Origin of the sequence: Pedobacter aquae (genome assembly GCF_008195825.1) — a bacterium.
In the GTDB taxonomy this organism is placed as follows: Bacteria; Bacteroidota; Bacteroidia; order Sphingobacteriales; family Sphingobacteriaceae; genus Pseudopedobacter; species Pseudopedobacter aquae.
The window spans coordinates 57,261-287,946 of sequence record NZ_CP043329.1; the positions used below are offsets into that span (position 1 = coordinate 57,261).

Annotated in this window: 191 protein-coding genes, 2 tRNA genes and 7 pseudogenes (2 of these 200 only partly in view); 122 read left to right on the forward strand and 78 right to left on the reverse strand. The window is 34.9% G+C overall.

Going from position 1 to position 230,686, the window contains the following annotated elements:
- The 22 genes and pseudogenes from rpmC to dnaK all read left to right on the forward strand — a co-directional run.
- A protein-coding gene (gene rpmC / locus FYC62_RS00305) for a 50S ribosomal protein L29 (RefSeq protein WP_039453609.1) crosses the window boundary here: on the forward strand, positions 1 to 201 show its 3' portion. It extends 18 nt beyond the left edge of the window; only the last 201 of its 219 coding nucleotides appear in the window; its start codon lies beyond the left edge, outside the window; the stop codon is at positions 199 to 201.
- A 14-nt stretch (positions 202 to 215) separates the two neighbouring features.
- Positions 216 to 469: pseudogene (gene rpsQ / locus FYC62_RS00310) on the forward strand (30S ribosomal protein S17).
- A 1-nt stretch (position 470) separates the two neighbouring features.
- Positions 471 to 838, forward strand: a pseudogene (gene rplN / locus FYC62_RS00315) (50S ribosomal protein L14).
- 1 nt (position 839) lies between these two features.
- Positions 840 to 1,208, forward strand: a complete 369-nt coding sequence (rplX, locus tag FYC62_RS00320; protein ID WP_149073504.1) for a 50S ribosomal protein L24 — start codon at positions 840 to 842, stop codon at positions 1,206 to 1,208.
- Positions 1,180 to 1,749 carry a 50S ribosomal protein L5 gene (gene rplE / locus FYC62_RS00325; protein ID WP_039453615.1) on the forward strand — a complete coding sequence of 190 codons (570 nt, stop codon included), beginning with the start codon at positions 1,180 to 1,182 and terminating at the stop codon, positions 1,747 to 1,749. Before rplX ends, rplE begins: the two co-directional genes overlap by 29 nt.
- A complete protein-coding gene (gene rpsN, locus FYC62_RS00330; protein WP_026904303.1) occupies positions 1,742 to 2,011 on the forward strand; it encodes a 30S ribosomal protein S14 in 270 nt (89 codons plus the stop codon). The genes rplE and rpsN overlap by 8 nt, the downstream gene beginning before the upstream one ends.
- A gap of 75 nt (positions 2,012 to 2,086) precedes the next feature.
- Positions 2,087 to 2,485, forward strand: coding sequence for a 30S ribosomal protein S8 (gene rpsH / locus FYC62_RS00335; protein WP_026904304.1), 399 nt, complete (start codon positions 2,087 to 2,089; stop codon positions 2,483 to 2,485).
- Between the two features lie 16 nt (positions 2,486 to 2,501).
- Positions 2,502 to 3,059: a 50S ribosomal protein L6 gene (gene rplF / locus FYC62_RS00340; RefSeq protein ID WP_039453618.1), complete on the forward strand. Its 558-nt coding sequence runs from the start codon at positions 2,502 to 2,504 to the stop codon at positions 3,057 to 3,059.
- A gap of 5 nt (positions 3,060 to 3,064) precedes the next feature.
- The gene (gene rplR, locus FYC62_RS00345; RefSeq protein WP_026904306.1) at positions 3,065 to 3,421 is read left to right on the forward strand and encodes a 50S ribosomal protein L18; all 357 of its coding nucleotides are present in this window, start codon (positions 3,065 to 3,067) and stop codon (positions 3,419 to 3,421) included.
- 12 nt (positions 3,422 to 3,433) lie between these two features.
- Positions 3,434 to 3,952 (forward strand): 30S ribosomal protein S5, encoded by a 519-nt coding sequence (gene rpsE / locus FYC62_RS00350; RefSeq protein WP_039453621.1) that lies wholly within the window; start codon positions 3,434 to 3,436, stop codon positions 3,950 to 3,952.
- 4 nt (positions 3,953 to 3,956) lie between these two features.
- On the forward strand, positions 3,957 to 4,136 hold the full coding sequence (rpmD, locus tag FYC62_RS00355) for a 50S ribosomal protein L30 (protein ID WP_026904308.1): 180 nt from the start codon (positions 3,957 to 3,959) through the stop codon (positions 4,134 to 4,136).
- A gap of 5 nt (positions 4,137 to 4,141) precedes the next feature.
- Complete coding sequence (gene rplO, locus FYC62_RS00360; protein ID WP_039453623.1) at positions 4,142 to 4,588, forward strand: 50S ribosomal protein L15; 447 nt, start codon at positions 4,142 to 4,144, stop codon at positions 4,586 to 4,588.
- Between the two features lie 3 nt (positions 4,589 to 4,591).
- Positions 4,592 to 5,926 carry a preprotein translocase subunit SecY gene (gene secY, locus FYC62_RS00365; protein ID WP_039453626.1) on the forward strand — a complete coding sequence of 445 codons (1,335 nt, stop codon included), beginning with the start codon at positions 4,592 to 4,594 and terminating at the stop codon, positions 5,924 to 5,926.
- Between the two features lie 6 nt (positions 5,927 to 5,932).
- Positions 5,933 to 6,718 (forward strand): type I methionyl aminopeptidase, encoded by a 786-nt coding sequence (map, locus tag FYC62_RS00370; protein WP_149073505.1) that lies wholly within the window; start codon positions 5,933 to 5,935, stop codon positions 6,716 to 6,718.
- 70 nt (positions 6,719 to 6,788) lie between these two features.
- The gene (gene infA / locus FYC62_RS00375) at positions 6,789 to 7,007 is read left to right on the forward strand and encodes a translation initiation factor IF-1 (protein WP_013633164.1); all 219 of its coding nucleotides are present in this window, start codon (positions 6,789 to 6,791) and stop codon (positions 7,005 to 7,007) included.
- A 4-nt stretch (positions 7,008 to 7,011) separates the two neighbouring features.
- Entirely contained in the window at positions 7,012 to 7,128 is a 117-nt protein-coding gene (gene rpmJ, locus FYC62_RS00380; protein WP_081659260.1) for a 50S ribosomal protein L36, read from the forward strand.
- A 32-nt stretch (positions 7,129 to 7,160) separates the two neighbouring features.
- A pseudogene (rpsM, locus tag FYC62_RS00385) lies at positions 7,161 to 7,537 on the forward strand (30S ribosomal protein S13).
- A 57-nt stretch (positions 7,538 to 7,594) separates the two neighbouring features.
- Positions 7,595 to 7,942 (forward strand): 30S ribosomal protein S11, encoded by a 348-nt coding sequence (rpsK, locus tag FYC62_RS00390; RefSeq protein WP_149075811.1) that lies wholly within the window; start codon positions 7,595 to 7,597, stop codon positions 7,940 to 7,942.
- Between the two features lie 61 nt (positions 7,943 to 8,003).
- Positions 8,004 to 8,612, forward strand: coding sequence for a 30S ribosomal protein S4 (gene rpsD, locus FYC62_RS00395; protein WP_026904314.1), 609 nt, complete (start codon positions 8,004 to 8,006; stop codon positions 8,610 to 8,612).
- Between the two features lie 86 nt (positions 8,613 to 8,698).
- The gene (locus FYC62_RS00400) at positions 8,699 to 9,691 is read left to right on the forward strand and encodes a DNA-directed RNA polymerase subunit alpha (protein WP_026904315.1); all 993 of its coding nucleotides are present in this window, start codon (positions 8,699 to 8,701) and stop codon (positions 9,689 to 9,691) included.
- 92 nt (positions 9,692 to 9,783) lie between these two features.
- Positions 9,784 to 10,314, forward strand: coding sequence for a 50S ribosomal protein L17 (gene rplQ / locus FYC62_RS00405; protein ID WP_149073506.1), 531 nt, complete (start codon positions 9,784 to 9,786; stop codon positions 10,312 to 10,314).
- Between the two features lie 411 nt (positions 10,315 to 10,725).
- Positions 10,726 to 12,636, forward strand: a complete 1,911-nt coding sequence (gene dnaK / locus FYC62_RS00410; RefSeq protein ID WP_149073507.1) for a molecular chaperone DnaK — start codon at positions 10,726 to 10,728, stop codon at positions 12,634 to 12,636.
- Between the two features lie 79 nt (positions 12,637 to 12,715).
- On the opposite strand, the pseudogene FYC62_RS00415 reads toward dnaK, so the two are convergent.
- The 5 genes and pseudogenes from FYC62_RS00415 to FYC62_RS00435 all read right to left on the reverse strand — a co-directional run bounded on the left by FYC62_RS00415 (position 12,716) and on the right by FYC62_RS00435 (position 19,355).
- Positions 12,716 to 13,614, reverse strand: a pseudogene (locus tag FYC62_RS00415) (nucleotidyltransferase family protein).
- A 162-nt stretch (positions 13,615 to 13,776) separates the two neighbouring features.
- Positions 13,777 to 16,266, reverse strand: a complete 2,490-nt coding sequence (locus FYC62_RS00420; protein ID WP_149073508.1) for a S9 family peptidase — start codon at positions 16,264 to 16,266, stop codon at positions 13,777 to 13,779.
- The gene (locus tag FYC62_RS00425; RefSeq protein WP_149073509.1) at positions 16,266 to 17,375 is read right to left on the reverse strand and encodes a M42 family metallopeptidase; all 1,110 of its coding nucleotides are present in this window, start codon (positions 17,373 to 17,375) and stop codon (positions 16,266 to 16,268) included. Before FYC62_RS00425 ends, FYC62_RS00420 begins: the two co-directional genes overlap by 1 nt.
- A gap of 50 nt (positions 17,376 to 17,425) precedes the next feature.
- On the reverse strand, positions 17,426 to 17,845 hold the full coding sequence (locus FYC62_RS00430) for a GNAT family N-acetyltransferase (protein WP_081987672.1): 420 nt from the start codon (positions 17,843 to 17,845) through the stop codon (positions 17,426 to 17,428).
- A gap of 37 nt (positions 17,846 to 17,882) precedes the next feature.
- Entirely contained in the window at positions 17,883 to 19,355 is a 1,473-nt protein-coding gene (locus FYC62_RS00435; RefSeq protein ID WP_149073510.1) for an acyl-CoA carboxylase subunit beta, read from the reverse strand.
- 253 nt (positions 19,356 to 19,608) lie between these two features.
- Between FYC62_RS00435 and FYC62_RS00440 the strand changes: the two genes are divergently transcribed.
- The 5 genes from FYC62_RS00440 to FYC62_RS00460 all read left to right on the forward strand — a co-directional run bounded on the left by FYC62_RS00440 (position 19,609) and on the right by FYC62_RS00460 (position 23,796).
- Entirely contained in the window at positions 19,609 to 19,956 is a 348-nt protein-coding gene (locus tag FYC62_RS00440) for a hypothetical protein (RefSeq protein WP_149073511.1), read from the forward strand.
- Between the two features lie 84 nt (positions 19,957 to 20,040).
- Entirely contained in the window at positions 20,041 to 21,705 is a 1,665-nt protein-coding gene (locus FYC62_RS00445; RefSeq protein ID WP_052176976.1) for a SulP family inorganic anion transporter, read from the forward strand.
- 9 nt (positions 21,706 to 21,714) lie between these two features.
- Positions 21,715 to 22,359, forward strand: coding sequence for a carbonic anhydrase (locus FYC62_RS00450; protein WP_149073512.1), 645 nt, complete (start codon positions 21,715 to 21,717; stop codon positions 22,357 to 22,359).
- Between the two features lie 165 nt (positions 22,360 to 22,524).
- Positions 22,525 to 22,914, forward strand: coding sequence for a hypothetical protein (locus FYC62_RS00455; protein ID WP_039453649.1), 390 nt, complete (start codon positions 22,525 to 22,527; stop codon positions 22,912 to 22,914).
- Positions 22,915 to 22,971: 57 nt separating this feature from the next.
- Positions 22,972 to 23,796, forward strand: a complete 825-nt coding sequence (locus FYC62_RS00460; RefSeq protein ID WP_149073513.1) for an HAEPLYID family protein — start codon at positions 22,972 to 22,974, stop codon at positions 23,794 to 23,796.
- 20 nt (positions 23,797 to 23,816) lie between these two features.
- On the opposite strand, the gene FYC62_RS00465 is transcribed toward FYC62_RS00460, so the two are convergent.
- The 3 genes from FYC62_RS00465 to FYC62_RS00475 form a co-directional block, all read right to left on the reverse strand.
- Complete coding sequence (locus FYC62_RS00465) at positions 23,817 to 24,407, reverse strand: hypothetical protein (RefSeq protein WP_149073514.1); 591 nt, start codon at positions 24,405 to 24,407, stop codon at positions 23,817 to 23,819.
- A 114-nt stretch (positions 24,408 to 24,521) separates the two neighbouring features.
- Positions 24,522 to 24,595: transfer RNA gene (locus FYC62_RS00470), tRNA-Ile, on the reverse strand.
- Positions 24,596 to 24,694: 99 nt separating this feature from the next.
- Complete coding sequence (locus FYC62_RS00475; RefSeq protein ID WP_039453657.1) at positions 24,695 to 25,192, reverse strand: nucleoside deaminase; 498 nt, start codon at positions 25,190 to 25,192, stop codon at positions 24,695 to 24,697.
- Positions 25,193 to 25,269: 77 nt separating this feature from the next.
- Between FYC62_RS00475 and FYC62_RS00480 the strand changes: the two genes are divergently transcribed.
- From FYC62_RS00480 to aroC, 7 genes are all read left to right on the forward strand, one after another.
- Positions 25,270 to 25,911 carry an HAD family hydrolase gene (locus tag FYC62_RS00480; protein WP_039453658.1) on the forward strand — a complete coding sequence of 214 codons (642 nt, stop codon included), beginning with the start codon at positions 25,270 to 25,272 and terminating at the stop codon, positions 25,909 to 25,911.
- A gap of 30 nt (positions 25,912 to 25,941) precedes the next feature.
- Positions 25,942 to 26,148: an RNA-binding S4 domain-containing protein gene (locus tag FYC62_RS00485; RefSeq protein WP_039453661.1), complete on the forward strand. Its 207-nt coding sequence runs from the start codon at positions 25,942 to 25,944 to the stop codon at positions 26,146 to 26,148.
- The gene (aroB, locus tag FYC62_RS00490; RefSeq protein WP_149073515.1) at positions 26,145 to 27,212 is read left to right on the forward strand and encodes a 3-dehydroquinate synthase; all 1,068 of its coding nucleotides are present in this window, start codon (positions 26,145 to 26,147) and stop codon (positions 27,210 to 27,212) included. Before FYC62_RS00485 ends, aroB begins: the two co-directional genes overlap by 4 nt.
- A 368-nt stretch (positions 27,213 to 27,580) precedes the next feature.
- A complete protein-coding gene (locus FYC62_RS00495) occupies positions 27,581 to 28,411 on the forward strand; it encodes a prephenate dehydratase (RefSeq protein WP_149073516.1) in 831 nt (276 codons plus the stop codon).
- Positions 28,412 to 28,470: 59 nt separating this feature from the next.
- On the forward strand, positions 28,471 to 29,574 hold the full coding sequence (locus tag FYC62_RS00500; RefSeq protein WP_149073517.1) for a chorismate mutase: 1,104 nt from the start codon (positions 28,471 to 28,473) through the stop codon (positions 29,572 to 29,574).
- Positions 29,574 to 30,818, forward strand: coding sequence for a 3-phosphoshikimate 1-carboxyvinyltransferase (locus FYC62_RS00505; protein ID WP_149073518.1), 1,245 nt, complete (start codon positions 29,574 to 29,576; stop codon positions 30,816 to 30,818). Before FYC62_RS00500 ends, FYC62_RS00505 begins: the two co-directional genes overlap by 1 nt.
- 1,478 nt (positions 30,819 to 32,296) lie before the next feature.
- Entirely contained in the window at positions 32,297 to 33,385 is a 1,089-nt protein-coding gene (gene aroC / locus FYC62_RS00510; protein WP_149073519.1) for a chorismate synthase, read from the forward strand.
- Between the two features lie 251 nt (positions 33,386 to 33,636).
- Here aroC and FYC62_RS00515 read toward each other — a convergent pair whose 3' ends face one another.
- The 30 genes from FYC62_RS00515 to FYC62_RS00655 form a co-directional block, all read right to left on the reverse strand.
- Complete coding sequence (locus FYC62_RS00515) at positions 33,637 to 34,194, reverse strand: WcaF family extracellular polysaccharide biosynthesis acetyltransferase (protein WP_149073520.1); 558 nt, start codon at positions 34,192 to 34,194, stop codon at positions 33,637 to 33,639.
- Complete coding sequence (locus FYC62_RS00520; protein WP_168199340.1) at positions 34,172 to 34,741, reverse strand: exosortase/archaeosortase family protein; 570 nt, start codon at positions 34,739 to 34,741, stop codon at positions 34,172 to 34,174. Before FYC62_RS00520 ends, FYC62_RS00515 begins: the two co-directional genes overlap by 23 nt.
- Positions 34,731 to 35,588: a glycosyltransferase family 2 protein gene (locus FYC62_RS00525; protein WP_149073522.1), complete on the reverse strand. Its 858-nt coding sequence runs from the start codon at positions 35,586 to 35,588 to the stop codon at positions 34,731 to 34,733. The genes FYC62_RS00520 and FYC62_RS00525 overlap by 11 nt, the downstream gene beginning before the upstream one ends.
- Before the next feature lie 12 nt (positions 35,589 to 35,600).
- Complete coding sequence (locus FYC62_RS00530) at positions 35,601 to 37,538, reverse strand: glycosyltransferase (RefSeq protein ID WP_168199341.1); 1,938 nt, start codon at positions 37,536 to 37,538, stop codon at positions 35,601 to 35,603.
- A 56-nt stretch (positions 37,539 to 37,594) separates the two neighbouring features.
- Positions 37,595 to 37,858, reverse strand: coding sequence for a hypothetical protein (locus FYC62_RS00535; protein WP_149073524.1), 264 nt, complete (start codon positions 37,856 to 37,858; stop codon positions 37,595 to 37,597).
- A 270-nt stretch (positions 37,859 to 38,128) separates the two neighbouring features.
- Complete coding sequence (locus FYC62_RS16970) at positions 38,129 to 38,302, reverse strand: hypothetical protein (RefSeq protein WP_168199342.1); 174 nt, start codon at positions 38,300 to 38,302, stop codon at positions 38,129 to 38,131.
- 114 nt (positions 38,303 to 38,416) lie between these two features.
- Positions 38,417 to 39,823: a hypothetical protein gene (locus FYC62_RS00540; RefSeq protein ID WP_149073525.1), complete on the reverse strand. Its 1,407-nt coding sequence runs from the start codon at positions 39,821 to 39,823 to the stop codon at positions 38,417 to 38,419.
- 30 nt (positions 39,824 to 39,853) lie between these two features.
- The gene (locus tag FYC62_RS00545; protein ID WP_149073526.1) at positions 39,854 to 40,816 is read right to left on the reverse strand and encodes a glycosyltransferase; all 963 of its coding nucleotides are present in this window, start codon (positions 40,814 to 40,816) and stop codon (positions 39,854 to 39,856) included.
- Positions 40,782 to 41,990 (reverse strand): glycosyltransferase family 4 protein, encoded by a 1,209-nt coding sequence (locus FYC62_RS00550; protein WP_149073527.1) that lies wholly within the window; start codon positions 41,988 to 41,990, stop codon positions 40,782 to 40,784. The genes FYC62_RS00545 and FYC62_RS00550 overlap by 35 nt, the downstream gene beginning before the upstream one ends.
- Positions 41,991 to 42,405: 415 nt before the next feature.
- Positions 42,406 to 43,020: an acyltransferase family protein gene (locus FYC62_RS00555; RefSeq protein ID WP_149073528.1), complete on the reverse strand. Its 615-nt coding sequence runs from the start codon at positions 43,018 to 43,020 to the stop codon at positions 42,406 to 42,408.
- Complete coding sequence (locus FYC62_RS00560) at positions 43,017 to 44,270, reverse strand: glycosyltransferase family protein (protein WP_240534772.1); 1,254 nt, start codon at positions 44,268 to 44,270, stop codon at positions 43,017 to 43,019. The genes FYC62_RS00555 and FYC62_RS00560 overlap by 4 nt, the downstream gene beginning before the upstream one ends.
- A 58-nt stretch (positions 44,271 to 44,328) precedes the next feature.
- Positions 44,329 to 45,549, reverse strand: a complete 1,221-nt coding sequence (locus tag FYC62_RS00565; RefSeq protein ID WP_149073530.1) for a glycosyltransferase family 4 protein — start codon at positions 45,547 to 45,549, stop codon at positions 44,329 to 44,331.
- The gene (locus FYC62_RS00570) at positions 45,533 to 46,774 is read right to left on the reverse strand and encodes a glycosyltransferase family 4 protein (RefSeq protein WP_149073531.1); all 1,242 of its coding nucleotides are present in this window, start codon (positions 46,772 to 46,774) and stop codon (positions 45,533 to 45,535) included. The genes FYC62_RS00565 and FYC62_RS00570 overlap by 17 nt, the downstream gene beginning before the upstream one ends.
- Positions 46,764 to 47,783, reverse strand: coding sequence for a glycosyltransferase family 4 protein (locus FYC62_RS00575; protein ID WP_149073532.1), 1,020 nt, complete (start codon positions 47,781 to 47,783; stop codon positions 46,764 to 46,766). Before FYC62_RS00575 ends, FYC62_RS00570 begins: the two co-directional genes overlap by 11 nt.
- Before the next feature lie 57 nt (positions 47,784 to 47,840).
- Positions 47,841 to 48,779, reverse strand: coding sequence for a glycosyltransferase family 2 protein (locus FYC62_RS00580; protein WP_149073533.1), 939 nt, complete (start codon positions 48,777 to 48,779; stop codon positions 47,841 to 47,843).
- Positions 48,766 to 49,656, reverse strand: coding sequence for a glycosyltransferase family 2 protein (locus FYC62_RS00585; RefSeq protein WP_149073534.1), 891 nt, complete (start codon positions 49,654 to 49,656; stop codon positions 48,766 to 48,768). Before FYC62_RS00585 ends, FYC62_RS00580 begins: the two co-directional genes overlap by 14 nt.
- Positions 49,649 to 50,464 (reverse strand): DUF5672 family protein, encoded by an 816-nt coding sequence (locus tag FYC62_RS00590; RefSeq protein ID WP_149073535.1) that lies wholly within the window; start codon positions 50,462 to 50,464, stop codon positions 49,649 to 49,651. The genes FYC62_RS00585 and FYC62_RS00590 overlap by 8 nt, the downstream gene beginning before the upstream one ends.
- Positions 50,457 to 51,584 (reverse strand): glycosyltransferase family 4 protein, encoded by a 1,128-nt coding sequence (locus FYC62_RS00595; protein WP_149073536.1) that lies wholly within the window; start codon positions 51,582 to 51,584, stop codon positions 50,457 to 50,459. Before FYC62_RS00595 ends, FYC62_RS00590 begins: the two co-directional genes overlap by 8 nt.
- Positions 51,585 to 51,697: 113 nt before the next feature.
- Complete coding sequence (locus tag FYC62_RS00600) at positions 51,698 to 52,630, reverse strand: glycosyltransferase family 2 protein (protein WP_149073537.1); 933 nt, start codon at positions 52,628 to 52,630, stop codon at positions 51,698 to 51,700.
- Entirely contained in the window at positions 52,617 to 53,144 is a 528-nt protein-coding gene (locus tag FYC62_RS00605; RefSeq protein ID WP_149073538.1) for a glycosyltransferase, read from the reverse strand. The genes FYC62_RS00600 and FYC62_RS00605 overlap by 14 nt, the downstream gene beginning before the upstream one ends.
- Positions 53,129 to 53,758, reverse strand: coding sequence for a glycosyltransferase family 4 protein (locus tag FYC62_RS00610; RefSeq protein WP_149073539.1), 630 nt, complete (start codon positions 53,756 to 53,758; stop codon positions 53,129 to 53,131). The genes FYC62_RS00605 and FYC62_RS00610 overlap by 16 nt, the downstream gene beginning before the upstream one ends.
- Positions 53,759 to 53,814: 56 nt before the next feature.
- On the reverse strand, positions 53,815 to 54,942 hold the full coding sequence (locus FYC62_RS00615; RefSeq protein ID WP_149073540.1) for a glycosyltransferase family 4 protein: 1,128 nt from the start codon (positions 54,940 to 54,942) through the stop codon (positions 53,815 to 53,817).
- Positions 54,939 to 55,646 (reverse strand): class I SAM-dependent methyltransferase, encoded by a 708-nt coding sequence (locus FYC62_RS00620; protein WP_149073541.1) that lies wholly within the window; start codon positions 55,644 to 55,646, stop codon positions 54,939 to 54,941. Before FYC62_RS00620 ends, FYC62_RS00615 begins: the two co-directional genes overlap by 4 nt.
- Positions 55,646 to 56,575, reverse strand: coding sequence for a class I SAM-dependent methyltransferase (locus FYC62_RS00625; RefSeq protein ID WP_149073542.1), 930 nt, complete (start codon positions 56,573 to 56,575; stop codon positions 55,646 to 55,648). Before FYC62_RS00625 ends, FYC62_RS00620 begins: the two co-directional genes overlap by 1 nt.
- A complete protein-coding gene (locus FYC62_RS00630; protein ID WP_149073543.1) occupies positions 56,575 to 57,837 on the reverse strand; it encodes an ABC transporter ATP-binding protein in 1,263 nt (420 codons plus the stop codon). Before FYC62_RS00630 ends, FYC62_RS00625 begins: the two co-directional genes overlap by 1 nt.
- A gap of 246 nt (positions 57,838 to 58,083) precedes the next feature.
- Complete coding sequence (locus FYC62_RS00635) at positions 58,084 to 59,127, reverse strand: ATP-binding protein (protein ID WP_205943745.1); 1,044 nt, start codon at positions 59,125 to 59,127, stop codon at positions 58,084 to 58,086.
- Positions 59,128 to 59,682: 555 nt separating this feature from the next.
- Complete coding sequence (locus tag FYC62_RS00640; protein ID WP_240534773.1) at positions 59,683 to 60,624, reverse strand: ABC transporter permease; 942 nt, start codon at positions 60,622 to 60,624, stop codon at positions 59,683 to 59,685.
- 96 nt (positions 60,625 to 60,720) lie between these two features.
- The gene (locus FYC62_RS00645; protein ID WP_149073544.1) at positions 60,721 to 60,999 is read right to left on the reverse strand and encodes a Txe/YoeB family addiction module toxin; all 279 of its coding nucleotides are present in this window, start codon (positions 60,997 to 60,999) and stop codon (positions 60,721 to 60,723) included.
- The gene (locus FYC62_RS00650; protein ID WP_149073545.1) at positions 60,975 to 61,184 is read right to left on the reverse strand and encodes a DUF2683 family protein; all 210 of its coding nucleotides are present in this window, start codon (positions 61,182 to 61,184) and stop codon (positions 60,975 to 60,977) included. The genes FYC62_RS00645 and FYC62_RS00650 overlap by 25 nt, the downstream gene beginning before the upstream one ends.
- Positions 61,185 to 61,669: 485 nt before the next feature.
- Positions 61,670 to 62,791, reverse strand: coding sequence for a glycosyltransferase family 4 protein (locus tag FYC62_RS00655; RefSeq protein ID WP_149073546.1), 1,122 nt, complete (start codon positions 62,789 to 62,791; stop codon positions 61,670 to 61,672).
- A 631-nt stretch (positions 62,792 to 63,422) separates the two neighbouring features.
- Between FYC62_RS00655 and FYC62_RS00660 the strand changes: the two genes are divergently transcribed.
- From FYC62_RS00660 to FYC62_RS17170, 7 genes are all read left to right on the forward strand, one after another.
- Positions 63,423 to 64,448: a PDDEXK nuclease domain-containing protein gene (locus FYC62_RS00660; RefSeq protein WP_149073547.1), complete on the forward strand. Its 1,026-nt coding sequence runs from the start codon at positions 63,423 to 63,425 to the stop codon at positions 64,446 to 64,448.
- Between the two features lie 257 nt (positions 64,449 to 64,705).
- Positions 64,706 to 65,725 carry an SIR2 family protein gene (locus FYC62_RS00665; protein ID WP_149073548.1) on the forward strand — a complete coding sequence of 340 codons (1,020 nt, stop codon included), beginning with the start codon at positions 64,706 to 64,708 and terminating at the stop codon, positions 65,723 to 65,725.
- Between the two features lie 17 nt (positions 65,726 to 65,742).
- Complete coding sequence (locus FYC62_RS00670; protein WP_149073549.1) at positions 65,743 to 67,509, forward strand: ATP-binding protein; 1,767 nt, start codon at positions 65,743 to 65,745, stop codon at positions 67,507 to 67,509.
- Positions 67,510 to 67,533: 24 nt separating this feature from the next.
- The gene (locus FYC62_RS00675; RefSeq protein ID WP_149073550.1) at positions 67,534 to 67,782 is read left to right on the forward strand and encodes a KTSC domain-containing protein; all 249 of its coding nucleotides are present in this window, start codon (positions 67,534 to 67,536) and stop codon (positions 67,780 to 67,782) included.
- A gap of 130 nt (positions 67,783 to 67,912) precedes the next feature.
- The gene (locus FYC62_RS00680; protein WP_149073551.1) at positions 67,913 to 68,266 is read left to right on the forward strand and encodes a hypothetical protein; all 354 of its coding nucleotides are present in this window, start codon (positions 67,913 to 67,915) and stop codon (positions 68,264 to 68,266) included.
- Positions 68,263 to 68,526: a hypothetical protein gene (locus FYC62_RS00685; RefSeq protein WP_149073552.1), complete on the forward strand. Its 264-nt coding sequence runs from the start codon at positions 68,263 to 68,265 to the stop codon at positions 68,524 to 68,526. Before FYC62_RS00680 ends, FYC62_RS00685 begins: the two co-directional genes overlap by 4 nt.
- A 216-nt stretch (positions 68,527 to 68,742) precedes the next feature.
- Positions 68,743 to 69,456 carry an HNH endonuclease signature motif containing protein gene (locus FYC62_RS17170; protein WP_205943746.1) on the forward strand — a complete coding sequence of 238 codons (714 nt, stop codon included), beginning with the start codon at positions 68,743 to 68,745 and terminating at the stop codon, positions 69,454 to 69,456.
- Between the two features lie 571 nt (positions 69,457 to 70,027).
- Here FYC62_RS17170 and FYC62_RS00695 read toward each other — a convergent pair.
- The 3 genes from FYC62_RS00695 to FYC62_RS00705 all read right to left on the reverse strand — a co-directional run bounded on the left by FYC62_RS00695 (position 70,028) and on the right by FYC62_RS00705 (position 73,547).
- Positions 70,028 to 71,626, reverse strand: coding sequence for an RNA-binding domain-containing protein (locus FYC62_RS00695; protein ID WP_149073553.1), 1,599 nt, complete (start codon positions 71,624 to 71,626; stop codon positions 70,028 to 70,030).
- 29 nt (positions 71,627 to 71,655) lie between these two features.
- Positions 71,656 to 72,867: a hypothetical protein gene (locus tag FYC62_RS00700; RefSeq protein WP_149073554.1), complete on the reverse strand. Its 1,212-nt coding sequence runs from the start codon at positions 72,865 to 72,867 to the stop codon at positions 71,656 to 71,658.
- 284 nt (positions 72,868 to 73,151) lie between these two features.
- Positions 73,152 to 73,547: a hypothetical protein gene (locus FYC62_RS00705; RefSeq protein WP_149073555.1), complete on the reverse strand. Its 396-nt coding sequence runs from the start codon at positions 73,545 to 73,547 to the stop codon at positions 73,152 to 73,154.
- Between the two features lie 603 nt (positions 73,548 to 74,150).
- Between FYC62_RS00705 and FYC62_RS00710 the strand changes: the two genes are divergently transcribed.
- The 3 genes from FYC62_RS00710 to FYC62_RS00720 are packed head-to-tail and all read left to right on the forward strand — an operon-like array spanning position 74,151 to position 80,043.
- Positions 74,151 to 75,461, forward strand: a complete 1,311-nt coding sequence (locus FYC62_RS00710; protein WP_149073556.1) for a TlpA family protein disulfide reductase — start codon at positions 74,151 to 74,153, stop codon at positions 75,459 to 75,461.
- The gene (locus FYC62_RS00715; RefSeq protein ID WP_149073557.1) at positions 75,458 to 78,673 is read left to right on the forward strand and encodes a SusC/RagA family TonB-linked outer membrane protein; all 3,216 of its coding nucleotides are present in this window, start codon (positions 75,458 to 75,460) and stop codon (positions 78,671 to 78,673) included. The genes FYC62_RS00710 and FYC62_RS00715 overlap by 4 nt, the downstream gene beginning before the upstream one ends.
- Before the next feature lie 17 nt (positions 78,674 to 78,690).
- Positions 78,691 to 80,043 carry a RagB/SusD family nutrient uptake outer membrane protein gene (locus tag FYC62_RS00720; RefSeq protein WP_149073558.1) on the forward strand — a complete coding sequence of 451 codons (1,353 nt, stop codon included), beginning with the start codon at positions 78,691 to 78,693 and terminating at the stop codon, positions 80,041 to 80,043.
- 49 nt (positions 80,044 to 80,092) lie between these two features.
- Here the strand turns inward: FYC62_RS00720 and FYC62_RS00725 are convergent, their stop codons facing one another.
- Positions 80,093 to 80,410: a hypothetical protein gene (locus FYC62_RS00725; RefSeq protein WP_149073559.1), complete on the reverse strand. Its 318-nt coding sequence runs from the start codon at positions 80,408 to 80,410 to the stop codon at positions 80,093 to 80,095.
- A 171-nt stretch (positions 80,411 to 80,581) separates the two neighbouring features.
- On the reverse strand, positions 80,582 to 80,977 hold the full coding sequence (locus FYC62_RS00730) for a hypothetical protein (protein ID WP_149073560.1): 396 nt from the start codon (positions 80,975 to 80,977) through the stop codon (positions 80,582 to 80,584).
- 659 nt (positions 80,978 to 81,636) lie between these two features.
- On the opposite strand from FYC62_RS00730, the gene FYC62_RS00735 reads away from it, so the two are divergent.
- Entirely contained in the window at positions 81,637 to 82,470 is an 834-nt protein-coding gene (locus FYC62_RS00735) for a LytTR family DNA-binding domain-containing protein (protein WP_149073561.1), read from the forward strand.
- A 34-nt stretch (positions 82,471 to 82,504) separates the two neighbouring features.
- Here the strand turns inward: FYC62_RS00735 and FYC62_RS16975 are convergent, their stop codons facing one another.
- Complete coding sequence (locus tag FYC62_RS16975; RefSeq protein ID WP_168199343.1) at positions 82,505 to 82,654, reverse strand: hypothetical protein; 150 nt, start codon at positions 82,652 to 82,654, stop codon at positions 82,505 to 82,507.
- Between the two features lie 425 nt (positions 82,655 to 83,079).
- On the opposite strand from FYC62_RS16975, the gene FYC62_RS00740 reads away from it, so the two are divergent.
- The 5 genes from FYC62_RS00740 to FYC62_RS00760 all read left to right on the forward strand — a co-directional run bounded on the left by FYC62_RS00740 (position 83,080) and on the right by FYC62_RS00760 (position 87,202).
- Positions 83,080 to 83,352, forward strand: a complete 273-nt coding sequence (locus FYC62_RS00740; RefSeq protein ID WP_149074025.1) for a helix-turn-helix domain-containing protein — start codon at positions 83,080 to 83,082, stop codon at positions 83,350 to 83,352.
- Positions 83,353 to 84,578: 1,226 nt separating this feature from the next.
- Complete coding sequence (locus FYC62_RS00745; RefSeq protein WP_149073563.1) at positions 84,579 to 85,145, forward strand: hypothetical protein; 567 nt, start codon at positions 84,579 to 84,581, stop codon at positions 85,143 to 85,145.
- Positions 85,146 to 85,197: 52 nt separating this feature from the next.
- A complete protein-coding gene (locus FYC62_RS00750) occupies positions 85,198 to 85,827 on the forward strand; it encodes a DUF6266 family protein (RefSeq protein WP_149073564.1) in 630 nt (209 codons plus the stop codon).
- Between the two features lie 317 nt (positions 85,828 to 86,144).
- Positions 86,145 to 86,723 carry a CHAP domain-containing protein gene (locus FYC62_RS00755; RefSeq protein ID WP_149073565.1) on the forward strand — a complete coding sequence of 193 codons (579 nt, stop codon included), beginning with the start codon at positions 86,145 to 86,147 and terminating at the stop codon, positions 86,721 to 86,723.
- Entirely contained in the window at positions 86,720 to 87,202 is a 483-nt protein-coding gene (locus FYC62_RS00760) for a hypothetical protein (RefSeq protein WP_149073566.1), read from the forward strand. The genes FYC62_RS00755 and FYC62_RS00760 overlap by 4 nt, the downstream gene beginning before the upstream one ends.
- A 2,973-nt stretch (positions 87,203 to 90,175) precedes the next feature.
- Here FYC62_RS00760 and FYC62_RS00765 read toward each other — a convergent pair.
- Both FYC62_RS00765 and FYC62_RS00770 read right to left on the reverse strand, forming a co-directional pair.
- Complete coding sequence (locus tag FYC62_RS00765; RefSeq protein WP_149073567.1) at positions 90,176 to 92,575, reverse strand: polysaccharide biosynthesis tyrosine autokinase; 2,400 nt, start codon at positions 92,573 to 92,575, stop codon at positions 90,176 to 90,178.
- 1 nt (position 92,576) lies between these two features.
- Positions 92,577 to 93,239: a polysaccharide biosynthesis/export family protein gene (locus FYC62_RS00770; protein ID WP_149073568.1), complete on the reverse strand. Its 663-nt coding sequence runs from the start codon at positions 93,237 to 93,239 to the stop codon at positions 92,577 to 92,579.
- A 611-nt stretch (positions 93,240 to 93,850) separates the two neighbouring features.
- On the opposite strand from FYC62_RS00770, the gene FYC62_RS00775 reads away from it, so the two are divergent.
- The 5 genes from FYC62_RS00775 to FYC62_RS00795 all read left to right on the forward strand — a co-directional run bounded on the left by FYC62_RS00775 (position 93,851) and on the right by FYC62_RS00795 (position 100,450).
- A complete protein-coding gene (locus FYC62_RS00775; protein ID WP_149073569.1) occupies positions 93,851 to 96,964 on the forward strand; it encodes a T9SS type A sorting domain-containing protein in 3,114 nt (1,037 codons plus the stop codon).
- 9 nt (positions 96,965 to 96,973) lie between these two features.
- Complete coding sequence (locus FYC62_RS00780; protein ID WP_149073570.1) at positions 96,974 to 97,231, forward strand: PID-CTERM protein-sorting domain-containing protein; 258 nt, start codon at positions 96,974 to 96,976, stop codon at positions 97,229 to 97,231.
- A gap of 370 nt (positions 97,232 to 97,601) precedes the next feature.
- Positions 97,602 to 98,354 carry a glycosyltransferase family 2 protein gene (locus FYC62_RS00785; RefSeq protein WP_149073571.1) on the forward strand — a complete coding sequence of 251 codons (753 nt, stop codon included), beginning with the start codon at positions 97,602 to 97,604 and terminating at the stop codon, positions 98,352 to 98,354.
- A gap of 27 nt (positions 98,355 to 98,381) precedes the next feature.
- Entirely contained in the window at positions 98,382 to 99,485 is a 1,104-nt protein-coding gene (locus FYC62_RS00790) for an MraY family glycosyltransferase (protein WP_149073572.1), read from the forward strand.
- A 449-nt stretch (positions 99,486 to 99,934) separates the two neighbouring features.
- Positions 99,935 to 100,450 carry a UpxY family transcription antiterminator gene (locus FYC62_RS00795; RefSeq protein ID WP_149073573.1) on the forward strand — a complete coding sequence of 172 codons (516 nt, stop codon included), beginning with the start codon at positions 99,935 to 99,937 and terminating at the stop codon, positions 100,448 to 100,450.
- 6 nt (positions 100,451 to 100,456) lie between these two features.
- Here FYC62_RS00795 and FYC62_RS00800 read toward each other — a convergent pair whose 3' ends face one another.
- From FYC62_RS00800 to FYC62_RS00810, 3 genes are all read right to left on the reverse strand, one after another.
- Entirely contained in the window at positions 100,457 to 100,648 is a 192-nt protein-coding gene (locus tag FYC62_RS00800) for a hypothetical protein (RefSeq protein ID WP_039454262.1), read from the reverse strand.
- Positions 100,620 to 101,171 (reverse strand): hypothetical protein, encoded by a 552-nt coding sequence (locus tag FYC62_RS00805; protein WP_039454264.1) that lies wholly within the window; start codon positions 101,169 to 101,171, stop codon positions 100,620 to 100,622. The genes FYC62_RS00800 and FYC62_RS00805 overlap by 29 nt, the downstream gene beginning before the upstream one ends.
- Before the next feature lie 128 nt (positions 101,172 to 101,299).
- Positions 101,300 to 102,886: a peptide chain release factor 3 gene (locus FYC62_RS00810; RefSeq protein ID WP_039454266.1), complete on the reverse strand. Its 1,587-nt coding sequence runs from the start codon at positions 102,884 to 102,886 to the stop codon at positions 101,300 to 101,302.
- A gap of 375 nt (positions 102,887 to 103,261) precedes the next feature.
- On the opposite strand from FYC62_RS00810, the gene FYC62_RS00815 reads away from it, so the two are divergent.
- A complete protein-coding gene (locus FYC62_RS00815; RefSeq protein WP_149073574.1) occupies positions 103,262 to 103,609 on the forward strand; it encodes a type II toxin-antitoxin system RelE/ParE family toxin in 348 nt (115 codons plus the stop codon).
- Positions 103,593 to 103,898: a helix-turn-helix domain-containing protein gene (locus FYC62_RS00820; protein WP_039454272.1), complete on the forward strand. Its 306-nt coding sequence runs from the start codon at positions 103,593 to 103,595 to the stop codon at positions 103,896 to 103,898. The genes FYC62_RS00815 and FYC62_RS00820 overlap by 17 nt, the downstream gene beginning before the upstream one ends.
- Before the next feature lie 51 nt (positions 103,899 to 103,949).
- Here FYC62_RS00820 and FYC62_RS00825 read toward each other — a convergent pair whose 3' ends face one another.
- Both FYC62_RS00825 and rlmH read right to left on the reverse strand, forming a co-directional pair.
- Positions 103,950 to 105,488, reverse strand: coding sequence for a SulP family inorganic anion transporter (locus FYC62_RS00825; RefSeq protein WP_149073575.1), 1,539 nt, complete (start codon positions 105,486 to 105,488; stop codon positions 103,950 to 103,952).
- Between the two features lie 250 nt (positions 105,489 to 105,738).
- Positions 105,739 to 106,212 (reverse strand): 23S rRNA (pseudouridine(1915)-N(3))-methyltransferase RlmH, encoded by a 474-nt coding sequence (rlmH, locus tag FYC62_RS00830; RefSeq protein ID WP_149073576.1) that lies wholly within the window; start codon positions 106,210 to 106,212, stop codon positions 105,739 to 105,741.
- Between the two features lie 95 nt (positions 106,213 to 106,307).
- Between rlmH and FYC62_RS00835 the strand changes: the two genes are divergently transcribed.
- Positions 106,308 to 108,131: a MutS-related protein gene (locus FYC62_RS00835; RefSeq protein ID WP_149073577.1), complete on the forward strand. Its 1,824-nt coding sequence runs from the start codon at positions 106,308 to 106,310 to the stop codon at positions 108,129 to 108,131.
- 76 nt (positions 108,132 to 108,207) lie between these two features.
- Complete coding sequence (locus tag FYC62_RS00840) at positions 108,208 to 108,765, forward strand: OmpA family protein (RefSeq protein ID WP_237612898.1); 558 nt, start codon at positions 108,208 to 108,210, stop codon at positions 108,763 to 108,765.
- Between the two features lie 301 nt (positions 108,766 to 109,066).
- On the opposite strand, the gene FYC62_RS00845 is transcribed toward FYC62_RS00840, so the two are convergent.
- The 4 genes from FYC62_RS00845 to fucP are packed head-to-tail and all read right to left on the reverse strand — an operon-like array spanning position 109,067 to position 113,225.
- Positions 109,067 to 110,083 (reverse strand): zinc-binding alcohol dehydrogenase family protein, encoded by a 1,017-nt coding sequence (locus FYC62_RS00845; RefSeq protein ID WP_149073578.1) that lies wholly within the window; start codon positions 110,081 to 110,083, stop codon positions 109,067 to 109,069.
- A gap of 12 nt (positions 110,084 to 110,095) precedes the next feature.
- Complete coding sequence (locus FYC62_RS00850; RefSeq protein WP_149073579.1) at positions 110,096 to 110,923, reverse strand: amidohydrolase family protein; 828 nt, start codon at positions 110,921 to 110,923, stop codon at positions 110,096 to 110,098.
- A 4-nt stretch (positions 110,924 to 110,927) separates the two neighbouring features.
- Positions 110,928 to 111,968 (reverse strand): aldo/keto reductase, encoded by a 1,041-nt coding sequence (locus FYC62_RS00855; RefSeq protein ID WP_149073580.1) that lies wholly within the window; start codon positions 111,966 to 111,968, stop codon positions 110,928 to 110,930.
- 6 nt (positions 111,969 to 111,974) lie between these two features.
- The gene (gene fucP, locus FYC62_RS00860; protein ID WP_149073581.1) at positions 111,975 to 113,225 is read right to left on the reverse strand and encodes an L-fucose:H+ symporter permease; all 1,251 of its coding nucleotides are present in this window, start codon (positions 113,223 to 113,225) and stop codon (positions 111,975 to 111,977) included.
- Positions 113,226 to 113,340: 115 nt separating this feature from the next.
- On the opposite strand from fucP, the gene FYC62_RS00865 reads away from it, so the two are divergent.
- Positions 113,341 to 114,366, forward strand: coding sequence for a LacI family DNA-binding transcriptional regulator (locus tag FYC62_RS00865; protein ID WP_149073582.1), 1,026 nt, complete (start codon positions 113,341 to 113,343; stop codon positions 114,364 to 114,366).
- Between the two features lie 328 nt (positions 114,367 to 114,694).
- Entirely contained in the window at positions 114,695 to 117,514 is a 2,820-nt protein-coding gene (locus tag FYC62_RS00870; protein ID WP_168199344.1) for a S8 family peptidase, read from the forward strand.
- Here the strand turns inward: FYC62_RS00870 and FYC62_RS00875 are convergent, their stop codons facing one another.
- Positions 117,515 to 118,072, reverse strand: a complete 558-nt coding sequence (locus FYC62_RS00875; protein ID WP_081987604.1) for a thymidine kinase — start codon at positions 118,070 to 118,072, stop codon at positions 117,515 to 117,517.
- 125 nt (positions 118,073 to 118,197) lie between these two features.
- Here FYC62_RS00875 and FYC62_RS00880 point away from each other — a divergent pair, with 125 nt between their 5' ends.
- Positions 118,198 to 119,187 carry a hypothetical protein gene (locus FYC62_RS00880; RefSeq protein ID WP_149073584.1) on the forward strand — a complete coding sequence of 330 codons (990 nt, stop codon included), beginning with the start codon at positions 118,198 to 118,200 and terminating at the stop codon, positions 119,185 to 119,187.
- Here the strand turns inward: FYC62_RS00880 and rodA (FYC62_RS17910) are convergent.
- The 8 genes and pseudogenes from rodA (FYC62_RS17910) to FYC62_RS00915 all read right to left on the reverse strand — a co-directional run bounded on the left by rodA (FYC62_RS17910) (position 119,177) and on the right by FYC62_RS00915 (position 127,701).
- Positions 119,177 to 119,710 (reverse strand): rod shape-determining protein RodA, encoded by a 534-nt coding sequence (gene rodA, locus FYC62_RS17910; RefSeq protein WP_317131503.1) that lies wholly within the window; start codon positions 119,708 to 119,710, stop codon positions 119,177 to 119,179. The genes FYC62_RS00880 and rodA (FYC62_RS17910) overlap by 11 nt on opposite strands.
- A gap of 41 nt (positions 119,711 to 119,751) precedes the next feature.
- Positions 119,752 to 120,444 (reverse strand): rod shape-determining protein RodA, encoded by a 693-nt coding sequence (rodA, locus tag FYC62_RS17915; RefSeq protein ID WP_317131504.1) that lies wholly within the window; start codon positions 120,442 to 120,444, stop codon positions 119,752 to 119,754.
- Positions 120,434 to 122,367: pseudogene (gene mrdA, locus FYC62_RS00890) on the reverse strand (penicillin-binding protein 2). The gene rodA (FYC62_RS17915) and the pseudogene mrdA overlap by 11 nt, the downstream one beginning before the upstream one ends.
- Complete coding sequence (locus FYC62_RS00895) at positions 122,364 to 122,882, reverse strand: hypothetical protein (protein ID WP_039449802.1); 519 nt, start codon at positions 122,880 to 122,882, stop codon at positions 122,364 to 122,366. Before FYC62_RS00895 ends, mrdA begins: the two are co-directional and overlap by 4 nt.
- Entirely contained in the window at positions 122,883 to 123,713 is an 831-nt protein-coding gene (gene mreC, locus FYC62_RS00900) for a rod shape-determining protein MreC (RefSeq protein ID WP_149073585.1), read from the reverse strand.
- A gap of 94 nt (positions 123,714 to 123,807) precedes the next feature.
- Positions 123,808 to 124,830, reverse strand: a complete 1,023-nt coding sequence (locus tag FYC62_RS00905; protein WP_026904572.1) for a rod shape-determining protein — start codon at positions 124,828 to 124,830, stop codon at positions 123,808 to 123,810.
- A gap of 881 nt (positions 124,831 to 125,711) precedes the next feature.
- Entirely contained in the window at positions 125,712 to 127,241 is a 1,530-nt protein-coding gene (purH, locus tag FYC62_RS00910; protein ID WP_149073586.1) for a bifunctional phosphoribosylaminoimidazolecarboxamide formyltransferase/IMP cyclohydrolase, read from the reverse strand.
- Positions 127,242 to 127,332: 91 nt separating this feature from the next.
- Positions 127,333 to 127,701 carry a DUF4174 domain-containing protein gene (locus tag FYC62_RS00915; protein WP_149073587.1) on the reverse strand — a complete coding sequence of 123 codons (369 nt, stop codon included), beginning with the start codon at positions 127,699 to 127,701 and terminating at the stop codon, positions 127,333 to 127,335.
- Positions 127,702 to 127,865: 164 nt separating this feature from the next.
- On the opposite strand from FYC62_RS00915, the gene FYC62_RS00920 reads away from it, so the two are divergent.
- Genes FYC62_RS00920 through FYC62_RS00930 form a run of 3 tightly spaced genes read left to right on the forward strand, consistent with a single transcriptional unit; the run spans position 127,866 to position 130,278 of the window.
- Positions 127,866 to 128,519, forward strand: coding sequence for a DedA family protein (locus FYC62_RS00920; protein WP_149073588.1), 654 nt, complete (start codon positions 127,866 to 127,868; stop codon positions 128,517 to 128,519).
- Between the two features lie 34 nt (positions 128,520 to 128,553).
- Positions 128,554 to 129,801 carry a cation:proton antiporter gene (locus tag FYC62_RS00925; RefSeq protein ID WP_149073589.1) on the forward strand — a complete coding sequence of 416 codons (1,248 nt, stop codon included), beginning with the start codon at positions 128,554 to 128,556 and terminating at the stop codon, positions 129,799 to 129,801.
- Between the two features lie 54 nt (positions 129,802 to 129,855).
- The gene (locus tag FYC62_RS00930) at positions 129,856 to 130,278 is read left to right on the forward strand and encodes a Fur family transcriptional regulator (protein WP_149073590.1); all 423 of its coding nucleotides are present in this window, start codon (positions 129,856 to 129,858) and stop codon (positions 130,276 to 130,278) included.
- Here FYC62_RS00930 and FYC62_RS00935 read toward each other — a convergent pair.
- On the reverse strand, positions 130,275 to 130,613 hold the full coding sequence (locus FYC62_RS00935) for a four-helix bundle copper-binding protein (protein WP_149073591.1): 339 nt from the start codon (positions 130,611 to 130,613) through the stop codon (positions 130,275 to 130,277). The genes FYC62_RS00930 and FYC62_RS00935 overlap by 4 nt on opposite strands.
- A gap of 104 nt (positions 130,614 to 130,717) precedes the next feature.
- On the opposite strand from FYC62_RS00935, the gene FYC62_RS00940 reads away from it, so the two are divergent.
- The 36 genes and pseudogenes from FYC62_RS00940 (at position 130,718) to FYC62_RS01115 (ending at position 178,262) form a co-directional block, all read left to right on the forward strand.
- Positions 130,718 to 131,101, forward strand: coding sequence for an HYC_CC_PP family protein (locus tag FYC62_RS00940; RefSeq protein WP_149073592.1), 384 nt, complete (start codon positions 130,718 to 130,720; stop codon positions 131,099 to 131,101).
- A 150-nt stretch (positions 131,102 to 131,251) separates the two neighbouring features.
- Positions 131,252 to 131,503 (forward strand): heavy metal-binding domain-containing protein, encoded by a 252-nt coding sequence (locus FYC62_RS00945; RefSeq protein WP_205943747.1) that lies wholly within the window; start codon positions 131,252 to 131,254, stop codon positions 131,501 to 131,503.
- 5 nt (positions 131,504 to 131,508) lie between these two features.
- Entirely contained in the window at positions 131,509 to 132,792 is a 1,284-nt protein-coding gene (locus FYC62_RS17745; protein WP_149073593.1) for an efflux RND transporter permease subunit, read from the forward strand.
- Complete coding sequence (locus tag FYC62_RS17750; protein WP_205943748.1) at positions 132,789 to 134,741, forward strand: efflux RND transporter permease subunit; 1,953 nt, start codon at positions 132,789 to 132,791, stop codon at positions 134,739 to 134,741. The genes FYC62_RS17745 and FYC62_RS17750 overlap by 4 nt, the downstream gene beginning before the upstream one ends.
- Positions 134,742 to 134,752: 11 nt before the next feature.
- Positions 134,753 to 136,003 carry a TolC family protein gene (locus tag FYC62_RS00960; protein WP_149073594.1) on the forward strand — a complete coding sequence of 417 codons (1,251 nt, stop codon included), beginning with the start codon at positions 134,753 to 134,755 and terminating at the stop codon, positions 136,001 to 136,003.
- 27 nt (positions 136,004 to 136,030) lie between these two features.
- Positions 136,031 to 137,260: an efflux RND transporter periplasmic adaptor subunit gene (locus FYC62_RS00965; RefSeq protein WP_168199345.1), complete on the forward strand. Its 1,230-nt coding sequence runs from the start codon at positions 136,031 to 136,033 to the stop codon at positions 137,258 to 137,260.
- Between the two features lies 1 nt (position 137,261).
- Positions 137,262 to 138,434 carry an efflux RND transporter periplasmic adaptor subunit gene (locus FYC62_RS00970; RefSeq protein ID WP_149073596.1) on the forward strand — a complete coding sequence of 391 codons (1,173 nt, stop codon included), beginning with the start codon at positions 137,262 to 137,264 and terminating at the stop codon, positions 138,432 to 138,434.
- A gap of 144 nt (positions 138,435 to 138,578) precedes the next feature.
- Complete coding sequence (locus FYC62_RS00975; RefSeq protein WP_149073597.1) at positions 138,579 to 139,325, forward strand: FadR/GntR family transcriptional regulator; 747 nt, start codon at positions 138,579 to 138,581, stop codon at positions 139,323 to 139,325.
- Between the two features lie 49 nt (positions 139,326 to 139,374).
- Positions 139,375 to 141,510, forward strand: coding sequence for a heparinase II/III domain-containing protein (locus tag FYC62_RS00980; RefSeq protein ID WP_149073598.1), 2,136 nt, complete (start codon positions 139,375 to 139,377; stop codon positions 141,508 to 141,510).
- A gap of 27 nt (positions 141,511 to 141,537) precedes the next feature.
- On the forward strand, positions 141,538 to 141,873 hold the full coding sequence (locus FYC62_RS00985; RefSeq protein ID WP_149073599.1) for a cupin domain-containing protein: 336 nt from the start codon (positions 141,538 to 141,540) through the stop codon (positions 141,871 to 141,873).
- Positions 141,874 to 141,897: 24 nt separating this feature from the next.
- Positions 141,898 to 142,767, forward strand: a complete 870-nt coding sequence (locus tag FYC62_RS00990; RefSeq protein ID WP_149073600.1) for an alpha/beta hydrolase — start codon at positions 141,898 to 141,900, stop codon at positions 142,765 to 142,767.
- 11 nt (positions 142,768 to 142,778) lie between these two features.
- A complete protein-coding gene (locus FYC62_RS00995) occupies positions 142,779 to 144,068 on the forward strand; it encodes an MFS transporter (RefSeq protein ID WP_149073601.1) in 1,290 nt (429 codons plus the stop codon).
- Between the two features lie 38 nt (positions 144,069 to 144,106).
- Entirely contained in the window at positions 144,107 to 144,832 is a 726-nt protein-coding gene (locus FYC62_RS01000) for an SDR family NAD(P)-dependent oxidoreductase (protein ID WP_262713582.1), read from the forward strand.
- Between the two features lie 95 nt (positions 144,833 to 144,927).
- Positions 144,928 to 147,252, forward strand: a complete 2,325-nt coding sequence (locus FYC62_RS01005; RefSeq protein ID WP_149073603.1) for a chondroitinase-B domain-containing protein — start codon at positions 144,928 to 144,930, stop codon at positions 147,250 to 147,252.
- Between the two features lie 14 nt (positions 147,253 to 147,266).
- Positions 147,267 to 148,622: a polysaccharide lyase 6 family protein gene (locus tag FYC62_RS01010; RefSeq protein ID WP_240534775.1), complete on the forward strand. Its 1,356-nt coding sequence runs from the start codon at positions 147,267 to 147,269 to the stop codon at positions 148,620 to 148,622.
- 99 nt (positions 148,623 to 148,721) lie between these two features.
- Positions 148,722 to 149,882 carry an alginate lyase family protein gene (locus FYC62_RS01015; RefSeq protein WP_149073604.1) on the forward strand — a complete coding sequence of 387 codons (1,161 nt, stop codon included), beginning with the start codon at positions 148,722 to 148,724 and terminating at the stop codon, positions 149,880 to 149,882.
- A gap of 95 nt (positions 149,883 to 149,977) precedes the next feature.
- Positions 149,978 to 150,622, forward strand: a complete 645-nt coding sequence (locus FYC62_RS01020) for a Crp/Fnr family transcriptional regulator (RefSeq protein WP_202594432.1) — start codon at positions 149,978 to 149,980, stop codon at positions 150,620 to 150,622.
- Between the two features lie 85 nt (positions 150,623 to 150,707).
- Complete coding sequence (locus FYC62_RS01025) at positions 150,708 to 151,502, forward strand: sulfite exporter TauE/SafE family protein (RefSeq protein WP_149073605.1); 795 nt, start codon at positions 150,708 to 150,710, stop codon at positions 151,500 to 151,502.
- A gap of 87 nt (positions 151,503 to 151,589) precedes the next feature.
- The gene (locus FYC62_RS01030) at positions 151,590 to 153,011 is read left to right on the forward strand and encodes an MBL fold metallo-hydrolase (protein ID WP_149073606.1); all 1,422 of its coding nucleotides are present in this window, start codon (positions 151,590 to 151,592) and stop codon (positions 153,009 to 153,011) included.
- A gap of 5 nt (positions 153,012 to 153,016) precedes the next feature.
- Complete coding sequence (locus FYC62_RS01035) at positions 153,017 to 153,829, forward strand: universal stress protein (protein ID WP_149073607.1); 813 nt, start codon at positions 153,017 to 153,019, stop codon at positions 153,827 to 153,829.
- A gap of 2 nt (positions 153,830 to 153,831) precedes the next feature.
- Positions 153,832 to 154,389 carry a YeeE/YedE family protein gene (locus tag FYC62_RS01040; protein WP_149073608.1) on the forward strand — a complete coding sequence of 186 codons (558 nt, stop codon included), beginning with the start codon at positions 153,832 to 153,834 and terminating at the stop codon, positions 154,387 to 154,389.
- 3 nt (positions 154,390 to 154,392) lie between these two features.
- Complete coding sequence (locus tag FYC62_RS01045; RefSeq protein WP_149073609.1) at positions 154,393 to 154,806, forward strand: DUF6691 family protein; 414 nt, start codon at positions 154,393 to 154,395, stop codon at positions 154,804 to 154,806.
- A 72-nt stretch (positions 154,807 to 154,878) separates the two neighbouring features.
- The gene (locus tag FYC62_RS01050) at positions 154,879 to 156,096 is read left to right on the forward strand and encodes an MFS transporter (protein WP_149073610.1); all 1,218 of its coding nucleotides are present in this window, start codon (positions 154,879 to 154,881) and stop codon (positions 156,094 to 156,096) included.
- A 342-nt stretch (positions 156,097 to 156,438) separates the two neighbouring features.
- Positions 156,439 to 157,554 (forward strand): glycoside hydrolase family 43 protein, encoded by a 1,116-nt coding sequence (locus tag FYC62_RS01055; RefSeq protein WP_149073611.1) that lies wholly within the window; start codon positions 156,439 to 156,441, stop codon positions 157,552 to 157,554.
- A gap of 45 nt (positions 157,555 to 157,599) precedes the next feature.
- Positions 157,600 to 160,230, forward strand: a complete 2,631-nt coding sequence (locus tag FYC62_RS01060) for a glycoside hydrolase family 3 C-terminal domain-containing protein (RefSeq protein ID WP_149073612.1) — start codon at positions 157,600 to 157,602, stop codon at positions 160,228 to 160,230.
- Between the two features lie 64 nt (positions 160,231 to 160,294).
- Positions 160,295 to 162,330, forward strand: a pseudogene (locus tag FYC62_RS01065) (alpha-glucuronidase).
- Between the two features lie 68 nt (positions 162,331 to 162,398).
- A complete protein-coding gene (locus tag FYC62_RS01070; protein WP_149073613.1) occupies positions 162,399 to 163,271 on the forward strand; it encodes an alpha/beta hydrolase in 873 nt (290 codons plus the stop codon).
- Between the two features lie 370 nt (positions 163,272 to 163,641).
- A complete protein-coding gene (locus tag FYC62_RS01075; protein ID WP_149073614.1) occupies positions 163,642 to 166,140 on the forward strand; it encodes a glycoside hydrolase family 95 protein in 2,499 nt (832 codons plus the stop codon).
- A gap of 33 nt (positions 166,141 to 166,173) precedes the next feature.
- On the forward strand, positions 166,174 to 167,289 hold the full coding sequence (locus FYC62_RS01080) for an alpha/beta hydrolase-fold protein (RefSeq protein WP_149073615.1): 1,116 nt from the start codon (positions 166,174 to 166,176) through the stop codon (positions 167,287 to 167,289).
- Positions 167,290 to 167,299: 10 nt separating this feature from the next.
- Entirely contained in the window at positions 167,300 to 168,541 is a 1,242-nt protein-coding gene (locus tag FYC62_RS01085; RefSeq protein WP_149073616.1) for a glycosyl hydrolase family 8, read from the forward strand.
- A 21-nt stretch (positions 168,542 to 168,562) separates the two neighbouring features.
- Positions 168,563 to 170,983, forward strand: coding sequence for a glycoside hydrolase family 127 protein (locus tag FYC62_RS01090; protein WP_149073617.1), 2,421 nt, complete (start codon positions 168,563 to 168,565; stop codon positions 170,981 to 170,983).
- A 34-nt stretch (positions 170,984 to 171,017) separates the two neighbouring features.
- Entirely contained in the window at positions 171,018 to 172,946 is a 1,929-nt protein-coding gene (locus tag FYC62_RS01095; RefSeq protein WP_149075816.1) for a glycoside hydrolase family 97 protein, read from the forward strand.
- A gap of 21 nt (positions 172,947 to 172,967) precedes the next feature.
- Complete coding sequence (locus FYC62_RS01100) at positions 172,968 to 174,332, forward strand: glycoside hydrolase family 43 protein (protein WP_149073618.1); 1,365 nt, start codon at positions 172,968 to 172,970, stop codon at positions 174,330 to 174,332.
- A 79-nt stretch (positions 174,333 to 174,411) separates the two neighbouring features.
- Complete coding sequence (locus tag FYC62_RS01105; RefSeq protein ID WP_205943749.1) at positions 174,412 to 175,314, forward strand: glycoside hydrolase family 43 protein; 903 nt, start codon at positions 174,412 to 174,414, stop codon at positions 175,312 to 175,314.
- A gap of 6 nt (positions 175,315 to 175,320) precedes the next feature.
- Entirely contained in the window at positions 175,321 to 176,907 is a 1,587-nt protein-coding gene (locus FYC62_RS01110; protein ID WP_240534776.1) for a glycoside hydrolase family 43 protein, read from the forward strand.
- A gap of 14 nt (positions 176,908 to 176,921) precedes the next feature.
- Positions 176,922 to 178,262, forward strand: coding sequence for a family 43 glycosylhydrolase (locus FYC62_RS01115; RefSeq protein ID WP_149073620.1), 1,341 nt, complete (start codon positions 176,922 to 176,924; stop codon positions 178,260 to 178,262).
- A gap of 295 nt (positions 178,263 to 178,557) precedes the next feature.
- Here the strand turns inward: FYC62_RS01115 and FYC62_RS01120 are convergent, their stop codons facing one another.
- Together FYC62_RS01120 and FYC62_RS01125 are read right to left on the reverse strand one after the other, a co-directional pair.
- Complete coding sequence (locus FYC62_RS01120) at positions 178,558 to 179,406, reverse strand: sialate O-acetylesterase (RefSeq protein ID WP_149073621.1); 849 nt, start codon at positions 179,404 to 179,406, stop codon at positions 178,558 to 178,560.
- A 41-nt stretch (positions 179,407 to 179,447) separates the two neighbouring features.
- The gene (locus FYC62_RS01125; RefSeq protein ID WP_240534872.1) at positions 179,448 to 180,407 is read right to left on the reverse strand and encodes an endo-1,4-beta-xylanase; all 960 of its coding nucleotides are present in this window, start codon (positions 180,405 to 180,407) and stop codon (positions 179,448 to 179,450) included.
- Positions 180,408 to 180,996: 589 nt separating this feature from the next.
- Here FYC62_RS01125 and FYC62_RS01130 point away from each other — a divergent pair.
- From FYC62_RS01130 to FYC62_RS01170, 11 genes and pseudogenes are all read left to right on the forward strand, one after another.
- Positions 180,997 to 182,094 (forward strand): endo-1,4-beta-xylanase, encoded by a 1,098-nt coding sequence (locus tag FYC62_RS01130; protein WP_149073622.1) that lies wholly within the window; start codon positions 180,997 to 180,999, stop codon positions 182,092 to 182,094.
- A 264-nt stretch (positions 182,095 to 182,358) separates the two neighbouring features.
- Entirely contained in the window at positions 182,359 to 184,074 is a 1,716-nt protein-coding gene (locus tag FYC62_RS01135; RefSeq protein WP_149073623.1) for a glycoside hydrolase family 43 protein, read from the forward strand.
- Between the two features lie 213 nt (positions 184,075 to 184,287).
- A pseudogene (locus FYC62_RS18090) lies at positions 184,288 to 184,464 on the forward strand (two-component regulator propeller domain-containing protein); the annotation flags it as partial.
- A gap of 99 nt (positions 184,465 to 184,563) precedes the next feature.
- Positions 184,564 to 188,400: a hybrid sensor histidine kinase/response regulator transcription factor gene (locus FYC62_RS01140; RefSeq protein WP_240534777.1), complete on the forward strand. Its 3,837-nt coding sequence runs from the start codon at positions 184,564 to 184,566 to the stop codon at positions 188,398 to 188,400.
- A gap of 700 nt (positions 188,401 to 189,100) precedes the next feature.
- A complete protein-coding gene (locus FYC62_RS01145; RefSeq protein WP_205943750.1) occupies positions 189,101 to 192,016 on the forward strand; it encodes a SusC/RagA family TonB-linked outer membrane protein in 2,916 nt (971 codons plus the stop codon).
- Positions 192,017 to 192,018: 2 nt separating this feature from the next.
- A complete protein-coding gene (locus tag FYC62_RS17175; RefSeq protein ID WP_205943751.1) occupies positions 192,019 to 192,186 on the forward strand; it encodes a hypothetical protein in 168 nt (55 codons plus the stop codon).
- A 12-nt stretch (positions 192,187 to 192,198) separates the two neighbouring features.
- Positions 192,199 to 194,085 carry a RagB/SusD family nutrient uptake outer membrane protein gene (locus FYC62_RS01150; RefSeq protein WP_149073625.1) on the forward strand — a complete coding sequence of 629 codons (1,887 nt, stop codon included), beginning with the start codon at positions 192,199 to 192,201 and terminating at the stop codon, positions 194,083 to 194,085.
- Positions 194,086 to 194,119: 34 nt separating this feature from the next.
- Positions 194,120 to 197,176: a SusC/RagA family TonB-linked outer membrane protein gene (locus tag FYC62_RS01155; protein ID WP_205943752.1), complete on the forward strand. Its 3,057-nt coding sequence runs from the start codon at positions 194,120 to 194,122 to the stop codon at positions 197,174 to 197,176.
- A gap of 23 nt (positions 197,177 to 197,199) precedes the next feature.
- Positions 197,200 to 198,960, forward strand: coding sequence for a RagB/SusD family nutrient uptake outer membrane protein (locus tag FYC62_RS01160; RefSeq protein WP_149073626.1), 1,761 nt, complete (start codon positions 197,200 to 197,202; stop codon positions 198,958 to 198,960).
- Between the two features lie 41 nt (positions 198,961 to 199,001).
- Positions 199,002 to 199,973, forward strand: a complete 972-nt coding sequence (locus tag FYC62_RS01165; protein WP_149073627.1) for a DUF5627 domain-containing protein — start codon at positions 199,002 to 199,004, stop codon at positions 199,971 to 199,973.
- A 30-nt stretch (positions 199,974 to 200,003) separates the two neighbouring features.
- Complete coding sequence (locus FYC62_RS01170) at positions 200,004 to 202,148, forward strand: endo-1,4-beta-xylanase (RefSeq protein ID WP_149073628.1); 2,145 nt, start codon at positions 200,004 to 200,006, stop codon at positions 202,146 to 202,148.
- Between the two features lie 157 nt (positions 202,149 to 202,305).
- Here the strand turns inward: FYC62_RS01170 and FYC62_RS01175 are convergent, their stop codons facing one another.
- Positions 202,306 to 203,841: an IS1182 family transposase gene (locus FYC62_RS01175; RefSeq protein ID WP_149073629.1), complete on the reverse strand. Its 1,536-nt coding sequence runs from the start codon at positions 203,839 to 203,841 to the stop codon at positions 202,306 to 202,308.
- 414 nt (positions 203,842 to 204,255) lie between these two features.
- Between FYC62_RS01175 and FYC62_RS01180 the strand changes: the two genes are divergently transcribed.
- A complete protein-coding gene (locus tag FYC62_RS01180; RefSeq protein WP_149073630.1) occupies positions 204,256 to 205,167 on the forward strand; it encodes an IS982 family transposase in 912 nt (303 codons plus the stop codon).
- Between the two features lie 385 nt (positions 205,168 to 205,552).
- On the opposite strand, the gene FYC62_RS01185 is transcribed toward FYC62_RS01180, so the two are convergent.
- Positions 205,553 to 205,626, reverse strand: a tRNA-Met gene (locus tag FYC62_RS01185).
- A gap of 192 nt (positions 205,627 to 205,818) precedes the next feature.
- Between FYC62_RS01185 and FYC62_RS01190 the strand changes: the two genes are divergently transcribed.
- From FYC62_RS01190 to FYC62_RS01200, 3 genes are all read left to right on the forward strand, one after another.
- Positions 205,819 to 206,202, forward strand: coding sequence for an START-like domain-containing protein (locus FYC62_RS01190; protein WP_039449710.1), 384 nt, complete (start codon positions 205,819 to 205,821; stop codon positions 206,200 to 206,202).
- 19 nt (positions 206,203 to 206,221) lie between these two features.
- Entirely contained in the window at positions 206,222 to 207,664 is a 1,443-nt protein-coding gene (locus FYC62_RS01195) for an LptF/LptG family permease (RefSeq protein ID WP_039449707.1), read from the forward strand.
- A gap of 134 nt (positions 207,665 to 207,798) precedes the next feature.
- The gene (locus FYC62_RS01200) at positions 207,799 to 209,004 is read left to right on the forward strand and encodes a bifunctional 3,4-dihydroxy-2-butanone-4-phosphate synthase/GTP cyclohydrolase II (protein WP_039449703.1); all 1,206 of its coding nucleotides are present in this window, start codon (positions 207,799 to 207,801) and stop codon (positions 209,002 to 209,004) included.
- A 28-nt stretch (positions 209,005 to 209,032) separates the two neighbouring features.
- Here FYC62_RS01200 and FYC62_RS01205 read toward each other — a convergent pair whose 3' ends face one another.
- Positions 209,033 to 213,451, reverse strand: coding sequence for a translocation/assembly module TamB domain-containing protein (locus FYC62_RS01205; protein ID WP_149073631.1), 4,419 nt, complete (start codon positions 213,449 to 213,451; stop codon positions 209,033 to 209,035).
- An 82-nt stretch (positions 213,452 to 213,533) separates the two neighbouring features.
- Between FYC62_RS01205 and tsaD the strand changes: the two genes are divergently transcribed.
- The 4 genes from tsaD to FYC62_RS01225 all read left to right on the forward strand — a co-directional run bounded on the left by tsaD (position 213,534) and on the right by FYC62_RS01225 (position 217,411).
- Positions 213,534 to 214,553, forward strand: a complete 1,020-nt coding sequence (tsaD, locus tag FYC62_RS01210; RefSeq protein WP_149073632.1) for a tRNA (adenosine(37)-N6)-threonylcarbamoyltransferase complex transferase subunit TsaD — start codon at positions 213,534 to 213,536, stop codon at positions 214,551 to 214,553.
- Complete coding sequence (locus FYC62_RS01215) at positions 214,550 to 216,553, forward strand: hypothetical protein (protein WP_149073633.1); 2,004 nt, start codon at positions 214,550 to 214,552, stop codon at positions 216,551 to 216,553. The genes tsaD and FYC62_RS01215 overlap by 4 nt, the downstream gene beginning before the upstream one ends.
- A gap of 2 nt (positions 216,554 to 216,555) precedes the next feature.
- Positions 216,556 to 217,131, forward strand: a complete 576-nt coding sequence (gene pth, locus FYC62_RS01220; protein ID WP_149073634.1) for an aminoacyl-tRNA hydrolase — start codon at positions 216,556 to 216,558, stop codon at positions 217,129 to 217,131.
- A 61-nt stretch (positions 217,132 to 217,192) separates the two neighbouring features.
- Complete coding sequence (locus FYC62_RS01225) at positions 217,193 to 217,411, forward strand: hypothetical protein (protein ID WP_052176804.1); 219 nt, start codon at positions 217,193 to 217,195, stop codon at positions 217,409 to 217,411.
- A 59-nt stretch (positions 217,412 to 217,470) separates the two neighbouring features.
- Here the strand turns inward: FYC62_RS01225 and FYC62_RS01230 are convergent, their stop codons facing one another.
- The 3 genes from FYC62_RS01230 to FYC62_RS01240 all read right to left on the reverse strand — a co-directional run bounded on the left by FYC62_RS01230 (position 217,471) and on the right by FYC62_RS01240 (position 221,746).
- The gene (locus FYC62_RS01230) at positions 217,471 to 218,466 is read right to left on the reverse strand and encodes an aldo/keto reductase (protein WP_149073635.1); all 996 of its coding nucleotides are present in this window, start codon (positions 218,464 to 218,466) and stop codon (positions 217,471 to 217,473) included.
- A 15-nt stretch (positions 218,467 to 218,481) separates the two neighbouring features.
- On the reverse strand, positions 218,482 to 220,506 hold the full coding sequence (locus FYC62_RS01235; RefSeq protein ID WP_149073636.1) for a TonB-dependent receptor: 2,025 nt from the start codon (positions 220,504 to 220,506) through the stop codon (positions 218,482 to 218,484).
- Between the two features lie 145 nt (positions 220,507 to 220,651).
- Positions 220,652 to 221,746, reverse strand: a complete 1,095-nt coding sequence (locus FYC62_RS01240) for a PQQ-dependent sugar dehydrogenase (protein WP_240534778.1) — start codon at positions 221,744 to 221,746, stop codon at positions 220,652 to 220,654.
- 122 nt (positions 221,747 to 221,868) lie between these two features.
- Here FYC62_RS01240 and FYC62_RS01245 point away from each other — a divergent pair, with 122 nt between their 5' ends.
- The gene (locus tag FYC62_RS01245) at positions 221,869 to 222,501 is read left to right on the forward strand and encodes a YceI family protein (protein WP_149073637.1); all 633 of its coding nucleotides are present in this window, start codon (positions 221,869 to 221,871) and stop codon (positions 222,499 to 222,501) included.
- A 49-nt stretch (positions 222,502 to 222,550) separates the two neighbouring features.
- Here FYC62_RS01245 and FYC62_RS01250 read toward each other — a convergent pair whose 3' ends face one another.
- The 5 genes from FYC62_RS01250 to FYC62_RS01270 form a co-directional block, all read right to left on the reverse strand.
- The gene (locus tag FYC62_RS01250; protein WP_149073638.1) at positions 222,551 to 223,690 is read right to left on the reverse strand and encodes a lactonase family protein; all 1,140 of its coding nucleotides are present in this window, start codon (positions 223,688 to 223,690) and stop codon (positions 222,551 to 222,553) included.
- Positions 223,691 to 223,724: 34 nt separating this feature from the next.
- On the reverse strand, positions 223,725 to 224,528 hold the full coding sequence (locus FYC62_RS01255) for a murein L,D-transpeptidase catalytic domain family protein (RefSeq protein ID WP_149073639.1): 804 nt from the start codon (positions 224,526 to 224,528) through the stop codon (positions 223,725 to 223,727).
- A 102-nt stretch (positions 224,529 to 224,630) separates the two neighbouring features.
- Complete coding sequence (locus FYC62_RS01260; RefSeq protein WP_149073640.1) at positions 224,631 to 225,287, reverse strand: hypothetical protein; 657 nt, start codon at positions 225,285 to 225,287, stop codon at positions 224,631 to 224,633.
- A 47-nt stretch (positions 225,288 to 225,334) separates the two neighbouring features.
- The gene (locus FYC62_RS01265; RefSeq protein WP_168199346.1) at positions 225,335 to 227,440 is read right to left on the reverse strand and encodes a tetratricopeptide repeat-containing sensor histidine kinase; all 2,106 of its coding nucleotides are present in this window, start codon (positions 227,438 to 227,440) and stop codon (positions 225,335 to 225,337) included.
- A gap of 252 nt (positions 227,441 to 227,692) precedes the next feature.
- Positions 227,693 to 229,153 (reverse strand): glycine--tRNA ligase, encoded by a 1,461-nt coding sequence (locus tag FYC62_RS01270; RefSeq protein WP_039449672.1) that lies wholly within the window; start codon positions 229,151 to 229,153, stop codon positions 227,693 to 227,695.
- Between the two features lie 134 nt (positions 229,154 to 229,287).
- On the opposite strand from FYC62_RS01270, the gene FYC62_RS01275 reads away from it, so the two are divergent.
- Positions 229,288 to 230,686, forward strand: the 5' portion of a protein-coding gene (locus FYC62_RS01275) for a heparinase II/III domain-containing protein (RefSeq protein ID WP_149073642.1). 545 nt of this gene lie beyond the right edge of the window; 1,399 of the gene's 1,944 nt are visible here — the first part of the coding sequence; it begins with the start codon at positions 229,288 to 229,290; its stop codon lies off the right edge, out of view.

Consider the following 230,686-nt stretch of genomic DNA (forward strand, 5'->3'; position numbering starts at 1 on the left):
AAAGCGCTGGCCACAAATGAAATTGTTGCCAGAATTCAGGAAGAAAAAGCGACTATGACCAAGTTGAAATTTGCACATGCAGTTTCTTCAATAGAGAATCCTACTAGAATTCATAATTCTAGAAAGATTATTGCTCGCTTAAGTACAGAATTAACTCAGCGCCAAGCGCAAGCTAAGGCAGCTTCTGAAAGTAACTCATAATTTTTAGAGTCGAAATGGAAAGAAAATTAAGAAAAACAAGAATTGGGTTAGTGGTGAGCAATAAGATGGATAAATCTATTGTAGTGAGTGTGGAAAGAAAAGTAAAGCACCCAATTTATGGTAAGTTCGTAAAGACGACTACCAAATTTATGGCTCATGACGAGAAAAATGATTGCGGTGTTGGAGATACCGTTTTGATCATGGAGACACGTCCTCTGAGTAAGAACAAAACTGGAGATTAGTTGAAATTTTAGAAAGGGCTAAGTAAGATGGTACAACAGGAATCACGATTAAACGTAGCCGACAATTCTGGAGCTAAAGAAGTTTTAGTTATCAGAGTGTTAGGTGGTACCGGTAAAAGATATGCTTCTATTGGTGATAAAGTGGTAGTAACTGTGAAAGCAGCACTTCCATCAGGAAACATCAAAAAGGAACAGTATCTAAAGCTGTAGTAGTTAGAACGAAGAAAGAAATCAGAAGAAAAGATGGTTCTTATATCCGTTTTGACGATAACGCGGCAGTATTGTTAAATAACCAGGACGAACCAAGAGGTACTCGTATCTTTGGCCCGGTTGCAAGAGAACTGCGTGAAAAACAATTCATGAAAATAGTATCATTAGCACCGGAGGTTTTGTAAAATGGAAAATAAGAAAAAATCACAACCTAAATTAAATATCCGTAAAGGAGATTTAGTAACGGTTATCGCCGGAGACTCTAAAGGTCAACAAGGTAAAGTAGTTGAAGTAAGAATTAAAGAAAACAGAGCTATCGTTGAAGGTGCTAATATGGTTTCTAAACATTCTAAACCTAGTGCTACTAATCCTAATGGTGGTATAAGTAAAATGGAAGCTCCTATTCATATCTCTAACTTAGCATTAGTTGATCCTAAAACAGGTAAAGCTACAAGAGTTTCAAGAAAGAGAACTGAAGACGGAAAAGTTGTTAGAATAGCTAAAAATCTGGGGAGGAAATTAAGTAATGGCTTACGTACCAAGATTAAAAGATAAATACAAGGCAGAAATCGTTGATGCTCTTAAGGATAAATTCCAATATAAGAGTGTTATGCAAGTGCCTAAGTTGACGAAAATTGCAATCAACCAAGGTGTTGGTGCAGGCGTTACTGATAAAAAAATAGTTGAAGCTGCTATCGTAGAATTAACTACCATAACCGGACAACAAGCTGTTGCAGCAAAGTCTAAAAAAGATATCTCTAACTTTAAATTGCGTAAAGGTATGCCAGTAGGTGTACGTGTAACTTTACGTGATAACAAGATGTATGAGTTCTTAGACCGTTTAATCGCAGTTGCTTTACCACGTATCCGTGACTTTAAAGGTATTAATGATAAAGGTTTTGATGGAAACGGAAATTATACTTTAGGTGTATCAGAACAAATTATCTTCCCTGAGATTAACATTGATAAAATCAATAAAATCCAAGGTATGGATATCACTTTTGTAACTAGCGCTGGAACTGATGTTGAAGCCTTAGAGTTACTTAAACAATTCGGATTACCATTTAAAAATCAAAATAAAGTTAACAATGGCTAAAGAAGGTGTAAAAGCTCGCGAAATTAAGCGTCAAAAGTTAGTAGCAAAGTTTGCTGCTAAAAGAGAAGAATTAAAAGCTGCTGGAGATTTTGCGGGATTAGATAAATTACCAAAAAACTCTTCACCTGTTCGTTTACACAATCGTTGTAAATTAACTGGTCGTCCAAGAGGTTACATGCGTCAGTTCGGTATTTCAAGGGTTACTTTCCGTGAAATGGCACTTGCAGGTAAGATTCCAGGGGTTAGAAAAGCAAGCTGGTAATTAAATTAAAAGAATAAAGAATTTTTTTGTACTTTTGCGGTCCAAAAAAATTCTTTTTATTTATATAACAATAAAATGTATACAGATCCAATAGCAGATTATCTTACAAGAGTAAGGAATGCCATCAAGGCCAACCATAGGGTTGTTGAAATTCCTGCATCGAACCTGAAAAAAGAAATTACAAAAGTTCTTTTTGATAAAGGTTATATCACGAACTATAAGTTTGAGGATAACGATGCGCAAGGCACAATTAAAGTTGCATTAAAGTATCATCCAATTACTAAAGTTCCTGCTATTCGCACCATAACAAGAGCGAGTAAACCAGGTTTGAGAAAGTATGCAGGTGTTAGTACTATGCCACGAGTATTAAACGGTTTAGGCGTTGCAATTATGTCAACTTCAAAAGGAGTTATGACTGATAAAGAAGCCAGACAGTTAAATGTAGGTGGTGAAGTTTTATGTTACGTTTATTAATTAGGAGGAGAAAGAGATGTCAAGAATAGGAAAAGCCCCGATTTCAATCCCTAGTGGAGTAACGGTTACAGTTTCTTCAAATAATTTAGTTTCTGTAAAAGGACCTAAAGGAGAATTAAGTCAACAAGTTGATGTTGATATCATCGTTGAGCAAGAAGATAATACTTTATTAGTTAAACGTCCTTCAGATCAAAAACGTCATAAAGCTTTACACGGCTTATACAGAGCCTTACTTAACAATATGGTTGTTGGTGTAACAGAAGGTTACAAATTAGAGCAAGAATTAGTAGGTGTTGGTTACAAAGCGTCTAACCAAGGAAATACACTAGATTTAGTTCTAGGATATTCTCACCATATCGTTTTTGCTTTACCTCAAGAGATTAAAGTTTCAACAACTTCTGAAAAAGGTAAAAACCCAACGATCATTTTAGAATCTATAGATAAGCAATTGCTTGGTCAAGTTGCAGCTAAGATTCGTTCATTCAGAACTCCAGAACCTTACAAAGGTAAAGGTATTAAGTTTGTAGGTGAGCAGTTAAGAAGAAAAGCAGGTAAGTCAGCAGCTAAAAAATAATTGTTATGGCAGGAAAAGTAAAATTATCCCGTAGGGAAAGAATAAAAAAAGGTATCAGAAAAAGAGTTTCTGGTTCTACAGAGCGCCCTCGTTTATCTGTTTTCAGAAGTAACAAAGGTATTTATGCTCAAATTATTGATGATATAGCTGGTAAAACTATTGTTTCAGCATCATCAGTAGAGAAGGATTTCAGTGCAAATGGTAATAAAGTAGATCAATCAAAAGAGGTTGGTAAAAAAGTTGCAGAGAAGGCTATTGCTGCTGGAATTAAACAAGTAGTTTTTGATAGAAACGGTTACTTATACCACGGACGTATTAAGTCTTTGGCTGAAGGTGCCCGTGAAGCAGGTTTAATATTTTAATTTCAGAAGCAGATGTCAACTATCAATATAAAAAGAGTAAAAGCAAACGAGATTGAATTAAAGGATCGTTTGGTTAGCATCCAACGTGTTGCTAAAGTTACCAAAGGTGGTCGTACTTTCAGCTTTTCAGCTATCGTAGTTGTAGGTGATGAAAACGGCGTTGTAGGTTATGGTTTAGGAAAAGCAAAAGAGGTTACTGAAGCAATTGCTAAAGGAATTGATGATGCGAAAAAGAACTTAGTTAAAGTTCCTATCATTAATGCTACTATACCTCATGAGCAAATCGGTAAATTTTCTGGAGGTTTTGTTTTCTTAAAACCTGCTTCAAATGGTACTGGTGTTATTGCTGGTGGTGCGATGAGAGCAGTTTTAGAATCTGCAGGAATTCATAACGTACTTGCAAAATCAAAAGGTTCTTCAAATCCACATAACGTGGTTAAAGCTACAATTTCAGCATTGTCTCAATTGAGAGATGCTTATACTGTAGCCCATAACAGAGGTGTTTCATTGAGTAAAGTATTTAACGGTTAATACGATGGCTAAGATCAAAATAACTCAAATTAAGAGCGTGATCGATAGAAGTGAACGCCAAAAAAGAACTATCCAAGCTTTAGGATTAACTAAAATTAATCAAAGCGTTGAGGTAGAAGCTACTCCGTCAATCATCGGAATGGTTAAAGCAGTAAATCATTTGGTAGCAATCGAAAAAGTTTAATTACCATGAATTTAAGTAATTTAAAACCTGCAGAAGGTTCAGTAAAAAATAGAAAAAGAATTGGTCGTGGTACTGGTTCTGGACGTGGAGGAACATCTACACGTGGTCATAAAGGAGCTGGTTCACGTTCTGGCTATTCTTCAAAAGTTGGTTTTGAAGGTGGACAAATGCCTTTACAACGTCGTGTTCCTAAAGTTGGATTTAAAAATCCTAACCGTATCGAGTATGTAGGTATCAATCTAGATGTTCTACAAGGTTTAACAGAGAAATTTAATCTTTCTCTAGTAGATTTTGAAGTAATGAAAGAACACGGTTTAGTATCTAAAAATGATTTGGTAAAGATTTTGGGTAGAGGCGAATTAAAAGCTAAATTAGAAGTAAAAGCACATGCATTTACAGCTGCCGCATCAAAAGCAATTGAAGCTGCCGGTGGTTCTGTTGTTAAATTATAATTAATGAAGAAGCTGTTCACAACTTTATCCAATATTTGGAAAATTGAAGAATTAAGAGTGCGTATTTTATACACACTCTTAATTCTTTTAGTTTATAGAATTGGTTCATTTATCGTATTGCCAGGAGTAGATCCTGCGTCTTTAGATACAGGTGAGGCCAAAGAAGGTTTATTAGGTTTACTTAATATGTTTGCAGGAGGTTCTTTCTCTAGAGCTTCTATTTTCGCATTAGGGGTAATGCCTTATATTTCCGCATCTATCGTGATTCAATTATTAGGGATTGCGGTTCCTTATTTTCAGAAATTGCAAAAGGAAGGTGAAAGTGGAAGAAAGAAGATTAATCAAATCACGCGTTATTTGACTATTGTAATCACTGCTTTACAAGCTATAGGGTACGTTAAATCTCAAATTACTCCTGATGCCAGACTTATCGCTGAGCCGCTTTTTAGTATTACCTCTATGGTAGTATTAACAGCCGGAACAATGTTTGTGATGTGGATGGGTGAGAAAATAACGGATAAAGGTATTGGTAATGGTATTTCATTATTAATCATGGTGGGTATTATTGCCCAGCTTCCTTATGGTATTTCAGCAGAGTTCTTAAGTAGACAAAATGGTCAAGGAGGTTTAATTGCTTTCTTTATTGAGTTTGTTGCCTTATTTGCAGTTGTGATGTTCACGGTATTGATTATTCAAGGAACTAGAAAAGTGCCTGTACAATACGCTAAAAAGATTGTTGGAAACAAACAATATGGTGGTGTTAGACAGTACATCCCTTTGAAGCTTAATGCTGCTGGTGTTATGCCTATCATTTTTGCTCAAGCAATTATGTTTATTCCTTCAACTATCGGACAGTTTTTTCCAGAAGCTCAATCTTCTTTATTAACTTCTTTTAGTGATTATACATCTTTAGCTTATAATTTAACTTTCGCTATTTTAATCATCCTGTTCACTTTCTTTTATACAGCCATTACGATTAATCCTAATCAAATGTCTGATGATATGAAAAAGAATGGCGGTTTTGTACCAGGTGTAAAACCAGGAAAAACAACGTCCGATTATATTGACGGAGTTATTTCCAAAATCACCTTACCAGGTTCTATATTTTTAGCTATTATAGCAATTTTACCTTCAATAGCAATTATTGCTGGAGTTAACTCACAGTTTGCACATTTCTTTGGAGGTACATCTTTATTGATATTAGTAGCTGTAGTTTTAGATACTTTACAGCAAGTAGAAAGTCATTTGTTAATGCGTCATTACGATGGATTAATGAAAACAGGTAGAATTAAAGGACGTAATCCTGTAGGTGCAACAACTACTGGTCCTGCTATTTAATATTCCATGCCTAGAGTTATTTTAAAGACAGCAGAAGAGATAGAGATGATTAGGGAGAGTTCTTTGTTAGTAGCTAAAACCCATGGTGAGGTTGCTAAGATAATTGGTCCAGGAATTACTACTCAGAAGTTGAATGATTTAGCAGAAGAGTTTATTAGAGATAACGGTGGCATACCAGCTTTTCTAAATTATAATGGATTCCCTTACTCGCTATGTATTTCTTTAAATGATCAGGTAGTGCATGGCTTTCCTGGAAAGTATGTTCTTAAAGAAGGAGATATTGTTTCTGTTGATTGTGGTGTAGTTAAGAATAATTTTTACGGTGACTCTGCCTATACTTTCGCAATTGGTGATATAGATGAGGAGGCTGAAAAATTATTAAGAGTAACCAAAGAATGTCTTCTTAAAGGAATAGAAAAAGCTGTAGCAGGTAACAGAATAGGTGATTTAGCTTATGCTATTCAAGAGCATGCAGAAAGCAATGGTTTTGGAGTGGTAAGAGAGTTGGTAGGACATGGCGTTGGCCATAGATTACATGAAAAACCAGAAGTACCTAATTACGGTAAAAGAGGAGTAGGCATAAAGTTGGAAGAAGGAATGGTTCTAGCAATAGAGCCTATGATAAATGCGGGAAGAGCTGGTGTTAAATTTTGGGATGATGGATGGACAGTATCAACTGTAGATAAGAAACCATCAGCTCATTTTGAACACACGGTGGCAGTTAAAAAGGGCAAAGCAGATGTCTTATCGTCCTTTACGTACATTGAAGAAGTTTTAAATAATAAAATTTAAATATTAAAAAATTTTATTTAATTTTGCAGCCCGCTTTAGTGGGTAGAATTAAATAAATAATAATTATTATATGGCTAAACAATCCTCTATTGAGCAAGACGGAGTAATTAAAGAAGCATTATCAAATGCGATGTTTCGTGTTGAATTAGAGAACGGTCATGAGATCATAGCACATATTTCTGGTAAGATGAGGATGCACTACATCAAAATTTTACCAGGCGATAGAGTGAAACTGGAGATGTCTCCTTATGATCTTACTAAGGGTAGAATTACTTATAGATATAAATAAGAAAATGAAAGTTAGAGCATCCATTAAGAAGCGCAGCGCTGATTGTAAGGTGATCCGTAGAAAAGGAAAATTATACGTGATCAACAAAAAGAACCCTAAGTACAAGCAACGTCAAGGTTAATCGAAAATTTTTAAACTATCAACAAATAATAAATGGCAAGGATAGCAGGTATAGATTTACCAAAAAACAAAAGAGGAGAGATCGGCCTTACTTATATTTTTGGAATCGGTAGAAGTACAGCACAGTCAATTTTGGCTCAAGCTGGAATAGATTTCAATAAAAAGTTCAAGATTGGACCGATGAAGAATTAACAGCCATCCGTAACATCATTTCAGAATCAATCAAAGTTGAAGGACAACTACGTTCTGAGGTACAATTAAACATTAAACGTTTAATGGATATTGGATGTTACAGAGGATTACGTCACAGAAAAGGCTTACCATTACGTGGACAGAGAACTAAAAACAACTCTCGTACTCGTAAAGGAAAGAGAAAAACTGTTGCTAATAAGAAAAAGGCTACTAAATAATAATTGATAGTAAAAAATGGCTAAGTCAAAAAAGTTACTAAAAAACGTGTTGTTGTTATTGAACCAGTTGGTCAAGCACATATCAACGCTACCTTTAATAACATAATCATTACTCTTACAAATAATCAAGGACAAACTATTTCTTGGTCTTCAGCAGGTAAGCAAGGTTTTAAAGGTTCTAAAAAGAATACACCTTATGCAGCGTCACAAGCAGCAATTGATTGTGGAAAAGCAGCACACGATTTGGGTTTACGTAAAGTTGAGGTTTTTGTAAAAGGTCCAGGTTCAGGTCGTGAGTCTGCAATCCGTACATTACAAAACTCAGGTTTGGAAGTTACAACTATAAAAGATATAACTCCACTACCTCACAATGGATGTCGTCCTCCTAAAAGAAGAAGAGTTTAATAAATTTTAAAGCTAAGATTCTCCTAGCGTTTGGTTAGGATGATACTTTAAACACAATAAAATGGCAAGATATACCGGACCAAAGTCCAAAATCGCTCGTAAATTCAGAGAGCCAATTTTCGGCCCTGATAAAGCATTAGAAAGAAAAAATTATCCTCCTGGGCAACATGGTGCTTCTAAAAGAAGAGGAAAGCAATCAGAATATGCTGTTCAGTTAATGGAGAAACAAAAAGTAAAATACACTTATGGTGTATTAGAAAAGCAGTTCTCTAACTTATTCAAAAAAGCATCTTCAAGAGAAGGTATTACTGGTACAAATTTATTACAGCTTTTAGAAGCTCGTTTAGATAATACGGTATATCGTTTAGGCATCGCTCCAACAAGATCAGGTGCTCGTCAATTAGTTTCTCACAGACACATCATGGTAAATGGTGAAGTTGTTAATATCCCTTCTTACACTTTAAGAGCTGGCGATGTTATTGAAGTTCGTGAGAAGTCAAAATCACTAGAAGCAATTAGTAACTCGGTAGCTGGCCGTACTATTAATAAACACAACTGGTTAGAGTGGGATGCAAAAACCTTAACTGGTAAATTATTACAGTATCCAGATCGTGATAGTATTCCTGAAAATATTAAGGAAAACTTAATCGTCGAGTTGTACTCTAAATAATGATAAAATGATTAATTGCCAATTTCTAACGAAGTTGGCAATTAGTTGTTTATCTAAGAATTAACGATAAAACATAAGGCAAATAAATGGCAATTTTAGCATTTCAGAAACCTGACAAGGTAATTATGCAGAAATCTACAGATTTTGATGGTACGTTTGAATTTCGTCCGTTAGAACCTGGTTTTGGTGTTACTATAGGTAACGCTTTAAGAAGAATCCTGTTATCTTCATTAGAAGGTTACGCAATTACCTCAGTTCGTTTTTCAGGTGTATCACACGAGTTTTCTACCATCAAAGGTGTGGCAGAAGATGTTGTAGATATCATCTTAAATTTAAAACAAGTTCGTTTTAAGAAAACAGGCGAGTCTGGTGATTCAGAAAAAATCTTTGTGATCATCAACGGTCAGGAAAGTTTCAAAGCTGGAGATATTTCTAAGTTCTCTAATAATTTTGAGGTTTTAAACCCTGATTTTGTTATTTGCAACATGGAAGACTCTGTTACTTTAGAGATTGAATTAACAATTAATAAAGGTAGAGGTTACGTTTCTGCTGAGGAGAATAAAAATGCTGACGCTGTAGTTGGTGTTATTGCTATAGATTCAATCTATACTCCAATCAAAAATGTTAAATATACTATTGAGAACTATCGTGTTGAGCAAAAGACTGACTACGAGAAGTTGTTATTAGATATTTCTACTGATGGTTCTATCCACCCTGAAGAAGCTCTTAAAGAAGCTGCTAAAATTTTAATTCAGCACTTTATGTTATTCTCTGATGAGAATTTAGTATTAGAGTCTCAAGCAAAAGAAGAAACTAAAGAAGTTGATGAGGAAGTTTTACACATGCGTAAAATCTTAAAAACTGAATTGGTTGACTTAGATCTTTCTGTAAGAGCTTTAAATTGCTTAAAAGCAGCTGATATTCGTTCATTAGCAGAATTGGTTTCTTATGATGTTGCTGATATGTTAAAATTCAGAAACTTTGGTAAGAAATCATTAACAGAGATTCAAGAACTAGTAAAATCAAAAGGATTATCTTTTGGTATGAACTTGTCTAAATTTAAATTAGACGAAGAATAATCTTTTAAAGATTATATAAAAGCGAAAATCTCGCATAATTCCCGGCTCGCCATAGGGGCTTGAGCTGACGGTATGCGAAAATTAATATAGTAATGAGACACGGAAAAAAAATTAATCATTTAGGTCGTACAGATAGTCACCGTAAGGCGATGTTATCTAACATGGCATCTTCGCTTATTTTACACAAGCGTATTACTACAACCTTAGCAAAAGCAAAAGCTTTACGTACTTATGTAGAGCCTATCTTAACTAAGTCTAAAAATGATACTACTCACTCTCGTCGTACAGTATTCCAATTGCTACAAAACAAAGAAGTTGTTACAACTTTATTCCGTGAAGTAGCTGAGAAAATTGCATCAAGACCGGGTGGTTACACTCGTATCATTAAATTAGGTAATCGTTTAGGTGATAATGCTTCTATGGCTATTGTAGAATTGGTAGACTTTAATGAAGTTTACGGTACTGAAGCTAAAGTTGAGAAAAAATCAACTCGTAGAAGAGGTTCTGGTAGCAAAGCTAAAGTTGCAGCACCTGCTGTAGTTGCAGAAACAACTGAAGAAGTTGTTGAAGCACCAGCACAAGAAGAAGCATCTAATGAAGCTTCTGAAGAAGAAAAAGCATAATTATCTTAACAAGATATTAAGAAAACCCTAGTCATTTGGCTAGGGTTTTTTTGTTGACTTTTTTATTAATTTTTTTGAGTTTTGAAATATTTACGACCATGTTTATTTATAAGGTTAACCTAGGAAAAGCTAATACTAGCAATACCCCGCGTAAAATAGACCGGATAGCAATGGTATTGGCGCAGTTTACGGAGCCAATAAGAATGGATAGCCGGACTAGCGTATGATATAAAAAACTGCTATTGCTCTTCAAAATAAAATCTGACAACATGTCATTCTTAGGGTGTGTATTTTGTCTTTAAAATCTATAGCTTTTGAAATTATGGATATAAAATCCTGTCAAAATTCTATTGGCATAGGCATTGATAATGTTGGTTTATTAAAGATTTGTAAATAATAAATTTATATAGTATGTCAAAAATTATTGGTATAGACTTAGGAACAACAAACTCTTGTGTTGCGGTAATGGAGGGTAACGAACCTGTAGTTATAGCAAACAGCGAGGGAAAGCGTACAACGCCATCAATTGTAGCATTTGTTGAAGGTGGTGAGCGTAAAGTTGGTGATCCTGCAAAACGCCAGGCTATTACTAACCCTACTAAGACTATTTATTCTGTAAAGCGTTTTATGGGTAACAGCTTTGATGAAGTTACTAAAGAGGTTGGGCGTGTTCCTTATAAAGTTGTTAAAGGAGATAACAATACGCCGAGAGTGGAGATTGATGATAGAAAATATACGCCTCAGGAAATTTCTGCAATGACGCTTCAGAAAATGAAGAAAACTGCAGAGGATTTTTTAGGAACTGAAGTTACCGAAGCTGTTATTACAGTACCAGCTTATTTTAACGATGCGCAAAGACAAGCAACTAAGGAAGCTGGTGAAATTGCAGGTCTTAAAGTAAGAAGAATTATAAACGAGCCTACTGCTGCGGCTCTAGCTTATGGTTTAGATAAAACCAATAAGGATATGAAAATTGTTGTGTTTGACTGCGGTGGTGGTACACATGACGTTTCTATCTTAGAGTTAGGTGACGGTGTTTTTGAAGTTAAATCTACAGATGGTGATACCCATTTAGGTGGTGATGATTTTGACCAAGTAATTATAGATTGGTTATCTGAGGAGTTTAAAGTTGAGAACGGAATGGATTTAACCAAAGATCCGATGGCTTTACAACGTTTAAAAGAGGCTGCTGAAAAAGCTAAGATTGAGCTTTCTAGTGGTACTTCTACAGAGATAAATTTACCGTATATTACCGCTGATGCTAGTGGACCAAAGCACTTGGTACGTAATTTATCAAGAGCGAAATTCGAATCATTAGCAGGTGATTTGATAAAACGTACGATAGATCCATGTAAATCTGCTTTGAAAAATGCAGGTTTATCAACTTCTGATATTGATGAGATTATCTTAGTTGGTGGTTCTACACGTATCCCGGCTATACAAGAAGCGGTTGAGAAGTTCTTCGGCAAAGCGCCTTCTAAAGGCGTTAACCCTGATGAAGTTGTAGCTATTGGTGCTGCCATTCAAGGTGGTGTTTTAACTGGTGAGGTTAAAGATGTATTGTTATTGGATGTTACTCCGCTTTCTTTAGGTATTGAAACTATGGGTGGCGTAATGACAAAATTAATTGACGCTAATACAACCATTCCTACTAAAAAATCTGAGACTTTCTCTACAGCGTCAGACAATCAGCCATCAGTGGAGATTCATATCTTACAGGGCGAGCGTCCAATGGCAAAAGATAACAGAACTATCGGGCGTTTTCATTTAGATGGTATTCCACCAGCGCCAAGAGGAGTGCCGCAAGTTGAAGTAACTTTTGATATTGATGCTAATGGTATTTTACATGTAGGTGCTAAAGATAAAGCAACTGGTAAAGAGCAAAAAATAAGAATTGAAGCATCTTCTGGTTTATCTGATGATGAAATCAAGAAAATGAAAGAAGAGGCAGAGAGAAATGCTGAATCTGATAAACAAGCAAAAGAAGAAGCGGATAAGATTAATGCTGCTGATGCTTTAGTATTCTCTACAGAGAAACAATTGAAAGAATACGGAGATAAAATTCCTGCTGATAAAAAAGGAGCTATTGAGGATGCTTTAAAAGCACTTAAAGATGCTTACGCAGCTAAGAATTTTGCTGATATTGATGCAGCTTCAGAGAAATTAAATACAGCGTGGGCTGCAGCTTCTGAAGATATGTATAAAGCAGGAGCCGAAGCAGAGGGACAAGCACAAGGTGCACCTCAGGATAATGCTTCAGCTGGTGCTGATGATGTTACTGATGTAGACTTCGAGGAAGTGAAAGACGAAGATAAGAAGTAATAAGTTTACAGATTAAAAGAGAAGCCTGATTGAATTTTTCAATCAGGCTTCTCTTTTTTATGCTATTTGTATAGCTATTTTACCAAAGTTTGCTTGGGTAAACACCAGTTTGTACCAATTTATTTATACTTTCTTGTACAATAGGTTTATCTTCTTTGTAAGTAACGCCAAACCATTTTTCGTCTGTAGGGATTACTTTAAAAGAAGCTTCTTTAGATTTGATTAAATGATCTGCAATTAAAGGAATAAAAAATTCTGCTTTTGGTTTATCTTCATTTGCAGCAACAAATTGTGTGAAAAGTTTTTCTGCAATAGGGAATACAGAAGGAGTAAAGCCCCAGAAGTTCATAGAAACAGGCGTAGAAGCCGGAAGTTCTACTTTTTCATCGTTTTCTTCGTAGTAAATCTTACCATTTTCTGGAAATACTTTTGTACGTTCGTTAATAGCGGCAAGCTCATCACTGTCATTTGTTTGGCAAACACCTCTAGAAACCGCTCCGTTTTCAGATAATGTATTCCCTATTTTATAACCAACCATGCAATATTTATCCTCAGCAGATTCGTTATTTAAGAATTGAACCATTTTTTCAAATGCTTCAAAGCCATAATAATCATCGGCATTAATGACACAGAAGGGCTCATGAATTTGATTTTTAGCTTCTAAAATAGCATGTCCGGTTCCCCAAGGTTTTTCTCTGTATATTTCTTTATCTATACCGTATTTTTTAAATCAAAAGTTTGAAAAACATAGTCTGTTTCTACTTTTCCTTTTAGTTTAGGTTCAAAAATAGCCTTAAAGTTTTCTGCAAACTCTTCACGAATGATGAATGATATTTTTCCAAATCCAGCGTTTATGGCATCGTAAATAGAATAATCAATAATGGTTTCTCCATTAGGACCAAATCCATCAATTTGTTTCATACTGCCATAACGGCTGGCCATCCCCGCGGCTAAGATTAATAAAGTAGGTTTTTTCATATACATAATAGTTCTAACCCATTCGTTTTTGGGTAGCTTAAAAATTGCTCTAAATTAAAGAAATATTTTATGTTAAAGATAAACTTCTTTAAAGCGTTCATGTTAAATTCAATGTTCTGTAGCCTTGCAATTCTCTTGCCTAAAATTGTGAAATTTAGAAAATTACTTTTTTAAAGAACTATTGATTTGTTTATCGCCATCTTTCTTATTTTTCACATAAGTTTTTAACCAATTATCCATTTCCCATAACATATGTAGTACAGATTCTTTGGCTCTATAGCTATGCGCCTCATTAGGTAATAAAACAAACCTACTTGTAGCACCATGACCTTTTAATGCGCTGTAAAATCTTTCGCTTTGTACAGGAAATGTACCCGAGTTATCATCTGCTTCGCCATGGATTAAAAGTATTGGCGTTTTAATTTTATCGGCATAAGAAAAAGGAGACATTTTATAATAAACGTCTGGACTTTCCCAATAAGTTCTTTCCTCTGCTTGGAAACCAAAAGGGGTAAGCGTTCTATTATAAGCGCCACTTCTAGCTATACCGGCGGCAAATAAATTGGTATGGGCAAGTAAATTAGCGGTCATAAATGCTCCGTAAGAATGGCCTCCAACGGCTATCTTTTTAGGGTCGCCAACGCCTAAATCATTTACTTTATTGATGGCTGCTTGAGCATTTTCTTTCAATTGTTCTATAAAAGTATCATTTGGCTGGTCATTACTTTCTCCAACAATAGGCATATCAACATTATCTAAGACGGCAAAACCTTGTGTTACCCAAAAGATAGGGGAAGCCCAAGATATACGCGTAAATTGATAAGGAGAACCTTTAACTTGGCCTGCTGCTGCTGCTGTTTTAAATTCGCGAGGATAAGCCCACATGAGTACAGGCAGTCTTCCTTGTGAAGTTTGATAATCTTTCGGTAGGTATAATACCGCATTAAGATTCAATCCATCTGCTCTTTTATAGCTGATAGGCTTTTTAATCACTCCAAAAAGCTCGGGATTTGGATTTGGGAAGAAGGTAAGTTGTGTTTGGTTTCTTCTATTCAAATCTATGCTGTAATAATTTGTAGGCTCTATGTTAGATTCTCTACTAATTAAGAGTTTGCTTTGGTTAGCAAAATAAATTGGCCTTTCATAGAAAGGGGCTTTAGACCTAAAAAGGGTATCTGTAACTTTAGTTTTAACATTGAATTTTAACAAGAAAGGTCTGTTTCCTTGAGGTGAAGCTCCTTCTGATATAGAAAAAATATTAATGTTGCTAGGGTCTGTAACTCTTTTAAGCGAGTTGTATTCTAGTAATAAAACATTTTTATTGAACTCATTTTTAACTGTAACAAATTGTCCTGGGTCACTATAGGCATCTTCATAATACCTGTCCCAAAGGTTTACACGATAGCTTTGATTACCTGGTTTGATAAAAACACGGCGTTCGGCTCTGGTTTTCCACCATCTTTCTGTAAGGATAGCAATTTGGTCATCTCCCCAAACAATATCATTAAATCTTAAATAGCAAGAAGCTAGTTTTACAGGTTTATCATCGCCTATTAAATTTTGCATGTATACGATATCTCTGATAGAAACCCGTTCCGACGGATCTCCTTGGTCTTGCGCTTCTACCCAAATATAAGTTTGAGGTTTGTCTGCTCTCCATTGAAATTCTCTTGGACCTTTAATAACGGCATCAAAGCCAGAAGGTAATTTATCTGCTAAAGGTACCTGAGCAAGTTTTTTTGTGAGTTTACCATATTTGTCAAAAATTTCAACATCGTAAGGGAATCTGCTGACAGGCACATAATAAGAATAAGGTTTAGTAACTGTCCAAACCATCACCATATTACCATCTGGCGAAAAGCTAAAGTTTCTATAAATTCCGGGTCTGTTAAAGTTTACAGCTTGCCCATTTAAGTAAACCATTTTTATTTGCGCTGTTAGGTGGTCATCAAAAAGCAGCTCGTCGTATTGGTTTTTGAGTAAGTCTTGATAAGTTCTGGCCGGAGATTTTCCACCTAAATTTTCCGTAATGATTGGGCCATCAGGCGTGAAATCTTGTTCTGGAAGTGCTTTGCGGTTGTCAACGATGAATTTAGCTAAGATAGCGGTTCCATCTGGTGCCCATTCCATCAACTTTCCATAGGTATCATTTAAAGGGAAGTTAGTTAATCTTTGTGCTACTCCAGTGCTGGTAGAAGCTACCCAAAGTTGAACTTCGTTATCTAAAAATACAGCAAATGCCAACTGGTTTTCTGTAGGGGAGAAAACTAAGTGACCAACTTGTGCATCTTTGGGAAGGCTAGTAATGGGGAACTCTTTATCAGATTCAATATTTTTTAGCGTAACGGATGAATATTTAGCAATTCCATTACTGCTGCTATTTGTTGCGTTGATACGTAAACCTGCTAGTTTTAATAAAGGTTGAGAGATTTCTTTGATAGAAGGATAGCCTGGCTCTTGTAAAATAGCCATAAATTTACCTTTACCACTAATCACGATATTTCTATTTACCGTGTTTTCTATGATGCTGGTAATTTCTTTAGGCGGTTTTTGGTAACCATTAAGGTCTTGTGCTACTGCTTTAAAAGCAAACAAAGCCGGAATAAGGTATATCCCGGCTATAGTTAAAATTCTTTTGGTTCTCCTGTTCATTACTTGATGTATCTGAAATCCTGATTCTTCTTAATATTTAACAACGAGTGATAGATGAGTTTAATTACATTGTCTACATCTTCTTTGTGAACCATTTCTACGGTAGTATGCATGTATCTTAGCGGTAGAGATATTAAAGCTGATACCACACCGTCATTAGAATAAGCAAAAGCATCTGTATCTGTGCCTGTAGAGCGAGATGAAGCTTGTCTTTGGAAAGGAATTTCGTTTTTAACAGCGCTATCAATTAACAGTTTATTAAGATTGTTATGTACCGCCGGAGCGTAAGAAATAACGGGCCCTTTACCACAAGATAAATCTCCTTGTGTTATTTTACTAATCATAGGTGTGGTGGTATCGTGGGTAACATCGGTAATGATAGCCACATCGGGTTTTATTTTATGAGCTATCATTTCTGCACCTCTTAAACCAATTTCTTCTTGAACAGCATTGACAATATAAAGCCCAAAAGGTAATTTGGTTTTGTTTTCATGTAAAAGTCTCGCCACTTCGGCAATCATGAAACCACCTACGCGGTTATCTAATGCTCTCCCAACATAATAACGGTCGTTAAGCACCATAAACTCATCTTCATAAGTAATTACACAACCCACATGGATACCTAGTTTTTCTACCTCTTCTTTTGAAGTGCATCCGCAATCAAGAAAAATATTTTTTAATTGAGGCGTTTCTTCTTTTTCGCCACCATGACGGGTGTGGATAGCTGGCCATCCGAAAACAGCTTTTACTATTCCTTTATCTGTATGGATATTTACCCTTTTAGAAGGCGCTATCTGATGGTCTGAACCACCATTTCTGATGACATAGATTAAGCCATCGCTGGTGATATAATTTACAAACCAAGAAATTTCATCGGCATGAGCTTCAATAACAACTTTATAGTCTGCTTTAGGATTAATAACCGCTACCGCTGTGCCATAATTGTCTACATAATGCTCATCTATATACGGTTTGATATAATCTAGCCATATTTTTTGTCCTTCCCACTCAAAACCTGTAGGAGATGGGTTGTTGATATATTGTTCTAAAAATGTTAGCGATTTTTTATTTACTACTTCTGCTTTCTTCTGCTCTTTTTTCTTAGCCATATTGATATAAAAATGTTTAAAGCAAATATATTGGTATTTACTTATTTGTATTAGTTTAATCTTTTTTCCATGATGATATAATCAATGCCTTTTCTGGTAAAGGCTTCCTCAGTTTCAGTAAAACCAAACTGTTTATAAAAGCTAATGGCACTTAATCTTGCATTACACCAGATTAAAGTCTTGCCTTGGCTTTTAGCTAAATCTATAGTAAAGTTCATCAATGCTTTCCCAAATCCTTTTCCTTGATACTCTTTTAATGTAGCAAATTTTCTGAACTGTACAGATGAACCTTTATCAAAAACGGATAGTATAGCAACCAGTTTATTGTCTGTGAAAACGCCAAAATGTAGCCCGTAATAGTCTTCTTTTAGCTTAATGTCTGATATAGGGCTGCCCGGATAAAGTTCTTTTTGTCTGATATCCCAAGTAAGTTCTGGGGTAATTTGTTCTATGGTAAAATTTGGTGTCATAAGTTTTAGCTTAAAATATCTACAAGTTTTAATTAATTTATAGTGGAATATTACCGTGTTTTTTACGTGGCTTTTGCACCACTTTGTTTTCTAACATTTTAAAAGCTTTCATCAGTTTTGTTCTGGTTTCAGCGGGCTCTATTACCTCATCAATAAAACCTCTTTCTGCGGCTCGGTAAGGGTTGGCAAACAAATCAGAATATTCTTTTTCTTTCTCTAACCATTTTTCTTGAGGGTTTTCTGCCGTACTGATTTCCTTTTTAAAGATAATTTCTGCCGCCCCTTTTGCACCCATAACCGCAATTTCTGCACTAGGCCAAGCAAAATTCATATCTGCACCAATATGTTTAGAGTTCATCACATCGTAAGCACCACCATAAGCTTTTCTTACAATAAGGGTAATACGCGGAACGGTAGCCTCGCTAAAAGCAAACAATAATTTAGCACCATTGGTGATGATGGCATTCCATTCTTGGTCTGTACCGGGTAAAAAGCCAGGGACATCTTCAAAAACCAAAAGCGGAATATTAAAACAATCGCAGAAGCGAACAAAACGAGCCGCTTTTTTTGATGAGTTGATATCTAAAACGCCCGCAAGAAATGCTGGCTGATTAGCAATGATACCTATACTTTTTCCTGCAAGTCTGCCAAAGCCAACAACAATATTTTCTGCATATTCTTTATGAACTTCTAAAAAAGACTGCTCATCTATCACCTCTTCTATAACGCTTCTGATATCATAAGGTTGATTGATGTTTTCTGGAAGTACCGTATTGAGTTTTTCTCTTCTTTCGTCTCCAGCCTGATAATTTAAAGATGGTGCAGGCTCCTCGCAGTTTTGAGGAAGGTAAGAAAGAACTTTTTTGAGATGATTGATAACCTCAATTTCATTTGTACAAGCAAAATGTGTAACGCCAGATTTTGTTGCATGCGTAAGTGCGCCACCTAATTCTTCTGAGCTTACCTCTTCATGGGTGACTGTTTTTACCACATTGGGGCCAGTTACAAACATATAAGAGGTGTTTTCTACCATGAAAATAAAATCTGTAATGGCCGGAGAGTACACCGCCCCGCCCGCACAAGGCCCCATTATGGCAGATAATTGCGGAATGACACCGGAAGCTAAAGTATTCCTATAAAAAATATCGGCATAGCCGCCTAAAGAAACTACCCCTTCTTGTATCCTCGCTCCTCCAGAGTCGTTTAAGCCAATAACTGGAGCTCCGTTTTGCATCGCTAAATCCATAATTCTACAGATTTTCTCGGCATGTGTTTCTGATAAAGAGCCACCAAATACCGTAAAATCCTGAGCGTATACATAAACCAAGCGATTGCTGATAGTCCCATAACCTGTTACCACACCATCGCCAAGGTATTGCTCTTTATCCATCCCAAAATCAGAAGAACGGTGGGTAACCATCATGCCTATTTCTTCAAAAGAGTTTTCATCTAGTAAGAAATGAAGTCTTTCTCTGGCTGTTAATTTGCCTTTTTTATGCTGTGCAGCAATTCTATCTTGGCCTCCACCGTTTAGCGCTTCAGCTTTTTATTGTTTAGAAGATCTAATTTTTTATTCACTTGAGCTGTATTTACGATTTAAAATGAATGTATAAATTTTTACGTTAATACTTGCGATATAAAGAGCTAAATTTATATTTGCAGCGTTATCTATCGTAAGCTTTACAATTTATTGATTTTGTAACACTAAAAAAAGTTTAATTTGCAACCAATATCAAACCTAAATGTTTGATTTTTAATTTTAAATGAAAAGGGCCATACATATTAATTTAATAAGTGCATTATTCCTGTTCATCTTTGCGGTGAAGATGGGGATTTCTGTTGCGCCCTTAGTTTACAGTATAGATAAAGAAACTGTAAATGCCGCTATTTTACAGTTAGAATTAGAAAGCAATACAAAAGAGCATAATGCTGATCATTCAAAAGATATCAGCAAGCTTTTAAAATACGGTTCAGAGCTTAATCATATTTACGAGTTCTGCCTTAATCCTATGCCTACAAATAGTAATCTTAAATATTTTGTAAAGCCTAGGAATTATATCAATTCATTCTTTCCTTCAGTTTTAACTCCGCCTCCCAACCATCTGGTTTAAAATTTATTTACGTATATTGATGATAATCAGTATATAAGGGGGATATACAAAACAAAAAAATAACAACATTTATTTAAAATTTTTATGGAAAAAGATAGTAAATCTTTATTTCCGGGCTTTAATGCGGCTAAATACTTTAGCTCGCAAACGCTAAAAAAAGATCTACCTTCTAGTATCGTAGTGTTTTTAGTGGCTTTACCTTTATGTTTAGGTATAGCATTAGCATCCGGGGCACCTTTATTTGCCGGTTTATTAACGGGTATCATAGGAGGTGTTGTCGTAGCAAGTTTCAGTGGTTCGCAATTAAGTGTTAGCGGGCCTGCCGCCGGTTTAACGGTAATTGTTTTAAATGCAATTACACAGTTAGGAAGCTATGACGTTTTCATCCTTGCAGTTTTAATTGCAGGTATTATTCAAATCATTTTAGGAATAGCAAAAGCAGGTACTATTGGTAATTATTTTCCATCGGCTGTTATAGAGGGGATGCTTGCAGCCATTGGTATCATCTTAATTTTAAAACAATTACCACATGCTTTAGGCTACGATAAAAGCTATGAAGGCGAAGAGTCTTTTAAACAAGTAAATGATGATAACACTTTTACAGCCATTATAACCGCTGTAGAAAATATGCAGTTAGGTGCAGTTATCATCTCAGTACTTTCTTTGGCTATTTTAATCTTGTGGCCAAAAATTAAACAAGTGGCGGCTGTACCAGCTGCTTTGGTGGTAGTTTTAACAGGTATTGGTTTAACTATAGCTTTTCAAGGTACAGGCTTTGCCCTAACTGGCGAGCATATGGTACAAATACCTACAGTAGCTAGTTTTGCAGAGTTTCAGAATTTATTTTTGTTTCCAGATTTTAGCGCTATTACCAATCCTAAAGTTTGGACAGTTGCCGTAACCATAGCTATTGTAGCTTCTTTAGAGACTTTATTAAGTTTAGAAGCTATTGATAAAATTGACCCACAGAAACGCGTTTCTCCGACAAATAGAGAGCTTGTTGCGCAAGGAATAGGTAATACGGTAAGTGGTTTATTAGGTGGCTTACCTATGACATCTGTTATCGTTAGGTCATCAGCCAATGTAAATTCTGGCGCTAGAACTAAAATGTCGGCAGTTTTTCATGGTTTATGGTTATTAGCTGCCTTATTGGTAATCCCAGGGCTTATCAATCAAATCCCTTTAGCCGCTTTAGCCGCTATTTTGTTATTTACAGGTTACAAACTTGCTAATGCTACATTGTTTTCTAAAATGTGGCGACATGGTAAAAATCAGTTTATTCCTTTTGTAGTTACTGTTCTTGCAGTTGTATTTACAGATTTGCTTACAGGTGTTGCTGTTGGTATGTTAATAGGTGTTTTCTACCTGTTAAGAGCCAATATGAGAAATCCATACTTCTATAAATTAGAGAAAGATGGTAAACAAAAAACACTTCGCTTAAAACTCTCTGAAGAGGTGTCTTTTTTAAATAAAGGCGCTATCTTATACACTTTAACGCATATCCCTAAAGGCGCTAAAGTTATTATTGATGGCTCTAACTCTAAGTATATTGATAGAGATGTTTTAGAAATTATTGAGAATTTCCACGAGCATGCATACGCCAAGCAAATAGACGTAGAGCTGGTTAATATTCATCCTAAATACGAGCTTCCTAAGCTACAGGATTTAATTATACAAGCAGACGATATTGCAGAAATTGTAGATACGCATCAAATAGCTAAAGAAAAGGAATTACAAAAAAATAACTAATTAATAATCATGATAGATACTAAGCATATAACATACGAATCTTTAATAGAAGGAAATAAAGAATGGGTTGCCGAGACCTTAAAGCAAGATCCAGAATATTTTAACAGGTTATCTTCCGGACAAAAGCCGCCAGTTTTATGGATAGGTTGTGCTGACAGCCGTGTGCCTGCTAACCAGATAACGGGTACTTTACCAGGAGAAATTTTTGTTCATAGAAATATTGCTAATGTTATAGTGCATAGTGATATGAATATGTTATCAGTACTGGATTATGCTGTTAATGTTTTAAAAGTAGAACACGTTATTATTGCCGGACATTATGGTTGCGGAGGTGTTGCTGCTGCCATGACTGATAAACAATACGGCTTAATAGATAATTGGCTGCGTAATATTAAAGATGTTTACCGCTTGCACAAAGCAGAGGTTGATGCCATTGAAGACCAAGAAGAAAAGGTTAGATTAATGGTACATTTAAATGTGGTAGAAGGCGTAAATAAGCTTTGCGGAACTTCTATCATTCAGAATGCTTGGGCTCGTGGACAAGAGCTAGAAGTACATGGCTGGGTCATTGATATTGAGACAGGTTTTATCAAAGATTTAGAAGTGACTTGCAATAATAATGATGATTTCGATCATATTTTTAAATTAGCTTAATTAAATATAATACCAAATGAGGCTGTTTCAAAAACCTTATTTACCACACTGAGCATCTGTTTGCGATAAGTAGTCAGGTTAAGTTTTATTAGATTTCCACAGAAAGTGGGTAGAGAATTTAGCCTAACATAAAATGGTAGTTGAGATAGCCTCATTATTTTTAAAATGAAGAAACTTAGGACTTTTAAATTTAGTACCTTAATATTTTACATCATCGCAGCTATCGTGTTTAACTTTAGCTATGATACTCCTGATACGCTTCATACCAAACGCTTTACTAAATTGGGTTATCAAGATAATCTCCAAATAAATGATTATGAATCTTACTACGAATTCTTCTCAGAATTTATATTCGGTTTAGATGACCATGTAGAAGAGCAACAAGAAGCAGAACAAGAACAAAATCTTGTTAAATTAAAGTTCTACATCATACCTTTTACAACAATTAAACTCTTCTATACACTGATGTTTTTATCTGATTTGACTGATTTTAACATTAAAAAATTACCTCAAGGAAAGTTCCCATCTATATTTCTTCCACCAGAATTATCATAGTTTCCAGTAAATACGCTGTAAATAGAATTTAAATAAAAAATTTTAATAAAAAGACTGATGATTAAATATATAATTGGGCTAATGGCATTTTTGTGCCTTTATGGCTTATGTAATAAAGCCCAGGCCAAACAAGACACAACACAATTAATTAAGCTAGAACATGCCGAACCTCTTTATATTGATTTGATTAGAGATTTAGGAGCAAGAAAGGGTGAAAAAGAATGGAATGTAGGCTTAGGAATTCAAGATAATCTTAATTATGATGAAATAGAGCTTTTGGTAGAATATGAATGGGCGGTAGCCAATCGTCTAGGTTTAGAGGTAGAAGTACCTGTAAGTTTGTATAGTAAAAATGGCAAGGAAACTATTATTAAACAACCTTCTCATGCTTTTGAAGGTTTAAAAACAGCTTTTCAATGGACGTTTCTGGTGAATCCAAAGCTAAGAACCTCAATGGCTTTTGGCTATATCAATAAAGTAAAATTTACTGAGTTAAATAATATCACAACCAGAAATATGTTTGTAGGAAATAGCTTCAATCCATTTTTAGTAATAGCTAAGAGGATAGGAGCTAATTTCCATAGTTTGGTGTATACCGGGCCACAGTTTTACAAACCTTTTGTGAAGAAAAGTTGGGAGAATAGCTACGATGTAAATACAAACTTTCATTATATGATACCTAGCTCAAGAAATTTTATAGGGATAGAATTCAACAAGACCTTTAGAAATGAGGATTTTGATATGATGATAAGACCCCAAATGCGAGTAAGTATTGCTGATAATTTAATGGTTGGAATTGTTTCTGGTATTCCTGTAAATCGGGAAAATAAAAGGTTCCAAAGTTTTTTAAGGCTTATTTATGAGCCGGGCCACAAGCACTAACCATAAACAGCTTTGCAGAATTACCGCTGCAAAGCTGTTTCTTTTACCTCTAAAAGGTTATAATTACTTACAGATAATTTTATCCAGCCATAGCTGATGCTGGCGTCTTGTTTTTCTAATCTGAGGCCTATATAGTAGTCTGTTTTTGAATTCCATGTGCCAGATATAGAATCTCTTACTGCACTTGAAGGAGACCTTTCATAATAAGCCATTAAAAATTCGCCACTTTCCCAGCGTTCTTTTTCTTCAATTAAATCTTTGTATAAAAAGGTTTTAGGGAAAGCTAAAATATTCACCAAAGCCATTTTTACCTTTCCATTTAAGGTTTTTGTTTTTAAGCTTTTGATGGTTTGACTGGTTGTATTGCTCTGGCTGGCCGTAAAACTAATATCCGGTACAGCGTCTTCATTAATATCAATGGTAATGGTTTTATTTTCAATAGCATTTACAAGTTTGATATCCTTAATAGGATCAAATTTTTGATAAAAAAGTGAATCGGTTCTTAAGCTATCTATCACCACATAATTGGTGCGCCTGCTGAAGTTTTCATCCTCAGAACAAGCATAAAGTGTTATACTAGCGAGAAATAATATAAGATAGCTTAATCTCATTTCATTGAAATATTTCACTAAATGTATAAAAAAGCTATCGTTTTAAATAATCTATTCAAATGCTTTTGAGGCTATAAAACAAAAAAAGCTTTCATTTCTGAAAGCTTCTTTTTGTGCACCCACCTGGGCTCGAACCAGGGACCAAAAGATTATGAGTCTTCTACTCTAACCAACTGAGCTATAGGTGCTGAAAATCATTACTGATTTGCGGATGCAATGTTACGAATTTGCCATCAAATTCTAAAAAATAAATTTAAAATACTTGCAAAATATTCATTACGAAAACTTTACAAGCTTCCATTCTTGATTTTTGCTTTCTCCTGCTCGTCTAATTCATGGTATTTCTCAAAGCTGATGATGCTCTCGGCAGGTAAAATACGTTTGAAAGATAATTTCCGCTCGGCAATAGGAAGTTTTAATTCTTCGTAAATAAATTCATCTCCAAAACCTGCCCAATCTGCATCTGTGCGGGTGTTTCCATAATAAACTTCTGTAATATTTGCCCAATAAATAGCACTCAAACACATAGGGCATGGCTCGGCGCTGGTATATAAAATTGCTCCCTTTAAATCGGCTTGTTTAAGATTCTTACAGGCCAGCCTAATGGCATTAACCTCTGCATGTGCGGTAGGGTCGTTATCTTTATTTACGCTGTTGGCAGCTGAGGCTATTATTTTACCATTTTTAACAATCACACAACCAAATGGCCCGCCGTACAATGTTTTAAGATTTCCTTCTGCCAAGACAATGGCCTTTCTCATCATTTCTTCGTGTATGTTACTCATGCTAGATACGCTTATTTTTGTTCTTGATGCAAAAATCTATCCATAATCAGATGAAAGATTAATACCTTTGACACATCATGAAGGCAGTAAAAACAATCATTTTCGACTACGGTAACGTTATCTTCAACATAGATTTTAAAAGAACACAGCAAGCTTTTATAGATTTAGGTATCCAAAATATTGAAGAATTTTTTGCGCATAAAGGTCACGACCCGCTGTTTGATGAGTTTGAAAAAGGAAATATTTCGGCAGCCGAGTGGCGAGAAGGTATCAGACGTAAGGCAAAACAACCGCAACTAACCGACCAGCAGATTGATGATGCTTGGAATACTTTATTGTTGGGTGTTCCCGATGGAAATCATGATTTATTGTTGAAAATTAAAGCCCAGTACCCAACTTTTTTACTGAGTAATAACAATGAAATCCATTACGATTGGATTATGAAGTATCTAAAAGCAGATTTTGGTTTAGCAGATAATTCCTCTTTCTTTATTAAAGATTATTATTCTCATTTGTTAAGGATGCGTAAGCCTAATGCCGATATCTTCGAATATGTATTAGATACACACGGACTAAAGCCAGAAGAAACATTATTTATAGATGATAGTCCGCAGCATCTTAAAACCGCCCAAGAATTGGGTTTACAAACCTATTTGATGACAGCTCCAGATAATTTACAGCTGTATTTTAGTAAAAACGGACTGTTAAGAGACCTATAAATTGTAGATGATTTTTGTAAGTTTGCGCAAATGATTGAATTTAAACTAGAAGGCGAGTTTATCCCGCTGATACAGCTCCTAAAAGCAACAGACTTAGTTTCCTCTGGGGGCGAAGCACAAGCGGTAGTAATAGATGGCTTGGTACAATACAACGGCGTTACCGATTACCGTAAGCGCTTAAAAGTGCGTAAAGGCGATACCGTAAAATTCAATAATAAAACCATAAAGATTGTATGAATCCTATCCAAAGCAGTACCTATCAGGTATATTTCGATAATAGTTTACAGGTTTTACAAGACCTTCTTCAACAAGGTAATTACTCTAAAGTATTTATCATCACTGATGAAAATACCGGACAGTTTTGCCTGCCTGTTTTACAAGAGAAATTACCAGCACTAGATAATTTTGATATTATAGAAATCCCTTACGGGGAGGAAAATAAAAATATTGATTATTGCATAGGTATCTGGAGGATGCTATTAGATTTTGAAGCTGATAGAAATGCTCTAGTGATAAATTTAGGTGGCGGTGTTGTAACCGATATGGGAAGCTTTGCTGCATCAACCTATAAAAGAGGGATAGATTTTATTCAGATTCCTACTACGCTGCTTTCGCAGGTAGATGCCTCTGTTGGTGGTAAAACAGGTATTGATATTGAAAATGTGAAAAATATCATCGGAACTTTTGCTTTGCCACAGGCGGTTATCATTTGTGCCGATTTTTTACAAACCTTACCAGAAAGACAAATCATCTCTGGTTTTGCAGAAGTTATCAAACATGGTATCATCGCTGATGCTGCTTATTATCAAGATATCATCAGCTTACCTCATGCAAAAGACATCAGTACCGCACAAATACATGCATCGGTAGCAATTAAAAATAAAGTGGTTTTAGAAGACCCTTTTGAAAAAGGCTTAAGAAAAATCTTAAACTTTGGACATACCATAGGGCATGCCGTAGAATCTTGGTCTTTAGAACATGATAGCAGCCCGCTTTTACACGGCGAAGCCATTGCTGTGGGGATGATATGCGAATCGTATTTAGCTCACATGACAGGCATTTTAGAAGAAGAAGATTTTAAAACCATTGTTCAAGATGTGCTGAAATTCTTCCCAAAATACAAGCTTAAAGAAGGTATTGAAAATGATTTACTAGCGATTATGCAGCATGATAAAAAGAACAGCGTTGGTAATATCAATTTCTCTCTACCAAATAAAATCGGGAATTGCTTGTATAATCAGGTAGTTTCTAAAGATTTGATTATAGAAAGCTTAGCTTATTATAGAAGTTTAAATAGTTAAACTTTCATTTTTAAAAGTATAATCCTATTCTATTTGTAAGGTGTCTTTTTTAGAAGGGGTGCAGGGGAAGGTCTTTCTACTCAGTACTTTTTACTTACTACTTTTTAAAAACCCATTTGCAAAGTATCCAACTCATTGAGGGTGTGCAGGGGGAGGCTTTCTTATAAGGAAAAAAAATGTAAAAAAAATATTGCATAAGAAAAATAAGTGTGTACATTTGCATCCAACAAACAAAAAATGAAATTCAACGCTACATATTACTTCGGTTACTTTTATTATTCAAATAAGAGCCGGGCATAGTATGTTGTAATAGACTATAAAAATACAAAGACCCGGCCTAAGCAGACCGGGTCTTTTTTTTAATCAGCATGAGCGCAAAAAAGAGAGTTGCAATACAGGGAATTAAAGCTTCTTTTCACGAAGAAGCCGCTTTTAAGTTTTTTGGAGAGGATATAGACACCATCGAGTGTAACTCTTTTAAAGAAACTTTTCAGAAGCTTAAAGCAGGTGAGGCCGACTATGTGGTGATGGCTATAGAGAATAGCATTGCCGGAAGTTTATTGCCTAATTATACTTTATTAAGAGAGTATAATTTCCCAGTCATAGGCGAAGTCTACCTGCATATTCAATTGCATTTAATGGCGCTTCCAGGGGTTAAGTTTGAGGATATTAAAACCGTAACTTCGCATCCCATTGCTATTCGCCAGTGTAATGATTTTCTGGATGATTTCCCTCATCTAAAAGTGGTAGAAAGTAGCGATACTGCTGCCTGTGCTAAGAAAATCAAAGAAGAGCAATTAACAGATACGGTTGCTATTGCCAATAATTTAGCAGCAAAGCTTTATGGCTTAGAAATTTTAGAACGTAGGATAGAATCTAACAAGAAAAACTACACCCGTTTTTTAATTCTTACAGATAAACAGGTAGATATTAAAGATAGTAACAAAGCTTCTTTGTGCTTTCAGGTAAATAATAATGTAGGTTCTTTAGCTGCGGTATTAAACATCTTTGCCGAGAATAAGATTAATATGAGTAAAATCCAATCTATGCCGGTACTGGGTAAAAGAAATGAATATAATTTTTATGTAGATGTAGAGTGGAAAGATACGAAGCAGTACGATAGAGCCATCCGCGATTCATTAAAACATACCAGCAACTTTAGCATTTTGGGCGAGTATAAAAAGAACGATAAGGTTTAATATAGTCCATAGACTATTGACCATTAACCATTAACAAAAACGAACAGAATAAAATAGATATGAAACTTAACTTAAACATACAACCACTAAGCAGCTGGATGAAGGTATCTAGCGAGCCATTAATCATCTCTGGACCATGTAGTGCAGAAACAGAAGAGCAATTATTAGCAACTGCTCATTTAGTAAAAAACACAGGTAAAGTAAGTGTTTTAAGAGCAGGTATCTGGAAGCCAAGAACTCGTCCAGGAGAATTTGAAGGTATCGGAAGCATCGGTTTACAATGGTTAAAAAGAGCTAAAGAAGAAACAGGTTTACCTACAGCAGTAGAGGTAGCAACAGCAAAACACGTTGAAGAAGCTTTAGCAGCAGGTGTTGATATCCTTTGGATTGGTGCTCGTTCTACCGTAAACCCTTTTACAGTACAAGAAATTGCTGATGCTTTACAAGGAGCAGATGTTCCAGTAATGGTTAAAAATCCTATCAACCCAGATTTAGCTTTATGGATTGGTGCTTTAGAGCGTATCAATAGAGCTGGAATCACCAAATTGGCAGCTATCCACCGTGGATTCTCTTCTTTTGAGAAATCAGCTTACAGAAACGAGCCTATGTGGGATTTAGCTATCCACCTTAAAACATTAGCACCAGAATTACCTATCTTGAACGACCCAAGTCATATTTGCGGTACAAGAGACTTAATTCCTTACATCTCTCAACAAGCATTAGACTTAGATATGCAAGGTTTAATGATCGAGTCGCATATAGACCCTTCTGTTGCATGGACAGATGCTAAGCAACAAGTTACGCCAGCTGCCTTAACAGAAATCGTTAATAACTTAACCATCAGAAAAGCAGATTCTTCAAATCCAGAGTTTACCGATAAATTACAAGGTTTAAGAGATTCAATTGATAGAATTGATGATCAAATCTTACAAAAACTAGGCGAGCGTATGGCTTTGGTAGAGAAAATTGGTGAGTACAAAAGAGATAACGATGTAACCATCTTACAGGTTAACCGTTGGGAAGAAATTTTAGAGAAAAGAACTGCTTTAGCAAGTGCTTTAAAATTAGAAAAAGATTTCACAGAGAAGGTTTTAGAATTGATACACGGCGAGTCTATTCGTAAACAAACCGAAATCATGAACGCTAAAACAGAACTAAACTAATGAGCGGAAATATCCTCATCAGTAATGCTCCAAAACAAATACAGGAGACGATTAGGTTAACAGGCTCTAAAAGCGAAAGTAACAGAGCGCTTATCATACAGGCATTAAGTGGCGGAAAGGTTAAAGTAGAAAACCTTTCGGCTGCTGCCGATACCGTAACGCTAAACCATATTTTAAATAGTTTAGCCCAAGAACCAGCAGAAGTAAATGTTGGTCCGGCTGGTACGGCTATGCGTTTCTTGGCTTCTTACCTCACGGTTAAAGGTGTTCAGACCGTATTAACCGGTACAGAGCGGATGAAACAACGTCCTATTGGTATCTTGGTTGATGCGCTTAATAAAATTGGTGGGCAAATTACTTATGTAGAAAAGGAAGGTTTTCCACCTTTACAGATAGCGCCTGCTTTTAAACAAACGCAAAATAAGGTCAGTATCAAGGGAGATATCAGCTCGCAATATATTACTTCTTTACTATTGGTTGCAGCCGCTTTAGAAGAAGGTTTGACATTAGACATTGAAGGCGAGTTAACCTCCAAACCTTATGTAGAGATGACATTAGGTTTCTTAGTTCAGTGTGGCATTCAGCATACTTGGGAAGATAACCAAATTACAATAGCACATCAGGAGTTTGAAAGCAGCACCCTTGTGGTAGAGCCAGATTGGAGCGCAGCATCTTATTGGTATGCTTTTGCTGCTTTGGCAGATGAGGCCACCATTACTTTACCTTATTTAAGACAAAACAGCTTACAAGGTGATAGCGTTATTGCAGCTATCATGGCGCATTTTGGTATTGCTACGGCTTACAGTGAAGAAGGTATCATCATCAAAAAAGTTCCTCATCAGCTTAGCGAAAAATTCTTTGATTTAAAAGACTGTCCGGATTTAGCCCAAACTGTTATTGTTTGTAGTGCTGCATTAGGGCATGAGGCTACTTTTACAGGCTTGGAAACTTTAAAAATTAAAGAAACAGACCGCGTTGCCGCTTTACAAAACGAATTGGCTAAGATTGGAGTTAAACTTATTGAGGAAAACCTAAATTATACTTTAGATTGTAGCGGATTACATTTTCCAGATAAAATCAGTATTGCTACCTACGAAGATCACCGTATGGCGATGGCCTTTGCACCTTTAGCAAGCTTTGTTAAAGAGGTTGAAGTAGAAGAAGCAAACGTGGTAGAGAAATCATATCCAAGCTATTGGGAAGATGTAAAGAAAATTGGATTCAGACTGGATGATTTAAAGTAGAAAGTAAAAAGTACAGCGTAGAAAGTAGCTGGGTGTCTTTTGCGTTCGTTTTAATCATAGCCCAAGGTTTAAACCTTGGGCTAAAAGATAAATCTTGCGCTCGTTTTAATCATAGCCCAAGGTTTAAACCTTGGGCTATAAGATAAATCTTGCGCTCGTTTGTAACGAGTGTTTAACATGGTCTAGCGATTCAATCGCTTTAAAGATATATGCACATCATAGCCCAAGGTTTAAACCTCGGGCTATAAGATAAATCTTGCGCTCGTTTGTAACGAGTGCTTAACATGGTTTAGCGATTCAATCGCGTTAAAGATATATGCACATCATAGCCCTAGGTTTAAACCTAGGGCTATAAGATAGAAAAGCTTTTGCGCTCGTTTGTAACGAGTGCTTAACATGGTTTAGCGATTCAATCGCGTTAAAGATATATGCACATCATAGCCCAAGGTTTAAACCTTGGGCTATAAGATAAATCTTGCGCTCGTTTGTAACGAGTGCTTAACATGGTTTAGCGATTCAATCGCGTTAAAGATATATGCACATCATAGCCCAAGGTTTAAACCTTGGGCTATAAGATAGAAAAGCTTTTGCGCTCGTTTGTAACGAGTGCTTAACATGGTTTAGCGATTCAATCGCGTTAAAGATATATGCACATCATAGCCCAAGGTTTAACCTTGGGCTATAAGATAAATCTTGCGCTCGTTTGTAACGAGTGCTTAACATGGTTTAGCGATTCAATCGCGTTAAAGATATATGCACATCATAGCCCTAGGTTTAAACCTAGGGCTATAAGATAGAAAAGCTTTTGCGCTCGTTTGTAACGAGTGCTTAACATGGTTTAGCGATTCAATCGCTTTAAAGATATGCACATCATAGCCCAAGGTTTAAACCTTGGGCTATAAGATAGAAAAGCTTTTGCGCTCGTTTGTAACGAGTGCTTAACATGGTTTAGCGATTCAATCGCGTTAAAGATATATGCACATCATAGCCCTAGGTTTAAACCTAGGGCTATAAGATAGAAAAGCTTTTGCGCTCGTTTGTAACGAGTGCTTAACATGGTTTAGCGATTCAATCGCGTTAAAGATATATGCACATCATAGCCCAAGGTTTAAACCTTGGGCTATAAGATAAATCTTGCGCTCGTTTGTAACGAGTGCTTAACATGGTTTAGCGATTCAATCGCGTTAAAGATATATGCACATCATAGCCCTAGGTTTAAACCTAGGGCTATAAGATAGAAAAGCTTTTGCGCTCGTTTGTAACGAGTGCTTAACATGGTTTAGCGATTCAATCGCGTTAAAGATATATGCACATCATAGCCCTAGGTTTAACCTTGGGCTATAAGATAAATCTTGCGCTCGTTTGTAACGAGTGCTTAACATGGTCTAGCGATTCAATCGCTTTAATTATATAAGAACCAGCAACCGGCAACCAAAAACTGGCAACCGGCAACTGAAAACCGATAAATAAATAAAAACATGGCAGGAAATTCATTCGGAAAAGTATTTAGAATCACCACATTTGGCGAATCGCATGGAGCGGCTATAGGCGTCATCATAGATGGCTGTCCGCCCAATATAGCGTTAGACTTAGATTTTATCCAGTACGAGCTGGATAAACGTAAACCAGGGCAATCTAAAATTACCACCCAAAGAAAAGAATCAGACACCTGTCAGATACTTTCAGGGGTTTTTGAAGGTAAAACAACAGGAACACCTATCGCTATCGTTATCCCAAATGAAGATCAGAAATCAAAAGATTACGATCATAATAAGGACACTTTCAGGCCTTCACATGCAGATTATACTTATCAGCATAAATATGGGATAAGAGACCATAGAGGAGGAGGCAGGTCATCAGCTCGTGAAACTGCAGCTCGTGTAGCAGCAGGTGCTATTGCTAAGTTAGCTTTAAAAAAGGTAGGGATAGAGGTAGTAGCACACGTTTCTTCTGTAGGCACTATTGATGCTCCACATATCGATTTTACTTCCGTAGAAGATTTCGAAGCCTTAAGAGAAAGTAATATTGTAAGATGTGCAGACCCGTCTACAGCAAAGGAAATGATTAACCTGATAGATCAAATCAGAAAAGAAGGCGATACCATAGGAGGTAAAGTAAGCTGTATCGTTAAAAATTGCCCGGTAGGATTAGGAGAGCCCGTTTTTGATAAGCTACATGCAGATTTAGGCAAAGCCATGTTGAGTATCAATGCCGTACATGGCTTTGATTATGGTTCTGGCTTTGATGGCTCTACCATGCGTGGCTCAGAGCATAACGATATTTTTGAAAAGAACCATTTAGGTGATGTGATTACCAGAACCAATTTTTCTGGTGGTATACAAGGAGGTATTTCTAATGGTATGGATATCAATTTCAGGGTTGCTTTTAAACCTGTGGCTACCATCATGACCAACCAACAAACGGTTAATAAGGATGGTGATGCTGCGGAAATCAAAGGAAAAGGCCGACATGATCCTTGTGTAGTCCCAAGAGCCGTTGCCATTGTAGAAGCCATGGCCGCACTGGTCATCATCGACCATTATCTGAGGAATAACTTGTATCAATAGCATAAAAAAAGCTCCAAATTGGAGCTTTTTTTGTTTAGGATGTGCATGTGATAGCGCATACTAAGAAGCTATCTTAAAAATTGTAATCTTATTCCATTTAACCTTTTTCTAACCACCCAACAAACTAACCACCTAACAAACTAACCACCTAACAAACTAACCACCCAACAAACTAACCACCTAACAAACTAACCACCTAACAAACTAACCACCTAACAAACTAACCACCCAACAAACTAACCCCCAACAAACTAACCCCCCACCACCCTTTCCTTAACCTTTACAGCAGGAGCGCCCTGATAGATGCTATAAGCTTCTAAATCATGATGAGCTACAGCAGCCATACTCAAAACAGCATGACTTTTACAGGTAACACCAGGGCACACAATAGCTCTGGCACCTATCCATACACCATCTTCTAAGATGATAGGCTTCGTAAGTAAATCGAAATTTTTGCTTTTATAATCATGATTTCCGGTCATCAACATTGCACCTTGGGAAACACAGCAATTAGCACCAATATGCACATGGTCCAGATTTTCAATAAAACATTCTGCTAGCCAGGAATGGTCTCCTAGGCTGAGTTTCCATGGAAATTTAATATGGACATAAGGTTTAACCCGAACATCTCTTCCTATTTTCGCACCAAATAGTCTTAACATCCATACTAAAATGATACTGAAAGGAATCAATCCTGACCTGAAGAACAAGGCACTACAAAAATACCAAAGAACTTGTTTAAGTACAGAAGCTCCATGGTCAAACTTACCTGTATCAAATTTCTTTTTAAGTTGTACTTTCTCCGACATGTGATTTTTTATTAGGTGCATTTTTTTTGTTCATCCAAAAATACATCCCTGTAAAGATGATGATATAACATATCCAATTGAATATATCATGATGGTCTACACGCATACCTGCCACTGTCTTTGCATAAAAAGCTACAACAAATAATCTCAACATATTAAATAAAGAAAATAATAATACACTGCTTAAGATGAAAATTAGCCTGTTTTTAAACTTCTTATCAGGCACTGCAATACCAAAAGCAATAAGTAAGCTGATGATGCCATAACCCAAACAGCTATAAACAATTTTAACCCCACCATACCCAATTAAGAGCATCGCAGTGGCATTACTAATACTTTTGATACCCCATAGGGCAGCAATCACTTGCGAGCCTGAGATCAAAAAATCCCTATACCAGGCAATAAAGTTTAGATGTTGATGCGCAAAAGGCCAATATAATCCGCCTGGAGCACAGATACCTATCCAAAATTCAAAAAAATAGTCTAAAGCAAAATAAATTAGCAGCAGAGCAAATACAAATTTTGATAGTTTTTGATTATAGCCCATCTTTTTGTTTCTTAAGTTCATAGATTTTAGCATCTATCAAAAATCTAAACCAGAAGCACTGTAAAAAATGAAAAATCAATCCTTCTTTGCCATCCAGAAATCCTAATCTAAGAAAATACCTAATGAAAAAGTAAACAAAAGGTCTTACAAATAAAGGGAAACGTTCGTATAAATTTTTCATATACCTTCTTCTAGCAATAGGATTATCATTTTGCAAAGAGCCTTTGATCACAGAGCCTTGTTGTTGCGGATGAAATTGTTCAAAAGCCTCTAAATTAGACCATTTATCGTGTCTTAAAGTAAAGGTGCTTAAAGATTCTGTAATTAAATCAATGATATCTCCTTTAAGTTTTTGGGTTTTACCCGCTACCTTAAAATGCTGGTCATAGAGTTTTTCTTCACATAAACCCTTGCCTTTCCTAAATAGTACAGCGTGATAGGTAGGGTAGTGGCCGCCATATTTAATCCATTTATTCATGAAAATGGTTTTCCTGCTCGCCAAAAATCCATGAATATCATCGGCTATAGGTTTACTAAAAATGGCACTAACTTCTAACCTAAATTCTTCTGTTAACCGATGGTCTGCATCCATATTTAAAATCCAATGGGTGCGGATAGGTAAATGCTGGATGGCCCAATTTCTTTGTTGACTGTAATTTTCGAAAGGATGCTGAACAATCTGTACCGGATAATTTTTTAATATTTCTAAAGTAGCATCTGTAGAACCAGAGTCTACAACAAATATTTCCTCAGCAAAATCTAGAGCACTCTCTACACAAGCTTTAATATTCTTTTCCTCATTAAAGGTTAAGATGATGATACTGATGGGGACTGGTTTGGTATTCATCGTTATAAGTATTTAATGAGTGTTGATATAATGATACATCGTTTGATAATGATGAAGGATATTCCCTTCTTCATAATCCTTTCTAATGGTGTTTTGTAAGCCATTAAAGGCTATGTCTCTATTTATGATAGCTTTATAAGCTTTTATTAAACTCTCTTTTAAAGCCGGAGCTGTTCTTTTACAAACCCATCCTAAATCCTTCTCTTTTACATAATCACTCAAACCTACGTTTTCGGTAATAAGTACTGGAGTTCCGCTATACAAGCTTTCAATAACTACGTTAGCAAAATTCTCATCATAAGAAGGTAAAACAAATAAGTCATGTGCTGCCAATAAGTCAAACTTTTCATCCCCATAAACAGGGCCTAACCAATGAACACGCTTAGCAAAGCTCTTCTTCTTAATTCCATCTTCACTTATCACTTCATGCTGTTCTCCACCCAGCCTACCTTCTTCGGTATTCGGTCTTCTTTCCCAACTTTCCACTTCACGCACAACTTCCTGCCGCTCACCATCCAGTCTACGGTCTGCGGACTTCGGTCCTCGGTCCTCAGACTTAAACCTTTCAACATCACTTATCCCTTCTATCTGCTCTCCATCCAGTCTACGGTCTGCGGACTGCGGTCCTCGGTCTTCTTCCAACTTCAATCTTTCAACATCACTTATCCCTTCTATCTGCTCTCCATCCAGTCTACGGTCTGCGGACTTCGGTCCTCGGTCTTCTTCCAACTTCAATCTTTCAACATCACTTATCACTTCCTGCTGCTCTCCATCCAGCCTACGGTCTGCGGACTTCGGTCCTCCGTCCTCAGACTTCAACCTTTCAACATATTCCATTTCACCATCTCCAACAACACTCAATTCCCAAGGAAAATCTAACTCATTCAAAACTTCAAATAACAGCTCAAGCCCCTTTTTCTCTTCTATACGAGATAAAAAGATCAATTTTAAAGTACAATCTATTTTTTCTTTTTTGTTTAGCTTTTTCTCCCAAGGGAGCTTTACAAAGTTTGGGATATTAAAAATAGACTTTGGTTTTAGTAAAGCTTGCGTATCTCCAGCCTCCTTAGCGCTGGTTGTATGAAAATAACAGGCATTCAACAAATGTTTACCCAATAATTGATGAAATACCTTTTTTAATAAACTTTTATCTTTTTCAAAAGAGTATAAACTAAGGGTGCCTCTTGGGCTTAAAACTACCTTCACGCCTCTACATAAAGCAATTAAGCAAGCAGGCATGGTAACCAAATTCCACCAAGCATGAATATGTACCACATCAAACTGTTTTACAGTTTTCCATAAATGCCATAAAAGGGCAGGAGAGAAGTGACTATGATCTTTGGTTATGCGCTTAAAATAGCTTACCTCAACACCATCTACCATTTTAGTTTCCCCATTCTGGTAGGGCAGTTCCTCTTTCCCATTAGCCAAAGTCGTATAAACAGAAATTATCATCTTGTCAGGCTGAGCGGAGTCGAAGCCCCCATTCCCTAACCCCGTTCTGCTATCCCCCTCCAGTCTTCCGTCCTCGGTCATCGGACTTCTAGTTGTCGGTTGCCAGTTGTCAGTTGCCAGTTCTGGGTTATGTGCCGTCAGGCTGTGGTCATCGGTCATCGGACTTCTACCATCTGTTTCCAGTTCGCTGTTCCCTGTTTCCAGTTTTGTATCTATTAGACTATTTCTCTGCGGTCTGCGGTCCTCGGTCATCGGACTTCTACCATCTGTTTCCAGTTCGCTGTTCCCTGTTTCCAGTTTTGTATCTATTAGACTATTTCTCTGCGGTCTGCGGTCCTCGGTCATCGGACTTCTACCATCTGTTTCCAGTTCGCTGTTTCCTGTTGCCAGTTCTGGGTTATGTGCCGCCAGGCTGCGGTCCTCGGTCACCGGACTCCCCAAACCTCGCCTTTCGCTTTCAGCTTGAATTTCCTCACATAACTTCGCCACAGACATCACTGGCCCGCCGTAAACGTATGCTGGTTTATATGATGCTGTAATATGGAGGATTTTCATGGTTCAGCAGATACTTGAAGATGAGCTATCAAATCATTAAAATATGGTGTCGACCAAATATTTAAAACATTCGGATTAGAAATAAACCTCTTGATATCGGCCTTCACCCTTTCCATACTTACGATAGCTATCCTCTCTCTTATTAAGCTAATAAATTCTTCTTTATTGATAGTCTTTTTATTCCAATCACCACTCATTATTGCTCTTTCTAAAAAGTGATTTAGATTTAAAACTACGCCTTTTTTTATATACCATTCCATATCAAGATAATCGGTAAACTGTCGATTATCTTTGTATAAAATTACATCTAGGAATTACTGAGTTCTGGGTTATGAGTCGCCAGACTGCGGTTACTAGTTGTCGGTCGCCAGTTGTCAGTTGCCAGTTCATGGTTATCAGTCGCCAGACTGCGGTCCTCGATCATCAGACTTCTATCATCTGTTTTCAGTTCCCTGTTTCCAGTTTCCAGTTTTGTATCTATAAGACTATTCCTCTGCAGTCTTCGGTCATCGGACTTCTGTCATCTGTTTTCAGTTCCCTGTTTCCAGTTTTACATCTCTAGCACTAATAGGCTGCGGTCCACCGTACTCGGTCATCGGACTTCTACCATCTGTTTTCAGTTCCCTGTTCCCTGTTTCCAGTTTTACATCTATAGCACTAATAGACTGCGGTCCACCGTACTCGGTCCCCGGACTTCTAGTCATCAAAGTTACATCTATGAGACTATTCCCCCGCAGTCCACCGTCCTCGGACTATTTCCCAATTGCAATACTCCATCTACACGACTATTAGTCTTCCAACTTTCCTCTTTCTTAACTTTAATCATTTTTTAAATACTCAATGGTTTTTTTGATCACAAGTCTATTAAAAGCAAGATAAATAATCAAATACATAAAGAGTGCACCAAATATTTTATCTAGTGCTCTTTCATAATTGAAAATCACAAAAAACAAAGGAATAGTTAGTGCAGTACCTATCAGCAAGTCTGGCGATTGTTTTAATATATATCTGTAAATACTTCCAATCACGAAGCCAAATACTAATAAAATTAATAACATGCCAGTTTTTCCAAAATCTACATAACTTTCTGCAAAATAACCTAAACTAATAGAAGTGCCACTTTCAACACCAGAATAATCTTGACCCGTATATAGTCTTGCTTTTTCAGAGTCATCAATAGCAGCCTTTTCAGGAAATAAAATTCTGGGTTTTAGCACACGTTCTACCGCACCAAGCCAAAGTTCACCATTGGTATGCTCTAATTGATAAGGCACATGTTCTATAGCTCCTGATAAAAATTCTATGTACGAAAGCCTATTTACGGTAGCTTCAAAACCTTCTTTTATACCAGTGCTGTCGATTTCTGTTACTAAGTTATAAAGCTTAAATAGCGATTCTTCTGTACTTCTTACAGATGTTTGGGTTTTTTGTCCTGCATTTAAAAATTCACGATAAGCGGGTTTAACATATTGCCAAATCATCAAAGTATAAAAACCTACAATTAGAATTACTCCTAGAGGGATGATGTTCTGTAATTTGAAGTTTTGACCATATAGCACAACCATACCAATAAATAAAATAAGGAAATAATCTTTAAACCCAGAAAAGAATCCTGTAAAACTAAATAATAATTCTGCTGAAGCTATCCATAAAAACATTTTCTTCTCGTTTTTATAGAAAGCATAAATCATAAATATAAAAAATAGTGCCCATTTAAACTCAATTAACTTACTTAAAGGTTGCTGTAAACCTCCTATAGAAAAAGATAATTTAAACAAAATAGGGTAAGCTATAGCTAGTAGCAGATAAAGTTTACCCAGCTTATCACCATTAAATTGATGACTAGCGGCTAAAATGCTGGTATTATTAGTATGTTTAAAGCCTCTAATAGCGAAATGTATACCTAAAGCAAGTGTTACTAAGCCTCCCATTCCCCAATAATAGGCCTCATTGATATAATCGGGATAACGGTGCAAGCTGATATCATCAAAAGCTAAATTGCTATAATTTGCATAAAACACTTTTACCGAAATAGCCATATATTGAGTCATCAACGCGGTAAATAGGATAGGTGCCTCATCATTCTTCCAGCTCAACTTCACTAAAATAAATGGCAAGACAACGGCTAAAAATGTGTGCAAAGGATTAACGCTTAATAAAGAATAAATTAATCCTGCTACAAGGATAATATGGCCTATCGGACTAATAGATTTAAATTTACCCATTATAATTTTCTAAAGGAAAAAGGTCATTTACTATTTTAAAATATGAAGAATGTTTTTATAGAACCACATATCCTTTTTTAGAGTTCTCAGAAAACGGATAAGCAACCAACGAAAAAAAAGAAGAAAAATATTTGAGTGATTTGCTAAAAGAAATAGACATTTTGTTGCTAGATTGATTTCTTTTTTAAAAACTAAAAATAGCATTTCATTAAAGTAAATAACTTGTGTCTTCCATGTTAAACAAATTTGAACTTTTTTTCTATGTTCATCTGCAACCATTTCATTAATGTTCAATAATATAGGGATGTCTTCCTTCATACTTAAATAGGTGCTTTTGTAACTTCTACTTAGTTGTCCTAAGTGTCTTCTTAAGAAGATAAGTGGCTGATTTAGAAAACCAATATCACCATTTTTAGAAAGCCTTGTCCACATTTCAAAATCACCACTTACTTCATAATTTTCATTAAAATTACCAGCCTTGGCTATACCCTTTTTGGTTAATGTTACATTTGCAATATTACCAGCAATACAACCCCAATAAGCTGAAATATAAGCATATAATTCTGAGGAAATAACCTCTGGAGTTTCATCTTTTTGATAGAGTTCTATTAATTTTCCATTCTCATCTATATAGTCTCTACCAGAATAACTCATCAATAAGTCTGGGTGTTTTTCATGAAAAATTATACATTCTTGTAAACAATGTGGTTTCATTACATCGTCTTGCGACCATAAGTGAATTAGATCCGTTGATGTTTTGCTTAATAGGAAATTTAAAGTCTTAAATAGGCCTAAGTTTATTTTATTTTTAAAAATTTTAATATTGGGATGATTGGCGTATTTATTAATTAAATCCCAACTTTTGTCCGTAGAACAATCATCACAAATTAAAAAATCGAAATCAATTAAATTTTGTTTTAAAACAGATTCCATTGCATCTATTAAAAACTTTTCTCCATTATAAACTGGAAGAATCACACTGATTTTTTTCATTTAATTGATTTATAAAAGCTTTCAATTGGTTTGAAATACTCCATTCTTTAATTATATCCTGAGATTTATCTTTCATTTGATGGATAGATGGAGATAAAGTAATTTTAGATAGACAAACTTTTAGTCCCTCTAAATCACTGCTTTCAAATACATAACCATTTTCACCATTTTTAACCAAATCTATGGCACAACCTACTTTGTTGCTGGCAATAATTGCATTCCTACTAATCATGGCTTCATTGATAGCCAACCCCCAAGTTTCACCTGGTCCTTGAGAAGGTAAACAAAAAATATCTGAAGCTTGATACACTACAGGCATTTGACTTTGATTCTGAAAATTCATAAAATGTACCCGATTATCTTTGCGCTCCTCATTTTTAACTTTCAACTTTAAAGTTTCTACTCTCCATTTCAAACTCTCCTCCAAGACCCCATTCCCCACAAAAAGTAAATGTGCATTCGGTAAATTTAAAGCTATAAAAGCGTCTAATAGAAGTAGCGGATTTTTTTTAGGTTCAAACTTCCCCGCAAATAAAATAAGTATATCAAGCTTACTTAATCCAAGTCTAGCCCTTAAGGCTTTTGCTTCGTTTTTTCTAGGAACTAAAAAGCGTCCGCTGTCTATGGCGTGTGGTGCGAATACCAACTGTCTTTCTTTTAAACCATATTTCTTAAAATAGGCTTTATTAGCTGTCCCAACATAAAAAGCCAAATCAACATGGCTATAAACCCATTTCAGGTAAATACTTTTTATATACTTTTTCCAACCTGTATCTTTATCCAATAGGGTCGAATCTCCTCTAAACCATAGTGGTGTTTTTCCTTTAAAGTGTCTCAACACCTGTAAGTGGCTCTGGTAGGCATAACCAATTAGCATAATCGCGTCGGGATTAAATTCTTCAATATGCTCAATCAGATTAGGATTTATAATTCCCTTAAAATGATGACTGCCAGGATACTTACTCTCATTTTTTAAAAACTGGTAAGGATAATCTTCTAACAATGGAATATCCCACTCAATCACCTTACCAAACCCTGGATCAAACTTTTTTAAAGAACCCTCTCCCCAAGTATAAAATACCATTAGGTTAGTTTCTTTAGCTAATAGTTGAAATAGTGGAGCGTAATATTGAATAGGGTGTGTAGTAACAATTGCTAACTTTTTATCAATCATCAGAATTTTTTAGAATGCTTTTTTAGGTTATTATACACCTTTTGTGATAAGCGGATAGCCGGCAGTTCGACCAATAGGTAGAAGACATAACTGGCAAAAACAATCAATACAAGTGTAAATATGATAAATAATGTTCTTTGTATATCAGTTTTGAAGAAGTTCATGCTCAAATTAATCATTCTACCACCTAAGGGTACATGAATTAGATAGAGAGAGTAGGAAATAGTACCTAAGAATAATATCCAATTATATTTAATTTTTTTAAAGAAAATAAGGATTATCCAAGCAAATAAACTTGCAAAGAAAGGAGTTGCTCCAAATTTGTAATATACCACTCCTAAAATAAGGCCGCTACATGTTTGATAGATTAATTTCCATTTCGAAGTGTAAATAGTTCCATAGAATATAAGGATACCTATAGAAAATAAGCGCTGTAATAAAAGATAAACTTACTGCTGAAGAAAAACATACTCAACAAATAAGCAAATACTATAGTCGCTCTTACGTAAGTTGATGAATGTATAAGTAATGGAAATATTAAAGCCATTAATAAATAAAACTGAAACTCAATAGCTAATGTCCAAAAAACGGGGTTAAGCCACGGATGGTCAAAAAAGCTGTTGAGATAACCAATATGTAAAGCAAGATTGAAATAATCTATTGGAAGGTCTTTACCCTTAAAATAGGGAGATAGTGTACTTACATAATTCAAGGCTAAAATCAATAATATAGTGATGAAATAAGGTGGTTCAATTCTGCTAATCCTTTTAATTAAAAAATCTTTCCAGTTTTGATAAGTGTATTTGCTCTGGTTTAAAGAATAAGGGATAATGAAGCCGGAAATGATGAAAAATATTTCAACTCCGGCCCAACCATAACTCCCAAAATTTCTAAACCAATGACCGGAAGCCAAGTAATTTTTATTTCCATTGGTAAAATGAAATATACAGACCATCAATGCTGCAATTCCTCTCAGCATATCTACAGAAGTGATTCTGCCAATTGGTTTTAAGACCGTGGGATTGTTCAACGAGATGTATTTAATGATGATAGTACAAGCTCAAAAAAATCACATTGCTCTGCTGTCTTGTTTCTGGCAGAATAATTATTCAGCTCACTTTCATTGCCAATAAATGGTTTCCCTTGTTTTAATAAGGTATTTTTCAAATTAATATAAATTTGATGGATTGCTGTATCTTCCGGCATATCAAAAGTAATTACCTCGCCTGCATTACATTCTCTTATGATTTTAGCTGCACTGCTGTCTTGGTGAAAAATAGCTAGTAGAGGATTTTTTGAGAACATATAAGGATACGTTTTGGAAGCAGTATATTGTGGATCATTAGATCCTGCAATAAATAATAAATCCGCACTTTTCAAAGTATTTAGCGTTTGGTAAAAAGGAATTCGATTGGTTTGCTCGGTAACGTAAGCTGCTATACCCATTTCTTGGGCCAATGGAAATATGGTTTGTTTCCCTTGTCCGTCAGGAGCATAACTGGTGCCTAAAAAATAAAAATGTATGTTTTTAAACAAAGATGCTTCTTGTCTTAATCCTAATCGAAAAGCACTGAATAGCTTGACTAATGCGTCTTTCATATCCAAACCTCCACGACCTACATAAACCACATTAACCACATCTTCATTTTTGTGAGGAATCATAGAAGAATAATCAAATTGATGTTTTTCAGCAATAGAGAAGTCCTGATCAAATGCACCAAAAGTGATTACTTTATAAGGTATGTTTAAAATATTATGATATCGAATTTGCAGTGTTTTAATGTAAGCTTCAGATACGCTAATCAAACCATCTACATGTTTCATAGCCAAAGGCTCTAACCATTTATTTAAACGATAGGAAAACCAATATTTTGGTGGCTGTTCTGCTTTAGGTTTATTGATATAATAATCAGAATGCCAAGGGTCTTGCATATCAATGATATAAGGTATCCCAAACCTTTTTTTCCAATAATTTCCTAAAATACACACGGGGAACTGCGTCGTAGAAAAATATATCAAATCAAAATGCTCTTTATTTAATAAAACATCTACCTTCTTACGTATGGCGTTTAAAGACCTGATTGCTATACTGCCTAACCCTATTTTTTTTGTCCATTTTTTAGAAATAGGTTTTACAGTATAAATTTTAATATCAGTTGGTATAGCCTCTAGTAATAGATGGTCTTTATTTACTTCACAAAAGTCTGGGTGCACACAAACAACGTTTGCCTCCCATCCAAATTCTTTGAAATAGGGGAGACTCATCCTTATGCGCTGCATATCTGCCGCATTACACGGAGGGAAGTAAGGAGATATGATAAGGATTTTTTTTATTAGATTAGAGGTTGTTTATTATAAATAAAAATTTTTGCTTTTCTATATCCCAATTTAGTGTAGTCTGTCCAAGTATATAATTATTCTGCTTTGAATTTTCTAACTTATTCTCATCTAAGAATGTACTTAATGCAATTGCTATTGAATTGGAATTTCTCTTTTGATAAAGAATTCCATCAATAGGGTAATCATTGAATAAATTAAGTTGAGCAACGGTATTACTTGCAATTACTGCTAATCCAGATTGTATATAAGTAAAGATTTTATTGGTTAGGCAAATTTCTCTATTGTAGACATCAGCAATCTCCGTAGCCATACCTATATCAAATTGTTGAGCAAAATCGAAAATTAAATCTGGAGGTATTGGTTTATAAAAATAAATTTTATTATGATTTAGGCTGGCCTTGGTAACATGACTAAGTATGGTTTCCTTTGTGAATTTATTGTATAAACCTAGTAGGTGTAGTTCAAATAAATCATTTTTGATTATACCTAACGCTTCAATGACTTCAATTAATCCCCTGTCCACTCCAATTTTTTGTGAGAACCAAAATAATTTTATTGATTTATCTTGGTTCTCAATTCTTTTTTTAACTACATGTTCAATTTTAGGAAAGACATTCATAATTGGAATAACTTGTCGCAAATAAATTCTTTGATATTCCTGAGCAATTAAGGGGCTGGAAGCTGTGATATATATCGCTTTTGGTAAATATAAATCTTCAACATGTATTAATGATTTTAGTACTTTACTACTTAGGTTTTCTTCTCTATGAAAATCTTCAGCATCAAATGCATATTTACTTAATGTTTTTTCTGCTGCGTTTGCTGCAACACTAAGCGCACCTACGTTGTGCGCTATATATAAGTCCGCTTTGTAGGCTTTAGCTGATTTTAGTTGCCAAAAATAGTTTCTGTTCAAAATCAGGTTGCTTAGCCAATTTAGATTCAAGATTAAGGAAGCCTTATGAATGAGGCCGAAAAGGAGTTTAATAACTTTAGATTTAATACAGCTTCCTGTCCAATCCAAATAATCAAAACTTATATTAGGATTGGATTTTAAAATATCAAAGTCGTCATTTATTAGGTAATTCATATATTGAGTAAAAATGATATGAACTTTATAACCAGCTTTATCTAAAGCTGTTGCTTCTTTGACTAATCTCGGATTAGATGCAATGTGTCCAGGAGTTATTAAACAAATTCTTTTAATATTTTGATGCAATTTTTTCTTCTATTTGTTTTATGACTTCTCTTCTGAAGTTTTTCCAGGGATAAGAATCTGCTTTAATTAAAGCATTTCTTCCAAGTTCTTTTAGCTTATTTTTATTTTCAACACACCATCTCAGACTTGCTATTAAAGCTTCTTTATCATTTGGTGGGATTATTATTCCATTTTTTTTATGCTCAATTATGTCTGGACCGCCTGAATGAGTGGTAGTGATTACTGGCATGCCTCTTGACATAGCTTCTGTAATAACCATTCCAAATCCATCAGCTAGTGTTGGTAATACAAACACATCTGATTTGGCATAGAAAGACATTAATTCCTCATGCGGTATGTTTGGAATAAATTTTATATTTTCTGGTAAATCTTTTAAAAAAGATGTAGGTAAATGATTTTTCCCTATCATTATTAGTTCAGCCTTATCACCAAAATTACATTCTTTCCATGCCTGGAATAAAATGTGAATTCCTTTTCTTAAATTTTGACTTCCGGCATTCATAAAAGATATTTTTTCTGTAGGATGTTTTTCACTTATTAAGGTTTCTATTTTAGGAAAACCATAAGGAATGGTAATAATTTTTTTAAGTTCAATGTCTGCTGCTAACAGTGATTTTTTTGTAAAAGTAGAATTACAAATAATATAATCACATACTTTTAACTCATTATCTCTCCTTTTATTCCTTTTAATAGCTTTATCATTAGTGAGTAAATCAATATTCTTTGTTTTTAATTCAGGATACAGAACTAACTGCTCCTTTACAATTTTTTCGAATAGAGCGTGGTGTTGGCTAGGTTGTTCATAAAATGATAGAATTCCAAGTTCTTTTGCTCTCTCTAAAGTTTTTAATGCCGCATGTTCATATGTGTGAATAGAACTTAAACTTTTGTCTAATTGATTAGCAACCCATTGATCAAAACTAAGTTCGCCCCATTCCCATATTTTATCAGTTGTAATAGTATCTAGAAATCTCGCAGAAAAAACTCTAATTAATTCTTTAAATGGTTTACCTTTAACTAGATTAAAATCAATTTCATTAAGATTACGTCTTTTAATGTTTTTCTTGAGATTCGGTAGATAATTTATAAGAAATTTAGTTAAGAAGTATTCCCTATGTTCAAAAAAAGTAGTATAAAATTTTTCTAAGTTATTTGATTCCTGATACGCTATTACAGTTTGCTTGATATAAGGAGCAATATTGGGATTAGCTACACTACATTTCATTATTAAACTTCTTATAAATAGATAAATATTGTCTTGATATTACTTCTGAAGAGAATCTTTTCTCAACGCTATTTCTAACCTTTCTACGGTCAAGATTGGCAACCTTTTTTATAGTGCAAATCATATCTTCTAAGTTATCACAAGCAAAACCGTTTTCCCCATCTATTACTACTTCTGGAACAGAACCTCTTTTGAATGCTACAACAGGAGTACCACAAGCCATAGCTTCAGCCATTACAATTCCAAATGGTTCATTCCACTCTATAGGCATTAGAAAGGCTAAAGCATTACCTAGTAACTCATTTTTCTCAACATCATTAACTGGCCCGATATAGGTGATATCTTCATTTAAGAAGGGTTTGATTTCATTTCTATAATAGTTTTGATAATTATCTGGGATATTACCTGCAATAACTAGTTTTTTACGGCAAGCAATAGCAACTTTAATTGCTATATGTGTGCCTTTAATAGGCTCAATACGACCTAAAAAAATCAGAGGGGCATCTACCCCTATTTTCGGTTTAAAAGTGTACTTGTCTAATAAAACACCATTGTAAATAGTTGATGTTTTTGCTATAGGGGCTATTTTTTTACTTATATAATTACTACAGCCTGTGAATAGAAGGGTGTTTTTTTGAGCAAGCTTTTGTGCTAGTTTTACTTGGCTTAATGTGGGTTCTCTTTGGTAACTCATGATTTTTGGAATACTTAATGGTAATAAAAAAGTTAAGTAAGCTAATCTTGAAAAACTATGTAGAATATCATATTGACCGAAAATAATATTTCTACTTATAAAAAGGGTATTACGTAAGGTTGATATTTTATCTAAACCTTCGCAAGGATAAGGCATAAGCTTACATTTTACTTTTGACTCCTTATGAGCAAATAAAACAACGGTATGTCCTAAATTAGTATACTCATTAATTAATAACTCCACTATACGCTCTATACCTCCATAATTTATAGGGGGTACAGGGATAAAAGGATCAGCTGAGATAGCAATTCGCATAATTTATTATCTGTTTAAGATAAGCTTTTTATAAAAAAACTATGGCTTAGTTGATTATTAGAAGAGGTTTTTTATTCTTTTAGTTAATTTCCATCCAAAAATACTGCTAATAATTTTGCTAAGTCCAGCGTTGTAAGGTTTAATATTAGCATATTTGTATTCACCGTGACTTTTACATTTTTTTATTAATGAAGGATATAGAGGATACATTTGAAAAACTAAATATTTAAGAAAATTACCAATCGCCGTTTTAGCAATTTCAGCGTCTGTTAATTTGTTTAGTGTGTTTTTATAAGTTAGTGCTGACAGATACTCTGATTTAAATCTTTTTTCTGACTTCATAGATGAAACACTTTCCTTATTCTCAGTTCTATAATAAACTATAGTTTCATCACAATATAGTACACTGCTAGCTTCTGCAACAACCCTATAGAAATACTCTCCATCATCATTATAAGTTATTTTTTCATTCCATAAACCAGCTTTTTTTATTAAAACTCTTGGAGTTAACCAACAGTGTAATAAAATAGTGTGTCTACAAATAAGCCAATCAATTGGATTTAGATTCTTTTTTAAGCAGTTATGTGGCCCTATAACTCCTATTGTTTCAGTTATATTATTTTTAAATCTTACCCATTTACAACTAACTACACTATTAGGATTTGGGGCTAGGTATTTCATTTGTTTAGAAATTTTATCCGTAGGCATCAAATCATCAGCATCTAAAAACTGTATATAGTCACCTCCTGATTTTTGTAATCCGCAATTACGAGCAGAACTACCACCTTTATTAGATTGATGAAAAACTTTTACTATATCATTTTCATATTGTTTTGCTATTAAATAGGAATTATCTGTTGATCCATCATCAACTATGATAATCTCTTTATTCGACCAATCTTGAGATATTGCACATTCTATGGTTTTCGCTAGAAAAGGTGCTGAATTATATACAGGTATTATTATACTAACTAAAGGAGTATTAGTTTTTTGCATAAATACTTTTAGTTAAAAGTTTAAGCTTCATTATCAGACCTAGCTCTGCTCTTAATATAATTGATATACGCTTTAGTAATGAAACTTTTTTCATTTCTATCGACAAAGAAAAGTAATTAGCTCTACAGATTTGTTTTTTATTGTAGTCAACAACTGTTTTTTGTTCTTCTTTTGATAAAAACTTTCTGTAGATATAATTTAGGCCAATTAATTCCATAGCTAGTATATGCTTAATTGTTTTTGTTTTTGTTTGCTCATGTTGTCTAAAAAGCGACAAACATCTATCAATATGTATTATTTTATACTTATTTATAATTAACTGTAACCAAAACTCATAGTCCATGCAAAAAGTAAGTGAATCACAAAAGCTTAATTGATTTTTTTTCATAGTCCAAAACATACTTGGCTGTGGAGCTAAACCTGTATTTAATAAAGCATCTTTTAATGTCATGGGAAATCTAGGTTTGTCTAGTTGTCCATTCTCATCATTAAAGTCTTTGGCCCAATAACAATGACCTATTAAAAGTAAATCATCATTATCATTATTAGCTAAGTAAGCTTCTGCAATTAGTTTTAGAGTATTTGGATAATAACAATCATCACTATTTAAATAGGCAAATATGTCGCCCGTTGCTTTTCTTAATCCTTTATTAATTGCGTGAGTTTGTCCATTATCTTTTTCGCTTATCCAATAGGCTAATTTATTCTCATACTTTTTAATGATTTCAACAGTTTCGTCTGTACTTCCTCCATCAATAATGATATATTCTAAATTAGGGTATCCTTGATTTAATACAGAGAGAATAGTTTCTTCTATAAACTTTCCTTGATTGAAACTGGGCGTGATAATTGAGATTTTAGGATATAATCTACACATCAGATAAATTTATATGGTCTTTCCAAAATTCTGGCTCATATTTTAACCAACCATGACATCCAAAAGGAAGTATATTGTTGTTAATGCGGTAATTTATCTTGGCTTTTTTTTCAGTAGCAAATTGTGAAGCAATATCTTCTGTTGGTATACGAAACCATTTAAAATTCCTTTTTACAATATTTCCCCAGAAATAATCTTCGTGTTTATGGCAATTGTTAAACATATAATAGGTGTTATTTCTGATGGTAAAGTTTAATAAAATTTTTATCAGATTTTTAACATTTAGTTTTTTGTCGTACCCTCTCATGAATTCTGAGGGTTTTTCTAAATAAGAAAAGCTACTTAGTACTTTTAAATGGCTATTAACCTTTCTTAATGAAAAGCCGCCATTTCCAACTCCTATAAATGGCGAATTATCCTCAGCTTGCCCATATCCTTCATACCATGGAGCTCCAATATAATCATATCCTAAATTACACCAGTATTCTAATTCATCCCTAAAAACCCAAGCGTCAAGTTCATAAAATAAAATGTACTCATAATCACAATATCTATTATATAAAAAGGGAGCAATTTTTAACCTATTAAACATAGCATAAGTAGCCTGCCATTTTGGATCAATGAAATCAACCTCTATATCAGGAATTAAGGCTCTATATTCTTGGATATTTAATCCTTTAGGACAAATAATTCTTATCGGATATTTTCCTAGTATTTTGTAACATTGTTTAAGAGAAGCACCTTCGTTAGGACTTAGAAATGGTTTATGAGCCACAATTAAAATAACTACGTTTGCTCTATTAATCATTACAAATAGCTATAATTTTATTGTTTAAATTTTCAATAGCATTTAAATTAGGTAGTGACATCACTTTTTCAAAAGCTCTTTCTCCCATTATTTTCCACTCGTTTCTTCGTGTAAAAGCTTCTTCTAGAGCATAATCTATACCCTCACAGTCTAAAGTTAAAGCTATAAAACCTTCAATACCATGTGTAATTAATTCTGAAATTCCTCCAACATTTGTTACAATAGCTGCCCTTTTATAGAACATAGCTTCAATAAGCGATAAAGACTGCCCTTCCATTCTTGAAGGCATCATCAAAATATGATTTGCTTGCCAAATATTTGCAATTTCATTTTCATGCCCTTTAAAACAGACGTTATCAAGATTATTTAATTTTGATAATCTTTTTAAAAGTTGTACGTGTGGACCATCACCATAAATGTTGAAAATTACATTTCTGTTTTTCCATTTATCTTTTGCTAAAATCTCAAATAACAAATCATAACCTTTATGATAAGTTTCTAAACGTCCCACTAATGCTATCTTATAAAGGTCATTTAATAATGTTGGATATGGTATTTCTTGTGTTGATTTTTTAGCGAATGGATTGGGAATAACTATCGAATTATTTTGAATTACCCCTAGCATTTTTTGATGTAATTTGAGATTATGTTCAGAAACAAAGTAATTGACTTCTGATGTAGAGTACGCTTCTACCAAATTCATTATTTTTTCATCTGATAAGAAAAGCCATAAAACATCAGTCACAAGTTGAGTAATAGTGATATATCTAATGTTTAATTTTTTACACAAACACATTAAGTTTAGGCCATCTACATTATTACCTTGTGAAATTATAACCAAATTAGGAGAGAAATTTTTCAAAAATCTTTCTAATTTATCGATTCTTGTAGACTGTTTGTTTTTTAGTTTCCATACTATTCTGTTAAACATCGAAGGACGTTTAAAACGGAGGTTGAGATTAAATCTATCAAAATCTTTTAGCTCACATTTAGCCTCATAATAAGTTGCAATTTTAATATCATACCCTCTTTTGCTAATTTCAATAGCAGATTTGGACCATAAGGTTTCACTACCTCCTAATATTTGATTTGTAGAAATATAAAGAAGTTTTTCTTTCAAAGTTTTTTTTTAAAGGTTTTAACCTAGGATTGGTTTTAGATAAAAATAAAAACTAATTGGAGTTAGTAAATATAAAATATGTAAATCAACAAGGAAACAATTTTTAATAAATATTATTTTGTTTTTAGATAGTTTTTTAATATAAAATAAGGTCCATAATAGGTGAAATTTAAAGATTTTACAACAAAATTTAAATTCTTAAAAATATGTAATCTTGGGTAATGCCTTATATAATTATCAAAATAGTAAGAAAGTAACTTTTTATTCTCTTTTCCTAATATTTCTGTAGTAACCCATTTATAAATTCTTAAAACTTCAATATTTCTAGTATATTGAAATTTTGATCGAGTAGTATTGTTATGAGTTCTAAAATAATTTTTTATTTCTGAATTAAAAATAACCTTATTTGTCTTTTTGAGATACATCAACCAAAAAAGCCAATCACCACAAAATTTGAAGTTTTGAATAGCACTTAAGCAATCTTTTATAGCTTCTATTTTTTTAAAGATTACACCACTTGCATTTGGTATTGTATTTTTATAAATCAGAAATGATTTAATCTCATCAAGATTATTATTAATATAATTAGACTTCCATTTACTACTATTCAAATCTTTATACCAAAAATCCAGGCTGTCTATATAATTATTTTTTTCATCAACTCTAATTGTTTTAGAAATAAAAATATCAGCTTTTTTATCTAAAATCGATTTAAGCCCAATTTTTAAGAAGTTACTTTCACAATAATCATCACTTTCAGCAATCCAAATGTATTCCCCTTTAGCTAAACTGATGCCTTTCTCCCACTGTTTAAAAGGACTACCACTATTTTGTTCATTATAAATGATATGACTTATTTTCTCATGACCTCTATATGTTTCAATGGCTGCTTTACTTTTATCTGTTGAACAATCGTCTAATATAATTAGCTCGAAATCTTGAAATGTTTGGTTCAATACAGAATCTAAACGTTGTTTGAGATACTGAGCGTGGTTGTAATTAGGAACAATTACAGATATTAATGGATGAGCATTAGTGTTTAGCATCTATATATAATTGATTTACAACAGACTCGAATTGCTGAAATGAGTATTCAAAGTTATAAAGTTCAGAACATCTTTTCCAACCTGCTTCTCCTAATCGAGATCTTAACTTGTTGTCATGTAATAGGTTATGTAAAGCTTGATAAATACTTTCTATAGAGCCATCATGAAGAATGCCTGTTTCTTGAGCAATAATTATTTCAGTACTTGCTCCGGTGCTTCTGGCAATAACTGGAATTGCGTATGATGAAGCTTCAATCAGTACTCTGCCAAAGGCTTCTCTGGCTGAATTAGCTATTAAAATATCAGTTTTTAGATAATAAAGTTCTGTGTTTTCTTGAAAACCTGTTATAGATACAAGACTTTGTAGTTGATTATCATATATGAAAGTTTTTAAAGTACTTGTATCTCCTGCACCAACAAATACTAATTTTATATTCGGATAGTTTTTACTTAATAAATGAAAAGCTTTTAATATTTCAAGCTGACCTTTACCAGTAGCTATATTACCAACCATACTAATAGTGGTTGTCTGACTTTGAGGTTGATTTTTTTTAATGTGCTGTTTTGAATAAATGTCTCTCTTTTAAAAACCCCATTATATAAAAGATAACTTTTTATTTGATACTTTTCCTGATAATACTGTTGTATGGCTCGAGAGTTACTAAGATATAGTGTTGCTCTTTTTTTTAATAGATTAAACATTAAACCTTTAAAATTTTTAAAAACAGCATGGTCTTCTTTACCAAATTCTCTAAGATGGAGAATGATTGGTTTTTTATAGAAAAAGGAAAGTATCAATAGCCAATAATTTACACTGGTATTTATATATATAATATCTGGATTATATTCCTTGATGTAGGAAACTAATATGGGTAAATGTCTAAATGCACTATATAGTTTTTTAAATTGCGTTTTTAATTTGTCTTCCTTACCATATTGAATAAATAAAGGGTAAAACACCTTTTTGAAAGGTATATGTTTATTCTTTAAATAATTCTCAGCTAATCCTCCTGTAGGTAAAATCACCTTCGCTTCATGTCCTTTATTTGAAAATTCTTCTGCTAAATCTAGCATAGAACGTGTTGCGCCATGAAGATGGCTATCATGAGAAAGGAAAAGTATTTTCAATCTTTAAAATAACTTAAAAATATTATTTTTTACTATTTGCAATATCTAGAAAAAATTTAATTCTTTGTTTTACTTAAATTAAGCTCGTGAGCATCTAAAATAACTTTTTCTAAGAGGCCTAAATGCTTTTCTAAGCTAAAGTATTCTTTAATATTTACCCTAGCATAATCCCCATAAACTTTACATAGTTCAGGACTTTTAATTAACTTTAACATGTTTAAAGCCATCATATTTACATCTAACTCCTCACATAGCAATCCTGTTTTTTCGTGAATTACTACATCAGGAATTCCTGCATGTTTCGTGGAAACAACGGGAAGTCCAGCTGCTTGAGCTTCTAATATGCCTACAGGAGTTCCTTCAGAATCTCCATTCTCAGCAACAATAGAATGCTGTACAAATGCTAAGGAGTTAGAAAGTAAGGCTCTGATTTCCTCAGGCGTTTGTACACCTTTAAACATAATATTTTGCTCAATCCCCCAGATTTTAGCTAAATTTTTACAAGTATTTAGAAGAGGTCCATCGCCTATCATAAGTAAAATCGCGTCTGGATATTGTTTTATTACTGATTTAAAAGCTTTTATTGTTGCATAAGGTGCTTTTTTGTCCACAAATCTTCCTACAGAAATGAATTGCTTACTATTATAATTAGGGATGATATTAAAAAAGGTAGGATTTGGACCATATGTATTCAAAAGAACTTTATGCCTAGGACAGCCCATATTTAATAAAGTTTCTTCCATCGCTTTAGAAACTACTACTATAGTATGGGCATATGAGAAGATTTCTTTATACTTTATTTCGTATTTTCTTAAAATTGATTTTTCACTAGCATCAGCACCATGAAAATGAACAATTAAGGGTTTTTTAAGACACATAATTGTATTAAGACTTTCGGCAGCTGTAACCCCAAATTCTGCTAATACGACATCAATATTGTTTTTTTTTAGAGAATGCCTTAAAGCGAGTTCCGTTGGACTTAGCCTTTTGTTTATTTTATATTTTAATCTATAATAAAGCTTTAATAGATGATTTTTTTGAAGATGTCCATCATTTTCTAATTTAGTTGGTATTAAGCCCCCGAAGTAATATTTAATATTAAAAGGTATTAGTTTATGAGCTTGTATAAATGTCTCAGAATAGGCATTTTCATTTGGTGATAATATAGCAAGATTTTTCATCATGGTTTAAATGCTACGCCTGTTAATCCTGTAATCATCAGCCCATCTGTAATTGTCTTAGGATGTATTTCCTTTTTTAAAAGGAACTTATAGAAAGGGAAAATTAAAAACTTCAGAAAAGTTCTCCATTTTTCGCTTATAGGAGCCCGACATACCCATAATCCAAGCATTTGTGCCATGCTTGCATGCCAGCCACCTTGAGCTTCAAGTTTTATATTGGTAAAACCGGCTTCAGTTAATAACCTACTTAATGCAAAGGGGGTATATCTATATTCATCGTTAGGCGTTTCATGCAAATTCCATAAAAAAGGTACAGTAAATAGAAATTTACCACCAGGTTTTAAAACTCTAATTATTTCTTTTAAAATTATGGATGGATTAGGGCAGTGTTCTAAAACTTCTGTTGCCAATGCATTTTCATAAGAATTATTTTCAAACGGCATTTTTATCCCGTCCCAGGTAAAATCAGGTTTTACATGAGCATCATAAATAATTGCAGAGTTTATATCTAACCCAGTATAACTTGTCATGGTAGAGTTATCCATTAGGAATTTTTTATAGGGCATTTTACCGCACCCTACATCTAATAAAGTACCTGTAAGTTGAGATGAATTTCTTTTAAGGAAATTAAAAATACAAGTTCTAATTAGATATCTATCTAAGTTATGCCTTGTTAATTTAGGACTTATAAAATTTTCATCTATCATTAATCTCTCTTTTTTAATACTGCTACTATGTTTCTACCTTTAATTAATTGAGGGATTACCTTTGTTTTAATACTTTTAATATTAAATATATCAGCTATTTTGATTATAAATTTATAAATTAAATATTTTGATCTGAATTTCAGCTGTGTTTCATTAGCCCAAAATGTAAGTATTTTATTAATTTCATCTATCGTTGGATTCTCTATTTGAATTCTAATCACTTCAAGATTAAAATGACTAGCTACGTTAATAATAGTTTTTTTATCCCAAAGACCAATGTGATGAGGCGGTAAATTTAATGTGTGAAATTTATCAGAATAGTATAAGTAAGGATTTGAGTTAGGAACACCAAATATGATATATCCATTTTTATCTAAAAGGTTTAATGAATTTATAAAGAATGAATTAACATCATATATATGTTCTAAGACTTGAAAAGAACAAACGAGATTGTATTTTAATCCTCTATTTTTATGTTCTTCTATGATCTCATCGTAAACATTTAGGCCTCTAATTTTACAAAAATCTGCAGCATTTTTATTTAACTCTATTCCAGAACATTGGATTTTAGTATTGTTTTTTAAATAATAAATAAAGTCTCCAGTTGCACAACCTATTTCCAATAATTCACTAATTTCTAAATTCTTAATTATATCTAAACTTGTTTGGTGTTCCCATTTTGGAAATCTATAATAAGTAGATCTATTTTTATGTAAATCAATATATAACTTTTCTTTTCCTTCCAAGGTTTCCGGATAAAAAAAACGATATTTCGTCTTAATACATCTTCTAAGTTGAAATTTTCCTTTCTGGAAGTATTCACTTACGTCTATTCCATAATCTTTTAAATATAAGTCTATTATCTTAGTTGAATCAAATTCTTCAACTAGTTCTGTGTTGGAAATATTATCTATGGGACTTTTTATCATTAATTTTCAATTTTAATTTGCCAATCATTCTGTTGTATGAACTTAGCGCTTCCTTCTTGCCAATAATAATCTCTAAGTTCACTGTCTTGGAAAACTTGAAATTGACAAACATTAGTAATCGTTTCTAGCTTTTGTTTAGTAGCTGACTCAGCGAAATGTAATGTTAGACTATAAAGACCTGGATAAAGTTTTAATTCTTTAATAACATTAGTAAGAATTGTTTTCCCTGGTTGAGTACCAAATTTTGCATCTTGAAAAGTAATTAGGTTATGGATAAGAGGAAGGTCGTTCATATCCATAATTTGATATGATATCGCAGGTCTTTGTAATGGCTCTACAATATTTATACTAATATTTATTTCAAGATTATTATTTATATTCTGATTATTATTTAGATGTGTGGTTTTAAGAAAGACTCTATCAATACAAGTTTTATCCTTTCTTTCATTTAGATATTCTAAATTATCATTTTGGCCATCATTTTGATATTGGCTTATAACTTTAGGCGTTTTATCTATACTTTTTAAGATGCCATTCTTTAAATATATACAGTTTGAAGTTAGTGTGTTAACTGCTGCCATATTATGGCTTACGAATAAAACCGTTCTCCCTTCTCCCTTATTCACATCATTCATCTTCCCCAAACATTTTTTCTGAAACTCTGCATCTCCAACAGCTAATACCTCGTCTACAATTAAAATTTCAGACTCTAAATGCGCAGCCACTGCAAAAGCGAGCCTCACATACATACCAGAAGAATAACGCTTTACTGGGGTATCTATATAGCGCTCAACACCAGCAAAGTCTACAATTTCATCAAACTGACTTTGTATTTCATACTTGCGCATACCTAAGATGGCGCCATTAAGGAAAATATTTTCCCTGCCAGAAAGTTCAGGATGAAAACCCGTACCTACCTCCAATAAGGAAGCAATACGGCCTTTTACTTTTACAGAGCCAGTGGTGGGTCCTGTTACCCGGCTTAAGATCTTTAAGAGGGTACTTTTACCTGCACCATTACGACCGATGATACCAACGGCATCTCCCTGCTCAATCTCAAAATTGATATCCTTTAAGCTCCAAACATAATCGCTATTGCCTTTGGTACTGCGGTCATTGGTTTCCCCAATTTTAAGGTAAGGATTCTCTTTACCTCTTACGGTATGCCACCATTTATTAAGATCATGAGCAATAGAACCTGTACCAATTTTACCTAAGCGGTATTGTTTAGATAGGTTCTCTACTTTTATGGCTACTCCCATTTTAAAAAAAATTAAGCTGAATTTAAGAAAATTGTTCGGGCTAAATATGATATGATGAATCTACCTCTTAAGAGCAATCAGTATATTAAGAAAGTAGAAATGTTCTTAAACTTACAGCCTTTATACCTTCTATACTATTGCCAGTGTAAGCGTCTAAAGTAACCACTTCTTTAGGGTAGTTATCTTGGATAAGTTTCAAATTTCCAAACTCTCTATCAAACGTTTTTTGTTCGTTTAAAGATAATGCTACTTGTACATATTTTTTTCGCCATTTCTCTCACAAAAAAAATCAATTTCTTGAGTTCCTATGATACCTATTTTTACATGATATCCGGAAGATATAAGATGATTGTAAACAACATTTTCAATGATTTTTCCTTTATCTTCTAAGCGATATCCCCAAATGCCATTTCTAATTCCTAGATTTTCAAAGTAAAATTTTTCTCCTATTTCAAATATTCGCTTTCCTAGAAGATCAAATCTGGAAACTTTATGAATTAAGAACGCATTTACTAGATGCTGAATATAAATTTGAACCTGGTTAGGGGGGATATTGGTTTTTTGGGATTTTAAAAAGTCACTTATTTTTTTTGCAGAAAATAGGCTACCCGTATGGGCAGCTAAGAAAATAACAAGCTGCTCTAAAAAAACAGTATTTCGTATAGCATATCGGTTGATAATGTCTCTATATACTATGGTATTGTAAATATTTTTTAAATATTCAAAAATCACCATGTCTGTTAAAGGCAAATTTTTAAGATAGGGTAAACCACCATATTTGATATATAAGTCTAAAGAATTATCTGTATCTGTTAAATGATGAAATTGCAAAAATTCTTCATAAGATAAACTATAAACGGTAAACTCTATATATCTACCACTTAATTTACCTGCAATATCGCCTGACAATAAATTGGCATTGCTTCCTGTACAATATAGGTCTAAATCTTGATGTAATAAAAGTGAGCGTAGTGCGTCTTGGAAATCTATAATATCCTGTATTTCATCTATGAAAACAAAAGTCTTTTTGCTAGCATGTTTCTTCGCTAATACATATTGATGTAAATCTTCTGCTGTTTTAATAAACGAAAAAGATAAATCTTCTTTATTGATGTATAAGATATTAGCATCTTCATGTTCTTTTTGAAGGAAATCAATAATTTGGAAAATTAAATAACTTTTACCAACCCTACGCTGTCCAGTAAATACTTTAATGATTGATTTTCCAATAAACGGTATTACCCGATTTAAATAATCAGTTCTTATTTCCAAATCAGCAGGAATCTTCATTGTAGTTATAGCTATAATTTGAGGTAAAAATACAGTAAGTTTTAGATATAACTAAAACTTTAATGTGTATTTTATAAGAACTTTCTCTTAAAATAAAAAATCAATCTTCAAAAATATAATCACTCACTAATGAACTAGTGACTAATAAACTAATTACTAAATAAAAACTCACTCCATTAAAAATAACCATAGGGCTTCGACTCCCTGTCTGCCGAAGGCAGACGCTCAGCCTGACAATTCTTAATAATGACATCTTAGCACTCACTATCGACCATCAACCATTACCCACCGACCATTTTCTATCGACCATTTTCCATCAATCATTGCTCACCGACCATTGCCCATTGTCCATCAACCATTGCCCATTGACTCCCTACTCATGAACTAACCCCTAACCACCTAACAAACTAACCCCTAACCACCTAACAAACTAACCCCTAACCACCTAACAAACTAACCCCTAACCACCTAACAAACCAACCCCTAACCACCTAACAAACTAACCACCTAACAAACTAACCAACTAACAAACTAACCAACTAACAAACTAACCACCTACACCGTATCCATAAAGCTTTTCTCCACCCTGTTAAAGATGATATAGCCTATACCAACAGAAAGAAGCATGAAAATAATACTGTATAGAATATGCAGAGGATCTACGTAACCTTTGGAAAAAAGAACATATTTAAAACTCTCTACAACGGGAGATAGCGGATTGATATCTACCAGCCAACGAAAACTTTTACCTTGTAAATAGGAGAGGGGATAAATCACTGGGGTAGCATACATGAGTAGTTGTACTGCGAAAGAAAGCAAAACAGCAAAATCCCGATATTTTGTAGTGACCGAAGAAATGATGATGCCCAAACCTAAGCCAATCCCTGCCATCAACAAAACAATAAAGGGTATAAATAATAAATTTGCACTCAACTGTAAAGGATATCCATTAAAATGGTAATAAATAATGACAAATATTAATAAGGCAAATTGGATAGCAAATTTTACCATATTAGAAATCACAACAGATAGCGGCATGACGATTCTGGGGAAATAAACTTTACCAAAAATGGAAGCATTGGAAGTAAAAGTACCCGAAGTACCGTTTAAGCAAGCTGCAAAATAGTTCCAAATCGTTAATCCGGCCATGTAAAAGGCCGCAGGTGCAATACCATCTGTAGGGATGCGAGCAATTTTGCCAAAAACCAATAAAAACATCATGGTGGTTAAAGCTGGCTGAATCACATGCCACATTGGCCCAAGAATTGTCTGTTTGTATTGAGCAACAAAATCACGCTTTACAAACAGCCACATCAAGTCACGGTAGTGCCAAACCTCTTTCAACTGTAAATCAAACAGTTTGTTTTTGGGTTGTATTTCTAAATCCCACTCATTTTGGGCTTGTACCTTCATGTTTTTTCTGTTGTTTTGTCTAATACGATTAACCATACACCATTGAACAACGGCTATCATCCCACTCTTTAAATCAAAACTCATTAAATCAAAAATATTAGGCTTCGACTCCGCTCAGCCTGACAATTCTTAAAATGACTCTCTACTATCCACTATTAATTGCATCAAAAAATAATCTGGCTATTTATCATAATGACCTAGTGCAGAAATTACGAACACAGTTACAATATCTTCTTGTACTTTATAGATTAGTCGGTCTTTTTGATTTATTCTTCTGGACCAGAAACCGGATAGTTCATATTTTAGGGGTTCTGGATTTCCAATTCCATGATAAGGAGTTTGGGCAAGCTCAATAAATATTTGCTCTATTTTTTTAATATTAGATTTATTGCCTGATTTGAAGTGTTTTTTGAGATGTTCTTCTGCAATTTTTTCTACTTTAATTGTAAACTTTCCCATAGGTTGTTTGGGTCAACAGTTTTATAGCTAGGATTTTTTTCAGCCTTTTTTATCATATCTACAAATTCTGGATTATAAGGTGATTCCTCTAACTTTTTCTCAAAATTGATTTTAAGAGCCTTCATAAAAGCTTTTATAGCTGCCAATTGCTCTTTGTTCTCAGGATGTACGATTAAGGTTTCCATATGTCACAATTTTCTCTTACAAATTTACAGAAATATTTTTATTCACTATCGACCATTAACTACCATACCAATCACTCCATCACAACTCACTCCATCAAAAATAATTGAAAGGCTTCGACTCCCACTTCGACTCCGCTCAGTGTGACAATTCTTACTCATAACTATTGACCATCGATCATTGACCATCAACCATAAACCAATCCCTAAATCAAAAATCACTCCATCAAAAATATCATCATCCACTAATGAACCAATGACTCCCTACTAACCAACTAACCAACCAACAAACTAACCAACTAGACCCTAACCAACTAACCCCTAACAAACTAACCCACTAATCCCTAACCAACTAACCCTAACAAACTAACCAACTAGACCCTAACCAACCAACCAACTAGAACCTAACAAACTAACCCCTAACAAACTAACCAACTGGACCCTAACCAACCAACCAACTAGAACCTAACAAACTAACCAACTAGTCCCTAACCAACCAGTCTCTCAACCTCTCCCGAAAACTTCTCATATGCAAACTTCTCCAAACAAGCATGTTGAATAGCTTTCTTCTCTTGTATGGATAATTTATTTTGAGACAAACTTTTTAGGGCTTCTTGAATAGCTTTGAAATCTCGAGGATTCACTAAAATACCAGCATCAGGGTTTTGTACAGCATCAATAGAGCCATCTTGATTTCCCGCTACTACTCGCAACCCACAAGCTTGCGCTTCAATAAACACCAGCCCAAAGCCTTCCTTTTCACTAGGTAAAACAAAAGCATCAGCAGCCTGGTAATAGTTGCTAATAGCTTCATCAGCAATAAATCCCGTGAGTATAATTTGTTTTTGTATGTTTAAGCTTATAGCCAAATCTTGTATACGTTGGTATTCTGCATCCTCGTATTTACCACCTAGCATATAATAAGCCGCTATACCTTCATCTTTTAGTGCAGCAATGGCTCGAATAACCAAATCATAATTTTTTTGTTGTTCGCTATTTTTTAAACGAGTCAAAGCAAAAAACAAAGGAGCATCAGCTGGAATAGCATAAAGCTTGCGGATAGCAGATTCATCATCTTCCTTAATTTCTGGAATAACAAAATAAGGGTCAAGTGCATTGGGGACTACTTTTATCCTTTCAGCTTGTATAGCATGCCTTTTTGTTATTTCACTCTTCGTAAAGGCGCTTACCGCAATAATTTCATCTGCAACTTCTAATAACCTTCTTTTAAAGCCCTTTAAAGGTCGCCATACTTCAATACCATGTGTCCATAAAATAATCCGGCATGTTGGTTTTAGAAACTTGATAAAACAGGCAATAGGGGCCAGGTTAATATGACTTAATATGATGGTATTATATTTGAATGCTGTAAAACAAGAAGCAAGAGCACCAAGTTTAGGCGATAAGCCATAAGCTTTAAAATGCATTTTTTTTACATAACGCTCATCCGCCAAGTCATCATAAAGGGAAATCATCCGAAAATGTATTTTTCCTTCTTGCTGAAAATTCTGAAGAGCAAAGGCAATGCCTCTACATACTTTTTCTATGCCGCCAGTTAAACTAAAAGTACGAAGAGTAAGGAAAAGAACTTTTTGAGGTTTGGGAATCAAGAATTTAGGTTAGTTCAAGCGGTTTAGACAAGCCCAAAAATAAAAAGAGGAAATTGCAGTTGTTATGTGTGTATGAGTTAGAACTTTTAGCATGATGCACAGCTTCGCTTCCTCAGTCCCAAATTTATAAAATGGGCTAAGTGCTTTCGTCTGTAAAATTATCATAATTTATGAAAGCCAAAGTAGGTTTTTTTAAAAAATTCATATCTCATAATTTATAATCATTGATAATCAAAAAAATGCTATGGACACCTCTATCAGTTTTCTAGTTACTAAAAATCAAAATGATATATCTTTGTAGTGTTAAGTTTTAAATGTTAAGATTTAATAACTGACTTTAGTCCTGCTTAAATAAGCATCTTAAGCCAATTGCAAGGTATCCTCCCCTTGGAGGAGGTGCAGGAGGAGGAAAAAGATGAAAAACCTAAATAAACACTACTTCACAAAATTTTTCTACTTCACAATCATAACATTTCCTTTTTAAGAAAATTATTTCTATAATTACCCTACATTTTAAACTGTATGGAACACATCTACTATCAACTGCTTATGGCATTATGCTGTGCTTTTTTCTTAAAGCAAACATTACTCGGCGAATTCTACAATACTTAATCGCATAATCCCTTTACAAATGCTGATTAACGAAACCATCATTACAGACATTAAAAACATTATAGCCCATTCAAAAGACAAGGCTATAAAAGCTGTTGATCACCAAAGAACTTTAATGTATTGGCATATAGGGGAACGTATATTTGAAGAAGAACAAAAAGGAAAAGACCGGGCAGATTATGGGACTTTTCTTATTAAATACCTTTCAGAACAGCTACAACCAGAATTTGGTAGTGGTTTTTCAATCAGACAAATTAATCTTTACAGACAATTTTATCGCACTTTTACAAATGTGCATACACTGTATGCGCAATTAAGTTGGAGCCAGTATAAACTATTACTAAGTGTTAATAGTCAAGATAAGAGAGAATTTTATATCGCCGAAACAATAAAGAACAACTGGACCGTAAGACAATTAGAAAGGCAAATTCACACCAGCTTATACGAACGCTTGCTGTTGAGTAATGATAAAGAAAGTGTACTCGCAGTAGCCAAAAAAGAAAAATTACCTTCCGATGCTAAAGAAATCATCAAAGATCCCATGTTTCTGGAATTTCTTGGACTTAAAAAAGAATCAGCTTATTACGAGCGTGATTTAGAATCAGCAATTATCACACATCTTCAGGAATTTCTATTAGAGCTAGGGAATGGTTTTTCATTTGTTGCAAGGCAAAAAAGAATACATATAGAAGGTGATGAGTTTTTTGTAGACCTAGTATTTTATAATCGCATTTTGCAGTGCTTTGTTATTATTGAAATAAAAACGCATAAGCTTACCCATCAAGATATTGGACAACTACAGATGTATGTCAATTATTACGACAGAACAGAAAAGTTACCACATGAAAACTCCACCATTGGCATTTTATTCTGCGCTGATAAAAATGATGCAGTAGTAAAATTTACACTCCCAGAAAATCAGAAGCAAATTATTGCCAGCCAGTATGAGTTATACCTGCCTACTGAGCAACAGTTAATGGCAGAACTAAATAAAGAATTAGAAAACTTTGAAGAAAGAGATAAGCCTAAAAAAGAGATACAATAACCTATAATTTAAAAGCCTATGAGTTTAAATAAATTCCCTCAAGAACCAGCCACCTTATACAACCATAAACGTATTTGTGTAACTGGGAAGCTTACAGAGTATAAAGGAAAATTGCTTTGGTTATAAATGGGGTGGGACAGGTTAAATAATATAATATGTTTTTATAGGGTGTTATGCGATATAGGATAGCAGATATTACAAGTTAGGGGAAGGATATAAGGACATCGCAGAATCAATTTCTATCATATTTTAACAACATGGAAAATTTAAAAGAAATTCTCGCAACACCGAAACAAATAGGTCTTTTACTAGGTGCGGGTGTATCCAAAGCTTGTGGTTTACCAAATATTTATGATTTAACTATAAAAGCAAAGGAGTTAATAAAAAATGAACACTTTTTAGGCTTATTAGAAGATATTGATACAGTTGAAGATATATTAAATAAAACACAACAATTAAGAGTATTACTAAAATCAGGTAAAGAAATCAATAGTTTAAAAGAAAGTGATATACATGATATTGAGAAAAATATAAAGCAAGTTATTTTTGACGAATTATCCATTGAAATTAATACTGAAAACTTTTACAAATTAATTGTTTGGTTAAATTTTATTAATAGAGATTACGAAAAAGAAATCTTTACACTTAACTATGATTTATTGGTTGAAGAAGCTTTAGAAAAGGCCACTTTACCTTATTTCAGTGGTTTTGTTGGTAACGTAAAACCTTTTTTTATTACAGATTCAGTTGAAGATTTTCAAGGGATTTATGTTAAGCAAAGTTTTGTTAAACTATGGAAATTACATGGTTCATTAAACTTCGCAAAAGATAAAGATGATAAAATTTATATTGACAATAATATAGGTGAATCTTCTGAAAATCTTTTGATTTATCCTTCCATGGATAAATATCTATCTTCTAGAAAAGCTCCATATATCTCCTATTTAGATAGATTTCGTAAATATCTTATTGATAGAGAAAAAATTGTTTTTGTTCTAGGTTACTCATTTTGTGATGATCATATCAATGAAGTTATTATTAATGGGCTGAGTAATAATTACAGATTATCTGTAATTGCGTTCGCATATGATGAAACTACTTTTAATAAAGGAAAAGAATTATTAGGATCTCATCCTAACTTTTCTATTTATACAGATAAGAAAAAATATACTAACAGAAAGGAAAGTGAATTCGACAACGAAACAAACATTGGAGATTTTAATAATTTCATTTCAATTATAGATGAAATTTCATTTTCAAAAACTAATCAGGAATAGAATTTAGCCCTTTAATTATGAATCGGAATAATATTGATAGTGGCAAAATTGGTCAGGTAATAGAAGTAAATACTGAACGGGTTATAGTTGAAGTTAGTAATGAACTTGATAATTATAATATAATTCATAATGGAACATTACATAGAGTTGGACAAGTTGGTAGTTTTGTGAAAATTATAAATGGTCTTTGCTGTGTTTATTGCGTTGTCGAATCTTTTTCAACGTATATGCAAACTGGTGATATTGCTATAAATAAGAAGGTAATTAATGTCTCTTTACTTGGGTATAAAAACATTAATGGAGAATTTGAAAGTGGTGCTAAGATTACACCAAGCATTGCAGATTCGGTTTTTTTAATCGATGAAGATGATATTAATATCATTTTCAAATCAGATGTGAAATTCCCAGTTGAAGTTGGTAAAAATTATTTTTCTAATAGTCTTCCTGTTTATTTGAATCTTAATGAATTTGTACTAAAGCACTCGCTTATAGTTGGAAGTACAGGAAGTGGTAAATCAAATACAGTTGCTTATCTACTTAATAATATAACCACAAAATATAAAAGTTCTAGGATTATAATTATTGATATTCATGGTGAATACATGAAATATCTCGGTGAAAATGCTTACGAATTTTCTATTTATGACCCAACAAAGAAATTAGTATTACCTTATTGGATGCTTGATTTCGATATCCTTTGTAGATTATTTGGATTAGGTAATAGTTTAACTTCTTCATCTATAATTGATGTATTTAGAGATAGAATTCTTCAAATGAAGAAGGAATTTATTAATGGGAATGATGAGCTTAAGAGCAAAATAAAACTTGCAGATATAAATATTAACTCTCCTATTCCTTTTAATATTAAAACTATCTGGTTCGAGTTTTATAAAAGAGGTTATGGTACTTTTAATAATACTTCGAGAGAATTCGGAGATTTTGCCTATATGAAAGCTGATAATCAGGATGATTTAATTGGAAAAGCAGAAGAATTAATTAAGCCTGTGTTTAAACCATACACCTCATTAAATAGTGCTCCTTTTAAATCTAATGAGTCTAATTATAAAAATATTGCAGATAACATTGAAAATTTATTACGTAATGAAGACTTTAAGTTTGTTTTTGGCGATGATGAATATATAAAAGGAGATAAAGGCATAGCAGAATTAATAGAATCTTGGATAGAAAATGACAAACAAATAAGTGTTTTAAATCTAAGCGGAATACCATATAATATACTAGATGTGGTTATAGGGGTACTTTCAAACCTATTATTTGATACAGTATATTATACTTTAAAAATTAATGCCAAAAAATTTGAAGGTAGACCATTATTAATTTGTTATGAAGAAGCACATCGTTATTTAAACTCTGGCACTCAAAACAGTTTTTCTCAAAATGCTGTGGAGAGAATAATGAAAGAAGGTAGAAAATTTGGATTAGGTGCAATGATAATATCACAAAGACCTGTTGAAATACCTAATACTGTAATATCTCAGGTTAGTACTTTTATAGCTTTACGTTTAACTAACAGTGACGACCAATCTAGAGTAATAAGCTTTGCCCCAAATAATTTTTCGATGTTTTTAAAATCTTTGCCGTCTTTAGGTAATGGTGATGCATTTGTAATTGGAGAGTCTATGAAAATACCGATGAAAGTTAAAATACCTTTATTAGAAACTGTTAAGAATATAAACTTTGCTGAAAAAATTGGAGCATGGAATCAAGATAGACCTGATAATTTAAGTTATAATGATACAGTTATAAGTTGGATGCAAAAATAAAAATAAATTAAAAACAAAATAATTATGGAATTAGAATGGCAAGAAATTGGGTACGACTCAAAAGATATGGAAAGAATTGCCCATGATGGAGTGAATATGTACGTGGAATTTTTAACAGGCAGATGTTATAAATATCCTAACTTACCTTATGAAATATTTCAAAGAATTTTGAATAAAGAAGTCATAAGTAAAAGTGAAGGAAAACCATCGTATGGTGCTACGTTACACCAATTAGTAATTAAAGGAGGATATAAAGGTGAGCAATATAAATAAATACGAAAATAAATCCCAGCCACTAACATCGGTTTGTGCTTTGTTGACAGTAAAGCGCTTCGAAAACGCCACCTCCGCCAAGCACCAAAACGTGGCATTATAAACAGACAATCTGTAAGAAAACTACATTATGAGAAAAATACTTTTAATAATCACATTTATTTTAACGAATGGAAATCTATTCGCTCAAAAACTATACGTTTGGTGTCCCAAAGAGCAAATTGCTACACCAAGACAAGGATTTTTAGAGAAAGACACAATAGACTTGGTAGTTTTTGACGGAAGAATTTTAACCCCTAAATTAAAAGTTGAATGTTCGTCAGAAGAAACTATCAACAAATTTACAGACTTCATAAGACGAACTTATCCGTCAGCGACAATAAACATTTTAAATTCAAATCAATACTACAAAGACCCGGCTAAAATAGAATTACTGTCAAAATTGGAATTTCAGCATACCACGCAGCATTTGGAGCTGACGTGAAAGTTGGGATAGGTAGTGTAGGAGGGAATTTTTCTTATGGTATTTTTCCAGAAGGAAGATGGAATGCCGTAACAGCGTATGCCGTAAAAATATATGACTATAGGAATAATAGCGAGATAAAGAAAGTAAAAGATATATTAAAAACGGCTTCTCGACCAAATACGGGAGGTTATATAACAGCAAAAAACATACTGAACTCTTCATATATTGAAGCTAATCAAGAAATGCTATTCTTTATTGATGAAACATTAATGAAATAACGCGACATAACAGCGTATTGGCAATACGCTGCCCGTTAAATAGAGATAGATAAATAAATAGAAGAAATAATATATTAAATTTAAGTTAGAACCTCCACTTTTGGCACTGGAACTAAGACTTAAACTAGTTGGGGAATGATTTGGGAAAGTGAGAGTTAATTAGGCTAAAGTTTTGAGGATTATTAAAGAAATAAATATTTGTGAATTTAGAAGCCAATGGATAAGAAAGAGTACTTAAATTTCAGTATTAAAAATCAACTTACGCCTCGTTGTCCAATAATAAATATATGTCAAAGAAAAGCATATACAGTTTATTTCTTTTCATATTTAAATGAAGGATATTCAAATATTGGTGGCTGGGAAGAATTACTTGATAGAAACGGTGAATTCTCTGATGAATATTTTAAAAATAAAATTGAAATTCAAGGGGAATTTCCTACGATTATGAAAGGGTACAAGAATTGGTTTTTTACTAATACTTGTCCTGAGGTTTGTTTATTTAAAGGGGAACATACACCTGTTGGATTTGATAATAGAGCTTGCACAAGTGGAAGCTGGGATAACGATAATGGAATTAATGAAAATCGAATCTTTGAGGAGAAACATTATTTCGAATGTGCTGAATTCTCCAAATTTTTAGATAACAATAAATTTTCAAAGAATATCAACCAGTCTAAAAAAATTAGAAAGAAGATTCCTCAAGAGGTAAAAGTCAGGGCACAACTTCAGAAAGAGATTGATTCTAAATGCCCCTTTTGTAAGAATGATGATGTTGGACATTTTCAAATTCATCATATAGACGGAGATCCTGCTAACAATATAATGGATAATCTTTTACTATTGTGCCCCATATGTCATTCTAAAATAACTAAAGGAGATATTAGTTTCTCAAATGTCAAGGAAATAAAGGATTTATTGTTGATAAAGTAACCTTAGTGTAAAATTATCTCAATGGACATGTTAGTAAAAAGAATGATGATGCATAAGAAGACCATTTAAATGGGCAAAATTTATCAATTTGCATTCCAATTATCTTGGAAGAAAAAAATCAACGGCAACTATTATTGTTACAGTATAGTTGCCTATAACTCCATCCAAAAAATTAAAGACATAAATGAAAAGTATAAGATAATTAGAAGAGAAAAATCACTTAAATCCCTTTAATTTATTTTTTTGAATAAACATTTGTATTACCCTTACTTTCATGTGGTTTAACGTCAATTAGTTCAGGCAAGTTTTTTAGAGCATTTGAAATTAAAGTGCCCTTATAATGCTAGCCAAACTCTTTAAAGAATAGTCTTATTTGAATTATTTCTTAAGATTCGTCTGAAAACATAAAAATAATCTAACCATTTTCTTCACCCCATTCCTTATATCCAATTCTCTTTCTTTCTTATTTAGGCTCCCCCATTGTTTCCTCAATTTACAGATGAATGTTTGAGTGAGCCGAACCGGTCACAATTTGTGACCACCTTATTCTTTTCTATTCGAAATCCATTAATCATCCCGTTCTACTCTCCTCAATTATTCTTTTAGCCTTTTCTGTTAAATAGTAACCTCCTGTTTGGGTTGCACCCTCACTAAAGTCTATTAACCCACCATCCTTAAGTATTTTTATATATCTCTCGATGCTTTTTAATGAAAATCCGGTTATATCAGCATAGTAGGGAACTCGTTTATGTTCATTCTCAAAAATGGTTTTTAGTAATATTACCAGTTTGTTCTTTACCCTGCTATTTGCCGCTCCCTCAATTGCTCCCTCAATTGCTCCCTCAATTGCTCCCTCAATTGTCCTTTTAGCCATACCATTATCTCCATCCGTAATATCTTTCTCAAAAAGATTTATTGAAAAATCCGGGTGTATATGTAGCGCTACCATAAAATAGCTTCTGTCCTCATCTGTATCAAACAAGGGTGCTGATGAACCGTTATTTATCATAGCCCTCTTAATAGTGGGTATGCCTGTTGCTTTACCTTCTGTTAATTCCAATTCCTTTAGGAAGTCTCCCAACCTACGGTTTCGGTATCTTCTTGGCAATATCAGGCCAGTGTTAAAAGCCGACATTTTAATGCTTCTGTCTGGTCCTCCGTAGTTTAAAATAATAATCTGGTTTGGATATATCCTAATTTCAACAGGCTCTCTTGTTTGGTAATCCCTGTGGTATAAGGCATTAGCGATGACCTCTTCAAGTGCTTCGTATGGATAATTCCAGGTTCTTACCGCTTCTGCCTGCCCGGGAATTTTTGTTATCTTCTCACGCAACACATTTATTTTTAGGTACAAAAGCGTTTGGCGTATAAGCTGTGGTACCGGTCCGGTAATTGATGGAGCCTCAAAAAATTCCGGATGATCCGCTCCTTTTGGAAAATGTACAATTTCTACCCTTGTTTCAGGAAAGTATTCGTCGGGTCTTTCTGTAAACAACATCAGGGCTACATTTTTTGGGTGCAAGAATTCTGGTGGACCGGAAAGTAATGCCATCTGTGATAATATATCCTCTTTGCTATGTGTATCTACCCAATCAAATAATTTGCTGTTTGTTAACCGTAAGTGTTCCTTTAAAAGTGTAAAGGATATATCTTTAACATCTGCAGTGGTATTTGCTCTATCGTCAAAAGGGATTTTATTTGCCATAGCAATAAGTTCCTCACGTTGCTGTTTGTTGGCTTTAACAGTACTCGAGCCTGAGCGGATATAATAAGCATACTTTTTTTCTTTGGCCTTTATTTCCTCTGGCACTTCATAAGGCCTGCTGGTACCGCTGAGCGCCCATATTACGATAATCTTTTTGCCATCAATCTCTTCAATACTAATCTTAGGATAATACGTCGGGTTAATAAGATTATTGAACCCAATCATATCTTTCTGTATGGTATCAATCTGGTTATCTTCAATCCCATGAACCGGACGTAAGGGTCTGCCATTTTTTTCCTCTATACCTATAATAATATAACCGCCACCAATGTCATCAACGTCATTAGCAAAGGCACAGATACTCCTATAGATAGCACCGGGATTCCAGCCTTTCTTGTATTCTATACGGTCTCCTTCTACTGTATTGCCTGCAATTAACTCTTTAATATTGATATGTAATGGCATAATAAAATTCTGGATTTTATAAAGTCAATTTACGCTAAGCTAAATCTCTTCAATCTCTGATATAAGTATTCATGTTTTCTTATAACATCGTCGTAAGTAATTAAATCTATTTTATAGTTATTAAAAGTTATTTCTTGTTCAATCAAATATAAATTTTCTTCTCTAAAAGTATCTCTTCCAATTAATAGAGCAAAATCGAAATCCTGATTCGTAATGTCAATATTTTCATTTTGGAACCTTTTAACCATATGCTTTAGGTTTTGCTCATTGGTAAAATATTCATAGTATTTTCCTAATTGATTTCGAAGATATTTCCTGAATCTTGATAGAACAAAATCTTTATTGTTTCTTCTTACAAATCTTTCAGAAGGAAGCTTTACTTCATAGATTTGATTTTTATTCCAGCTATACTTATGCCTCGCATTGATAAAGTCACTTTCTATATATTTTCGACTATTTGAGTAATAGAGTTGTTTTTCATAAATTGGAGTAAGGTAATCTTCCCCTTTCAATACATGAGAATGCTTCTTTAAAACGTCGTGTATTTCTTTTTCGTTTCTTTTTGAAGGGGATTTTTCATATTGTTTTACCAATTTTGAAATGTCATCTCCGGCACTAGCTAATTGAGTGGTATTTTCCGAACTCCAAATGTAATTTAAACGTGTTGCGTTTTTGTGAAATTCTTCAGAAAGAACTCTTAGGTTTGCTGATTTAGCACTTAAGATTTTAGCATCTAATTTATAACGCCCTAGATGGTCGATGTTTAAATCGTCTAAATCTGATTTAAGTTCATCCAACCAAATATCTAGGCTTGAAGAAAGTGCATTATTATAGAGTGAAATAGGATTTTTTTCACGATTGACTAACACTCCGCTATATAAATTGTTATGATAATCATGATAATGACCAAAGAAGCTAAATTCATGAAAAAGCTCACTATTTATTAATATAAATGGAATCTTTGATACCTGAAAATTATGGGACGAATAACTTTCTACTCTAATTCGTAGCCATTGAATTAGTTCATCAATTGATATTTTAAACTTTGAAGTATTGAATTCAGCTATAATAAAGTCTAAATGATGCTGCTGGGTAATAATATTATTGGTAATAAATTCTTTTGCGTTAATAGTGTCATAGGAAACATGAATATCTTTATCATTAAAAGCATAGTTAGGTTTAAATTTTTCCAAATATTTATCTGGTAATTTGATTCCTTCGTATATGAACAGAATTTTCATTTGTAATTAGTTTTTCCAAAACACAGCAACCATCCTCTTACCAAAATTGCAATCTTTTTTTGATACGACGCTTTTCGCTTTTTAACACGCCTTTTATCACTAAATAATAGTTTAGAATTTGAGATAATGATTTACTAGCGTAATTTTTTATTGATTTCTATGAAAAGTAAATACACAACCATACCTATTATATTAGCCTATAATTCCATCCAAAAAAATCAAAGCGTATTTCAATAGAATTTTAAATTACCCCATTATCACCCACAACACAATTATCATAGATACTATTTGCCTTTCAATCCTAATTTCTCCTCTAGCAGTTCGTGATATTTTTCAGAAAGCAATTGATACTTCTCATTCAACTGATGATATTTATTTAACCATCGTTCTTTTTCAGCCTCCAACTCTTCATAAGTCAACTTTTTAACCCCGTAAGCAACATGGCTATCCTTAAAAATATAATCCATCATATCCGGAAATTCATCAGAAAAATCATGACCTAGAACTTGGCCATATCTCGCTAATGTCTCATAAGGTAAATCAGCTTTCTTAATGTGTAAGTAAAAAGTCGGGTACTTATAACCTGCTTTTTCAGCAATTTCTTTAATAGACAAACGACTAGTTTTAGCTACTTTATGAAGTACTTCTCCTCTAGATATGTGAAATTTCTTCTTACCCAATATTATAATATAAAAGAATACAATATAATGGATAAAAAAATCTAGTATATGTAAAATAAAAATTGTTTATATATATAATTTTATATATTATTGTATATTAATTTATATAAAGAAGGATTATTTTTGATAAAACATTTAAAAAATAGTCGACAAGATTAATAAGTTTTTTAATTTAGCGAGTACTCTTAAAATATTTGAAGCACTCGCACTTAGAGTCTAGTTCTGGGAATCTGCTAAAATTCTAGGGAAACGAGACGATAAGTGAAAATGCTCATGCTAAAGGCGTGGGCTCACTTATTCGTTTCCACAGGTATAGCAGAACCTCCAGAACAGTAAGTTGAGTTCCACGCCTTTAGTGTTTCCTGACTTATCAAAAGGCTCCTTAATATATTTACCATGGAGCAACAAAATCAAATTTACGCCCTCATCATTTGCGCACCGGAATAGTGTTTAGGACACCAACCGGTCTGGCCCATTGCATCCCATGAAATAAGTTAATAGTTGTTAATAGCCCGGCCGGTTTTTTCAGACTGAGAAGAGTGGTAAATGATAACATTTCGACTCCGCTCAATGTGACATATCCTTAAACCCAAACACAATAAAATGAACGATAAACATCGTATAGGATACATACTGCCTTTTTTTAGGAGGCATAATACCATCAAACTGCTTGTATTACTGCTAGTTGTGGTGGTATTTAGTAAAAAAGCCAAAGCACAACAAGCTTTACAGGTAGGAGACAGCATCCCTAAAACCTTATGGGATTTAAAGCTGCAAACCTTTAATCACCCGCAAGGGAAAAGCAACATCAGCCTGCAAGACTATAAAAGCAAACTCATCATCTTAGATTTTTGGAGTACCTGGTGTGGGGCCTGTGTGCAGGCTATACCAGAGCTTAAGCAGCTGCAAAAACAATTTTCAGATCGTTTACTCATCCTTCCCATAACAGCAGATAGTCCAGAACAGCTCAATAAGGCTAAGGCAAAAAATGCCAAATTAGCTGCTTTAGATTTATTTACCGTATTAGATAAACAGCAGCTAAAAGCTTATTTTCCTCACCAGTTAGTGCCTCATTTGGTATGGATAAGTCCAGAAGGTAGATATTTAGGTGCTACCTTGTTAGAATATGCCAATGCCCATACCATTCATCAAATCCTTTCAGGTAGGTCAGTTCAATGGTATCAGAAAAAAGATGAAGATGCCTTTAATCCCAAACAACTATCGCTACATCAATACTTAAAAATAGATAGTAGCCAATATGTTTTACCATTTATAGATGGGCAAAGTGCCAGTAGCGGGATGGTTTTGGAGGCAGATTCTACGCTACGTTACTATATCATCAATGCCTCTATGGCTCAACTTTATGCCATAGCTACCCAAATGCAGGGTATACCTTATGAGGAGAAAAGAAGAAAAATAAAACTTCAAGACACCCTTCGTTACCAGTATCATCAGGCAGCAGGCTATCAGCAAGAGTGGTTGCGTAAGTATGGCATATCTTACGAGCGTAGGCTTCCCAAAGGAACAAGTATAGCCACCAGAAATGCTTTACTACTGGCAGATTTAAATAGGCATTTCAGACTTAAAGGAGAGATAGTAGCGCAAGAAACACCAGTTTGGCTATTAAAACAAAGCAGTACTACAACAGCTGCAACACTTAAAGAAGGCTTGTCTTTAGCCTCATGGATAGCAGCGTTAAATAAAAACCCTGCATTCCCTTGGGTGCTTAATGAAACCACTTTGTCAGCTAAGACTTTTTTACCTAGGCCAGAGGGGCAACAAAGTTTAGCAGCTTTACAAGTCCTCTTACAGCCTCTAGGTCTTTATCTGGAGCCAGCCACTAGAACGCTACCTACTTTCATCTTAGAAGAAAATCATCATCAAAACCACCTAAACACACTATCCAAACCATGAGAAAAATTCTATTAACGCTATTCCTCATCAGTATCATCGCTATAGCCTATGCACAAGAAACCTTAATAGGTACAGTGCTAGCAGGTAAAGAGCCTTTAGCAGGGGCAAACCTCAGACTACTAAAGTCAAAGCGAACAGCTACGGCTAATGAAGAAGGTAAATTTACATTTCAACAGGTTGCCCTGCCAGATACTTTACTGATTACTTTTATGGGCTTTAAAGCACAAGTAAAGCCTTTATACACCTTACAAAATCCTTTAACTATCAATTTAGAACCTCTAGCAGGTGAGCTTAAAGAAGTCATCGTAAACACAGGTTACCAGAAATTAGCAGCAGGTAGGGCAACAGGCTCTTACAGCCTGATAGATAGCAGCTTGTTTAACCGTCAGATAGGTACCGATATCTTCCGTCGTTTAGAAGGCATCACACCTTCCTTGCTTTACGACAAGCGTGGTGGAGAAGGAGCAGTAACCCGTTTTAGCATCAGAGGTTTAAGTACCCTCACGGCAGGAGTAAGTACACAACCCTTAATCATCTTAGATAATTTCCCTTATGAAGGCGATGTAGCACAAATCAATCCCAATGATGTAGAAAGCATCACCATCCTAAAAGATGCGGCAGCAGCAGCCATTTGGGGTACAAGGGCAGGTAATGGCGTGGTTGTCATCACCACACGTAACGCAAAAAGCAAACAGCCCTTAAGTTTTAGTATGGTGGCTAATACCAGTGTGGTAGAAAAGCCAGATCTGTTTAGGTATCCTGCAATGTCATCCACAGATTTCCTAAGTGTAGAGAAATACCTGTATGATAGAGGCTTTTACAATACGGCTATTACCAATGTACGTAACCGCCCGGTGCTATCGCCTTATGTAGAATTACTGGAAGACCAAAGACTAGGACGAGTTAACCAGAACCAAGTAGCCACACAATTAAGTATTTGGGAGCAAACAGATATCAGAAATGATTTTAACAAGTATTTCCAACAGCAAGGCATCAGACAGCAGTATAGCCTGAATTATGCAGCAGGTGCTGGGCAATTGTCTTATGCGGGTAGCGTAGGCTTTGATAAAAACCGCTCTAATTTAGTTGGGGATGATGACCAGCGTTTAAGCATCAGAAACCGTGTAAGCTTAAAACCACACCCCAAACTACAGCTACAAGCAGGTATTTTATACACCCGTACACAGGCTCAGAACAATGCACTAGGAAGCTTAAATAGCTTAAGACCAAATGGTGGTAAAAGTAATTACTACCCTTATGCCCGTTTGGCAGATGAAGAAGGGAATGCGTTAGCCTTAGAACAAAATTACCGTAAAAGGTATACAGACACTACCGGAAGAGGACTCTTACAAGATTGGGCTTATCGGCCGCTGGATGAAATAGCTTTGGCTAATAATCGCAACCGAAGCTATGATATGCTATTGGATGTTCAGGCAGATTATCAATTGTTTCCTACTTTGAAGGCAAGTATACAATACCGCTTTCAGAACAATAGCAGCCAGCAAAATAACAACTACAGCCCCGAGACCTATTTTACCCGTAACCTCATCAACAGATATAGCAGCATCAGTGGTAATACCATAACAAGGCGTATACCATTAGGAAGCATCATAGACGAAACAAACGGACAATTACTCGCACATGGTTTAAGAGGTCAGCTCAATTTTAGCAAAGATTGGAATGTGCATCAATTAGAGCTACTTGCAGGAGCAGAACTCAGAGAGCGGGAAAACACAGCTACTACAAACCGGTTATATGGTTTTGATGATTTAATATTTCAAAGTAGCCCGGTAGATTTGGTAACAGCTTTTCCGATATACGGTTTACTTGCAGCCAATAGCAGTATACCAAATAATAATTTTCAAAGTTCCTTATTAAACAGAAATGTATCCTACTTTTTTAATGCCAGTTACCATTATACCAAAAGATATAGCTTCTCTTTAAGTGCCAGAAGAGATGCATCAAACATATTTGGTGTTAATGCAAATCAGAAAGGCGTTCCATTGGGTTCTGTTGGCGCAGCATGGCATATAGACCAAGAGAATTTTTATAACTGGAGCTTTATGCCACGTTTAAATCTGAGGGCAAGCTATGGTTATACAGGAAATGTAAACAATTCAAGTTCTGCTTTAACCACCATCAGGTACGAACAATTATTTCTCAATATCAACACCTTTACAGGTTTACCGCAAGCCACCATTGTCAATCCTCCCAATCCAGATTTAAGATGGGAAACTGTTGGGATATTTAATATCGCAGCAGATTTTGAAACAAAAGACAGCAGATTAAGAGGTAACATCAGCTATTTTCATAAACAAGCAACAGACCTTATTGGGCTTGTAGCGGTAGATGCTACTACAGGCGGTACAGGTACAAGAAGCTTAAATAGCGCAGCTTTAAGAAACCAAGGATTTGAGCTAGAGCTACAAGCGCAAATTATGAAGCAAAATGATTTTCAATGGCAAAGTAATTTCCTTTTTTCTTCATCCAAGAATAAGGTAACCAAATATTTGTTCGAGCCTACTTCTCCCTCTTTTTATGTAGGAAATGGCAGCGGGATAACGCCGATTGTTGGGAAGCCAGCTTATGGTATTGTTAGCTATCGCTGGGCAGGCTTAGACCCCAGTAATGGCGACCCACAGCTACAGGTAAATGGAGCTATTTCTAAAGATTATACCGCTATACCCAATCAGGTAAAATTTGAGGATTTAATATTTCATGGTCCTTCTTTACCCGTATATTTTGGAGCTTTCCGTCAGGATTTTACCTATAAGCAAATGAGCTTAAGTTTCAACATGAGTTATAAATTAGGTTATTTCTACCGCAGAACAGGTTTAAGCTATAGCAGTTTATATAATCAATGGGCTGCATCACCAGAATATGCAATGCGCTGGCAGCAAACAGGTGATGAAGCCTTTACACAAGTTCCATCCATCATTTATCCTGCTAATGCCAATAGAGATAATGCTTACACACAAGCGGATATCATGGTAGAACCCGGAGACCATATTAGGTTACAGGATATTCGCTTAGCTTATCAATTTAAGGCATCTAAATTAAGAGCCCTTCATCTTAAACACCTCAGTGTATTTATGTATGCTAATAATATTGGCCTTTTATGGAAAGCCAGTAAATTCCCATTTGACCCCGAGTATGGAGATAGCTTTATTCCGGTACGCACCATCTCCTTCGGCTTAAAAACAGATTTCTAAACTCATAAACTCAGAACATGAAAAAAATATATATGCCTTACCTGCTCATCCTCATAAGTATTTCCTTTTGCGCTTGTCAGGAATTTTTGGAAGCCAAGCCAGACCGGGCTTTAGCCACACCTAGTACTTTAAAAGATATAGAAGCCATCCTCAATAACAATCAAATGAATACGCTTTATCCCATAGCAGGGGATATTATGGCAGATGATTATTATTTGGAAGATAATATCTGGAATGCATTAACAGATGTAGTGGCAAGAGATAGCTATGTATGGGCTACTACAACCTACCATGATTTTGATTGGCAAAATGCTTATAACTTAATCTTTAGAGCCAATGTAGCTTTAGACCAGCTAGAGCAAGTAACAGCCGATGATGCAAGTAAACAGACCTTAAGAGGTACAGCTTTGTTCTTGAGAAGCTATAATTTTTATCAACTATTACAAATCTTCACTTTACCGTACAGACAAGAAACGGCAGCACAAGAGCTGGGTATTCCGCTAAAGCTATCAAGTGATATCAATGAAACTATCAGACGTTCTACCTTAGAAGAATCATATCAAAGAGTAATTACAGACTTAAAAGTAGCAGCCAGTTTATTACCTGCAACCAGAGCTTTTAAAACGCAACCTTCAAAGGCAGCCGCTTATGCACAGCTTGCAAGAACCTATTTGGTGATGGCAGATGATGAAAATGCAGTACGCTATGCAGATTCTGCTTTGGCGCTTCAATCGCAATTGATAGACTATAATAGCTTAAATGCTACAGCAGCAAATCCTTTCCCTTTGTTTAATGCAGAAGTGATTTTCCAAGCCTTTAATACCGGTAGAGGTGGTGTTTTTCAGCAAACAAGGGCAAGAGTAGATTCTACCTTATACCGTTCGTATAGCACCAATGATTTAAGAAGAAGCTTGTTTTTTACACGTAATAGCAATGGTAGCTTTGCTTTTAAGGGAGATTATTCTGGAAGGAATACAGGTAATTTATTTGCCGGAATCGCCACAGATGAGCTTTATCTGATTAAGGCAGAATGCCAGATAAGAGCAAATAGGGTAGCTGAAGGTTTGGCAACCCTTAATAGTTTAATGTTGCGAAGATTTAGGACTAACACCTTTGTGCCCTTTACGGCAAGCAATAGACTAGAAGCGTTGAAATTAGTTTTACTAGAAAGAAGAAAGCAACTGCTGTTTAGGTCAAACAGTCGTTGGGCTGATATAAGAAGATTGGGTGGCGAACCAGATTTGGCCATAACCTTAAGACGTAGGATAGCAGGTTCTATCATTGAACTGACCACAGGAGACTTGCGCTTTGCCAATTTAATCCCTCAAAATACCATAGTGTTGAGTGGGATTGAACAAAACAGGCGTTAGGTGAATAGATAGCAATAAGCTGCCTCCCTGTAGAGGCAGCTTAGCTTAGTTAGTTGCGCACAAAAACATCAGAATTAGATTCGTCTTTGTTTTGTATTCTACTTTCTAAAGCAGTGCCGGCAATCAAAGGAAATCCAGGGTTGTTAGGATCTTCTTCGGCTAAAATAGTACATACAACTTGGCTACCAGCCGCACAAGAAGGAGCAGATGCGGGTTGATACTCCATTTGGTCTGTAGCTACGTTATTACCACTATACTCCCAATACTGTAGGGAGGAAGCATTTCCCTCTGCTTTAAAAGCAGAGAATAAAACAGCGCCTGAGATTGCTGCTACAGCAATCATGGGCATGATGAATTTTTTCTTCATCGTAGATTTGGCTTTGCTACATCTCGAAGCCATAGAGTTTTACATGATGATGCCTACTCTTTTTAAGGGTTTTCGGCATCCCCCTTTCATAGGTAGAAATGTGAGAACAGCGGTGGTGTTTACTGCCACCACCAGCTGTTAACAGGGGATATCTTGCAGCTATCCCACTGATTAATTAAAATAAGTGATGTTAAAAGTTAAAGATTCAAGGTTGCTATAAGCCAGCTCAGGTGTGAAATTGCTATTGCTACTTTCATTCAAATTGAGCAGTTTTCCACGGTCTTTGCCATCGCTCCTTAAAGCCGGAGCTTCCATTTTATTAAGACCAATAGGTAAACGATGAGCCATAAAATAGCTTCCTCTGGCAGCAGCCTGACTAACAAAGCGTTCATCAAGATTATGGAGGTAAGCGAGTTGAGCTTCATCTAAGTCGAAATGCTCGGCAACCCAAAGTTTGAAATTTTGGTGTAAGGCATCAGCTACTAAATTTAATTCTTGGTCGCTCAAAGCATAAAGAGTAGTTAATAATTGCTGTAAACCAGCTGGAGTAAAAGGAACTTTTTCCATAGTATATTTTTTTAAATGATGAATAGATAGGCCGGCCGGCTAAACAAAATTATAGGCTAAAAGCTTAAAAAAACTAACAGAAAACGTATGAAAGTGATGAATGGTAGAAATTAGAGGATGAAATGCAATAATTTTTTTGGCTCTTGGAAATTAGTGCTGATATATTTGAGAAAATACTGAAAATATGAAGCTAGAATAGGTGTTATATTATTTTTCAGGCCTGTTTTCTTAAGATTTTTGTTATGTTTTTTATATTTAGAAGGAACAATCGATCATAAAATACCGTATTGGCCGAAGTGAGTAAGCAATCTCCAGTGTCGGAAAAAATTCAAAAGCAGAAGCAGAAGCAAAAATGTTGGTAGAATCAAGCCTATAGCGCATGCGATTTTGCGTCCGAGGTTGCAAAAGCTATCATAAACCATAACCAAGCAAAAATAAGCGCCCCTTGTTTTTGAATTGCGGGTAAGCCTTTGCGGGAGAAGACACCAGCGAGATTGCTTAGGACTTTTGGTTCCTTTTGGTCCCGCAAAAGGAACGAGCCCGCCGGCGATAGAGGCGAGGTAATTTTAAGAAAAAAAATGATAAGAAGAAACTGAAAATAAAGTGCAGAGGACATTTTTTAATAAAACATAGATATTAATCTCGAAAAACATCAACAAATGAAATCATTAATTAATCTTTGGGATCAGAAAGACGGAAAATACTTGTCTTTAGGTGTACGCTTACTATTAGCCTTGTTGGTATCTCATTATTTGGTGGTAGTACCACAGACTAAATCTTTTTGGCAAATTATGCAACAAGACAATTACTATTGGGCAATGCTGTTTAGTACCTTTATAGCAGCTGCACTTTTACAATGGGTACATGTCACTACTAAATATCTGGATAGTCGCTTAAGCTGGGAAGATAATTTATGGAAAAGAGGTGGCTATCAAATACTTTTCGGAGTGTTGTTTGTGCTATTGCTTGATTATCTATTTATCAGATTTTACTTCTGGTATTTTGATAGTGATTTTGATGCCAGTGGTTATATGCTGGTAGAATTTCAAATTGTTACCATTCAGGTCTTACTGTTAAATTTGATATATATATGCAGACATTATTATTTGGCCTATCATGTTAAAAAAGCACAAAGTAGTGAAGAAATAGATGTGAGGGTAAGTTTAGGAGACCGCGTATTGTATATCAAAGCCATTGAAATACTAGCGATTATTAAAAGAGGAAATGTAGGTACTATCTACACAACCAACAAAACCGTCTATAACACAACAGAATCTTTAGAGCAGCATTTAAAAAAACTACCTGCTCAAGACTTTATGCGAGTAAACCGTTCAGAAATCTATTCAAGATGGGCTTTAAAAGGCTACCACCGTAAGCAAGATTATAGCTATCATCTTCAAATAAAATTCATGCCTTATGAGCCTGTCAAGTGCAAGGTAAGTCGCACTAAAGTAAGCAGTTTTCTGAATTGGTTTCATCAAGAAGAGAAATAAACTATTTTACAAGCCGCAATTAATCTTTCTACTTTTAAAGCCCACATGCAAGGTATCCTCCTCTTAGAGGAGGTGCAGGAGGAGGCTCTTTCCATTTTTTACTTTCCACTTTCCAACCTATCACAACATTTAGGCAATCTTTCCAATCTTTCCAACCTTCCAAGCTATCAGGATATTTAGGCATCTTCCTACTCAAAACTATCCTCCCTCTTTCATTCTCCCTCCAGAGGGAGACACTGGCGGCATAATTACAAACGTTTGAAATAGAAAGTCCTCTTTTTTTAAAGATGCAGATCTAAGCCATTTACAAAGTGTCCTCCTCTTAGAGGAGGTGCAGGAGGAGGCCCTTTCTACTCAATCTTTCCACTTTACAACCAACCAACCTATCTCAGCATTTAGGCATCTTTCTACTCTGTACTTTATACTTTTGACTCTGTACTTCTCCACCTATTTCCTTTTTAATAAATATTTTTTATTTTAGATTTATATAGCTTGCAGCAATCCCTTTCCTATTATCCTGCTATTACTGTAGCAATCTACCTGATATAAGTTCACAGCATCAGAAAACAAATCTTTTGCTTAAGACTAACTATCTTAATGACTGAGAACATGACAAAATTTTTTAAACTCATTAACATACTGTTAAATGTAGAAACGTTACTCCAACAAATACTTACTACTTTAAATAAACAACAGGAATTAGAACAAGAAGAAGAATGGATGGATGCTTATGAAGTAAGAGACTTTTTTAAAATTCATCGGAGTACTCTTTACCGTTGGCAGTGTGAAAAAATTATAGAGCCTAGCAGGATGGGCAGAAAAAATATGTACAGAAAATCCCATATCCAAAGAATTTTAGAACAAAGCCACAGAGATACCTGAGCATTATAGACAAAGTCTTCTTTATAATTTTTAATCAAATCATGGGGAGAGAGCCATTAAGGACTCTCCTCTTCATGATTTCATTGCTCATGAAAGTAAGAATTACTGCTGATGTACTTTATACTTTACAACCAACCTATCTCAACATTTAGGTATCTTTTTACACCGTAATTTGACTTTCTACTCAAAAAAATCCTCCCTCTTTCATTCTCCCTCCAGAGGGAGACACTGGCGGTATACCTTTCAAGCGTATGAAATAGAAAGTCTTCTTTCTTTTAAAGATGCAGCTCTAAGCCATTTGCAAAGTGTCCTCCTCTTAGAGGAGGTGCAGGAGGAGGCACTTTCTACTCCAATCTTTCCACTTTCCAAGCTTCCAACCAACCTATCTCAACATTTAGGCATCTTTCTACTCTGTACTTAATACTTTTAAAACTCTCTTTAGGCTCCACCATATCAAGCCCTATCATTACATCTCCGTTTACGCAGAACTCCGGCATGGCAAGATTTTCGGGTAGCATTATCCCAGCCTCAGCAGAAACATTCAAAGAAAATCTTCGAGCCGGCGCATTTTGGTTCCTTTTGGGCGACAAAAGGAACGAGCCCCGCCGGCGATAGAGGCGGATAACAATTGTTTAAAGATGTTTAAAATAAAATATGATGACATCAATCGATAAAATCGAAAAGCCATAATAAGCACTCGTTGCAAACGAGCGCAAGAAGAATAATCTTTCCACTTTCAAGCAACCTTCCAATCATCCAACCTATCTCAACATTTAGGCATCTTTTTACCTCGTAATTTGACTTTCTACTTTCAAAAACCAGCATGTGTTTCACTACCATAGCCACCCAACTCCCGATGGTTATCAGGACTAACCACCTAACAAACCACCCAACTAACCACCTAGCAAACTAACCACCTAACCACCCAACCAACCACCAAACACATACATCACACATACATCACACAGAGCAATCCGAAGGAACACCGAAGGAAGAAAACACCAAAAAATGAATTTTCTAAGATTTTTAGTTCAGAAGCAGCAAAAGCTGAAAGAAGCAATAGGTTCTATTTTGTTCTATAAAGGTTGCATAAGGTTCTATGATGTTCTTTTGAAGGTTAGCCTATAGGATATTAATAATCAGCGCTTTAGGTTTGTGGTGTCCAAAGCGTTATACCGGTATCAGCACAAAGACAGGTTTATTTTTTCACATAAAATTTTAACAACATGGCAAAGTCAAGAAACAACGTCATCACACATGGTTTATCAGGTTTAATAGGCGATTTACTGGTCTTTAGACAAAGAGCAGGAAAAACAATCGTATCAGACCGACCAAAAGTCAGGGTTGATAATCCAAATCCCGACCAACTAGAAGTAAGGGAACGCTTTATCAAAGCAGCAAGGTATGCAAAAGCAGCCATCAGTGATTTAACTATAAAAGCCTTATATCAGGCCGCTGCAAAGGCAGGTCAAAGCGCCTATAATGTAGCTTTTGCAGATTATAAGAAAGCCCCTGAAATTGAGGCCAATCCTAATTATAATGGATACTCGGGCCAAATAGGTTATCAAGTAGAAGCAACTGTTTATGATAATTTTATGGTTACAGCTGTCAAAGTAGAAATCAGAGACGCCTCTAATGCTTTGATAGAACAAGGAGACGCCATCCAACAAGATGATGTATCGAAATGGATTTATGCAACAACAGTAGCAAATCCTGATTATGCAACATCAAGTATCATCATAAAGGCATATGATATGCCCGAAAATGAAACCATCCAAGTAACCCAACTTTAATCATCTATTTGTCTGACATCGCAAGGTGTCAGACAATTTTAAAACCAATATCATGGCATTCATAAAATCAGACAGCTTCTATGCAGGTCTTTCAGGGAAAGTAGGCGACCTTATATTCTGTAAGGGTACAAAAGGCACCATCGTAAGAAGAGCTTCACAAAATAAATCTAATCATCATCCAACACCAGGGCAAGAAGAATGTAGAAGCCGTTTTGTAATGGCCAATAAATTTCTACTCACAGCAGCTCATGTCCTTAAAATGGGAGCTATAGAAAATGAAGAAATTGAAGTCCAAAAAAGGAATCGTTCTGCAATTAGAAAAAGTATTGTAGGTGGGGTTTATCCTCATTTATTTATTGATTTTTCTAAACTCATTCTCACTAAAGGTAAGATGAGTTTACCTGATAAGCTCAACATAAAACTGAAAGAGCATAAGCTCGAAATCAGTTGGAATAGCAGAAAAGTTAACACGCAAAGTGAGCTCATTATTGCTTGCTACAGCGCCATTCAAAACTGCTGGATAACACAGCTTATAAAATTCAGAAAAGATGAACAAAGTCATCATTTTACAATTCCAAATAGCCTCCATGAAGGTTTCGAATGTTACGCCTTTGTAAGAGCTATAAACAGACAAGCGGTATCCAACAGTAAGTACTTCGGAGGTTTCCAATGCATAGTATAAAACTCTAAAGCAATATTTAAAATGAAAAGTATATACATAACTCCAAGATGGGTGTACAGTATTCCCATCCGTATCCATAAAGAACAACTTAGTATTATATTTTTATTAGTTCTTTTTTTGTACAGTTCAACAATTTTAAGACTAATAGATAGCAATGCCGCCCCGCTAGATGCAGGCATCCTAGGTGCTATCCTATTAGCCATTCTAGCTTTCCTGCTTTTTAAAGCACTTACCTGGTGGCTGATTGAAAATATATGGCCAGTATTGGGCAATTTCTCCAAAGAACAATTTTATACACACTTTAACCATCTATCCTCATGGCAAAAAATCATCATCTATTTAAGTTTCTATTTGTTTTTACTCTATGGCTTTATCTTCACACTCATAGCCATTCTGTAAAAGCAGGAACATTATCAGCAAACAGAACAAAGTTAAAACACATCTACAGCCAAGAAATAGGCACAAGAGAAAAAAGCAACCGTAACGACGGTAGTCAAGTAGAAAGCTATCTCAAATATACGGGTCATAACAAAGGCGCTCCTTGGTGTTCCGCCTTTGTGAGCTGGTGCTTAGGCCAAGCAGCTATCAACAATCCACGTACCGCATGGAGTCCGGCTTTATTACCAGCAAAGCGTATCATTTGGAAAAATACTTGGCAGAAAGAAAAGACACAGCCACAGGCAGGAGATGTCTTTGGCATCTGGTATGCCTCTAAAAAACGTATTGCCCATTGTGGTTTTATAGATGCATGGGGCGAAAGCATCGTCATCACCGTTGAAGGCAATACCAATGAAGCCGGAAGTAGAGAAGGGGATGGAGTTTACCGCAAGCGAAGGCTTAAACGTACTTTATATGCTGTGGCAGATTGGATTACAGAAAGGAAGGAAGGCATATGAAAAATTTTTATACACTATTGGTGATGCTTGTACTAACGGCCTGTTCAAGCCAGAAATCTAGATATAAGCAGCTCATCACAGAACTAGAAAAGACCAAACAGACAAGTAGTTTGAAAGATAGTCTGCAAAGTAAAAGCAGTACGATAAGCGCTACACAGCAGCAAGTAAAAGAAGGTATCGTTTTAGAAATGGATGAGCTGTTTTATTGGCATCCAGATAGCGGCCTAAAGCAGCGACCGGGCTTTATCAAAGTGAAAGTTTATAAAAGTAGGAGTAAAGACAGTTTAGCACAAGCTATCCATCAACAGCAAAGCAGTAGTATTAAAGCCCATCAGCAAGAACAAGAGTTGCTAAAGAAAACGACTCATAAAGCATTAGAAAAGGAAGTGGAAAGGAAAGGGAGTTTTATTGGAATCATATTCGGTATGATTTTCTTAGGCTTGGTGGTTTTAGGGCTTTGGTGGAGATTAAAATCTTGAATATTTAAGGTAAGTAGGTAAAAAACGATGTAATCATTCACTCATGTTAAGTACTGTTTGAAGGCAACGCAAGCCAGAGAGACTGCTTCATTCTTCGCTTGACAAAATCATCGAATAGAGTGAGGCAATTTCTACATCCAGCTTCGAGTCCTTGGCGCTCTCCGTGGTTAAAAAAAGCGATACAATCGCCATACCAAGTTAAGCCCTCGTTATTAACGAGCTAGCTCAAGAGGATGAATCTTCGGCGCATTTTGGTAATCTTTTGACTTTCTACTTTTGACTTAATACTTTTAAAAACTCTTTAGGCCCCACCATATCAAGCCGCAGCATTACATCTCCGTTTACGCAGAACTCCGGCATGGCAAGATTTTCGGTTAGCATTATCCCAGCCTCAGCAGAAACATTCAAAGAAAATCTTCGAGCCGGCGCATTTTGGTTCCTTTTGGGCGACAAAAGGAACGAGCCTCGCCGGCGATAGAGGCGGATAATTATTGTTTACAGCTATTTAAAATAAAATATGATGACATCAATCGATAAAATCGAAAAGCCATCATAAGCACTCGTTGCAAACGAGCGCAAGAAGAATACCAAGTTAAGCCCTCATTGCAAATGAGCTAGCTAAAGAGGAATTTGTCATAGCTAAGGTATCACCCTTGTTTGTCATAGCGAACGCAGTGAAGCTATCTCTTCAAAAGGTTAAAAAAAGAATGCCACGTTCCTCGCTTGACAAACTAGGCGAAAGCAGTGAAGCAATTTCTACACCCAGCTTCGAGTCCTTTGCGCTCTCCGTGTTTAAAAAAAGCGATACAATCGCCATACCAAGTTAAGCCCTCGTTATTAACGAGCTAGCTCAAGAGGATGAATTTTCGGTGCATTTTGGTAATCTTTTGACTTTCTACTTTTAAAACTCTCTTTAGGCTCCACCATATCAAGCCCTAGCATTACATCTCCGTTTACGCAGAACTCCGGCATGGCAAGATTTTCGGGAAGCATTATCCCAGCCTCAGCAGAAACATTCAAAGAAAATCTTCGAGCCGGCGCATTTTGGTTCCTTTTGGGCGTCAAAAGGAACGAGCCTCGCCGGCGATAGAGGCGGATAATTATTGTTTACAGCTATTTAAAATAAAATATGATGACATCAATCGATAAAATCGAAAAGCCATAATAAGCCCTCGTTCCAAACGAGCGCAAGAAGAATACCAAGTTAAGCCCTCATTGCAAATGAGCTAGCTAAAGAGGAATTTGTCATAGCTAAGGTATCACCCTTGTTTGTCATAGCGAACGCAGTGAAGCTATCTCTTCAAAAGGTTAAAAAGAGACTGCCACGTTCCTCGCTTGACAAACTAGGCGAAAGCAGTGAAGCAATTTCTACATCCAGCTTTGAGTCCTTTGCGCTCTCCGTGTTTAAAAAAAGCGATACAATCGCCATACCAAGTTAAGCCCTCGTTATTAACGAGCTAGCTCAAGAGGATGAATCTTCGGCGCATTTTGGTAATCTTTTGACTTTCTACTTTTGACTTAATACTTTTAAAAACTCTTTAGGCCCCACCATATCAAGCCGCAGCATTACATCTCCGTTTACGCAGAACTCCGGCATGGCAAGATTTTCGGGTAGCATTATCCCAGCCTCAGCAGAAACATTCAAAGAAAATCTTCGAGCCGGCGCATTTTGGTTCCTTTTGGGCGACAAAAGGAACGAGCCTCGCCGGCGATAGAGGCGGATAATTATTGTTTAAAGATATTTATAATAAAAAATGATAACATCAATCGATAAAATCGAAAAGCCATAATAAGCCCTCGTTCCAAACGAGCGCAAGAAGAATAATCTTTCCACTTTCAACCAACCTTCCAATCATTCAACCTATCTCAGCATTTAGGAATCCTTCTAGCTCGTAATTTGACTTTTTACTCAAAAAAATCCTCCCTCTTTCATTCTCCTTCCAGAGAGAGACACTGGCGGCATAATTACAAACCTGATGAATTTTCGGCGCATTTTGGTAATCTTTTGACTTAATGCTTTTAAAAACTCTTTAGGCCCCACCATATCAAGCCGCAGCATTACATCTCCGTTTACGCAGAACTCCGGCATGGCAAGATTTTCGTTTAGCATTATCCCAGCCTCAGCAGAAACATTCAAAGAAAATCTTCGAGCCGGCGCATTATGGTTCCTTTTGGGCGACAAAAGGAACGAGCCTCGCCGGCGATAGAGGCGGATAATTATTGTTTACAGCTATTTAAAATAAAATATGATGACATCAATCGATAAAATCGAAAAGCCATAATAAGCCCTCGTTCCAAACGAGCGCAAGAAGAATAATCTTTCCACTTTCAACCAACCTTCCAATCATTCAACCTATCTCAGCATTTAGGAATCCTTCTAGCTCGTAATTTGACTTTTTACTCAAAAAAATCCTCCCTCTTTCATTCTCCTTCCAGAGAGAGACACTGGCGGCATAATTACAAACCTGATGAATTTTCGGCGCATTTTGGTAATCTTTTGACTTAATGCTTTTAAAAACTCTTTAGGCCCCACCATATCAAGCCGCAGCATTACATCTCCGTTTACGCAGAACTCCGGCATGGCAAGATTTTCGTTTAGCATTATCCCAGCCTCAGCAGAAACATTCAAAGAAAATCTTCGAGCCGGCGCATTATGGTTCCTTTTGGGCGACAAAAGGAACGAGCCTCGCCGGCGATAGAGGCGGATAATTATTGTTTACAGCTATTTAAAATAAAATATGATGACATCAATCGATAAAATCGAAAAGCCATAATAAGCCCTCGTTCCAAACGAGCGCAAGAAGAATAATCTTTCCACATTCAACCTTCCAAGCTATCACAACATTTAGGCATCTTTCCACATTCAAACTTCCAACCTTCCAACCTTCCAAGCTATCACAACCTTTAGGCATCTTTCCACATTCCACCTTCCAAGCTATCACAACATTTAGGCATCTTTCCACACTATACTTACTATCCTTTCCATTTTAAAACCTTCTTCCACCATGGCTGTGGTCTATCATCTGTATAATAACCAGCACCATGATGATTATTATCTGCATAATAATAACCATAATAGTTGTCAGAATAGCGGGTACTGTAATAACTTCCATATAAACCCTCCATTCGATAGTCGTTTAGGATAATGAATGTATTATGAAGTTGATACTCATTAGCAATACGTTGGGGAATATAGGCTGCTGATATTTTTGATTTACCCGTTCTGATTACAAATAAATTGATGTCACTAATTCTGATTAAGGGTAAAGCATCTGAAACCAGTCCGATAGGAGCGGTATCAAATAAAATATAATCGTATCGTTGCTTAAGTTCATGGATAAGCTCTGGCAAGCGTGGACTATACATCAATTCAGCTGGATTAGGAGGGACTTGACCCGAAATAATTAAATCCAAGTTTTCCTGTCCGCTGGACTGTATGATAGCTGATAATTCACTTTGATGTGAAAGATAACTGCTCAAGCCAAGTTTACTTTTAATATTGAAAGTACGGTGTACCTTCGAGCGTCTTAAATCAGCTGCAATAAAAATTACTTTTTTATCAATAAGCGCCAGCGAGCTTGCCAGATTGATGGATACAAAAGATTTACCTTCGCCGGCAATTTCAGAAGTAACACAAATGACCTTACTACTTTTTTCACTGGCAACAAAGCTCAGGTTGGTTCTGACAGAACGTACCGATTCTGCAAAAAGAGATTTAGGTTTGGCAATAGATAAAATCTGACTATTTTCTGCATCAATTTTTTCTGGAAAATGTCTGATCATACCTAATATAGGGGTTTTAGTTAGGCTTTCTATAGTATCTTTATCATAAATGTAAGGGTTGAGTAAACGGGCAATAAAAATGAGCCCAATACCACTGGCTAGGCCGATGATAATTGCCATACGCCATACCGAAGCAGGTTGAGGAGAAATAGGAAACGTATTCGGACGAGCTGGGTCAATAACCTTTGCACTTGCTAAAACAGCAGCTTTACCAATCTGAGCTTCAAGTTTTTTTTCAGAAAGGTAGCTAAATATTTTTTCATTAATATTATAATCACGCTGTAAACCAAATAGTTGTCTTTCCTGAGTAGGTAAATTGTTTAATCCCGTAGAAGCTTTTTTCAGTTCTCTTTGGTTAAACTCTTTTTGTTTAATGATGCGTAGGATATTGGCTTGCATATTCTGGTTAGCAGATTCCCGTAGAATACTCAGCTTCTCGTTTACTTCCTGTACCAGTTTGCTTTGCTCTTTATAGGTGCTTAGTAAAGTCAATCTTTCTTGAATGAGCTCATTCCACTGTACAATTAAATTTTCTAATAAAGGATCTACTGCACCATCCAGATTAAAATTCAGACTAATGGTTTGATCGTTTTTTCTTAATTGTTGCTGTAATTGTCGTAATAATAAAAGTTGCAAATCGTATGTACGATTCATGGTTTCCATTTGTGTTACCTTACTCAAGGTACTTTGTGCAGAAGAACTGAGGTCCAGAAAATTATTAGCCTGTTTAAAGTCTTTCAGTTTCTCGCCAGAACTTTTAACTGTTAAAGAAAGATTATCCAGTTGTTTATCAATAAAATCTATGATTTGCTTGGCAGATTCTGTTTTGTCTTCCAAATCTTTCTCACGATACACCCTAATGATTGCATTAAGTGCATCGGCAGCAAAATATGGATTAGGATCTGTTTTGCTCACCTGTGCCACCGAAGAAAATTTAGCGGCTTCAGCGATAGAAAATCCACAACCCATTCTTTCGAAAAACTCCTGTTTATAATTAAATTTGAAAGCATATTGCGCACTCGTTTGAAATACAGGGTTGGCAGTAATAAAAAAAATCACACCAGGAATACTGATAGGTTTCCCAAACGCTGCATTTATGCTAATATTCTTTTCATGGAGCTGATATTCGATTTTAAAGCCTTTAGCATGTCCACTGATGAGTACAGGTTTATTATAAAATTCTTGATCTTGTTTTAAAATCTTAATCTCAAAAGGTTTTTTAGGATATAAATCGGTAGACCTTACCCTACCTTCTAGATAATAGCTCACTTGCCAGTCAATATAATCTACCGCTTTATGTAAAATTTGCTGGCTTCTAAAAGTCCAACTTTCTGTAGCAATTTTATTGGTATAGCTACGGCTATAATTGTTAAGGCTTACGGCAGCAGTTAAGTCGGGTTGTTTATCCTCAAATTTGATATAAGCGGTAGTGCTGTATAATCTAGGAGTATACCAAAGGTAAATATAGGCGATTAATAGAGCCAATAGGGTGGTAGCTGCCAGCCAGTACCATCTACTGAGTAGGATACGGGCAAACTTTGTATAATCTATTTCTTGCTTGAGATTAGTAATGGAGCTTGGCGTAGACATATCAGCGACTTAAATTAGATATTAAAAGGTAAACATTAAGTACACTCAGACCTAAGCCTAAAAATGAGGTAGACGGATTTATTCGATCCAGAAACTGAAAAGCTGGTCGGGGTTCTGCATAAACAATATCATTATTTCTTAACATCAGTCTGCGGTCTGAAAGGCTATTGATATCTTCTAGGTTCACAATGAAGACCTCAGGCTGATTCAGGTTTCCTCTAATAATTTTCAGTCTTCTTTTATTGGCTCTGTTATTCAAACCACCGGCTTCACCCAGCATTTGGGCCAAATGAATCTGGTCCTTATTGAGGAAATAGTTTCCTTGCCTGCCAAATTCTCCCAAAAAAGTTACCTGTAAATTGCTGATAATTAAAGTTATAATAGGGTTTTGCAATAGCTGTGTACGATAAAGTTGATTGAGATGTTCCTGAGCGGTTAGTCGGCTCATACCAGCTAATTTCACTTTACCTATCACGGGTAATAATACCATACCATCAGTCTCAACTCTGTAGCCAGTATTACTTTGTGCGTTCATTTGTTGTAGATTGTTTTGGCCGCCTATACCTGAAATAAGGGCTTCATTCTGTAGGTTTCTGATCAATAATTGATCGCCTGGCTGTATCACTTGTTCGCGGCTATAGAGGCTATCACTACCTTCCTGCATTACATATATGGGAAGATTAGGGATTTTTTTTCCTGTTGGGTATTAAACAATAGGTTACGTCTGCTGCTACAAGATGTAATTACTAAAGTGATTAAAAATATAAAATATATAAAATTCTGCTTATTCAAACGCATTAAGTTTCCTGATTATAAATAATTTCAATATTAATAAATATCTTTTAAATTTAAGTCTATTTTATATTTAGAGGGGCGTACTTAAATAAATGATTTGATGTGTATGTATTGATTTTTCAAATATAAAAGATAATTAAAAATCTATATGTTAAATATTTACGTTTATTTAGTAGTTTTGTGTTAATCTAAGTAGTTTCTCATGATATTAAAAAAAATCATTGTTTTATTGATTTTTATAATTTGTTTATTTGCTAATGAGTATACCTATTCATCGGTGGCTAGTGATTTTTTAGGTCTAAACAAACTGGTGCATGGACTGATGTAAACACATGGGAAAGCTCTTTAGATAATATCAATTGGGTCAGTGCTGATTTAGTTCCTGGCATTGGAGCCTCAAGAATAACCATTAGAAATGGAAATATTGTTACTTTAATTGCTAATGTTTCTGCGGATGATGTTATTGTTTCATCTGGTGGTGTGGTGGTTATAAACTCTGGTATTAATCTTACTGTAGCCAATAATACTGCTATTAATGACTTTTTAGTTTCTGGTACTTTGGTGAATGCTGGAAACATTATAACCAATGGACGTCTAACATTTGCTAACGGAGGTGTTTATGAACATGCTTACACGACTAGCTCCGGTTCTGTTCCTACAGCCACATGGGAAAATGGTTCGGATTGTAGAATTACTGGAATTACAACATCAACCTCAGCGGTTTTATTTCCAGACAATAATCCTAGCTTTTATAATTTTATTTGGAATTGTTCTAATCAAGATATAAATTCTTTACCTGCTTTGCCATTTAATTTCAGCGTAAGAAATAATTTTGAAATTGTAAGTACTGGAGCTAGTATTCTCCGTACAACAGCAACCACAACTTCTAGAACATTCTTTGTGAAGAATTATATTCAAACCGGAGGGGTAGTTGACATGAGCTTTAATGGCTCTTTAAGTAATGTTGGTACTGTTTTTAATATTTCTGGTAATTTTATTTTTACTGGCGGTATTATTAGAAAATCTAGTACTAATATCAATAATAGAGGGAGGTTTGTATTTAATGGTAATGCTACTCAGATTTTTCAAAAAGAAGTTTCAGCACAACTTAATAACGAGATAGATTTTGTTATTAATGTAAATACTATAATAGATTTTGGAACTTCTGTTTTAAATGGCACAAGTGGTAATTTTAACCTTAATAATGGTGCTACTTTAATTACGGCACATCCAGATGGTATAACCTCAAGCGGAGCTACTGGTATTATACAAAATACTGGTTCAAGAAGTTTCAGTACAGGAGCAAACTATACCTATAATGGTAATGTGCCTCAACAAGCCGGTACGGGTTTGCCCGCAACGGTTAACAATTTAACCATTAATAATGCTGCTGGTGTTACCATGCGTTCTGGCGCTTTAGCTGTAAACGGTAATTTAGCTATACAAAATGGTTTTCTAGATATGCGAACCAATGCTTTAACTGTAGCTGCTATCAATGGTTTTATAGGTACAGGTACTTTAAGAACACAAAATACTTCTGCAAATCCTATATCGGCAGGGAAAACATGGTCAGGTACGGTCGAGTTTAATGCTGGTACAAGCCAAACCATTGTATCTGGTACTTTTAATAACCTAACCGCTAGTACTGGTGGTACAAAAACAATTTCTGGTGCAGCAAATGTAAGCAACACCTTAACAGTAAATTCTCCTGCTGTGCTTAATGCGAATGGTAATTTAACTTTATTGGCTACAGCAACGAACAATGCAAATCTGGCAGCATTAAGCGGAAGTGCTGATATTATTGGAAATGTGAATGTTCAGTCTTTTATAAGTGGAGCGGCTAATGCCGGTTTCAGAGGTACGAGATCTATGTCTTCTCCAGTAAATGATGCAGCCATAATCGGAGCAAGAACCTTTGAGCAGCTGAAAAATTATATGATTGTAACAGGAAGTGGCGGAGTAGCTAATGGCTTCGATGCCGTACCTAATGGAGTAAGCAACTCAACCATTCTTTTTACCTACAATAATATTCTGAGTAGCCCTTTTGTGCCTATAACTAATATTACTACACCTTTAGCAAGCGGTAGTGGTTTTATGTATTTTTTTATGGGTAACAGGAATAATAAAGATAGTAATCCGGGGAAATTAATTCCTCCATTTGTTAGCCCTGAAAACGTTACCTTAACTTATACTGGTCCTGTTAATAAAGGTAATATTGATATTCCTATCAATTATAATGCTTCTAAAACAAGTATGCAAGGTGCATTTATTGCGGGTAATCCATATCCGGCTACCATAGATTGGAACGCGGTACAAGCATCATCAGCGAATATTGGTTCTACCATCACAGTAGTGGTGGGAGGCAAGCCTAATGCTACATATAATGCTGCGCTAGGACTAGGTACTAATGGTGGATCAAGATATATCCAACCAGGACAAGGTTTTTATGTTTATGCTGGAGTTGGTGGTGGGATACTTCGTTTTCGCGAGACACACAAAAATATAAGTGAAGCTCCAGCCAGATTACTAGCTACCAAAGAAAGATACTTTCTACAAAGTGCTACAGGTGGAGGTACAGGTTCTTTTAGCCGCACCAGTTCGGATAATACAAATACTAGAGCCCTCAGAATGGCTTTGGAAAGTGGGCAGATGGTTGAAGAAACCTTAGTAGCTTTCGGAGAAGGCTTTAATGCAATTGCAGACGAGCAGGATTCAAGATATATAACAGGTTATGATGTTAATTTAGCTACCTTATCTGCTGACAAAAAGCCATTAGCTATCAATCTCTTACCAGAAGGACAAACTGAATTGGCGCTATCTGTAAACAGTAGAGCAAGTGGAAATATGAAATTGAGATTTACTGATTTACCAAATATAAGCGGTATGCAAATGATGTTGAAGGATCATTATCTTAACGTGACAGTTCCGATATCGGATGTTAATAGCGCTTATGAGTTTGCGATACAAAAAAATATAGCAGCTAGTTTTGGAGACCAGCGTTTTACATTAGCCTTTGCTCCTATAACTACTTTACCTTTAACCTTTGTTGATTTTAAAGTTAACAAGGTGCAACAAACGGCAGAGCTGAGCTGGTCTACAGCAGATGAAGTATATAACGATTTTTTTGAGGTAGAACGTTCTACAGATGGTAAAACATTTTTAGTGGTGAAAAGGGTGGAACCGCAGCCATCTACCGGAGCCTTCAATAATTATAAATCAGTAGATGATAAGCCTTTCAGGGGAGTTAATTATTACAGAATTAAGCAAACGGATAAAGATGGCACTCATAGCTTCTCTAAATTACAAAGCATTGATTTTTCTGATTTGAGAGCTACTACAACAGATGCTGCAATACAAATTTATCCTAACCCTACTGAAAATTATCTTTTTTTATCAACAATCAAGAAAGATAGTCAAGCGGTTAACCTCCGAATCATAGACATGAATGGAGTGGTGAAAAAATCTTTTGTTTTCAAAACAGAGGATGAAATAAAATTAAATGTAGAAGATTTAGATAGTGGATTGTATATGGTTGAGATGCTTAACACCTCATCTGAGGAGAGGATAGGCACAGCTAAATTTATCAAAAAGTAAGGTAACAATATGATTTTAAAGTATCCATTTATTATAAAGCTGATATTTTTTATATTTTTCTTCTGTTCTATACAATGGGTACAAGCTCAAATTCCTTGTGATCCCGAAACAGATCCCTTTTGTAATCCAGAGGGTAATCCTGAAGATCCTTTTGAACCTGTCCCTATAGACGGAGGGGTTTCAGCCCTGCTTGTTGGAGGTATTCTTTTAGGAGCAAGAGCATATCGCAACAGAAAAACCAAAGAAGAAGAGTCTTCAGTTGTTTAAGATTTATTTCTGAATCTGCGATGTCATCTCAAACGCAGCGAAGCTATCACGATTGTTTTGTCATAGCGAATGTAATGAAGCTATCTCTCTTACAGGTTAAACGAGAGAAGCCACGTTCCTAGTAACGCTTTGTCATAGCGAGCAAAGCGAAGCTATCTCTTCATCCAAGGCAATCCTATAAGCATTACAAAAGAAGCCACGTTCCTCGCAGTGACAAGCGCTTTGTCATAGCGAATGCAGTGAAGCTATCTCACATACATGGCAAAGTCCAGCAAATGGCGGCAAAACTCGGCAAAACTCAGCAAAATCTAAGTCAGATATTGATTATTGCAATTAAAATCCTTTGCTTTGAGCTAAATTGTTAAAACACATGCTCATCAGTATCATCACATCTACTTATAATTCGGCCGCTCTTATTGAAGACGCATTGGATTCTTTTCTGATGCAATCCTATCAGGAAAAAGAGTTGTTGGTGATAGATGGCGCCTCTCAGGATGATACATGTATCAAAGTAGAGGCAAGAATGAAACATCAAGTCTTTCAAATGATTTCTGAGCCCGACAAAGGAATTTATGATGCCCTCAATAAAGGGATTCAATTAGCAAAAGGTGATATCATAGGAGTTTTGCATTCTGATGATGTTTTTGCAAGTCCGGATGTATTAAGTAAGGTAGCCAGAATTTTTGAGCAAGAACCAGAAGTAATGGCCGTTTATGGCGATTTACAATATGTAAAAAGGGGAAATAAGGATGAAGTTATTAGGAATTGGGTGTCTGGAGCTTCCAGTTCAAAGAAGTTAAACTGGGGTTGGATGCCGCCTCATCCTACTTTGTTTATCCGTAAAGCATGTTTCCAAAAATATGGAGCTTATGATTTGCAATACCGCTCGGCAGCGGATTATGATTTAATTTTAAGATTCTTATATCGGTACCAAATCAAAACAGCTTATATCCCTGAGGTTTTGGTAAAAATGCGGGTAGGAGGTGTTAGTAATGTTTCTTGGAGGAATAGATGGCGGGCAAATCAAGAAGATAGACAGGCTATGAAAGTTAATGGAATTTCATATCCTTTATTTGCATCTTTATGGAAGCCTTTACGTAAACTCAAGCAGTTTTTAAAATAATTACTATCTTTAGATGCTGATTAAAATATGCTGTTAGACTTCGCCATTACTGATTTTTATTACTTAATGATTATCCTTTTTTCGGGATTAGTCAGTTTTGTAGCCATTCCTTCAATCATGTTTGTTGCTAGGGAACGTAAACTCTATGATGATTTTCATCAGGAAAGGAAGACACATGATGCTAGTATATCCAGATTGGGTGGGGTAGGTATATTTTGTAGTTTCACCATTGTGTCTTTATTATTTGCTAAATACGATGCCTTTTTACCTACTAATATTCTCTTAACTGCCTGTATCATGCTTTTTGCCATAGGTTTGAAAGATGATTTAGCAGGATCGGCACCAGGCACTAAATTTTTTATACAATTCTTGGTTGCTGCCATGATGGTGTTTCTAGGGAATGTGCGTTTAACCAGTATGTATGGGGTTTTGGGGCTTCAGGAGATTGACTTTTTCACGAGTACCGTATTGTCGATTACCACCATCATGTTTATGGTGAATGCTTTTAATCTGATAGATGGGATAGACGGCTTGGCGGGTACTCTTGGGCTGATTGTTAATTTGACCTTTGGTATCATGTTTTTACACATGGGGCAAGACGAGTTGGCAACTTTAGCATTCAGTATGGTTGGGGCTTTAGCTGGTTTCCTTTATTATAATTATACGCCTTCACGTATTTTTATGGGAGATACAGGCAGTTTATTAATCGGCTTAATTTCTGTAGTCTTAGGGATTAAATTTATTGAATTGAATAAATTTTCAGAAGAAAACTACGACCCTATTTTTGCTTCTGCCCCTGCTACTGTAGTTGCGGTTTTAATTATTCCTTTGTTTGATACTTTTAGGGTTTTTACTTTGCGGGTATTGCAAAGAAAATCTCCATTTCAGGCAGATAGGAATCATATTCACCACCGTATCCTTTCTTTAGGATTCACACATTTACAAGCTACCTTCATTATTGTATTAACCAATCTTATTTTTATCTATCTGGTTTTGATGTTTAAAGAGTGGGGGAACTTTGTTTTGATTTTTGTTTTCCTAGGTATTTGCATTTTAATCAACTGGTTAACCACAGTTCTCATCCGCATTAAATATAGAAAAGATTTTAAAGTGAATTATTTCTGGAAGTAAGGGGAACAGTTGATCGTTGTTTTTACCTGTTCTGCCAATTACCTGATGCATACTAAGTATTGGTTACAAACGAGCGTAATAGGATATGGTCCATATAGCCCAAGGTTTAAACCTTGGGCTATAAACGAACGAGATCAATTTAAAGGTTATTCAATCTTTTTACTTGGTACTTTTTACTTTCTACTTTTAAAAACCCATTTGCAAGGTATCCCTTTAAAGGGGGTTTAGGGGGAGGAAAACAAAATAACCGATACAATCGCTACCCCATATAAAGCCCTCGTTACAAACGAGCGCAAGAGGATGTGGCCCATATAGCCCAAGGTTTAAACCTTGGGCTATAAACGAGATTAAATCTAGCTAGAACCTGAAATTTATAACCTACAACTTGAAAAAAACTAACAATCCATTCTTTTCTGTTATCTTTAACATATATTATTCCGTAGCTCAGTATGTCTAAATTAGATGAACTTTATCGTTGGTATCCAGTGTATACTCATCCAAGAAGTGAGAAGAAAACAGCAGAAAGTCTTGTCAAAAGAGGAATTCAGGTATACCTACCTTTACAAAAAACTTTAAAGCAGTGGAGTGATAGGAAAAAGTGGGTAGAAGAACCCTTGTTTAAATCTTATTTATTTGTTTGTATTTCGAATAAAGAGTACGACCAGGTTATTCAAACCTATGGCGTGGTTAGGTTTATTTATTTCTCGAGGCAAATTGCCAGTATACCTGAGAAGCAAATCCAAATGCTACAAAATTATTTAAGCGGACAAGCAGATCCTGAAATTACATTCGATCTATTAGAAAAAGGACAAAAAGTTAAAATCATCTCAGGAAAATTAAAAGGCTATGAAGCAGAACTCATATCATGGAAACAACAACAAAGAGTTGTCCTAAGATTGGATGCTTTAGGTCAGTCTTTGATTCTGAATATAAGTGCCGCCGATGTTATTCCTGTTTTTGATTGAGGTTAGTTATCCTCTAGATTTATAGCCAGGGATATGTAAAGGAGGTACTATTTCTAAATCTTCTGACATCCCTTTAAATCTACTTGTAGAAATTTCTTTTTTTGCCCAAGAAGAACTTTTTGGATGTGAGAACTGTTTATTTCTAGGAGAAACATTACTAGGCTTACAGTTAGTTGGTTTCTGCGAAAATCCTTTCATAATGCTTTACAATTTTAATATGCTCTTTTTCTCTTTCTATGGGTACTACGAAGATAGCGCTATTTTTTTTATTCCCAAAAACTGTATATTTATCTTTAAATGACCTTCTTAATATTTCTTTATACGTTTTATAACGCTTGTTGTTTTCATTACTTGTTTCATAAATTAGATTAGCAGCGATAAAGCCCCATGTATGGATATCAAAACGTTGACGTAAATCGACCATAATATCTAATATTGTGCCTCCTATATTACCAAAAGAGTTTTGTTTAGTAAGCATTCTATATCGTAAATCTTGTATGCTGTCTCTTGAGTTAATTTTAGGTGTTAATTTCACTTTAGGGTAGTAATCTAAAGTCAGTAGTTTTTGGGGATATTCTTTTATGGAGACAATATATTTTATACAACAACGGCTGTTATGAGAGTAAAACTTATAAATAAATTCTTTTAAATAGGATTCATGAGTATGATATTTATTATTACGGATTTGAACTAATTGATAGCCAAGATTGCTGTCGAACATATACCTAAACTACATAAATTTAAATTTATTCAAAATATTGAACAAGCATCAATAAAATTTATCCTATAATCCAGATTTAAACCTTGGACTAAGATGATAATTTGTCTAAGAAAAAGCCTTCAGCTTCTCTAAATCCTGTCCCATTCTGAAGTATCGTGGAAACTGATTTCTGGGAACTGTTTGGCGGTATATTCTAAATCCCATTGTGAAGAAGAGAAGAAAACGGGTCTGTTTTCTTTATCATAGCCAATACGCGAAGCTTGAGCTTTTAAGAATTGTTGCATCGCAGCAGGTGTAGTGGCAGAAACCCAGCTAGATTTAGAGAAGTTCAAGGGTCTGAAAATACAAGAAGCGCCATATTCTTGTTTCAATCTGAATTGAATGACCTCAAATTGTAACTCACCAACAGTACCTATAATTTTTCTGTTTCCCGGATTTACGGTAAAGAGTTGCGCCACCCCTTCATCACTCAATTGGTTGATACCTTTTTCAAGTTGTTTAGTCTTCATCGGGTCGGTATTTTCCAACTCTCTAAAGATTTCTGGCGAGAAACTAGGGATGCCTAAGAATTGTAGCTTTTCTCCTTCAGTAAGGGTATCTCCAATTTTAAAATTTCCCGCATCGTATAAACCAATTACATCACCAGGATAGGCTTCTTCAACCAAACTCTTATTATCAGCCATGAAGCTGGTAGGAGAGGCGAATTTCAGCTTTTTATCTAAACGGGTATGGTAATAAAAAGTGTTTCTTAAAAAAGTACCCGAGGTAATTCTACAAAAGGCAATCCTGTCACGGTGGTTAGGGTCTAGGTTGGCATGTATTTTAAATACAAAGCCGGTAAACTTAGCTTCTTGAGGTTCAATAGGTCTGAGATTGGCCTCCCTTCCTTGCGGCGTAGGGGCAATTTCAATAAAAGTATCTAAGAGTTCTTGCACCCCAAAATTATTGATGGCACTACCAAAGAAAACTGGAGCCAGATAACCAGAGCGGTATAGACCTAAATCAAAAGGTTCTGCTACTTCTTCAATTAGCTCTGCTTCTTCTCTTAGCTTATTGGCGGCATGCTCGCCCAGCATTTGATCTAATTCTGGCTGATTTAAATCGCTAATAGCGATAACATCATCAGCAATTTCTTTTTTATTAGGACTATAAAGATTTAAAGATTTTTTGTGGAGTTGATAAACACCTTTAAAAGTATGTCCTATACCGATAGGCCAACTTAATGGACGGGTAGAAATATTAAGTTCTTTTTCTAATTCTTCCAGTAAATCAAAAGGGTCTTTACCTTCTCTATCCATTTTATTGATGAAGATGATAACCGGGGTATGTCTCATCCTACATACCTGCATCAATTTACGTGTTTGCTCCTCAACACCTTTTACGCAATCTACTACGAGGATTACCGAGTCTACCGCTGTTAAAGTACGGTAAGTGTCTTCAGCGAAATCTTTGTGACCTGGCGTGTCTAGGATATTGATTTTGATGTCTTTATATTCAAAACCCATTACCGAAGTAGCAACAGAAATACCACGTTGCTTTTCTATCTCCATAAAATCGGAAGTAGCGGTTTTTTCGGCTTTGTTACGTTTTACAGTTCCTGCTTTTTGTATAGCACCTCCAAATAAAAGGAGTTTTTCTGTTAGTGTAGTTTTACCGGCATCGGGGTGACTGATGATTCCGAAGGTTCTTCTTTTATTGATTTCTTTTTCTAACATTTTTTGAGGTGCTTTTAACAGGGCGCAAAAATAAGGAATTTATTGGATGCTGAGGTAGATTGTCTTAAAACATAATTTTGGATTAAGTTAAGATCCAATGCCTGCCTACCTTAGGTAAGCATTTCAATAAATTAATATGAAATGATGTGTTTAGATGGTTTTTAGCATCTCTATAGCCGGCAAGGATCGTTCCTTTTGTGAGACCAAAAGAAATCAAAGGAAGCCTCAGCGAATTTATGAATATCTTAAAATCAATAAAAACTAATGAATAAACTTTTAAAGTGTTACTCATTTGCTTCGGCAAGTTTGTTTTTGATGAATAAAAAAAAGCAAAATTTATGTTTCACTTTAGAGCAACTTTAGTAGCTTTGTAAGGTGAGCAAAAATCAGAAGCACAGAAGTATAACGTTTTATAAGAACTACTTTCAAGACTTCTTTATTAAACAGAACAAAAAAGTAAAAGCAAAAATTGTTTGGACTTTTGAATTGCTTGAAGACTTACAAAGAGTTCCAGAAACTTATCTTAAACATATTGAAAATACTGATGGACTTTATGAAATACGGGTTCAAATAGGTAGCGATATTTTTAGAATTTTTTGCTTTTTTGATGAAGGGAAACTGGTTGTTTTAGCTAACGGTTTCCAAAAGAAAACACAAAAGACTCCAAAGAAAGAAATAGAAATAGCACTTAAAATTAAAGCAGAATATGAAAGCGAAAAATAAAAGCTTAACAACTCTTGAAGAGTTCAAAGAAACAAACTACGGAAAACGTGGAACAAAAGAGCGTGATGAACTTGAAGCAGGTTATGAAGTATTTAAAATTGGTGCTTTGATTCACGATACAAGAATTGAATTAGGAATGACACAAAAGCAACTTGCCGAAAAAGTGGGGACAACCAAATCTTATATTTCAAAAATTGAGAACAACATCAAAGAAGCTCGTATTTCTACACTTCAAAAAATTATTGAACTTGGTTTTGGTGGCCGACTTGAACTGAATGTAAAAATTTAGTAGAAAGGATTAGCTTCTAAATCAATCTTAACCAATACGATGAATATCCTACTAAGCCTTATCCGTCATCACCGGATAATCCGGATCTTCCAGAATATTTACATCAATAATCCCTTGGGCATTGGCTAATAAACGTCTACAATCTTCACTCAAATGTTTCAAGTGCAAGGTTTTACCCGCTTGTTGATACCTTTCTGTTAGTTTATGAAGGGCATCTATCCCAGACATATCTGCAACTCTGCTTTCTTTAAAATCAATGATGACTTCTTGAGGGTCGTTTTGGATATCGAACTTTTCTGTAAATTGGCTTACCGAAGCAAAGAACAAAGGCCCATATATTTCATAATGTTTGATACCTTGTTCATCTATATATTTCTTAGCTCTGATTCTCTTTGCACTTTCCCAGGCAAATACCAAAGCAGATATCACCACCCCTATAAGTACTGCTAAAGCTAGATTATGCAACCAAATGGTGATGAGTGCAACCAAAATACCTGTAAAAATATCTTGTTTAGGCATTTTATTGATGATGCGAAAACTTATCCATTCAAAAGTGCCTATGGCTACCATAAACATGACGCCCACTAAAGCAGCAATAGGAACTTTTTCTATCACAGGAGCACCTACCAAAACAATCAATAAAATGGTAAAGGCAGCAATAATACTTGATAAACGGGCTCTTGCACCAGCAGAAAGGTTAATAAGGGTTTGGGCTATCATGGCGCAACCACCCATGCCATAAAAGAAACCATTCAGGAGGTTGGCACTACCTAAAGCCAAGCATTCTTTATTCCCTTTTCCTTTGGTATGGGTAATTTCATCAACCAGATTGAGGGTTAACAAACTTTCTGTTAAGCCAACGCCAGCCATAATTAAGGCATAAGGGAAAATTAGCTCTAATGTTTCCAGGTTAAAAGGTATCTGAGGTATATGAAAAGGAGGGAAGCCGCCACTTACTGAAGCAATATCCTGTACCGTTTTGGTATCTATACCCAAGGTTAAAACCAAGATAAAGACAACAATAATAGCTACCAAGGAAGCGGGAATAGCTTTCGTAATTTTAGGAAAACCTATAACTATTACAATGGTGAGCGCTATTAAACCTAACATGGTATACAGGGCTTGTCCGCTTAACCATACTTCTTGCCCGTTGACTAAGGTTTTGAGTTGTTGAAATTGAGAGGTAAAAATAATCACCGCCAAACCATTCACAAAACCATACATAACAGGTTGTGGTACTAACCTAATAAATTTACCTAATTTAAATAAGCCCACTAGAATTTGGATTAATCCGGCCAGAGCTACTGCGGCAAGGACATAATCTAAGCCATGATCCTGCATTAATGCAATAAGCACAACAGCTGTAGCACCCGCCCCGCCAGAAACCATACCGGGTCTGCCGCCAAAAACAGCAGTTACCAAACCCATCATAAAAGCAGCATATAAACCTACCAAAGGAGGGAAACCTGCTAATATGGCAAAGGATAAAGATTCTGGAACCATGGTCATGGCTACTGTTAAACCTGCTAGTATTTCTATCTTATAATCTATTTTTTGTTTAAAATCAAAGAGTTGCAATGGGGCTTTCAAGTGGTGGGGTATTAGTTAGTTGGTAGTCAATTGTCTATGGTTCATTGTCCATAGTTTATTGTTAATTTAAATAGCTATTATAGTGGATTTTATCAGGCTTTCCGCTTTTTTAAGCCTTCATCCAATAATACAAGGCTATAAAAATAAGACTTACCAAAATGGAAAGTATCCAGAATAAGCGTTTCTCATTGCCGCTATTTTCGCTTCTAAAGTGATATTTTCTTTTGTTTCCTAGCATAATATTTATTTTTTATTCGTGATGATAAGGCTCTCCTTTAAGGATGGTGAAAGCCCTATAAACTTGTTCAACAAAGAAAAGCCTTACCATTTGATGCGAAAAAGTCATCTTAGAGAGTGATAATTTATCTTGCGCTCTTTGATGTAAACTGGCATCAAAACCATAAGGGCCGCCTACAATAAAAACCAATTGTTGTACACTGCCAATCATTTTCTTATTCATAAAATCGGCAAAATGCATAGAGCTTAATTCTTTTCCTCTTTCGTCTAATAACACCACATGGTCTGTATGGTTCAATTGCTTAAAAATAATTTCGGCCTCTTTGTTCTTTTGTTGGTCTTCACTTAAACTCTTTGTTTTTTTTAATTCGGGGATTTCAATGATTTCAAATTTGATATAATGCTTTAATCTCTTGAGGTATTTTTCTATCCCTTCTAAGATGTATTTATCTTCGGTTTTACCAACGGTTAAGAGTGTAATTTTCATCGTTTAATCATTCATTTAAGACAATGATTGCCTTTCTGTATTTGAAGGGTTTAATATGGTAAAATGTTTTAATATCTTGCTTCAAATTTTTTATCATGTCTTCAACTGATATTCTACAAGATTATCAATCGCAAATTTCGGACTTTAAAGCGCAAAATAAAGCACTTAAAAAGTTAATCAATAAGTATTCCTTTGCTCGTTTAGGCTTGTTTCTATTGGCTATATTGCTTATTAAACTCTTTTTTAATGTTGGCCTCACTGCTGTAGCTTTTATTGCTGTATTTCTTTTATTAGGCTTCTTGATATTGGTTAAAATACAACAAAAGAAGGTGGATTTGCTCCGCTTTCAAGAAACTAAATTAAGACTTTTAGAAAATGAGCTAGCGGTATTGGCAGGGGGTATAAATTGCTATGATGATGGTACTGATTTTATAGATGCTCAACATCCTTATACCGATGATTTAGATATTTTTGGTCCTCAATCTTTATATCATTACCTCAATAGGTGTGCTTCTCATGAGGCTACCAAAACCTTGGCCGCCTGGCTAAAAGCGCCAGCAACATTAGCAGCTATTAAAGAGCGCCATGCGGCTGTACAAGAGTTAAAGTCTGTGCAAAAAGAAGGACTAGCGTTTAGGACACGTTTGTTTTTATTAGAACCAAATCTTTTAACCACTTTAGGCCTTTTTATAGCAAAAGATTTAGGCGCTCTGTTGCAGTTCTTAAATCAGCAAAGACTAAAAAATGTGGTTCGGGTTTTACCTTTTATCAATCTATCAGCTTTAGCTGTCGCGATATTTTTAGGGGGTGCTTGGTGGAGTGTTTTAGGTTTGCTTTTATTAGGAAACGGACTTTTCTACTCTTTCTTTAAAAATAAGATAGATGTAGTACATCTTCAGGTAGAGAAAGCCGCAAATGCTTTAGATGCCTATGCCCAAAATGTGAAATGGATAGAAGATAAGTATTGGGAAAACAACTTGATCAATAATTTACTTCAAGATATAAAGCCAGAAATACCGCTAAGCGAAAAAATAAATAGTCTTAGAAAATTGGTAGTAAGGTTAAACTATCGTTTAAATATGCTGGTGGGTTCTTTCCTTAATCTTTTTTTTCAATGGGATTTACGTACGCTTTTGATGCTTAAAGATTGGCATCAGCAACACCAACATAGTATTGTAGCAGGCTTTGAGCTGATGGCACAAGTAGAAGCTTTATTAAGCTTATCAAATTTAGATTATAACCATCCAGAATGGGTTTATCCGCAATTAGAACAGGATTTTACTTTTAATGCCAGAGCTTTGGGGCATCCGCTCATTCCTGCAAAAGAGCGAGTAAATAACCACTTTTCTTTAGCTACACAAGCTACCACAGATGTGATTACAGGCTCTAATATGGCAGGGAAATCAACATTTTTAAGAACAGTAGGGGTAAATATGGTTTTAGCTTTTGCAGGTTCAAAAGTTTGTGCTTCAAGTTTCAAAACTTCCATTTTTAAATTGGTAAGCTATATGCGGATAAAAGATTCCTTGCAAAATCAAACTTCAACTTTTAAGGCCGAAATAGATAGGTTAAAAATGATTTTAGATTATACACAGCAAGAAAAACAGGCTTTTGTATTGATAGATGAAATGCTGCGTGGAACCAATAGCAAAGATAAATACCTGGGTACCAAAGTATTTATCAAGAAACTGATAGCGCAAGCTACACCAGGCTTTATTGCTACGCATGATTTACAAATTGCTGATTTAGAACAAGAATATCCACAGCAATTGCGAAACTTTCATTTCGATATACAATTACAAGGGAGTGAAATGTATTTTGATTATCAGATAAAACTTGGAAAGTGCGAAACTTTTAATGCTTCTTTACTTTTAAAAGCCATTGGTCTGAATATTGGTGATGAACATAAGTTATCTTAAAAAGCTTTATATCTTGGGGTTTATTTATTAATTTCGAAACCATTAACGCTAAAAAACAATGAATATAAGAATGACTATGATGGCATTATTAGCCATTACAATTTTTTACAGCTCTTGTAAATCTAAAAAAGTGGTAGCACCACCAGCGCCAGAACCTGTAGCTGCAGCACCTGCACCAGCTCCGGCACCAGCGCCTGTAGTAAAAGACACAGATAATGATGGTATTCCTGATGATAAAGACGAATGTCCTGAAGAGAAAGGAACAGCAGCATCTAAAGGTTGCCCTGAAGCAGTAGCGCAAGTGTTTAATTACAAAAATATTCAGTTTGAGTTTAACTCATCAGTTCTAAAAACTTCTTCTTATGTAGCTTTAGATGAGATTGCAAGAATGATGAAAACTAAGCCAGAAGCTAAATTTCAATTAAACGGGCATTCTTCTGCGGAAGGTACAGAACAAAGAAATATGATGCTTTCTGTTGACAGAGCTAATGCTGTTAAAGCTTATTTAGTAAACAACGGAATTAAATCAAGCAATTTAATTACCAAAGGTTTTGGCGAGTCTTCTCCTTTAGTATCAAATGATACAGAAGATGGAAGAGCGAAAAATAGAAGGGTAGAAGTTAAGCCGATGTAAGGATCGGTTGTCAGTTGTCAGTTGCCGGTTGCCAGTTATGAGTTGACAGTTGTCGGTTATCAGTTGCCGGTTTCGGGTTGCCAGAAAATCATTTATGCTTGCCAGTTATCAGGCTTTCTAACAAAAGAAGCGAACTTTTTTTCTGTAAAGTTCGCTTCTTTTATATTAGCGGTGTTTCTACTCATCGCTTTCCACCTCCAACCCTCTACTTTCCACCTTCCACTTTAAACTCTCCAATTTCCACGTTCAACTTAAAACTTTCCACTTAAAACCTTCCACCTCCAACTTAAAACCTTCCACTTTAATCCAAATCCACCACAGCTTTAATAACGCCATTTTCTGGATTTAGCCAAGTATGAAACTGATCTTTAACCTCGTCAAACTTTACACGATGTGTGATATAAGTGGTAGGGTCTACTTCTTTATTTTCCATAGCTTTTATCACATGCTCAAAATCCTCACGGGTAGCATTTCTACTGCTCATTAAGGTAGCTTCTCTTTTATGAAACTCTGGGTGACTAAAGCTGATATCGCCTTTTTGTAAACCTATCAAAACAAATCTTGCTCCATGTGCCATGTATTGGAAAGCGTTGTTGATGGCTTTTAAATTTCCGGTAGCGTCAATCACTACAGTTGGCATATCGCCATTGGTAATTCTTTTGAGTTCTTCAGTAACATCTGCCTGCAAAGCATTAATGGTATAATCAACTTTTAAACGCTCTTTACAGAAAGAAAGTCGGTTTTCATTAATATCTAAAGCAATTACTTTTGCTCCGGCAATACGGGCAAATTCCATAGTGCCTAAGCCAATGGGGCCTGCGCCAATAACCAAAACAAATTCGCCGGGTGTAACTTGTGCTCTTCTTACGCCATGGGCGCCAATAGCTAAGGGTTCTACCAAAGCCAAAGCATCAAAACCTAATTGATGGCCATGTAATAAAGCATAAGATGGAACCGATACATATTCTGCCATGCCACCATCAATATGAACACCAAAAACTTGTATTGCGGCACAGCAGTTAGGCTTCTGATTTCTACAAGCCACACATTTGCCACAGTTAAAATAAGGGATAAAACTTACCGATTCTCCAACTTTAAAATCAGGGGCACCGTCTACAGCTATAAGTTCGCCAGCTAATTCATGACCTAATATTCTTGGGTAGCTAAAAAAAGGTTGTGTGCCTTCAAAAGCATGAAGATCTGTACCACAAATGCCTATTCTTTTTATTTTAATGATGGCTTGTCCTTTTTCTAAAACAGGTTCTGCGGCTGTTCTGTATGCAAATTTCCCCGGCTCCTGGCATTCTAATACTTTCATGAATAATCTTTGTTATATATTATAAAATTTAGCAGCGTTTTCGCCCATCACCTTGTCTTGTTCTGTGCTGGATAAAGATTGGATATAAGTTTTAAAAATCTCTAAAACCTGTTTATAATCTGCGGCAACTCTGCAAACCGGCCAATCGCTACCATACATCAACCTATCTGTACCAAAAGCATTAAAAACAACATCCAGATAAGGTTCAAAATCCGCTTGTTTCCAATTTTTCCAATCGGCTTCTGTAACCATACCCGAAACTTTACAGGATACATTTTCATGCTGAGCAAGTTTTTTAATGGCTTTTTCCCAATCTGTAATTTTTTGATGTTTAATATCCGGTTTAGCGATATGGTCTAGTACGAAAGCTTGGTTAGGGAAAGTTTCAACCAAAGTGCTGGAGAAATCAATTTGGTCTTCAAAAATGAGGATATCATAAGTAAAGCCAAATTGCTGAAGTTTAGAAATACCATTCATAAACTCCTTTTTCAACATCAGCGCTCTATCTTGCTCGCCTTGTAAAACATGGCGGAAGCCCTTCATGATAGGAAACTGCTGGTAATAAGCCAAGCGTTCTTCTATATTGTCAGCTTGTAAATCAACCCAACCTACTACGCCTTTAATGAAATCATTTTTGGAAGCGTTAGCAAGCTGAAAATCATTTTCTTCTTCTGATTGATGAGATTGTACCGTAATACAAGCATCTAAACCATTTTCTTTTAAGATGGGATGTAAATCTTCAGGTAAATGGTTTTGCCTGATGACCGACATGTCATCCGAAATCCAATCGTATTTTATAGGGTCGTACACCCAGAAATGTTGATGTGCATCTATTTTCATATCCTTAAGAAATGCTTAAACTAGGTTTTAAAGTAATTAAATTTTCTTCTTCAAGTTTTTGCCAAAAAGCGTCGCAAATGTAATCATTTGCCATGGCTATATTACCTTCAACACGCTTAGGATTGCTGGTATTAAGCGCTATACTTTTTACACCAGGGGCCGATAAACCAAACTGCACACAAGCACTTGCAGGTTTAACATCAAAGTCGGCACATATTTTATAAAACTGGTCTCTCCACTTGAATAACTCTTGATGCTGGGGGTTATCTCTGCTTACAGGAACGTAGTTGTAAAAATCTCCACCAGTTAAAAAACCAGCATTAAACACGGCAGAATTGATGATGATTACTCCTTTTTGGCTTAAAACAGTCATGAAATCTAGTAATTCTTTGGGGTGACTGTAAACCGTCATGCTGTTGGCTATCATCACCCAATCAAAATCTAAATCAGCGCTAAGCTCTTTAATAATTTTCCAATCTTTAGCACCTATACCTATGGCCTTAACTTTACCTTGTTTTTTTAAGTCAAACAAAGCTTTATAAGCATCCAAAATGTTTTGATATCTTTTTGAACGATCTTCTGCCGAGCTTGCTGCTATTAAATACTCGTCTGGGTCATGTACAGAAAGCATTTGCGGGATATAACTGCCCAATAGCTGGTTACCTTGTTCAAAGCATTCTAAAATACCATGGTAGCTTATTTTTTGTACCGCATCGTTTTTAAGATTTTTCCAAACATAAGGCTCAAAAGTAGGTTCGTCGGTTTTAAGCTCGGTACGTAACCAACCTAATTTATTACTGATGATTACTTCTTCTGGTTTAACATTTAGTTTCTTCAGGCAATCGCCTAAAGCTTCTAAAGCCAAGCCAGCACCATATTTACCTGCACTATCAAATACCACAGGCTTATCAGCATGTAGAAAGCATTGTTTAACAATTTCTAGTTTGGTGTCATCATCTAAGGCCGTAAATAAATTGCCCAAGCTGCTGGTGCCAAAAATTACTTTTGGTATTTGAAATCCTTCGCTACTGTTTGTACTATTCATAAAAAATTAATGAGCTGCTGTAAGTTTTAAGTTTTCTATTTTGATGTTTTTAATAGCGAAATATAAGACCATCAATAGGCAAACTGCTGGTATGGTATAAGCTATTTGTATATTGCTGATGTCTGATACGGCACCCATAATCACCGGGAAAACTGCACCACCTACGATAGACATAATCACCAACGATGAGCCGTCTTTTGTTTTGCTTCCTAAACCTCTTACGCTTAAAGCAAAAATGGTAGGGAACATAATAGAAAGGAAGAATTGTACGGCTGTAAGTGCGTAAATGGTAAACATACCCGATGTAAATACAGCTACCAATAAAAGTAAAATAACAATGATGGTATAAGCAGCAAGTAATTTTGGCGGAGTGATAAACCTCATCAAGAAAGTACCTGCAAACCTGCCAATCATAAAGCCTAATAAAGCACCAGATAAATAATAAGCTGCTGAAACTTCATTAATACCTACTACATAACCACAAAAACGTATAAAGAAACTACTGATACAAACTTGTGCTCCAACATAGAAGAATTGGGCCATAACGCCTTGGATCAAGTTTTTTTCTTTGAAAATAGAACCCTTAGTTTCTAAAGAGTCATCTTCTTTTATTTCTGGAAGATGCGTTCTCCATAAAAATATAGCGACCAGCAATACCACTATCCCAATCACCATAAATGGTAATTGTACAGATGCTGCTTCCTGCTGTAAAAAGCTATCTATTTCGGCAGGAGATAAGCTACTTTGCGTATCGGCACTAAATTCTTTTCCTGATAGGATGAAACGCCCGCCTATGGCCGGAGCTAAGAAAGCTGCTAAACCATTAAAAGATTGCGCAAAATTAAGACGTTGTGTGCCTGTGGCAGGGTCGCCCAAAACCGTCATATAAGGGTTTGCTGCAGTCTCTAGAAAAGTTAAGCCGCTAGCAATGATAAATAATGCCGCTAAAAAGAATACAAAAGAACGTGTTTCTGCTGCCGGATAAAATAAGAATGCACCAATGGCAAACATCATTAAACCGAAAATAATACCGCCTTTATAGCCAAAGCGCTTCATAAATTTACCTGCCGGGATAGCAAATAGGAAATAAGCGATATAAGAGGCAGAGTCTATAAAAGCAGATTGTGTGTCTGTTAACTGACAAGCTTTTTTTAAGTGAGGGATAAGAATAGGATTGAGGTTTAAAGCAAAACCCCATAAAAAGAATAGCGAGGTAATTAAAATTACCGCAAATAAAGGTTTGTTGTTTGATTTCATTTTTTTTGAAGGTTATAATAGGTTATGAACAAATATAGCCTATTGGAAATCGATTTCTAAAATATTCTTTCATTTTTTTTAAACTGTTTTATGTAGTTTTATGGCTATCGTTCCCATGGCCAAAAGAGAAAAGAGAATTACCATTTATGATTTAGCAAAATCATTAAACATTGCACCATCGTCTGTATCTAAGGCGTTAAATAATTCGCATGCCATTAGCAGTAAGATTAAGAAAATGGTGGAAGATAAAGCCAAAGAGCTTAATTATGTCCATAACACCAATGCTGCTAATTTAAGACGGGGTTTTACCCGTATTATTGGGGTTATTGTGCCTAAAATAAATGAGTCTTTTTTTGCCAATATTATTGCCGGGATAGAAAAAGGTTGTGTGCAGCATGAGCATAGTTTAATTATTTGCCAAACCGAAGAGTCTTTAGAAAAAGAAGTAAATGCAGTACAAACCTTAATTAGGCAAAATGTAGATTGTATTTTAATCTCTTTATCTCTAGAGACACAATCTACAGCGCATCTGGAAGAAATCAAGAATAATCACATTCATTTTATACAATTTGATAGGGTATCACCAGCTATAGAGAGCTATACTGTTGTGAATGATAATGCAGCAGCAGCTTATCAAGCGGTAGCGCATTTAGCTAAACAAGGTTATCAGAAGATAGCGTATTTTGGTGGTCCTGCCCATTTAAATCTTTATCAGGAAAGAAAACTGGGGTATAAAAATGCACTTAAAGATTTAGGCTTAACCTTTAACCAGGCTTTTGTTAAAGATGAAATTATTTCTAAAGAAAATGGTTTACAAGAAGCTTTACGTTTGCTTCAGGCTGATGTTAAACCCGATGCTTTTTTATGTACTTCTGATTATGTTTCTTTAGGCGTTTTAGAAGCCTTAAAAACGCTAAACTTAACATCTCCAAAAGATATTGGCATTATAGGTTTTGCCAATGAGATGTTTACCCAATTGATAGCACCTTCCTTATCATCAGTAAATCAATTCAGTTATGAAATGGGCCAACAAATTGCCGAGCTTTATTTTAACGAAGTGATGAAGAATAAGGAAAATGAGGAGCTAAAATCTGTTAAAGTAAAAACAGAAATTGTTCAGCGAGCGTCATCAAGTAGGTGATTCATAAAAGCCTATAAAAACGTTAAGCCCCAAACCGGGGAGGAGTGGAGCTTAAACTAACCAATTATAAACCTAATTTTTATGATAGGAAAACCTAAAAATGTAATAAATACTTTGTTTATTACGATGGTGTAAAATTAACACTAACGCTTGAAGTAATTGTCATGATATTGTCATGAGCATATAATGCTTTTGTTACATAAATATGTTTTTACGGTTAAAAAAGCGTTTTTTGCACTTAAACATTACTTGAAAAAGCTTAAATTAGCGTTCATTTTTACACCATTTTATGAAAGGAAGTTCTTCATTACTAGTTCTTTTTCTGCTTATGAGCGTTTTAACGTCTCTAGCAGATGACAAGTTGAAGAATAGGAAGTTTAAACTTCCTGCAGGTGTAAGCTCCAAAGATTATATTCCCAATAGTTTAATCATTAAATATAAAAATATCAGTACCGCTACCAGCCGTTCTGTAGAAAACAAACTGATGGTAGGCAAGCAAAGGGTACAATTTGTAAAGCACCAGCCTGTTTTAAAAGTAAATTATCTTTATGAGCTTCCTTTACAGAAGCAACTTGCTTTAGATAAAGCTGGTGTAAATAAAATTTATGAGCTTGAATATCGTTCATCTGCACCTATAGAAGATGTTATCAATGTTTTATTAGAACAAGAAGAGGTAGAATATGCCGAGCCAAGGTATATTTACCATACCACTAATGCACCTAACGATCCTATTTTTATACAAGGATTTCAAAATAACCTTTTACAAGTAAAAGCCCTTGAGGGATGGGGTTTACAAAGTTCTGCTAATGGGCAAATTATTGCCATTATAGATTCTGGGGCAGATTTAGAGCATGAGGATTTAGCTGCAAACCTTTACCTTAACACCAACGACCCTATCAATGGGATTGATGATGATGGAGATGGCTATATAGATAATTACAGAGGATGGGATTTTGTTGGTGCTTCTTTTACTGGCGGTAGAGCGGATAATAATCCTGATATTCCAGCGGATAGCTTAGACCACGGGATGCATGTGGCAGGGATAGCAGCAGCGGTAACCAATAATGCTAAAGGTGTTGCTAGTATTTCCAGAGATGCAAAGCTGATGATTTTAAAAGCCGGCTCTGATGATAATGCTACCGCAATTTATAGAGGGTACGAAGCTATTTTATATGCTGTAAATAAAGGCGTTAAAATTATCAATTGCTCTTGGGGAGGCCCTGGCTTTAGCTCTTTTGGGCAAGATATTATAAACTTTGCAGTAAGCAATGGCTCTTTGGTGATAGCTGCTGCGGGTAATAGTGGAAGAGAAGGTTTAGACTATCCGGCAGCTTACAAAGGTGTTTTGGCCGTTGCAAATGTAAATGCTAATGATGTTAAGGCAGCTAGCTCTAGCTATGGCTTTGATGTGGATATTGCTGCGCCGGGGCAAAATTCTTTTAGTACCATTAACGGGAATGCTTATAGTGCAAAATCAGGGACATCTATGGCTACACCTTTGGTATCAAGTGCAGCCGCTTTGGTTGCTGCAAAATACCCTACTTTATCTGGGGTAGCCATTGGCGAGATATTAAGATTAAGTGCTGATGATATCAATTTGGTAAGTGGCAATGCTAGTTATCAGAATAAATTGGGTAAAGGAAGACTTAATGTGTTGAAAGCCTTACAAAATGCCTCATACGTAGCAATAAGGAAGCAAAATATTGTTATACAAGATAATTCTAATGGGATTTTAGCTGCCGGAGATACGGTAAATATGGCTATAGATTTAAAGAGCATTCTAGGAAATGTAAATAACTTAAGCGTGACATTGCATTCTGATAATTCGGATGTTGAGGTTATTACGCCTACCTTAATATTAAATAGTTTAAATGAGTTAGAAGTAAAACGTTTAGGTTTTTTTAAAATATTCTTATCGCCACAAACCCAAGAAAATAGAGAAATTACTTTCACTTTAAAGTATCAGGCTGTGGGTTATCAGGATGAGGAGTATTTCTCTTTAAGGGTAAACTTAGATTATCTTAATATCAATCATAATCAAATTGCTACCACACTAACCAGTAATGGAAGGGTAGGTTTTAGTTCAGACGATGCAGAGAATGGCGTGGGCTTTGTTTATCAGAATAAAAACTTGTTATACGAAGCCTCTTTAATGATAGGTAATAGCGCTACCAGAATTTCAAACAATGCCCGTTCACCACAAGTAGGCAGGGCAGAGGAAGATTTTCTAAAAATATCAAGACCTATAAAAGATAATACCAATACAGAAGCTTTAGAAGCTTTCGCTACTTTTAATGATTATGGCTCTAACAGTCCTTTAGATGTAGAGGTGGTAAACAGGCAGATAGCTTATCCTAACTCTCCTGATGATAAATATGTTTTGGTAGATTATATCATTAAGAATAAAAGTATTGTGCCCTTAAATGGGATATATGTTGGCTTATTTTGCGATTGGGATATAGAAGCTAGCGATAAAAACGTAGTTAAATATCGTCAGGATGAAGCTTTAGCTTATACCTATTCCCTTAATCCGGGTAATCCTTATGCGGCTGTGAAAGTGTTAAACACAGATGCAGGTATTCAGTTTTATCCTATGTCTTACCAATTGTCTGGAGATATTTTAGAAGATGATTCTTTTACAAAAGAAGAAAAATTCACCACCCTTAGCAGCGGAATTTTTAAAACCGAGTTGGGCGAAAGTTTGGATGGCTTAGATGTGATGTATACCATTGGGGCAGGACCTTATAATATTGCCTCTGGCGATTCTGTGCAAGTAGCCTTTGCATTTATAGCTGGAGATAACGTCAACGATATTCTTGCTTCTGCTGATGCGGCATCCCAAAAGTTTAGAAACATACAATTGGTAGTGCCCGAACCTATTGTTAGGTTTAAAGTTTCTCAGAATTATCCTAATCCTACAAGAAGTAATACAAATTTTGATGTTTTTTTACCCGAGGCTGGTGCTGTAAGTGCAGATTTATTTGATATTGGCGGCAGAAGGTTAAAGAATATTTACAATAACCCAAGTTTAAATGCGGGTAAGCATCGTATAGCTACCCAGGTTGATGATTTAAGTACCGGTATCTACTATGTTGAATTCCGTTATCGGGAAAGTAGGGAAATCGTTAAAATTATTGTGACTCGATAATTATTCAGAAGTATGGTAGCAAACGCGGCAACGTGGTTCGTAGCTTTCTTTTTCGCCTAAAAGTACTTTATTGGTGTTTTCTATCAATCTATAGCTGTAAAGTGCTGGTCCGCCACACCTAACACAAACCGCTTGTACTTTGGTAACTTCTTCGGCTATAGCCATTAAAGCGGGCATAGGGCCAAAAGGTTTGCCGGTAAAATCCATATCTAAACCGGCTACAATCACCCTAACACCTTTATTAGCAAGTTTTACGCAAACATCTGGCAATTCATCGTCAAAAAATTGAGCTTCATCAATACCCACAACTTGTGTATTGCTGCCATACAATAAAATAGCCGAAGAATGATCAACCGGAGTTGAGGGGATAGAATTTAAATCGTGAGATACAACAGCAACTTCATCATATCGGGTATCTGTTTTAGGCTTAAAAATTTCTACTTGTAGTTTTGCAATTTCTGCCCTTCTTAATCTTCTAATTAACTCTTCTGTTTTACCAGAAAACATAGAACCACAAATAACTTCTATGCTTCCTCCCAATTCGCTTTTTCTTTTCAAGATACCGTTTTTAATGATATAATTATTTGCTTCTGAAAACGTTCAGAAAAACGAATATCAGAATTTTAATGTTATTTTTGAACGAGTATTTACCAACATCGTTCAGCCGAGAAATATAAATCAATATGATGAATAAGCAGGAGATTTTAAAGAAAATAGGAAATATTATTCAAGAGTTAAATGAACAACATCAATACCTTAGTCAGGTTCAAAAGATAAATATTCTTGAGTTAGAGTTATTTACCGCTAATGCTGATTTCCTGATAGACCATATAGAAATATTAAAAAAACTGAACGATACTAAACTTTGGCAAGAAGATACGGCTAATGCGGCTAAACCAGTTTCAGTAGAGCCAGCTCCTGTAATAGAAAATTCCAAACCTGTTGAACTTGTATTTGAGCCCGAAGCTCAAGAGGAAGAAGTTCCCGAAGAAGCCTATACACCCGAAGAGCCTGCTATGCCGGTATTCAAATTTTCTTTTGATGAACCAGAGCCTACCGAAATGGTTTTTGATTTTGAAAAGAAATTGGCTGTAGATGAGGTTTTTGATAGAGTACTAACCGAAGAAGAGCAACGTGTTTTAGCAGAGAAGCAACAAGCTTTAGCACCTATTGCAGCGCCAGAAGCGCAAACATTTGATGTAGTAGAGGAGGAGGATACCCTAATGGAAGAGGAAGAGGTTGAGCCTTTTATCATTCAGCATGATACACCAGAAGAAATTGTAGAAGAGCCTGTTCAAACAGCACCGATAGAAATTTTCCAAGCTTCAACTCCTATAGACAAAATAACGCCGACAGAAACAGAAAAACCAAAATCTTTAAATGAGGTTTTGTCTGCCAGTAGAGAGAGTTCTAGTTCTAATTTATATAGTAAGCCTGTTGCAGATTTAAAAGCATCAATATCTCTGAATGATAAAATGATGTTTATAAAAGAGCTTTTTAATGGCTATAATTTAGCTTATAGCGAGGCTATAGAGATTTTAAACAGGTTTGATAATTTTGAAGCTGCTGATAATTTCCTAATGAAAAACTATGCAGATAAAAATAACTGGGCGCAAAAACAGGAAGTTGTAGACCGTTTATATGAAATTTTAAACAGGAAGTTTAAGAGTTAATTCCCATTCGGTTAGCATCAAGTTTAAGTAGGATAAATAGAAGTATCGTAAAACTGATTAAAGAAGAGCCTCCGTAACTTAAAAATGGTAGGGGTATACCTATAACAGGCATCAAACCAATAGTCATGGCGATGTTGATAAAGAAGTGGCAAAATAAAATACAAGCTACAGAATAGCCGTATATCCTGTTAAAAGAAGAACGCTGTCTTTCTGCCAATACCACTATCCTGAGTAATAAAACCAGATAGATAAGAATAACCGTAAAGCTGCCTATAAAGCCCCATTCTTCGCCCACCGTACAAAAAATAAAATCGGTACTTTGCTCTGGCACAAAGTTGAATTTGGTTTGAGTGCCTTGTAAATAACCTTTCCCTAGCAAGCCACCGGAGCCAATAGCAATTTTAGATTGGTTTACGTTATAACCTGCACCTCTTAAATCTGTTGAGATACCTAATAAAATATCTATCCTGCCCTTTTGGTGAGATTTCAAAACGTTATTGTAAACGAAATCTACGCTAAACATAAAGATGATGGAGAGCACAAAGCCAGCTATAAAGGTGGTAATCAGTTTTCTGTTTTTTGATACTTAAAGATAAGCAATCCCGTGAGGGCAATTAAAGCTAAACTTACCATCAACTTTCCAAAGAGTAGCGTGGTAACGAATAGAATAATCATTAAGACTCCGGAAATAAGGTAATAGGGAGAAAGTCCTTCTCTATAGAGCACCAAAATTAAAGAGCCAAATACCATAGCAGATCCTGTATCTGGCTGTAGCATAATCAAGAACATGGGAAGCCCTAAAATAGCAGCACAGGCTACTTGAGTTCTAAAATCAGTAAGTTTAAAATTTCCTGAGCTTAAATATTTGGCTAAGAGCAAACAAGACGACCATTTGGCGAATTCAGAAGGTTGAAGCCTAAAACTTCCAATAGGTATCCATGCTTGGTTACCACCTACATTTCTTCCTATCACTAAAACGATGATTAAAAGAATAATGGTGATACCATAAAAAACAGGAGAAAAGGTACTGAAGAATTTAGCATCCATCAAAAGGATAGCCGTACCGGTCACAATTGCCACGATGATAAATATCAACTGCTTACCAAAATTGGTATTCATATCAAAGATGGATACGGCTTCATCAGTGAAAACAGCGGCATAAATATTAAACCAGCCAATAGCCATTAATAGCAAGAAAAGTAAGATGGTAAAACCATCTACATTAAAGAAAAAGCTACGGTTATGGTTATTGTTCATCTTTCTTACTGGTAATATTGGCACTTACAGGTATTGTATTGCTTGTAGCTGGTTTGCTGTTGGTGCTGTCTTTTTTAACACCTGGTCTGATAATTTTCTTTTGACCGGGTAATAAATTGGCTTTAAGAATTCTTTCTGTATAATATTTTGGTCTGCTGATAGAATCCCTAAGGTATTTTTCTATCATTAAACTGGCAATTGGTGCCGACCATGTAGAGCCAAAACCAGCATTTTCTACCACTACGGCAATAGCAATTTTAGGGTTATGGCGTGGCGCAAAAGCCACAAATACAGAGTGGTCTGCTCCGTGAGGATTTTGTACAGTACCTGTTTTACCACAAATTTCTATATCAACAATCTTAGAAAAATAACCTGTTCCTCCGGGGCGTTTACAACCCTACTCATACCTTCAATGACAGGGTCAAAATATTTGGGGTCTATACCTGCGCTATTTTTTATGGTATATTCTTCTTTAATAATTTTTTTATCGCCAATGGCTTTAATCAGGTGTGGTTTATAATAAAAACCTCTGTTAGCAACAATAGCCATCACATTTGCCATTTGCAGTGGTGTAATTCCTAGCTCGCCTTGTCCAATAGATAAAGAAATGTTAAAGCCAGAGCCCCATTTAGTACTACCCCATCTTTTGGTGAAATAATCTGCCGTTGGGATTAAGCCATCTCTTTCGGCAGGTAAATCAATACCTAATTCTGTACCTATACCAAATTTCATGACAGCTTCACGCCATCTGGTATAGGCTTTAAATGGTTTTAGGCCAGTTTTATCTATCATACGGTTATAAGCATATCCGTAATAAGTATTACAAGAACCTTCTATAGATTTTTCTAAGGCAATGGTGCCATGTACGTGTGTACAGCCCATGAAACCTCTAGCGCCATAACGGTAGCCACCTGGGCAATGGAAAGTAGTTTGAGCAGTAATAGCACCCATTTGCTGGGCTACTAAAGCATTTATAACTTTAAAGATAGAACCCGGCGGATACTCGGCTTGCGTTGGCCTGATAAACATCGGCTTGAAAGGGTCCTTTAAGAGCTTCATGTAATTGTTCCCTCTTTGGCGCCCTACCATTAAGTTAGGGTCGTATTTAGGGCTACTTACAAAAGCTAGAATTTCACCAGTAGCAGGTTCAATAGCTACTACGCTACCAATTTTATTGTTCATCAATTGTTCTCCGTACAATTGTAACTCCTTGTCTAAAGATGAAATAAGCTTATCTCCGGCTACAGCCAAAGTATCATATTTTCCTTCGAAGAAGCTGCCCTGCTCTCTGTTATGCACATCAACCATGATGTTTCTAACACCTCTTTGTCCTCGTAGTAAATCTTCATAAGATTTCTCTATACCAGATTTTCCTATATAATCTCCTTGGGTATAAAAGCCATCATATTTTTCTATTTCTTTATCGTTAACCTCGCCAATATAGCCTAAGAATTGTGCCGCGGTAGAGTCTGGATAATAACGTACAGAACGAGCTAAAACATAAAAGCCACGAAATTGGAATTGCTTTTCTTGAAAAGCAGCATAAGTTTTGGCAGAAAGCTGTTTTTCAAATAAAGACGCTCGGTAGGGCGAGTAATTGTTGGCTTTCTTATATTTCTTATCGAATTCTTTTTTAGTGATATCAATTAAGCGACAGAATTCTACCGTATCAAATGGTTTTACCTGTTTAGGGATAATCATTAAATCGTAAACAGGCTCATTTTGTACCAATACTTTTTCATTTCTGTCTAAGATAATCCCTCGGGCAGGGTATATAATAAGTTTTCTAAGTACGTTATTATCTGCAGATAATTTATAACGGTCATCCATAACCTGGATGTAAAACAGACGAGCCAGTAAAACCAAAGCTGTTATAATAAATAAGCCTTGGATAATGTATCTACGAGTGAAAAAACTGTTCATTTACGCTGTTTTTTTCTATAAAACAGAGCTTCTGCAATTAATATTAACGTTACAGTAAACGTTGAACTTACCAGAACCCTGCTGAAGGTATTAAGTATTTCTGCAAATTTAAAAACCTCCAAATTAAACAGAAAAAAGTGGTGAGTTATTGTAAGGATAAGCGTATAAAAGAAAAACCATCTGAAACCCATAATGCCTAAGGTGGGCTCGGGGTCGCTATCATAATTGTCTTTTTGTACGGTAATACTGATGAAAAATACCCTCATTAAAGCTAACACCGTACAAGCGGCAGCATGCAAGCCTAAAGTATCGCTAAACAAATCAATACTAAAACCCATTAAAAAAGATAGTGCAAATAGCAGGATGTTAGGCGTTTCAAAAGGTAGTAACAAGATGAAAAGAATGTATAAAAAAGGTACATTAAGGTTATAAAACACCATATTCTTTAACAGGAAAACCTGCACAAAAAGCAAGATGATAAACCTTAAAATATTAAATAGCAGAATTCTACTCATTTATAATTCTTTATTTTGTGCCTCTAGCTGTAATTGCTCTGCGGCAAAATTATTTTTAATAATGTACACATGCTGTAAAGCATAAAAATTAGTTGATAGCTTTACGCTGATATCTAAAAAGCTACCTCCGCCTTTAATACCCGATTTTAATACCGTACCAACCATAATCCCTTTAGGAAATATCACCCCTAAACCAGATGTTACTACCTTGGCTTTTGGCCTGATGTTTAATTGATTGGGTATATCTGTTAAAGTTACAATTTGCGAGTTCTCACCATCCCATACCAAGGGACCGAAATAGGGTGTCCCTTCTATAGATGAGGTGATACGTGTATCTTCATGAAGGATAGATTGTATAGAGGAGAAGTTTTCTGAAACATTCCAAATAATACCTACAACTCCAGATGGCCCTATAACACCCATTCCTTTTTTAAGGCCATGCTTACTGCCACGGTTCACGGTTAAATAGTTGTTTCTGGAAGTGATAGATTTATTGATGACTTCTGCCTCGATATACTCATATTGTACTTTATTGATGCTGTCAATAATGTTTTTACTTACTAAACTATCATTAAAATAAGCTGAGGGTAATTTACTTCTTAACAATGCATTTTCACGGGCCAAACTATCATTTACAACTTCTAGATTTAGGTATTTGCTGATGTTGTTATAGCGTTGGTAGAAATTTCCTACAATTTGGCTAGAAGAATTTAAGGTGCTAGAGCGTTGGAAGTCATTATTTCTTACCAGCAGTATGATAGAAATAATGAAGAATATGACGAATAAGAAGAGGGCATTATAATTACTAATAAACCTCCAAAGATTGCGCATATTTTATTTGATTTACGATTGTTAATTTTAGATTCACGATTTTAGCTACTGTATATCTTATCTAAAATCGTAAATCTGAAATCGTTTGTTTTGATTATTGCATTAAGAACTTAAAGTTCTGGATATTTTTTAATGATATACCGGTTCCTCTAACAACCGCTCTCAATGGATCATCGGCTACGTGAACAGGTAATTTAGTTTTAGAGCTGATACGTTTGTCTAAACCCCTTAGTAAAGCACCACCTCCTGTTAAATAAATGCCTGTTTGGTAAATATCAGCAGAAAGTTCTGGTGGTGTAATCTCTAAAGCTTTTAAAATAGCTTCTTCTATTTTAGAGATAGATTTATCTAAGCAATGTGCAATTTCTGTATAAGAAACGGTAATTTGTTTAGGCACACCAGTCATTAAATCTCTACCTTGTACAGCAAAATCTGCAGGTGGATCTTGTAATTCAGGTAGGGCAGAACCTACTTCAATTTTAATTCTTTCTGCAGTACGCTCACCAATCATGATGTTGTGTTGACGACGGATATAATTTACAATATCAGAGTCGAAGTTGTCTCCAGCAGTACGGATAGATTGATCGCAAACAATACCTGAAAGCGCAATTACTGCAATTTCTGTGGTACCACCGCCAATATCAATAATCATATTACCCATTGGTTCTTCTACATCTATACCGATACCAACAGCAGCAGCCATAGGTTCGTGTATAAGATAAACCTCTTTAGCACCTGCAATTTCTGCAGAGTCTCTAACGGCTCTTTTTTCCACCTCGGTAATACCAGAAGGGATACAGATAACCATTCTTAAAGATGGAAAGAACCAGCCTTTGCCACCGTTAATCATTTTTATCATTCCTCTAATCATGTGTTCTGCTGCGTTAAAATCAGCAATTACACCATCTTTTAGCGGACGAACAGTTTTGATGTTTTCGTGAGTTTTACCCTCCATTTGCATGGCTTGTCGGCCAATGGCGATAACTTTATTGGTAGTTCTATCGAAAGCAACTATAGATGGCTCATCTACAACTACTTTGTCATTATGTATAATTAGCGTATTAGCAGTACCTAAATCGATTGCTATTTCCTGTGTAAACCAGTTGAATAAACCCATTTATTTTCTTGATATAAAGATGCAAAGGTGCAAAAAAAATAGTATTAATAATAAGTCTAATTTTACTATTTTATTGTGAACAGCCTAAATTTTTTTTAGGGTTAGTTTTTAATAAGTGTGTTTTTGTTGAGGGGACGGTTTTTAAATACAGTATAAGTTTGTTTTGGTAATAGATGAGTGTTTTTTAGATTATTGGGTATTGCGCTCAAGGCTTTCCTGCCTCATAGGCGGCCAGCCCTAGGCACTTTTTCTTGAAAAAAAAGTCCCCAAAAATTCAAGGCTGATGAATATTTGTCGTTTCGTCTAAATAAATCTTTATCCACAATCCTGAGTGGTGTGAAGGTTTTTGCTTGATGGAAGTATCTACAACACCCGTTGGATTGTTTTCCGATAGTGTTTTATTAAAGTTTTTGCAAAAGATTTATTTGACTATACTTCCAAATCTTCATGGGCCGACCTCGTTCTTCGGAAAGATGAGTTTTAATGTTTAAAGGCAGTTCCTAAATATCCAACTTTCAGTTTCTTTGTACTTTATACTTTATACCCAAAATAACGCCCTCCCTCTTTAATTCTCCCTCCCGAGGGAGATACTGGCGGCAGAGCTATCAAGTGTATTATAAATAGAAATTTTTAAAAGATAATTCCTAGCCCATTTGCAAAGTATCACCCTCTCGAGGAGCTTTAGGGGGAGGCTTTTACAGTTATTTAGGCTCTTTTTACTTTTGATTTTTTACTTTTTACTTTTGAATTTTTTACTTTTGAATTTTGAATTTTTACTTTTGAATTTTTACTTTCAACTCTCTTTCAAATCAAAAAAAATCTTTTAAAACAAAAAAAGCTATCCTTTAACAGATAGCTTTATCTTAAAATATTATCAAATATTAATGTTTGAAATGGCGAACTCCGGTAGTTACCATCGCAATACCTTTTTCATTAGCTTTATCTATAGAGTCCTGATCTTTGATAGAACCTCCAGGTTGTAAAATTGCTGTAATACCAGCTTCGGCAGCTAATTCAACACAATCAGGGAAAGGGAAGAAGGCATCAGAAGCCATAACAGCGCCTTGTAAAGAAAACCCAAAGCTTTCTGCTTTAATGACAGCTTGCTTTAAAGAATCTACTCTTGAAGTTTGGCCCACACCACTAGCAATTAAGGTATTGTTTTTAGCGAAAACAATAGTGTTAGATTTGGTGTGTTTTACCACTTTATTAGCAAAGAAAAGGTCTTTCAATTCTTGCGCTGTAGGTTTTTGTGTAGTAACGGCAGTCATTAACTCAGGACCTTCTACTGTATTGTCTTTATCTTGTTCTATCACCCCGTTTAATAAGGTTTTAAAAAGTTTACCAGGTAAAGCAACGTCTTTTCTGCGTAAGATGATTCTATTTTTCTTACTTGTTAAAACCTGTTCTGCAGCAGCAGAATAAGCTGGTGCTATTAAAACCTCGAAAAATAATTTATTGATTTCTAAAGCGGTAGCCTCATCAACCTCTCCATTGCAAATCAATACACCGCCAAAAGCAGAAACTGGGTCGCAAGCCAAAGCATCGTTCCATGCGTTTAATAAATTTGGTCTGCTAGCAATACCACAAGCATTGGTATGTTTTAAGATGGCAAAAGTAGGTTCTGTAAATTCATCAATTAAAGCTACAGCAGCATCAACATCTACCAAGTTATTATAAGAAAGCTCTTTGCCGTTTAATTTATCAAACATAGCGTCTAAATCGCCATAGAAGTAGCCTTTCTGGTGAGGATTTTCGCCGTAACGTAAAACAGCTGCTTTCTGCTCACTTTGTTTAAATACAGTTAAGGCATCATCACCTTGGTTAAACCAATTGAAAATAGCACTATCATAATGAGAAGAAATATTAAAAGCATTTCTCGCGAAAGCTTTACGTTGTGCTAAGCTGGTTTCGCCATTTTGTGCTTCTAATATATGATTTAGCGTGGTATAATCATCTTTAGATGCGATAATCACAACATCTTGATGGTTTTTTGCAGCAGCTCTGATTAAGGAAATACCACCAATATCTATTTTTTCAATAATATCTTGTTCTGGAGCACCAGATTTTACAGTTTCCTCGAAAGGATATAAATCAACAATAACTAAATCTATTTCCGGAATTTCATACTGAGCAATTTGTTCTTGGTCGCCGTTATGCCCTCTTCTAGTTAAAATACCTCCAAATACTTTTGGATGCAAAGTTTTAACTCTACCACCCAATATAGAAGGGTATGAAGTAAGGTCTTCTACCGGGATAACATCTACGCCTAAGTTCTTAATAAAGGTTTCTGTACCTCCGGTAGAGTAAATGTTTACTCCTAATTTTTGCAATTGTAAAATTACCGGTTCTAAATTGTCTTTATAAAAAACTGAAATTAAGGCGTTTTTGATTTTTACTGGGTGGTTCATGAATATAAATTTTTGAAGGCGCAAAGATAGAAAAATCAATAAGTTTTAGGAAGTAAAATTCAATATTGATGAAGGATAGAATAAAGCTTTTTTATTTACCCATTTCTGCTCTACGCATAGGCATTACATCAATGATTTTATAAAGTGTATTTAAACTGCTTATTTGGTGAGAGCGGTATTTTTCTCCCCCATCTTTACCAAGGAGGATTATGGTGAAAGTATGGGGTTTTGTGATGAGTTTAAGTTGCTCTTTTGGTAAACCTTCATCAAAAAAATAAGTACTCAATTTTATGTCTCTTTCTGCTAAACCTTTTTCATCTGCTTTTAACACTTGTAATTGACGGATGTAGGTTGCGTCTTCTTTATGGGGTGCTAATAAAATTACCTCTCTATAATCTCTAAATTGAGGAGGATAGCAACCAAAGCTAAAAACGAAAATAAGTAAGCTTAAAATAGGCATCTTTTTGTTTATGAGTGTGTTGTAAAATTAACATCCACCAAGAAGAATTGTTTAAGCTTCAGCCGTAAATAAAACAATCTTAAAAATTACAATTCTATTTCATTAGGTAACTAGGTGTATACCTTTATTTAGTTATTTTTGCCACTTATTTTAGAAAGAGCGCTGTGGAATTCATCTTATACGTATTCGATTTTATCATCCATATAGACAAGCATTTAAGTGAGATTATAGCTAATTATCAGTTCTGGACCTACCTTATTTTGTTTATCATCATTTTTGCTGAAACTGGTTTTGTAGTGACGCCTTTTTTACCGGGCGACCCCTTATTGTTTGCCGCAGGGGCTTTAATTGCTGGTGGTGGAACCGGATTGAATATTTACCTTTTAGCATTATTACTCATTATAGCAGCAATATCGGGTAATCAGGTGAATTATTTTTTAGGTAATTATTTTGGTCCGAAAGTATTTAAGCCAGAAAACAGAATTTTAAAATATAGCTATTATGAGAAAACACAGGTGTTTTTTCTAAAGCATGGTGGTAAATCTGTGGTATTTAGTAGGTTTTTTCCGGTATTAAGAACATTTGTACCTTTTGTAGCCGGCGTTATTAAAATGCCTATTAGCAAATTCTCTTATTATAATGTTACAGGGGCTTTAGTCTGGATTATTGGGTTTTTGTTTCTAGGCTATCTTTTCGGGAATTTAGATTTTGTGAAAAATAACTTCAGCTGGGTAATTTTAATCATCAGTTTATTTACCACTTTACCTCCAATTATAGGGGCTATATACGCTAAAAAATCTGATAATAAGGCGGCATAATTAGGCTGGTACTAATTTTGACTATCCCTCAGGTATGGATAAATACCTGATGATGTTAATGGTGATAGGGGCTGCGGCTTTTATCATGACTTTTATGCCAGCCGTCACAAAAAAAACTAAAATTTCATATTCCCTTTATTTTTTAGTTTTTGGAGTTATTATCTATTATTTCTGGCCAGAATATTTACCCTCTACCAATCCCAAAGTTCATCCTGATATAAGTTTACACCTTTCAGAAATGGTGGTTATCATTTCTTTAATGGGTACAGGTATAAAAATTGATAGGCCCTTCAACCTCAAAAACTGGGCTTCTCCTTTGCGCTTAGTTACCATAGCTATGATACTTTGTATGCTTGGAGTAACTTTTCTAGCATATTATGTTTTAAATTTCGATTTAGCTTCCGCGATTTTACTAGCCGCTGTTTTAGCACCAACAGATCCTGTATTGGCATCAGACGTACAGGTTGGTCCGCCTAATGAGGAATATAAATCTGAAACTAAATTTGCTTTAACAGCAGAAGCAGGTTTAAATGATGGCTTGGCTTTTCCTTTTACCTGGTTAGCCATTACGGTTGCTTTCATGCAAATAGGAAAGGAGGATAATTTAATAGAATGGTTTTCTTTTATGCTCTTGTACAAAATTTTAGCTGGTATTGCCATAGGGTATTTAGCAGGTAAACTTACCGGATATTTAATTTTCAACTTAAGTAAGCGATTTAAATTTTTAAAAACGCAAGATGGTTTTTTAGCCTTGGCGCTCACGCTTTTAGTTTATGGTATAACTGAGGCCATGCATGCTTACGGCTTTATTGCTGTTTTTATTTGTGCTATAACCTTAAGGCATTCAGAAAAAAGAGATCATTATCATGACCATTTACACAGTTTTATAGACCAAACAGAACGGGTTTTAATTGCCATTGTACTGTTGTTATTAGGCGGTTCCTTGGTTCAGCAAGGTTTACAATATCTTAGTTGGGAAATTGCCCTTTGTATCCTAGCTTTTTTGTTTCTCATTAGGCCGGCTTCTGCTTATGTAAGTCTATATAAATTGAAATTACATCTAAAAGAGAAAATGGCCATTAGTTTTTTAGGCATCAGAGGAATAGGGTCTATATTTTATTTGTCTTTTGCCATAAAAGAAGCAGATTTTAGGTTTGAAAATCAGATATGGTCTGCTGTGTTTTTTACCATCTTACTATCTATTGTGATACATGGTTTTACTGCACCACGCATTATCAATCATCTTGGAGAAAATATCAAAAAAGAAAAAGTACCCGAATAATTTAAACCCTTTGTTTTAATTTCTGATATTTGAAATCAAAATTCAAAACGGGATATGGCTAACAGCTTCATAAAGCTTCTGGAACAGAACGATTTAAAGAAAACCCAACCTCGCTTAAGCGTATTAAAAGTTTTAACTTCTCGTGAGATGGCAACCTCACAACCAGATTTGGAAGCTATTTTAGGAAAGGAAATAGACCGTGTTACCTTGTACAGAACTCTTAAAACTTTTGAAGATAAAGGCATCATCCATAAGGTGATAGATAATAAAGGTACAGCTAATTATGCCATGTGTTCACACCAGTGCAATGCAAAAGAACACCACCATGACCATTTGCATTTTAACTGTACCCAATGTAATAATTTATACTGTTTAGATGAATGTATATTACCTCATTTTAAAGTTCCTAGTGGTTATCAAGTAGAAAATGTACAATTAATAGCAACAGGTATTTGTGCTAAATGTAAGCAAGCTTAAGCAGCCATTTTCTCACATTCATCAGCACAAATTCTACAAGCTTCGGCACAAATACGGCAATGTTCCATCCCCATTTCTGCATGTTTTTCACACTCTTGAGCACAGTTATAACAAGCATCGGCGCAAATATTACAAATAATGGTACTGTAAGAACTGTTTAAGCTCATCAGCTCTGCTGCCGACCGGCAAATGGCAGCGCATTCTAAATCTGTTTGTATGCATTTTACCATCATATCTACATCTTCTTCTTGTAAACATGATGTAGCACATTGGTTGCAAGCAACTGCACAAGCTAAACAAGCTTCTATGCATTTTCTGTATTTTTCTGGTATCATAGCTAAATGGTTTTAAGAACTTTGAACAGCAACTGTGCCAAATGTGATATGCCTATGATAAAGCCATTTTGTTTTTTTGAAAAATATTAACGTAACTTTGAGTCGTGAAAAAACTATTTACGCTTACGCTGATATTTCTTTACTCGCTTTCTGTTTTAGGAGTAGCGGTAAATAAATTCTATTGCTGTGGCGAATTAGAATCTGTTACTTTCACAACTTCTGAAAAATACCTAGAGGCAAGTAAGGCTAGTAAAGATGCTGGGTGTTGCCAAAATGAAGTACAAACATTTAAAGTTAAAGACAGCCACTTATCAAGCTCGGCTAAATTTTTAGAGGCTAAACTTTTCGCTACGCTTTTATCACCAATCCCTGTATTTGATTTTAAAGTAATAAACACACTAGAAGTTGTATGGGCTTATCAAAGTCATGCACCACCATTAGGAGCTTCATCTCCTATTTATCTACAAAACCGTAATTTCAGAATCTGATTTTTCTTCTTGATGCTTTTCTTAAGATGGCAATTTCTATAGCCCTATCTTAAGCTTTGGTTATTCACCAATTTTAGCATACACCCAACCTTAGTATTTAATTTTTATTTATTGATAATATCCCTGTAAAGGGCTGATTTTAAATTTTTTATGATGAAAAGAATAACTTTAATTTTAGTGATTTTCGGAACATTAGTTGTAACTGCTTGTAGCAATAATACCAAAAATAATAATGCTACTACAACAGATAAAAATCTAGTTTATACTTGTCCAATGGACCCAGAAGTAATTTCTTACGAGCCAGGTACTTGTCCTAAATGTAAAATGGATTTAGTTGTAAAAGAAGATGCCGAGGCTGGAAAAACTCATACAGATACTGCACACCATAACCATAATCACTAAAAAAGATGATACCAGCAATCATAGATTTTTCCTTAAAAAACAGACTTTTCGTTTTACTGATAGCGATAGGTTTGTTTGGCTGGGGGGTATATGCTGTACAAGAAAACCCTATAGACGCCATTCCTGATTTATCAGAAAATCAGGTGATTGTGTTTACCGAGTGGATGGGTAGAAGTCCGCAAGTGATAGAAGACCAAATCACTTATCCCTTGGTGAGTAATTTACAGGGTATCCCTCAGGTAAAAGACATAAGAGCGAGTTCTATGTTTGGGATGAGCTTTGTGTACATCATTTTTGATGATGAGACGGATATTTATTGGGCCCGTACGCGTGTATTAGAACGTTTAAATTATGCTCAGAGGTTATTGCCAGAAGGTATTACCCCAACACTTGGGCCAGACGGAACAGGCGTTGGCCACGTATTTTGGTATACTTTAGATGCCGGTAAAATGGACCTTGGCGAGCAAAGAGCTCTACAAGACTGGTACATTAAATTGGCTTTACAAACCGTACCTGGTGTTGCAGAAGTAGCCTCTTTTGGTGGTTTCGAGAAGCAATACCAATTGGTAATAGATCCCTTAAAATTACAGTTCTACAATCTTTCTTTAATGGATGTGATGAATAAGGTAAAAGCCAATAATAATGATGTTGGCGGCAGAAAGTTCGAGATGAGCGATATGGCCTACATCATTAGAGGTTTGGGCTATGTAAAGAATAAACAGGATTTAGAAAACATCGCTATAGCCAACAATAAAGGCATCCCCGTAAGGGTAAAAGATATTGGTACTGTGCAAATGGGGGGCGATTTAAGATTAGGTATTTTTGATGAAAATGGCGAAGGTGAAGCCGTAGGAGGTATTGTAGTGATGCGTTATGGTGAAAATGCCGATAAAGTTATTGCTGCTGTGAAAACCAAGATGGAAGAAGTAGAAAGAGGTTTGCCAGAGGGTGTAAAGTTCAATATCGCTTATGATAGAAGCTCTTTAATTGAAGCTGCTATTTATACCATCAAGGTGAAATTGTTAGAAGAAATTATTGTGGTGTGTATCATCGTTATCATTTTCTTGATGCACTGGAGAAGTGCTTTAAGCATAATTCTACAAATCCCTATAACCATTGCATTAAGTTTCTTGTTGTTAAACGCCTTTGGCATTTCGTCTAATATCATGTCTTTAACAGGTATCGCTTTAGCCATAGGCGTTATTGTGGATAATGGTATCATCATGTCTGAAAACGCTTATCGCCGATTGTCTGAATGGCAAAACAATCCAAAACATCAAAAATCATGATAAGATTCATCAAAAATATATTCAAAAGGAAAAAGGAAGATTTAGGCTATACGCCTATTCCAGAAGCTACCCGCTTGCAAATTATTGCCGATGCTTGTAAACAAGTATCAAGAGGGGTGTTTTTTTCTACAGTCATCATCATTACTTCTTTTTTGCCCGTATTTTTATTAACCGGGCAAGAGGGTAAGTTATTTGGTCCGCTAGCTTATACCAAAACTTTCATTTTAGTGATAGATGCCATTTTGGTACTCACTTTAGCGCCGGTACTCATCTCTTATTTTATGAAAGGGAGGTTTAGAAGCGAAAATGAAAACCCCGTAAACAGAAAGTTAGAAGCTTGGTACGAACCACTGATTACCAAATGTATACACTGGCGCAAAACTACTATTGGTGTTAATATTTTGGCTTTATTAATTAGTGTGCCGATGTTATGGAGTTTAGGTAGAGAGTTTATGCCTCCGTTAGATGAAGGCTCTATCCTGTTTATGCCTGTTACGCTTCCCGATGTTTCTAACGGCGAAGCCAAACGTATTTTACAGGTTCAAGATAAAATTATCAAATCTGTACCAGAGGTAAGTCATGTTTTAGGTAAAGCCGGAAGAGCCAATACAGCTACAGATAATTCGCCTATTAGCATGATAGAAACCATTATTGCGCTTAAACCGAGGCATGAATGGCGACCAGGCATCACCAAAGATGATATTATTAACGAGTTGAATGCGAAGCTGCAAATACCGGGTGTAACTAACGGTTGGACACAGCCCATCATTAACCGTATCAATATGCTTTCAACAGGTATCAGAACGGATGTAGGCGTAAAAGTTTACGGCCAGAATTTAGATACTATTGATGCTTTCTCTCAAAAAATACGCAGCTATTTGCAAGGTATAGAAGGGGTTAAAGATTTATATGTAGAACCTATTACTGGTGGAAAATACATTGATATTGCCATTAAAAGAGACGAAATAAGCAGATACAATTTAAGTGTGGATGATGTAAATACCGTAGTTGAAAGTGCTTTGGGTGGTATGCAATTAACAACTACTATTGAAGGCCGACAAAGATTTTCTGTAAATGCCCGTTATGGCCAAGATTTTAGAGATAACCTGCAAGATTTAAAACGTTTGCAAGTACAAACCATGGATTTTGGTCCAATTCCTTTAGAAGCTGTAGCTGATATTGGGATTTCTGAAGGTCCACCCATGATTAATTCAGAAAATGCTTTACTACGCGGGACTGTTTTATTTAATGTAAGAGATAGAGATTTAGCAGGTACGGTAGAAGAAGCTCGCGAGAAGCTAGATGCCATGATAGGGCAATTACCTAAAGGTTATTTTATAGAATGGAGTGGGCAGTATGAAAACCTTATCCGTAGCGAGCGTACCATGAAATTGATTATTCCTATCGTGTTAATCATCATCTTTTTATGTATGTATTTCGCTTTCCACTCGGTAAGAGAAGCGTTTTTTAGCTTGATATCTATTCCATTTGCCCTTATTGGTGGTGCTTTTATGGTTTATTTCTGGGGTGTTAATCTTTCTGTGGCGGTAGCCGTAGGTTTTATAGCACTTTTTGGTTTAGCAGTAGAAACAGGTATTGTGATGGTAATTTATCTGAATGATGCTATGCAGCAATTGGTTGCACTAAAAGGAAACTCTAGAGAAACCATTACCCAAGAAGACTTAAGAACTTACGTGATAGCTGGTGCAGCAAAACGCTTAAGACCAAAGCTAATGACCGTTTGCGTTTCTCTGTTTGGTTTAATCCCTATCCTATGGAGCACTGGTGTAGGTAGCGATGTGATGATTCCTATTGTGCTACCTATGGTTGGTGGGGTGTTAACATCATCAACACATATATTATTAGTTACACCATTAATATTTCTGATGACTAAAGAGTATGAGTTGAAGAAGTATGGTAAAATAGAAGTTTTAGATGCTAAACACTAGAGTTTAATAAGATGAAAACACGATTAATGATGCTAGTGCTGCTTTTACAGGTGATTGTTGTAAAAGCACAAGAAAAGTTAGACTTAACAACTATTTTGAAAGAGATAGAGCAGCAAAACCCACAGTTGAAGATGTACGATGCCGAAATCAAATCTATGGATGAGATGGCGAAGGGCGCTAAAGATTGGGAAAGTCCGCAATTAGGAACCGGCCTATGGATGGTGCCTTACAATACCTCTATGTGGAGAAGAGGGATGGATGGGAGCACCGGAATGGGCCAATACGCTGTTAGTTTAGAGCAAATGTTCCCCAATAAAAGTAACCTCAATGCCAATGCTAAACTGATGGAAACCGCATCTTCTGTAGAGCTAGAAAACAAAAAAGGTGTTGCTTTTAATTTGTTTAGTTTGGCAAAGCAAAACTTTGTAGAGTGGAAATTAGCGAAAGAAAAAGCTAAAGTGTTGGAGCAAAACCAGCAATTGCTAAGCTTCATGATTAGGAGTACAGAAATCAGATATAAAAATGGTTTAGAAAAGCTAAATACCTATTACAAAGCTAAAGCAGCCTTGGCCAATGTAGAAAACATGCAGTTGATGTTGCAGAACGATATCAAGCAGAATAGAATTATGCTGAATACCTTAATGAACCGCAATAAGCTATCTAATTTTGATATCGATACGGTTTATCCTCAAAAGCAATATCAATCATCTCTTTATGATAGCACAACATTAGCTAACCATAGAAGTGATATCAAAGCTATAGAGCAAAGTATTGTATTGAATGGTTTAGAGCAAGCCGTAGAGAAAAGTATGTTGAAGCCCGAGTTTGGTGTACGCTACGAACATATGTTTGGTTTTGGCGGCATGCCTATGCAATATTCTTTAATGGGGATGATTAAAATACCTGTGGCTTGGTCTACCAAATCTGAAAGGGCAAATATTGAAGGTTTAAAATGGCGCTCTGAGGCTTTAAGGCAAGAAAAAGATATGCTTTTAAGTGAGATAAGAGGAAGAGCTTTTGGAAAAGTAAACGATTTGCAAACCAAAGAAAAACAGCTTAAACTTTTTGAACAGCAAATAATTCCTGCTTTGAGGAAAAACTACCAAAGTTTACAATTGGCCTACGAGCAAAATACAGCAGAACTTTTTATGTTGTTTGATGCCTGGGAAAGCTTAAACATGACACAGCTTAACTATATCGACTTGCAAAAAGAGTACCTCATGATGCAAATAGAGTTAGATAGGATTTTAGAGTTAAGATAAACCATGTACATATTAAAAATAAAACAGATGGTGAATTTAAAAGATAAAAAAGGTGTTTATGTGTTGATGATTTTGCTTTTAGCATTTTTTTCTTCTTGCGAACTTTTTACAGATCAAAAGGCACATGAGCATACCACGCAATATACCTGCCCCATGCATCCAGAAATTATCAAGGATGAATTTGGTACTTGTCCTATTTGTAAAATGGATTTGGTGCCTAAAGTTACCGAGGCAGAGCAGGTAAAAGATGTAAGTTTAGAAAGCTTATTACAGCCCACCAATAGTTTGGTAGTTTCTAAAATTGGCTTAACTAAAATCAGCGAAAGCGATGAAGAAATGACTATTGAAGCTTTAGGTTTTACAGCTTATAACGATAATTATACAGGTTCCGTAGCAGCAAGATTTGGAGGTAGAATTGAAAAAATGTATCTGAAATATAACTATCAGGATGTAAGCAAAGGGCAAAAAGTATTGGAAATTTACAGTCCAGAAATGCTTACCGCACAAGAAGAACTATTGTTTTTGGTTAAAAATGATGCTGAAAACATCGTATTAATTCAAGCTGCTAAACAAAAATTACAGCTATTAGGTGTATCTCCTCAGCAAATTAATCAAATCATTAAAACTAAGGAAAGTAATTTTACTTTGCCAGTTTATAGTGCTTATAGCGGGCATATCCATGATGTTGGTGAACCTGAACAAGCTATGGCAGTTAGCGCTACAACCACTAAGTTACAGTTAAGAAGCGGGATGTATGTAAATAAAGGAGATGTCCTTTTTAAAGTTTACAACCCCGAGCATTTATGGGTTTTGGTTGATATTTATACGCATCAGCAAAAAATGCTGAAAGTAGGTGCGCCAGTAAGCATCAGGGTAGAAACCCATCCAGATAAACCTATCCAAGCTAAAATAAACTTTATTGAGCCTTTTTTTAGAGAAGGAGCTAAAACGATAAAAGCAAGGATAAATATCGATAACCCAAAACAACATTTACCCGTTGGTGCACAGGTAAAGGCAACAATTAAAGCCGAAACCTTATCAGGGAAATGGTTGCCAGAAACCGCTGTTATCAGCCTAGGGATGAATGAGGTAGTGATGCTGAAAACAGCAGCTGGGTTTAAAGTTCATGAAGTGGAAACGGGTTATAGAGGGAATGCTAAAGTACAGGTTTTAAAAGGCTTAGGTGCTGAGGATGAAGTGGCTGTAAATGCGCAATATTTAATAGATAGTGAAAGTTTTATCGCAATTAAACCATAAGATGAAAATATTAAAATTGATTTCGCTTGCTGTTTTAATCGTTTTATCAGCCTGTAGCGGCGATAAAAAAAATGCAGCTGATAGTAATACTTATTATACCTGTTCTATGCATCCACAAATTATGGAGCCAGAGCCGGGTACTTGTGCCATTTGCAAGATGGATTTAATTGCAGTACAGAAAAATGCTAGTAAACAGGTGAACGAATTGATGTTAAGCGACCAGCAAATTCAGTTAGGTAATATCCAAACAGATACTGTAAAAGCTGGGGGCGTAAATGCAGAAATTACGGTTACAGCAACTTTAAATACCGATGAGAATTTACAAGAAGCCATAAGTGCAAAAGTTGCAGGTAGGGTAGAACGCTTGTACATTAAGAATATAGGCGATTTTGTTCCTGCTGGTTCTAAACTGATGGATATTTATAGTGAAGAGTTGAACAGTGCTAAGCAAGAATATTTGGCAGCTTTAGAAAAGCAACAAGAATTTAAAAACGGTTTGATAGACTATGGTCGTTTATTGCAAAGCGCAAAGCAGAAGTTATTGTTGTGGGGGATGACAGCACAGCAGATTAAAACGCTGGCAGCACAAAAGAAAATAGATGATTTAACTACTTTTTACAGTAAAAAGGGAGGCTACATCACCGAGCTTATGGTTACCGAGGGCGATTATGTGATGGAAGGCTCTTTAATTTTGAAACTGGCAGATTTGTCTAATTTATGGGCCGAAGCTCAGCTTTATGCCTCACAATTGGCACAAGTTAACTTGCAACAAACCGTTAAAGTAAGCATTCCTGATTTTCCTGAAAAAGAAATTACAGGGCGTGTTGATTTTCAAAACCCAGAAATTAATGCAAACAGCAGGGTAAATTTGGTGAGAATTAATGTGAAAAATAACGATTTACAATTAAAACCTGGTATGCTTGCCTATGTAAAACTAAAAGGCAAGACCTCTGAAGGAATATCGCTACCCATAAATGCGGTACTTAGAAATGGTAAAACAAATGTGGTTTGGTTAAAAACGGGTAAAAATACCTATACCAAAAAAGAAGTTACCATAGGTTTAGAAAATAGCAACCAAATAGAAATTAAAGAAGGTTTAAAAATAGGTGATTTGGTGGTTACCACAGGTGCTTATTTGTTAAACAGCGAATTAGAATTTAAACAAGGGAGTTGATTTTTTTGATACAGCCATTATTACTAAGCCTCTTGCAGCAATGTAAGAGGCTTTTTTTATTAGAATGTTAAATTTTATTTGGTTAACCAATTTTAATGTTTAGATTTGGTTAACCAAATAATTGGTTAACCAAATTGAACTTTTATGCATGCTGTTGTTGAAACTATCAAAACCATAAAATTAGAATCTCCCGTTGATAAAATCATCGGGCAATTAAAGCATTTGATAACTTCTGGTCAGTTAAAGCCCGGAGACAGATTACCTGCAGAAAGAGTGCTTTCGGAAAGTTTTGGTGTAGGCAGAAGTTATATCAGAGAAGCTATTTTGAAATTAGAATTTTATGGTCTTTTAAGAACCAATCCGCAAAGTGGTACTTATGTTTCTGGGCTTAGCATCAACGTGATTGATAATATCATTTCGGATATTATTAAGTTTAATAAGGATGATTTTAATGCTTTAATAGAAGCTCGATATCATTTAGAATTAACAGCAGTAAAGCTAGCAGCAGAAAGAAGAAGCGAAGAAGATTTACAGGAGATCAAATCGGCATTAGAAGATTACGAATATAAACTAAGCAATGGTGCAGATAATGCTGTGGAAGAAGATATGATTTTTCATATCAAAATTGCTAAAGCTTCTAAAAACTCTGTTGTAGAATCTATGATTTTAATTCTTATTCCTGATTTGATTAAGAATATCGTAGAAAGCAAAATTTGTGGAGAAAACAGAGGCAAGAAAGCTATTGCAGAGCATAGAAAAGTATTAGAAGCCATAGAAAAGCAAGATATAAGCTTGGCAGAAAAAGCTATGGCAACGCATTTAGATGAGATTTGGCAAATCAGTAAGGCTGGTTTTGCAACGCAGCACATCATGAAACAAGCAGAATTATAGCCTTTAAAAAGGATAAACCAATAATAAATTAACACCTTATTTTTCATTTATGAACTACTTAAAAACAGTGGTAATTGTATTCTTTTGCTCCATTTTTAGCTCAACTACTTTAGCGCAGAAGCATCCTTCTTTAATGCTTACAGAGGCTCAATTACCAGAAATAAGAACTGGCGTCCAGCAATATCCATTGCTTCAAACATCTTATGAAGCGCTTAAAGCAGAAGCAGAGTTAGCTTTAAAATCGCCGTTAAACGTACCTGTTCCAACTGATGGAGGAGGCGGAATTACGCATGAGCAGCACAAAAGAAATTATATCAATATTTTAAATTGTGGCGTTGCTTATCAAATCTCACAGGATAAAAAATATGCCACTTATGTGAGAGATATTTTGCTCAATTATGCTTCGCAATATCAGAAATGGCCTTTACATCCAAAGAGGAAACCCAATCATCCGGCAGGAAAAATATTTTGGCAAGGTTTAAATGACTGTGTTTGGCAGGTGTATGTGATACAAGGTTATGATTTGGTTTACGATGCCCTAACAGCAAAAGAACGAGAGCAAATAGAGCAAAATCTTTTCATGCCTATCCTTAAATTTTTAACGGTAGATAGCTATGAAACTTTCAATAAAATTCATAACCATGGTACATGGAATGTTGCTGCCGTAGGGATGACCGGTTATGTCTTAAATCAGCCAGATTATGTAGAAATGGCAATAAAAGGTTCTAAAAAAGATAGCAAAACAGGTTATTTAGCACAAATCAATCAATTGTTCTCTCCAGATGGTTATTATATGGAAGGTCCTTATTATCAGCGTTATGCTTTATTGCCCTTTATCCTTTTCGCAAAAGCAATTCATAACTATCAGCCCCAGCTAAATATTTTTGCATACAGAGATAGGCTATTAGCAAAAGCCATCAATACATCTTTACAGCTTACTTATACCAACGGCGTTTTATTTCCTTTTAATGATGCTATCAAAGATAAAACTTACGAATCTATAGAATTGGTTTATGGTTTAAATCTCGCTTACGCGGATATTAAAGAAGAAAATCATTTGTTAGATATTGCTCAAAAACAAAAAAAAGTAATCGTTTCTGATGCAGGTTTAAAAGTAGCCAAAGCTATAGCAGCAGGTAAAACAGAACCCTTTAAATATCAATCGCAATGGATAAGAGATGGTGGCAATGGCAATGAAGGTGGTGTTGGCGTTTTAAGAGCCGGAGATCATAAAGACCAACAAGCTTTGGTTTTTAAGGCGGCATCTCAGGGCATGGGACATGGCCATTTTGATAGGTTAAACATTTTGTATTACGATAATAATGCCGAAGTTTTTATTGATTATGGAGCTGCCCGATTCATCAATATAGAATCTAAAAGAGGCGGACATTATTTGCCAGAAAATACCAGTTGGGCCAAGCAAACAGTGGCGCATAATACTTTGGTTGTTGATGAAATATCGCATTATCAAGCCAAAGAAGAACTAGGAGAAAAACAGCATCCAGAACTTTTATATTTTAGTAATCAACCTCAATTACAAGTGGTAAGCGCTAAAGAAACACATGCTTACGCTGATGTTGATTTGTATAGAACTACCGCTTTGGTGAAACTTCCAGAGCTTCATAAAGCTCTTTTGATTGATGTGTACCGAGCGAATTCTGCTAATAACCATCAATACGATTTGCCGTTTTGGTATAACGGTCATTTGGTGAACAGTTCTTTTAAAATAAACGCAATTACCGATAATTTAAGAGCTTTAGGTAAGGCAAATGGCTATCAACATATCTGGAAAACTGCCGAAAATACCCTTGATACTCAAGGTGGCTTTATCACCATTTTGAATAATGAAAGATTTTATACTACACATTTTACAAGCGGAGAAGCCTTAGTGGTAAAACAAATGGCTATTGGTGCCAACGATCCAGAAATGAGTCTATTTCCTGGAAAAGGATTTATGCTATCGCAAGCAGCTGCAAAAAATCAAACTTTTGTAAGTGTTACCGAAGCCCATGGCGGGGTAGATCCTATAAATGAAACCATAACAGCAGCGGGTAGTGGTATTAGCAACTTAAGCCTCATCAGTAGCGATGATAAACAAACACAAATCAGCTTTAAGCTAAAAGGTAAAACCTATAACTATACCATTAACTATCAGGATAAAGACAACTATATCATCATCAAATAAAATTTAAAACCAATAATTATAAATACAATGGAAAGCAATTCATTTCAGTTTGAAAACGAGACCCCTTGGGAAGATTTAGGAAACGGCATACAAAGAAAAATGTATGGCTATGATAAACAAGTGATGATGGTAAAAGTAAAGTTTGAGGTAGGTGCTGTAGGTGCTTTACATCAGCATTACCATGCACAAGTTACTTATGTAGAAAGCGGTGCTTTTGAAATGACCATAGGAGACGAGAAAAAAATTATTAGAACCGGCGATGGTTATTACGTAAAACCACATACCATACATGGTTGCGTATGTTTAGAACCCGGCGTACTGATAGATGTTTTTAGTCCGCATAGAGAAGATTTTTTAGCTTAAAGCTGATTCAAAACGCATTTAAAAATGAAGAAAATATTAGCACTCTGTTTCTTTTTGCTAGCAGCAGCTACTTTAAAAGCACAAGAAACACAAACCTATAAAAAGGTTGAGTATCCTGCAGGTTATTCAGAACAACTTAATGTGGTGTATACCGTGGCCAATGGCTGGGAAGGTAAGATGGATTTATATCTGCCACCAAAAGATAAAGGCCCAAGTCCGGTTGTTATCAATATACATGGTGGCGGTTGGAATAAAGGTTCTAAAGAATCTCAAACCGGTTTTAATACATTTTTTAAGAAAGGATATGCGGTTGCCAATATTGCTTATCGTTTATCGCAAGTAGCACCAGCACCTGCTGCTGTTGAAGATACTCGCTGTGCCTTAATTTATCTGATAAAAAATGCCAAGGCTCTGAATATCGATATCAATAAAATAGTGATTATGGGCGGTTCTGCCGGAGGTCATTTGGCCTTAATGGGCGGTTTATTAGGTAATGATACCCGTTTTGATAGCAACTGTAAAGGCGTAAATGATGTTAAAGTTGCGGCCATTATCAATAAATATGGTATAGCAGAATTAGGAGATTGGCCTAGTAAATCGTTAAACATGTGGCTAGGAAATCAGATAAAAAACCCAGCATTTGTTCAGTCGGTTTCACCCATCTATCATGTCAAAAAGAATAGTCCGCCCATATTTATCGTTCACGGCGATGCAGACCCAGTTGTTAGCTATCAGCAATCTGTAAAGCTCAAGAAAAAATTAGATGAAATGGGCGTTAAAAATACCTTTATCACGGTAGAAGGCGGCGAACATGGGAAATTCCCGCAAGAGAAAAACTCAGAAGTTAACGCTGCTATCATGAATTTTCTTAAAGAGTTAGGTATCCATCAGTAAAAATAAGAAACATGAAAGTAAAAGGATTACGTTGGTACATAATAGCTTTAATAGGCATTGCAACCATTATCAATTACGTTGATAGAAGTGCTATAAACATCTTATGGCCATACATTTATAAAGAATTTGGTATCGCTGATGCGGATAATAAAAGTGCTTTAGCACTCATCACTACCTTTTTTATGATTGCCTATGCCTTAGGACAAACCTTTACAGGTAAACTTATGGATGCTATTGGAACGCGTTTAGGGATGACGATTTCTATCATCGGGTGGAGTATTTCTATAGCCTTACATGCTTTTGCAAAATCATTGATGTCTTTCAATATTTTTAGGTTTATGCTAGGTTTTAGCGAAGCAGGAAACTGGCCAGGGGCAACAAAAAGTAATGCAGAATGGTTTCCTGCCAAAGAAAGAGCTATAGCACAAGGTATATTTAACGCAGGAGCAGCTTTAGGCTCGGTGGTATCGGCACCTATTATTGCGCTTCTTTATATTGCTTTTGGTTGGAAATTAACCTTTGTATTAATAGCAGGTTTAGGTATTATTTGGGTAGTGCCTTGGTTAATAGTTAACAAAGCCACGCCAGATAAACACCCTTGGTTAACAGAAGATGAAAGAGTGCATATTTTAGCAAAGCCCACAACAACGCATCTTACAGAAGCAGCTGTTGAAGCGCCTATTTTAGGATGGAAAGAGCTGTTGAAATTTAGAAATACTTGGGGTATTATCATGGCTAGGTTCTTTATAGATCCTGTTTGGTGGCTTTTTGTTACCTGGCTGCCAACCTTTTTAAAAGAACAATTCATGTTTGATATTAAGCAAATAGGCGCTTTTACTTGGTTACCGTATTTGTTTGCTGCCATTGGTAGTTTGGCAGGTGGTTATTATTCATCAAGGCTTATAAAAAATGGAATGTTTGCTGAAAAAGCTCGTAAATATGCTATTGCTATTGGTTGTTTTGTGATGATTATTTCTTTAACAGCCATTGTCTATTTCTTAGGAAGTTTAAAAGAGCTGCCAACATTGGCCATGCTATTAATAGGTACCACCTTGTTTGGCTTTCAGTTTCTAATTGGCAATTTGCAAACCTTACCTAGCGATTATTTTAACGGAAAAAATGTTGGCGTAGTGGCAGGCATGGCGGGTACAGCAGCCGTGGCAGGTACTTTACTAACTACATGGGCAGTGCCAGTTATTACACAAACTAGCTATGTTTCATTCTTTGTATTAGCAGCAGTTTTAGTTCCACTTTCGTGGATAAGCATTAAATACATCACAACAAAAAAATTAAAATCTTAAATAAATTATAGCATGCGTTTAAAAATAAAGTAGCCATTATCACAGGCGGTTCAAGAGATATTGGAAGAGCAGTTTCTGTACAATTAGCAAAAGAGGGAGCAAAAGTTGTTATCAATTATTTAGGTAATGAAGATAATGCCAACGAAACTTTAAGATTAGTTAAAGAAGTAGGTGGCGAAGGTATCATTGTAAAAGCAGATATGACAAAAGCTGCCGAAGTAGAGCAATTAGTAGCAGAAACAAAAGCTGCTTTTGGCAATGAAATTCATGTTTTAGTTAATGTTGCTGGCGGTTTAGTAGCCAGAAAAGCTACCCTAGAAATGGACGAAGATTTTTGGGATTATGTGATGAGTTTGAACCTAAAATCGGTGTTTTTAGCTGTTAAGAACGTGATTCCTTTTATGCCGGCTGGTTCTGCTATCATTAATTTTTCTTCTTTAGCCGGAAGAGATGGCGGTGGCCCAGGAGCAAGTGCTTATGCTACTTCTAAAGGTGCTATCATGACCTATACCAGAGCATTAGCAAAAGAGTTAGGTCCTAAAGGCATTCGTGTAAATGCTGTAGCACCAGGGATGATAGCTACTGCTTTTCATGACAGTTTCACCAAGCCAGAAGTTAGGGTTAATGTTGCTGCTGCAACAGCTGTTAAAAGAGAAGGTAGAGCAGAAGAAGTGGCAGATTTGGTAGCATATTTAGCTTCAGATGAGTCTTCTTACCTTACTGGTAATAATATTGATATTAACGGAGGTATCAGTTTCTCCTAAATTATTTTAATGCTTTGAGGGTTTTGAATATCCTCAAAGCATTTATGTTAAGCCCTCGCTATAATTCACACGCTCACTCCCTAAACCATTCCATCATGAAGATAATTTTATACTTCTTATTGCTGTTTTATAGTCCTTTTGTTTGGGCGCAAAGTAAGATAGTTAAAGATGCTGATGCCTTAGAAGACGCTGTTAAACAAGCTAAGCCAGGCGATACGGTTTTTTTAGCAAATCAAGAATGGAAAAATGTTGCTTTAACCATTTATGGGAAAGGAACTGCCTTAAAACCTATTGTGATTATGCCTAAAGAGGCAAAAAAAGTAATCATTACCGGGCAATCCTTTCTGCGTATCGCAGGCGAACATTTAATCATTAAAGGCTTGCATTTTAAAAATGGGTACAGCCCGCAAAGAGAGGTGGTAACTTTTAGAATTAATAATGATTTATTGGCCAATTATTGCCGACTAACAGAATCTGTGATAGAAGATTTTAGTCAGCCAGAGCGTTTTAAAAACGATGTTTGGGTGGTTTTTTGGGGTAAACGCAATCGGGTAGACCATTGTACTTTTGTGGATAAACTAAGTGGCGGACCCGTTATCATTGCCGAATTAAACGATGAACGCAGTCAGGAAAATTACCATAGTATAGATGCTAATTATTTTAAAGGTCGACAACGTTTTGGGTCTAACGGTGGGGAAACTATTAGGATAGGCGTTTCACGCTATTCTTTAACCGCATCTCGCACTCAAATCATCAACAATTATTTTGAAAGATGTAATGGCGAAGTAGAAATTGTATCCATTAAGTCTGGCGAAAATAACATCAGTTTCAATACTTTTTACGAGTGTGAAGGCTCATTAGTATTAAGACATGGCTCAAACAATACCGTAGAAGGGAATTTATTTTTAGGCAATCATAAACCTTTTACGGGCGGAGTTAGGGTGATTAATCCTGGGCATAAGGTTTTTAATAATGTATTTAAAGATTTAAGAGGAACAGCTTTTCGCTCTGCTTTAGCCGTCATGAACGGCGTTCCTAATTCTTTAATTAACAGATATTATCAGGTTAAGGATGCTAATATAGAGCGCAACACTTTTATCAATTGCGGACCAGTTTTATTTGGCGCTGGTAAAGATGCCGAGCGGACTTTATCGCCTCAAAGCGTTACATTTTCTAGTAATTTAATGGTAAATCCTACAGGGAATTTAATTGAGGATACCAATAAAGATAAAGGAATTAGTTTGGTAAATAACGCTGTTGTAAACTCGGCTATAGCCCCATTAACAGATGGCTTTACTCTTATCAAAGTAAATCATCAAAAAAAAGATACTTTAAGCATCCCTTATCATAAAAATTATGGTGCTGATGTGAAAAAGCTACCTTTTGTACAGAAATCGCAAACCGGAGCTGGTTGGTATGTACAAGAAGAAGTTAAATCTTCAAGAGCTAATAAGACTTTTAGTTTAGCATCGGCTCAAAGCCAACAAATTCATAAACTTATTGCAAATGCCATTTCTGGCGATACCATTTGCTTTACAGATGCTACTTTTTATAAGCTAGATAAAGAAATAGTTTTAGATAAAATGCTGTATTTAACAGCCGATAAAAGCTTAAAAAGCAAACCAATTTTGGTAAACAGTAGTTTTAAAACACTTCCCGCTTTTATTACCATTGCTAACGGCGGCTCTTTAGCTGTAAAAGGTTTAGCTTTTAAAGGAGCTTTTGAAAGCTATGGCGATGTGCAATGCGGTATACGCTCTACAGACCAAGCTATGAACAAGCATTACAACGTAAAAATAGATGGTTGCGAGTTTTACGATTATAACGAAAGCACTTTCTCTGGCTTTAAAGCAAGTAAAAGCACTTTTGCAGATACCTTGCTAATCACCAACTCTTTATTTAGAAATATTTCTGGTATGGGTATTAATTTGGCCGAGGAGAAGGAAGACAAAGGGATATATGGGGTAGAAAATACCATCATCAAAAACTGTGTGTTTACCAATATTTTAGGCTCTGCTATTAATGTATACCGTGGTGGTAATGACGAAAGTACTTTAGGGCCATTTCTAACTATAGATTATTGCACTTTTAACGAAATAGAAAATAGAGAGCAAGGTACTGTTGTACGCCTATCGGGTGCGCAACAAGCTGCGGTTACCAATAGTATTTTTATGAATAGTGGGCAAGGCGGGCGCTCTATAGAATTTAGAGAGTTTAGATGGGATGATATCAAAGTAGATGATTGCAATTTCTATAATTCTGGCAGGATAGACTCTTTTTACGGCACTGTGGCAGGTAAAAATATCTATCAAATTAAACCCGATTTTATAGACAGTTCTTCTTTTAATTTCAATCTTAAACCGGGGTCTGCTTTGTCAGATAAATCAACAACAGGGAGAACTTTAGGCGCCAAATTATAATAAACCTCAACAACATGAAAACTAAAAATATCATCAAAATCTTATTCATCATTGGCTTAAGCAATGCTATTATGGTTCATGCTAGTACACCTAAATTGGGCTCTGACATAGAAAAGAAAACGGTTTTACAAGGGAAGGTTTATAAAATTAAATCTGTTGCCGAGTTAAATGCCTTGATATTAAAACCGGGCGATAAAGTAGTAATGCAAGCGGGCGATTGGTCTAACCAACAATTAAATTTCAAAGGAAAGGGCACCAAAGAGCAACCTATAATTTTAACCACAGCAAGCCCAGGCAAAATAAAATTGACAGGAAGTTCAAATTTAAGAATTGATGGCGAATGGCTAGTTGTAGATGGTTTGGCTTTCGCCGATGGTTACCTAGACAAAGGCCATGTAGTGCAATTTTCGGCAACATCGTCTAATTGTAGATTAACCAATAGCAGTGTTATCAACTACAACCCGCCTTCAAAAGAAACCGATTATAAATGGGTTTCTTTATATGGAAACAACAATAGGGTAGACCATTGCGAGCTTAAAGGTAAAAACCATATGGGTACAACGCTGGTAGTTTGGTTGGCAGATAAGCCTAACTATCACCAAATAGACCATAATTATTTTGGTCCTCGTCCGCCTTTAGATGCTAACGGCGGGGAAACCATTAGAATAGGTACGAGTGATTGGTCTATGCATGATTCTTACACCAACGTATCTCATAATATTTTTGATAAATGCGATGGGGAAACAGAGATTATATCTATAAAATCTGGTCATAATACCATTAAGAATAACCTTTTTTACGAGTGCGATGGCACCTTAACCTTTAGACATGGTAATTTTTCTGAAGTGTTAGATAACTATTTCATCGGTAATAAAAAGAAAAATACAGGAGGTATCAGAATCATCGGTGAAAACCAAAAAGTAGAAGGTAATTATTTACATGGCTTAACCGGAACAGGTTTAAGAGCCGCCGTTTCTGTGATGAATGCTGTTGAGAACCCAAAACTTAATGAATACTGGCAAGTTAAAAATGCCCTTATCAGCAAGAATATGATTTTAGACTGTACCGAAGCTTTTAATTTAGGTTCTGGAAAAAATAGTACACGTATTCTAGTACCAGACGGGGTTAAAATTATAGATAATTATATCTCTAATTCACCAAAGTTAACCACATTTGAGGATCAACCTAAAAACCTACAAATACAAAATAATCAACTTGTTGGCGCTACTTTAACCCAAGGTTTTGTTAAAAGCACACAAGAATTGGTAAAGTCTGATGGGGTATGGCAATTTAAAAATAATTTGAAAAAGCCATTTTGGTTAATAGAAAAGATTGGGCCAGCTTGGGCAGCAGCTAGAAATAACTATTAAGGCTTCTAATACTTATTTGAAAGGGATTATCGTGATGTTAATCCAGACTAATTTTAACTATATACCTTAAATTTTATTCAATTTGAAACAACATAAGCTATGCATATTATAAGGAAATTGTTTTTGCTCATTATTCTTATCTTTCCACTTTTTGTATATTCTAATTCTCCATTAGAAAAAAAAATCACCAAAGTATTAAAAAAACAAATACTTGATGAGGCTGCATGGGCTTTAAAAGAGCAACCTGTTACCATAACAGCAAGCACATCACCAAGAAGTGCTGGAGGCAAAAATGATTTTTACTCAGAAGGCGATTATTGGTGGCCAGACCCACAAAATCCTAATGGACCCTATATACAAAAGGATGGTTTAACCAATCCAGATAATTTTGTGGCGCACCGTTTTGCGGTGATTAGGTTAGGTAAAATTATTGGCTCTTTAGCATCAGCTTACAAGCTAACCGGAGATAAAAAATATATCAACCATGCTGTAAAACATTTAAAAGCTTGGTTTATAAATGCTGATACAAAGATGAATCCTCATCTTTTATATGCACAGGCCATAAAAGGCCGTTTTACAGGCAGAGGAATCGGTATTATTGATACCATTCACCTCATGGATGTTGCACAAGGTGTAATCGTAATGGAAAAAGGAATTTTACAAGAAGATTTAAAAGCCATAAAAAATTGGTTTACCCAATATTTGAACTGGCTAATGACACATCCATATGGTAATGCAGAAATGGAAGCTAAAAATAATCATGGTACTTGCTTTACCATGCAGGTAGCTTCTTTTGCTAAACTAACTGGCGATGAAAAGCTTCTAGAATTTTGTAGAAATAGATATAAAACTGTTTTATTACCTAATCAAATGGCGTTAGATGGAAGTTTTCCTTTAGAAATGGCTCGTACCAAACCTTATGGTTATTCGCTATTTAATTTAGATGCTATGGCCACGCTTTGCCAAATATTATCAACCCCTCAAGATAATTTATGGGCTTATAAAACAGAGGATGGAAAATCTATCCAAAAAGGTATCACTTTTTTATATCCTTACCTAACTGATAAAAGTAAATGGCCATTAAAACCCGATGTCATGTATTGGAACGAGTGGCCTGTTGCGCAACCAGCATTGGTTTTTGGGGCAAATGCTTTCAAACAAAACCAGTGGTTTAAAACTTGGGCTACTTTAAATCATCAACCCCAGGTAGAAGAAGTTATTAGAAATTTAGTTATCAAATATCCTGTTATTTGGCTTTAAGCCGATTTAAATTTGTTAAATCATCATCATAAAAGTTTAAAAACTCATATCAAAAAGGTAAAAGCTTTATCTTAGAAAAAATTCATTAGGTACAGATGATGGCAAACCTTTCTGCAAACGATTATCTTCAACAATATTTTCCTCAGTTTGAACTGGCTTTAAAAGAGAAGCTAGCACAACATACTAGCATCAAAACATTTGAAACTGGAGAGTTGATGATGCAGCCGGGGCAGTATTTTCGTTCTACGATGCTGGTAGTAGCCGGTAAGGTAAAACTTTACAGACAAGGCGAAGATGGCGGCGAATTTTTTATGTACTATCTAGAACCCGGTAATGCATGTGCTTTGTCTTTAATATGTGCCACCAAACAAGAAACCAGCGAGGTAATGGCTAAAGCGGTAGAAAAGACCACGGTTTTATCTATCCCCATAGAAATTATGGACGATTTGGTACGTAATTACAAAACCTGGTATTACTTTACGCTTGAAACTTATAGAAGCCGCTTTGAAGAACTTTTACAAGTGATAGATAGCGTAGCATTTAAAGGTTTAGATGAACGCTTGATGTTCTACCTCAAAAAACAAGTAGAAAAACTCAATACCAAGCAATTACCCTTAACACATCAAGAAATTGCGGCCGATTTAAACTCATCCAGAGAGGTCATATCCAGATTACTGAAAAAGATAGAACAGCGGGGACATGTTATTTTACATCGCAACTATGTAGAGTGGTTAAAATAATTTTTTTTGACGTTTTTTTAAGGATGTGACAAAAGTCACCAATAAGCAGTAGCCATTGCAGCATCTTTGTTGTAAATTACAATAAATGGAAATAGCAGGTTACTTAGCTTCGGCTCTTATTGGTGTTTCATTGGGCTTAATTGGCGGCGGCGGCTCTATATTAACAGTTCCGGTACTGGTTTATTTATTTGGAATACATCCATTATTAGCCACTTCTTATTCTTTATTTATAGTAGGCATAACCAGCTTAATTGGTTCTTACAGCAATTTTAAAAATAATTTGGTAAGTGTTAAAACCGCTTTATATTTTGGTGCTGCCTCTATCATCACCGTTTTTTTAACAAGAAAATTTTTAGTTCCAAATATCCCGCACCACCTATTTACTATAGCAGGTTTTGAATTTACTTCATCTGTTTTTACCATGGTTTTGTTTGCTATTTTAATGCTAGCAGCATCTTTAAGCATGATAAAAAACAACCAAATGATAGCGCCAGAAAAAGAATGTACAGATTGTATTAAATTTTTAAAGCTATTAGGATACGGTGTTGCCATTGGTATTATTACCGGTATTTTAGGTGCCGGAGGTGGTTTTTTATTAATACCGGCACTGGTTTTTTTAGTGAAACTGCCTATGAAAAAAGCGATAGGTACTTCTTTACTCATCATTGCTTTAAACTCTTTAATAGGTTTTGTCGGAGATTTAGGCCATTTTCAAATCGATTGGATTTTCTTGTTAACCATAAGCGCTATAGCAATAGCAGGAATATTTATTGGAGGCATAATAAGCAAAAAAATAACAAGCGCTAAACTTAAAAAAGGTTTTGGATGGTTTGTTTTAATCATGGGGGTGTACATCCTCATCAAAGAAATATATTTATAATTTCCCTTAGGTGATAAATGTCACTAAATGAGAAATATATAAAGCCGAAATTTGAAGTAATAAATAGAAAAATTAAAAAATACATATATGATAATAGAGCAAATTTATACCGGATGTTTAGCACAAGGTGCATACTACATTCAATCAGGTAATGAAGCCGCCATTATAGATCCTTTAAGAGAAGTTGGTCCTTACATAGAAAAAACTAAAGCCAATGGCGCTACTATTAAATACATTTTTGAGACGCATTTTCATGCAGATTTTGTGTCTGGCCATGTTGATTTAAGTAAGCAAACAGGTGCTAAAATTATTTATGGCCCTCAGGCAAACCCAAGTTTTGATGCACATATAGCTACAGATGGAGAAATTTTCAAACTTGGCGATATCAGCTTTAAAGTATTGCATACTCCAGGCCATACCATGGAGTCTAGCTGTTATTTATTGTTAGATAAAGACGGAAAAGAAACCGCCCTATTCTCTGGCGATACGTTATTTATTGGCGATGTTGGTCGGCCAGATTTAGCCCAAAAAGCTGCTCACATGACACAAGAAGAGCTAGCAGCTACTTTGTTTGATTCTTTAAGAAATAAAGTCATGACTTTGCCAGATGAGGTTACCGTATATCCGGCACATGGTGCAGGTTCTGCCTGTGGTAAAAACATGAGCAAAGAAACTACCGATACTTTGGGCAATCAGAAAAAATACAACTATGCTTTAAGAGCAAACATGACCAAAGAAGAGTTTGTGAAAGAAGTTACAGATGGTTTAACTCCGCCGCCAGCTTATTTCCCAGAAAACGTGAAAATGAATAAAGAAGGTTATGAAAGTTTTGAGAAAGTTTTGGAAAAAGGTACGCAGGCTTTATCTCCGGATGCTTTTGAAGCGGCCGCTAATGAAACAGGTGCTGTTTTGTTAGATACTAGAGATGCACAAACTTTTGCAGCAGGTTTTATCCCTAACGCTATCAATATAGGTATCGATGGTAATTTTGCACCTTGGGTGGGTTCTTTAATTCCAGATATCAAACAAGAAATATTATTAATAACCGATGAAGGTAGGGAAGAAGAAGTTGTAACCCGTTTAGCAAGAGTAGGTTATGATGCTGCTATTGGTTATTTAGCAGGGGGTATGAAAGCTTGGGAAGCAGCCGGTAAAGAGATAGATAAAATAGCATCTGTTTCTGCTGATGAATTGGCTCAGAAAATAGCATCGGGCGAAGCTGTAAATATTGTTGACGTGAGAAAAGATACCGAGTATTTTGCAGAGCATATTATTGATGCAGAAAACGTAGCTTTAGATTATATCAATAACCAAATGAGCACTTTAGATAAGGATAAAACTTATTACGTACACTGTGCAGGAGGTTACCGCTCTATGATTTTTAATTCGATATTAAGAGCCCGTGGGTTTGATAAATTAATAGATGTAAAAGGCGGCTTTAAAGCCATTAAAGAAACCGAAAAATTTAACATCAGTGCTTATGTTTGTCCAAGCACCATGAAATCTTAATAAACATGGAAACATTAAAAATTTTAGTACCAACCGATTTTTCTGCTACATTTCACGCAGCAGATGCTGTAGTTAACTTACTTCAAAATAAGGTAAATACTCAGGTCACTTTATTACATGTTATACCTGCAAGTGGGAATATTTTAGATGAAGAAGCGGCAGAAAACAAGGTATTGGCCCAAATAGAAGATGCAAAACAAAAGTTTAAAGCTTTACAGTTAAACTGGAAGTTTGATTATCTTCTAAAAAAGGGAGCTATTACCTCCACCATTAATGAAATGGCGGTAGAGTTAGGTGTAGATGTTATCATTATGGGAACAAAAGGTTCTTCTGGTTTGATGGAGCATTTAGTAGGCTCTGAAGCACAACATGTTGCAAGAGGCGCTGCAGTGCCTATCATTACGGTAAACCAATATAGTACCCCGGCCAAGCTTCAGCAGGTTTTATTATTGTTAGATTTTGAAAAACCAAGTACACATCATCAACTAGATTTTATCTATAAAATTGCTGATGAAGATGCTTTTATTAATTTACTACATATCTTAAAACCTAATGAAATAGGTATGATAGCAGATATAGAGCAGAATATGCGAGAGTTTGCCGCCATCAATAACCTAGAAAACTATAACGTTTTTCTTCACTCAGATGATCAGGTTGATGAAGGCGTATACAATTTCAATAAAGACCATGAGATGGATTTGGTGTGCATAGGAACGCATGGTCGTAAAGGTTTTAGTCATTTGTTATTTGGTAGCGTGGCAGAGCGTTTAATAAATCATTGCGCTAAGCCAGTTCTTACTTATCATTTAAATAATTAATTATGTTAGAAATATTACAACAGCCATGGCCATGGTATGTATCTGGTGCGGCCATAGCTTTTATGATGGTTTTATTATTGTTTTACGGGAAATCGTTTGGTTTTTCATCAAACCTTAGAACCATGTGTAGCATAGCAGGTGCAGGCAAAAAAGTTAAGTTTTTTGATTTTGATTGGAGAACTCAAAAATGGAATTTACTCTTCTTGTTAGGATCAATAATTGGCGGTACTATAGCCTCAACTTTTTTAAGAAATGATGAGCCTTTAGCACTTTCAGCATCAACCATACAAGATTTAGCAGCGTTAGGAATTACATTTGATGGTCAACTAAACCCTTCTCATATTTTTGGGCTAGAGTTTGCCACTTCTTTTAAAGGCATATTGGTATTATTGATAGGTGGTTTATTAGTAGGTTTTGGATCAAGATACGCTGGTGGTTGTACCTCTGGCCATGCTATCAGTGGTTTATCAAATTTACAAATACCTTCTTTAGTAGCAGTAATAGGCTTTTTTATAGGAGGCTTAGCCATGACATATTTTATTTTACCATTAATATTCTAAGACATGAAAGGATTAAAATTTATACTAGCAGGTGTTGTTTTTGGAATCATTATGGCTAAATCAGAAGCTATATCTTGGTATCGTATCCAAGAAATGTTTCGCTTTCAATCTTTCCATATGTATGGTATTATTGGTACCGCAGTAACCTTAGGTGTATTAGCCGTTTTCTTAATCAAAAAGTTAGGTTTAAGAGATACAGAAGGTAATCCCATCGTTTTTCAGGATAAAGATAAAAGCTGGAAAAAGTACATCCTAGGAGGCACCATTTTTGGCTTAGGTTGGGCTTTAACAGGCGCTTGCCCTGGGCCTATGTTTGTAAATGTGGGTTATGGTTATTTTGCTATGCTTATTGTCATAGCTGGCGCATTAGGCGGAACATATCTTTATGGGGTTATAAAAGATAAGTTGCCTCATTAATATTTAAAACACTTTCCAAACGTCTCGAAGCTTTTGCTTCGGGATGTTTCTTTTTAATAGCCATCATATTTCATGACTACGCCAATAAAATTCGGACTTAAAGCCAATTGGAAGCAATTTACCCTATTGGTTATTGTAAATGCTTTCGTAGGGGGAATGGTAGGGTTAGAAAGAAGCATATTGCCCAATTTTGCTCATGAAATATTTGGGATACAGTCTAAAACAGCTATTCTATCTTTTATAATTGCATTTGGTATTTCTAAAGCTTTTACTAACTATTTTACAGGTAAATTAGTTAATCAATACGGTCGTAAATCTATCCTTTTAATAGGATGGCTTATAGCTATACCTATTCCATTCTTATTAATTTATGCCCCCACTTGGAATTGGGTGACTTTTGCAAATGTTTTATTGGGTATTAGCCAAGGAATAACATGGAGTACAACCATTTTGATGAAAATAGATTTGGTTGGTGAGAAAGATAGAGGTTTTGCTATGGGACTAAATGAGTTTGCTGGTTATTTAGCAGTTGGTTTAGCTTCATTTTTATCATCTTACTTAGCTGGTAAATACGGTTTTACACCATATATTTTTTATTTAGGTGTTTTGATGTCTGTTTCAGGTTTTATGATAAGTTTTTGGGCTGTAAACGACACTCAAGAATTTGTAAATGCAGAAAGTAGATTGGTAGTATCTAAGAGCAGTAATAATTCTCATCATATATTTTTAGAGACAACTTTTAAGAATAAAACTCTAAGCGCTGTAACACAAGCGGGTTTGGTTAATAATTTAAATGATGGAATGATGTGGGGAATTCTACCTGTTTTTTTATTTTCTCTTAAATTCTCAGCTTATGATGTAGGACTTATTACAGCAATTTATCCTATGGTATGGGGTATAAGTCAGGTTTTTACAGGTAAACTAGCCGATATCTATCATAAGAAACGTATTTTGTTTTTAGGGATGTTCCTACAAGGTTTAGTGATTTTGGTAATGCCATTTATGGATGATTTTATCTCCTTATTTAGTCTTGCCGCACTATTGGGTTTAGGTACCGCATTAGTTTATCCAACTTTTATCGCAACCATTGCACAAGTTAGTCATCCTAAAGAAAGAGCAGAAAGTATTGGCATATTTAGGCTGTGGCGAGATTTGGGTTATGCTTTTGGTGCTATAGTTTCTGGTATAGTTGCAGACTTTTTAGGAATCAATTACGCAATCATTATTGTTGGAATACTCACCGTTTTATCAGCTGTGATAATTGGTGTTAGGATGAAAAGTAATTTTTAGTCATATAGTTCATCACCGTAATTTTTAAAGTATTTAACTCACGAATACTGGTATCCCAAAGCTTTCTTAATAAAATAACTAAATGCTCTTATTGAGTCTAATTACCTAAGTGTTCTTATTCCCTAATTTATAAATGCTACGATTAAGTTATTGAAAACCGTTCCTTAATTATCTATTTGAACATTTGTTCTATACATTTATTCAATAATAAGCCTAGCTGCCCGTCTCTGCAACTAATTTTACAATCGTAATAATAACCAACTAAATTATAAAAGCCGAAAGTCAAATTCATAATCCGCCTAATAATTTATTCAATTGTTAGGCAAAATAAAATTCAATTTTATGAAATCTAAATATTTTTTAATTACTGCAATTGCTTGCACAATTTATTCTTGTGGGCAAAAAAACGCCAATGGAAATGCAGATAATGTAGCTGAAAACAGCTTAGTTGATACGCCATCTTTTGCAAATTCAATTTCACAGCCTTTAATTACACAACGTTTTAGTGCCGATCCCTCTGCTCATGTTTTTGATGGAAAAATATTTGTTTATCCCTCTCATGATTATGATGCTGGTGTACCTGAAAATGATAATGGAGATCATTTTGCTATGAAAGACTACTACGTTTATTCAATGGATAGTGTTGGTGGTGATGTTACTGATCACGGAATGGTACTTTCAGTTGAGGATGTGCCCTGGGCAAGTGGCCAACTTTGGGCTCCAGACATCGCTTATAAAAATGGCAAGTATTATTTTTATTTCCCTGCTCGAGACAAAGAGGGCATATTTAGAATCGGTGTTGCAGAAGGTAGTAAGCCTCAGGGGCCTTTTAAAGCAAACCCACAATATATCAAAAATAGTTTCAGTATAGATCCTGCAGTATTTACCGATACAGATGGAAAATCATATATGTATTTTGGCGGTATTTGGGGTGGACAATTGCAAAAATGGGCAACTGGGACATTTGATGCAAATGCATCTGCAACTGATTTAGAAAAAGACAATCAGCCAGCTTTGGCACCAAAAATTGCTAGGCTAGCAGATAATATGACAGAGTTTGCCGAGCTACCAAAAGATGTTAAAATTGTAGATGAGAATGGTAAAGAGTTTTTGGGGGGTGACCATGAAAAACGCTTTTTCGAAGCTTCTTGGATGCATAAATACAATGGTAAATATTACTTTTCTTATTCAACAGGAGATACTCATTTATTATGTTATGCTATTGGTGATAACCCATACGGACCATTTACCTATCAGGGTGTGATTATGAGACCAGTTATTGGTTGGACAACTCACCATTCTATAGTTAATTTTAAAAATAAATGGTTTTTGTTTTACCACGACACCCAAATATCTAAAGGTAAAACGCACCTTAGAAATGTGAAAGTAACGGAATTAAAATATGATAAAGAAGGAAAAATTTTAGAAATCGATCCGTATGCAGCTGCTACTAAATAATAAATAAGGCTGTACATTTTAATTATTTTATTCAATTATTATTTAATGAAAAAGAATATTTTTTTGTTTACCGTTACTGTTATAGTGGCTTTTTGTGCTCCTCATTCATCAAAAGCACAAAACACAGTTTTTCCTTATCAAAATTATAGTCTTACGTTTGAGGAGAGAGTTGCTGACCTAGTTTCTAGGATGACTTTAGAAGAAAAAGTATCGCAAATGTTAAACTCTTCACCTGCAATTCCTCGTTTACAAATACCTGCTTACGATTGGTGGAACGAAACTTTACATGGAGTTGCTCGTACGCCGTTTAGGGTAACCGTTTATCCACAAGCTATTGCTATGGCAGCAACTTTTGATAGCACTTCTTTATTTAAGATGGCTCATTATTCGGCTTTAGAAGGCCGGGCTATTTATAACAAAGCGGTAGAAACTGAAAGAACAAACGAAAGATATTTAGGCTTGACGTATTGGACACCAAATATTAATATTTTTAGGGATCCACGGTGGGGAAGAGGGCAAGAAACATATGGTGAAGATCCTTTTTTAACTTCTATGCTTGGCGATGCTTTCGTAAGAGGATTACAAGGAAATGATTCTAAGTATTTGCTAGCGGCTGCTTGCGCAAAACATTATGCAGTACATAGCGGTCCAGAACCTTCTCGCCATGTTTTTGATGTTGATGTTAACGCTTATGACTTATGGGACACCTACTTACCCGCTTTTAAAAAGTTAGTGGTAGATTCTAAAGTAGCTGGTGTAATGTGTGCTTATAACGCTTTTAGAACACAACCTTGTTGTGCAAGCGATATTTTAATGACAGATATTCTTAGAAATCAGTGGGGATTTAAAGGTTATGTAACTTCGGATTGCTGGGCAATTGATGATTTTTTTAAAAATCATAAAACACATCCAAATGCTGCAAGTGCCTCCGCAGATGCTGTTTTTCATGGAACAGATTTAGATTGTGGAACCGAGGCTTACAAAGCTTTAGTTACGGCTGTAAAAGAAGGATTAATTAAAGAAAATCAGATAGATGTTTCTGTAGAACGTTTATTCATGATTCGTTTTAGATTAGGAATGTTCGATCCACCTGCGTTAGTTAAGTATGCACAAATGCCAATCTCAAAATTAGAAGCTCCTGAGCATAAAGCTCATGCTTTAAAAATGGCTCAACAATCTATAGTTTTATTAAAAAATCAAAATAAAGTTTTACCATTAAGCAAAAGCTTAAAAAAGATTGTGGTTTTAGGTCCAAACGCTGATAACTCCATCTCTATTTTAGGAAATTACAATGGTATACCTACTAAATTAACAACCATTTTACAAGGTATTAAAGATAAAGTAGGAAAAGATACTGAAATAGTTTATGAGAAAGCAGTAAATTTTACTAATGATACTTTGTTAGTTTACAGAGATTTAAGCAGGTTTTATTCTTTCGAAAATACATCAGGTTTTAAAGCCGAGTATTTTAATAATAAAGAGTTAAATGGTAATCCAGTTATCTCAAAAAGAGAAAAAGATTTAAATCACCTTTGGCAAGAAGGCGAGAAAATTGAAGGCGTATTAAATGCGAATAATTTTTCTGCTCGTTATGTGACTGATTTTAAAGCTGAAAAATCAGAAAGTTTAACTTTTGAATTGGAAGCAGATGATGGTTATCGTTTTTACATTAATAATAAGCTATTAATAAATGCTTGGACCAGAAACAGATGGGGTGCTAAAACTTTAAAGTTTGATGTTAAAAAAGACTCTACTTATGCTTTAAAAGTAGAATATTGGCAAGGCGAAGGTAAGGGAAATGTAAGATTAAGCGTTGGCGATTACCAGCGTACAGATTTTAACGCACTAATACAAAGAACTAGCGATGCCGATGTTTATATTTTTGTTGGTGGAATCTCTCCGCAATTAGAAGGCGAAGAAATGACGGTGAATTATCCAGGGTTTTTAGGTGGCGATAGAACATCTATCATGTTACCCAAAGTACAAACTGATTTAATGAAGGCAATCAACCAAACAGGGAAACCATTGGTTTTTGTAATGATGACCGGAAGTGCTATTGCTACACCTTGGGAATCTGAAAATGTACCTGCTATTGTTAACGCTTGGTATGGTGGTCAGGCTGCTGGTGAAGCTTTATCTGATGTGATTTTTGGAGATTATAATCCTGCTGGAAGATTACCAATAACTTTTTATAAAAGTGATGCTGATTTAGCCTCATTTGAAGATTATGGAATGGCTAATCGTACTTATCGTTATTTTAAAGGAACTCCTTTATATGGTTTCGGATATGGTTTAAGCTATACCAATTTTAAATATAGTGGTTTAAAAATCAGTAAAAATACTGATGATGCTGGCCTGTTAAATATTTCAGTGAAGATAAAAAATACAGGCGCTTTAGCAGGAGAGGAGGTTCCGCAATTGTATTTAATGAATCAAAATAGCGAAATAAAAACGGCTCTTAAATCTTTAAAAGGTTTCAAAAGAATATCTTTAAAATCCGGCGAAACAAAAAGAGTAAGCTTTACCCTAACCCCTCAAGATTTATCTTATGTTGATGAATCGGGCGAATCGAAGCCGTTAAACGGGAGTTTAAATTTGTTTGTAGGTGGCTCGCAGCCTGATGAGAAAAACGAGACCACAAGTAATACAGTTAAAAAGACTTTAAACATCAGATAATTTAAATCGAAATATGAAAAAAATTATTTGTCTGTTTTTAAGCATTCTTTTAAACCATCATTTAATGGCCGATGATGCCCATCAATTATGGTTAAAATCAAAGCCTGCTAAGTCAGTTACTGTAATATCATCTAAAAGATCTGAGCTCATTAATAAAGCTATTGAGGAATTAAAAAATGGTTGGCAAAGTGAGTCAAATTCTAAAATCGAATTGATTATAAAGAAAAATTCAGAGATAAAAAAAGATGGTTTTAAGCTAACCGAAAGCAGCATTGAAGCCAATTCAGAAATTGGTTTATTATATGGTACTTTTGAATTATTACGTCAGCAAAACTCGCAAAAAAATGTTAATTACAAGGTTTATAATCCATCCTACCAAAATCGAATTTTAAACCATTGGGATAATTTAGATGGTTCTGTTGAGCGTGGTTATGCTGGGAATTCCATTTTTTGGAAGGGCGATGCAAATGTCACTATCACCCAAAATGACCTTAAAAGATGGCAAGAATATGCTAGAGCAAATGCTTCTGTAGGCATTAACGGAGCAGTATTAAATAATGTAAATGCTTCTCCAAAAATACTTTCTAAGCAAAATCTGCTGCGTTTTAAAGCTATAGCTGATGAATTAAGAGCTTACGGAATTACTACTTATTTATCAGTCAATTTTTCTTCACCAGCTAGTTTGGGAGGTTTAGAGACATCAGACCCGTTAAATCCGAAAGTTAAAGCTTGGTGGGTAGCAAAAGCTAAAGAAATTTATGGCTTAGTACCAGATTTTGGAGGTTTTTTGGTAAAAGCAAATAGCGAAGGGCAGCCTGGTCCTCAAGATTTTGGACGTACACATGCTGATGGTGCTAACATGATGGCCGATGCTTTAAAACCTTATGGTGGAATCGTAATGTGGAGAGCTTTCGTTTACAGTCCATCAGATAAAGAAGATCGGGCAAAACAAGCTTACAATGAGTTTATGCCCTTTGATGGAAAGTTTAACGATAATGTGATTGTTCAGGTAAAAAACGGACCAATAGATTTTCAACCTCGCGAACCATTTAGTCCGCTTTTTGGGGCAATGAAAAAAACAACAACCATGGTGGAGGTTCAAATTACCCAGGAATATTTAGGCCATGCTAATCAATTGGCTTTTTTGGCACCCATGTGGGAGGAATTTTTAAAATCTGATACTTACCAAGCCGGCAAAAATAGTACTGTTGCAAAAACTACCGATGGCAGTATTTTTAACCAAAAATACTCAGCAATTGCAGGCGTAGCAAATATTGGTTTAGCTAATAATTGGTGTGGATACAACTTTGGTCAGGCAAATTGGTTTGCATTTGGGCGCTTAGCTTGGGACAATACCTTAAGCAGTGAAAAGATTGCAGAAGAATGGATTAAATTAACTTTTGAGCCTCAGAATCTAATAAAAAGTAATGCCGAATGGGATTCTCAATTTTTAAATCCCGTAAAGCAAATGATGTTGGATAGCTGGGAAACAGTTATTAATTATTCTATGCCTTTGGGTTTACATCATATTTTTTCTGCTCATCATCATTTTGGTCCTGGGCCATGGTGGGCACCAAAAGACGCTCGTCCAGATTGGACACCTCCTTATTATCATCAAGCAGATAATTTTGGTATTGGATTTAACCGAACAATAAGTGGAAGTGATGCCGTTAATCAATATCACGAACCCTTAGCTTCAACACTAAGTAATTTAAGCACCTGCCCCGAAAAATATTTGCTTTGGTTCCATCATGTATCATGGAAACATCAAATGAATAGTGGAAGAACCCTGTGGGACGAACTTTGCTACCGTTATGATAGTGGGGTAAATGAAGTGAGAAACTTCCAAAAAAATGGGATAAAGTCAATCAGTATGTTGATAAACAGTGTTTTACAGAGATGCAAAATATATTAAAGCAACAAGCTTTTGATGCACAAGTTTACAAAGATGCCTGTTTATTATACTTTCAACAGTTTAGTAAAATGCCAATTCCTTATGAGTTAGAAAGACCAATTTATCAATTGGAATATTTACAAAATGTAGACCCTCGTTTAATTTATCAAGGTGGGTCAAATTATAAATCAATCGAAAAAAGATGATTTTTTTAATACTGTCTGACTAAATATCGATAGGAGCAAAAACCTAAATCATATCAAAACTTAAAACAATGAAAAAATACTACTTCTTTTTATTCATTCTTTACATTACAGTTTTAGAAACTAAAGCACAAGAAATTATTAGTCCTGCATCTGAGGGGTTTGATATTCCTCAAAATAATCAAGCAAAGGGTAAAGTGGATACTATCTTTTATCTATCTACAACAGTTGGGACAACCAGAAAGGCAAGTATTTATACTCCTCCAGGTTATAATAAGAATAAGAAGTACCCGGTGTTATATCTTTTACACGGGATAGGTGGTGATGAAAAAGAGTGGTTAAAGCAAGGTAATCCGCAAGTAATTTTAGATAATTTATATGCTTTAAATAAGGTAGAACCTATGATTGTGGTGATGCCAAATGGCAGAGCCATGAAAGATGACAGAGCCATAGGTAACATTATGGAGAAAGAGAAAGTAGATGCTTTTGCCACTTTTGAAAAAGATTTGTTAAACGATTTGATTCCATTTATTGAGAAAAATTATAAGGTTTACACAGATAGAGCACACAGAGCTTTGGCTGGCTTATCTATGGGTGGAGGTCAATCTTTAAATTTTGGTTTGGGCAATCTAGATCGATTTGCTTGGATAGGAGGTTTTTCATCAGCACCAAATACAAAACAGCCTTCAGAACTTGTTCCTGATTCCAAAAAGGCAATAAAAATGTTGAAATTATTATGGATTTCTTGCGGGGATAACGATGGTTTGTTAAGAATTAGTAAACGCACTCATGATTATTTAACGGAAAAAAGTGTTCCTCATATTTATTACATCGAGCCAGGTGGGCATGATTTTAAAGTATGGAAAAACGATTTATATATGTTTTCTCAACTCATTTTTAAACCAGTGGATCAAAGTTTATTCTCAAAGTATTTAATAAAGTAAAGTTTATCGATTTAAATTTAGAGTAAGGGAAAAATATAGTTTCATTGCGTATTCCAAATGCTCAAAGTTTTTTAAAACATAAATAAATATTACCCACGTTTTAATAACCTAAAAAAATCTAAACGCCATTTTAAAATAACAAATAACCCATAACCCTTTATAAATCCTTTTTATTGAACATTTCTATCGGTATCGTGAACATATGTTCTAGTGTTAGGTAGCTTTTGTGGCTATTTTTGAAATACAATTATAAAATGTTTAAACTTTTATCAAGGTTTTATTTAATGCAATAAACTTCATGTTTTCTATTCGAAGACTATTGTTAATAGTTAAAAATTAAAGCCCTAAAGATATTATCCAACATATTAGGATGAATTGTAAACTCAACTACCATACACTAAAATTAATTTTAACTACTGTGTTTTTTGGAGTTTACAACCTTTATGCTCAAAATAAAAGCGATAATTATTCTTTAAAATTATGGTATAATCAGCCCTCAGGTAAAGTTTGGGAAAATGCTTTGCCGGTAGGGAATGGGTTTTTAGGAGCCATGGTTTATGGTAATGTAGTTGATGAAACCATCCAATTAAACGAGAATACCGTTTGGAGCGGTAGCCCCAATAGAAATGATAACCCAATGTTGTTAGATTCTTTGGCACTGATAAGAAAATTAATTTTTGATGGAAAACGTAAACAAGCAGAAGTATTAGCTAACAAGGCAATGATCAGTAAAAAATCTCAAGGACAAGCTTTTCAGCCTGTAGGCGAATTAAACTTGAAATTTGAAGGTCATCAAGATTATAAAAATTTCACCCGTTCACTCGATATTTCTAAAGCAATAAGTATCACTACTTACACTGTAGACGATGTTACTTATACCCGAGAGGTTATTGCTTCTTTTGTTGATAGAGCTATCATTCTTCGTATCACAGCAAATAAAGCTAAAAGTATTTCTTTTACTGCTGCATACACTTCGGTACAGCCAAAAGCGGTATTTAATACCAATTCTAATAATCAATTATTGATTGAGGGCACTACAACCGATCATGAAGGAGTAAAAGGAGGAGTTCGTTTTTGTGGAGTTTCTTTAATTAAAAGTATTGGTGGGAATGTATCAGCAACAGAGAAAAGTATTTTAGTAAGTAATGCCGATGAAGCTACTATCTACATCTCTATAGCTACAAATTTTAATAATTATAACGATTTAAGCGGAAATGAAGTTGAAAGAGCTCATCAATATCTAAACCAAGTTTCGGTAAAATCATTCGATACTATCTTAAAGGCTCACGTTCCGGAATATCAAAGATATTTTAATCGGGTTAAACTAAATTTAGGCACATCAGAAGCAGGTAAATTACCTACAAACGAACGTTTAAAAAACTTTAACTCCACTTTTGATCCCGAATTGGTTTCATTGTATTATCAATACGGCAGGTATTTACTTATATCCTCTTCTCAACCGGGCGGACAACCGGCAAACCTACAGGGAATTTGGAATAACAAGCTTTATCCGCCTTGGGATAGTAAATATACTATCAATATTAATGCAGAGATGAATTATTGGCCTGCCGAGAAAACCAATCTTTCAGAGCTTCATACTCCTTTTTTAGAAATGGTGAAAGAGCTTTCAATCACAGGAAAACAAACTGCAAAAAGCATGTACGGGGCTAGAGGATGGATGGCACATCACAACACCGATATTTGGCGTAGTACTGGTGCTGTTGATGGCGCTTTTTGGGGCGCTTGGAACCAAGGTGGCGGATGGACAAGTCAGCATTTGTGGGAACATTTTTTATATACTGGCGACACCAAATATCTTGCTTCTGTTTATGATGCTATTAAGTGTGCAGCATTGTTTTATGTGGATTTTTTGATTGAGCATCCCGAGAATAAATATTTGGTAATTAACCCAGATAGCTCGCCAGAAAATGCGCCAGAAGCGCACCAAGGTTCTTCTATAGACGTGGGTACAACCATGACTAATCAAATAACTTTTGATGTTTTTAGTACCACAATTAAAGCTGCTCAAATTCTTAAAAAAGACAAACAATTTATTGATACTTTAAAACAAATGCGTAGCCGTTTAGCGCCTATGCAGATTGGGAAATTTAGTCAGCTGCAAGAGTGGTTAGATGATGTAGATAGCCCAAACGATCAGCATCGCCACATTTCTCACTTATATGGCTTGTTCCCATCAAATCAAATTTCTCCTTATCGTACACCTAAATTGTATAGTGCAGCAAAAAATACTTTGCTGCAACGCGGTGATGTTTCTACAGGATGGAGCATGGGCTGGAAAGTAAATTGGTGGGCAAAAATGTTAGATGGCAATCATGCTTATAAATTGATTAAAGACCAATTAACACCTGTAGGAACTATTGCAGGTGGAGGTGGAACTTACAATAATCTTTTTGATGCACATCCGCCCTTCCAAATTGATGGAAATTTTGGTTGTACCTCTGGAATTACCGAAATGTTGATGCAAAGTGCTGATGGAACATTACACTTGTTACCTGCTTTACCTGATGTTTGGCTAGCTTATGGAAGTGTAGCCGGATTAAAAGCTAGAGGTGGTTTCGAAATAACCGCAATGGAATGGAAAGATGGGAAATTGATGAACGCTATTATAAAATCAGATTTGGGTGGCAATTTAAGATTGAGGTTGCCTAATCAAATGAAATTATCTAATGGGAAAAAGATAAATAAAGCTACTGGAGATAATGATAATCCATTTTATCAAACTGAAAATATAGCCGAACCGCTTGTTTCTGAAAAGGCCATCATTACACCACCTCAGTTAAAAGCTACTTTATTATATGATATTAAAACCAAAAAAGGTAGTTTTTACCATCTAGTTTTAGCAGAATAATGAAATATTAAATTAACCAAACCAATTAAACAAATGAAAAATAAAATTATCGCATTACTAACACTCTTATGGTTAAGTGTTGTTTGCTGTTTTGCTCAATCAAACACTATTAAAGATGATTTTAAACCTTCTACTTTGAACCAGCCGGGGCAAGAATTTCCGCAAGTTAATTCTCAAGGTTATGTGAAGTTTAAAATTTTTGCGCCAAAGGCTGATAGTGTAAAGGTGAGTTTAGGTTTGGGTGGCAGAGGAGGAACTATACTTTCTAAAGCTGCAGATGGATTTTGGTACGGCACAACAGAAGGTCCCATGGATGAAGGTTTTCATTACTATCACTTAACTGTAGATGGAGGAATTTTTAACGACCCAGGAGCTTTAAATTATTATGGCTCAGTAAGGTGGGAGAGTGGTATTGAAATTCCAGCTCACGATCAAGATTTTTATGCTTTAAAAAATGTTCCTCATGGTAAGGTAGAACGTATTTTATTCCCTTCAAAAAGTAAAAACACCTCGCTTCCTGCTTTTGTGTACACCCCGCCGGGCTACAGCCAAAATCAGTCGGTTCGTTACCCAGTTCTTTACTTACAACACGGATGGGGCGAAGATGAAACCGCTTGGGCAAATCAAGGAAAAGCCAATTTGATTATGGATAATCTCATTGCCGAAGGCAAAACTAAACCTTTTATTATTGTGATGACTTACGGAATGACTAATCAGGTGAAATGGGGTAAAATAAGAGATTTTAGCATCGAACCCTTTCAAACTACTTTATTAGATGAACTAATTCCTTACGTTGATACCAATTTTAGAACCATTAATAAATCATCAGGCAGAGCGATGGCAGGTTTATCGATGGGAGGGATGGAAACTCGCACCATTTCAATAAACAAACCTGATGTTTTTGAATATTACGGATTGTTTAGTGGAGGCGTTTTCGCCCCCGAGGAGCTTAAAAATAAGGATAAAGTGAAGCTTGTTTTCATGAGTAGTGGAAGCAAAGAATATCCCGATAGGGTTAAAACCGCAGCAGCAAAGCTGAATGAAGCGGGAATAAAATCGGTAGCTTATGTGTCTGAAAATACCGCCCACGAGTTTTTAACTTGGAGAAGAAGTTTGCGTGAGTTTGCCCCATTATTGTTTAATAATTAACTTTCAAGAGATGAATAGACTGAACAAACAGATTATCGCTTTCTTAATTTTATCTTCAATTGCGTCACTTGGTTTTGGGCAAAACACCAAAATCGTTTATCCAAACTTTTTAAAAGAAGCAGGTTATAAGCAAAAGGAAATAGATCAGAAACTAGCAAAAGTTTATTTCGATTTATTTGAGGGGCCGAACAAAATTTATTTTGAGGTTGAAGATTCTATGGCTTATGTATCGGACTTAAAAAATAACGATGCCCGAACTGAAGGATTGTCGTACGGAATGATGGTAGCTGTACAACTAGATAAAAAGGAGGTTTTCGATAAAATTTGGCGATGGTCTAAAAAATATATTCAACATCAGGATGGTCCTCGTAAAGGGTATTTTGCTTGGAGCATCAACCCTAAAACCATGAAGAAAAATTCCCAAGGTTCAGCTTCTGATGGGGAATTATTTTACGTAACCAGCTTGCTTTTTGCAGCCAATAAATGGGGAAATAGTACCGGAATAAATTATTATCAAGAAGCCAGAAACATTTTGGATGCCATGTGGGCAAAGGATGGAACTGGCAATATTTATCACATTTTTAATATAAAAAACAAGCAAATTTCTTTTGTGCCTGAGGGCGATGGGTACAATTGGACAGACCCTTCTTATCACGTTCCTGCGTTTTTAGAGGCTTGGGCAATGTATGCCAATGATGGGCATGAGCAATTTTATAAAGATTGTGCCGATACCTCAAGAGTGTTTTTGCAACGAGCTTGCAACCCTGTTACAGGTTTAAATTACGATTATACCGAGTTTTCTGGTACGCCACGTACCACTAGATGGGCTCCGCCAGCTTTCAGATACGACTCGTGGCGAGTACCTATGAATATTGCAATGGATTATATCTGGTTTGGAAAAGATAAAGAATGGCAAAAAAAATACGCCCAAAACATTCAAGATTTTATGCGTAGCAGAGGTATCAATAATTTTGAAGATCAGTTTAACCCAGAAGGTACCTTACCCGAATTTATTTTACAGGCCGGAGGATATAAAAAACTTCGCCATTCCATTGGTTTGGTTGCCACAATAGCCACTACCGAAATGATTTTCAATAAAAACAAAAAATTTGATTTTGTAAACGAATTAATGGGGCAAAAACTCGAGCCTTATGCCGATGGTTATTTTGATCCTTATTACGATGGTTTAATGTATCTATTCAGCTTAATGCACTTAAGCGGAAAATATCAATTAATAAAGCCTCAAATCTAACCCCAAAAAAATAAATACAAGATGATTAAGGTTTTAAACTTCTTCAATTCAAACAAAATAAAAGTAAGAATAGCAGCCTTTTTATGCGTTTTGGCTTCTATTAATAATCAAAGCAAAGCACAAGAAAATCTTTATCCTAACACTTTTCCTTTAGAAGACGTTGTTTTACTAAACGGACCTTTTTTAAATGCCCGAGACTTAAATATCAAGGTTTTATTACAATATAATGTTGATAAATTATTAGCGCCTTACCTTAAAGAAGCAGGTTTATCGCCTAAAAACAAAAGCTATAAAAATTGGGATGGATTAGATGGTCATGTTGCGGGACACTATCTTACTGCAATGGCTTTAAATTACGCATCAACTAAGAACCAAGAGTGTAAAAAGCGAATGGATGATATGGTAAACGAGCTTAAATCTTGTCAAGATGCAAATACGAAAAACTATCCCGATTGGGCAATTGGCTATGTAGGCGGTGTACCCAATAGCAAAGCAATTTGGAGTACGCTACAAAATGGAGATTTTAAAGCTTACCATGCTACTTGGGTGCCTTGGTATAATGCACATAAAATGTACGCAGGTTTACGTGACGCTTGGCTATATGGCAAAAATGAAGAGGCAAAAGATTTATTTTTGAAATTTTGCGATTGGGGAATTGCCATCACTTCAAAACTATCCGAAAAGCAATTTCAATCGATGTTAGACACTGAGTATGGTGGAATGAACGAAGTTTTTGCCGATGCATATCAAATGACGGGTCTGTTAAAATATTTAGAAGCCGCTAAAAAATTCTCTCATCAGTCGCTTTTAAATCCATTAGCTAAAGGGATAGATAATTTAAACAATAAACATGCTAATACCCAAGTGCCAAAAGCTATAGGTTTTCAACGAATTGGAGAACTAAGTAAAGATGAAAACTATCTAAAAGCAGGTAGTTTTTTTTGGGAAACCGTAGCATTTAATCGTAGCTTATCTTTTGGTGGTAACAGCCGACGAGAATTTTTCCCTAGCGCTTCCTCAGCCACTGATTTTATTAATGATGTAGAAGGACCCGAGTCTTGCAACACTTACAATATGCTTAAATTGACTCAGAATTTATTCAGAGTGAATCCTTCGGCTAAGTATATCGATTTTTACGAAAAAGCTCTTTATAATCACATTTTATCAACTCAACATCCAAGCCACGGTGGCTATGTATATTTTACGCCAGCTCGTCCTCGTCATTACAGGGTTTACTCGGCACCAAATGAAGGAATGTGGTGCTGCGTAGGAAGCGGAATGGAAAATCATGGGAAGTATAACGAGTTTATTTATACCCATCAAAATGACTCACTTTATTTGAATTTATTTGTTGCATCGGAGCTAAATTGGAAACAAAAAGGCGTTAAATTAAAGCAGGAAACTAATTTTCCTGAAGTTGATTTTACCAAATTGACTATTACCGAAGGGAACGCAAATTTCAATCTGATGGTTCGTAATCCATCGTGGGTAAAAAAAGAAGCTTTAAAAATTTTAGTAAACGGCAAATTGGTAGCTGCCGAGCCTAATGAATTATCCTATGTAACCATTAATCGTAAATGGAAAAAAGGCGATGTCATTACCATTAATTTACCTATGCATACTTGGCTTTCGCCAATTCCAAATGTTCCCGAATATGCATCCATTATGCATGGACCAATTTTACTTGCTGCCAAAACCGGAACGGAAGATTTAAACGGATTAATTGCCGGCGATAGCCGATGGGGACATATTGCTAGTGGTAAAAAACTTCCGGTCGATCAAGCTCCAATCATCATCGAGGATAATAAAGAAAATTTAGCGAATAAATTAATGTCGATAAACGGGCAACCCATGAATTTTAGCTTCGCAAGCGCAAAAATAATTAATGCTGAAAAGCAGCTAGTATTACAACCTTTTTACAAAGTTCATGATGCAAGGTACATGATGTATTGGATGACTTTAAGTAATGCTCAATACAGTTCTTATCTAGATTCTTTGGCAAGTGCTGAAAAACAAAAATTGGCTTTACAAGCTCGAACCATAGATTTTGTAGCCCCCGGCGAACAACAACCCGAAGTTGACCATGCGATGTTAAAAGAGAATTCTAAAACTGGTTCTTTTAATGATGAGTTTTGGAGAGACGCTTCAAACCAAGGGTTTTTCAGCTATTTAATGAGTACGCAAGGAAAAACCAATCTTTCATTATATGTGAAATACTGGGGAGCAGAGTGGGGGAACAGAAAATTCGATATTTATATTGATGATGAAAAGCTTGTAACGGTTGATAATACCCAAAAATGGAATCAATCAATGTTTCAAAACGAAGAATACCAAATACCTGAAAGTATGCTAACTGGGAAAAAAGCTATTAGAGTAAAGTTTCAATCGCTACCAGGAAATACCGCTGGGGCTGTTTATTACATCAGACTAACTGAATTATAACATGAAAATTGCTAAAACAACTAAATCATCAATAATGAAACAAAGCTTTTTAATTTGCTGCCTATTACTATTTTATTTTAGCGGAAATTCTCAAACTAAAGATTATCATATTCAAAGTCCAGATAAAAGTATTACAGTAAATTTTTATCCGGCTGCGGCCGAGTACACCATTCAGCATCAAGGCGAAACAGTGCTAACCAATTCTAAATTGGGAATAGTGATGGAAGACCAAGATTTCTCTAAAAATTTAAAACTTACTAAAGTATCCGAACCTAAAATAGTTAACGATAATTATACTTCTTTAAACACAAAAAAGAGAAATATTAACTACCAAGCCACGCAACGCATTTTTGAAACTACCAATGCTAATGGTAAAAAAATGAATATCATTTTTCAAGTTTCTAACGATGGGATTGCTTTTAGGTATCATTTTCCCGAGCAATCTAAAGCAATTAAACGCATTACTTCCGAAGCAACAAGCTTTCATTTTTTTGAAGCAACAAGAGCTTGGTTACAACCTAAAACAGAGGCGCAAACCGGTTTCGAACATACAAACCCTTCTTACGAAGCGCATTACATGATGGATATACCGGTAGGAAAACCTTCAAATAGTACCAATGGATGGATATATCCAGCGCTATTTAAATATAAAAATACTTGGATGTTAATTACTGAAGCGGCCCTAGGAAGAAATTATTGCGGCACTGCATTACGGCAAAACTCACCAAACGGCGAGTATAAAATTAATTTCCCTCAAACACCTGAAAAAATTGAAAATGGAGCTTTAAATCCTGAGTCGGAATTGCCTTGGTTTAGCCCTTGGCGCATTATTGCTATTGGCGATTTAGGTAAAATTATGGAATCTACTTTGGGTACTGATTTAGCCTTACCAGCCATTAAAATGGATCAATCGTTTATAAAACCCGGTAAATCATCATGGAGTTGGGTTTTAGAAAAAGATGGCGCAACCATTTTTCCGGTACAAAAAAAATATATTGATTACGCTGCCGATATGAAATGGCAATATTGCTTAATTGATGCCAATTGGGACCAAACCATTGGTTACGATTCTGTTCAAATTTTGGCCGATTATGCAAAGCAAAAAAATGTAGGTCTGTTATTATGGTACAACTCGGCCGGTAGCTGGAATACCGTAAAATTTACGCCAAAAGATAAAATGTTGACCCACGAAAGTAGGGTAGCCGAGTTTTCTCGACTACAAAAAATGGGAATTAAAGGAGTTAAAATTGATTTTTTTGGTGGGGATGGCCAGTCGATGATTAATTATTATCAAGATATTTTAGAAGATGCTGCTCAATACCAAATACTAGTTAATTTTCATGGCGCAACTTTACCACGCGGCTGGCAGCGTACTTATCCAAATTTGATGACAGCCGAGGCAGTTTTTGGGTACGAGATGATCACTTTTGGGCAAGATGCAGCAAATAAAGCGCCTGCACACTCGGTAATGAGTGCTATGGTTCGTAATGTTTACGACCCAATGGATTTTACCCCTATGGTATTGGATAAAATCCCAAATATTAAAAGAATTTCTACGCCAGCATTTGAACTGGCTACTGCGGTGGTATTTTTATCTGGCATTCAGCACTATGCAGAAACACCAAAAGGTATGGCTAAAATGCCCGAATTTGTAAAAGATTTTTTAAGAGAACTCCCTTCAAGCTGGGACGATGTTAAATTTATTGATGGCTATCCAGGAAAACATTACGTGGTTGCCCGAAAAAGTAAAGGTAAATGGTACATCGCCGGAATCAATGGAGAAAACACCACCAAAAAATTAAGTTTGGATTTATCGACACTTTCATTAAATGAGGTAGAATTGATTACCGATTCTGAAAACGAAATTTTTGCCACCCAAAAAATGAATGTTAAAGTCAATCAATTAGACATAGAACTTAAACCAAACGGTGGGTTTATCCTAGTTCAGAAGAGCGAAAAATAATTAATTGTAAAAATATTAAGAATGAATTTTAGCGTAGTTAAAGTGTTTGCATTGAGTTTGTTTTTAACCACAGGTTTAGTTGCTTTTGCACAAAATCCAATTGTACAAACGCAGTACACTGCCGACCCTGCTCCAATGGTTTACAACGGTAAAGTGTATTTATATACCAGTCATGATGAGGATAACTCAACTTGGTTTGTAATGAACGATTGGAAATTATACACCACCGAGGATATGGTAAATTGGACCGACCACGGCGCTGTGGCATCATACAAGGTTTTTTCGTGGGCCAAAGGCGATGCTTGGGCAATTCAGTGTATCGAAAGAAACGGTAAATTTTATTTATATGCGCCAGTTACTTCCAAAGAGAATAATCAGCCTGCAATTGGAGTAGCCGTTTCTGATAGTCCTTTTGGGCCATTTATCGATCCCTTAGGGAAACCATTAGCACAATTGAATTTTGGAGATATTGATCCAACAGTTTTTATTGATGATGATAAACAAGCCTATTTATACTGGGGGAATCCACTTTTAAAGTATGTTACTTTAAATGAAGATATGATTTCATTTAATGGAGAAATTAACAAAGTCCCGATGGTAGAAGCTTCTTTTGGTAAAAGAGAAGGCAATACCGAGCGACCAACTTTATACGAAGAAGGACCTTGGTTGTACAAAAGAAACGACTTATACTATTTGCTTTGGGCAGGCGGCCCACTTCCCGAGCATATTGGTTATTCTACCAGTAAAAGCCCTTTAGGGCCTTGGAAGTATGAAGGTACAATTATGCCAGCTGAGGGCGGAAGTTTTACCAATCACCCTAGTTTAATCGATTATAAAGGCAAAACTTATTTCTTTTATCATAACGGAGCCTTACCAAAAGGCGGTGGTTTTAATCGTTCGGTGGCGGTAGACGAATTGGAGTTTAATAAAGATGGCACCATTAAACCTTTGAAAATGGGTAATGGCATTCAAAAAAGCTTAGTATCGGTTAATCCATATATCTTAAATCAAGCGGAAACCATTGCGTGGTCAAAAGATTTTAAAGCCTCTCAAAATCAGGAAGTAGGAGTTTTTATTACAGCAAAAAAATCCGGAGCATATTCACAAGTAAAATCAGTTGATTTTGGAAAAGATGGTGCGAAAAAATTTACAGCAAGAGTAGGAACTACGCACAATGCACCAATTAATATGGAAATTAGAATAGATGGTTTAGATGGAAAATTGCTAGGTACTGTAAAGATACCACGTACAGGAGGTAATGATAGATGGAGCTTTGTAAATACGAACGTTACTGATTTAACTAGTGTTCATGATTTATATTTTATTGTAAATGGCAAAGTAGAAACCGATTTAATGTATTTCGATTATTGGAAGTTTACTAAGTAATATAAATATTATGTTAAAACATAGAAAGATTAAACATTTGGCTGTGAATGTGCTCGCAGTTTTTATTAGTACATTTTGTATGGCTCAAAACCCAATTATTAGTCATGTATTCACAGCCGATCCTGCACCAATTGTTTATCGCGATACCGTGTTTTTGTTTACCAGTCATGATACCGCTTCAACATCGGCAACCAATTACAAAATGCCCGATTGGCGTTTGTTTTCTTCTACCGATATGGTGACTTGGAAAGATTACGGCTCAATACTATCCCCAGCTACATTTTCTTGGGCCACAGGCGATGCTTATGCAGCACAATGTATCGAGCGAAATGGAAAGTTTTATTGGTACGTTTCTACATTTCATAAAAAAGATAGCGTAAGTAGTGGGGGTGCTGCAATTGGCGTTGCCGTAGCCGAGCATCCGGCTGGTCCGTATAAAGATTTATTAGGAAAAGCCTTAATTATTAACGAAATGACAACCGATATGAAATATGGATGGGACGATATTGACCCAACAGTGATGATTGATGATAACGGACAAGCTTATATGTTTTGGGGCAATGGAAGTTGTAAATGGGTGAAATTGAAAGAAAATATGATGGAAGTAGATGGACCAATAACCACTTTTAAACCTAAAAATTACATTGAAGGTCCTTGGGTTTACAAGCGTAAAGATTTATACTATTTGGTTTATGCAAGTGCTGGCACTAAGCCTGAAATGATTGAGTATTGCACTTCAAAAAGCATCGAAGGACCATGGGAATACCGAGGAATTATTCAAGAAAATGTGCCCAATAGTTTTACCACTCATCCGGGTATTTTAGATTATAAAGGCAAATCTTATTTCTTTTACCACAACGGAGTTTTACCTACTGGCGGCAGCTATCGTCGCTCAATTTGTATAGATTATATGTATTACAATGAGGATGGTACAATTCGTAAGATTATTCAAACGAAAGAAGGCGTTGCTACGGTTAAATAATTGATAATGATGAAAGTGAAAATCCAAAGTTTGTTTATTTTATGTTTGAGCGTTTTTATTAATCCATTAAACGCACAAGAAAGTGGTAAAGCAAAAAATCCAATCATTTTTGCCGACGTACCCGATGCAAGTATGGTTAGGGTAGGCGATACCTATTACATGAGTAGCACTACCATGCACATGAGTCCGGGTGTGCCAATTATGAAATCTAAGGATTTAGTAAATTGGAAATTAGTGAGTTATGCTTACGATACATTAGCAAATGTTGATGCTATGAATCTAGAAAATGGCAAAAGTACTTACGGTAGAGGGTCGTGGGCGAGCAGTCTTAGGTATCATAATCAAACTTATTATGTTTCTACATTTGCGCAAACCACGGGTTTAACCTACATCTATAGTACCAAAAACATCGAAAAAGGACCATGGAAGAGAATAATATTTAAGCCTAGTTACCACGATAATTCTTTATTTTTTGATGATGATGGAAAGGTGTATCTTTTATATGGAGCCGGAAGAATTCATATTGTTGAGTTGAATGAAGATTTATCAGGTGTAAAAGCGGGCGGTGTTAATCAAGTAATTATTGATAACGCAAGCGCCCCAAGCGATATTCCTGGTAAAAAAGGTGGTTTACCTGCCGAAGGTTGCCAAGTTTTTAAAGTAAATGGTAAATATTATCTATTTAACATTACTTGGCCGCCAAATAGTATGCGTACAGTTGTTATTCACCGAGCCGATAAAATTACTGGACCATGGGAGGGAAAAATTGGGCTTCAAGATTTAGGTGTAGCACAAGGCGGTTTAATTGATATGCCAAACGGCGATTGGTATGCTTATTTGTTTAGAGATTTTGGTGCCGTGGGTCGCATTCCGTATTTAGTACCCGTAAAATGGGAAAATGGCTGGCCAGTACTTGGCGAAAATGGAAAAGTTCCCGTAGCGTTAAACTTACCACCTAACAAAAGTATCATATCTTCTATTGTTACTTCAGATGATTTTAAAAGAAAAGGAAAAGAGCCAGATTTACCTTTAGCTTGGCAATGGAACCATAATCCTGATAACAGTTTATGGTCGGTAAAAACTAGAAAAGGTTACCTCAGATTAACCACAGGGAGAATTGATGGCGACTTTTTAGCCGCCCGAAACTCATTAACCCAGCGAACTTTCGGACCAAAAAGTTCGGCGTACACTTCTTTGGATGTATCTAAAATGAAAGATGGTGATTTTGCTGGTTTGGCTTTATTACAAAAGAATTTTGGACAAGTAGGTGTTAAAGTAAATGGAGCAAACAAGATTATTTTAATGATAAATGCAATTACCGGAATGCCCGAAGAAGTTGCAAATGTTCCATTAAATCAAGAAACGGTATTTTTTAAGGTGCATTGCGATTTTACCAATAGAAAAGACCAAGCTAATTTTTTTTATAGTTTAGATGGTGAAGACTGGAAATCTATTGGTACAACATTAAAAATGACTTATACCATTCCGCACTTTATGGGCTATCATTTTACTTTATTTAATTATGCTACCAAAGAAATTGGGGGCTATGCAGACTTTGATTTTTTCCGTGTAACAGATCATTTTACCGATTAATAAATCACTAAAACATGAATCTTTTAAAATCTTTTACAAAATATTTAATCGTTTTTATTTTTGCAGTTCATACCGCAAATGCTCAAAATCCAATTATTAAGAATCAGTTTACAGCTGATCCAACAGCTCGCGTTTTTGGAGATAAGGTTTATCTATTTCCTTCGCATGATATTTTAGCATCGCCGGGAAAAGGTAGAGAAGGCTGGTTTGTGATGGAAGATTATCATGTTTTTTCTTCTGATAATTTAATAAAATGGAAAGATCATGGTGTAATAGTGACTCAAAACAAGGTACCTTGGGTAAAACCCAATAGTTACAGCATGTGGGCTCCTGATGCTATTGAGCGAAACGGAAAATACTATTTCTATTTTCCATCTACACCAAAAGATACTACAGGAGGCAAAGGTTTCAACATTGGTGTGGCTGTGGCCGATAAACCTGAAGGACCGTACATTTCTCAAGAAAAGCCAATTAAAAATGTTAGAGGAATAGATCCAAATGTTTTTATTGATAAAGACGGACAAGCTTATTTATACTGGTCTGGAGGGAATATTTATGCTGCAAAACTGAAAGAGAATATGTTAGAATTAGATTCAGAACCAGTAATTCTCCAAAATTTACCCACAAAGGGTTTAAAAGAAGGTCCATATCTTTTCGAGCGCAAAGGAATTTATTATTTAACCTATCCACATGTGGAGAATAAAATTGAGCGATTAGAATATGCCGTTGGAGATAATCCTTTAGGTCCGTTTAAATTTACAGGTGTAATTATGGATGAATCGCCTACGGGCTGCTGGACAAACCATCACTCATTTTTAGAATTTAAAAACCAGTGGTATTTATTTTATCACCATAATGATTATTCTCCAAGTTTCGATAAATTAAGATCTACAAGGATAGACAGCTTATTTTTTAATAGCGATGGTACGATACAAAAAGTAATTCCTACTCTAAGAGGAGTGGGTCTAACCAAAGCAACGGATAGTATACACATAGATAGGTATAGCGATATCAGTAAACTAAAAACTGAAGTTTTGTTTTTAGATACAACTAAGAAATTTGAGGGCTGGAAAACCGTTTTTAATGGGCAAAATACATGGATAAAATATAACAGCGTTGATTTTGGCACTTCAAAACCTAAAAGTATTTTAATAAACTATAGGGCGAGTAAGGGTGGGATAATTGAGATAAAAGATGATAGAAACAATATCATTAGCACCATAATCTTAAAAGAAGGCAGCAGTTGGAACGTTATTGAAAAGCCTTTAAAAACTGCAACAATTGGCATTCAGAACTTAATAATTACCAGTAAAAATAATGCTAAGGTTGAGTTAGATTGGATAAGTTTTAGGTAGAATAATATAACAATAGCTGATTTAATAATAGATAGAAACAGCAATTATAAGCTTATAAATACTATTTAAATTAACATGTGTTCTATTATTTTGATTATTAGAAAGCCTTTGGAAGATAAATTTTATCGTTTTTTGAACATAAGGAATCAAAAAAATATTTCCCTCCTTTAAGCTAATAATTGGTTATAAAAGGCAGAAACCTCTCAAGTTTCTGCCTTTAATTAGATTGAAAATGTGTTTGATTTATGTTAATGAGAAAGAGATTAATCCTTATTTCAAAAGAAAAGAATTTTGATTATTCAACTTGTAATCTAATACCTTGGAGCGAAAGCATTTTTTCGGCATAACGAGCACCCAATTTTCTATAACCTGCGGCACTAAAGTGTAAATGATCACTTACAGCTTCACAATCTTTAGAAGATATAATATGTGCATTTTTGATGGTTTGTGGTAGTGTATTGATAATAGGATTCATACTTGCGCAAGCGCCACCTTGCTCTGCACTTACCAGTTCACCAGCTAATAAAGGAGTAGTGCTTTCTTCAAGTTTTAAATCTTTCAATAAGTTATTATAAACCAATTTCACTTTTTTAGTCCATAAGGTATCTCCCGTATTTGATTCTCCTTGATGCATTAAAATACCTTTAATTACCCCACTTTTTTGAGCAATTTTAGCCATATCAACTAATTTTTGGTAAGGATTTCCATCATACTCCTTAACCATATTTTGAAGCCAATTAGGAGATGTACTTACGTAACTTTCAAAATTATCTTTGTTAAAAAGCTCTATTTTACAACCACCAACTGAGACGTTAATAATGCCAACTTTAACATTTTTAGGTAAGTTAGCAACCAATGTGCGTCCAAAATAATCGGCAGGGCTTAAGCCCGTATGGCATCTTGTTAATGGAGGTTTAGCAGTATACCAGTTTCCAATAGTTCTATTTAAATTGGGGCAATTAATAGTCTCCATCACTTTAAAACGTTCGTTAACGTTTACCGTATCTTGAGCTTCAAATTTTGCATGACCTTCCATATTTGATTGTCCAAAACATAAATAAATATGAAAGTTTTTGTCTTGCGCAAAAGCTTTCGTTATTAAAAGAACAGATAAGAATATAATACTTATAATTTTAAATTGCATAGCTTGTTTTAATAATTTAGCAAGATTGTAGGGTTTAATACTTAAAAATTAATAACTGCATTGTAGGCCTTTTTTGGCTTAAGCTCTTTATCAAATAGTAATGGATAGTTTTTTCTACCTCTACCATCTAACCAGCTATATTTATCAGATAAGTTCCAAAAAGTAACGCCAGTTATATTTTTCTTATACTTTCTAAAAACCTCAAAAATCATCTGATATTTTTCTAGTTGCTGTTGTTCCATTTCCGGTGTAAAAACAGCTTCTTCAATTTTTCTACTACCATTTGATAATTGTCCACCTTGTCTGCCTGCATAAACAGAAACATCTAACTCAGTAAACTGGATTTGTAGGCCTAATGACGAAAACATTTCAATAGATTTTTCTAATTCTTCACGAGTAGGGGAATTTATAGACCAATGTGCTTGCAAGCCTACACCATGAATAGGAACACCTTTAGCTAAAAGACTTTTTAACATGGTATAAATTTTCTCTCTTTTAGCTGGAATCTCAGTATTATAGTCGTTATAAAACAAAACTGCTTTTGGATCTGCTTTATGGGCGTATTCGAAAGATTTTGCAATAAAATCTTCTCCAGCAATTTCGTAAAGTTTAGATTTTCTGTAAGTATTTTGACCATCGTCTATTGCCTCATTAACCACATCATAAGCGTAAATTTTACCTTTATATCTGGTTACAACGCTATCAATATGGTTTTCTAATCGTTTTAAAAGCACATCTTTAGAAACCGTTTTACCTTCTTGGTCTACATATAACCAACGAGGAGTTTGTGCATGCCAGCAAAGGGCATGGCCTCTTACCTTAAGCTTATTCTTTTGAGCAAAATCAACAATTTCATCAGCATCTTTCCAATAGAATTTGTTTTCTATTGGATGAATAGGGCCCATCTTCATAACGTTTTCGGCAGTAATACTGTTAAATTGAGACAAAATGAGTTTGGCTTCTTCTCCTTTAAAATCCTGAGGACGTACCGCTACGCCAATGGGAAAATATTTTTGTAGTAATCTTTAAGTCCTTTTTTATGATCAGGCCTTTTAAAACTTTGTAATGTTAGAGTAGTGCTTAAAACTGTAATTGATATTATGGAAATAATAAGGATAGATTTTTTTTTCATGTTACTTGAAAGTTATTTTAACAGAGAATTTATATAGCCTAGTTTCGGATAAAATTGAAATGGCAATATCTCTAAACATATTTCAAATGAATGCTTCATTTCGCTAAAACAGCAAATACAAATGTTTAGCTGCCATCAATAAAATCCTGTTTAAATGCATAATTTCAATTAGGGTTAAACATTTGTATCATCATTTATAACAATTGAATAATATCTGAACTTTTTATTGATGTTAATTTAGCTTTAATTAATTGATGGATTTATTTTTTAATAAACATTACTGTTTCTATATAAATCTATTCATTAAATATTAATATAAACCAATTCATATTCAAAGAAATTGCAATCTGTATTTGCTAATATCTGTGTGTTTAAGTTTAAAATCCAGCTAATTACCATTAGTCACTATAAAACATAGTTAGTTAAGTAATACAAGTAGCAAATTATTTTAAATCTAAATGTTAAAGTTTCACAAATCATTATTGTTTATTACTGTATTAGCTTGTTTTATTGCAGGTATAGCATTTAAAAGCATTAATCGAAAAGATGTTAATAAGGGATTAAAAAGTTATTATACTTCTTACTTTCCGGTTGGAGTTGCAGTAGGCGCAAGAAATCTTTCGGGGCAGTCTGCAGAGTTTATAGTAAAGAACTTTAATAGCATAACTCCAGAAAATGCCATGAAAATGGGACCAATCCACCCAGAAGAGAATAGATATTTTTGGGCAGAAGCCGACTCAATAGTAAGCTTTGCGCAACATCATAACCTAAAAGTTAGGGGACATAATCTCTGCTGGCATGAGCAAACTCCAAATTGGATGTTTAAAAATGCTGATGGATCTGAAGTGAGTAAAGAGGTTTTATTAAGGCGTTTAAAAGACCATATAAACACGGTTGTTAAACGTTATAAAGGTAAAATTTATGTTTGGGATGTTGTAAATGAAGCTATTGATGATGACAGTACCAAATATTTGCGAAACTCTCAGTGGTATAAAATATGTGGTGAGGATTTCATCATTAAAGCATTTGAATATGCTCACGAAGCAGATCCCGAGGCAAAACTTTTTTATAACGATTATAATACTGAAAGACCAGAGAAAACAGAAAGAGTTTACAGATTAGTAAAATCTTTGGTAGATAAAAAAGTCCCTATCCATGGCGTAGGCTTACAGGGGCACTGGTCTATTTTCGAGCCCTCAGAGCAAGAATTAAGAAACACTATTAATAAGTTTAGTTCTTTAGGTTTAGAGGTACAAATAACAGAATTAGATATGTCTGTTTATAGATGGGAGAAAGAAAGAAGGCCAAAAAGACCAGATGAGTCTGATGAATACACAGCAGAATTACAACAAAAGCAAGCAGAACAGTATCAAAAGGTTTTTCAAATTTTTAGAGATAATAAAGATAAGGTTACGAGTGTAACGTTCTGGAATATTTCTGATAGATATACTTGGCTAGATAATTACCCTGTACCAGGGCGTAAGAATTATCCACTATTATTTGACACTAATTTTCAACCTAAACAAGCATACTGGAGCGTGGTAAATTTTAAATAATAAATAATTTTAAACTCATAGTTTTTTGCTTGTTTTTACTTGCTTTTGTAGATGTTAAGGCAATAGAAATTAGCAATTTATGTTTCATTTAAGAGCGTTAAGGGAGTATCAACTTATTAAAAAAAAATGATGTTAGCCAAGTTTCTGGCTGATAGGACTAAACTTAAAAAAGTTATTAATAATCCTTTTAAAGGGATTAAAAGCACCAGTAAAATACCAAATCATTAAAATAAAGCTTAAGAATACCTAATAAAATATAACAATATGAAACAAAAAAAATGGATGATTGCATTATCGCTAGCTTTGCTTAGTACAGCTGCCTTTAGTCAATCTAAATCAGAAAATGCTCCTATTTTTACGCAAGCAACCTATCAAGGAGATGATCAAATTTATAAAGATAACCCGCTTAAACCAGGCGAGTTTTATAATCCAATTTTGCAAGGTTGCTATCCTGATCCGGCGATTACACGTAAAGGCGATGATTATTACTTGGTAGTATCGTCATTTGCAATGTTTCCAGGAGTGCCTATTTTTCATTCAAAAGATTTAGTAAACTGGAAACAAATTGGTCATGTTTTAGACAGAGTTTCACAGTTAGACGTTCACGATACCGGGATAAGTATGGGGGTTTATGCTCCAGGAATTACTTACAATAAAAATAATGATACTTTTTATATGATTACCACTGCTTTTGCGGGTGGTTTAGGGAATTTTGTAGTAAAAACTAAAGATCCTATGAAAGGATGGAGCGATCCAATTAAATTAAGATTTGATGGAATTGATCCCTCTATTTTCTTTGATGATGATGGGAAAGGTTATGTTGTGCATAATGATGCACCGGCTAAAGGACAGGAGCTATATAATGGTCATAGAGTGATTAAAGTTTGGGATTATGATGTAGAAAAAGATCAAGTTGTTCCCGGTTCTGATAAAATGATTGTAAATGGTGGAGTTGATTTATCAAAAAAACCAATCTGGATAGAAGCACCTCATTTGTATAAAAAAGATGGTCGTTACTTTTTAATGTGTGCAGAAGGGGGGACAGGTGGTTGGCATAGTGAAGTTGTTTTTGTAAGTAATAGCCCTAAAGGCCCATTTATACCAGCCGGAAGTAATCCAATTTTAAGCCAAAGATATTTACCAAGAGACCGTAAAAATAAAGTAGATTGGGCTGGGCATGCTGATTTAGTTTTAGGTCCAGATAACAAATACTATGGCGTATTTTTAGGAATTAGACCAAATGAAAAAGACCGAGTTAATATTGGTAGAGAAACTTTTATTTTACCGGTTGATTGGTCGGGAGATTTTCCTGTATTTGAAAATGGACTTGTTCCAATGGAACCCAAATTAAAAACTCCACAAAGTGTTGAGAATAAAACAGCAAGTAAGGAATTTTTTCCAAATGGTAACTTCACCTATAATGAAAACTTTACTGGAAGCTCCTTAGATTTTAGATGGATTGGTTTAAGAGGTCCTAGAGAAGATTTTATCACATTAACAAAAAAAGGATTGCTAATTAAACCTTTTGAAACCAATGTTAACGAGTTAAAACCTACTTCAACATTGTTTTATCGTCAACAACATAATACTTTTTCTTTTTCTACCACAGTAGATTTTAAACCTCAATCAGAAAAAAATCTAGCTGGAATTGTTTGTTTACAAAACGAAAAATTTAATTATGTATTTGGAATTACTACAAATGGAAAAGATAGATACTTAGTGCTTCAAAGAACTGAAAAAGGAAAATCTATCATATTAAGCAGTGAAAAAATTAGCGCAAAGGGAGTAGTAAATCTTAAAGTAAGTGCAAAAGGAGATCAATATCAATTTAGTTACTCTGTTGATAATATCAATTGGATTAATTCTGGAACAGTAGTTTCTGGAGATATACTTTCAACAAATATGGCTGGCGGATTTACTGGCTGTTTAATTGGTTTATATGCAACTGCATCAAATGATGCTTTTCCAAAACTTAATTGATTATCTTTTTATAACAAATAATTGTATAATATTTAATTTATCATTATAGCTTACAATTAAAAGAATTAGTATATTAAAAATTGGATATATTTCCTCTTAAACCTAAGCTCTCAAAAAAAAGCTTTATTAGCTAACTTATATAGCTAATTTTTTAAAACCTATTATAAATCATCACTAATTAATAAAGATTAGTGCTAAATAATATTAGTCATAATGAAGATTAAGTTGTTAAAATGTTTTTTTATAGCTTCATGGATATTGCTTTTTGTTACAAAAAGTAATGGTCAGCAACTTGATTTAAATTTTTTAAACATTAGCAGTAAAGATGGATTATCATCTAATTTGGTAAACACTATACTGAAAGATAAATATGGTTTTATGTGGTTTGGGACTGATGATGGATTAAATAAGTTTGATGGAGAGCATTTTACAGTTTATAGGCATAAAGCTGATGATAATGAGAGTATATCATCTAATGAGATTTTGTATTTGTATGAAGATGAAAAAGCAAATCTTTGGATATGTACAGGTTCTGGTTTGGTATTGTACGATAGGAATACAGATACTTTTAAAAATATTACTTCAACTAAAGATTTTACAGTAACATCAGTATGTTCTTACAACAATAATATTTGGGTAGCTCATTATTCTGGTTTGATTATTTTTAATAAAGAAAAAAATACACTAACACAGCTTTCATTAAAAAATAAAGGAGATATAAATTTACTAGCGAAAGGGGTTTTACACATCTTTAAAGACTCTAAAAACAGAATTTGGATAGGTACAAATACAGGTTTGTACTCCTATAACTCCAAAAAACAGGAATTAGAGAAATTTTTCCATAATTCAAACCCCGAAAGTATAGCGAGTGATTATATTAATCAAATTGCAGAAGATTTATTTGGAAATATCTGGTTTGCAACGGATGGTGGTTTAAGTATGTGGGTTAGAAACACTAAAAAGTTTATTAACTATAAAAATAATCCTAAGAATATTAATTCACTCAGCAATAACATCGTATATACTTTAGCTTCCGCCTCTGATGGTAAATTATGGGTAGGTACTGAGGATGGATTAAACATCGTTAATCCAATTACAAAAAAAGTAGAAAGAGTAGCAAAAAATAGTAGAAACAAATATGGTTTAGTAGGGAAATCTGTAAAAGAGATTTTTTTAGATAATCAAGGAATTTTCTGGATAGCTACATTTAGAGGCGGCATTAATAAATATGACAAAAACCTTGCTTTCTTTAATTTAAGACAAAGCAATTATTTTGATGTTTATGGCTTAAGTGCACCAGTTGTAACATCTTTTGCAAAGCATACGAAAAACAGCATTTTTATTGGTACAGATGGTGGAGGTTTAAATCTTTACCAGGCAGATAATGGATCTTTTAAACACATTACTGTAGCTGATAATCCTAGCGAGGATAAAAATCTTTCTATCCTAGCAATGGAAAATGATGGAGATAATCTTTGGATTGGGACTTATTTAAATGGGATTTATATTTTAAATACAAAAACGGGTAAGCTTAAGCAAATAAAGGAGGGTAACAACTCTCAATCCTTGAGTAATAATAATATCTTCTGTTTAAAGCGTGATAGTAAAGGTAACATATGGATAGGCACAAACGGACAAGGAGTTGATTGTTATAACTTGCAAAAAAATGAGTTTGTAAATTACTCATCTAAGAAGGTTGGTAAATATAAATTACCTGTAAATGGTTTTATAAGAGCACTTGCAGAAGATAAAGAAGGAAATATTTGGATTGGAACAAATGGCAGTGGTATAGCTGTTTACAATCCCATAACAGGCAAATCTAAGTTAATAAGTAAAACAAATACCAAATTACCTAATGATAATATATACTCTATTTATGTTGCTGTGGATGGTAAAGTTTGGATAGCTTCTGCTGGCGGAGGGTTAACGCATTATGACATAGAAACCGGGAATATGACCTCATTTTCTGAAGAGCAAGGCTTAGCTAATGGGGTTGTTTATAAAATTATTGAAGATTCTTATGGTAAAATATGGTTGAGTACTAATAAAGGAATAAGTAGCTTTGATACTTTTACAAAAAAATTTAAGAATTATTCCTACAATAATGGAGTTCAACGTAGTCCATTTGTAATAGGAGCAGGTTTAAAATTAGATGATGGAAGAATATTTTTTGGTGGTACAGATGGATTTAATTACTTCAACCCTAAATTAATAAGCTCTAATAAAAATCAGCAAAAGGTAATACTTACAGATTTAAAAATCAATAATTTAAGTGTAAGACCAGGGGAAGACTCACCAATACAAAATCATATTTCCGTTGCTAATGAAATCAATTTGGATTTTAAGCAAAACTTTTTATTAAGTTTTGTTGCTCTAAATTACTCTTCTCCACAGGAAAATCGTTACTCATATAAGTTAGAAAAATTTGATAAAGAGTGGAACTATATTGGGCAAAGTCAAACAGCTATTTATACTAATTTAGATCCAGGAACATATATTTTTAAAGTTAAAGCTAGCAGTGATGCTGGAGACTGGACTACGCCAATTACAGAAATTAAAATTGTGGTAAACCCTCCATTTTGGAGAACAATATATGCGTTTATACTTTACTTGTTTATTGTCGTATCTGTTTTGTTTTACATTAGGCATAGAGGTATACAAAAGTTAAAATCAAAATTTGCCTTAGAGCAAGAGAGAATACAAATTCAAAGCTTAATTGAGCAAGAAAGACTTGAGTCTGAAAGAATTCATGAGTTTGATGAAATGAAAATAAAATTTCTTACAAATATCAGTCATGAATTTAGAACACCAATATCATTAATTATAGGGCCAATAGCTCAGCTTATTCAACAAGAAACAAATTCTCCAAAGTACCAGCAACTAAATATGGTAATGAGAAACGCTAGAAGACTGTTGAATTTAGTAAATCAATTATTAGATTTTCGAAACATTAGTTCTAACGAAAATAAACTAAATACCACTGAGGGGGATTTTATATCTTTTTGCAAAGAAGTTGCCGAATCTTTTAAAGATTTAGCTGAACAAAAAGGAATTAATTTTGATTTTCAAAGTGAAATTAGCAGTTATTATACAACTTTTGATCATAACAAAATTGAACGTATATTTTTTAATTTATTATCCAATGCTTTTAAATTTACCTTAGAAGGGGGCGAAATTATTTTCAAAATTGAAAATGCAAAACGTAAAGAAGGTTTAAAAATAACCATTATTGATACTGGTATTGGGATTGACGAGAATGCAAAAGAGAAAATTTTTGAGAGATTTTTTCAAAATGAATCAAATCCGGCTATTCTTAATCAAGGCAGTGGAATAGGACTGTCTATTGCTAAAGAGTTTGTTAAAATGCATGGAGGGGCAATTGAGGTGGAGAGCATAAAAGGCGAAGGTTCTACCTTTATAATCTATTTCCCTTTTGAAAAAATTAAAAATATAGAATCAGCAAAATATAAATTAGATACAAACCAAGATATTAAGTTAACAAACGAAGAGACTGAATTAGAAATCATAGTAGAAAAAGCCTTAAAAAACGAAGTAAAACCCAGTGTTTTAATTGTTGATGATAATGAAGATTTTAGACATTATTTAAAAGAGAATTTAAAGGAACAATACACTATTATTGAAGCAGAAAACGGAAAAGATGGATGGCAAAAAGTACTTTCTAGCCATCCACAATTGGTAGTTTCTGATATTAATATGCCTCAAGTTACTGGAATAGAATTTTGTCGTAAAATTAAGTTAGACAAAAGGACTAAGCACATTCCAGTAATACTATTAACTGCAATAACAGGTGAAGAAAGTCAGATGTTAGGTTTAGAAACTGGCGCAAATGATTATTTAAACAAACCATTTAATTTCGAAATTCTACAATTTAAAATTCGCAATTTGTTAACTATGAAAGAACACCTTAAGAATACTTATAGTAAACAAATGAATGTTACTGTAAAAGAAATTGAGGTAGAGTCTGAAAATGAAAAATTAATGAATAAAGTACTCCATTTTATAGAGTCTAATTTAACAAACCCTAAACTTTCTGTTGAAGAATTAAGCAGTTATATTGGCATGAGCAGGGGGTCGCTTTATACCAAAATTTTGGAGATGACTGGAGAAACACCTGTAGAGTTTATTAGATCTATTAAATTGAAGAAGGCGGCTAATTTATTAGAAAAGAGTGATTTAAATGTTGCTCAGATATGTTATGCTGTAGGGTTTTCTACACCAAACTATTTTGCTAGAGCGTTTAAGACTAAATATAATATGCTGCCATCAGAGTTTATAAATCTCAAGAGAAACAAAGGCAACTCTTAAATAAAACTCAATTATCAAATCGTCTACACTTTTTGCACAATCTAATTTAAATCATTTACATAGCACATATTGATTAAGTAAAAGCAATTTTACTAATCAATAAGCTATTGATACTCTTAGGAGCGATTATTAATTGAATAATTTAAATTGTATTCAGCAGCTATTTACTATCCAATATTACCTTTATGAGATAATTTTTTTAAAATTATCGAGTTAAATTACTGTATTTCATAGTTTTATGTTTTTTGAACAAAACTATCATTATTTTATACAATTGTACTACTGTTAACATAAGTATACCTGTACATTAGGTTAACTGAATTATAAACGGCAGATTCTAAATTTTGCCAAATAAACCTAAAACCAAACTTTATGAAAAATTCAACTTAGCAGTAAATTTTCATGAAATTATTTTCATGATATTTTTTAAATAAGATTAAAACCTAATCAATTATTAACCAAATAAATCAAATGAAGAAAAAAGTACTCCATCCATTAATGAAACGGGCTATTTCAAAATCGCGAATTTTTATTAATTCAATATTTATTCAATCAAGACTAAGCTATAGCTTTTAATAAGAATTACTATTCTTTTTAATTTATAATAATGGAAAAAAACATTAACAAATCATTGACTTTCTGGCAAAAGTTAATCAGCCCAAGTCATAAATTATTAAAAATCTACATTCCTATATTGATCTTGTTAATTGGGATTGGTTCTGTATCAGCACAAACCAAACAAAAAGTAACTGGTAAAATAGTGGATGTACTTAATTCTCCCTTAATAGGAGTAACGGTAACAGTTAAAGGAACAACCATAAGAGCATTTTCTGATATCAATGGACTCTATTCAATTGAGTTACCTGCTGATAACCAAATTCTAACCTATTCATTTATTGGGATGATTAGTCAGGAAATAAATGTTAAAGGTAAGAGTATCGTTAATGTAACTATGAAGGATGATGCTGCAAGCCTTAAAGAGGTAGTGGTTGTAGGTTATGGAATTCAAAAGAAACCTAATGTTGTTGGTGCTATTACCCAAACAACCAGTGAAGTTTTAGAGCGAACAGGAGGTGTATCTAGTTTAGGTGCTGCTTTAACTGGTAATTTACCGGGTGTAATTACAACAGCAAGTAGCGGTATGCCTGGTGAAGAAGATCCTCAAATTTTAATCCGTGGTCGTAGTACTTGGAATAACGCAGGTCCTCTTGTGTTAGTGGATGGTGTTGAAAGATCCATCAATAATATTGATATCACTTCTGTAGAGTCGGTAACTGTTTTAAAGGATGCTTCTGCAACTGCAGTTTTCGGAGTTAAAGGTGCCAATGGTGTAATATTAATTACTACAAAAAGAGGTAAAATAGGTAAAGCAGAGATAAGAGCATCTTTAAACACTGTGCTAAAAGATGTTTCCAAACTTCCTGGCAAGCTTGATTCTTACGATATGTTCAATGTTAGAAATAACGCCATTGAATATGAATTAGCCTTGAGACCGGATGCATGGGCATCTATAATGCCCATGGAAATCATGCAAAAGTATAGAACCCCTGCAAACTTAGAAGAAGCTGAGCGCTATCCGAATGTGGATTGGGTGAACGTTCTATTCAGAGATAATGCCATGTCACAAAACGCTAGCTTAAACGTAAGCGGCGGAACATCATTAGTCAAATATTTCACTTCTGTAGATTTCTTAGATGAAGCAGATTTATTCAGAAGGTTTGAAAACAATAGAGGTTACAGTGCAGGTTATGGCTTTAATAGATTAAATGTTCGTAGCAATTTAGATTTTCAAATTACATCATCCACGGTTTTTAAAGCAAACGTTTATGGTTCAAGAGGTGTTTCTGAAAGACCATGGATTAACGTAAATCCTTACAACACATGGACAGCGGCTTATTCTACCTCTCCTGCATTATATGTTCCACAATATAGTGATGGTGCATGGGGCTATTATAGCCCCAACGAACAAATGGGTTTAAACTCTGCACAAATATTATCTACAAGTGGTATTCAAAATTTAACTACTTCTCGTATCACAACCGATTTTACTGTAGAACAAAATTTAGGTTTTTTACTAAAAGGTTTAAATGCTAGAGGTACAATATCATTAGATAATACATTTATTGAAAACTCTCGTGGTATTAATGATGCAAATAACAACGTACAACGTAAATGGATTAATCCAGAAACGGGTGCTGTAATTTTTAGAGAAGACAAAGACATTAATACGCAATTAGAATTTAGAGAAAGTGTTAGATGGAGAAGCAGTGCAGGTCAAGTTGATAACAATGCTACCTACAGAAGAATGTTTTCTCAATTCCAGTTAAACTATGCTACAACAATCGCGGCAAAGCACAACATAACAGCGATGGGATTATGGAGTCGTGATCAATTTGCTACTGGAACAGTAATTCCTTCTTATCGTGAGGATTGGGTTTTCAGAACTACTTATAACTATAAAGGTAAATACACAGCTGAGTATAATGGAGCCTATAACGGGTCAGAAAAATTTGGTCCAGATTATCGTTTTGAGTTTTTCTCATCAGGTGGTCTAGGATGGGTTATTTCAGAAGAGAATTTTTTAAAGTCTGTAAATCAAATTGACTTATTAAAGATTAGAGGCTCTTATGGTCAAATTGGTGATGATAGTGGGGCACCTCGTTTCGCATACTTATCAGAGTGGGCATTTGGAGGCAGAACAAGATTAGGTAACACAGGTGAGGCTGCCGAACAAAGTCCTTACAGTTGGTACAGACAAACTGGTGTTGGAAATCCTAACGTGAGATGGGAAAGAGTTGTTAAAAAGAATATTGGTGTTGAATTCGGATTTTTTAAGAATTTAATTAGTGGTAGTATAGATTTCTTCCAAGATGATCGTTCAGACATTTTAAGTGCCGGCGGAAATAGAGCAGTACCTTCATACTTTGGTGCAGTTGCTCCAGTAGCTAACGTGGGTAGAGTTACCTCCAGAGGTTACGAATTTGATATCAGACTTAGTAAATCAATAAATAAGAATTTACGTTTATGGTCAAATATTAACTTCACTAGGGCCAAAAACGAAGTAATTGATGCGGATGTACCTCAGTTATTAGATTTATATGCAAAACCAATAGGGAAGCAAATTTTCCAAGCTTATTCATTCGTAGACGCCGGTTATTATAACAATTGGGACGAGCTTTATGCAAGTACCATTCATGATGTAAACGATAACCAAAAAATACCGGGTAACTACCATATTATTGATTATAATGCTGATGGCATTATTAATGCAAATGATAATATTCCTTATGGTTTCTCGGGTGCCCCTGAAAACACTTACAATGCAACTATTGGTTTCGAATGGAAAAGATTTAGTGCATTCACTCAATTTTATGGTGTTAATAACGTAACCAGACAAGTTGTTTTAGGAACATTTAGTTCTCAGAACCCTGTTGCTTATGAAGAAGGTTCGTATTGGTCTGTTAACAACCAGAATGCAGATGTACCTATGCCAAGATGGTCTTCTACACCAAGCCCATACAATGTTGGTAGCCGATATATGTTTGATGGTTCATACCTCCGATTAAAAAATGCTGAAATCGCTTATACTTTCGATCAAAAGTGGGTTAAAAAATAGGTATGTCTCGTGTGAGAGTTTTTGTTAACGGAAATAATCTAGCTGTTTGGACAAAAATGCCTGATGATCGTGAAGGAAACTTCCAAGGTCCAGGAGGCCAAGGATGGGCTGCACAAGGCGCTTATCCAACAGTGAGACGTTATAATTTTGGTACTAATATTACTTTTTAAAAATAATTTTTTATGAAAATATTTAAAAAAACCGCAACAATTTTAGCACTAGGTGTTATAATGCTTGTAGTCGTTTCTTGTAAAGAATATTTAGACAGAGAACCTGAATCAATAGTTTCAGAAGAAATCGCATTCAAAGATTTTACAAATTTCCAAGGGTATACAGAGGAATTATACAATTGTATTCCTGATTTCACCAACCGTTACTGGACCAATAGCTGGAACTGGGGCGAAGATGAAATTCAAACAACAGCTAACACTTTTCACTTTGTAGTGAAAGTTGACAATGGTGATTTTTGGGGCTGGCAAAGAGAGTTTGACGGATGGGGTGCAGGATTTATGGATAATAACGGCGCTAATACAAATGATGATAGATTTACCAAAGGATTATATCCTTTAGCATGGTATGGTATCAGAAAAGTAAATGTTGGTTTAGCTAATATAGATTTATTAAAGAATGCTACAGATGAAGAGCGTAATCTAATCAAAGGTCAATTACTATTCTTTAGAGGATGGTTTCATTTTATGTTAATCCAATATTTTGGTGGTCTACCTTACATTGATACCGTTATACCAGCTGATCAAGTATTTAACGCACCAAGATTAAAATATCAAGAAGCTGCAGATAAAGTTGCCAAAGATTTAAGAGAAGCAGCTGATTTATTACCAATAAATTGGGATAACACAACTGTAGGTAGAAGAACATTAGGGAAAAATGAATTAAGAATAAATAAAATAATGGCCTTAGGCTATTTAGGTAAAAATTATTTATGGGCAGCAAGTCCTTTGATGAATTTTGAATCTAAAGGTGTTAAAGCTTATGATGTAGAGTATAGCAAAAAAGCTGCAGCAGCATTTGCTGAATTGTTAAACTTAACTGAAAGCGGTCAAGCTCCTCACAAATTAATTCCTTTTGAGAGATATTACACTAATTTTTACACATTTGGTCAACAATGGTTAATTCCTGGTGGAACTGAAGCAATCTTTAGAGGTCCATATTGGGGAGCACATAGCTCAACTTATGGTACTGCAAAGCAATATACACCATCAATTATAGAAGGTGATAATATTGTTTTCTCTCCAACTGCTAATTATGTTGCTTATTACGGAATGGCTAATGGTTTGCCAATTCCAAATACATCACAAGCTGATCCTGTATCAGGTTACGATCCACAATATCCATGGAGAAACCGTGATCCGCGTTTCTATAACGATATTGTTTTTGACGGACAAAAAATTGTTCAAGGTACAATGCCTGCAAATTTAGAGTCTAACAGGTATACAAACTTATTTACAGGCGGTAGTTTTCGAGATGAAAGATCTGGAAGTAGAACAGGGTATTTATTATACAAATTCACTCCAAGAACTTCTAACAGATTTGATCAAGGTTATGCATATGGTCAAAATTTAAATATCAAGTTACCTTATATGCGTTTAGCTGATATTTATTTAATGTATGCTGAAGCAATCACTGCAGGATATAATTCTGCTAATGCTAAAGATCCTTCGTTTAGTAAATCAGCTGTTGATGCGATTAACGTAATAAGAGATAGAGCAGGAGTTGGACATGTTGCGGCACAGTTTATAGGTGATCCAGTTGAGTTTATGAAAGAAGTAAGACGTGAAAGAGCTGTCGAATTATCTTTTGAAGGCCACAGATTTAATGATTTAAGAAGATGGTTATTGTTAATTGAGCAGCCTTATACTTTAAAAACTGCTGCAGAATTTGATAGAGCCGCTCCCCTAAACACAGCTTTAGATCCGAAATTGAATAGAGTAGTAAACTACAGAGAGCGTGTTATTTTACAACGTCAGTTTACTCAAAAGCACTATTGGCTACCATTAAAAAGAGCCGATGTAAATATTTATCCACAGTTTTCACAAAATCCGGGTTGGTAATACTCATTTTATTCAAACTAGATAACATAAACAAATGATGAGATATTCAAGAATTGCACTTTTTGTGTGCGTCTTACTAACCTTGATTACTGGTATCGCTATTGCTCAAGATAGCGCTAACATCACCATTAAGGCAGTTATAAAAGACAATAATGGACTACCAATAATTGGAGCTAATATTATTGATAAGGTAAACAAGATAAGAACGGCCTCAGATAAAACGGGTTCGTTCATTATAGAAACAAAGCCTGAATCTATTTTAACGATTAACGCTTTTGGCTATGGTATTAAGACAGTAACTGCTTCAAAGGGAGTTAACGAAATTATTTTAATACCTGAAAGTAAATTAACGCCTATAGCATTTAACACAGTAGCTCCAGAGGATGTCCCTCCAGGCGTTTCAAATGTTGATTTTGCTAAAATGTTCGAAAATAACTATGGCACTTTCGGTTTCGAGAATTTAGAAGCATTTGCAGAAGGCTTTAATGGAAATGGTATCTGGGGTATGAGTCAATCTTTAGTATTGATTGACGGTGTACCTCGAGATATTACCGATATTATGCCTACTGAAATTGACCAAGTTACTTTTCTGAAGAGCGCAGCAGCAGTTGCACTTTACGGAAGTAGAGGGGCCAACGGTGTAATTTTGGTGACTACTAAAACTGGTTCAGAAAATGGACAAAGTATTAGTATTCGCTCTAACGCTGGTTTGCATGTCCCAAAAAGCTATCCTGGTTATTTAGGTTCTTCTGAGTACAGGGCACTTTATAACGAGGCAAGAGTTAATGATGGTTTAACTAGATTATATACAGATGAGGATATTTACAATCACTCTGGAATTGATCCTATTCGTTATCCAAGCGTTGACTTCTATTCTTCAGAATACCTTAAAAGTAGTTATGCTAGATATGATGTAACTGCAGAGATTTCAGGCGGAAACGAAAAGGCAAGATATTATACTAATATGGGTTTTAATTCTACAGGCTCATTATTAGATTTTGGCGAAGCTGCCAAAAATAATACAGCTGATCGTTTCAATATTCGTGGTAATGTTAACATGAAGTTAAACAATATTCTTAAGGCCAGAATAAATGCTAGTGCAGTTTTTTATACTTCAAAGGGTGTTAATACTGATTATTGGGGTGGTGCAGCAAGTATTCGTCCAGATAGATTTACACCTTTAATTCCGATATCTAGGATAGATCCTACTGACGAAACCTCGTTGAATTTAGTTAATAGTAGCCAAAATATTATTGATGGTAAATTTATTTTAGGAGGAAGAACACTAGATCAAACAAATCCGATTGCTGCCGTTTACGCTGGTGGGACAAATAACTTTAATGCTCGTCAATTTCAATTTACAACTGGAATAGGCGCAGATTTAAAAGGAATTACTAAAGGTTTAACTTTCGATTCTAACTTAGGTATTGATTATTCTAGTAGTTACAATCAAGGCTACAGAAACGGTTATTCAACTTTTGAACCTACTTGGACTTCATTTTCAGGTACTTCAACAATTGCGAGCTTAAATCGTCTTGGATTAGATACCAAAACAGGTAACGAAGTAATCGCTGATAGTTATTACAGACAAACACTTTCTTTGTCAGGGCAACTTAACTACAACAGAACTTTTAGCGAAAAACATAACGTAACCGGTATATTAATGGGTGGAGGTTTCACTCAATCAGTTTCTCAAGTTTATCAAAAAGTTACTAATGCAAATACCGGTCTTTCATTAGGTTATAATTACAATCGTAAATATTTCATAGAGCTTACCGGTTCTAGAGTAAATTCTCCAAGGTTATTTGGTAAAAATCAAAATGAATTATCTACAGCAGGTTCATTGGGATGGGAAATCAGTGAGGAATCTTTTCTTAAAGATGTATCATTCCTAGATAATTTAAGAATTACCGCCTCTGCTGGTATTTTATACACAGATTTAAACATTAACGACTACTTTTTATATGAAGCCATTTATACACAAAGTGACGGTACCTGGCACTCTTGGAATGACGGTGTATTGGTTAGAACCACAGACTCAAGACGTGGTGAAAATCTTGATTTAAAAATGGCAAGAAGAGAAGAAATAACTCTTGGCCTTCAAGGTTCTATTTTTAATAATACATTAAGTTTCAGTGGTAATTTCTTTAGAAGCACCATGACAGGTATTCCTATTCAAGCAAATGTATTATTTCCAAATTATTTCACTACAGGTTTTCCAAATTCATCATTCATTCCTTTTGTTAATTACAACAACGATTTAAGAACAGGTTTTGATTTAAGCTTAAGATTTAATAAACGCATTGGTCAGGTAAACTGGTCAGCTGGTAGTTTTACAACTTTCCAAAGCAGTAAAGCAACAAAAAGAGCTGAAATTGTAGCAAATAATAATTTATTAAGACAAGGAAGACCACTTGACGGAATATGGGGTTTAAGAAGTAATGGTTTCTATAATACCTCTGAGGAAGCTGCGGCTGCAAATGCTGGCAATGGCGCTCCAAAACCTGCTTTTGGTGATGTAAAACCAGGTGATATTAAATATATCGACTTAAATAACGATGGATTAATTAATAACCAAGATGAGGTCTACTTAGGGCGTGGAGGTTTTTCTGGCGCTCCTTTAACAACAGGTCTAAACCTATCTGCAAACTGGAAAAACTTTACAGTTTTTGTACTTGCTACAGCAAGATTTGGAGCAAATGGTATGAAAGGTTTTGGTAACGCGGCTCAAAGTAACTATTTCTGGGTAAATGGTGAAGAGAAGTATTCTGTTGAAGTTAGAAACCGTTGGACTCCTGAAACCGCTAGTACCGCAACATTCCCAAGATTAACCACTTTAAATGGAGACAACAACAACAGGGCTTCAGATTTTTGGATGTACAGTACTGATAGATTCGATCTTTCTAAAGTTCAAATTACTTACAGACTTACTAATAACGTAATGAAAAGTAAAGTTTTCAATGGTTTAGATTTTTATTTGACTGGATTTAACCTTTTAACAGTATCACAAGAGAGAGAATTGTTAGAGTTAAATTTAGGTGGTACACCGCAAACAAGATTGTATAATTTAGGTGTTAAAGCCTCATTTTAATTAAAATATTAATAGTTATAACCATGAATAGAATAATATTATTTATAGGATTTTTATTAACCTTCTCGAGCTGTGAAAAATTTACAGAGCCAGAGCCTCAAAATAATGGCAGTTTCGAGAATATTTATACTGAGCCAATTCTTGCGCAAGGTTTCCTAATGAATGGATATACAAGACTGCCTTCTAACTTTTGGAACTTTACTGATGTTGCAACCGATGATGCAGTTTCTAACGATGTAGGAAACGGGTTTCGTAGAATAGCAACTGGCCAGTGGGCATCAAATTTTAATCCATTAGATCAATGGCAGAACACAAGAGCAGGTATTCAATATCTTAACTTGTTTTTAGCAGAGGTAGATAAAGTTACTTTCGATACCAAGGATCCTATTTTAAATAGAATGTTTGCTGATAGAATGAAAGGTGAAGCTTATGGTGTAAGAGCATACTTTATGTTTAGCCTTTTACAAGCACATGCAGGCTGGGTAGATGGACAACTTTATGGTTTTCCAATTTTAACCACTCCTGAAACGCCATCATCTAATTTTAACATACCAAGATCAACTTTTGAGGAATGTATGAAGCAAATTTATGCTGATTTGGATAAAGCTGAAGAGTTGTTACCATTAGATTATGAAGATATCAGTAGTCCATCTGCAATACCTACAAAATACGCTGGTACTAATACCGAAACTTATAATAGAGTTTTTGGTAAACTTTTTAAACTATTAATGACTGGTAGAATTGCTAAAGCTATTAGAGCTAAAGCAGCTCTTGTTGCAGCTAGCCCTGCGTTCGCAGCTGGAAACACTACAACTTGGGCTGATGCAGCAACTTATACTGCGGAGGTGCTGAATAGAAACGGAGGTTTATCTGGTATCGCACCAAATGGTGTTACTTGGTACGATAATAGGGCTGAGATTGATGCACTTGGTTCAGGCGCAAATCCTAGAGAAATCCTTTGGAGAAATAACATAAGCTCTAATAGTGATTTAGAGTTGGCACATTATCCACCATCATTAAATGGACAAGGCCGACTTAATCCCACACAAAATTTAGTAGATGCTTTTCCTGCTATAAATGGTTATCCTATTTCTTCACCTTTAAGTGGTTTCAACGCCGCTTCTCAGTATGCAAATAGAGATCCTCGTTTAGCAAGATTTATTTTATTTAATGGTGGTACAGCAGGTCCTTCATCATCTGTTATTAATACAGCTGCTGATGGTACAACACTTGATGCATTAAACAGAGATGCTACTTCAACTCGTACTGGTTATTACATGAAAAAACTATTGAGACAAGATGTAAGCAGAAATCCACTTTCTATTAATAACCAAAAGCATTACAAACCACACATAAGATATACTGAAATGTATTTGGCTTACGCTGAAGCAGCAAATGAAGCTTATGGACCATTAGGTATGTCGCCAAATGCAACTTACTCTGCTTATGATGTTATAAAAGCAATCAGACAAAGAGCAGGCGTTGGTTTATCTAATAATGACGCTTACTTAGAGTCTATTAAAGGAGATAAAGAGTTAATGAGAGCTTTAATAAGAAATGAAAGGCGTCTAGAATTATGTTTTGAAGGTTTCCGTTTTTGGGATTTAAGACGTTGGAATGCTCCTTTAACAGAAACAGCTAAAGGCGTAAGTATTACTAATAATATTCATACAATTATAGATGTTGAAATTAGAAATTATCAAGATTTTATGAGATTTGGACCAATTCCTTTTGATGAAACTTTAAAGTTTAGTACTTTAAAACAAAACGCAGGATGGCAATAATTTATCTTTCTTGAATTACAATAAAGTCAAAAACGCAAAACATGAAAAAAATTTTAAATATATCCATCTTTTTACTTGCTGTTCTTACATCATGTAAGAATGGAGAATGGGCTTTTCCTGATTATAAAGTTCAATCTGTTTACTTTGCTTATCAAACTCCAATTAGAACAATCACTTTGGGCGAGGATATTTTTGATACTACGTTAGATAACGAGTTTAAGTGTCAAATTATGGCTACAACAGGTGGCGTTTATAATAATGATGATAATATTAATATTGACATTACTGTGGATAATAGCTTAGCTCAAGGTTTGTCTTTTGGATCACCGATAGGAGGCTTAATTAGAGCAATGCCAGCTAACTATTATAGTCTTTCGGCTAGTAATATTGTGATACCAAGAGGTAGTTTAATAGGAGGGGTTACAGTTCAACTTACAGATGCTTTTTTTGCAGATCCTTTATCAGCAAGAACAACATATGTAATCCCTGTAAGAATGACCGGTGTACAAAAAGCCGATTCTATACTATCATCTAAAAATTATACGCTTTATGCAATTAAGTATATCAATCCATGGACTGGTGTTTACTTAAGAAGAGGTAAAGATGTAATGGTAGGTAAAAATGGTAATACCGCTCTAACGCAGACAATCGTTAGACGTCAACAATTTGTTGAAAAAGATCAAATTAATTCAATAAATACAAGAGGATTGAAGCAAGCCGAGTTCCCTGTAACTTATAGAGGCGTTGGTGGAGCTAATGTAACCTTGAATTTACTATTAACTTTTGATGATAATGGAAACTTTACAGTTTCTCCAGGTGCAACAGGATTCACAGCCACAGGATCAGGTAAGTTTGTTAAAAGAGGTGAAAAGAAAAGCTGGGGAGATAAAGATCGCGATGCATTGTATTTAAATTACAGCATTGATGCTACCGACTTTAGTGTTTCTACTACCGATACCTTAGTTTTAAGAGATAGGGGTGTTGCTTTCCAAACTTTTACAACAGTTAATTAACCAATTATAAATATTAATCATTAAAATGATATGAAACAATATTATAAAATAGCAATACTTGGTTTTTTAGCCACAGTTGCTCTTGGCTCTTGTGCTAAGTACGAGACTTTAGATTATAAGGTTGATAAACCACTATCCATTGCAAATCAGGAAGAGATAGATTCCTATAAATCTTTAAAGAGTTACATTGATAGTGTAAAATATCCAAATTTTAAATTCGGGGCTGCCATAAATCTTAGTGAGTATGTGAGTAAAGGAGTAATGTATAGATTAATCAATTCCAATTTTAATGATATTACGGCTGGTTACGAAATGAAACACAGTTCTATAGTTAGAAATGATGGAACTTTAAATTTAACCAATTTAGAAAACTTGTACAAAGTTGCTTCAGCAGCAAAAGTTTCTGTTTTTGGTCACACATTAGCATGGCACTCTGGACAAAACGCAACTTATTTAAATAGGTTAATTGCTCCACGTATAATTCCAGGGGCATCTGTTCCAACTTGGGACTTAGTCACAGGGGCTAATTTTGAAACCGATGCGGCTACCAATTATTCTTTAAATGCTAATGCTGTTCCTTCTTTTACAGCTGCAGGCGCTGGCGCAGGTGGTACAGGTAGAGCATTACAAGTTACAAATGCTAGTGTTAGAACCAATGATTACGATGCTCAATTTTTTATAAGATTTTCTCCTGCAGTTCAAGTAGGCGAAAAGTATGAATTAAAAATGGATGTGCGTTCTGATGTTAATGCTTCTTATAGCACTCAAGCACATGTAACTCCAGGGGCTTATAAGCATTGGGATTTCTTTGGTACTATTTCATCAACCCCAACTTGGACCAACTACACTAGACAAATAACTGTTACAGCCGATATGGCTACAAGTGGTGCTATTGCATTTAACTTAGGTAAAACAGCTACTAGTTTTTATTTTGATAATATTACCTTAAAAAAGTATAACGAAAAAGGAAGTGGTAATGCTGGTTATGCATATTTTGCTACTAATCCTGCTGCTATAAACTTTTGGGAGGCTCAATTTGTACATGATATTCCAACATTACAAAATGGTCAGGAGTATACTTTAAAATTTGCTGCTAAGGGAAGTATTGCAGGTAACATTAGAGCAGAGTTACAATCAACTTCAAATTATTCGTCTAATGCATTTGGTACAATTGCTTTAACAGCTGGCTGGAAAGAGTATACCATGAAAGTTACAACTACAGCAGCAACAAGAAACAGACTTGTATTTAGTCATGGTGACTATGCCGGTACAGTTACCATAGATAATGTTAAATTAATGCTTGGAGATGGTCCTGCAAATTTAATTCCTACCTCCGACTTTGAAACTGGTACAGGTGCTTGGGGAGGATGGGGACCTAATACTTCTCGCGGAAGAACAGCCGATGGTGGTGGTTTTGGAGGAGCATTAGATCAAATTATTGAAAAAACCTCTGCAGAGAAGAAATTAATCATCACTAATGCAATGAAAGATTTTATCTCTAAATATGTGGAATTTTCAAAAGATTATGTTAAAGCTTGGGACGTAGTTAACGAGCCAATGGATGACGGAAGACCTTATGAATTAAAAACTGGAATTGGTAGATCTAGTATTGCTGCTGATGAGTTTTTCTGGCAAGATTACATGGGTAAAGATTATGCTGTAGAAGCTTTTAAATTAGCTAGATTATACGGTAATCCTACAGATATTCATTTTATAAATGATTATAACCTAGAATACAGTATGGATAAGTGTAAAGGTTTAATAGAATATGTGAAATATATCGAAAGTAAAGGTGCTAAAGTTGATGGTATCGGAACTCAAATGCATATCTCTACAACATCAGATAAGGCTAAAATAGAAGAAATGTTTAGATTATTGGCTGCAACAGGTAAGTTGATTAAGGTTTCTGAGTTAGATATGGGTATCAATAATAAAAAAACTACAGCTATAACAGAAGAGGATTTAAAAGTTCAGCAAGAGATGTATAAGTTTGTAGTAGAAAAATATTTTGAGATTATCCCTGCTGCACAACGTTATGGTATCACCATTTGGAGTCCATTAGACAGCCCTGTAAATTCATTCTGGAGAGCGGGTGAACCAATCGGCTTATGGACAGAAGGAATGATAAGAAAGCCATCATATATGGGAGTAGCTGAGGGATTAAAAAATAAATAATTGGATTTTTATTGGAAGAGGCTGTCTCAGAAATAAACTGAGGCAGCTTTTTTTATTAGCTATCTAATTTGCCGATATTTTTATTGAGGAGTATGACTTAGATATGTAATGGCTCAATAGAGAAGCTAAAGCCTTAAAAGGGGAGAAAACAGCTTTTCTAAGCTGCTTTTTTTCTTAAGTTATGAGCAATAGCGATTAATCCCCATTCTATTTCCACTTTTTTCTTACCTCTGAGCATAAATCTCTTAAAGCCATGGTTATGCTTGATATTTCCAAAGACAGGTTCAACATCATAACACCTTTTTTTACGATGCATTACTCCTTGTTCTGAATTCAGGAGCTGATAGGCCTGCTCTTTAAGTCTGTTGAGGCTTGCATTGATTTCTATAATCCTGTTTTCCTTAGATTTATGGCATACTCCATTTAATGGACAATGACTGCAATTCTTTGCTTGATACCTTCTATAGGTTTGCTTAAAGCCGGTGGTGGTTTGTTTTCTACTATCTCCTACATAAGTCATTGCTTGACCCATCGGACAGATATACTGGTCATTTACCTCATCATAATATAGTTTATCACTAGCAAAGAGCTGTTTGTCTTGATATCGCTGACTTTGCTCTTTATCAAACTTCCCATATTTTACAAAAGCAGCAACATTCAGTTCTTCCAGTAAAGCGTAATTCTCTTCTGAACCATAACCAGCATCGGCAGTGAGTGATTGAGGTGCAGTACCAAAGCTTTGCTGGTGCTGGGCAAGATGTAAAGCTAAAGTAGTGGTATCTGTAGGATTAGGGTGAATGGTATAATTAACGATGTATTGGTTGGATGTTGAGATTTGAGTATTATAACCTGGCTTGAGCTGCCCGTTTTTCATGTGGTCTTCTTTCATACGCATAAAAGTGGCATCTTCATCGGTCTTACTATAACTGTTGCGTTCTCCTAAAATAGCTTCCTGCTGCTCATACTTATCCATGTTCTTAAGAAAGTTCTTATTGATGTAGTTCAGCTTTGCCTTTACTTTTTTGTCGATGTTTTTCTTATCTGCTAAAGCTTCATTCAGCTGCGCAATAGCCTCTTCTACTTTTTCTTTATTGATAGTGGTCAAATCTGGAGGCTCCGGTAAATCATCTTCTGTGTCACTGATGTTTTGGGCATACTGCCAGATTTGATTAATTTGAGCTTTCATTTTCTCCTTATTGGTTTGGATGGCCTTCTTCCACACAAAGGTGTATTTATTGGCATTGGCTTCTATCTTGGTACCATCAGTATAAACCTCTTCAATACTCAACAAACCCTCTTGTGCCAATAAAGTAACCACTTGTTCAAATACTTTTCTTAATGCATCTTTTAGCCTTTCGCCCCTAAAGCGGTTAATGGTATGATGATCGGGGCGGTTCATGGCACTCAGCCACATAAAATGGATATTCTCTTTACAGGCTGCTTCTAGTTTACGGGAAGAGTAGATATTGCTTACATAACCATAAACCAATACCTTAAGCAACATCAAAGGATGATAGGACGATGTGCCTTTGGTCTGATAAGCTGATAATAAAGGTTCTACATTGATGCGATTGATAACCTCATTGACTACTCTAACTGTATGACTTTCAGGTATAAGCTCCTCTAAGGAGGGAGGAAGCATCATGATTTGATGCTGATTATAGGGCTTGAAAACAGGTGCTTTATTTGGCATTACATCTTATTGATTTACACTTAAATATAAGTAAATCAAGTATTTATACCAAAAAAAATATGAAATTTTATCTACTAAAATAACTCATTATTATCAAACAAAAAGAGACTGCCTTTTTGAGACAGCCTCTTTTTTTTGCTAATTTTTTTTCACCATCATTTTATCTCTCTTTAAACCTTATTAGAGAATTAAACTTGTGTTCATGCATTTTAAAAGTATTTTAATAGGTATCTTCCTACTAACATTCATCGATTTTGTAAACAGTCAGGAAAATAACAAAATATTATTATTAACGTGAGTTCGGGATAACAGAGGTTAGATTAATTTGGATTATTTTAAAATACAATCATCTGATTATCAAATAAGTAAGCATATTTTGTTATATTTAAGTGACAAATTTAAGAACAACAATTTATGCTTACTTCTGATAAAATTATTGAAATTTTTGTAAAAGTTGATGATTTCTGCAAAGAATTTGAAGCTGAAATAGTTAAACATCAATTAGATGCAGGTCATTATAAGGTTAGAAACAGAAAAGCATCACTTGCTGATAGTGAAATCATGACCATATTGATTACCTTTCATAGTGGTTATTACACTAATCTGAAACACTTTTATCTAGGATTTATTTGCCAGCATTATAAAGATCATTTCCCTGGTCTTGTTTCCTATAACCGATTTGTAGAACTACAACAACGTGTAGCAGTACCTATGATGCTGTTCTTAAAAACCCACTGTTTAGGACGTTCCGCAGGAATAAATTTTATTGATTCTACACATATTAAAGTTTGTCATAATCGGCGAATCCACAACCACAAGGTATTTGCTGCTGTAGCAGAGCGGGGGCAATGTTCTATTGGTTGGTTTTATGGATTCAAACTACATCTGATTATTAACGACAAAGGCGAAATACTGTCTTTCTACCTTACCAAGGGCAATGTAGACGACCGTAACATTAAACTGATGACTTCTATGACTCAAGATATTTTCGGTAAATTATTTGGTGATAAGGGATACATATCTAAAGCTTTGGCTGATTTGCTTTGGGGAAATGGTATCCAAATGATTACTAAACCTCGTAAAAACATGAAAGAATTTAACATCTCACAAGCTGATAAGATTATGCTTCGCAAAAGAGCTATTATCGAATGTGTTAATGATGAACTAAAAAATATCTGCAAGCTCCAGCATACTCGTCATCGTTCTATCAATAACTTCTTGATGAATACTATGGGGGTGCTTTGTGCTTATCATTTCTTCCCTAAAAAACCTTCTCTTAATATTATTTTTGAAGATCACGATAAACAACTCCTTTTAGCTGCTTAAACCGAACTCACGTTAAATATATACGTTACGCTTGGGCGGATAACCCGGTGAACCCAAATTTATACAATAAGGAAAAACTTCCTGCTTCTCCTTTTAGAACAGATGAATGGTAATTAACTATTGTTTTACATAATAAAAAATAAATTTCTTCTGTTATAGATCTTTAATTTTTTATAAAAAAATGAATAATCTTATTGATTATTTTTTTGTGATGAAAAAAATACTTTTTTGATGTTGTGAGTCTTTTTCTGCTAAACCAGTAATTCTTACAACCTATTTTATTTGTATTAATAAGCGGTGTAGGTGTTTTAGTGGTAATTAACAAAATACCTCACGCAGAAACAAAAAAGACTTTACAATTTCTCGTAAAGTCTTGATTCTAGTGTAGCGGGGAGCAGGATCGAACTGCCGACCTCAGGGTTATGAATCCTGCGCTCTAACCATCTGAGCTACCCCGCCAAGGGTTATACATTTTTATCAGGTTATGAATCCTGCGCTCTTCCCAATAGCTATCGGGGCATCTAAGCTAACCTTTCAATTAATGGTCTTTTTTAAAAGGTTTGCAAATATAAAGTAAAATACCTTTCTTTAGAAAAGTTTGTGAAAAAAACTTTGATATATTTTTACCCTAGCAATTTATAAATCTTATACATGGCTGATAAAGTTAAGTTTACATTAGAATACGAGATTAAATGCTCACCAAAAATTTTATATAGTTTCATAAGTGAACCTAATGGCTTATCGCAATGGTTTGCTGATGATGTGTTCATTAAGGACCATGTTTATACTTTTGTTTGGGACGATGGGGAAGAGCAAAAAGCTAAAATGCTTTCATCTAAAGAATCAAAATCAGTGAAATTTGCTTGGATAGATGATGAACCCTATACTTTTTTTGAGTTAGAAATCATGAAAGATGAGTTAACCAATGATGTAGCTTTGGTTATCACAGATTTTGCACTACAAGAAAACCTAAAAGACCGTCAATTAATCTGGAATATCCAAATAGAAAACCTTTTAAGTGTAATAGGCGCCTGATTTTTGCTACTTTTGCAAAGTGAAAAAGGTACACCTACTCATCATAAAAGCTTTTATTAGGCCTTTCATCGTCACATTTTTTATTGTGATGTTTGTGCTATTGATGCTTTTTCTATTTAAATATATTGATGATTTAATAGGAAAAGGCTTCGAGTGGTATGTAATTCTCCAGCTTCTTATGTATGCTGCGGCTACCAACGTAGCTATGGCACTCCCCCTGGCTGTTTTGCTTTCTTCTATCATGACTTTTGGTAACCTTGGCGAGAATTATGAATTGGTTGCCATAAAATCTGCAGGAATTTCTTTGCAAAAAGCTATGGCCCCATTGGTTGCTATGGTGGTTGGACTTAGCATAGCCGCTTTTCTCTTTTCTGATTTTATGCTGCCTGTTGCCAATCTTAAAATGGGCTCTTTACTTTATGATGTTAGAAATCAAAAAGCAGCATTTTTAATTGAGGAAGGTATTTTTAATAATAGCATACCAGGATATTCCATCCGTGTTAAACAAAAACTTCTGACAGATAGTGGCGATGTTTTAAAAGATATTGTGATTTACGACCAATCTAAAAATAACGGAAATACCAATGTTTTAATGGCCGATGAAGGTGAGATGTATAAAACTAAAGACGAAAAATATCTTATCTTAAAATTGAAAGATGGTGTGCGTTACGAAGAGAGCAACGGAAAAGGGTATGACCCTAGAGAACGTTTAACACGCTTTAATTTTAAAGAGACCGAGCAACGTTTTGATTTATCATCATTCAACTTCAAAAGGGAAGATGAAAGTTTATTTAAGAACAACTTCCAAATGATGAATTTAAAAGAATTAGACTCGGCAGAAAAAGATACCCGAGTAAGATATGATAGCATCAGGATGGTAGGCGCAAAGTCTCTAGAATCTTATTATAAATTATATTATAGCACAGCCAAATACAAGACAGCTGTAGGTAAATCGGGTTTAAACTTTAAGAAGGATGGCGTTTTAGCAGGTTTAGATAGTACGCAATATGCCTCTGCGGTTACATCTGCTTTAGACAATGTTAGGTATGCTAAAGATGGCTTAGAAACACACATCTTCCAGTCAGAAGAGTTCATGAAAACCATCAGAAGGTATTTGGTAGAGTATAACCGTAAGTTTACGCTTTCCGTATCTTGCTTGGTACTTTTCTTTATTGGCGCTCCTTTAGGGGCTATTATTAGAAAAGGAGGCTTAGGCTTGCCTGTTGTTGTATCAGTTATTTTCTTCTTGATCTACCACGTCATCAGTACGGTGGGCGAAAAATCGGTTAAAGAAGGCTCCCTATCTCCAGTGATGGGTATGTGGATAGCCATATTTGTTCTAACGCCCTTAGGCTTATTTTTAACTTATAAAGCCACTGTAGACTCTGCATTATTTGATGCAGATTTTTATAAGAACTTTTTTAAACGATTCTTTAAGAAGAAAGAAAAAAGCACCTTGTAATTATTGCATAGCATTGACGTTACAAAGCGCTAAATATCAAAAGGCGCATTAAAAATCATTAAATTTGTCTGTATCAAAAAACTAAACTTTGTAGCCAATAATTGTTTACTTTTTAGATACATAAATTATAAAACATGCTTAATACAATAGAAGAAGCAATTGAGGATATTAAAGCGGGTAAAATCATCATAGTTGTAGATGATGAAGACCGCGAAAATGAGGGTGATTTTTTAACAGCTGCTCGTAACGCCACACCAGAAGTGATTAACTTTATGGCTAAGCATGGAAGAGGTTTAATTTGTGCTCCTATCACTACAGATAGATGTCGCGAGCTAAATCTTGAACTTATGGTGGGTAAAAACACGGCCACTTTTGAAACCAACTTCACGGTTTCTATTGATTTAATTGGCCACGGTTGTACCACCGGTATATCAGCATCAGACCGTTCTAAAACTATTATGGCGCTTATAGACCCTAAAATCAAAGCAGAAGATTTGGGTCGCCCAGGACATATTTTTCCTTTAATTTCTAAAAACGGAGGGGTAATAAGAAGAGCCGGACATACAGAGGCTGCTGTTGATTTAGCAGAGCTAGCCGGTTTTGAGCCTGCCGGAGTGATTTGCGAAATCATGAATGAAGAAGGCGAAATGGCTCGCTTACCAGAATTATTAGAAATGGCTAAAAAACTGGATATGAAGATTGTTTCTATTCAGGATTTAATTACCTATCGTTTAAGAACCGAATCGCTTATTAAGAAAGAAGTATCTGTAAAATTACCTACCGAGTGGGGAGATTTTGAAATGGTTGCTTTTACGCAGGTAAATACCGGAGAAAACCATTTAGCCCTTGTAAAAGGTAGTTGGGAAGAGGATGAGCCTATCTTAGTAAGAGTACACAGTTCTTGCATGACAGGAGATATTTTTGGCTCTTGCCGATGTGATTGTGGCCCACAATTACACAAGGCCATGGAGATGATAGAGCAAGAAGGGAAAGGTTTAATTGTTTACATGAACCAAGAGGGTAGAGGCATAGGTTTGGTAAATAAACTGAAAAGCTATAACCTGCAAGAAAACGGAATGGATACTTTTGAAGCTAACATAGCTTTGGGCTTTGGTATGGATGAGAGAGATTACGGCGTTGGCGCTCAAATTATCAGAAGCTTGGGTGTAAGAAAAATGAAATTGATGTCTAACAACCCAACAAAAAGAGCTGGTTTAATTGGCTATGGCTTAGAAGTGGTTGATAATGTAGCTATAGAAATTGAATCTAATAAGCATAATGAACTCTATTTAAAAGCTAAAAGAGATAAAATGGGGCATACCATTATGAAAGAAAGATAGTTTTAAGAGCAAGAGGAAGGTTAAGAAATTAATTTTCCTCTTCTTCTTTTGGGGTAGCTATAATAGGTTTGCTCAGCGTTTTTCTTCTATCTTCAGCATTTTCTTTGCTTTCTGCTTCTCTTTTTCCTCTGGCAAAAGTATTTCTAATAAATTCTTTAAACGTATCGTATTCTTGGGTATAAACCAAGCCAAAGCCATTTACATATAAATCTGTATTTAAATTAAACAAATCCTGATTGGTTGGTCTTTGGAAAGATTTGGCCACAAAACTTCCATCCTTATTAATATTAAAAGACATCTCCACGTCTCTGGTTAAATCATTCAAATTAGAATTTAGCAAGTTGTTGTTAAGTACGTCATTAGAGTATCTGTTGTTTACAAAGTTTCCGGTAATTCTTAATCTGTTATTGAAAAAGCTATAGCTACCACCAATTTCATTTTGCGAGCGTACGTTAATATCTAAGTTTTTGATGTTTAAAGATTGGGAGATGATATTATTGATTTTACTAAAAGCAAGTTCTAAACCAGAGCCCAATAAATCATTATTGGTAAAGCCAATGCCGCCTCCAGAATTACCGTTGAAACTATTTCTTACCACCAAGTTAATCACTTGTTGTGCTTCATTATCCTCATTATCTAAATAACCTTGTAAACGTGTTTTAATATCTGTATTATTTGGGAAAGCTAAGTTAAATGCAATATCAGGATTTAATAAAGAGCCTTTAAGCATCATCTCAGCTTCAGCTAAAACACGTAAATTTCTTTGGTCATCTGGCAGGGTGGTCCCAGCTGCTTGGTAAAGTGGTAAAAGGCTAGCCCTAGTACTATAAACAGCGTTTAAATTGATGTTTGCATCGCTAGGGTCGCCCGTCCAGCGTATGGTGCCACCTTTTCTAATATCAAAAGTTTTATTGATAACGTTATTGGCCGTAAAATCAAATTTACCTTCGTTGATGATGTAATCGCCAAACATTTCAAAATCGCCTAAACTGGTAATTCTTAGTCTCAACTGCCCATCGCCTTTTCCAGAAAGGTTTCCTACCTCGGTTAAAATATTGGTAACAGATGTTTGCCCTACTTCAAGTTCAAACTCCATCGTTAAACCATTAAAAAAGTTCTCTTTCTTTGTTTTATTTAAGGAAGTATCTTTTGCTATATAAGTAATAAAATCATTATTCCCGATGGTAGAAGCATTATTTAATGGGATGGTAAATACAGTACCTTCTTCTGTTTTAGCTTTGATATTGATATTCATAGCATCAGTTGGGCCTTTAAAAGTAAAGGTCCCTGTTCCAAAAGCAGTACCGTAATAAATTCCGTTATCCTTAGAGGTGGTGTTAAGCGACATAAAATTATTAGCTTTCACGCTAATATCTAACAAAGGATTTGATGGATTTTTTAAGTCTACAATACCATTTGCAATGGCTTTATTTTTAAAAGCATCCACAATTTCTAAATCTTCTATGCGGATAAGGCTATTTTCTATATTAACTTCATCATTAATGGTATAAGCTGTTTTTAGATAGTTTACCATAAACCCGGCATTATTTAATCTTACATCTCCATCTATTTGTGGATTGCTAAACTTACCCGTAATTTTTAAATCTGATGATATATTTCCTTTAAGTTTGGTGATTAAACTCTTCACAAAAGGCTCAAACAAGATAAGTTCTGTTTGGTCTAAGTTCATAGCTAAATCTAAATTGTTGGTTTCACTATTGAAATCAACAATACCTGTTATATCTGTAGTTTTTTTATTGTTTTTCTCTACGCTAGCTTTAATATTGATATTATTTTCTTCGTTATCATAAGCAGAAGACAAGCTTACGAAGCCTATTTCTGTTCTGTTATAACGTAAAGAATCTACGGTAATATCTGCTCCAATATTGGGGTTACCTAAAATGGCCGATAGGTTAGCCGTACCATTCATCATACCTTTTAGCTCTACCCCAAAGTTTTTGGTAACTTGGCTCAATGAAGACATTTGTAAGTTTTCTATAACAATCTCCAATAAATCATCTTCCGAGGCAGAAATAGCGCCATTCACAGCAACCAGTTGGGTGCTGTTTGAGAGTTCAAAACCTTCTATAATGGTCTTGTTTTCTTCAAATTTAATGCTGGCCTTATCTTCAACTTTCCATATCTGGTTATCGATAACAATATCAGAAGGTAAAATACTTACTTTGGCTAATGTATCACTACCAAATTCTACCAAGCCGTATAAATCTAATTGGTTAACAGCATCTTTATCAGATAACTTAACGTTAAAAGTTAGGCTATCGCTCTTTAACGTATTTTGTAATACGATGTTCTGTACAAATAATCCATTTTCAGAAAAATCCACCTTATCTAATGATAAAATAGCTTCAAAAGATTTAGAATTTGTGTTTTGGTCGATAATTAAATTGTTAAAAACCATATTGTTGTACTTAATGGTTTTTACATATCCGTTTAAATTAACCAAGTTGTTTTTAGAGTCGAATTTCCCGTTAAATACACCTCTTTCCGGAATTTTTAATTGCGGAAAGAAGATATTAGAAACATAATCGAAATTCTTTAAATCTATATTAAACTCGAAATTTTGATCTTTTGGAGGTACAATTTTAGTTTTTAAAGATGGGATATATTTTTTTACCACAGTTTTAAATGCCGATGGTAGTGTAGCCAAATCATATTGGCCTTTTATGCTGGCATCTCCAATATCAGAGGTAAGTGCCAACAACCTATCTTTTCCTATTCCTCTTGCTCTTAGAAATACAGAATCTATCACAAAAGAGCTGTCTTTTGTAGTAGCTTTAACATGGCTAAGTTCTAAATTTCCTTGTATGTTATCTAAGCTATTTCCTGTAAAATCTGTTGTGAAATCTGCATCAATTTGTATAGTGTCTTTATAAAGGTTTAATTTATGGAGATTTGCCTGTCTTATTTGAGCTTTAAATTTAAACTCTGGTAAGGTTGGATTAAGATTTGCTAAACCATTAAAATCAAGCTTTAAATTTTTATCATTAACCTTTACCTTACCGTCAAAAAGTTGCTTGTTAATGGTACCATCAACTTTAATATTGCTGTAACGATAGCCTTTAAAATCAAAATATCTTACAGATGCAGCAATCTCTTCATAAAGGTTATTCAGCTCAAAATCTCTTCCTTTTACATCAACCGTAAAGCTTGTACGGTTTAAAGTTGGCTGGTTGGTTAAATCGCCTATGTTAAAATCAAAAGCTTGTAAATTACCCGTATAAGAAGGTATACCAGCTTTATCAATTTTCATGTTGATGTCTGATTTTAATCGACCTAGTTTAGTTTTAAACTCGCCATAAGCAATAAAATCATTCTGAAAACCAGTAAACTGCCCATTGAAATTGATGTTGCCAAATTTATCAATGATAGCAGGTATAGCCTTTACTTTGTTTCCGGTAGCTTTTCCAAGAATGTAATCAATATCTTTTTTATTGCTGTAAACTTGGTCAAACCTGAGGTCTAAGAAAGTATTGTCCCAATCTGGTAAACCACGTAAATTAAAATCTCCTTTTATATAAGTTGCCTGCCCGGCCTTTATGGTTAGATCTCTGGCTTTTAGATTATTAATTCTGCCTTTGATAGTGCCGGTTACATCTAAAACTAAATCCATTTTTGCCAGTTGAGGAGCAAAATAAGCAATATCTTTAGCTACAACTTTCGCATTTTTAAAGTGCGCTTCAACGGTTACTTTATTATTGAAATCTTGGAAATCTTTAAAGCTTTTAAAACGCATGCTGTAATAATCTGTAAGCGTTGTGCTAGGCGTTTGTAAAAGCATGTTTTCTACCGTGATGCTATTGGTATCAATAGTTAAAGCACCAGTAAGATTATTTAATACAAAACCTGTTTTTTCTTTAAAACGAAGCTTATTGATTTGAGCTTTGAAAAGATGGTTTTTAGTATCTAAATCGTTAATATCAGCACTAAAATTCCATAAATGGATGTTGTTATAATCAATTCCCTCTTTGTAAACCATTTCAGAAAGGTAATTGATGTACCTAAAGTCTAAATTTTTGATTAAAATATTGTTCAGACTAAAGTTGAAAGGGCGTTTTTTCTTGGTGGTATCTACCACGCCAGAATCAAAGTAATTGATGATAAAAGTTAAGTTGGTGGTGCTATCTTTATAAGATTTCAAGAAAAACTTAGCATTGGTAAGTTCTGCATAGTCTAAATCTATTCTTCTTTCAGAAAAGGGAGCAAAATAATCTATATCAACTTCTAATTCTGGGGCCAATAATAGGGTATCGCCTTCTAAATCCTCAACCAATAAGCCTTCTAATACTAAAGATTTAAAAGGTTTTAAATATAAAGAGCCAATTTCTACACGAGTTTTTAGTTCATCTGCTAAAAAAACTGCTGCTTTTTTTGCTGCCCAAGTTTGTACAGGTTTAAATTGCAAAGAAAAAATAAGTGTTCCTATCAATAAGATGATAGTTAATAATACATAAAGCGATATTTTGAATACTTTTTTAATAATTTTGCTTTTAAACTTTATAAAACAACTTGTGGCAATAATCCTCGGAATAGAATCTTCATGTGATGAAACTTCGGCATCTGTATGTATAGACGGCGTAATAGCATCTAATATTATAGCAAACCAAACTATTCATCATCAATATGGTGGTGTTGTACCAGAACTAGCTTCCAGAGTACATCAACAAAATATTATTCCGGCTGTTCACCAGGCCATAGTTGAAGCAAAAATAAATAAAAATCAGATAGATGCAGTAGCTTTTACACGTGGTCCCGGATTATTAGGCTCTTTATTAGTAGGAACCTCTTTTGCCAAGGCTTTTGCTCTAGCAAACGAAATACCATTAGTAGAGATTAACCACATGCAGGCGCATATTTTAGCTCATTTTATTCCTAACCAGATGGAAGATAAAAAGCTTCCTCAGTTTCCATTTATTTGTTTAACAGTTTCTGGCGGGCATACCCAAATTGTTTTGGTTAAAGATTATTTTGAGATGGAGATTTTAGGAGAAACTACAGATGATGCCGCAGGGGAAGCTTTTGATAAAACAGCTAAAATTTTGGAACTACCTTACCCTGGTGGTCCTTTAATAGACCAATATGCTAAAACGGGTAACCCGCATGCCTACCAATTTCCAGAACCACAAATACCGGGTTTAAACTTCAGTTTTAGTGGGTTAAAAACCTCTATTCTATATTTTATAAGAGACAACGTAAAGCAAAACCCCAATTTTGTTCAAGAAAACTTGGCTGATATTTGTGCTTCGGTACAATATCGCATTGTGTCTATCTTATTAAACAAGCTTAAAAAGGCTGCTCAAGAACAGCAAATTAAAGATATAGCCATTGCTGGCGGAGTTTCAGCAAACTCTGGTTTACGTACAGCTTTAACGGGGTTGGCGCAACAAAAAGGCTGGAATGTTTTTATCCCAAAATTTGAATATTGCACAGACAATGCTGCTATGATTGCCATTGCTGGCTATTATAAATTCTTGAAAAAAGATTTTGTTGGACAAGAGATTGCTCCTCTAGCTCGTATGCCTTTCGCATGAGGTATTTTATCCATCAAAGAAAATTAACCGGTCTTGCTATAGTTTTAGCAGGTTTCTCTCTATTAATTTTTCAGCATTTATGGGCGTACACAGGGCATTTTGGTTTTGATGATTTAAATTATGCAGAGCTAGCTCATGCCTTTTTTCAAAAGCAGCCTATTTGGGATAATACTTTTACATTTCGTTTTGGTATTGTTATTCCTTTAGGGATTTTGTATTGGCTTTTTGGTGTTTCCGATGGCGTTTCCATCATTTTCCCCATGTTGGTTTCTTTAGGTTTATTGTTATTGGTGTATGATAACCTAAAAGGCGAGACTTATAAAACCTGGATAGCTACTGCTATTTTACTATCTAACCCTTGGATAACCTTTTATAGCGATAAGATTGGCGTTGATATTCCTATCACTTTGGTGATACTGCTGGCCATTACTATCTTATATAAATCAAGATTTGGACTTTATTGGCAAAAGAAATTGGTTTTAAGCGGTTTTCTGTTGGCTAGTACTGTTTTTCTCGGGTTACTGACTAAAGAAACCATTTGGTTCTTGTTTCCACTAGTTGTTTTTTTCTTTTTTATTGATTTAATAAAACTTCAGCGTATAAAATTTTGGCTTAGTGCATTGGTCACCTTAAGCTTATTTTTAGCTGTTTACTTTTACTGGCAATATCTGCAATTTGGTAATTGGTTTTACAGGTTTGAGCTCATCCAAAAATACGATAACACCAATTTATGCTCTTATGATAGGCAACCTTTAGCAATTGTCTTAAATCGCATTGGTTACGAGTTATTTCTTCATTTTGTTAAAGAAGCTGCTTTTATATTGCCTGTTTTAGCTGTGTTTTTATGCATCGCTAAACAAACTTTTATCAATATCAGAACAAAGGAGAATTTTTGGCTTTTAAGTGCTATCATCCTTATTTTAACCGCTAACTTTTGGAGTATTTCTTATCATTCCTATCATCCTTTATGTGTTGATATTAGGCATTATTTATTCATCATGCCTGTATCGGCTATAGCCATTGCACATCATTACAAAAGGTTATTTAGGTTTTGGCCGCTTATCTTTTTGTTAGCCGCTAGTATGCTGGTTATTATTTTTGATGAGTATTGGGAAATGAAGACCATTGCCGTATACCAAGCCATTTGTTTAATCCTTATTTTTGGTTTGATGTTGCTATATACCAAGCATCAGAAGTATATTTTCTTAGGCATTGCTTTACTACCTTTACTAAATGTTTATGTACAGCTAAAATCAGCGAAAGCGTTTAATTATCCAGAGCAAAGAGCTGTAGCACAGCAATTTATTAAGGATAAGAAAAACACAACGGTTTATGCTGCAGAAACGCAAATCAGATTATTTAAATATCATTTAGGTTTTCAGTTAAATCATTTTCGGCTAGTACCTTATGATAATTTTGAAAAGCTTGAAGACGGCTACCATTACTGGAATTACCATGCTGCCTATGCTGCTGGCGAATTAGATTTTGTGCCACCAGAAGTTAATCATTTCTCTGTACCAGAACATCAATTATTAGATACTCGAGATATGAAAATTTGGCGCATCAATAAACAATTTTTAGATGCTGAATTAGAATTTTATGAGGCTAAAAAATCTCCTTTATGGACAGGTTTTGTTGCAGATACTGTTCTTATAAAAGCTAAGGATGAGTTTGGACCTACTTTTAAAACAATGATTAATGCCGATGTTAAAAGTATAAATATCTCTGCCAAATGGAAATTGAAGAAAAATGATTTAAAGGGTGCTACTGTGATATTTACTTTAGAGGAACAGGGGAAAATGATTTTTTGGAAACCCTTTAGCATTTATTCTGATAGGGCAGTGGTAGATAATTGGTATGTATTGTATAAGTCTGTTAGGTTTGAAAATTTTAAGATTTCTAAACAGGCAGAACTTAAAGTTTATATTTGGAATAATTTTAAAACAGAATTGGAAATTGCCGAAGCTAGCGTTTCCTTAGTAAGAGGTCATAAAGATTAAAAATGAAATACCTAATTGTTGGTCTTGGAAATATAGGTCCTGAATATGCTGATAACCGCCATAATATAGGTTTTATGGTGTTGGATGAACTTGCAAAACAAGAAAATGCTAAGTTTTCTATGTTAAAGTTAGCTTATTACACAGAGGTTTCTTTTAAAGGCCGGATGCTGCATCTGATAAAGCCTACTACTTATATGAATTTAAGTGGTAAAGCAGTAAGTTATTGGATGAAAGAATTAAAAATTCCGATAGAAAATGTTTTGATTATTGTTGATGATTTAGCCATTCCTTTTGGAGCCATCAAACTAAAACCTAAAGGTAGCCCAGCCGGACATAATGGTTTAAAAAGTATTGAGGGATTATTAGGGTCTAATGAATATAGTCGTATTAAATTTGGAATAAGCGACCATTTCCCAAAAGGTCGTCAGGCTGATTATGTTTTAAGTGGTTTTGACCAAGATGAACTATCAGATTTACCCACTTTGATAGAGCGTTCTATAGCTATTATCAAAAGCTTTGTAACAGTTGGCGCAGAACTAACCATGACTAATTTTAATAATTTGAAGCTACCTAAGTAGGCTTTTTATTTGTATAGATTTAAGAGAAAAATCAGTATTTTTAATATGTAAATTTAAGACTATGAGTATTCAATTTTTATCTGATGAAAATGGACGGAAGCTAGCTGTTCAAGTCCCAATTGAAGAATGGGAAAAAATAAAAGCTATACACCCAGATGTAGAATACCTTTCAAATGACTTGCCTCAATGGCAAAAGACATTGATAGATAAACGACTAGAAACTATTAAAGTAAATCCAAATTCAATTAAATCTGCTGATGATTTGTTCCTAGATTTATAAATAAATGAATTGGAAAATCTACTACATTGTCATTTTATTAAAATGATGGCTTTTCTTTTCTATAAACTCAATTGAAGCTTATCAAGCTCGTTACTTATAAACTTAATCTCTTCTTTTGATAATTGTACTCTTGCAGCTTTAGCATTTTCTACTGCTTGTTTTGCATTTCTGGCCCCAACCAAGGCAATAGTAATACCGGGTTGTTCTAAGGTCCAACGTAACACAATTTGAGAAACCAACATATTTCTTTCATCTGCTAAAGGTTTTATCTTATTCAAGAAAGCATCAACTTTAACTAAGTTTTCATCTTTAAAGAAATATATTCCAGCTCTATGGTCTCCTTCATTAAAAACATGACCGGGTTTCATTTTTCCGGTAAGTAAGCCTCTTTCTAAAGGGCTATAAGCTAAAATACCTTTGTCAAGAGCTAAACAATAAGGAACTATTTCTTGCTCTATATCTCTTTTAACCATGCTATATGGTATTTGGTTAGAAGCTAGTTTGATATATTTTTCTGCCTCGGTCATTTGTGCTACATCATAATTACAAACACCTGCATAGCGTACCTTACCTGCCTTAATCAGTTCTTCAACAGCTTGCATGGTTTCTTGTATTGGTGTAGTAACATCTGGCCAATGGATTTGATAAAGGTCTATATAATCTGTACCTAATCTTTTAAGAGAATCTTCACATTCTTTAATGATGCTTTCTTTGGCAGCATATTTATAAATAGCTATATCCTTACCAAAATTATCTATACTTTTAAAACCAAAATCTCCTTTATTATCATCCCAACGCATCCCAAATTTGGTGAGTATTTGCACTTTATCTCTGCTTAATTCTTTTATAGCTTTGCCTACTAAAACTTCGCTGTGCCCTTGCCCATAAATAGGAGCTGTATCAATTGCATTTACACCTTCATCATAAGCAGCAAGCATAGCTTTAATAGCTTCTTGGTCATCTGCACCTCCCCACATCCATCCGCCAGCTGCCCAAGCGCCAAAAGTAATTACGGGTAATTCTAAAGCTGTATCTCCTAGTTTTCTGTATTGCATAATTTTAATGATGTATTACCATTTCAATGCTAGTCCTGCATAGTAATTTCTAGTTGCAGCCGGGTTAAAATAGCGGTTTCCAAAAGCGTTAATATCGTTACCTAGACTGTATTTTTCGTTTAATAAATTATCAACTCCAAAAGTGATATGCAGTTTAACGTTGTTAAAAGGTACTATGTAATTTAGCTTAGATTGTATTAAATGAAAGCTATCTGCAAAAACGGTTTCTGCATCATTAAGAGATGTTTTGCCATTGTATTGATGTTGAACGAAAAGATTTAGCTTTTTAAAAAGTGAAATATTTAAACCGTTAACCCAGTTAAGTTTTGGTATTCCGGTAAGCATATTCCCAGAGAAATTGTTGCTACCAATAAAATAGTCTCTAAACTCAAATTTAGAAATAGTTATGGCGTTATAATAGTCTATACTTAAGGCTCTAGCATCTGCTTTGATGATATTGGCATTCAATTGAATTTCTGCACCTAACTGATTGGTACCACCAGCGTTTACATAAAAGTCTTCGTCGCTAGCATTAACTCTTCTTACTATAGCATTGTCTAATCGGTAATAAAAAGCACTTACATCAGCATAAATGCGTTCGTCTGATGTTCTAAGCCTAAAGCCAACTTCATAATTCCAGCCTTCTTCTGCATTTAAAGAAGTGTTAATGATTCTGTTTGAGGGTCTTATTTCATCTTTTGTAGGAGTAGAGTATCCCTTACTTACCAAGGCTCTTAAAGAAAAGTGTGGAGTTACTAAATAAGATAATGCCAATTTTGGTATGAAGGTAGGGTCAAACTTGCCATCGCCTGCATCTTGTCTTGGTGATTGTGGCAGCGTTCTAAAGTTAAATCTGTTAAAGTTTAAACTTAATGATGCCTCAATTTTAAGTTCTGGTAAAAGCTCAACGGCAAAACGATTGAAGATAAATTCGTTAAAGTTTTTAATCTCATCGGCGTCGCGTATAGTTGTTGGGTTACCCGCTTGGTTGCCATAATTAATGAAATCTGTTTTGGTTCTTTGGTATTCGTAACCCAAGTTCCACTGTAATTTAATAGAACTGGTTTCCTTATTTTTTAATTCTAAGTATGTTCTTAAAGCATAAGAATTTTCATCTCTATACTCGTAATTGGTAAAGAAAGGGTTTTTAAAATCGGTTACTAAACCCGATATTCCAATATAATGCCTTAAGCTATTGGTGATTTTATAATCATGACTTAAACCTAAAAACACACTTTTATTATAAATGCCGGTATTTAACTCTTCTGCTCTTGCTCTTGCTGCTCTTGGGTTTTCTACTAATTGTACTGCGGTTAAACCACCAGGAGTATTATAATTCATATCGGCATAAAAGCCTGAAAATTTTACAGTTCCATTTTGGTTGTATTTCCACTTTTGTTGAGTTTGAAAAAAAAGTCTTCGCATGGCACTATTGATACGGTAGCCATCTGCTTCCTGATAAGCCTGATTAAAACTGTATTCATAGTTTTTAACCTGATTTTGCACACCAAAATGTTGTCCAAATAAACCAAAAGAGCCTCGTATGGCACTAAATTCTGATGTTTTTTCTGATGATGAAGAATTGATAAGTACAACCCCTCCAGAGTTTGCACCAAACAAACTTCCGTCTGGTCCTTTTAAAATTTCTATCCCTTTAACTGTATTTTGATCTATTAAATTTAGATAAGTATTACCACCAGCATCCGTTAAAGGAAAATCATCATAATAAACTTTTACATTTCTTACCCCAAACGGAGAGCGGATTAAACTACCTCTGATAGATAAGCGATAACTACCCGGCGAACGTTCCTCCATTTTTACACCGCTGATGCTGTTTAAAGCAGGCAATAAAGTGTTTTGCGTACGTTGTTCTAGCTGCGCTTTATTAATAATGGTTGCTGTTGCTGGTAAGCTGATGAGAATCTGCTCGCCCAAATAAGCATTTATTTTAACTTCATTGAGCGTTTTTATGCTATCTAGTTCTTGAGCCTGTGTGGTACCAGCAACCAAAGTAGCTAGTATAAAAAGATGTAGTTTCAAAGCGTTATGTTATGGTTTTTTGCTGATATTTTGAAAATAACTCCTGCGGCATCATCTGCAACCAATAAATTCCCATCTTTTAAAAAGCATAAGCCAACTGGTCTTCCATATACTTCTGATGTTGACGGGTTAGCAATAAAGCCTGTTAAAAATCCTGAGGTTTGCCTTTTGGTTTGCCATTTTCAAACGGTACAAATATAACTTTATATCCAGAAAATTCTGAACGATTCCAAGAACCATGTTGCCCCACAAAAGCTGCATTTTTATATAAATCAGGAAAATTATTTCCATCGTTAAAGGCTAATCCTAAAGATGCTGTATGTGCACCTAAATCAACTTCTGGGACTATCGCTTTAGCAACAAGTTCTGGTTTAGGGTCATCTTTCCAACGTGGGTCTGGGTGTTGCCCAAAATAAGCATAAGGCCAGCCGTAAAAGCCATCTCGCTGTACGCTAGTGATGTAATCGGGCACTAAATCATCACCTAAATTATCACGCTCGTTAACGGCTGTCCATAGGGTAGTAGTGCCAGGTGCCCAATCCATCCCAACCGGGTTTCTTAAGCCTGTAGCAAATACTTTTTCACCTGTTCCGTCCGGATTTATTTCTAAAATACAGGCTCTTCTTACCTCATGCTCCATACCATTTTCGCCAACATTACTTCCAGAACCTACAGAAATATAAATTTTCTTGCCGTCTTTACTTGCAATAATATTTCTAGTCCAATGGTTATTATAACCTCCGGCAGGAAGACTTAAGATTTTATCTCCTTTTCGGGTAATTTTATTTTGCGATGCTTGATAAGGAAACCTCATTAAGCCATCCGTATTAGCAACATAGAAATAGTTATTTAAAACCAGCATCCCAAAAGGCTGATTTAAATTCTCTAAATAAGCTAGTTTAACATCAGCAACACCATCATTATTGGTGTCTTTTAATAAAGATATTCTATTGGCACTTTTGCCTGTGCCAGACTCGGCTACAAAAATATTCCCATCATCGGCTTGGTAAATCCAACGAGGGTTTTCTAGCTCAGTAGCAAATTTTGTTACAGTAAATCCTTCTGGTGCTATTGGGAGTTTATCGCTAGGCCAGCCTATAACTTTACTGATTTTTGTGCTAGGTTGCGTGGCAAAAGGTTGTGGTAATTGCAAGGAATCTTGCTGCTGACTTTGCTGCTGGTTGGTAGAACCACAAGCGGCTAATATCAATGTAAAAAGCGTAAAAAATGCGTTTTTCATATTTGCTGTTTTATTTGTAACTGATAGATTTAATTTTTGTTTTTGATCGTGATGTATCAGCTATTCAAACAATTATGCCAAAGAAGTGTATGAAAAAGATAAATCATTAAATCAAACTCATTATGAAAACATTAAAATTAGGATTAATTGCAACAGTTTTTTTAGCAGCATGTTCTAACAATCCAAAAGGTAACAAAGCCACTACTGCTGATGCAGAAGCCGTACAAGCTGTTGATGGTGAAACTTTAAATGTAGATCCTGCTAGCTCAAGCATAGCATGGACAGGTAATAAAGTTACGGGTAGCCACACAGGAACTATTAATATTCAGTCTGGAAATGTAGTGCTGGATGAAGGTAAGTTGGTAGGCGGCGAATTTGTAATCGACATGACAACTTTAACCAATAAAGATTTAGAAGCAGATGTAGAAAACAAATCAAAACTCGAAGGGCATTTAAAAGCTGATGATTTTTTTGCCGTTGAGAAATATCCAACAAGCAAGTTTGTGATTACTAAAGTGACTTATAAAGAAGACGGTAAAGCAGAAATAGCGGGTAATTTAACTTTAAGGGATGTTACTAAAAATGTTTCTTTTATTGCTGATGTTCCTGCTGCAAGCGCAGATGGTTTTCATGCTATGGCAGATTTTAACATCAACAGAAAAGACTGGGGTGTGATGTATGAAGGAATGAAAGACGATTTAATTGCTGATGAAATTAACCTGAAAGTTCATTTAATGGCAAAAAATAATCCATAAAAATTAAAAGAAGAGGTCGGGGTGATTTTATAATCCCGACCTCTGATTTTTAAAGTTTGGGTGTAAATTTTAGACAAACTGGTGCACCAACATTTACAGTTTCTCCTGTATAAGTTAAAAGCCCGGTTTTTACATCTCTTTTAAAAACAAAAATATCATTACTATCTTGATTGGCTACTAACAGGAATTTATCTGTTGGGTCTATATTAAAGTTTCTTGGGGTTTTTCCTTTGCAGCTAACGTTGTCAATTTTTGTTAAAGTACCATCAGTTTTATTAACCTTAAAAACGACTATTTCATTTGCGCTTCCGCGATTACTGGCATACAAATAATTTCCATCTTGTGATAAATGAATATCCGCAGCACCATTAGTTCCTTTAAAATCAGGCGTATTCATACTTACTCTTTGCACCTGCTTTAATTCTTGGTTTTGATAGCTATAAACGCTTACATGTGCAGTAAGTTCTTCTACTACGTAAGCGAAACTTCCTTTTTTGTTAAAGATGAAATGCCTTGGTCCACCACCAGGGGTAATGGTAGTAAAAGCTTGTTTAGCAGGGACAAGGGGCTTACTTGCATCGGCTAGGTATTGGTAAGCAAAAACTTTATCGGCACCTAAATCTGGTACATAATAATGGCTACCATCTACAGATGGGTAAATACAATGTGCATGAGGTTTATTTTGTCGCCTTTCGTTGATACTAGTACCTTCATGTTGTATAAGTTGACTTAGGGGTTCTATTTCTCCGCTAGCTTTAACAGGGAAAACGCTAACACTGCCTCCACCATAATTAGCTGTAAAAACATGTTTACCATTATGGGTTAAAGAAATGTAACATGCACCCGGACTGGTTGTTGACTGGAAATTTTTATGAGTAATTTCTCCGGTTTTATTGTTGAACTCGAAGTAGCTTACGCCTGATGCTTCTTGTTCACTCACACTGTAAACTTTTGTGCCTTCTTTATTTATAGTTAAATAAGACGGGTTTTTAATACCTTCCGTAGTATGTTCTAGTTTAAGTTTCCCGGTTTTGCTATCAAACTCGTACACAAATATACCTTGGTTTTGGGTTCTGGTATAGGTGCCAACCAATAAATGATAATAGCGCTGCTTTTTGTTTTGAGCGTTTACAGACAAACTTAAAGCACAAAATAAAAAGGTAAATAGGTTTAATAAGAGATTTTTCATAGTCCTAAAATAGGAAATTCAACTAGATATAAATCTAAATTTGGGCAGAAAAATGATTTACAACAGTCTGATCGTTCAATAATGTTGAGGTATAATTTGGAGCTTCTGCATTAATAAATAAACATGTTTTTCCTTTGATTAAGTTAATCACTTGTTGATTTAATTCTTGAGGTACAGCAGGACAACCATGGCTTCTACCTAATCTTCCGTGTTTATGAATAAAATCAGTACTTACATAATCTGCACCATGTACAACAATAGCTCTTGCTCTTGCTAAATCGTTGATGCCTTTATCTAAACCATCTAATTTTAAGGATAAGCCATGTTTACCAAAATAAGTTTCATTGGCAACATAAAACCCTAAACTACTTTGGTGAGATTCTGCCTGATTAGAAAATCTTACTGCTTTATTATCACCACTTCCTCTGCCATGTGCCACATAGCTATGCAATAGTAATTTTTGATTTTTGATATCAATTATCCACATTCTTTTTGAAGTGCTGGGTAAATCAAAATCTATAACGGTTAAAATGTTTTTATCACGATTTAAAAGATTTGCCAATTGCATATTTAAAAAACCCGTGAAAGCTTTCTCAAATACAGTTTCTGATAAACCAGCCGCTTTGAGATTGATTTTTTGATAAGTAGCCTGTATAAAATTTTGATAGGTTACAACAGTGTCTACTGAAGTTCTTTGAAGTGTGGTATCTAGAATAGAAACTTGTTTGTTTTTTAAAACTGCGCTTTTCCAACTGATGTTGGTTAAAGTAAAAATAGCTAGAAATAGTAATAAAATGGTAACAGAATAAATGTTGAATCTTTTTTGTATAATGCTCATAATGAAGATGTTTTTCTTTGCAATCCTAAATATATACCTATTTAAACTAAAGGTAACCATCTTTATCTTTAAGCTGACTTAAAAATAACTTTCAGCTTACCTTTAAATGACCTTTACGTATAAATACTGATAGTTTTTTCTTTTTAATCCGCTTTTTCTACTGTGATATAACCTATATAAAGCCAACTTGTCTAAAAGCGGAATAGCCTTGTTATAACGTACTTCTTGTTGGTGTTGAAGGCTTTTAAAAATGATATTAGCCAGCATGTTTTCTTGCTTAAAAGATATATTAGAATGTCCCAGTAAACCTAAAGCATGTAATAATTCATGTCTTAAAACTTCGTGTTTTTTAGGATAAATAAGTGCTGGATGCAAGTAAATAGCTGCATTAAAAATCTGCTTATTGCTTATGGTTGGTTTCATATAACCTAAAGGGCAATTTTGTTTTAGCGTTTCAAACCTGTTGTTATAACGTGTGGTATCAGCATCAAAATGTATTTTTAAATTACCCTGATTTTTAACCAAACTCATATCAACACTTAAGTATGGTTTAATGTCTTTTATAATTTCTTGTACAATTAAAATATCCTCAATACTGTAATTACCAGCTAATTCTACTTTAATAGGTTTTTTCCATTTGGCATAGCTATCTTCCTTGTAAAAAGTGGTTTCAGCAAAATAAAGCAACTCGGTATCGCTATATTCATGCTTGAAGATACTAAAAGGTAAGGTTATAAATAGGATGATAAATTGTAACAAGCTGATAATCTTTATTCTTTATACGTTAAAGAACTAGAAATATTACTTTAGCTTAGATATTTAGGAATAGTAAATGAAAATGTACTGCCTTGGCCTAAAACGCTTTCTACCTTAAATTCTCCGCCACATTTCTTCACTAAATCATTACAGAAGTATAAGCCCAGCCCAGTACCTTTCTCTTTTTTAGTACCTAATGTACTTTTGTTTTTGGTGGTAAATAAATTATCTATTTGTTCTTGAGACATTCCAATACCGCTATCTTTTACCTTTAGCTCAAAGTGATTTGTATGTTCTTCTAGTTGGATGATGATTTCTTTATTGTCATCAGAAAATTTAATAGCATTAAGTACCAAATTTCTAATGATAATCATGCTTAGCATGGCATCTATTTTGATCTTAACCTCTGGATTTATCTGGTTTATAATGCTAATGTTTTTCTCCTTAGCAAAAGGTTGCAAAGAGGCTGTTTTTTCGTTTATAAAATTAAATAGGTTTTGTTCCGTGATTTTTAAACTGAAACCTTTAAGTTGAGATTTAGCCCAAAAAAGTAAGCTGTCAAGAATTTCAGAAGTATCTTTTACGTTTTTGGATATTTGAGGGATAAAACTTTTAAAATCATCCGCATCTAAAATATTGTTTTCTAATAGTTCTAATACAGAAGAAAGATGCCCAATTGGTTTTCTTAAATCATGAGAAATAATAGTGAAAATTTGGTCTTTATGATTATTTAAATCAGAAAATGCTTGAGATTGTTTGTTTAACTCTATTCTGCTTATTTCTATTTCATGATTTTTTTGAGCTAAATCTTCATTTATTCTTTTCTGTAATTGCTGATTTCTAACGCTAATAAAAGTAAAAATCCCCAGTATCATCAGGATGAAAACAACAAAGCCCAAGGTATATCTTTGGGTTAGAATTTTTGATTCTAACACCTTTTGCTTTTGATTTTTTATAAGGTTTTCTATTTGTTTTTTTTTATCATAATCTCTTGTTGCAATTAAAACCGCAACTTGTTTTAAATTATCTTCTAGCTTTAAAGATTTTTCAAGTTTTAAAGCATCCTTTTGTGTGTTAAATGCTTTTTCAAACTTTCCCTGTTTGGCATAAGTTTCTTTCAAAAACTCTAAAATATTTACTTTTAAAGGAGTTTGATTAGTATTTCTGCAAAGATCCAAAGCCTTTTGGGCTATTTCTTCGGCCTCTTCAAGTTTATTTTGCTTGTTTAACAAATCTATTTGATGCGTTAAAGCAAAAGTTTTGTGAAAAGTTAAAGATTTTTGGTTTGCAATATTTAGTGCTGTATCTAAATAGGCTTCAGCTTTATCAAAAGCCTTGTTTTTAATAGCCAACATTCCCAAATTACTATAAGTCAAACTCACAATTTCATACTCTTGCAAGTTCATCGCTTTAGCTAATTTTAGAGCTTTTTCTAAATAAAATTTAGCTTTTAAAAGTTCATTTTTACTTAAATAGTTTGCGCCTAAGTTTTCATAAGCATAGCAAAGTGTAGCTGTATCTTTTAAACTGATGGCAATGGCTTCACTCTTTTTGAGGTAATAAATAGCTTTATCGTAGATTTTTAGTGTAGAAAAAAGCTGACCTAAATTGCTGGATGATGTCCCTAGTCCTTCGTTATTTTTTAAAGCTTTGTTTAAAGTATAAGATTCTAAATAATGTACAATAGCTTTTCCGTAATCGCCACTATAATCATAGCTAACACCTAAATTAGTATGTACATCGGCGATTAATAAGGTGTCTTGTTTTCCCTTAGCTAGACATTTTTTATAAGCATCAACAGCTTTGGTAGTTTCATCTAAATACTGATAGCAATAGGCTATATTAAATAGAGCTTCTGCTTCAGAAATATCAGACTTTAAAAATTTGGCATTTTCATAAGCCAATTGAAAGTTTTTAAGAGCTTTTGTGTATTGATAATCGTCTAAAAGAACATTACCCTGTAAAAAATAACCTTTAAATAAGCCAAATTTGTATTGATGTTTTTTAGAAAGCGCTATAACATCTTCACTTATTTTAAAAACCTCTTTTTTATTCTTCTTTTTAGCTTTTGCTTCTTTAATAAGATTGTTAATCGTAACAGTATCTTTTTGTAGGTTATAGCTGTTGGCAGTATTTACAATAAAAAAATTAACCACGAGAAAGAAAAATAACCTGTATAGCGTGAATTTTGTAGGAAACAGCGCCTTCAATGGTTTAAATATTAGGTTATGAATTTGTTTATTTCTCATTATCAAATTAGCGGGCGCTAAAGTACTTGTTTTTAAAACATTAGAAAAATTAGATTTAAATTTTTTAACTGTTTTTTAATTTTTTAACTTTCTTATTACTTTTTAGCATAAAAAAAGGGATAAATTTCTTCATCCCTTGTCTTTATTTTTAATGAAAACTTAGTTCAATATATTTTTCCAACTTACAAGTTTGGCAATGATGTTTTCTAATTCATCAACAGCAACGCGTTCTTGCTCCATACTATCTCTATGTCTTATGGTTACCGTATTATCTTCTAAACTTTGATGATCTACCGTAATACAGAAAGGTGTGCCAATAGCGTCTTGTCTTCTATAACGTTTACCAATAGAATCTTTTTCATCATAAGCCATGTTAAAATCTAATTTTAAACGGTTCATAATTTCTCTAGCTTTTTCTGGTAAACCATCTTTTTTAGTTAATGGTAAAACTGCAGCTTTATATGGTGCTAAAGCCGGATGCAAATGTAAAACACTTCTAGAGTCTTGTTTATCAGCTGTACTTAAATCTTGCTCTTCAAAAGAGTTTATCAGCGTAAGCAAAAAGAAACGGTCTAAACCAATAGAAGTTTCTATAACATAAGGGACGTAGTTTTGGTTAATCTCCGGATCAAAAAACTGCATTTTTTTACCAGAAAACTCTTGGTGCTGACTTAAATCAAAATCTGTTCTAGAGTGTATACCTTCAACTTCTTTAAAACCAAAAGGGAATTCAAATTCAATATCTACAGCTGCATTTGCATAATGTGCTAGCTTAGTATGGTCATGAAAACGGTATTTATCCGGATTTGTGCCTACTGCCAAATGCCATTTTAAACGGGTTTCTTTCCAATGTTTGTACCATTCCATCTCAGTACCAGGGCGTACAAAAAATTGCATTTCCATTTGTTCAAACTCACGCATACGCATGATAAACTGACGGGCAATAACTTCATTTCTGAAAGCTTTACCAATTTGAGCAATTCCGAAAGGTATTTTCATCCTCCCAGATTTTTGAACATTTAAAAAATTCACGAATATACCTTGTGCAGTTTCTGGTCTTAAATAAACCTCATCAGAACCATCTGCCATAGCGCCCATTTGGGTAGAAAACATCAGGTTAAACTGACGCACATCAGTCCAATTTCTAGTGCCAGACACCGGACAAACAATTTCATGTTCTTCTATCAAAGCTTTTAAGCGTGGTAAATCTTCGGCTTTTAAAGCTTCATCCATATCATGCTGAAGTTTTTCAGCTTTATCAGTTTTACCGTCTTTCTCGTACCTGCTGATTTTATCTTCCAATAATTGGTCGGCTCTGTAACGTTTTTTAGAGTCTTTATTATCAATCATAGGATCGTTAAAACCATCTACGTGTCCGCTGGCTTTCCATATTTTGGGGTGCATAAAAATTGCAGAATCAATACCTACAATATTTTCATTCATTTGCACCATGGCTTTCCACCAGTAGGTTTTGATGTTGTTTTTCAATTCGGCACCTAGTTGCCCATAATCATAAACAGCACTAAGTCCGTCATATATTTCACTGCTTTGGAAAACAAAACCGTATTCTTTAGCGTGTGATATTACATTTTTAAAAAGTTCGTCGTTATTTTTTGCCATGATGCTGCAAATATAACATTGCAGTAATTTTTAACTCTATTTTATGCTAAATTTTTTTAAGGTATTGATAAAGGCCTGTTTATAAACCTCGCTGAATAATAATATATTAGCACCACCAATTTTAAATCAACAATATGAAAAAATTATTACTTGCTATTTTTTTCATAGCAAGCTTGCAACAAGTAGTTGCCCAAAATTTACTTAGTGGCAAATACAATACGGAAGCTTTAAAGAAGTTACTCATCTCGCAATCTACATGGAAACCATTTCCCAAAATTCAAGAGCGCCAAGAATGGGCTAAAGCAAATCAGGTGAATTTAAAAGATAACCTGGCGAAAGCAGAAACCTATCTCAATTACTCGTGGCCTTCTATACCTGCTACGGTTTCTTTATTGATAGAAAGAACTGGCGATAGGGAAGAATACCAAAATATAAGTTTCAAAAAACGAGAGGTGTTATTGACATTGTTGTTTGCTGAGATTTATGAAAATAAAGGTCGCTTTACAGATCAAATCATTGATGGTATTTGGTCTATTAGCGAAGAATCTTTCTGGGGAGTATCCGCTCATTTACCAAAGAAAAAGGAAAATTCTGGCTTGGTTGATGTGTCTGAACCGTTTGTTGATTTATTTGCAGCAGAAACCGCAACCTTACTTTCTTGGATTGATTACTACCTGGCAGAAAAACTCGATAAAGTTTCACCGCAAATAAGAAAGCGTATTTATTTTGAGATTAATCAAAGAGTTTTAACTCCATTAATGACAAAAAATCATGGGTTTATGGGGAATAATGCCGACGGTAGAAGACCTAATAACTGGAATCCATGGATTTGCTCTAACTGGTTAAATACAGTTTTATTGATAGAAAAGAATGAAGATAAAAGAGCAGAAGCTGTACATAAGATCTTAAGTGTTTTAGATAATTTCTTAAATCCATATCCTTTAGATGGCGGTTGCGATGAAGGCCCAGGCTATTGGGGTGCTGCCGCAGCATCTTTGTATGATAACCTTTCTCTTTTAAACTTAGCCACCAATAATGCTTTTAGCTATACTTATCAGGATGAAAAGGTGAAGAATATGGCTGCGTTTATTTATAAAGCACAAATTAGTGAAACCTATTTTATCAATTTTGCTGATGCGAACCCAAAACCGAGTATGGATGCTCCTATGATTTATCGTTTTGGGAAAGCCATAAACGATGAAAATATGAAGAGATTTGGAGCCTATTATTACAAACCAGGCACCAAAGTTTCTAGATTTCATATCTTTAGAAATTTCTTTGAACTTTTCTTAGATGAAGAATTAAAGAATGTACCTAAACAGCTTCCGCTTCCTAAAAGTGTTTGGTTGCCAGAAACCGAGGTAATGCTAGCTCGTGATAAAGCGGGCAGCACCAAAGGATTTACCCTTGCCGCAAAAGGCGGCCATAATGATGAAAGCCATAACCATAATGATATTGGTAATTTTATTGTTTATGTTGATGGAAATCCTTTATTGATAGACGTAGGAAGCGGTACTTATACCAGAAGAACTT

Coding starts and splice junctions, on each gene's coding strand:
- FYC62_RS01020 (WP_202594432.1), top strand. CDS start 149,978: ATGATGGCAAACCTTTCTGCAAACGATTATCTTCAACAATATTTTCCT.
- FYC62_RS00805 (WP_039454264.1), bottom strand. CDS start 101,171: ATGTTCGACAGCAATCTTGGCTATCAATTAGTTCAAATCCGTAATAAT.
- FYC62_RS00880 (WP_149073584.1), top strand. CDS start 118,198: ATGATGAATAAGCAGGAGATTTTAAAGAAAATAGGAAATATTATTCAA.
- pth (WP_149073634.1), top strand. CDS start 216,556: ATGAAATACCTAATTGTTGGTCTTGGAAATATAGGTCCTGAATATGCT.
- FYC62_RS01270 (WP_039449672.1), bottom strand. CDS start 229,153: ATGGCAAAAAATAACGACGAACTTTTTAAAAATGTAATATCACACGCT.
- FYC62_RS01255 (WP_149073639.1), bottom strand. CDS start 224,528: ATGAGCATTATACAAAAAAGATTCAACATTTATTCTGTTACCATTTTA.
- FYC62_RS00725 (WP_149073559.1), bottom strand. CDS start 80,410: ATGAAGAAAAAATTCATCATGCCCATGATTGCTGTAGCAGCAATCTCA.
- FYC62_RS00545 (WP_149073526.1), bottom strand. CDS start 40,816: ATGAAAAAAATCAGTGTGATTCTTCCAGTTTATAATGGAGAAAAGTTT.
- FYC62_RS01150 (WP_149073625.1), top strand. CDS start 192,199: ATGAAAATATTTAAAAAAACCGCAACAATTTTAGCACTAGGTGTTATA.
- FYC62_RS00600 (WP_149073537.1), bottom strand. CDS start 52,630: ATGCTAAACACTAATGCTCATCCATTAATATCTGTAATTGTTCCTAAT.
- FYC62_RS00995 (WP_149073601.1), top strand. CDS start 142,779: ATGAAAGTAAAAGGATTACGTTGGTACATAATAGCTTTAATAGGCATT.
- FYC62_RS01180 (WP_149073630.1), top strand. CDS start 204,256: ATGCTTACTTCTGATAAAATTATTGAAATTTTTGTAAAAGTTGATGAT.
- FYC62_RS00570 (WP_149073531.1), bottom strand. CDS start 46,774: ATGAAATGTAGTGTAGCTAATCCCAATATTGCTCCTTATATCAAGCAA.
- FYC62_RS00985 (WP_149073599.1), top strand. CDS start 141,538: ATGGAAAGCAATTCATTTCAGTTTGAAAACGAGACCCCTTGGGAAGAT.
- FYC62_RS00580 (WP_149073533.1), bottom strand. CDS start 48,779: ATGCAAAAAACTAATACTCCTTTAGTTAGTATAATAATACCTGTATAT.
- FYC62_RS00650 (WP_149073545.1), bottom strand. CDS start 61,184: ATGGAAACCTTAATCGTACATCCTGAGAACAAAGAGCAATTGGCAGCT.
- aroC (WP_149073519.1), top strand. CDS start 32,297: ATGGCAGGAAATTCATTCGGAAAAGTATTTAGAATCACCACATTTGGC.
- FYC62_RS00455 (WP_039453649.1), top strand. CDS start 22,525: ATGAAGAAACTTAGGACTTTTAAATTTAGTACCTTAATATTTTACATC.
- FYC62_RS00585 (WP_149073534.1), bottom strand. CDS start 49,656: ATGTGTAGATTATATCCTAAAATCTCAATTATCACGCCCAGTTTCAAT.
- FYC62_RS01045 (WP_149073609.1), top strand. CDS start 154,393: ATGAAAGGATTAAAATTTATACTAGCAGGTGTTGTTTTTGGAATCATT.
- FYC62_RS00855 (WP_149073580.1), bottom strand. CDS start 111,968: ATGAATAGTACAAACAGTAGCGAAGGATTTCAAATACCAAAAGTAATT.
- FYC62_RS00700 (WP_149073554.1), bottom strand. CDS start 72,867: ATGAAAATTCTGTTCATATACGAAGGAATCAAATTACCAGATAAATAT.
- FYC62_RS00770 (WP_149073568.1), bottom strand. CDS start 93,239: ATGCAGGAAGGTAGTGATAGCCTCTATAGCCGCGAACAAGTGATACAG.
- FYC62_RS01025 (WP_149073605.1), top strand. CDS start 150,708: ATGGAAATAGCAGGTTACTTAGCTTCGGCTCTTATTGGTGTTTCATTG.
- FYC62_RS01215 (WP_149073633.1), top strand. CDS start 214,550: ATGAGGTATTTTATCCATCAAAGAAAATTAACCGGTCTTGCTATAGTT.
- rodA (WP_317131503.1), bottom strand. CDS start 119,710: ATGTTTAGCGTAGATTTCGTTTACAATAACGTTTTGAAATCTCACCAA.
- FYC62_RS01165 (WP_149073627.1), top strand. CDS start 199,002: ATGAAAAAAATTTTAAATATATCCATCTTTTTACTTGCTGTTCTTACA.
- FYC62_RS00925 (WP_149073589.1), top strand. CDS start 128,554: ATGGATAAATACCTGATGATGTTAATGGTGATAGGGGCTGCGGCTTTT.
- FYC62_RS01250 (WP_149073638.1), bottom strand. CDS start 223,690: ATGAAAAATCTCTTATTAAACCTATTTACCTTTTTATTTTGTGCTTTA.
- FYC62_RS00975 (WP_149073597.1), top strand. CDS start 138,579: ATGCATGCTGTTGTTGAAACTATCAAAACCATAAAATTAGAATCTCCC.
- FYC62_RS01200 (WP_039449703.1), top strand. CDS start 207,799: ATGCTTAATACAATAGAAGAAGCAATTGAGGATATTAAAGCGGGTAAA.
- fucP (WP_149073581.1), bottom strand. CDS start 113,225: ATGAAATCAAACAACAAACCTTTATTTGCGGTAATTTTAATTACCTCG.
- FYC62_RS00485 (WP_039453661.1), top strand. CDS start 25,942: ATGATTGAATTTAAACTAGAAGGCGAGTTTATCCCGCTGATACAGCTC.
- FYC62_RS00695 (WP_149073553.1), bottom strand. CDS start 71,626: ATGCCATTACATATCAATATTAAAGAGTTAATTGCAGGCAATACAGTA.
- FYC62_RS00845 (WP_149073578.1), bottom strand. CDS start 110,083: ATGAAAGTATTAGAATGCCAGGAGCCGGGGAAATTTGCATACAGAACA.
- FYC62_RS00820 (WP_039454272.1), top strand. CDS start 103,593: ATGAAAGCGAAAAATAAAAGCTTAACAACTCTTGAAGAGTTCAAAGAA.
- FYC62_RS00715 (WP_149073557.1), top strand. CDS start 75,458: ATGAGAAAAATTCTATTAACGCTATTCCTCATCAGTATCATCGCTATA.
- FYC62_RS00795 (WP_149073573.1), top strand. CDS start 99,935: ATGTCTAAATTAGATGAACTTTATCGTTGGTATCCAGTGTATACTCAT.
- dnaK (WP_149073507.1), top strand. CDS start 10,726: ATGTCAAAAATTATTGGTATAGACTTAGGAACAACAAACTCTTGTGTT.
- FYC62_RS01160 (WP_149073626.1), top strand. CDS start 197,200: ATGAATAGAATAATATTATTTATAGGATTTTTATTAACCTTCTCGAGC.
- FYC62_RS01070 (WP_149073613.1), top strand. CDS start 162,399: ATGAAAAAATACTACTTCTTTTTATTCATTCTTTACATTACAGTTTTA.
- FYC62_RS00445 (WP_052176976.1), top strand. CDS start 20,041: ATGGAAAAAGATAGTAAATCTTTATTTCCGGGCTTTAATGCGGCTAAA.
- FYC62_RS01050 (WP_149073610.1), top strand. CDS start 154,879: ATGACTACGCCAATAAAATTCGGACTTAAAGCCAATTGGAAGCAATTT.
- FYC62_RS00590 (WP_149073535.1), bottom strand. CDS start 50,464: ATGATTAATAGAGCAAACGTAGTTATTTTAATTGTGGCTCATAAACCA.
- FYC62_RS00785 (WP_149073571.1), top strand. CDS start 97,602: ATGCTCATCAGTATCATCACATCTACTTATAATTCGGCCGCTCTTATT.
- FYC62_RS01135 (WP_149073623.1), top strand. CDS start 182,359: ATGAAACAAAAAAAATGGATGATTGCATTATCGCTAGCTTTGCTTAGT.
- FYC62_RS00730 (WP_149073560.1), bottom strand. CDS start 80,977: ATGGAAAAAGTTCCTTTTACTCCAGCTGGTTTACAGCAATTATTAACT.
- FYC62_RS01055 (WP_149073611.1), top strand. CDS start 156,439: ATGAAATCTAAATATTTTTTAATTACTGCAATTGCTTGCACAATTTAT.
- FYC62_RS00765 (WP_149073567.1), bottom strand. CDS start 92,575: ATGTCTACGCCAAGCTCCATTACTAATCTCAAGCAAGAAATAGATTAT.
- FYC62_RS00865 (WP_149073582.1), top strand. CDS start 113,341: ATGGCCAAAAGAGAAAAGAGAATTACCATTTATGATTTAGCAAAATCA.
- FYC62_RS00450 (WP_149073512.1), top strand. CDS start 21,715: ATGATAGATACTAAGCATATAACATACGAATCTTTAATAGAAGGAAAT.
- FYC62_RS00965 (WP_168199345.1), top strand. CDS start 136,031: ATGGTGAATTTAAAAGATAAAAAAGGTGTTTATGTGTTGATGATTTTG.
- rplF (WP_039453618.1), top strand. CDS start 2,502: ATGTCAAGAATAGGAAAAGCCCCGATTTCAATCCCTAGTGGAGTAACG.
- FYC62_RS01245 (WP_149073637.1), top strand. CDS start 221,869: ATGAAAACATTAAAATTAGGATTAATTGCAACAGTTTTTTTAGCAGCA.
- rpsE (WP_039453621.1), top strand. CDS start 3,434: ATGTCAACTATCAATATAAAAAGAGTAAAAGCAAACGAGATTGAATTA.
- FYC62_RS00535 (WP_149073524.1), bottom strand. CDS start 37,858: ATGGAATGGTATATAAAAAAAGGCGTAGTTTTAAATCTAAATCACTTT.
- FYC62_RS00530 (WP_168199341.1), bottom strand. CDS start 37,538: ATGTCTGTGGCGAAGTTATGTGAGGAAATTCAAGCTGAAAGCGAAAGG.
- FYC62_RS16970 (WP_168199342.1), bottom strand. CDS start 38,302: ATGACTAGAAGTCCGGGGACCGAGTACGGTGGACCGCAGTCTATTAGT.
- rlmH (WP_149073576.1), bottom strand. CDS start 106,212: ATGAAAATTACACTCTTAACCGTTGGTAAAACCGAAGATAAATACATC.
- FYC62_RS17170 (WP_205943746.1), top strand. CDS start 68,743: ATGGATAAGAAAGAGTACTTAAATTTCAGTATTAAAAATCAACTTACG.
- FYC62_RS00615 (WP_149073540.1), bottom strand. CDS start 54,942: ATGATGAAAAATCTTGCTATATTATCACCAAATGAAAATGCCTATTCT.
- FYC62_RS00495 (WP_149073516.1), top strand. CDS start 27,581: ATGAGCGCAAAAAAGAGAGTTGCAATACAGGGAATTAAAGCTTCTTTT.
- FYC62_RS00525 (WP_149073522.1), bottom strand. CDS start 35,588: ATGAATACCAAACCAGTCCCCATCAGTATCATCATCTTAACCTTTAAT.
- FYC62_RS00720 (WP_149073558.1), top strand. CDS start 78,691: ATGAAAAAAATATATATGCCTTACCTGCTCATCCTCATAAGTATTTCC.
- rpsD (WP_026904314.1), top strand. CDS start 8,004: ATGGCAAGATATACCGGACCAAAGTCCAAAATCGCTCGTAAATTCAGA.
- FYC62_RS01120 (WP_149073621.1), bottom strand. CDS start 179,406: ATGCAATTTAAAATTATAAGTATTATATTCTTATCTGTTCTTTTAATA.
- FYC62_RS00660 (WP_149073547.1), top strand. CDS start 63,423: ATGCTGATTAACGAAACCATCATTACAGACATTAAAAACATTATAGCC.
- FYC62_RS01170 (WP_149073628.1), top strand. CDS start 200,004: ATGAAACAATATTATAAAATAGCAATACTTGGTTTTTTAGCCACAGTT.
- FYC62_RS01225 (WP_052176804.1), top strand. CDS start 217,193: ATGAGTATTCAATTTTTATCTGATGAAAATGGACGGAAGCTAGCTGTT.
- FYC62_RS00560 (WP_240534772.1), bottom strand. CDS start 44,270: ATGCAGCGCATAAGGATGAGTCTCCCCTATTTCAAAGAATTTGGATGG.
- FYC62_RS01030 (WP_149073606.1), top strand. CDS start 151,590: ATGATAATAGAGCAAATTTATACCGGATGTTTAGCACAAGGTGCATAC.
- map (WP_149073505.1), top strand. CDS start 5,933: ATGCCTAGAGTTATTTTAAAGACAGCAGAAGAGATAGAGATGATTAGG.
- FYC62_RS00540 (WP_149073525.1), bottom strand. CDS start 39,823: ATGGGTAAATTTAAATCTATTAGTCCGATAGGCCATATTATCCTTGTA.
- FYC62_RS00780 (WP_149073570.1), top strand. CDS start 96,974: ATGATTTTAAAGTATCCATTTATTATAAAGCTGATATTTTTTATATTT.
- FYC62_RS00970 (WP_149073596.1), top strand. CDS start 137,262: ATGAAAATATTAAAATTGATTTCGCTTGCTGTTTTAATCGTTTTATCA.
- FYC62_RS00675 (WP_149073550.1), top strand. CDS start 67,534: ATGGAATTAGAATGGCAAGAAATTGGGTACGACTCAAAAGATATGGAA.
- FYC62_RS00790 (WP_149073572.1), top strand. CDS start 98,382: ATGCTGTTAGACTTCGCCATTACTGATTTTTATTACTTAATGATTATC.
- FYC62_RS01175 (WP_149073629.1), bottom strand. CDS start 203,841: ATGCCAAATAAAGCACCTGTTTTCAAGCCCTATAATCAGCATCAAATC.
- FYC62_RS00990 (WP_149073600.1), top strand. CDS start 141,898: ATGAAGAAAATATTAGCACTCTGTTTCTTTTTGCTAGCAGCAGCTACT.
- FYC62_RS00850 (WP_149073579.1), bottom strand. CDS start 110,923: ATGAAAATAGATGCACATCAACATTTCTGGGTGTACGACCCTATAAAA.
- FYC62_RS00800 (WP_039454262.1), bottom strand. CDS start 100,648: ATGAAAGGATTTTCGCAGAAACCAACTAACTGTAAGCCTAGTAATGTT.
- FYC62_RS00915 (WP_149073587.1), bottom strand. CDS start 127,701: ATGCCTATTTTAAGCTTACTTATTTTCGTTTTTAGCTTTGGTTGCTAT.
- FYC62_RS00420 (WP_149073508.1), bottom strand. CDS start 16,266: ATGAACAGGAGAACCAAAAGAATTTTAACTATAGCCGGGATATACCTT.
- FYC62_RS01095 (WP_149075816.1), top strand. CDS start 171,018: ATGAAACAAAGCTTTTTAATTTGCTGCCTATTACTATTTTATTTTAGC.
- FYC62_RS17750 (WP_205943748.1), top strand. CDS start 132,789: ATGATAAGATTCATCAAAAATATATTCAAAAGGAAAAAGGAAGATTTA.
- FYC62_RS00605 (WP_149073538.1), bottom strand. CDS start 53,144: ATGGTTGGTAATATAGCTACTGGTAAAGGTCAGCTTGAAATATTAAAA.
- rplX (WP_149073504.1), top strand. CDS start 840: ATGGAAAATAAGAAAAAATCACAACCTAAATTAAATATCCGTAAAGGA.
- FYC62_RS01010 (WP_240534775.1), top strand. CDS start 147,267: ATGAAAACTAAAAATATCATCAAAATCTTATTCATCATTGGCTTAAGC.
- FYC62_RS01130 (WP_149073622.1), top strand. CDS start 180,997: ATGTTAAAGTTTCACAAATCATTATTGTTTATTACTGTATTAGCTTGT.
- FYC62_RS00620 (WP_149073541.1), bottom strand. CDS start 55,646: ATGATAGATGAAAATTTTATAAGTCCTAAATTAACAAGGCATAACTTA.
- FYC62_RS01080 (WP_149073615.1), top strand. CDS start 166,174: ATGAAAAATAAAATTATCGCATTACTAACACTCTTATGGTTAAGTGTT.
- FYC62_RS01115 (WP_149073620.1), top strand. CDS start 176,922: ATGAATCTTTTAAAATCTTTTACAAAATATTTAATCGTTTTTATTTTT.
- FYC62_RS01005 (WP_149073603.1), top strand. CDS start 144,928: ATGAAGATAATTTTATACTTCTTATTGCTGTTTTATAGTCCTTTTGTT.
- FYC62_RS01040 (WP_149073608.1), top strand. CDS start 153,832: ATGTTAGAAATATTACAACAGCCATGGCCATGGTATGTATCTGGTGCG.
- FYC62_RS01015 (WP_149073604.1), top strand. CDS start 148,722: ATGCATATTATAAGGAAATTGTTTTTGCTCATTATTCTTATCTTTCCA.
- FYC62_RS00680 (WP_149073551.1), top strand. CDS start 67,913: ATGAGAAAAATACTTTTAATAATCACATTTATTTTAACGAATGGAAAT.
- FYC62_RS00480 (WP_039453658.1), top strand. CDS start 25,270: ATGAAGGCAGTAAAAACAATCATTTTCGACTACGGTAACGTTATCTTC.
- FYC62_RS00430 (WP_081987672.1), bottom strand. CDS start 17,845: ATGACACCAAATTTTACCATAGAACAAATTACCCCAGAACTTACTTGG.
- rplQ (WP_149073506.1), top strand. CDS start 9,784: ATGAGACACGGAAAAAAAATTAATCATTTAGGTCGTACAGATAGTCAC.
- FYC62_RS00465 (WP_149073514.1), bottom strand. CDS start 24,407: ATGAGATTAAGCTATCTTATATTATTTCTCGCTAGTATAACACTTTAT.
- FYC62_RS01190 (WP_039449710.1), top strand. CDS start 205,819: ATGGCTGATAAAGTTAAGTTTACATTAGAATACGAGATTAAATGCTCA.
- FYC62_RS00745 (WP_149073563.1), top strand. CDS start 84,579: ATGGCAAAGTCAAGAAACAACGTCATCACACATGGTTTATCAGGTTTA.
- FYC62_RS00905 (WP_026904572.1), bottom strand. CDS start 124,830: ATGGGTTTATTCAACTGGTTTACACAGGAAATAGCAATCGATTTAGGT.
- FYC62_RS00755 (WP_149073565.1), top strand. CDS start 86,145: ATGGCAAAAAATCATCATCTATTTAAGTTTCTATTTGTTTTTACTCTA.
- FYC62_RS00710 (WP_149073556.1), top strand. CDS start 74,151: ATGAACGATAAACATCGTATAGGATACATACTGCCTTTTTTTAGGAGG.
- FYC62_RS00625 (WP_149073542.1), bottom strand. CDS start 56,575: ATGATAAAAAGTCCCATAGATAATATTTCCAACACAGAACTAGTTGAA.
- FYC62_RS00635 (WP_205943745.1), bottom strand. CDS start 59,127: ATGAAGATTCCTGCTGATTTGGAAATAAGAACTGATTATTTAAATCGG.
- FYC62_RS00750 (WP_149073564.1), top strand. CDS start 85,198: ATGGCATTCATAAAATCAGACAGCTTCTATGCAGGTCTTTCAGGGAAA.
- FYC62_RS00760 (WP_149073566.1), top strand. CDS start 86,720: ATGAAAAATTTTTATACACTATTGGTGATGCTTGTACTAACGGCCTGT.
- FYC62_RS00670 (WP_149073549.1), top strand. CDS start 65,743: ATGAATCGGAATAATATTGATAGTGGCAAAATTGGTCAGGTAATAGAA.
- rpsH (WP_026904304.1), top strand. CDS start 2,087: ATGTATACAGATCCAATAGCAGATTATCTTACAAGAGTAAGGAATGCC.
- FYC62_RS00515 (WP_149073520.1), bottom strand. CDS start 34,194: ATGTCGGAGAAAGTACAACTTAAAAAGAAATTTGATACAGGTAAGTTT.
- FYC62_RS01085 (WP_149073616.1), top strand. CDS start 167,300: ATGAATAGACTGAACAAACAGATTATCGCTTTCTTAATTTTATCTTCA.
- FYC62_RS01240 (WP_240534778.1), bottom strand. CDS start 221,746: ATGAAAAACGCATTTTTTACGCTTTTTACATTGATATTAGCCGCTTGT.
- FYC62_RS00935 (WP_149073591.1), bottom strand. CDS start 130,613: ATGATACCAGAAAAATACAGAAAATGCATAGAAGCTTGTTTAGCTTGT.
- FYC62_RS17745 (WP_149073593.1), top strand. CDS start 131,509: ATGATACCAGCAATCATAGATTTTTCCTTAAAAAACAGACTTTTCGTT.
- FYC62_RS01090 (WP_149073617.1), top strand. CDS start 168,563: ATGATTAAGGTTTTAAACTTCTTCAATTCAAACAAAATAAAAGTAAGA.
- FYC62_RS00500 (WP_149073517.1), top strand. CDS start 28,471: ATGAAACTTAACTTAAACATACAACCACTAAGCAGCTGGATGAAGGTA.
- rpmJ (WP_081659260.1), top strand. CDS start 7,012: ATGAAAGTTAGAGCATCCATTAAGAAGCGCAGCGCTGATTGTAAGGTG.
- rodA (WP_317131504.1), bottom strand. CDS start 120,444: ATGAACAATAACCATAACCGTAGCTTTTTCTTTAATGTAGATGGTTTT.
- FYC62_RS00945 (WP_205943747.1), top strand. CDS start 131,252: ATGATGAAAAGAATAACTTTAATTTTAGTGATTTTCGGAACATTAGTT.
- FYC62_RS00740 (WP_149074025.1), top strand. CDS start 83,080: ATGACAAAATTTTTTAAACTCATTAACATACTGTTAAATGTAGAAACG.
- rplR (WP_026904306.1), top strand. CDS start 3,065: ATGGCAGGAAAAGTAAAATTATCCCGTAGGGAAAGAATAAAAAAAGGT.
- FYC62_RS00630 (WP_149073543.1), bottom strand. CDS start 57,837: ATGGGAGTAGCCATAAAAGTAGAGAACCTATCTAAACAATACCGCTTA.
- FYC62_RS00440 (WP_149073511.1), top strand. CDS start 19,609: ATGAAAAGGGCCATACATATTAATTTAATAAGTGCATTATTCCTGTTC.
- infA (WP_013633164.1), top strand. CDS start 6,789: ATGGCTAAACAATCCTCTATTGAGCAAGACGGAGTAATTAAAGAAGCA.
- FYC62_RS00550 (WP_149073527.1), bottom strand. CDS start 41,990: ATGATTGATAAAAAGTTAGCAATTGTTACTACACACCCTATTCAATAT.
- FYC62_RS00895 (WP_039449802.1), bottom strand. CDS start 122,882: ATGAGTAGAATTCTGCTATTTAATATTTTAAGGTTTATCATCTTGCTT.
- FYC62_RS00400 (WP_026904315.1), top strand. CDS start 8,699: ATGGCAATTTTAGCATTTCAGAAACCTGACAAGGTAATTATGCAGAAA.
- FYC62_RS00575 (WP_149073532.1), bottom strand. CDS start 47,783: ATGCGAATTGCTATCTCAGCTGATCCTTTTATCCCTGTACCCCCTATA.
- FYC62_RS00870 (WP_168199344.1), top strand. CDS start 114,695: ATGAGCGTTTTAACGTCTCTAGCAGATGACAAGTTGAAGAATAGGAAG.
- rpsN (WP_026904303.1), top strand. CDS start 1,742: ATGGCTAAAGAAGGTGTAAAAGCTCGCGAAATTAAGCGTCAAAAGTTA.
- FYC62_RS00475 (WP_039453657.1), bottom strand. CDS start 25,192: ATGAGTAACATACACGAAGAAATGATGAGAAAGGCCATTGTCTTGGCA.
- FYC62_RS00520 (WP_168199340.1), bottom strand. CDS start 34,741: ATGGGCTATAATCAAAAACTATCAAAATTTGTATTTGCTCTGCTGCTA.
- FYC62_RS00640 (WP_240534773.1), bottom strand. CDS start 60,624: ATGAGTTTTGATTTAAAGAGTGGGATGATAGCCGTTGTTCAATGGTGT.
- FYC62_RS00505 (WP_149073518.1), top strand. CDS start 29,574: ATGAGCGGAAATATCCTCATCAGTAATGCTCCAAAACAAATACAGGAG.
- FYC62_RS00930 (WP_149073590.1), top strand. CDS start 129,856: ATGGCTAACAGCTTCATAAAGCTTCTGGAACAGAACGATTTAAAGAAA.
- rplO (WP_039453623.1), top strand. CDS start 4,142: ATGAATTTAAGTAATTTAAAACCTGCAGAAGGTTCAGTAAAAAATAGA.
- FYC62_RS01155 (WP_205943752.1), top strand. CDS start 194,120: ATGATGAGATATTCAAGAATTGCACTTTTTGTGTGCGTCTTACTAACC.
- FYC62_RS01110 (WP_240534776.1), top strand. CDS start 175,321: ATGATGAAAGTGAAAATCCAAAGTTTGTTTATTTTATGTTTGAGCGTT.
- FYC62_RS01100 (WP_149073618.1), top strand. CDS start 172,968: ATGAATTTTAGCGTAGTTAAAGTGTTTGCATTGAGTTTGTTTTTAACC.
- FYC62_RS16975 (WP_168199343.1), bottom strand. CDS start 82,654: ATGCCTAAATATCCTGATAGCTTGGAAGGTTGGAAAGATTGGAAAGAT.
- FYC62_RS00840 (WP_237612898.1), top strand. CDS start 108,208: ATGATGGCATTATTAGCCATTACAATTTTTTACAGCTCTTGTAAATCT.
- FYC62_RS00425 (WP_149073509.1), bottom strand. CDS start 17,375: ATGGCTAAGAAAAAAGAGCAGAAGAAAGCAGAAGTAGTAAATAAAAAA.
- secY (WP_039453626.1), top strand. CDS start 4,592: ATGAAGAAGCTGTTCACAACTTTATCCAATATTTGGAAAATTGAAGAA.
- rpmD (WP_026904308.1), top strand. CDS start 3,957: ATGGCTAAGATCAAAATAACTCAAATTAAGAGCGTGATCGATAGAAGT.
- FYC62_RS00645 (WP_149073544.1), bottom strand. CDS start 60,999: ATGGGAAAGTTTACAATTAAAGTAGAAAAAATTGCAGAAGAACATCTC.
- aroB (WP_149073515.1), top strand. CDS start 26,145: ATGAATCCTATCCAAAGCAGTACCTATCAGGTATATTTCGATAATAGT.
- FYC62_RS00460 (WP_149073513.1), top strand. CDS start 22,972: ATGATTAAATATATAATTGGGCTAATGGCATTTTTGTGCCTTTATGGC.
- purH (WP_149073586.1), bottom strand. CDS start 127,241: ATGAACCACCCAGTAAAAATCAAAAACGCCTTAATTTCAGTTTTTTAT.
- FYC62_RS00735 (WP_149073561.1), top strand. CDS start 81,637: ATGAAATCATTAATTAATCTTTGGGATCAGAAAGACGGAAAATACTTG.
- FYC62_RS00835 (WP_149073577.1), top strand. CDS start 106,308: ATGTCTTCAACTGATATTCTACAAGATTATCAATCGCAAATTTCGGAC.
- FYC62_RS00665 (WP_149073548.1), top strand. CDS start 64,706: ATGGAAAATTTAAAAGAAATTCTCGCAACACCGAAACAAATAGGTCTT.
- mreC (WP_149073585.1), bottom strand. CDS start 123,713: ATGCGCAATCTTTGGAGGTTTATTAGTAATTATAATGCCCTCTTCTTA.
- rplE (WP_039453615.1), top strand. CDS start 1,180: ATGGCTTACGTACCAAGATTAAAAGATAAATACAAGGCAGAAATCGTT.
- FYC62_RS00980 (WP_149073598.1), top strand. CDS start 139,375: ATGAACTACTTAAAAACAGTGGTAATTGTATTCTTTTGCTCCATTTTT.
- FYC62_RS01230 (WP_149073635.1), bottom strand. CDS start 218,466: ATGCAATACAGAAAACTAGGAGATACAGCTTTAGAATTACCCGTAATT.
- FYC62_RS17175 (WP_205943751.1), top strand. CDS start 192,019: ATGTCTCGTGTGAGAGTTTTTGTTAACGGAAATAATCTAGCTGTTTGG.
- FYC62_RS00810 (WP_039454266.1), bottom strand. CDS start 102,886: ATGTTAGAAAAAGAAATCAATAAAAGAAGAACCTTCGGAATCATCAGT.
- FYC62_RS01060 (WP_149073612.1), top strand. CDS start 157,600: ATGAAAAAGAATATTTTTTTGTTTACCGTTACTGTTATAGTGGCTTTT.
- FYC62_RS01035 (WP_149073607.1), top strand. CDS start 153,017: ATGGAAACATTAAAAATTTTAGTACCAACCGATTTTTCTGCTACATTT.
- FYC62_RS00960 (WP_149073594.1), top strand. CDS start 134,753: ATGAAAACACGATTAATGATGCTAGTGCTGCTTTTACAGGTGATTGTT.
- FYC62_RS01105 (WP_205943749.1), top strand. CDS start 174,412: ATGGCTCAAAACCCAATTATTAGTCATGTATTCACAGCCGATCCTGCA.
- FYC62_RS01075 (WP_149073614.1), top strand. CDS start 163,642: ATGAATTGTAAACTCAACTACCATACACTAAAATTAATTTTAACTACT.